Raw genomic sequence first — 228771 nt, 5'->3', positions numbered from 1 at the left:
CGACGTCACGGTGATTCCATGAGCGGTCGTGCCCAGGTATTCAAACCGGCGGCATCGACACTGCGAGACGGTTGCTACCTGGCCATCGTGTTGCTGATCTGCGCCGCGTTGTTACTGGTGTTCGGCATGGCGGTGTTCTCATCCCTGGTCAAATTCTGGCCGTACAACCTGTCGTTGTCGCTCAATCATTACCAGTTCAACGACACGGCGGGCGGCGGCTGGCTGGCTTACGGCAACAGCGTGAAGATGGCGTTGTGCACGGCGTTGATCGGCAGCGTGCTGATTTTTACCGGCGCTTACCTGATGGAAAAAACCAAGGGCCAGCGTGGGCTGAACCTGACCCTGCGCATGCTCAGTTTCGTACCGATGGCGGTGCCGGGACTGGTGTTGGGCCTGGGTTATGTCTTTTTCTTCAACCTCACCGGCAACCCGCTGCATGTGCTCTACGGGACTATGACCCTGCTGGTGGTCTGCACCATTGCTCACTATTTGACCACCGCACAAATGACCGCGACCACCGCGCTGCGTCAGCTCGACGCGGAGTTCGAAGCCGCCGCGCTGTCGCTCAAGGCGCCGCTGTATCGCCACTACCTGCGGGTGACGGTACCGATCTGCCTGCCGGCGCTGCTGGACATCGTGCGCTACCTGTTCGTCTCGGCCATGACCACTGTTTCGGCGGCGATCTTCCTCTACAGCCCCGACACCATCCTCGCGGCGGTGGCAGTGCTGAACATGGACGACGCCGGCAACGTTGGCGGCGCGGCGGCGATGTCGACCCTGATTCTGTTCACTTCGGCGGGCGTGTCCCTGCTGCTGGCCTGGGCCTCGCGCGGTTTGCTGCGCCGTTCCCAAGCCTGGCGGCAGACCGCGCCTGGCCATTGATTCGTACAACCCACTCAACTCAACAACAGGAAAAGATCATGTTCAAGCCCCTGGCCTTGGCCGCTGCTGTCCTCACCGCTTTCAGCCTGAACGCCTTCGCGGCGAAAACCGAGTTGACGGTGTACACCGCCCTCGAAGCCGAACAACTGAAGACCTATAAAGAAGCGTTTGAAAAGTCCAACCCGGACGTCGAAATCAAATGGGTGCGCGATTCCACCGGGATCATCACCGCCAAACTGCTGGCCGAAAAAGCTCGCCCGCAAGCTGATGCTGTCTGGGGCCTGGCCGCGTCGAGCCTGGCGATCCTCGATCAACAAGGCATGTTGCAAAGCTACGCGCCGAAGGACCTGGGCAAAATCGGCAACAACTACCGCGATGCCGCCAACCCGCCAGCCTGGGTCGGCATGGACGTCTGGGCCGCGACCATTTGCTTCAACACCGTCGAAGCCGAGAAGCAGGGCCTGGCCAAGCCCGTGAGCTGGCAAGACCTGACCAAGCCTGAGTACAAAGGAAAAATCGTGATGCCGAACCCGGCCTCGTCCGGCACCGGCTTCCTCGACGTCAGCGCCTGGCTGCAAACCTTCGGCGAGAAGCAGGGCTGGCAGTACATGGATGACCTGCACCAGAACATCGGCCAGTACGTTCACTCCGGTTCCAAGCCTTGCAAACTGGCGGCTGCCGGCGAATTTCCGATCGGCATTTCCTTCGAATACCCGGCCGTTCAGCTCAAGCGCCAGGGCGCGCCGCTGGACATCATCCTGCCGAAAGAAGGCCTGGGCTGGGAGATCGAAGCGACCGCCGTGATCAAGGGCACTCCGCATGAAGAGGCGGCGAAGAAGCTGGCTGACTTCTCGGCAAGCCCTGCGGCAATGGAACTGTACAAAGAGAACTTCGCTGTTCTGGCTCAGCCTGGCATCGCCAAGCCGCAGACCGAATTGCCGGCGGATTATGAGCAGCGTCTGATCAAGAACGACTTTGCCTGGGCTTCCAAGAATCGTGACGAGATCCTGACCGAATGGCGCAAGCGCTATGACGGCAAGTCCGAGAAAGTGGCGGCCAAGTAAGATCTTCATCGACTGACAGGGCCCCATCGCGAGCAAGCCCGCTCCCACATGATCTGTGGCGTTCACAAAACCTGTGGGAGCGGGCTTGCCCGCGATAGCGGTCTGTCATTCAGGACAAATTTCAATGACACAACACAACGACATGCTGATCGTCGGCGCCGGCATTCTCGGTCTGTCCCACGCCTACGCCGCCGCCAAACGCGGTCTGAAAGTCACCGTTTTCGAACGCAGCGAAACGCCCTTAGGCGCATCGGTACGCAACTTCGGTCAGGCATTGGTCACCGGCCAGCCGCCGGGCCCGATGCTCGAACTGGCCAGGGCCAGCCGCGAGATCTGGGGCCAATGGGCGCAACTCGCCGGCCTGCAACTCAAGCGTAATGGCTCTTACTTGTTCGCCCGTACCGAAGCGGAAGAGCACCTGCTCGAAGCTTTTTGCGCCGGTCGCGCCGTGGAATACGGCTACCGCGTCGAGCTGCTGCGCGGTGCGGCATTGCGCGATCTGTACAGCGGCCAGTTCAGCCATCACCGCGCCGCGTTGCACGGGATGGACGATCAACAACTGTATTCCCGCGAGGCGATACCGGCACTGATCGACTACCTGCGCCGCGAGCTCGGCGTCACCTTTCACTTTTCGACCCTGGTTCGCGACATCGAGCCGGGCCGCTTGCACAGTACCGCCGGCACGTTCAGCGCCGAGCAGATCATCGTCTGTTCCGGCCACGATTATCAGACGTTACTGGCCGAACAGATTGCAGAACTCAACCCACAAATCTGTCGCCTGCAAATGCTTCGCGCCCGCCCGCAGGTCAACCTCAACTTGCAACACGCCTTGCTCACCGGTTTGAGCTGCGTGCACTACGGCGCCTTTGCCGACCTGCCGGAAGCGGCGGCGGTGCAGGCGCAGATCCTGCGCGACGAGCCGCACTTGCACGAAAACGGTATCCACCTGCTAATCAGCCCGACGCCCTACGGCGAATTGATCATCGGCGACTCTCACCATTACGGCCGCGATCCATCACCGTTCAATGCCGAGCAAGTGGACAACTGGATGATCGAGCTGGCCGAGCAGACGTTGGGCTGCAACGTACAAGTGGTCGAACGCTGGCAGGGGGTCTATGGTTCACGGGGGCCGGGGCCATTTTCATTCCTGCGACCGCAGCCGGGCGTCAGCATTGCGCTGATGCACACCGGCGTCGGCATGAGCGTCGGGCCCGCGATGGCGGAGCGTAACGTGGCGACTTTATTGGGAGAGCGTTGATGGGTAGCAGTGAGCACGTGATCGCCGAAGTATTCGGCTTGTATGAACGTTTCGGCGACAGCGATTACATCGGCGAGCCGGTGTCGCAGATCGAGCACATGTCCCAGGCTGCGCAACTGGCAATGGCCGAGGGCTTCGATGATGAAGTGGTGCTGGCGGCGTTCTTTCACGACATCGGGCACATCTGCGCCGAGAGCGCCGAGAACATGGGCGGCTTCGGCGTGGTCAGCCACGAGCGATTGGGCGCCGATTACTTGCGCCGCGCCGGGTTCAGCGAACGCATGGCGCGACTGGTGGAATACCACGTGCAGGCCAAGCGTTATCTGACGCTGAAAGCGCCTGGGTACTACGAACGCTTGAGCGAAGCCAGCCGCCGCACCCTGGAATACCAGGGCGGGGTGATGACACCGGCCGAGGCTGACGCCTTCGAGCAAGACCCGTTGTGCGAAGTCAGTTTGCGCATGCGCCAGTGGGATGAGCTGGCGAAGGAAATGCAGGTGCCAGTGATCGACCTTGGGGTCTTGAAGGAAAAAGCGGCGCGACTGTTGGCGGTGTGAAGGCTGCCCCGCTTAAAGCTGTTGCGCCAACACCTCAATTTGCTCCTGGCGCTCGGCCTGATTCAATTTCGCCTGCGGATTAAGCGACGACCATTGCGGATACGCCCGTGCCTTGTTCAGTGCTTCGGGCAATTTGCCTTCGCGCCAGGTCTTGTCCTGGGGCGTGGCCACGTGAATGCTGTCCATCGCGGCATGCCCGCGCTGATTCAGCGCCTGTAGCAGTTGCCGCTGACGCAACGCCAATAACCGCAATACGCTGTCATCGACGGTCAGCTCTCGCTGGCCTTTGATTTTGCCCAGCAAACGGCTGCCATAGCTTCGCGCGGTTTGCAGCGCGCCACCGGCGATCGCTCCGGCCAAGGCTGCCGCACCCAGGGTAATGCCGCCCACCAGCAAATCGACCCCGGCGCCCGCGGCCGCACCGGCCGCGATTCCACCGCCGACCCTTACGCCGAGTTGCTTGAGGGTTTCGGGGTTGAACAAGTCATCGCCCCAGCGCCCATCGAGCAGCGGCAAGTCACTGGCCGCCGCGTCCTGTGGGCGGAAGGCGTACAGCTTGAGCAGTGCTTCAACGCAACGTTGTTCGCGCTGGCGCACGGCTTTGTGCAGTTCACCAATGGCCTGTTGTTCTTGCGCCGCGTCGCTGGCAACGCTGCGCCGGCACGCGGCGCAATCAATCAGCAATTCGGCAATCAACCGCACTGCGCTTTGCTGACGGGCGAGGCGTTGGGCCTGTTGATCGGCGATCAAGCGCTCCAGTTGCTCACGGGAGCTTTCCAGCAGGAGGGCGAGGCTTTCATAGAGTCGACGCTCACCATCCTCTGGCGGCGCGACGCTGTCGAAACGCACCAAGGCATGCAAGCCCAGGCGCGCCAACGCTTCACGCCAGGCCGGTTCGCGATGGTTGGCACTGCTGACGAAATTCAGCACCGGCAGCAACGGTTTGCCACAGCTGGCCAACACTTCCAGTTCATCGCGGTACTTGGCCAACACCGGCTCGCGGGCGTCGATCACGTAGAGGCCGGCGTCGCAGGTGAGCAGTTGGCGCAACACTTTGGCTTCCTGCTCAAAGCGCTGCCGGGCTTCGCTGCCCTCAAGGAACCGCGCCAGGCGGGCCGGGCCGTCGAGGCGTTCGCCGGGACGTTCCAGCCGTTCGAGGTAGTCGAGCAGGGCGATGGCGTCTTCCAGGCCGGGCGTGTCGTAGAGGTCGAGCAGCGGCTCGCCGTCCACCGACAACCTCGCGCCTTCGACATGGCGCGTGGTGCTGGGGCGATGGGACACTTCGCCGAAGCCGACATCACGGGTCAGGGTTCGCAGCAATGAGGTTTTGCCGACGTTGGTGTGGCCGACCACGGCCAGTTTCAACGGTGCCTTCCAGGCGTTAGTCATGACCGCTCTCCAGCCAGTTCAACGGCGCGCAATCGGCGAACGGCAGCTCCAATTGCTGCAAGGCGACATGCCAGTCCCCCAGCCGTTCGGCATCCAGCGCTTCGCCGGGCGGCGCTTGCAGCAGCCAGACGCGGGTGGCGGCCGCATTGCGCGCCAGTTCGGCGATCAGCGCCAGGCTGCCACGGTCCGGCGAGCGCCGTGGGTCGCAGGCAATCAGCAACCGCGCGGGCGGAAAGCGGCTCAGTTGTTCGAGGAGTTTGTGGCGCGATTCACGGCTGTCGAGTATGCCGGCGTTGCCCACGGTTTTCGGCAGGTGCGGTGGCCACTCGCGTTGGTCATCGAGTTCGATGGCCACCAGCAGGGCGCCGTCGCTTTGCTGATCCGTGACACCGCTTTGCACGCGATGAAGTTGCGCCGGCGCGGCATCGCTGATACCCAGGCGCTCGCTGGTGGGCATCAAGCGTTCGCGCAGTTGGGCATAACCGGGCAGGTTCAAATCCAGGTGCAATTTCGCCTGGCCGGTTTTCCAGCGCCATCGGCAAAACAGCATCAGCAGTAAGCGCGGCAACACGCCGTACACCAGCAGCACACCCACCAGCCAGGCGGCCCAGGCTTGCCGAGCGCTTTCGATGTTCAGCGCGGCATCGCCGCTGGCGCGAATCATCTCCACGCTGGGCACGCTGAAACCGATCAAGGCTGGCAGCGCGCCGAGGGCCTGAGTCATGGCGACGAAGGTGTCGCCGCTCAGGATGGTGGTTTCCCAGACGAAGCCGTAGCGTCGGGTGGCCATCAACGTCAGTAGAATCGCCAGGGCGCTGAGCATCGCCAGCAGCCACAGGCCGTTGACCAGAATACCGAGGGCCCAGCGATTGAGTTTTTGTCGCTGCAATAGCAGCAGCAGGGCCGGGGCCAGTTGTGCGGCTTTGGCATCACGCGCGAGTCTTTCACTGAGCCACAACCATAAGCGCCCGAGGGTGGCGCCGTGTTCGCCGGCGAAGACCAGGCCCAGCGCCCAACTGATCAGCAAAATCAGGTTCAGCCCGAGCAAACTGCCCAAGGCCCAGAACACATTCACCGGGGTTTGCCCGTCGCCCATCGCAGCAAACGCCAGGCCGGCGCCGCTGACCACGGCCAACACCGCCATCACGATCAGCGCCAGTCGCGCGCCTTGCAGCCAGTGCACGAGGGCATTGGCCAAACCATCGCGTTCGGCCAGCCACACGGCCCGACGTTGAATCCGTGCCGGCAGGTCGCCGCCAGCGCTGCGGGCCAGTCGGTTGGCTTCCAGATCCTCAAGCGGCCCGGCGTGTTCTTCACGCAGGCGGATGGTTTCTGTCAGCCAGAGGTTGTTCAGTTCAGTCACGCGGCATCCCGTCGCTTAGATTGAGTCGTGAGCATAACCGCTGTGGCGCTTATCGGGGTACGGATGGCTCTGGTATCCTCGCCGGCATGACTAAATCACTCCCCCTCAGCCTGATTGCAGCCCTCGGTGAAAACCGTGTAATCGGCGTCGACAACAGCATGCCCTGGCACTTGCCGGGGGATTTCAAATACTTCAAGGCCACCACCCTCGGCAAGCCGATCATCATGGGTCGCAAGACCTGGGATTCGCTCGGGCGACCGCTGCCGGGCCGGTTGAACATCGTGGTCAGCCGTCAGGTTGATCTGGTGTTGGAAGGCGCAGAAGTCTATCCATCGCTGGAAGCGGCCGTGGCGCGCGCCGAGGAATGGGCGAAAGAGCAGGGCGTCGATGAGCTGATGCTGATTGGCGGTGCGCAGTTGTATGCGCAGGGGATGGCTCAGGCTGACCGCTTGTATCTGACGCGCGTGGCGCTAAGCCCGGACGGGGATGCGTGGTTTCCGGAGTTTGATTTGAAGGAGTGGAAGTTGGTGTCGAACGTGCCGAATCCGGCCGAAGGCGACAAACCGGCGTACAACTTCGAGGTTTGGGAGAAGGCTTAAAAGCATCGCGAGCAAGCTCGGCTCCTACAGGGTTTTGAGGTGGAGCACACACCGTGTGAACACCACTGATCCCTGTGTAGGAGCCGGGCTTGCCCGCGATGGGGCCGGTCCTGTCGATGAAGATTTAAGCGTGAGCCAACGACCCATGCTCATCCGCATCCAGCAGCTCTTTATCCGTCTGCTGCATGATCTGGCTGGTGATCGCGCCCGCCGTCATCGACCCACTGACGTTCAACGCCGTGCGCCCCATATCGATCAGCGGCTCGACCGAAATCAGCAACGCCACCAGTGACACCGGCAAACCCATCGCCGGCAACACGATCAACGCGGCAAACGTCGCGCCACCACCGACACCCGCCACACCGGCCGAACTCAGCGTCACAATCGCCACCAGCGTCGCGATCCACAGCGGGTCCAGCGGGTTGATACCCACGGTCGGCGCCACCATCACCGCCAACATCGCCGGGTACAGACCGGCACAGCCATTCTGGCCAATGGTCGCGCCGAACGAAGCGGCGAAGCTGGCGATGGACTGCGGGATTCCCAGGCGGCTGGTCTGCGCTTCGATGCTCAATGGAATCGTCGCGGCGCTGGAGCGGCTGGTGAAAGCAAACGTCAGCACCGGCCAGACCTTGCGGAAGAAGCGCAGCGGGTTGATCCCGGCTGCCGACACCAGCACGCCATGGACCACAAACATCAGGCCCAGGCCGATGTAGGACACCACCACAAAACTGCCGAGCTTGATGATGTCTTGCAGGTTGGAACCGGCGACCACTTTGGTCATCAACGCCAATACACCGTACGGGGTCAGCTTCATCACCAACCGCACCAGGCGCATCACCCAGGCTTGCAGGGTGTCGATGGCGTTGATCACTTTCTGACCTTTTTCGACGTCATCCTTGAGCAATTGCAGGGCTGCGACGCCAAGGAACGCCGCAAAAATCACCACGCTGATGATCGAGGTCGGTTTGGCCCGGGCCAAGTCTGCAAACGGGTTTTGCGGAATGAACGAGAGCAACAGCTGCGGTACGTTCAGGTCGGCGACCTTGCCGGCGTAATCGGTCTGGATGGTTTGCAGGCGCGCCATTTCTTGCGTGCCGGCGATCAGGCCTTCGGCGGTCAGGCCAAACAGGTTGGTCAAACCGATGCCGATCAGCGCCGCAATCGCGGTGGTGAACAGCAGCGTGCCGATGGTCAGGAAGCTGATCTTGCCCAGCGATGATGCGTTGTGCAGACGGGCCACGGCGCTGAGGATCGAGGCGAACACCAGCGGGATCACGATCATTTGCAGCAGCTGCACATAACCGTTGCCGACCAGATCGATCCAGCCGATCGAGGCTTTCAGTACCGGATTGCCGGCACCGTAAACGGTGTGCAACGACACACCGAACACCACGCCCAGCACCAGCGCGAGCAAGACTTTTTTTGCCAGGCTCCAAGTGGTGTGACGGGTTTGTGCCAGCCCGAAGAGCAGCGCGAGGAACACCAGCAGATTGAGAATCAGCGGCAGATTCATAAGGACTCCAATAAGACTTGTGCTGGCTGCCTTCCCGGGCAGCTGCGAACCGGGAATCCTAACAGTTTGATATCTAATGAATTAATACCGAAAACAGAGGTTAACTGTCGTTTTTGGAATAAGCCGGTGTCGCTGTCAGAGATGCAGTTGGCGCGATGGGTACGGTAGCGGTCGCTGACAGACGAGGACTGTCACACTTATTTGTTAGCGTCGATGTCTTTCACATTCAGGGAGAGTCGTCGATGAAATTCATACCAAAAATACTGGCTGCAGCAATTTGCCTGGGCCTTGCCGGCCAGGTTTTCGCGACCGATTTGAAACACTGGCCTGCCGATCAGGCCAAGGCGCTGGACGCAATGATTGCCGCCAACGCCAACAAAGGTAACTACGCGGTGTTCGACATGGACAACACCAGTTACCGCTACGATCTGGAAGAGTCGTTGCTGCCGTACATGGAGAACAAGGGCCTGATCACCCGCGAGAAACTCGACCCCTCCCTGAAACTGATGCCCTTCAAAGACACTGCCGATCACAAGGAAAGCCTGTTCAGTTACTACTATCGCCTCTGCGAAGTCGACGACATGGTCTGCTATCCATGGGTCGCCCAAGTGTTCTCCGGCTTTACCCTCAAAGAACTCAAAGGCTATGTCGACGAGATGATGGCGTCCGGCAAACCGGTGCCGGCGACTTATTACGAAGGCGACGTGGTCAAGAATCTCGACGTCAACCCGCCGAAAATCTTCACTGGTCAGAAAGAGCTGTACAACAAGCTGATGGAGAACGGCATTGAGGTCTACGTGATGACCGCCGCCTCTGAAGAACTGGTGCGCATGGTCGCTTCCGATCCGAAGTACGGCTACAACGTCAAACCGCAGAACGTGATCGGCGTGAGCCTGCTGCTCAAGGACCCCAAGTCCGGCGAGTTGACCACTGCGCGCAAACAGATCACCGCGGGCAAATACGACGAGAAGGCTAACCTTGGCCTTGAACTGACCCCATACCTGTGGACCCCGGCAACCTGGATGGCCGGTAAGCAAGCCGCGATCCTGACCTACATCGATCAGTGGAAAAAACCAGTCCTGGTCGGCGGCGACACCCCGAGCAGTGACGGTTACATGCTGTTCCACAGTGTCGACGTGAAGAAGGGCGGCATCCACTTGTGGGTCAACCGCAAAGACAAATACATGACCCAGATTAACGGCATGATGGCCACAAACGCTGCGGCCCAGGCCAAGGAAGGACTGGAAGTTACGGCGGACAAGAACTGGGTGATCGTGAAGCCGGAAGAGATTCAGTAAATGCCACGATAATCGCACCCGCACAGCGTGTGGGCGCGACCGGCCCCGCAAATGCGGGGCTTTTTTGTTTGGAATAACGACGCGCAGTGGCTGTCTGCTGCCTATATTCATTGGTTAATCATTGGGTGATACGGCGCTGGGCAGTTGGCTCGGGCAACGAGCGAAGGAACGGGGGCATGCGACGATTACATCGGGTCTTTATCGCGTGGATGATCGCCGCGCTGAGCGGATACGGCTGGCTTTGCACGAGTGCGGCGGCTGAGTTGATGCCCCGAAATGATCAAGTCATTTCACCAGACGTGCCTCAAGGGGCCTTGACCCTGAACTTGAATAAACTGGTGGGCAAACTAAAGGCCTCGCGCAGCACGTCGGTCAGCATTGTGCAACTGGGCGACTCTCACACGGCTGCCGATTTGTTCTCAGGCGAAATGCGCCGACTGTTCCAGAAACAATACGGCACCGGCGGCATTGGCTTCATCGCGGCGATGCCTGTACCAGGCACTCGTTACGATCAAGTTGTTCTGTCGACGGTAGAGGGGCAATGGCGTCTGGTTTCCAGTCGCAATCAGTACAGCGGCGAGTTTCCATTGGGGGGCTATCTGTCGCTGCCCACGAGCCCGGGCGCAGGGGTGCATATCGAATCACGAGCATCGAATGACGGCATATATCGAATATCGGCGCTGTACCGTGCGCTCTTCAATAGCCGCCTGACCGCCAGTGCGGGAGGGAACTCTGCCAGTGTCGAGCTGTTGCCAACATCTGGACAGTGGCGTTTCAGCCCGGCCATCCAACCCATAAGCCTGCCGGTGGATCTGGTGATAGCCTCGAATCAGACCGTAGAGCTGGGAGGCTGGAACATCGAGTCTTTGACAGAGATTGGAGTGACGTACTCTGCATTGGGTGTTAATGGTGCGATGTTGAAGATTCTCGATAGGTGGCAAGACGGCTGGCAAAGCACCCTGCAAGCCTTGCGCCCTGACTTGCTGGTACTCGCGTATGGGGGTAATGAAGCATTTGACGACGATCTGGACCTGACACTTTATGAGGCCAGCCTGAACGAGAAGCTTGTCCTGTTGCGACGCACCTTGCCTGATATCGTGATCTTGCTAGTCGGGCCAGCAGACTCGATAAAACAACGGTCCGCTGACTCATGCGCCGGGCGCCAACCGGCAAAACTGGCTCAGATCATTCAAATTCAAAGGCAAGCAGCACTGAAGGCCGCAGCCTTGTTCTGGGACTGGCAAGCTTACATGGGCGGCGCCTGTTCAATTGAGCGCTGGCATGCAGCGCATTTGGCTCAAAATGATCTGATTCACCTGAATGGTGAAGGTTATAAAAAAAGCGCCGGCGAACTTTACGATTATCTGCAAGCCCGGCTGGTGGGGCCGTAAAGCGAGATCTCATCATCGGCCCATAAAAAGCCCCGCACTTGGCGGGGCATTTTTATTTCTACGACTGACGTTTACAGACCGTCGAGCATTGCCTTGTTACGCACGGCACCCTTGTCGGCGCTGGTCGCCAGCAGGGCGTAGGCTTTCAGGGCGGTGGTGACCTTGCGTGGACGTTTTTCCACAGGCTTCCAGCCTTTCTGATCCTGCTCGGCACGGCGCCCGGCCAGTTCTTCGTCGCTGACCAACAGGTTGATCGAACGGTTCGGAATGTCGATCAGCACCTTGTCGCCGTCCTGCACCAGACCAATCGCGCCGCCAGCAGCGGCTTCTGGCGAAGCGTGGCCGATGGACAGGCCCGAAGTGCCGCCAGAGAAGCGACCGTCGGTGAGCAGGGCGCAGGCTTTGCCCAGACCTTTGGATTTCAGGTAGGACGTCGGGTACAGCATTTCCTGCATGCCCGGGCCGCCTTTCGGGCCTTCGTAACGAATGATCACGATGTCGCCGGCCTTCACTTCGTCAGCAAGGATGCCGCGCACGGCGCTGTCCTGGCTTTCGAAGATCTTCGCGTTGCCTTCGAAGACGTGGATCGATTCGTCGACGCCAGCGGTTTTCACCACACAGCCATCGAGCGCGATGTTGCCGTACAGAACGGCCAGGCCGCCTTCTTTCGAGTAAGCGTGTTCAACGCTACGGATGCAGCCGTTTTCACGGTCGTCATCCAGGGTTTCCCAACGGGTCGACTGGCTGAACGCCGTTTGCGTCGGAATACCTGCCGGGCCGGCCTTGAAGAAGTGATGCACTGCTTCATCGCTGGTCTGGGTGATGTCCCACTTGGCAATGCCTTCGGCCAGGGTCTTGCTGTGCACGGTCGGCAGGTCGGTGTGCAGCAAACCGCCACGGGCCAGCGAGCCAAGGATGCTGAAGATCCCGCCGGCACGGTGCACGTCTTCCATGTGGTACTTCTGGATGTTCGGCGCGACCTTGCACAGTTGCGGAACGTGACGGGACAGACGGTCGATGTCGCGCAGGTCGAAATCGATCTCGGCTTCCTGGGCCGCGGCCAGCAAGTGCAGGATGGTGTTGGTCGAGCCGCCCATGGCGATGTCCAGCGTCATGGCGTTTTCGAACGCCTTGAAGTTGGCAATGTTGCGCGGCAAGACCGATTCGTCGTTCTCGCCGTAGTAACGCTTGCACAACTCGACGATGGTGCGACCGGCTTGCAGGAACAACTGCTCGCGGTCGCTGTGGGTGGCCAGGGTCGAACCGTTACCCGGCAATGCCAGGCCCAGGGCTTCGACCAGGCAGTTCATCGAGTTGGCGGTGAACATGCCGGAGCACGAACCGCACGTCGGGCAGGCGCTGCGCTCGTACTCAGCGACTTTCTCGTCAGAAGCGCTGGAGTCGGCGGCAATGACCATGGCATCGACGAGGTCGAGACCGTGGCTGGCCAGTTTGGTCTTGCCGGCTTCCATCGGGCCGCCGGAAACGAAGATCACCGGGATGTTCAGGCGCAGAGAGGCCATCAACATGCCAGGGGTGATCTTGTCGCAGTTGGAAATGCAGACGATGGCGTCGGCGCAGTGGGCGTTGACCATGTACTCGACGGAGTCGGCGATGATCTCGCGGCTCGGCAGCGAATACAGCATGCCGTCGTGACCCATGGCGATGCCGTCATCGACAGCGATGGTGTTGAATTCTTTGGCGACACCGCCAGCGCGTTCGATTTCGCGGGCGACCAGTTGACCCAGGTCCTTGAGGTGGACGTGGCCTGGTACGAACTGGGTGAAGGAGTTGGCAATGGCGATGATCGGCTTTTTGAAGTCGTCATCTTTCATCCCCGTGGCGCGCCACAATGCGCGGGCACCGGCCATGTTGCGGCCATGGGTGGATGTTTTCGAGCGGTAATCAGGCATGAAGCACTCCGGGCGGCTAATCAGGTATCAAAAGGGAAGTGAGCTTCTATTGACGTCTGGAACACTCAGAAATGGCCGTGTGTCCGGAAGTTGCCGATAACTTTGCGGGATCGCCGCGCGCTTCAGCTTGAGCTCATAAACCCGCCGGGGGATGACTGGCGATGAATGTCGCGATTCTACACGGCTGGCGTCAGGAGGGAATGCCGGCAAGCGTTGATCCCGTGCTGACGGAGCGGGCGAGATGACGACTGGCACGTATCACCCGGTATTGAGTGCCTGTTGCGTCTTGTAGTTGATGACTGCGTTCACCCCAAGCCCTGCAGCGCTCAGTGCCAGGAAGCCAAGGGCCAGAGCCGTGGTCAGGTTTTCGGGCGTCAGGTTGATCACCGAGCTGATGACGCCGCCGAACATGAAAATCAGCATGGCCCCGACCGAAGTGGAGGCCCCGGCATTCTCTGGGTGAAGACTCATCGCTTTGGAATTGGCGATTGGCCTGGCGATGGTGGTGCCGACGGTGCAAACCAGCATCGAAATCAACACCGTCGCCGCTGAAAGACCGAAGTGGCGAGTCAGCCACAGCATGATTGCGCCTGACACGGCGATCAGGCCCAGGCCGATAATGATCTGGGCGTTGGCTTGCAGGTATCGATGCAGCACGCTGGCTAATACCCCGCCCAATACGTACGCGACGCCATACAGCAGCAATGCACAGGCGAACTCATACGGTGAGAGCGCCAGGCGTTCCATGAAAATGATGGGCGAAGAAACGATGAACGAAAAATGGCAGGCGAAGGCGAGCGCCGAAATCAACCAGTACCCCATGAAACGTCCATCCGAGCACAAGCGCCAATAAGCATTGAAAAACCCTGCGTGGGATGGCTTGCGCCCGGGCGGCGTTTCCTTGAGTAGCCAATAGGCCCCGCACCAGGCAACACACGACAGAGCAATGAATACATAAAAACTGCCTTGCCAGCCAAGGCACGATTGCAGCCAGGTCCCCAACAGGGGCGAAACTGAAATGAACACTCCGCCCCCTGTCACCATCCAGATCCTGATGCGCTCCCGTTCACGACCGACGAACAGATCCTGAATCAGTGCCTGCGACAATGAAAATGCCCCGCAACCCATTGCCTGAACCATGCGAAATCCCAGGAACCAGCGGTAGTCGCTGGCGAACACGCTGCCAACCGCTCCAATAGCCGCGACAGCCATGCCTCCCAGCAGCAGCGTCTTGCGTCCCCACACATCCGATATTGGCCCGACCAGCATCACAGACAGTGCCAGACTGATGGCAAACACGCTGACAGACAGGGAAATTCCGGACGGTGAGGTCTGAAAGTAATCAGCCAGATGGGGGAAGGACGGGAGCACGACGTCGAGGGGGAAGACACCCAGCAGCGTCATGGTCATCAACAGCGTGACGGTGGCTCGACGTTTTTTGCTGAAGGCTGCATCGTTTCCTTTATTCATCAAGAAACCCGGCGCGGGTGAAGAGTTTCCGGTTGCAAGGCCGATCGAAGAAACCGGCTTTTTCCAAGGCGCCCAGGGTGGCGCTGGCCCCCGAGCGGGCGCGTTGCAGGGTGGCTTGCGCGTCGGACAGCCCTTCGATGATTTCCAGGCAGGCTGTCTCGCTGAGACCGACAAAGCGAAGGCTCGACTTCAGCCAACGCTCATCGACTTCAAAGAAAACCCGAATGAGCTCCGGCAGCAGACTCGCGCAGAACATCCGTTGCGCGCTGTTCAAGTGCAGCCACAGATAATGGAAAACTTCGCAGAAATAGCGACTGTGTCGTGCCTCGTCGGCAAGGTGATCCCTGAGCATTTCCTGAACGCCATCCACCAAGGCGTCGCGACAGATGTCGAGCAGATCCTTGGCGATGATCGTCTCGGAGACGAAGCCGGCGAGGAACCAGGCCAGTGATTTGTGCCTGTCCGGTGTGCGCTCGAGCAGGGCCTGCAGGCGGATGATTCGCTGCGGCATGACGGGCCGGTCGAACATGCCGTAGAACGCGGCAATCTGTTCGGCGAGGCTATTGGAAACGAGGGCGTGATACCCCTCGTCGGTGTAGAGCTGCAGTGCGGCGTTTTTCATCCGCCGGGGAATGCACACACCGAGGTCGTCATGGACGATGGTTTCGACAGATCGATTGACGATGCGGTGTTCGAGCAGGGTGGTGTAGTCGAGGAAGTACACCAGATGATTGGCCGATAATCGATGAGTGATCGCCCGCCCTGCGGCTTTGACGGACGGGTGATTCAAATAAGGCAGGAAGGCTGGCGGGAACCAATGCCGGGTTTGCAGTTGCTGCTCAATCTCCGGCGGCAATAAATAGGTGTGCTTACTGGTTCGCACTGCGGCGCGGTTATCCCAGTCGCCGAGGGTGAAGCGATCAGCCCAGCCGGTGGGAAGTGTTGCCTGTTCATGGCGCGAGTCGGTCATGATGGCGAGTCCTGACGGCTCAGCAGCGCTTTCAATTCCTTGCACAGCGCCTCCCCGTCGCTCTTGCCACAACCGACAAAAAACAAGGGCTGTTCGGGGTTGTCATTGAGTCCCAGCAGCGTTTCAACCTGATCGTCCGTCAGCGCTCCGGTCAACCAGGTGTTCAGGCCCAGCGAGGTGGCCACCAGCTGGAAGGTCTGGGAAATGTGCCCGGCTTCAACGTAGGCCATTCGATACGCGCGCGAGTGTTCATATTTCCACCACAACTTGTCGAACCGACTGGTGATGAACAGACCCACTGGCAGGTTATTAATGAAGTGTTGCCCGCACAGCAATTGCCCCAACGGTCGGCCGGGCAGTGGATTGACGAATCTCAGCGCATGTCCGCTTGGAAGGTAGGCATAGAGCCCGGGATTCAGGCCAATGACATTCTGTACCAGCAGGAAACCTTCGCAGGCGTTGAGCCCACCCCCGGATGGACTGGTACGTCGGGCGCCCAGCCCTTCGACACAGTTTTCGTCGATGGCATCTTCACGTTCTCGCAGGTAGCCCAGGGACAGGTATAGCAGCGTGCTGACCACCTCAAGTGAGAGGGCATCCCCGGTGAAGGTACGGCAGGTTTTCCGATCGATCAGGGTGTTTGCCAGAGAGCCTTCCGGCAGGCATGAAGGTTTCGGCAGCTCAATCAGTTCGCCTGCCAGACGTTCGACAATCCTGTTGTCGGGAGCCGGTGTGGCCAACACTTCGCTGCAATGGTCCAGATACTCTCTGGACCATTCATGAATATTTTGTGGAGTATGTTTGCAGGGAATGTTCTTGGTGCCGATATGGAATATTTTCGACAGTTCATCCCAGCCCCATTCAATAATGACGGGTGTTGAAAGTGTAAGTATTCCTGCATCAAGAAGTTGTGTGTCTATTCTGTTGCTGCTATTGAATTTGCCAGGGTTGCTGATAAGTTCTGCAAGTCGGGTTGAATGCTCAAGATCCAGTTCGTATTGTTTGTGGTTTTTGTAGTCCCAAACTATTTGTCCGGGCGTGCGCGGGAGTATGAAGAGATGAGGGTTTATCTGCATGATAGGCGTTTTGCTCTGGAGTTTTTCATAAAGAACGCTGGGTAGCCGGCACTCCCCAGCGCTTCATTTACTTAGCGTTTTTTTTGGGCAACCAGAAAAGACAGATTGGCGATGTTGTTAGCTTCCAGAGTAATTGCTTTCATGTTTTGAATTCCTTGTCATTGATAGTGAGTGTCACTTCTGTGTGACAACTTAATCATAGTTGTTAATCAGTCCTTATCAAGGGGAGATTGAGTAGGAAGGTTCTAGTAGTTTTGTCAGATCAGTCACGGGTAAGGCGGGATTTTGTAAGGCATATTCTCTGAAATAAAAAATACAGAGAAACGTCCTGCAAGTCGCACGGATTGCAAGTGTAGGAAGTTGTAAGTTTGAATATCGAATAATAGAACGGGGAACCGAGTGGTTCCCCGTCAAACCGGCCTTATCAGCTGTTTGGCAGCAGGCGGCAGGTGATGCTTTTGATGTAGCGGGTTTCGGCGATGGCCGGGTGAACCGGGTGGTCCGGACCCTGAGCGCCACGCTCCAGCAGCTGGATGTTGCGGTCCAGGTGACGGGCGCTGGTCAGCAGGATGTTTTGCAGGTCGTCTTCGGGCAGGTGCATCGAGCACGAAGCGCTCACCAGGATGCCGTCCTTGCTGAGCAGGCGCATGGCTTGCTCGTTCAGGCGACGATAGGCACCTTCGCCATTTTTCATGTCTTTCTTGCGCTTGATGAATGCCGGAGGGTCGGCCACGATCACGTCGAAACGCTCTTCGCTGGCTTTCAACTCTTTCAGGGCTTCGAACACGTCGCCTTCAATGCAGGTCATCTTGTCGGCGAAACCGTTCAGCGCGGCGTTGCGCTCGACGCCGTCGAGGGCGAAGGCTGACGCATCGACGCAGAACACTTCACTGGCGCCGAACGCGGCCGCTTGCACGCCCCATCCGCCGATGTAGCTGTAGAGGTCCAGCACGCGTTTGCCTTTGGCATACGGGGCCAGGCGAGCGCGGTTCATGCGGTGGTCGTAGAACCAGCCGGTTTTCTGGCCTTGCATGACCGGCGCTTCGAATTTCACGCCGTTTTCTTCCAGCGCCACCCACTCCGGCACCAGACCGAACACGGTTTCGACGTAGCGGTTGAGGCCTTCGGCATCACGGGCAGCGGAGTCGTTCTTGAACAGAATGCCGCTTGGCTTGAGCACTTGGGTCAACGCGGCGATCACGTCTTCTTTATGAGCTTCCATGGTCGCCGAGGCGATCTGCACCACGAGGATGTCGCCAAAACGGTCGACCACCAGACCCGGCAGCAGGTCGGAGTCGCCGTAGACCAGACGGTAGAACGGCTTGTCGAACAGACGATCGCGCAGCGACAGGGCGACGTTGATACGGTGAACGAGCAACGACTTGTCCAGCGGCAACTTGATGTCACGCGACAGCAGGCGGGCGCAGATCAGGTTGTTCGGGCTCATGGCCACGATGCCCAGCGGCTTGCCGCCGGCTGCTTCGAGGATCGCCTGATCGCCGGCCTTGAAACCGTGCAAAGGCGTGGCGGCTACATCGATTTCGTTGCTGTAGACCCACAAGTGGCCGTTGCGCAGGCGACGGTCGGCGTTGGCTTTGAGGCGCAGGCTAGGCAGGGACATGACGTCGCTCCGGAAAAAAGAGCGGGAGTATAGCGTGTTGCGCAAGGCCACGGTTTGGCGGATGGACATGCGGTGAAGGTCGCGGCTGAAGATGAAACTTCAACAGATGGACCGTCCAAGGTGTCGGATCCAACTTTTAGAAGCTAGAATCTGCGCCTGGCCCAGAGTGTGTACTTATGTCCCAAGAGCTGACTACCGAACAGATTCAACAGTCCCTGCAAGGCATCAGCGTGCCCGCCCAGCCGCAAATCATGGTGGATTTGCAGATGGAGCAGTACATGCCCGACCCGGACCTGGAAGTGATCGCGAAGCTGATCTCCCAGGACCCGGGCCTCTCTGGCTCCTTGTTGAAAATCGTCAACTCGCCGTATTACGGCTTGAGCAACAAGATCACCTCGATCCAGCGTGCGGTGAACCTGCTGGGCAGTCGTTCAATCATCAACCTGATCAACGCGCAGTCGATCAAGGGTGAGATGAATGACGACACCATCGTTACCTTGAACCGTTTCTGGGACACGGCTCAAGACGTGGCGATGACCTGCCTGACGCTGGCCAAGCGGATTGGTGCGCAGGCCGGCGATGAAGCGTATGCCCTGGGGTTGTTCCACGATTGTGGCGTGCCGTTGATGCTTCAGCGTTTCCCTGAGTACATGACCGTGCTCGAACAGGCTTACGCCAATGCCGGCCCCGAGTGCCGAGTGGTGGACACCGAGAACCGGGTGTTCAACACCAACCACGCCGTGGTCGGCTACTACACTGCCAAGTCCTGGCGTCTGCCGGACCATGTGACCGCCGCTATCGCCAATCACCACAACGCGTTGGCGATCTTCAGCGATGAGTCGTCGCGCAATGCCCAGCTCAAGAATCTGCTGGCGATCCTGAAGATGGCCGAGCACATTTGTGCGTCCTACCGGGTGTTGGGCAACCAGACCGAAGACCACGAATGGAACAGCATCGGGCATCTGGTGCTCGACTATGTCGGCCTCTCGGACTACGACTTCGAGACGCTCAAGCAAACGATTCGCGACCTTGGCACTCACCGCTGAGTGTTGGATAGCCTGATTCGAGTGCGCCATGCCTGAACTGCCAGAAGTCGAAACCACCCGCCGCGGGATTGCGCCGTACCTGGAAGGCCAGCGGGTCTGCCGGGTGATCGTGCGTGACCGGCGTTTGCGCTGGCCGATTCCCGAAGACCTCGATGTGCGCTTGTCCGGGCAGCGCATCGTGCTGGTGGAACGGCGTGCCAAGTACCTGCTGATCAATGCCGAAGTCGGCACACTGATCAGCCATTTGGGCATGTCGGGGAATTTACGCTTGGTGGAAGCCGGACTGCCGGCGGCCAAGCACGAGCATGTGGATATCGAGCTGGAGTCCGGGCTGGCGCTACGTTACACCGACCCGCGCCGGTTTGGCGCAATGCTCTGGAGCCTCGACCCGCTTAACCACGAATTGTTGATTCGCCTGGGGCCGGAACCGTTGACCGACCTGTTCGACGGCGAACGCCTGTTCCAGCAGTCGCGCGGGCGATCCATGGCGGTCAAGCCGTTCATCATGGATAACGCAGTGGTGGTGGGTGTCGGCAATATCTACGCGACTGAAGCGCTGTTCGCCGCCGGCATCGATCCGCGCCGCGAAGCCAAAAGCATCTCCCGGGCGCGATATTTGAAACTGGCGATCGAGATCAAACGCATCCTCGCCGCGGCCATCGAGCGTGGCGGCACCACCCTGCGCGACTTCATCGGGGGTGACGGTCAGCCGGGTTACTTCCAGCAGGAACTGTTTGTGTACGGTCGAGGCCATGAGCCCTGCAAGGTCTGCGGTACAGAACTGCGGGATGTGAAGCTCGGCCAGCGCGCCAGCGTCTTTTGCCCACGCTGTCAGAGCTGAAAAACCCCACGGTCTATAGTCAGTGTTCTCACTGCCTCGCATAAGGACCGTGCCATGAGTCTTTTTCGAACCCTTGCCGTTGTTTTGCTGTTGAGCGTGAGTACCTCCGCGCTGGCGTCCAGCAGTGGCAGTGGCGATCCGCTCTACACCATCCACAATCCTCCGGCGTACGCCATGATCGGTGATTTGCTGATTGCCCGACCTTTGTTGGTCGTCGCGACGGTGATTGGTGCGGGCGTGTTTGTGGTGTCTTTGCCGTTTACCGCGCTGGGTGGCGGGGTGGGCGATGCGGGACAGGCGTTGGTCGTTGATCCGGCGAAAGCCGCATTCGTGCGATGCCTGGGGTGTATCGGGGAGGGGTTTGAGCAGCAGGAATGAAGGCAGTTATATCTTTGGTGTGGCTGATGGCCTCATCGTCGGAACGCCGCCCGGAGCAAGCTCGGCTCCTACAAGTTCACGCGATCAACTGTAGGAACCGAGCTTGCTCGCGATGGCGGCATGGCAGGCAGAAAAAATCTCAAGCCTTGCCAGTAATTTTCCGGTACTTCTCCATCAGTTGCTCTTCTGTCTCCGGGTGCGCTTCGTCCAGTGGAATGCAATCCACCGGGCACACTTGCTGGCACTGAGGTTCGTCGTAGTGGCCGACGCACTGTGTGCACAGGTTCGGGTCGATCACGTAGATCTCTTCGCCTTGGGAAATAGCGGCGTTCGGGCACTCGGGTTCGCAGACGTCGCAGTTGATGCAATCGTCGGTGATGATCAGGGACATGCTAACTCCAGCCAGGGCGACAGGCCCGGGCGCAATAAACCAATGCGCACAATTGTGCCGCATTGGCGCCCGCAGTGCACGCAGGCGCCGATTCAACGGTCGTTACTTCTTGAAGCGCTCGGTGAGGGCATCCGCCACCGCAGGGTGGACGAACTTGGTGATATCGCCGCCAAGCGCTGCGATTTCACGGACCAGCGTCGAGGAAATGAACGAATAACGCTCGGACGGTGTAAGAAACAGGCTTTCTACATCCGGCGCCAGCTGGCGGTTCATGTTGGCCAGCTGGAATTCGTATTCAAAGTCCGACACTGCGCGCAAGCCACGCAGGAACACGTTGGCGTTCTTCTCTTTGGCGAAGTGCGCGAGCAGCGTCGAGAAGCCGACGACTTCAACGTTCGGCAGGTGTTTTGTGACCTCGCGGGCCAGCTCCACACGTTGCTCCAGAGGAAACAACGGGTTTTTCTTCGGGCTGGCGGCGACGGCAATGATGACATGATCGAACAGGCGCGCGGCGCGTTCGACCAAGTCGCCATGGCCCTTGGTAATAGGGTCGAAGGTACCTGGGTACAACACTCGGTTCATCGCGTCGTCCTGGCGGGAGTCCGTTGGGGAGTCGGATGGTATCGCAGCCTTCCCGGTCGGCCAAGTCGCCTGTTGGGTAAGAAAGCACTATAGACGATACGAATATTCTCCATTCTTATGGGTTTTTCAAACGTTCGGCCAGCGAAGTGGCCAATTGCGCTGTCAGCCCATAGACCGACAATTGCGGGTTCGCACCAATGCTGGTGGGAAACAGTGAGCCATCATGGATCGACAGATTGCTCAGTTGATGATGACGTCCAAGGCTGTCGGTCACGGCGTTTTTCGGATCTTCGCCCATCGCGCAACCGCCCATCACATGGGCACTGCCCAGGCGTGTGCGATACAGCTCAAGGCTCAAGCCATCGATCAGCGTGCGTGCTTCAGCCAGGGTTTTCACGTAGCGAGCGTCGGCGTGCATGGGCATGACCGCACTGGCGCCGCCGGCAAACTGGATCTCGGCCATGCTGTGAAAGGCTCGGCGCAGGCCCTCCCAGGCATAGGGCGAGACCTGATAGTCGAGCACCGGCGTATTGTCGCCGCGCAGCTCGACGCTACCGCCGGTGCTCTCTGGATGAAAACCGTCGCGCAACAGCGCCAACATCGCATGGGTATGGGGCAGGTGCTCCATGTGCTGGGCGTTTTCCGTGCCGAAACCACCAAGCAGGGTCGTCGCCAGCGCCGGGTGCAGCGGCGGGACTTCAAGTTTGTAGGACATCTTGCCGGTGGTGCCGTCCTGCCATTGGAAATGGTCGGAATAGATCGACTGGGGCGCGCCGTAGAACGGGTTGACCACCTCGTCGAACAAGGCGGCGGACATGTTCACCAAATGCAAAAACGTCCGTTTGCCCAGGCGTTTATGGGGATCGGGCGCGTCGGAACGCAGGAGCAGCGCCGGGCTGTTGATGCCGCCGCCGGCCAATACGAAATGCCGCGCCTTGACCGTGATCGTGCGTCCGGCCGGCGCAACGCAACGGTCATCCATCGCAACGCACTGCAAGCCGGTGACTTTGCCGTCCTTGATCGATAGCTGTTGCGCGCGGGCCAGGTACAACAGCTCACCACCTTTTTCCAGCGTGGCGGGAATGGTCGTGACCAGCATCGATTGCTTGGCGTTGGTCGGGCAGCCCATGCCGCAATAGCCCAGGTTCCAGCAGCCACGCACGTTGCGCGGAATGACGTGCCAGCTGTAACCGAGTTTTTCACAGCCTTTGCGGATCACATCGTTGTTGGCGTTGGGCGGCACCCTCCACGGTGCGACACCGAGGCGTTGTTCCATTTTCTCGAACCACGGCGCCATTTCGGCGGGGGAGTGGCCTTTGACATCGTGCTCCTTGGCCCAGTGTTCGAGCGTCGGGGTCGGCGTGCGAAAGCTCGACGTCCAGTTGATCAGCGTGGTGCCGCCCACGGCCCGGCCCTGGAGGATGGTGATCGCGCCATCCTTGCTCATGCGCCCGATGCCTTCCTGATAGAGGCTGGTGTAGGCCTGGTCTTCGAGCATCTTGAAGTCGCTGCTGGTCTTGAGCGGGCCTTCTTCGATCAGCAGCACTTTGTAGCCGGCCGCACTGAGGATTTCAGCCGTGGTACCACCGCCGGCACCGCTGCCGATGATCGCCACATCCGCTTCGAGGGTCAGGTCTTGGGTCAGTTGCGAGCCATTGTAGGTTTTCCAGCCACGGGACAGGCCTTCTCGGAACGGATCGGGTACAGGCATCTTCAAGTTCTCTTTTTATTTTGTTTTTGGTGGTGAGGCGACTGGCGCCATCGCGGGCAAGCCCGGCTCCCACAGGATTTGAGGTGGGCCACCCTTTTATGAACGACTCAAACCCCTGTGGGAGCCGGGCTTGGTCTGGGCGGCATTCCGACGAGAGGGGCGCCTCGGTCTCAAACGGCAGGCGGCCCGGGATATCCGCAATGCACCCACGACTCCGCCCGGCTGTACCACGCCATCATCACCAGTTGCAGCAATGAGCTATGCCCCATGCGCAACAAGCTCAATGAACTGTTTTCCCAACGATCGAGAAAATGCCGGATCTCTTCGCTGCTGGCGTTTTCCCAACTGCCCCAGATGCCGGTCAGCGGGCCGCGCGTCACCGTCATTCCCAGCACATCGAACAATTGCTGGGTCAGCTTGAGCATTTCCGGCGACAGGTGATTCAAGGCGTTATCCAGGCAGTGCAAGGTCTCGTCGACCGATGCCGGCATCTTCCCGGCGGCGACGCTGCCCTCGAGCATCACCGGGATCAGTGCGCGCAAAAACAGCAGATCGCCGCTGCGCAGGATCACGAAGCCGTTCGCCGCAACACTCGACGAGCAGCCGCTGAGGCTCGCACCCAGTCCGGCGGTGGCGAGAAAGGCGGTGGCGCCGAGGCTGAATTTCAGCAGGCCGCGCCGTGACAGCGCGGGTGTATCGGTCAGGCTTGGGCTCATTATTGTTTTTACCCGGTGGTGGCGATCGTTAGCGGATGAACAGTTTCTGGATCAGTTTTTGAATGGACTTTCCGTACGGCGGGTAGATCAGTTTTGCCGCGTTGAACCGCTGCTTGATCAGTACACCTTTCGCCTTGCTGAAGGTCATGAAGCCTTCGTGGCCGTGGTAATGGCCCATGCCCGAAGCGCCGATACCGCCAAACGGCATGTCGTCTTGGGCGACATGGAGCAGGGTGTCATTGAGGCAAACCCCGCCGGAATGGGTTTCGTGGAGCACACGGTTTTGTTCACGCTTGTCGTAGCCGAAGTAGTACAGCGCCAGTGGGCGAGGGCGTTGGTTGATGTAGGCAAACGCCTCGTCCAGATGCTTGTACGGCACGATCGGCAGCAGCGGGCCGAAGATTTCGTCCTGCATCACCGTCATGTCGTCGGTGACATTGAGCAGCAGGCTGTGGCTCATGCGACGGCCCTGACCTTGATCGAACAGCGGGATCAGCAGCGCACCTTTGCTGGTGGCATCGCTGACGTAGCCGCTGAGGCGCGCCAGTTGCCGCTCGTTGATGATGGCGGTGTAGTCCGGGTTGTCAGCCAGTGTCGGATAAAAACCGCGAACCACCTGGCGATAGGCTTCGACAAACCCGCCCACGCGGTCTTCCGGCACCAGTACGTAGTCCGGGGCCACGCAGGTTTGCCCGGCGTTCAGGGTTTTGCCGAAGGCGATGCGTTCGGCGGCGTCTTTGAGGGGCACGTCGTGGGACACGATGGCCGGGGACTTGCCGCCGAGTTCCAAGGTGACCGGGGTGAGGTTCTCGGCCGCCGCACGCATCACGTGTTTGCCGATGCTGGTGGCACCGGTGAACAGCAGGTGATCGAAACGCAGGCGGGAGAATGCGACGCCGACATCGGCTTCGCCCAGCACCACGCAGACCAGGTCCTGAGGGAAGATCCGGGCGAACAGTTCCTTGAGCAGTGCGCCGGTGGCGGGGGTTGATTCGCTGAGTTTGAGCATCACTCGGTTACCGGCCGACAGCGCGCCTACCAATGGACCGATGGCCAGGTACAACGGGTAGTTCCAGGGCACGATCACACCCACCACGCCCAGCGGTTGGTACACCACTTTGGCCGCCGCGGGCTGGAAAGCGATGCCCACTTTACGTCGCGAGGCCTTCATCCAGCCCTTGAGGTGCTGGCTGGCGTAATGGATGCCGTGAAGGCTGGGCATCAGTTCAGCGAGCAGGGTTTCGTCGGCGCTGCGGTGGCTGAAATCCTGGCTGATAGCCTCGATCAAGGCCTGACGTTCGCTGCTCAACAGATCGCGCAGGGCCTTCAGCCATTGCTGGCGCTGGGCAGCAGGCGGCATCGGGTTGGCGGCGTAAGCTGCGCGTTGCGCGTCGAACAGTGCCTGCATTTCTTCCAGAGGCTGATTCAAGCTCTGGAGGTAGGCGATGTCAGCAGTCATGATCGGCTCCGGATTTATTGTAGTGAGGCACTTTTTATTGTAGTGAGGCACTTTTTAGAGTCTATGCTCTATAAAGTCAAATGACATCTTGCGCGGGGTTGTTTCATCCGCTTGCGGATAGGTCGTAAGATGCCCGTCATCGCACTCTGAATTAAAGCTCAAGCCATGGCCCCTCGGATCAAAACCAGCGAGCGCATCGTGCAGAACAGCCTGGAGCTGTTCAATCAGCAGGGTGAGCGCAGCATCAGCACCAACCACATTGCCGCCCACATGGAAATTTCACCGGGCAACCTGTACTACCACTTCCCCAACAAGCAGGCGATCATCGCCGTGTTGTTCAGTGAGTACGAAAGCCTGGTGGACAGCTTCCTGCGCCCCCCTCAGGGGCGCGCGTCTACGGTCGAGGACAAGCGCTTCTACCTTCAGGAGCTGCTGGCGGCCATGTGGCGCTACCGGTTTTTGCATCGCGACCTCGAGCACTTGCTCGACAGCGATCCCGAACTGGCGGCCCGGTACCGACGGTTTTCCCAGCGCTGCCTGATTCATGGCACGCACATCTACGCGGCCTTCGTCGAGGCCGGCATCCTGCAAATGGACAAGGTTCAGATTGAGTCCCTGACGCTCAATGCGTGGATCATCCTGACGTCCTGGGTGCGGTTCCTGTGCACCACGCGGGAGAATTCCAACCACCTGAGCGAGCAGGCCATCAAACGGGGTGTGTATCAGGTGCTGGTGCTTGAGGCCGGGTTTGTCACGGATCAATCCCGCGACGCGGTCAATGCACTCTGCGAAGAGTTTTATGTGCCGTTGGCCCAGGCACTGGAAGAAGTGTAGTAAGACTCAATTCGACTTAATCACTGGAGCCCGTTATGCCCATTGCGCAACTGATCAGCCCGCAAGCACTGGACCTGAAAAAGGAGCAGTCGGGGCTGGTGATTCTGGATTGTCGTTTTGCCCTCGAAGACCCGGACTATGGCCAGCGTAGCTATGCCGAAGGGCACATCGCCGGGTCGAGCTTTGCCGATCTGGAAGGTGATTTGAGTGGTGTTGTGGTCAAGGGGGTCACCGGGCGTCATCCCTTGCCCAAACCTGAAGACTTGATCGAACGCCTGCAAGCCTGGGGCATCAACGCTGACAGTGAAGTGGTTTTGTATGATGACGGTCCGGGTGCCTACGCAGCACGGGCCTGGTGGTTGCTGGCATGGCTGGGCAAGCGTGATGGCGTGTTCATTCTGGATGGCGGGCTCAAGGCCTGGCACGCGGCGGGGTTGCCGCTGAGCCTGGATGCGTGCGAGAGCAAGCGGGGCACCTTCACCGGTGTGCCGGACAACGCGTTGACCCTGAATGCGCAACAACTTCTGCAACGTCTCGGCCAGCCTGCGCTGACCTTGCTGGATGCCCGTGGCTTGCCGCGTTTCAAAGGCGAAGTTGAGCCTATCGATCCGATTGCCGGGCATATTCCGGGTGCGCAATGTGCAGCCTTTACCGACAACCTTGGCGCCGATGGGCGATTCCTGCCGGCGGATCAGCTCAAGCAGCGTTTTGCCGCAAAACTTGCCGATCGCTCGCCGAACGATCTGGTGGCGTACTGCGGTTCAGGCGTAACGGCGTGCCACAACCTGTTTGCGCTGTGCCTGGCGGGTTATCCGTTGGGGACGTTGTATGCCGGATCGTGGAGCGAGTGGATCAACGATCCTGCGCGGGGCGTTGCTACCGGCGAATAAACGCAACCTTACCCTGTGGAGCGAGCCTGCTCGCGATAGCGGTGTGACAGTCAGCATCGATGTCGACTGACCCACCGCTATCGCGAGCAGGCTCACTCCGACAGTAATGCTCATTTCCCGAGCGATTGCCGGGCACTGCGATACGCCCCCGGCCCCACCCCATAAACCTGCTTGAACTGCCGGCTCAGATGACTCTGGTCGGCAAATCCCAATTGCGTGGCCACTTCCAGCGGCAAACACCCGTTTTGTAACAGTGCCCTGGCCCGGGCGATGCGTTGTTGCATCAGCCAGGTGTGCGGCGGCATGCCGGTGGCTCGGCGGAACACCCGGGCAAAGTGAAACGGTGAAAGGTTCACCGCCGCCGCCAATTCCTCCAGTGACGGTGGTGCCGCCAACTGCGAATGCAGCAAATCCTTGGCCCGCGTCACCGCTCGATGCTCATTGCCGGGTTTGCCGGCAATCGGCACGGCCGCGTGTCGTTGCAGCAATAACAGCATCATTTCTCGCCAGACGGTTTGCTGTTGCAGGGCCGTGGATGGACTTTCCAGCAGACAATGCAGCTGGCAGAAACCCTTCACCAGGTCCGGGTCGCGATACAGCGTGGCGCCGAATGCCGGCAAGTGGTGGGTCGGCAATTCCAGCTCCGCCAGCAACGAAAGTAACTGGCTACTGTCCGGATAAAACGCCCGGTACAACCAGCCATCCTCCGTGCCTTTGTGGCCGGTGTGCAGTTCATCCGGGTTGATCAATACCAGCGTGCCACTGCCGGCCAGGTGTTCGGCTCCGCGATAGCGATAACGCTGGGCGCCGGCCATGATCATGCCGATCACATAACCCTCATGCACATGGGGTGCGAAGCGGTGCTCAATGTAGCGCGCGGACAACAACTCGACCCCGGCCAGCGGCGCGGTTTGCCAGAAGCGGATCGACTCGCCCTGATCGGCGTCCATGACCTATTCGCGCCCCACGGCGGCCAGCCACTGCGGGATGCGCCGTTCCAGGTAATAACCCGGTTGTCTGAACGAACCCTCCACGAAACCAACATGCCCGCCCTTGGCCTGTAATTCGAGCAGTGTGCAGGCCGACAGTTCGTCGGCGTGGGGCAGGCTGTGGGGGAAAACAAAGGGATCGTCGGCCGCCTGAATAATCAGGGTCGGTGTGCGAATTTCCCCAAGGAAATAGCGGCTCGAGGCGCGGCGATAGTAATCCTCGGCATCGATATACCCGTTCAAGGGCGCCGTGACCCGGCCATCGAAATCCCAGAAGGTGCGCATGTTCTCCAGCGAACCCAACGCGGCCAGCGTCGCCAGGCCATCCTCGCGCCCGTCATGCTGGAACTGGCGCTGTTTGTTTTTGATGTAGGCGAGCATTTCGCGCATGAAGTGCGCCTGATAAACCTTGGAAAAGCCCTGGCCGATGCGATCTGCACATTGGTCGAGACGGAACGGCACCGAGACCGCCACTGCGCCGACCACGCCGCTGTCACTGCCGGACTCGCCCAAATGTTTAAGCAGGACATTACCGCCCAGGGAGTAGCCGACCGCGTACAGCGGCGCCAACGGACGTTTGGCCCGCAGGTGCCTGATGGTTTCGGCGAGGTCTTCACTGGCACCCGAATGGTAGCTGCGCGCCAACAGATTCGGCTCGCCGGAACAGCCACGCCAGTTCAGCGCGACACTGGCCCAGCCTTGGGTGGCAAGGGCCTTTTGCACGCCGGCCACATACGGTGAGTTCGATGAGCCCGTCAGGCCGTGCAACACCAGCACCAAAGGTGATGTCGCGCTGTGAGGGCCGTGCCAGTCGAGGTCGAGGAAGTCGCCGTCTTCGAGCCACAAGCGCTCACGCTCGCGTTCAATATGCGTGGTTTTGCGCCAAAGCGGTCCCCACAAGGTTTGCAAGTGCGGGTTGCCCAGGCCCAAGGCGGGGGTAAAGCGTTCTGGCGGATGGGACACGATCACTCTCGATGCAGCGGTGCGCAACGTGTGCGCACCTTTTCAGGCCGGTCGATTAACCGGCGATCTCTGCCATACGTTGCCACAACGCGTAGTAGACCCGCCCGGATTTCTGTTCACGGTGCAGGCGCCAGTTGCCTGGCAAACCGAGGGACGACGGCGCGTTTTCGCTTTCAGTGTAGATCCAGGCTTCGTTGGCCAACCACTGCCGCTCTTCCAGCAGCGTGCAAACGGAAGGCAGCAGGTCCTGGTTGAACGGCGGGTCGAGGAAGACCAGGTCGTACGCAGTCGCTGTCTGGGTTTCCAGATAGCGCAGGGCATCGGCGGTCTGAACGTGGCCGGTGGTGCAGCGCAGTGTGCCCAAGTGTTCCTTGATGCTGGAAACCGCAATGTTGCTGGCGTCCAGCGCCTGGCCCATGGCCGCGCCACGGGACAGGGCTTCTAGAAACAGTGCGCCGCTGCCGGCGAACGGGTCCAGCACCTTGGCGCCCGGGACATAAGGCGCGAGCCAGTTGAACAGGGTTTCACGCACCCGGTCCGGGGTCGGACGCAGGCCTGGGGCATCCGGGAAGCTCAGTTTGCGGCTGCCCCATTCGCCCCCGATGATGCGCAGTTGGTTCACGCCGTTATGGACGTTATGAACAGGTTTTTTTGGACGCGTGGCCATTAATGCTCCGGAACCCCGAGCGGTTGCTCGGCAGGTTTATCAGATGGGGCCGGTAACGGCTTTTGTGGCACGGTCGGGCCAGCGCTGACGATGACCATTTTGTCCGTGCTCAGGTGTTTGTTCAGTGCAGTCTTGACCTGTTCGATGGTCAGGCTCTGGGACTGACGCATGAAATCATTCAGATAACTGAGCGGCAGGTTGTAGAACCCCATGGCGCCCAACTGGCCGACGATATCGGCGTTGCTGGCGGTGGACAGCGGAAAGCTGCCGGCCAGTTCTCGCTTGGCGTCATCGAGTTCTTTCTGGGTCGGGCCGGTTTTAAGGTAGTCGGCCAGCACGTCTTGTACCAGCTTCAGCGTGCCTTCGCTCATCTCGGCGCGAGTTTGCAGGTTGATCATGAACGGGCCGCGCGCCTGCATCGGGGTGAAACCCGAGTACACGCCGTAGGCCAGGCCACGCTTCTCGCGGACTTCGCTCATCAGTCGGGTACCGAAACCACCGCCGCCAAGGATCTGGTTGCCCAACGACAGAGCGGCGTAGTCCGGGTCGTCACGGTCGATGCCCAGTTGCGCGAGCATCAGGTTGGTTTGCTTGGACGGGAACTCGATGTGACCAATGCTGGCTTTGGGTTCTTCGGGCTGCGCGATTTTCGCCAGTGCCGGGCCTTTTGGCAGCGCGCTGGAGACTTGCGCGGCAATCGCTTCGGCCTCGGCGCGAGACAGGTCGCCCACCAGCGCAATCACCACGTTGCCCGCTGCGTAGGCTTTCTCATGGAACGCCTTCAGCTGAGCCTGCGTGATGGCGGGAACGGTTTTCGCCGTGCCGTCACTGGCGTGCGCGTAAGGATGATCACCGTACAAGCGGTTCATCAGCTCCAGACTCGCCAGTTTGCCGGGGTTTTGTTTCTGATACTCGAAGCCGGCCAGCATCTGATTCTTGATGCGTGCGAAGGAACCGGCGGGGAAGGTTGGTTTGCCGACCACTTCAGCGAACAGCTTCAGTGCCGGTTCGCGCTTGTCCTTGGCACTGAGGCTGCGCAAGGACGCGAGTGCCATGTCTTTGAACGCCCCGTTGCCAAAGTCCGCCCCCAGGCCTTCGAAGCCTTGCGCAATGGCGCCGACATCTTTCCCGGCTACCCCTTCGTTGAGCATCGCGTTGGTCAGCAGGGCCAGGCCCGGTGCATTGCCGTCCTGGCTGCTGCCGGCGGCGAAGATCAGGCGCAAGTCGAACATCGGCAGCTCGCGAGCTTCGACGAACAACACCTTGGCGCCTTCGGCGGTGTTCCAGGTCTGGACGTCGAGTGAGCGGTGGCTCGGTGCCTTGCCATCGAGTTCAGTCAGCGATTGCAACTTCTGGCTGGACTTGGCTTTGTCCAGGGCTTCGCTGGCCTTGGAATCGCCGCTTCTGCTCAGGTAGAAGGCCGCGGAGCCGATCAGGGTGACAGCGATCAGGCCGATCAGGGCCAGGCGTGGTTTTTTACGCTCACTCATGAGTCGTCTCCAGTGGCAGGACATGGGCGACGCTGAGACGTTCGCGGGTGAAATACAGCTTGGCGGCTTTCTGGATGTCTTCTGGCGTTACGCTTTCCAGGTCGGCCAGTTCGGTGTCCATCAACTTCCATGACAGGCCGACGGTTTCCAGTTGACCGATGGACGTGGCCTGGCTGGTGATCGAATCACGTTCGTAGACCAGGCCGGCAATCACCTGAGCCCGCACGCGCTCCAGCTCTTCAGCGGACGGCGCAGTGGTTTTCAGCTGTTCGAGCAGTTTCCACAGACCGGCTTCGGCCTGGGCGATGGTTTTCTTTTTCTGTGAATTAGGGCTGGCCGACAAGGTGAACAGGCTGTCGCCGCGCGTGTAGGCGTCGTAACTCGACGAACCGCCGGACACCAGCTCTTCGCCGCGTTCCAGTTGGGTCGGGATGCGACCGCTGTAGCCGCCATCGAGCAGGGCCGCGATCAGGCGCAAGGCGTTCACCGAACGCTTGTCTTCGGCGGTAGCGATGCTCGGTACGTTGAAGCCCAGCATCAGGCTCGGCAGTTGGGTTTGCACATGCAGGGTGATCAGGCGTTCACCCGGCTCGGCCAGTTCCAGCGGGATTTTCGCCGGCGGCACGTCGCGCTTGGCGATCGGGCCAAAGTAGCGCTGGGCCAGGGCTTTGACCTCGTCCGGAGTCACGTCACCGACGACCACCAGCGTGGCGTTGTTCGGGGCGTACCAGGACTGGTACCAGTGGCGCAGTTCTTCGACTTTCATGCGATCCAGGTCAGCCATCCAGCCGATGGTCGGCGTGTGGTAACCGCTGGCGGGGTAAGCCATGGCCTTGAAGCGCTCGTAGGCTTTGGACATGGGCTTGTCGTCGGTACGCAGGCGACGTTCTTCTTTAATGACTTCGATTTCCCGGGCGAACTCGTCAGACGGCAGGCGCAGGCTGGCCATGCGGTCCGCTTCCAGTTCAAAGGCTACGCCCAGGCGGTCGCGGGCCAACACTTGGTAGTACGCGGTGAAATCGTCGCTGGTGAACGCGTTCTCTTCGGCGCCCAGGTCGCGCAGGATCAACGAAGCTTCGCCGGGGCCGATTTTCTCGCTGCCTTTGAACATCATGTGTTCGAGGGCATGGGACAGACCGGTCTGGCCCGGTGTTTCGTAGCTGGAACCGACCTTGTACCAGATCTGGGAAACCACCACCGGCGCACGATGGTCCTCGCGCACGATCACCTTCAGACCGTTGTCGAGCGTGAATTCGTGGGTGGGTTGTGGATCGGCAGCCAAGGCTGACAGTGGCAGACAAACTGTGCTGAGCAGCAGGCCTGCAGCGCGGCGGGCTAGAGCATTCATTCGTTTTTTAAACCTGTTGGGCTGCCCGCTTGGTCTTAGCGTCAGCGGGCGAGAGGGTGCTAGGATAACGGTCCGTTTTACTGGCGGCCACGCCTATCAGGCCTTTGATCGGTCTGCAGGTTGTTTGGGTTTTCGGCTCGAGCGTTGAGTTTGTCAGCTAAACTCTGCGTTTTCGCCGACGATGCCGTTCCAGTCCTTCGAATTAGTCGACCTTTGGGGTGCGATTTGCACCCCGACAAAATGTTGCGCGTGAACAAGCTGGGTCAATCGCAGTCTGTTCTGCATCGAATATTTATTTGCCGGGGCGCCATTGGCGCGTCGCTACCGTGAGATAGCCGTCCTCCATGTTTGGTTCCAACGACGACAAGAAAGCCCCAGCTGCGGCTGGCGAGAAGAAAAGCCTGTTCGGATGGCTGCGCAAAAAGCCGCAGGAACCCGTCGTCGAACAGCCACAACCACTTCCTGAGCCCACGCCGGCGCCGGTTATAGAAGAAACACTCGCGCCGATCGTGTTGCCCGTCGCCGAACCGGTGCTGCAACCGGTGGTCGAGCCCGATCTCGTCGCTGAAGTTGTCACCCAAGCGCCCCTGACACCGATTGCCGAACCCTGGCTGACGCTGCCGGTGGCCGAGGAACCGGTGGCATTGGTTGAAGATGAGTTGGCGCCGCACATTACGCCGCCGATTCCCGCGCCGACTGCGTTTGCACCTGCTCCCGTTCAGGTTTCGGTGGTTGAGCCGGTCGTCGCGCCAGCCGTCGTGGCCGAGCCTGAACCGGTTGTTGCAGAGCCGGTGATTCCTGCTTTCGTTGCTCCGGTTGCTCCGGTTGCTCCGGTTGCTCCGGTTGTGCAGGCGCCAGCACCGGTCGCCGCTGTCGTCGAAACACCTGTCGAACCGCCGCGTACAGAAGAAACCAAAGCCGGCTTCTTCGCCCGTCTCAAGCAGGGCCTGTCCAAGACCAGCGCCAGTATCGGCGAAGGCATGGCCAGTTTGTTTCTGGGCAAAAAGGTCATCGATGACGAGCTGCTGGAAGATCTCGAAACCCGTCTGCTGACCGCCGACGTTGGCGTCGAAGCCACTTCCGTGATCATCCAGCGCCTGACCCAAAAGGTTGCGCGCAAAGAGCTGGCCGATTCCGATGCACTGTACAAATCCTTGCAGGCTGAGCTTGCCGCCATGCTCAAGCCGGTCGAGCAGCCGCTGAAAATCACGTCGCAGAACAAACCGTTCGTCATTCTGGTGGTAGGCGTCAACGGCGCCGGCAAGACCACCACCATCGGCAAACTGGCGAAGAAGCTGCAACTCGAAGGCAAGAAAGTCATGCTCGCCGCCGGTGACACCTTCCGCGCGGCAGCGGTCGAGCAGTTGCAGGTCTGGGGCGAGCGCAACAAGATCCCGGTCATCGCCCAGCACACCGGCGCCGACTCGGCTTCGGTTATCTTCGATGCCGTACAGGCCGCCAAGGCCCGTGGCATTGACGTGCTGATCGCCGACACCGCCGGTCGATTGCACACCAAAGACAACTTGATGGAAGAGCTGAAGAAAGTCCGCCGGGTCATTAGCAAGCTCGATGCCGATGCGCCGCACGAAGTGCTGTTGGTGCTTGATGCCGGTACGGGTCAGAACGCTATCAACCAGGCCAAACAATTCAACCAGACCGTCGAACTGACCGGCCTGGCGCTGACCAAGCTCGATGGCACCGCCAAGGGCGGGGTGATTTTTGCCCTGGCCAAGCAGTTCGGCCTGCCGATCCGCTACATCGGCGTCGGTGAGGGCATCGACGATTTGCGTACCTTTGAAGCTGAACCCTTTGTCCAGGCATTGTTTGCCGAGCGGGAGCGTTCATGATTCGTTTCGAACAGGTCGGTAAACGCTACCCGAACGGACACGTCGGCTTGCATGAGCTGAGCTTTCGAGTCCGTCGGGGCGAGTTTTTGTTTGTAACCGGCCATTCCGGCGCCGGTAAAAGCACCTTGTTGCGCCTGTTGCTGGCCATGGAGCGTCCGACCACCGGCAAGTTGCTGTTGGCCGGCCAGGACCTGGGCACCATCAGCAATGCGCAGATTCCTTACCTGCGTCGACAGATCGGCGTGGTGTTCCAGAATCACCAGTTGTTGTTCGATCGCACGGTGTTCAACAACGTCGCACTGCCATTGCAAATCCTCGGGCTGTCCAAGGCCGAGATCGCCAAGCGTGTGGATTCGGCCCTGGAGCGCGTGGCGCTCTCGGACAAGACCGATTTGTACCCGGGGGACCTGTCGACGGGGCAGCAACAGCGCGTCGGCATCGCCCGCGCCATCGTTCATCGCCCGGCCTTGCTGCTGGCGGACGAGCCGACCGGTAACCTCGACCCGCGCCTGGCTGCCGAAATCATGGGCGTATTTGAAGACATCAATCGCTTGGGCACCAGTGTGCTGATTGCCAGCCACGACCTGGCGCTGATCGCTCGTATGCGTCACCGCATGCTCACACTGCAACGTGGCCGATTGATTGGCGATGGGGAGGCGGGCGAATGAGTGCGACACGCAGCCCTAAAGTTTCCGAGCGCGTAGCCCCGAAGGCTGCCGAACCGCAACCGCAGAAGAAAAAACACGACGATGACGACGGTCCGGATTTCCCGACGTTGTTTCGGGCCTGGGTCGAAAGCCATCGCGCCAGCCTGCTGGACAGCTTGCGTCGTTTGGGCAAACAGCCGATCGGCAGCTTTTTCACTTGCCTGGTGATGGCCGTTGCGCTGAGCCTGCCCATGGGCCTGTCACTTTTGCTAAGTAACGTCGAGCGTCTGGGCGGGTCCTGGCAGCGTGCAGCGCAGATTTCCCTGTACCTGCAACTGGAAGCCAGCCCTGAGCAGGGCGAATCGCTGCGCGAGCAAATCAAGGGGATGCCCGGTGTCGCTGATGCCGAGTACGTGGGGCGCGACCAGGCGCTGGAAGAGTTTCAGCAGCAATCTGGCTTGGGTGAGGCGCTGAAGGAATTGCCGGAAAACCCGCTACCCGGCGTGGTTCTGGTCACTCCGAAGGAAGTCGACAAGCCGGCGCTTGAAGCATTACGACAAAAACTTTCCGAGTTGCCGAAGGTACAACAGGCACAACTTGATCTAGTCTGGGTCGAGCGTCTGGCCGCGATCCTCAAGCTGGGCGACCGTTTTGTCTTTGGTCTGACCGTGCTGCTGGTTTCTGCATTACTTTTGGTGATAGGCAATACCATTCGTCTTCATATTGAAAACCGCCGCACAGAGATAGAAGTGATTAAACTCGTCGGCGGCACTGACAGCTATGTGCGCAGGCCCTTTCTATATATGGGTGCGCTTTATGGCTTCGGTGCGGGGATTCTGTCTTGGGGCGTACTGGCGTTTGGCCTGAACTGGCTCAACGACGCGGTGGTAGGGCTGGCCGGTTTATACGGCAGTGATTTCGCGCTGGCCGGAGTGCCAGTTGCCGACGGTCTGTCTCTCTTGCTTGGCGCGGTGCTGTTGGGGTATATCGGTGCATGGATTGCAGTCGCACGCCACCTGAGGGAGCTTGCGCCTAAGTAGTATCATTTTGCTCGTATTGACCTTTCAGCGTTTATGGGAACTTGTTTTTCGGTTTCCGGTCAATTTTCGCAGTGCTGAACTGCACGAGTTTGTAAGTGGGAGGTTTTTTCGTATGACCAATTCTTTGCAACCTGCATATGCTCTGGTCCCGGGTGCGAACCTGGAGGCCTATGTGCACACCGTCAACAGCATTCCATTGCTGACGCCGGAGCAGGAGCGTGAACTGGCCGAGAGTCTCTATTATGAGCAGGATTTGGGGGCGGCTCGGCAGATGGTGCTCGCCCACCTGCGTTTTGTCGTACATATCGCCCGTAGCTATTCCGGCTACGGTCTGGCTCAGGCTGACCTGATCCAGGAAGGCAACGTCGGGCTGATGAAGGCGGTCAAGCGCTTCAACCCGGAAATGGGTGTGCGTCTGGTTTCGTTTGCTGTGCACTGGATCAAGGCGGAAATCCACGAGTTCATCCTGCGCAACTGGCGCATTGTGAAAGTCGCGACCACCAAGGCCCAGCGCAAGTTGTTCTTCAACCTGCGCAGCCAGAAGAAGCGCCTGGCGTGGCTGAACAACGAGGAAGTCCATCGGGTGGCGGAAAGCCTCGGTGTAGAGCCTCGGGAAGTGCGCGAGATGGAAAGTCGCCTGACCGGCCATGACATGGCCTTCGACCCGGCCGCGGAAGCGGACGACGACAGCGCTTTCCAGTCGCCGGCCAACTACCTGGAAGACCACCGGTACGACCCGGCCCGTCAACTGGAAGATGCCGATTGGAGCGACAACTCCAACCACAACCTGCACGAAGCGCTGGAAGTGCTGGACGACCGCAGCCGCGACATCCTCTACCAGCGCTGGCTGGCGGAAGAAAAAGCCACGCTGCACGACCTGGCGCAGAAGTACAACGTGTCGGCCGAGCGTATCCGTCAGCTCGAGAAGAGCGCGATGAACAAGCTCAAGTTGTCGATTGCGGCATAACCGGCGCGAAGGCAATAAAAAACGCCCCGATCATTGATCGGGGCGTTTTTGTTTGTGGCCTGCTGAACCCTGTGGGAGCCGGTGCTATTCGGCCCAAGGCGCTCGGCGCGAATCATTGAGACCCACCAGATAACTGTCGCCACCCAGCTGACTCATCTGTTTGCGAATCCAGCCGGCTCGCCGCGCCACATAAGAGGTGGGGTGGCTTGCACTCCAGACACGCGGGTTTGGCAGTACGGCGGCCAACAAGCTCGATTGTTGGCGACTGAGGCCTTTGGCGCTCACACCAAAGTGGTGTCTGGCTGCCGCCTCTGCGCCAAATACCCCGTCATCCCATTCCACACTGTTGAGGTACACCTCAAGAATCCGCTGCTTGGGCCACAACACCTCGATCAATCCGGTAAACCAGGCTTCCAGGCCTTTGCGCAGCCAGCTACGGCCGGACCAGAGAAACAGATTCTTCGAGACTTGCTGGCTCAAGGTGCTGGCGCCTCGAATCGAGCCACCGAGTTCGTTGTGAGCCAGTGCTGCCTGAATCGCACCGAGATCAAACCCCCAGTGTTCCGGGAATTTTTGGTCTTCGCCGGCAATCACCGCGACTTTAAGGTCGTCGGAGATTTCATCCCACGGCTTCCAGGTGCGTTGCAGGTCAATGGGCTCGCCGTCGAACCAGGATTCGATCTTGCGCTCGACCATCAGCGCAGTCCCCGGTGGCGGGACCACGCGGAAGATCAACACCAGCAATACGCTGCCGCCCATGAACCAGAGCACGGCCTTCGTGAAACGACGGAAATAGATACGCAGCATAGAGATGGCTTGGCCGAACCCGTTGAGCGGGCCATTATACAGACCCTGTTGATCGAGTCTGACTGGAGTTCTTAATGCTGCGTGGCTTTCTGATGCTGGCCGCTTTCTTCGGCTTCACCGGCGTTGCCTTGGGCGCGTTCGCCGCCCACGGCTTGAAAAACCGTCTGACCCCCGAGTATCTGGCGATATTCCACACCGGCGTCACTTACCAATTGGTGCACACCCTGGCGTTGCTAGGCATTGCGTTACTGGCCACGCAAATTCAGGGGCGACTGATCACCTGGGCGGGCGCGTCGTTTGCCATCGGTATCCTGCTGTTTTCCGGCAGCCTGTACCTGCTTACCCTGACCGGTGTCAGCAAGCTCGGAATCATTACGCCCTTCGGCGGGCTCGCATTCCTGGTGGGCTGGGCGTGCCTGGGGCTTGCCGCCTGGCGGTTGAGCTGACCGGGTGGTCCATTTCATGACGAATGGCTTGGGTCACCAAGACTGATCGGGCTAGAATGCCAGCCCCTAAAAATGATGACGGCATTCGGTATGCGCATTCAGTTGAACGGCGAATCCCTTGAACTGCCCGACGGTGAAACCGTTGCGGCCCTGCTGACCCGTCTGGAACTGACCGGACGCCGGGTAGCGGTCGAACTCAATCTGGATATCGTCCCGCGCAGTCAGCATGCCGGCACTGCACTGAACGACGGCGACAGCGTCGAAGTCGTTCACGCCATCGGCGGCGGCTAGTCTGCGCCCAGTCCGAAAGGGCAAGAATTCTGCAAGAACCTCACCCCTACAGAGGATTTCCCATGAGCATCGTTCGTAGCGACAAGCCTTTCGTCCTGGCCGGTCGTACTTACCAGTCGCGTTTGCTGGTCGGTACTGGCAAGTACCGTGACATGGAAGAAACCCGCCAGGCTATCGAAGCCTCGGGTGCCGAAATCGTCACCTTCGCCGTGCGCCGCACCAACCTGGGCCAGAACGAAGGCGAGCCGAACCTGCTCGATGTCCTGTCGCCGGAGCGCTACACCTTCCTGCCGAACACCGCCGGTTGCTTCGACGCTGTCGAGGCCGTGCGCACCTGCCGCCTGGCTCGTGAACTGCTTGGCGGGCACAATCTGGTGAAGCTGGAGGTGCTGGCGGACCAGAAAACCCTGTTCCCCAACGTGATCGAAACCCTCAAGGCCGCCGAAGTGCTGGTCAAGGAAGGCTTCGACGTGATGGTGTACACCAGCGATGACCCGATCATCGCCCGTCAATTGGCGGAAATCGGCTGCATCGCGGTCATGCCGCTGGCCGGCCTGATCGGCACGGGCCTTGGGATCTGCAACCCGTACAACCTGCAGATCATCCTCGAAGAAGCCAAGATCCCGGTGCTGGTGGATGCCGGTGTCGGTACCGCGTCCGACGCCACCATCGCCATGGAACTGGGTTGCGAAGCCGTGCTGATGAACTCGGCCATTGCCCACGCCCAGCAGCCGGTCATGATGGCTGAAGCCATGAAGCACGCCATCGTCGCAGGCCGCCTGGCCTACCTCGCCGGCCGCATGCCGAAAAAACTCTATGCCAGCGCCTCCTCGCCGCTGGATGGTCTGATCAAGTAAGAGCCATTGATGACTGAATCAAACGACACGCCAATCCAGACGGAAGAAGGCGAAGAGCGCCAACACCGCCGCATCAAGAGTTTTGTGATGCGCGCCGGGCGCATGACCGAAGGCCAGCAAAAAGGCCTGGAGCAGGGCACGCCGCTGTTTGTCTTGCCGTTGGCCGATGCGCCGGTGGACTTCGATCAAGTGTTCGGCCGTTCGGCGCCGCGCTCGCTGGAAATCGGTTTCGGCATGGGCCATTCGCTGCTGGAAATGGCTGCTGCCTCGCCGGAGCAGGATTTCATTGGCGTGGAAGTTCACCGTCCGGGTGTGGGTGCGCTGCTCAATGGCGTGCTGACTCAGGGCCTGACCAACCTGCGGGTCTACGATTGCGACGCGATTGAAGTGCTCAATCGCTGCATCGCCGACAACAGCCTCGATCGCCTGATGCTGTTTTTCCCGGACCCGTGGCACAAGAGCCGTCACCACAAGCGTCGTATCGTTCAGGCTTCGTTCGCTGAACTGGTACGCAGCAAGCTGAAGGTGGGCGGTGTGCTGCACATGGCTACCGATTGGGAGCCGTACGCCGAGTACATGCTGGAAGTGATGAACGTCGCGCCGGGTTATCGCAACCTCGCCGAAGACGGCAAGTGCGTTCCGCGCCCGGCCGAGCGTCCGATCACCAAGTTCGAACGCCGCGGCGAACGGCTTGGGCACGGCGTGTGGGACCTGAAGTTCGAGAAACAGTCCTAAGCCTTACGCAACAAACTGTGGGAGCGAGCCTGCTCGCGAAAGCTTCATGACATTCAACACTTCGTTGATTGTCAGGCCTTCGCAAGCCGGCTGGCTCCCACCGTCGTTGTGTGTGGTGTTCAAGTTCAGTGGCGATCCGCCGACAACTCTACGCCCCCACTTGTAAAGGAAGACAGGTTTGAAAGCCCTCTTCGCCTGCACGTTGCTTTTGAGCCTGTTGGCCTCGACAGCCTGCGGCCCCGCCGTAACCCCCGATGAGTATTTTGCGCGCGCCCAGAAAGCGGCCGCGGATCTGCAGCGTAACGCCGATGAAATAATCAGGCTGGAGGCGGCAGGACAGCTCGATCTGACCAACAGGCCCGAGCAGTTGGAGAATGCAGAAAGTACCCTCGAAGTACTCGCAGATAATCTCAAGCGCGCATCTGATGGCGGGCACACGCTCGCGACGTACTTTCTGGCTAACCTGCAAAGCAATCCGATGTATTCCGGGCAGTCGCCGAAAGAGGCCTGCGGCCTTTACCAAAAAGCCATGGACCAAGGCTTGTTGGCAGCCGCCATTGGCTATTACAACGTGTGCGATCGGGCATACGAAAGGTTTGATCTGCACAACGCCGATCACCTGAAATACTTGCAAACACTGGAGCAGTTGCTTCAGAAGCCCGACATAAAGGGCGGCGGCTATCCGTTGATGGCCACGCGTTCCCTATGTTTCCAGGACGTGAATGCACCATTGCCCCAGCAAGGCATCATGGAGGCTATGCAGGCCCGCGCCGCCGCGTTGCTGCTGACAGAAGCGCAATATCGCGCCGAGGCCAATTACATTCTGGCGCTGACACGCGTGAACAAAAATGACCGTCCCGATAGCCAGAATATTGTCTATCTGGATAAAGCCGAGGCATTGGGCTGCAAAGACTTTCTGGGGCTGAGCGCCATGATGCGCAACGCAGTCATGGCGGCAGAGGCTAAATAGAAGGCGTTGACGTCAGCGGCGGTCAGCCACGACACCAATCAGCACCAGCACCACCAGCAACACGGGGGCCAGGCTGTAGTTGTTGAACTGGCTCAAGCCGCGAACGATCCATGGCGTCGCGTAAATCAGCGCGGCGCCGCTGCCGATCATGCACAGCAGGGCCATCAGTGGCACGCGCAAGGCGCCGGCAATGCTGCCCAGCCGTTGCTCGACCCAACCTTTGAAGTCCGAACCAAACAGCACCAGCAGACAGCCCACCAAGGCCAAGGCGATTTCCGACAGGTTGCTGCGGCTCCAGCGGGACACGGTGGCGAGCAGGTCGAGTATCAAATCCATTCGTTTTCCCTTAAGGCTGAAATCAGCTCAGAAATGTCTGCAACAAGTCATTGAGAAACAGTTGTCCGCGCGTCGTGGCCGCCAGACGTGACGGTTCGACCTGCAACAAGCCACTTTGTTCGGCTTCGCGACGGTGTTCGGCAAGGCTTTCCAGGCTCAGCCCGGTGCGCTCCGGATACAGTCGCGATTCGACGCCCTCGGTCAGGCGCAACGCGTTCATCAGGAACTCGAACGGCATCTCATCGTTAGTCAGCGCCTTCTCGCCCGCCTTGAAGCTTTTGGCCGGATTGAGGTAATCCTTGGGCAAGCGTGTCTTCCAGGTGCGCACGATGCGCCCGTGCGGATGGCTGAGCTTGCCGTGGGCGCCCGCGCCAATACCGATGAAGTCGCCAAAGCTCCAGTAATTGAGGTTATGCCGCGCCGGGCGACCCGGCTGGGCATACGCCGACACTTCGTATTGCGCGTAACCGTGTTCGGCGAGCAGCGCCTGACCCGCTTCCTGAATGTCCCACAGGGTGTCGTCTTCCGGCAGTGTCGGTGGCTGGTTCCAGAACACCGTGTTCGGCTCCAGCGTCAGCTGATACCAGGATAAATGAGTCGGTTTCAGGGCGATGGCGGTACGCAGGTCGTTCAGGGCATCTTCCAGGGACTGATCGGGCAGGCCGTGCATCAAGTCCAGGTTGAAGTTATCGAACCCGGCCTGACGGGCCATGCCAGCGGCGCGTACCGCTTCGTCGCCGTTGTGAATCCGCCCCAGGGCCTTGAGTTTCTCTTCCTGAAAACTCTGGATGCCGATCGACAGGCGATTGATCCCCAGTTTCCGGTACGCCACGAACTTGTCTTGCTCGAACGTTCCCGGATTGGCTTCCAGGGTGATTTCGATGTCATGCGCAAACGGGATGCGTTGTTCCACGCCTTTGAGCAATCGGCCCAAGGCTTCGGCGCTGAACAGGCTTGGCGTGCCGCCACCGAAGAAGATCGAACTCAGTTCGCGGCCGTAAACCGCGTGCAAGTCTTCATCGAGGTCAGCCAGCAGCGCATCGACGTACTCTTCTTCCGGCAGCACCGGGCTGGCGGTATGGGAGTTGAAGTCGCAATAAGGGCATTTGCGCACACACCACGGAATGTGGATGTACAGCGCCAAGGGCGGCAGCACGGGCAGTGCCGCCCGTGGCGATTGGGCGTCACCGCCGAAGATCAGCGGCGACGCGGATGATTCACGGGTCATTTCAAGCCCAGACGCTGGCGCAGCAGATCCATTGCACGGGCGCGGTGACTGATCTGGTTCTTGTCGCTCGGGCTCAGTTCGGCGCTGGAGCAATCGCGCTCCGGCACCCAGAACAGCGGGTCATAGCCGAAACCGTGTTCACCGCTGGCCGCCGTCAGGATGCGCCCGTGCCACAGGCCTTCGCAGAGGATCGGCAACGGATCATCGGCGTGACGCACCAGTGCCAATACACAGACAAACTGCGCGCCGCGCTCGGCCTCGGGCACGTCTTTCAAGACGTCGAGCAACTTGGCGTTGTTCGCCGCATCGCCCTTGCCATCGGCATAACGAGCCGAATAGATACCCGGCGCACCGCCGAGGAAATCCACTGCCAGCCCAGAGTCGTCGGCGAGCGCCGGCAGGCCGGAGATGCGCGCGGCGTTGCGGGCCTTGAGGATGGCGTTCTCGACGAACGACAGGCCGGTTTCTTCAGGTTCGACGCTGCTGAACTCGCCGATCGAGCGCAGTTGCACCGAGTCGCCGAGCATGGCCTGGAGTTCCTTGAGTTTGCCGGCGTTATGGCTGGCCAATACGAGTTGCGTGAAGTTGATCATTCGCCGGGGAATAGCTCTTGGTTGAAATTGATGGTGTTGATTTTGTCACCGTTCTGCACCTTGATTTCGAAGGTGCGGACTTCCTGCTGATCCACCGGGTATTGCGCGATGTAGTAGATCGCACCTTGTTCGGTGATTTGTTTGAATTGCAGGGGCACGCTCTGGCTGGTCAGGTCTTTGACCGTGCCGCTCACCTGCGCCACCAGCGGCTTGCCTTCCTTGATCACGGCAACATTGATCACGCCCTGGTTCTTGCTGCGGATCAACTCCGCCGATTTGGCGATGTCCGGTGTCAGGAATGTGGAGTTGAAGGTGTTGTAGTGCACCGTCACGTCGCCAAAGGTTTCCTGGCGATCGCCCTTGATGGCGTCCGCAGCCATGGCCGTGACGCTCAGGCAGGCAGTGAGTAGAAACAGCGCTAGACGACCCATATTCGTTCTCCTTGGAATGTCGTGGTTCAGACAGCGACCTTGTGATCCTGCAGCCCGGGGCTGCTGACGCGGTAAATACCGATCTCACCTAACAGATTAGGCCATAGCTTACTGGCCCACCCGTGCCGATGCTGTTGATCCACGGCAAGCCGATCAATGACCTTGGCTTCACGTTCGCGACACAACGCCTCAAAGTCTTCGAAGGTGCAGAAGTGGATGTTCGGCGTGTTGTACCAGGTGTACGGCAGAAACTCGGAGACCGGCATCCGGCCCTTGCTCGCCAGGTACCAGCGGCAGCGCCAGTGACCGAAGTTGGGGAAAGTGATGATGCACTGGCGCCCAACGCGCAGCATTTCGTCGAGGATCTTGTCCGGGTAATGCACGGCTTGCAGCGCCTGGGTCATGACCACGATGTCGAAGCTGTTGCTGGCAAAGTTGCCCAGGCCCTTGTCCAGGTCCTGCTCGATGACGTTGATGCCTTTGGCCACGCACTCGGCGATATTGTCCGGGTCGTTTTCCAGGCCATAGCCGGTGACTTGCTTGTGGTCGCGCAGCCAGGTCAGCAGTTCGCCATCGCCGCAGCCGAGGTCGAGCACGCGGCTGCCGGCGGGGATCCATTCCTGGATGATTTCCAGATCGGCTCTCATGTCTTCCTCAAAGCGAAATGCGGTTCATGTAGTTGCTGAAGGCTTGCAGGTAGCGCGGGATCGGAATCAGGAAGGCGTCGTGGCCTTGCGGGGCGTCGATCTCGAGGTAGCAGACGTCTTTTTTCGCGGCCATCAGCGCGTCCACCAGTTCCCGCGAGCGGGCAGGGGAGAAGCGCCAGTCGGTGGTGAACGACATCACGCAGAACTTGGCCTGGGCATTGGCGAAGGTTTTCGCCAGGTCATCATCAAAGTTCGCTGCCGGGTCGAAGTAGTCCAGCGCCTTGGTCATCAGCAGGTAGGTGTTGGCGTCGAAGCGCCCGGAGAACTCTTCGCCCTGATAGCGCAGGTAACTTTCGACCTGGAATTCCACGCTGTGAAAATCGTAGTTGAGCTTTTCGCTTTTCAGGCCACGGCCGAATTTTTCGCCCATCGAATCATCGGACAGGTAGGTGATGTGCCCGACCATCCGGGCCAGCATCAGACCGCGCTTGGGAATCACGCCGGCTTCCTGGAACGAACCGCCGTGGAATTCGGGGTCGGTGAGGATGGCCTGGCGCGCCACTTCGTTGAACGCGATGTTCTGCGCCGACAGCTTGGGGGCCGAGGCGATGGCCAGGCAGTGACGAATGCGGTCGGGGTAAGTGATGCTCCATTGCATAGCCTGCATGCCGCCAAGGCTGCCACCGATCACTGCTGCCCATTGGGCGATGCCGAGGCGGTCGGCCAGACGCGCCTGGCTGTGCACCCAGTCTTCCACGGTCAGCACCGGGAAATCGGCGCCGAAGGGCTTGCCTGTGTCCGGGTTGATGCTGCTCGGGCCTGTGGAACCGTTGCAACCACCAAGGTTGTTCAGGCTGACCACGAAGAATTTGGTGGTGTCGATCGGCTTGCCGGGCCCGATGCAGCTGTCCCACCAACCGGGTTTACGGTCGTCGGGGCTGTGAAAACCGGCAGCGTGATGGTGACCGGACAACGCATGGCAAATCAGCACGGCGTTGCTCGCCGTGGCATTCAGCGTGCCGTAGGTTTCGTAGATCAGGTCATAGGCTGGAAGCGAACGCCCGCAGGCCAGGGCCAGGGGTTCGCTGAAGTGCGCCACTTGCGGCGTCACCAGACCAACAGAATCGGGGGGAAAGGCAGTTGGCATCGACCCTGCTCTCGTTGAAATGAGGCGTAAGTCTAAAGACCGCTGCCCCTAGCAGCAAGCGACTACCCATGATCGTTCCCACGCTCTGCGTGGGAATGCCTCAATGGACGCTCCGCGTCTGCTTCGGCGGTGACGCGGAGCGTCACAGGCTGCATTCCCACGCGGAGCGTGGGAACGATCAAGGTCGGGCCAATCCGGGCAACTCCGGCAGCTTCTTCGGCGAACAGATCCGCACCCGTTTCTGCCGGTTCAGCTCACCGCTGATCAAACTCACCTGGCTCTTGGAGACCCCAAACGCCTTGGCCAGAAACGCCATCAGGTAAGCATTTGCCTTGCCTTCGACCGGTGGTGCTGTCAGGCGGATTTTCAGGCGATCCCCATGCAGCCCGCAGAAATCATCGCTGCGGGCGGCCGGTTGCAGGTGACACTCCAGAATCAGGTCGTCACCGTCCCAGCGGTAGTAGCTCATCAGATCAGGCCAAGCAGGCCCTGCGGCATGAACGCATAGAACGCAAGGCGCGGGATCAGCCAGCTTTGCAGCAGCTGGATCGCGATGAACGCGAAGATCGGCGAAATATCGAGGCCGCCCAGGTTCGGAATGATGCGGCGGAACGGCGCGAGTACCGGTTCAGTGATCTGGCCGACCAACTCAGCCCCCGGATTGTGGCTGCCCGGGGCGACCCAGGACAGAATCACGCTGATGATCATTGCGTAGAACAGCACATTCAAGAACAGCGAGAACAGCGCAATGATCGACCATGGCACCAACAGCAGCCAGTCAACGTCGAAGCCTTTGAGCGTGAGGATGACCGCCATCAGCAGCATCTGCAGGATCAGCGCCAGCACCAGCGACGACATGTCCAGCCCGAACATGCTCGGGATCACCCGGCGCAGTGGCTTGAGCAGCGGTTGGGTGGCTTTGACGATGAACTGGCAGAGCGGGTTGTAAAAATTCGCCCGGACCAGTTGCAGGATGAAGCGCAGCAGCACGATCAGCAGGTACAGGCTGCCCAAGGTTTTAATGATGAAAACGGCAGCGTCATTGAGTCCTAGCATTATTGAATCCTTTGTAAGAGCTGATTAGCGACCAAGTTGCTCAGCCATTTCGGCCGAGCGATGCGCGGCGGCGCCGAGTGCCGTTTCGACCAGGGCTTCGAAGCCGCCGGCCTGGAACGACTTGATCGCAGCTTCCGTGGTGCCCGCAGGCGACGTTACACGACGACGCAGTTCGGCGGCATCGACATCGCTGGCGACCGCCATGTGCGCGGCGCCCAGCGCGGTTTGCAGGGTGAGTTGTGCGGCGATGTCTGCTGGCAGGCCTAGCTTCACGCCCGCGGCGGTCATGGCTTCGATCAGCAGGAAAAAGTACGCCGGGCCGGAGCCGGACACCGCAGTGACGGCGTCCAGTTGCTGTTCTTCGTTGAGCCACAGGGCAATGCCGACAGCCGACAGCAACTCTTGGGCTTGCTGGCGTTGATCGGCGTTCACTTGGGCCGTGGCGAACAAACCACTCACGCCCTGACGCAGCAGCGCCGGGGTATTAGGCATGCAGCGCACGATCGGCTGGGCGCCGAGCCAGTTGTTCATGCTGGCGCAGGTGATGCCAGCGGCAATCGACACCACCAGTTGATTGGGCTTCAGGCTTGGGCGAATCGCTTCGCACACGGCTTTCATCGCCTGAGGTTTGACCGCCAGGACGACCACGTCGGCGTCTTGAATGGCGTCGGCATTGTCGGCGAATACTTCGATGCCGTGTTCGGCAGCGACCTTGGCGCGGGTTTCGGCACCGGGATCGCTGGCGCGGATCTGCGCAGCGTCCAGACCTTTGGCGCGCAGGCCGCCGATCAGGCTGGCGGCCATGTTGCCGGCACCGATAAAGGCAATACGGGTTTTGCTCATGTCAGGTCCTTATAAAGAGTGGTGTCAGCCAGGGTTTCAAGGCTGGCCGTAGTCGCGGGCGCCGAACAGGGCCGTACCAACGCGGACCCAGGTGGCGCCCATGGCAATGGCCGACTCAAGGTCGTGGCTCATGCCCATGGAAAGTGTGTCGAGCGGCAGGTTCAGGCTGGCTTGCAAGTGCTGCACGGCAGCAAAAGCGGCATCCTGGGCGGCGCGATCTTCAGTCGGCTCGGGAATTGCCATCAGCCCGCGCAGCTTTATGCGAGGCAAGGCGTTGATGGCATTGGCCAAGGCCGGCAGGTCGGCCGGGGTGCAGCCGGATTTGCTGGCTTCACCGCTGACGTTGACCTGGATGCAGATGTTCAGTGGCGGCAAATCGGCAGGGCGTTGTTCGGACAGGCGTTGTGCGATTTTCAAGCGATCCACGGAGTGCACCCAGTCGAAGTGCTCGGCGATAGCGCGAGTCTTGTTCGATTGAATGGGGCCGATGAAGTGCCAGATCAAGGGCAGGTCGGCCAGTTCGAGCTGTTTGCCCAAGGCTTCCTGCAGGTAATTCTCGCCAACGTCGCGCAGGCCGGCGGCATAGGCTTCACGCACGGCTTCGGCGGGTTTGGTCTTGCTCACGGCCAGCAGTTGAACGCTGTGCTCATCGCGCCCGGCAGCCAGGGCGGCGGCGCGGATGCGTGAACTAACCTGAGCAATGTTGTCTGCTATCGTGGACATTCAATGTGCGCCAGCGGTCTGAAGGTTCGCGGCATTCTACTGGAATTGAGGAGCGCTATGGATATCACTGAGCTGCTGGCTTTCAGCGCTAAACAGGGCGCATCCGACCTGCACTTGTCAGCTGGCCTGCCCCCGATGATCCGTGTCGACGGCGATGTACGGCGCATCAACCTGCCGGCCCTGGATCACAAACAGGTACAGGAACTGATCCACGACATCATGAACGACACCCAGCGGGTGGACTTCGAGAAACACCTGGAAACCGATTTCTCATTCGAAGTGCCTGGTGTGGCGCGTTTTCGGGTGAACGCGTTTAACCAGAACCGTGGCGCCGGGGCGGTGTTCAGGACCATTCCATCGAAGGTTCTGAGCATGGACGACCTCGGCATGGGCGAGGTGTTTCGCAAGATCACCGATGCGCCGCGCGGGCTGGTGCTGGTCACCGGGCCGACCGGTTCCGGCAAGTCCACCACGTTGGCGGCGATGATCGACTACCTGAACAGCCATCGCCATCACCACATCCTCACCATCGAAGACCCGATCGAGTTTGTCCACGAATCGCGCAAATGCCTGATCAACCAGCGCGAGGTGCATCGCGATACGCGCAGCTTTGCCACGGCCCTGCGCTCGGCCCTGCGCGAAGACCCGGACGTGATTCTGGTAGGGGAGATGCGGGACCTGGAGACCATTCGCCTGGCGCTGACCGCTGCCGAGACCGGGCATCTGGTGTTTGGCACGCTGCACACCACGTCAGCGGCGAAAACCATCGACCGGGTGGTGGATGTGTTTCCGGGGGATGAGAAGTCGATGGTGCGGTCGATGCTGTCGGAATCGTTGCTGGCGGTGGTGTCGCAGACACTGGTGAAGAAGATCGGCGGCGGGCGGATTGCGGCGCACGAGATCATGTTGGGTACGTCGGCGATCCGTAACCTGATCCGCGAGGACAAGGTGGCGCAGATGTACTCATCGATTCAGACGGGAGGATCGCTGGGGATGCAGACGCTGGATATGTGCTTGAAGGAGTTGGTGACCAAGGGCTTGATCAGTCGCGAGCATGCGCGGGATAAGGCGCGGTCGCCGGATAACTTCTGAGGAGGAGGTGATCGCTCCCACACAGAGCGTGGGAGTGATCATCCCGGGTCAGGCCCGGGATTTCATCAGCGCTGTACGACGCGCATCTGATTCGGTTCTTTTGGCAGAACCCGCTTGGCAACCACGTAGTGTTTTTCCCAGTACGGTTTCTTCAGCGTATCGATGCTCACCGACTTGCCACGGCGGGGCGCGTGGATGAAGCGGTCATTGCCCAGGTAGATGGCAACGTGATTGACTCGACGGCTTTTGATGTTGAAGAAAATCAGGTCGCCGGGCTTCAGTTCGTCGCGATCGACTTTCTCGCCATGACCGCTGGCCATGGCATTGGAAGTGCGCGGCAGGTCAAACGTAGCGTCGTTGAACGCGTATTTCACCAGGCCACTGCAATCGAACCCTTTACTTGGGCTACTGCCGCCCCAACGGTAGGGAGTACCGAGGACGTTGACGGCGCGGCTCAGCACATTGCTGCTTTCCTTGCTCGCCATCGGCGGTACAAGTTTGCTGTTGGCGTTGCTCGGTTCGCTCGACAGTTTTGCAGTTTGTTTGCTTTTGTTCGAAGGAGCAGAAGCATGGGATTTTGGGGTGTAACCATTAACGTTTGGAAGACGTTGCTCACGATTGGTGGCGTGGGCGGCCAGTGGCATCAAAAGGCAAATGGTTAGCCATGTCTTGAAAAATGGACGCATTAGGCAGGGCTCGAATGGGTGAACGCGCAACTTTATAACAGCTTTTTTTACCCTTCCGAGGCCGTTGGTCGATTCAACCTGGTGGCCATTTGAACCAAACAAGCGGCAGATTGACGCAATTGTCGGACAGAAGTCAGGTGCTATAAGGCTTTGACGGGACCCACGGTAGCATTTGCCATACGTCGGCTACCTGTAAAAAAGTCACAAAGATTTAAAGAATATTTCTCTATCGTGTGAATCGAGGTCATTCATGAACAGCTATCAACAGTCGGCCGCGCATCAGGATACTCACAGCAAAGTGATCGGGTATCTGCTGTGGATTTTTGGTTTTACCGGGGCTCACCGCTTCTATTACGGCAAGCCTGTGACCGGGACGATCTGGTTCTTCACCTTTGGTTTGCTGGGGATTGGCTGGCTGATCGACGTATTTCTGATCCCGGCTATGGACCGTGAAGCTGACCTTCGGTTCACCGCTGGGCCTATCGAGTACAACGTGGCGTGGATTCTGCTGACGTTTCTAGGGGTGTTCGGCGTGCACCGGATGTATCAGGGGAAGTGGATCAGCGGCTTGCTGTACCTGGTGACGGGCGGGTTGTTCTTTGTGGGGGTGCTGTATGACTTCTGGACACTGAATGACCAGGTTTCCGTGCGTAACGCTCAGAACAGAGGTGCTTTCCAGTAAGCCATCGCTGGCAAGCCATGCTCCTACAGGGTGTTCATACACAATCCCGTAGGAGCAAAGCTTGCTCGCGATTGTAGCCACGCGGTCTTATGCCTGGTGACTGATCCGCCCATCCACCAGGGTGTAACGCACTACGCCCGGCAGGCTATGCCCGATGAACGGGCAGTTTTCACCCTTGGACAACCAGGTTTCACCCGCCACCGTCGACGCTGTCGGGTCGAACAGCACGATGTCCGCCGGCCCGCCGACCGCCAAACGACCTGCCGGCAAGCGCAAGGCCTCGGCCGGGCCGGTGCTCAAGCGTGTCAGTAACGTCGGCAGGTCGAGCAAACCATCCTCCACCAGCGTCATCGCCAACGGCAGCAGCAATTCAACACTGCTGATGCCCGGCTCCGTGGCGCCGAACGGCGCCAGTTTGGCGTCCAGCTCGTGTGGCTGGTGATGGCTGGAAATGGCCGAGATCACACCCGATTTCACTGCCTCGCGCAGGCCATCGCGGTCGGCGCGGGTGCGTAGCGGTGGCTGGACGTGATAGAGGCTGCTGAAGTCGATCAAGGCTTCATCCGTCAGGATCAGCTGATACAGGGCGACATCGGCGGTCACCGGCAGCCCGCGGGCCTGGGCCTGCGCGATCAGGGCCACGCCGCGAGCGCTGGTGAGCTGGCTGAAGTGCGCGCGCACGCCGCTCTGCTCAACCAACAACAGATCGCGGGCCAGGGCCACGGTCTCCGCGGTTTCCGGTATGCCCGGCAAGCCGAGGAAACTGGCGGTCGGGCCTTCATGGGCCAGGCCACCTTCGGCCAGATCATGGTCCTGGGAATTGAAAATCACCGTGAGGTCGAATGTCGCCGCGTATTCCAGCGCCCGGCACAGGGTGCGGGTATTGCGAAAGCTCTCCAGGCCATTGCCGAAGGCCACGCAACCGGCATCGCGCAGCGCAACGAGCTCGGCAAGCTGTTCGCCGTCCAGGCCTTTGCTCAGGGCGCCAATCGGGAACACTTTGGTGTTGCCGGCTTCACGCGCGCGGTCGAGGATCAGTTCGGCCACGGCCGAAGTGTCCAGCACCGGTTTGGTTTTCGGCGGGCAGCACAGGCTGGTGACGCCACCGGCGGCTGCTGCGCGGGTTTCGCTGATGATCGAGCCTTTGCGGCTGTAACCCGGCTCGCGCAGGGCGACGTTCAGGTCAACCAGGCCGGGAGCAGCCACGAGGCCATGGGCGTCGATTGTGTCGACGGCGACAAAACCGGCTGGCGCAGCGCCAAGGGCGACGACTTTGCAGGCTTCAATGTGGATATCGGTTACTTGATCCAGCCCCGTGGCTGGATCGATCACGCGGGCGCCGAGAATACTGAGCTTCACTGGGCGTTCTCCTGCTCGAATTGACGTTGCGCAGTCTGCCCGCTCATGGCCATGGACAGCACGGCCATACGAATCGCAATACCGTAGGTTACCTGGTTGAGGATCACCGAGTGCGGGCCGTCGGCCACCGCCGACTCGATTTCCACCCCACGGTTGATCGGCCCCGGGTGCATGACGATGCAATCGGGCTTGGCCCCGGCCAGGCGTGCGGTGGTCAGGCCGAACAGGCGGTAGAACTCGCCTTCGCTCGGCAGCAGGCCGCCGGCCATGCGTTCGCGCTGCAGGCGCAGCATGATCACCACGTCGACGTCTTTCAGGCCTTCGGTCATGTCGGTGTAAACCTTCACGCCGTATTGCTCGATGCCGATGGGCAGCAGGGTTTTCGGCGCGATCACGCGGATGTCCGGGCAACCCAGGGTTTTCAGGGCCAGCATGTTCGAGCGCGCCACCCGCGAGTGCAGGATGTCGCCGACGATGGCCACCGAGAGATTTTCAAAACCACCCTTGTGCCGGCGGATGGTGAGCATGTCGAGCATGCCCTGCGTCGGGTGCGCGTGACGGCCGTCGCCGCCGTTGATGATTGCCACTTGCGGGCACACATGCTCGGCGATGAAGTGCGCGGCGCCGGAGTCGCCGTGGCGCACGACGAACATGTCGGCGGCCATGGCCTCCAGGTTGCGCAGGGTGTCGAGCAGGGTTTCGCCCTTGCTCGCCGACGAGGTCGACACGTTCAGGGTGATCACGTCCGCCGACAGCCGCTGGGCCGCCAGTTCGAAGGTGGTGCGAGTGCGGGTCGAGTTTTCGAAGAACACGTTGCACACGGTCTTGCCGCGCAGCAACGGGACTTTCTTCACGGCCCGGGCGCCGACTTCGAGGAACGAGTCAGCAGTGTCGAGGATTTCCGTCAGCAGCTCGCGGCGCAAACCGTCGAGCGAGAGGAAGTGGCGCAGCTGGCCCTGATCATTGAGCTGCAGCGGGCGCTTGGTATCTAGAGGCGTCATCGCGAGGGGACTCTCAATAGGGCGGATTAAAGGGCGAGGTCTTGCAGTTCAAGCTTGAGTTCGGGGCCGGACAGCTTCACTCGTTCATGGGCGGCCAGTGACAGCGTCGCGCCAACCACGTTCGGGCGGATCGGCAGTTCGCTGGCGTCCAGGTCCAGCAGGCAGACCAGCGTTACGCTGGCCGGGCGGCCGTAGTCGAAGAGTTCGTTCATGGCGGCGCGGATGGTCCGGCCGCTCATGAGCACGTCGTCGATCAGCACCAGATGCTGGCCTTCGATCTCGAATGGCAGTGCCGACGGGCGAACCTGTGGGTGCAGGCCGTTCTGGCTGAAGTCGTCGCGGTAGAAGGACACGTCCAGCGTACCGAGCGGCGAATCGCTGCCCAGTTCTTCGAGCAACGCCTGGGCGACCCAGACGCCGCCGGTACGGATACCGATATAACGCGGTTCGCTGATGCCACGGTGTTCCAGGTGTGCCTTGAGACGGATCGCCATCTGGCTGATCAGTTCGGCGGGATTGGGCAGGCTCATGGTTGCTCCTTCTTGGGCCCGAGCCGGGTTCTGCGGGTGTGACGCCTGGCTCGGGTTGTCGCTAAGTAGAGACGCTTGCTGCGCCTCTTCAGGATTCGAACAATGCGGTGTTTTCGTCGAGCCAGCCTTGCAGCAGCAGGGCGGCGGCGATGGCATCCACCGGGTTGTCGCGGTAACTGCCTTTTTGCCCGCCACGATCACGTCGTTCGCCTTTGGCTTCAAACGTGGTCAGGCGTTCATCGTGGGTATAGAAAGGCAGGTTGTAGCGGCCGTTGAGGCGGCGGGCGAATTTCTCCGCGCGCAGGCACATGTCGCTTGGGGTGCCATCCATGTTCAAGGGAAGGCCCACCACCACTGCGTCGGGTTTCCATTCTTTGATCAGGGCTTCGACCTGATTCCAGTCCGGAACGCCGTTCTGCGCTTTCAACGTACACAACTCGCGGGCCTGGCCGGTAATCACCTGGCCGACCGCGACGCCGATCTGTTTGGTGCCGTAGTCGAAACCCAATATCAGGCGCAGGGCCATCAGGCGTGCCCCGCCTGGCTGGTGAGCAGGCTGAGGTTGACGCCCAGATGCTTGGCCGCCGCTTCCAGACGCAATTCGCTGCTGGTGTTGAACAGGATGTCGGCGTCGAACGGGCAGGTCAGCCAGGCGTTCTGAGCCAGTTCGGCGTCCAGTTGCCCGGCTTCCCAACCGGCGTAGCCGAGGGCAATCAGGCTTTTCGCCGGGCCGACACCGTCGGCAATGGCAAACAGTACGTCTTGAGAGGTGGACAGGGACAGATCGCCTTCCAGATCAACGGTCGCCTGATAACTCTGCCCTTTGGGGTGCAGGACAAAACCGCGATCCGTCTGCACCGGGCCGCCGATGAAAATCGGCACATGCCGACACAGCGGTGGGGGCTCGATGTCCGGGCGCAGTTGCTCAAGGATCTCGGCCAGGTTCAGGTCTTGCGGGCGGTTGATCACCAGCCCCATGGCACCATTGGCCGTGTGCTCGACGATGTAGGTCAAGGTGTGCGCAAAGTTCGGGTCGGCCATGTGAGGCATGGCGATCAGGAAGTGATGCTTGAGGTAGCTGGGGCTGACGTTCTTCATGAGCGCTAGTGTGGCGTTGGAGGGGCGAACTGACAAGCTGGGGATGCACGGGAAATGCCCCGATTTTCCCCGGCAACAGAGATCATTGTGGGAGCGGGCTTGCCCGCGAAGGCGTCAGGTCGGTCGACATTTATGCTGAATGTGCCGACCTCTTCGCGGGCAAGCCCGCTCCCACAGGGGGATATGCAGTGTTCAATTGCTCGAGAGGCGGTCGCCGCGGGCAAATTTCCAGGTGCGGATGATTTCCAGCCGGTCGATGTCCGACAGATCCCCGGTAAACGGCGCAAACGGGGCCGCGAGCCGCACGATCCGCTGTGCCGCCTGATCCAGCAGCGGCTGCCCGGACGACTCCAGCACCAGCACTTCATACAACGAGCCGTCCCGGTTGATCGAAACCATCAAGCGCAAATTGCCGTAAATCTGCTTGCGTCGGGCTTCGTCGGGGTAATTGAGGTTGCCGATGCGCTCGACCTTCTTGCGCCATTCGTCCTTATACCAGGCGCCTTTGTCGCGCATGGTCGAAGCCGCGCTCAAGCGGTGAATGCGCGGGCGCTTGGCGTACAGCTGTTGTTCATTGGCCAGTTCCGCTTCGAGGCTGGCGATGTCGCTGGACAGCTGGGCACTGTCAAACGTCGGCGCGGCCACGGCAGGCTTGGCCTGTGGCTTGACCTCTTCGTTCTTGGCCGGCGCTTTTTTAGGTTGGGGTGCGACGGTAGTCACGGCTGCCTTGGGCGCTGCTTCCTGTACTTCAGGCTTGGCGGCGGGCGGTGGCGTGACTTTCTGCACTTTGTTGTCCTGGAACGGCGCGACCTCGGTGGTCTTGGGAATCGCTTTTTTATCCAGGGTGCCGCTGCCTTGCTGATTTTCCTGGGCGAGGAAATCGGCTTTTTCGGGCTTCTTTTCGCTTTTGAAGGTGGCGAGGGTGATTTCCAGGGTTTTGCTGATGGTTTTGGGTTCGACCATCGTAAAGCCGACGCCCAACAGCAAGGCCAGGTGAATCAACGCCGCGAGAAACAGGGTAAAACCGAGGCGATCGGCCGGGCGCACGCCACGATGGGCGAGTTCAGCAGGCAGATCGGACGGGAGGGTCATGGCAAGAAAACCAACATCGCGTTTTTCACAGGCCGCGCATGATAACGCAATGTTGGGGGTCCTTAGACTGTTCTATATCAGCGAGCCTTGAGCTTCTGATCGATGGCATCCATCAGCAGGCCGCCGATGTCGGTGCCAAAGGCGTTATCGATTTCGCGGATGCAGGTCGGGCTGGTGACGTTGATTTCGGTCAGATGCTCGCCGATCACGTCCAGGCCAACAAACAAAAGACCTTTTTCACGCAGGGTAGGGCCCACTTGTGCCGCGATCCAGCGATCCTTCTCGGTCAATGGACGGGCTTCGCCACGACCACCGGCGGCCAGGTTTCCACGGGTTTCTCCGGCGGCCGGAATGCGCGCCAGGCAGTAATCCACCGGCTCGCCGTCGATCATCAGGATGCGTTTGTCGCCGTCTTTGATCGCCGGCAGGTACGCCTGGCCCATGATCTGCTGGGCGCCCAGCGCCGTCAGGGTTTCCAGGATCACCGACAGGTTCGGATCGCCAGCGCGATGACGGAAGATCGACGTGCCACCCATGCCGTCCAGCGGCTTGAGGATCACGTCGCCGTGCTTGGCGGCGAATTCACGCAACACATCGGCGCGACGGCTGACCACGGTCGGTGGTGTGCACTGCGGAAACAACGTGGCGAACAGTTTTTCGTTGCAGTCACGCAGGCTCTGCGGCTTGTTGACCACCAGCACGCCGGCGCTTTCGGCTTGTTCCAGCAAATAGGTGGAGTAAACGAACTCCATGTCGAACGGTGGATCCTTGCGCATCAGGATCACGTTCAGATCGCTGAGCGGCGCATCGCTCTCGGCGCCCAGTTCGAACCATTTTTCCGGGTTGGCGAACACTTGCAGCGGACGCATCCGCGCGCGAGCCTGGCCTTCGCCCTGGTACAAATCGCGCTGTTCCATATAGAACAGTTCCCAGCCGCGCTTCTGCGCGGCCAGCAGCATGGCCAGCGAGCTATCCTTTTTATAGGAGATGCTGGCAATGGGGTCCATGACAATCCCGACGCGAACGCTCATGGGTTTTTCCTCGAATTTGGGTGGTCCGAATGGACATGAAAAAGTGGCGTCAGAGTGGCGCTGAGTGTGTTCCCGGTCAAGGAAAAACCATCGTGCAAGTCGGCCGATAGATTGGTTTTGGAGACTGTGCTAAAAAGGCTGCCATGTCATGCTGGCCCTTGAGTATCAAGGGTTTCGAGCGCAAACGGACAATTTGTTTCGCAAAGGCGACGGTAGAGCATTTATGGATCAGCATTCCAGCGCCTTGAAGGTCATGGTGATCGACGATTCGAAGACGATTCGTCGCACCGCCGAAACGCTGTTGAAGAATGTGGGTTGTGAAGTCATTACGGCCATCGACGGTTTCGATGCGCTGGCCAAGATTGCCGATAACCATCCCGGCATCATCTTTGTCGACATCATGATGCCGCGTCTGGATGGCTATCAGACCTGCGCTTTAATCAAGAACAATAGTGCGTTCAAGTCCACGCCAGTGATTATGCTGTCGTCCAAGGACGGGCTGTTCGACAAGGCCAAGGGGCGCATCGTTGGCTCCGACCAGTTTTTGACCAAGCCTTTCAGCAAGGAAGAACTGCTGAACGCGATCCAGGCCCATGTTCCGGGCTTCGCCGCCGTTTTGCCGCAGTAGGACACGCACAGTGACGCTCGGCCAGCGGGCCCGGTGTCGACAAGAATGGGGAAGACCATGGCTCGTATTCTGATCGTCGATGATTCGCCGACCGAAATGTACAAACTGACCGGCATGCTGGAAAAGCACGGTCACGAAGTGTTGAAAGCCGAAAACGGCGCCGACGGCGTGGCCCTGGCCCGCCAGGAAAAACCCGACGCGGTGCTGATGGACATCGTCATGCCTGGCCTCAACGGCTTCCAGGCGACTCGCCAGCTGACCAAAGACCCGGAAACCGGGCACATCCCGGTGATCATCATCACCACCAAGGATCAGGAAACCGACAAGGTCTGGGGAACGCGCCAGGGGGCCAAGGATTACCTGACCAAACCGGTCGACGAAGAAACCCTGATCAAAACCCTGAACAACGTGCTGGCCGGTTGAACGTCCGCCCATGACTGAATCGCTGACGGCTTTCGAGCTGCTGCTGCAGATCGATCAGCGCTGTCGTCTGCTGGCGGCGGATTTGCCGTCCCAGCCGACCCGACAGGACAGCTGGAGCGGCATTGGTTTTCGCTTGGGCGAGGACTGGTACGTCGCGCCGATGGGCGAAGTCAGCGAAGTCCTGCATGAACCGCGCTTCACCCAATTGCCGGGCGTCAAACCCTGGGTCAAAGGGGTGGCCAACTTGCGTGGGCGATTGCTGCCGATCATGGACCTGGGTGGTTTTTTTGGCCACGAAGCCTCGGCTGTGCGCAAGCAGCGGCGCGTGTTGGTGGTGGAACATAACGAAATTTTTGCCGGGTTGCTGGTCGACGAAGTCTTCGGCTTGCAGCACTTTGCCCAGGACAGCCTGCAGCCGGCAGATCATTTGAACGGGCCAATGTCGGGCTTCGTCAAAGGCCGGTTTCAGCGAGAGCAGGCCTGGCAGGTGTTCAGCCCGTTTGCGCTGGCGCAGTCACAAAGCTTTATGCATGTAGCGGTGTAATCCCCGGACCCTGTAGGAGCCGGGCTTGCCCGCGATGCAGACGGCGCGGTCTCACTTTGGACCGGGGTGATGCCATCGCGGGCAAGCCCTGCTCCTACAAGGGCGAGTAGTGAATTGGGCAGGACAGGCGAGGACCGATGACAAAAGCACAAACAGGCAAGCCAGAAGGATCGCGCAGCCGTTCGCAGATCATCGTGCTGTTTATCGCGCTGATCGTGTTCATCATGCTGCTGTTCGCCAATTTCGCTTACCTCAATACCCAAGCCACGTACGACAAACAGTACATCGGCCACGCCGGCGAGCTGCGCGTGCTGTCCCAGCGCATCGCCAAAAATGCCTCCGAAGCTGCCGCTGGCAAAGCGGCCGCGTTCAAGTTGCTCAGTGATGCGCGCAACGACTTTGCCCTGCGTTGGGGATACCTGAAGAAGGGCGACCCGGCCACCGGCCTGCCGCCAGCGCCGACCACCGTGCGCCCGGAAATGCGCGCCGTGCAGCTCGATTGGGAACGCTTGCTGAAAAACACCGACGCCATTCTCTCCAGCGAGCAGACGGTGCTGTCGCTGCATCAGGTCGCGGCGACCCTGGCCGAAACCGTGCCGCAGTTGCAGGTCGAGTACGAGAAAGTCGTCGAAATCCTCCTGCAACGCGGCGCACCGGCCGCGCAGGTGGCGATGGCCCAGCGCCAATCGCTGCTGGCCGAGCGCATTTTGGGCGCGGTGAACACCGTGCTGTCCGGCGACGAAAACTCGCAGCAGGCCGCCGACGCCTTCGGCCGCGATGCCGCGCGTTTCGGCCAGGTGCTCAACGGCATGCTTCAGGGCAATGTGGCGCTGAGAATCAGCCAGGTCGAGGACCGCGATGCTCGCGCTCGCTTGAGCGAGATTTCCGAGCTGTTTGAATTCGTCTCGGGCTCGGTGGATGAAATCCTCGAAACCTCCCCCGAATTGTTCAAGGTCCGCGAGTCGGCCACCAACATATTTACCCTGTCGCAAACCTTGCTCGATGAAGCCTCGCACTTGGCCACCGGGTTCGAAAACCTTGCCGGCGGGCGCAATACCGACACCATCGGCGGTTACGTGCTGGGCCTGCTGGCGCTGATGTCGATCATTCTGATAGGGATGGTGATGGTGCGCGAAACCAATCGTCAGCTTCGGGAAACCGCCGAAAAGAACGAACGTAACCAGAGCGCGATCATGCGCCTGCTGGACGAAATCGAAGACCTGGCCGACGGCGACTTGACCGTCACCGCCTCGGTGACCGAAGACTTCACCGGGACCATTGCCGACTCGATCAACTATTCCGTGGACCAATTGCGCGACCTGGTGGCGACCATCAACCTCACTGCCGGCCAGGTGGCCGCCGCCGTGCAGGAAACCCAGGCCACCGCCATGCACCTGGCACAAGCCTCGGAGCATCAGGCGCAGCAGATCTCCGAAGCCTCGACGGCGATCAACGACATGGCCCAGTCCATCGATCAGGTCTCGGCCAATGCCGCCGAGTCGTCAGCGGTGGCCGAGCGTTCGGTGGAAATTGCCAACAAGGGCAACGAAGTGGTGCACAACACCATCCACGGCATGGACAACATTCGCGAGCAGATTCAGGACACCGCCAAGCGCATCAAGCGTCTGGGCGAGTCCTCCCAGGAAATTGGCGACATTGTCAGCCTGATCGATGACATTGCCGACCAGACCAACATACTCGCGCTCAACGCGGCGATCCAGGCATCGATGGCCGGTGACGCCGGGCGCGGTTTTGCCGTGGTGGCCGACGAAGTCCAGCGCCTGGCCGAGCGTTCATCCGCCGCGACCCGGCAAATCGAAACCCTGGTGCGGGCGATCCAGACGGACACCAACGAAGCGGTCATTTCCATGGAGCAGACCACCACCGAAGTGGTGCGGGGAGCGCGTCTGGCGCAGGATGCCGGTGTGGCCCTGGAAGAAATCGAAGGCGTATCGAAGACCCTCGCGGCGTTGATCCAGAGTATTTCCAATGCTGCGCAGCAACAAACGTCTTCGGCCGGGCAGATTTCCCTGACGATGAACGTGATTCAACAGATCACCTCGCAGACCTCGTCCGGTTCCACCGCCACTGCCGAGAGCATCGGCAACCTGGCTAAAATGGCCAGTCAGCTGCGGCGTTCGGTGTCCGGTTTCACCTTGCCGGCCGCCAAGGCGCAGGCGGCGGACAAGGCTTGAACCGGTCACAGGCGTATGATTTTTGAAAGGCGTAGGGACTGGAGTGGTTATGGGTGATCGGCACGACTATGTGGCCCTCGAGTGGGTCAAAGGCGAGATTGCCGAAACGCTGAAGCAGGCCCATCAAGCAATCGAAACGTTGCTTGATGACCCGCAGGCGCTGCACGCCTTGAGCGATTGCCTGGCGTACATCCATCAGGTTCACGGCAGTTTGCAGATGGTCGAGTTCTACGGCGCGGCCCTGCTCGCCGAAGAAATGGAACAGCTGGCCAGCGCCTTGCTGCAGAACCGCGTCAGCCATCGTGATGAAGCGCTGCACCTGTTGATGCAAGCCCTCGGGCAACTGCCGATTTACCTCGACCGCATACAAGGGGCACGCCGTGACCTGCCCTTGGTGGTGTTGCCGCTGATTAACGATTTGCGCAGCGCCCGGGGTGAAACCCTGCTGTCGGAAACCAGCCTGTTCAGCCCGCAACTGGTGGACTTGCCACCGTTGGACGAAGCGTCGCTGGCGCTGCTTGAGCCTGCGGACTTCGCCAATGTGCTGCGCAAATTGCGCCAGATGCTGCAAATGGCACTGGTCGGGTTGCTGCGAGAACAGGATGACGACACCCATTTTAATTATCTGGCCAAGGTTTTTTCACGCCTTGAAGGGATATGCGCTGATGCGCCCCTGAGCCCGCTGTGGCAAGTCGCCTCGGCACTGGTCGAAGGCATGCGCACAGACGTGATCGCCAACAGCCCGGCGCTGCGCAGCCTGTTCAAGGACGCTGACAAAGAACTCAAGCGTTTGCTCGAACAAGGCATCCGCGGGATCAATCAGCCGGCACCGCCCGAGCTGCTCAAGAGTTTGCTGTTCTACATTGCCAAGGCCGAACTTCCTACCGGGCAGATGCTGACCATGAAAGATCGCTACTCACTGGACGACGCGTTGCCCGACAGCGCGATGGTCGATGAAGAACGCGCACGCCTGGCCGGTCCCGACCGCGATGCCATGCGTTCGGTGCTGGCCGCGCTCTGCGAAGAACTGGTGCGGGTCAAGGAGCGCCTGGACCTGTTCGTGCGCAGCGACCGTCAGCACACCTCGGACCTCGACAGCCTGCTGGCGCCACTGCGCCAGATCGCCGACACCCTGGCGGTGCTGGGGTTTGGGCAGCCGCGCAAAGTCATCATCGATCAACTGGCGGTGGTACTCAGCCTGGTTCAGGGCCAGCGCGAACCCAACGACGCCATCCTCATGGACGTCGCGGGCGCCTTGCTCTACGTCGAAGCCACCCTGGCCGGCATGGTCGGCACCGTGGAGCCCGAGAGCCAGGAAGAAAGCCGCCTGCCGACCACCGACCTGACTCAGATTCACCAGATCGTCATCCGCGAAGCGCGCATCTGCCTGCAACAAGCCAAGGACATGATCGTCGACTACATCGACGCCGACTGGGATCGCCAGCAACTGCAGGCGCTGCCGGCGTTGCTGACCCAAGTGCGCGGCGCGTTGGCGATGATCCCGTTGAGCCGGGCGGCGAGCCTGGTCGAAACCTGCAATCACTTCATTCGCGACCATTTGCTGCTGGAGCCGGACCAGCCCGATTGGCAGGAACTGGACAGCCTGGCCGATGTGGTGACCAGCATCGAGTATTACCTGGAACGCCTCGGCGACGATCCCGAAGCACCGGGCGAACAACTGCTCGATGTCGCTGAAAAAAGCCTGGCGTCGCTCGGGGTTTTCCCCAGCGAACTGCAAGTACCGATGCTCGACGATGTGCTCAGCCCGAGTGAAGCCCAGGTCATGCAGCAGATGCAGGTGCTCGATGACCCCGAGATCGTGCAGACGCTGGCCGATGTGCTGGCCAGCCCGGTGTCCTCCGTCAATCCGCCCGCGCTGACCACCCCAGGCAGCCTGTTGCCGCCGCCCGCCGGTGAGGAACCGGTCGACGAAGAGTTGCGCGAAGTCTTCCTCGAAGAGACCGATGAGGTCCTGGATATCCTCCAGGAATACTTGCCGCGCTGGACGTCCAACCCCGACGACAAGTGTGCCTTGAGCGAATTGCGCCGAGCGTTCCACACCTTGAAAGGCAGCGGCCGGATGGTCCGCGCGTTGGTGCTGGGCGAGCTGGCATGGGCGGTGGAAAACCTGCTCAACCGTGTGCTGGAGGACAACGTCGCGCCGGGGGCCGCCGTGCAACAACTGCTTGCCGATGCCCTGAATTTACTGCCGGAACTGGTGACCGAGTACGCCGGCAATGTCCAGCGTCAGCGCAACGATGTCGACCAGTTGGCCGCGCGCGCCCATGCCCTCGCCAAAGGCGATGCACCTGCCTGCGATGAAGATACCCAGGACGTGGCGGCCCTTGATCCGCTGTTGCTGGAGATCTTCCGCAAAGAAGCCGAAACCCACCTGGCCAGCCTCAATCGCTTCCTTGATCAGGCTGCCGAGCATGTGCCGCTTCAGGCCAGCGACGAATTGCAGCGAGCGTTGCACACGCTCAAGGGCAGCGCCTCGATGGCCGGCGTCTTGCCGATCGCCGAGCTGGCAACGCCACTGGATCAACTGGCCCGTGAGTACAAGGCGCATCTGATAGCGCTGGACCTGGACGAAGTCGAACTGTTGCTGGAAGCCGAAGGCTTGTTCCGGCTCGGCTTGCGCCAGCTCACGACCGATCCGTTGGCGCAGATTCGCGGTGCCGGCTCATTGATCGAACGCACCCAGTCATTACTCGCCGAGCGTCTGCAAACGCTGTTGAGCACGCCCGATACCGCGCTGCGAACCAAGCGCGACCCGCAGTTGATCAACAACTTCCTGGCCCAGGGCATGGACATCCTGCTGGACGCCGAAAGCTTGTTGCAGCGTTGGCAACAGCATCCCGGCGAACGTCAGGAATTGACCGCTCTGCTGGATGAACTGACCACGCTCGGCGAGGGCGCGCACCTCGCCGATCTGCACCCGGTGGACGCACTCTGCGAAGCCTTGCTCGACCTGTATGGCGCGGTGGAAGAGAGCAGCCTGGCGGTCAGCGAGCGGTTTTTCCATGAAGCGCAAAGTGCTCACGAAGCGCTGATAAACATGCTCGACGAACTGGCCGCCGGCCAGGAAGTCAGCCCGCAGCCGGAACGCATCCGGGCGTTGCGCGAGTTGCTCGATGAAAGCCTTGACCCATCGTCCATGGGCCTGATTCGCAGTGACGGCAGCCGCACCCTGAGCATTCGCGAACTGGGCAGCGCCACCGCCGAACTTGAGCAAACGGCGACCCCGGTGGAGTTCGACGACGAAATCGTTTCCATCTTCCTCGAAGAAGCAATGGACATCCTCGAAAGTGCTGGTCAGGCCCTGCAACGCTGGTTGCGTGACCCGGACAACGCCGCCCCGTTGTCGTCCTTGCAGCGCGATTTGCACACGCTCAAGGGCGGTGCGCGGATGGCCGAAGTCGAGCCGGTCGGCGATTTGGCCCATGAACTGGAAAGCCTTTACGAAGGCTTGGTGGACCGCCGTTACAACCACAGTGAAACCCTGGCGCAGTTGCTGCAAAAGAGCCATGACCGCCTCGCCCTGCTACTTGAACAGTTGCAGAATCAGCAATCGCTGGGGACCCCGAGCGAGTTGATCGAGGCGATTCGCGCCTTTCGTCAAGGCAATGCCAGCGCCGCCGAAGTGGCCGAGCCCACACCGGCCAACGATTCGCCGGGTCATGATCCCGAGTTGCTGGAGATCTTCCTCGAAGAAGGTTTCGACATCATCGAAAACTCCGGCGCCGCGCTTGTGCGTTGGCAAACCGAGCCGTCGAGCCGACAAGAAATAGAAACCCTGCTACGAGACTTGCACACGCTCAAGGGCGGCGCGCGCATGGTGGAAATCGCCCCCATCGGCGACCTTGCCCATGAGCTGGAGTTTCTCTACGAAAGCCTGTCGGCGGGCGCGTTGCAACCGAGCGCGGCGTTGTTCACGTTGTTGCAAAGCAGCCACGATCGGCTGGCGCAGATGCTGGATGCCACCCGCGCCGGTCAGCCGTTGCCGCCGGCTGACCGACTGATCGATGCCATCAAGAATTTCAGCCACCCGGCCGTGCTCCAACCGGCCAAGCTCCCTTCGACCGTGGCGGCGCCTGCCGTGGCCAAGCCCGAGACGCCTGTAGCACAAGCCGACGCCGGTGCCGACATGGTCAAGGTCTCGGCGGAACTGCTCGACGATCTGGTCAACCTGGCGGGCGAAACGTCGATCTTCCGTGGCCGTATCGAACAGCAGGTCAACGATGCGCGCGTCACCTTGAGCGAGATGGAGACCACCATCGAGCGGATGCGCGACCAGTTGCGCCGGCTGGATACCGAAACCCAGGGCCGGATTCTCAGCCGCCAGCATGTCGACGCCGAACGCCAGGGCTACGAAGAGTTCGACCCGCTGGAAATGGACCGACACTCGCAATTGCAGCAACTGTCGCGTGCGCTGTTCGAATCTGCCTCTGACTTGCTGGACCTCAAGGAAACCCTCGACCGGCGCAATCAGGACGCGGAAAACCTGCTGCAGCAACAGGGCCGCATCAATACCGAGTTGCAAGAAGGCCTGATGCGCACGCGCATGGTGCCGTTCGAGCGGATGCTGCCGCGTTTGAAGCGCATCGTTCGACAGGTCTCCAGTGAGCTGGGCAAGGACGTGGAATTCATTGTCGGCAATGCTGAAGGCGAGATGGACCGCAACGTGCTCGAACGCATGGCCGCGCCGCTGGAGCACATGCTGCGCAACGCCGTGGACCATGGCCTGGAATCGGCCGAGGTGCGCGTCGCGGCCGGCAAACCGGCGCAGGGGCGGATCACCCTGGACTTGTCTCGCGAGGGTGGCGACATGATTTTCGATATCCGCGACGACGGTGCCGGCGTGCCGCTGAATGCGGTGCGGCGCAAGGCGATCAAGCGCGGTTTGCTGGCCGAAGATGCGGATATCAGTGACCGCGACGTGTTGCAGTTCATCCTTCAGCCGGGGTTTTCCACGGCCGAGAAGATCACCCAGATTTCAGGGCGCGGCGTCGGCATGGACGTGGTCCACGAAGAAGTTCGACAGCTCGGTGGCACGATGGTCATCGACTCTGTGCCGGGGCGGGGCGTGCATTTCCGGATTCGCCTGCCGTTCACCGTGTCGGTCAACCGCGCGCTGATGGTGCAGTGCCTTGAGGATCAATACGCGATCCCGCTGAACACCATCGACGGCATCGTCCGTGTGTTGCCCAACGAACTGGAAGGGCATTACCGGCTCGATCCGCCGAGGTACAAATACGCCGGGCAACACTATGAGCTGTGCTACCTGGGCGAGCTGCTGAAAACCAGCACCCGCCCGAAATTACTGGGCCAAAGCCTGCCGTTGCCGGTGTTGCTGGTGCAATGCAACGACCGGCACATTGCCGTGCAGGTCGACGCCATGGCCGGCACGCGCGAGATCGTGGTGAAAAGCCTCGGCCCGCAGTTTGCAGCGGTGCAGGGTTTGTCCGGCGCGACGATCCTGGGCGATGGCCGGGTGGTGCTGATCGTTGATTTGCTGGCGCCAATCCGGGCGATGCAGGCGCATGTGCCGCCCCCGACGCTTATTCAGGACGCAGAGGCCGAGCCACAAAAACCGCTGCTGGTGCTGGTGGTCGATGACTCGGTGACCGTGCGCAAGGTCACCAGCCGATTGCTCGAACGCCACGGCATGAACGTGCTGACCGCCAAGGACGGGGTCGACGCCATGCTGCTGCTCGAAGAGCACATGCCGGACGTGATGCTGCTGGACATCGAAATGCCGCGCATGGACGGCTTTGAGGTCGCGACCCAAGTGCGCGCCGATGAGCGTTTGCAGCACCTGCCGATCATCATGATCACTTCACGCACCGGGCAGAAACACCGCGACCGCGCGATGGCCATCGGCGTCAACGATTACCTTGGCAAGCCGTACCAGGAATCGGTGCTGCTGGAAAGCATCGCCCTGTGGAGCAAATCCCATGCTTGATGACCATTTTTACCAACGCACCAACAACCTCACCGGCCTGTTGCTGCCCTTGGCCGACCGCAATCTGATCGTGCCCAATGTCGCGGTGGCGGAGCTGATCGACTATCAGCCAGGCGCCTTCGATCTGGATACACCGCCCTGGTACCTGGGGCTGGTGAAGTGGCGGGACCGGCAAATTCCGCTGCTCAGTTTTGAATCGGCGTGTGGCGATAAAGTCGTCATCGGCGAGCGGGTGCGCATCGTGATTCTCAACGCGCTGGGCGGGCGGCCAGCGTTGAAGTTCATTGCGTTGCTGGTGCAGGGGATTCCTCGCTCGTACAAGCTCGACAGTCAGTTGAGCTATGTCGATGTGCCGTTGTGCTCGCTGGAGCAAGCGGCGGTGCAGGTGGGCGAGCAAGTGGCCAAGGTGCCGGACTTGCTGGCGCTGGAGGAGTTGTTGGTTACGGCTGGTTTAGCCAACTGATCTGGATATTGCGGTGATTTCGCCGGCCTCATCGCGGGCAAGCCCGCTCCCACAGGTATTGTGGATGACTCAGGATTTGAGCAAGTCACGGACACTGTGGGAGCGGGCTTGCCCGCGATATAGGCCGTCAATTTACCGAATACCTCACTGCTAAACCTTGGCCTGAGCCCTCATCTGCATTTGCAACGCCTCGTAATGATCCAGCGCCCGCTCCACCAACAACTGAACCCCATCCGCCATTCGGCTGATCGCCAAGGCAACCGAGCGGCGAGAGCCTTCTACATCGTCCGCCAGATCAGCCGCAATCGCGCTGATCGACAGCATGTCTTCGGAGGCGTTGGCCAGCAGGGCTTCGGCGTCGATGTCGGGGCATACCGTGAAGAGCCGGGATTTGTTACGGCGTCTCGATGGTTTGTCGCGAGCAGGGGGGAAGTAATGGGCGAAGGCGCGGTCGGCGGCTTCCTTGAGCTTTTCGGCTTCGAGGGGGTCGTCGGAATCGGTATCGGTTTCTGGGGGATTGGGAGTGGCTTTAAACATAGTGAATCTCCAGTAATGATTTTCAGCTGCTCCCTCGGTTCCAGCCGAAGGGGTGGCAGCTGTACGCGGGCTGGAACCCGAGGTGGAGAAAACCCGGTAGACCCGAAGGTCTCCCGCGCACAGCCGCCATAACGGAGTACACACATTAAAGGTGCGCAAGCATACGTCATGAGGGGGCGCTATTGCGCCTTCTACACCTCGGGATTCCAGACCCGGCCGCTGAATTGGCAGCGACCCACAAACGATAAAGCTCAGCGCAAAACCCCACCAGTCAGCGGCTTCCGGCATTGCTGTAGGCGGCGACGCCAGAGTGCGTAGCCTCGCACCCTTCCTGCTTACAAACTTTTAAACACAAAAATCCCAATCGGCTGGCAAAAGTTGAAGATTCCCAAAAAGCGACCTATCCAGACTGTGTGAAAACGCGCTGAAGGCCGGCCCAACAAACGCCCCGACTTGTTCGGGGCGTTTGTTTTGGTGCGGGCGACAGGCGAAAAAAGCCTTTCAGCCCATTAACGCCATCAATTGGCGGGCCCCGAGCACACTAATTGCGCGTTTTAGGTTGTAGGCACTCACTGCCAAGGCCATTTCCGCTCTCGCGCCCTCCAGTTGACGCAACAGGAAGCGAGCATTGCCAAACAGCCATTGCTTCAGGTTGCCGAAGGGGTGCTCAACAATGGATCTTCGGTTGGCCATCATCTGCGGATGGGCCAGCATTCGTTGCTCCATTCGCTCAAAGGCTTCTTCATGGGCGTGGCGTGAGACGTAGCGGCGCTGAGCGCCAGTGCATTGGGATTTGAGCGGGCAGGCGGCGCAGTCGCTGACATCTGCCTGATAGATCCGATCGCCCTTGTGGCGCTGTTTGAGCGTTAACCACTTGCCTGCCGGGCACTGATAACGATCGTGTTCGGCTTCGTAGATAAAGTCTTTGCGCTCAAAAAAGTCCTCACCACCAGGATTGACCGAGCGGTTGGGCGGCACATAAACGGTAATCGCAGCCTCCTCGCAGGCCTGAAACTGCTGGCCGTTGGAGTAGCCGGCATCGGCAGTCACGGTCAGGGCATCTTGTTCCAGCTGTTCTTTGGCGGCTTTAGCCATTGGTTCGAGTTGCTTGCGGTCGTCGCCATCCTGGGTAACCTCATGATGCAGAATCAGGCAATGCTTGGCATCCACGGCGCTCTGCACGTTATAGGACACACGCGGCCCCTTGGGCGTGCGCATCATTCGGGCATCGCTTTCGTGGGTGTTGAACTGCTCCAGGCCCATCGAGTTCATCAGCGCTTGGCAGCTCTGATTGTCCTGCTGGCGAACTTTAAGCTGCACCAGTGCTGTTTTGATCGCGCCGCGATCAATCACCTCTCCCGCATCGAGCCTGTCAGCCTCATCCAGTTCGGCCAGATACTGAGCGATGCGCTTATCCAGTTTTTCTTCCTGACGCTTGAGTTGCTTGAGGTTCATATGGCGCCGCGAGGAAGCGACTGCCTGAAACTTGCTGCCGTCGATGGCCACCAAGTCTCCTGCGATCAGACCGGCCATGCGGCAAAACCGGACGAAGGCACCGCACGTCGCCACAAAGGCGGATTTGTTGTTTTTGCGAAAGTCGGCGATGGTCTTGAAGTCGGGCTTAAGCCGGTTGATCAGCCACATCACTTCGATGTTGCGCTGGCACTCGGCTTCGAGACGCCGCGATGAGCGAATCCGCTGAAAATAGCCATAGAGGTAGAGCTTGAGCTGATCGGCAGGATCATAAGAAGGACGACCTGTGCTTTTGGGCAGCGCTTTATCAAAGCCCAGTTGCACCAGATCCAGCTTGGCGACGTACAGGTCAATAACCCGAACGAGATGATCCTCGGGGATCAGTTCTTCCAGCGAGACCGGGAACAGACTGGTCTGGCTACGGGACTCACCTTGGATGTAAGCCATAACGAAAAATGCTCCGTATCTTTCGATACGGAGCATTTTCTTTGAGCTTTGCGCAGATTGCTAGGTTTTCACACAGTCTGTATCGGTCCTTTTTTGGGACTGATCGGTTTGATCGTTCCAACGCTCTGCGTGGGAATGCAGCCCGGGACGCTCCGCGTCCCATTCAGAGCTGGAACGCGGAGCGTCCCTTGAGGCATTCCCACGCGGAGCGTGGGAACGATCGTTTAGGCGATCATTACCCTGACCGTAACGATCCGTCTCTGTGCTTGATTGATGCCCCCCACCCAACACTCCTAAGGTGACCCCACGACAGCGAACCCGTGGAGTGGTCATGACAACAACAATATCCCCCGACTCGCGATGGACGCGCCGGCGCAGCGAAAAGCAGCGGCGTCTGGCGTTGGTCAAGGATCTGGCCGACGGTGTGGTGTTGCCCACCGACAACATCGTCGCCGCGCTGGAGGCGTTGATCCTGCCCGGCGACCGTGTGGTGCTGGAGGGCAATAACCAGAAGCAGGCGGATTTCCTCTCCCGTTCCCTGGTCAAGGCCGATCCCGCCAAGCTGCACGATCTGCACATGATCATGCCCAGCGTCGGCCGTGCCGAGCACCTGGACCTGTTCGAACGCGGCATTGCCCGCAAACTCGACTTTTCCTTCGCCGGCACCCAAAGCCTGCGCATCAGCCAGCTGCTGGAAGACGGCCTGCTGGAAATCGGCGCGATCCACACCTACATCGAGCTCTATGCGCGGCTGGTGGTCGACCTGATTCCCAACGTCGTGCTCTCGGCCGGTTTCATGGCCGACCGTGCCGGCAACATCTACACCGGCCCCAGCACCGAAGACACCCCGGCCCTCATCGAGCCCGCGGCTTTCAGCGATGGCATCGTTATCGTTCAGGTCAATCAACTGGTGGACGACGTCACCGACCTGCCGCGCGTCGACATCCCCGCGTCCTGGGTCGATTTCGTGGTGGTCGCCGACAAGCCGTTCTACATCGAACCGCTGTTCACCCGCGATCCACGTCACATCAAGCCCGTGCACGTGTTGATGGCGATGATGGCGATCCGCGGCATCTACGAAAAACACAACGTTCAGTCGCTCAATCACGGCATCGGTTTCAACACCGCCGCCATCGAACTGATCCTGCCGACCTACGGCGAATCCCTCGGCCTCAAAGGCAAGATCTGCCGCAACTGGACGCTCAATCCGCACCCGACCTTGATCCCGGCGATTGAAAGCGGCTGGGTCGAAAGCGTGCATTGTTTCGGCACCGAACTGGGCATGGAAAACTACATCGCCGCACGACCTGACGTGTTCTTCACCGGGCGCGATGGCTCGCTGCGTTCCAACCGGATGTTCAGCCAACTGGCCGGGCAATACGCGGTGGACCTGTTCATCGGCGCCACGCTGCAAGTTGACGGTGATGGTCATTCTTCCACCGTAACCCGTGGACGCCTCGCCGGTTTCGGCGGTGCGCCGAACATGGGCCACGACCCACGCGGTCGCCGTCATGGCACGCCAGCCTGGCTCGACATGCGCCACACCGACGGGCCAGAGCCGCTGCTCGAACGCGGTAAAAAACTCGTGGTGCAAATGGTCGAGACGTTCCAGGAGGGCGGCAAACCAACCTTCGTCGAAACCCTCGACGCAGTGGAGGTGGCGAAGAAAAGCGGCATGCCGCTGGCGCCGATCATGATCTACGGCGACGACGTCACCCACCTGCTGACCGAAGAAGGCATCGCCTACCTGTACAAGGCGCGTTCGCTGGAAGAACGCCAGGCGATGATCGCCGCCGTCGCCGGAGTGACCGTCATCGGCCTGCGCCACAACCCCAAAGACACCGCGCGCATGCGCCGCGAAGGCCTGATTGCCTTGCCCGAAGACCTCGGCATCCGCCGCACCGACGCCACACGCGAATTGCTCGCGGCGAAAAGTGTGGCTGACCTGGTGGAGTGGTCCGGTGGCCTCTACAACCCGCCAGCCAAGTTCAGGAGCTGGTAATGCACGCACTTAACCTGCAACCGAAAACCCTGACCCTGGCCGAGCAATTGGCAGACTTGGCGGTGGACGTACTGATCGACGAAGCAGACCTGTCGCCAAAACCGGCGCTGGTCGATCGTCGCGGCAACGGTGCGCATACCGACTTGCACCTGGGGCTGATGCACGCATCGGCGTTGTCGTTGTGGCCGGCCTTTAGAGAAATGGCGGAAGCCGCCATCGAATTCGGCGAAATCGGCTTGCCGCTGCGTGAAGCAGTGGGGCGGATTGGTCGCGAAGGTGAGCACGCCATGCTCGACACCACCGGCGGCATCAACACCCATCGCGGGGCGATCTGGGCCTTGGGGCTGTTGGTCACGGGAGCTGCGCTGGACCCTCAATCCACTGGCGCCAGCAACGTGTCGTTACGCGCTGCACGCCTCGCGTTACTCGACGACCGCCATGCCCCGCGCCCGCTCAGCCATGGCGCTCAAGTCGCCCGGCGTTACGGCGCACGCGGTGCTCGTGAAGAGGCGCAGCTGGGCTTTCCGGCGGTGATCCAGCGTGCACTGCCGCAACTCAAGCGCAGTCGCGCCGCTGGCCACGGCGAGCAGAACGCTCGCCTCGATGCCTTGCTGGCAATCATGACAACGCTGGCCGACACCTGCGTGCTCTATCGCGCCGGTGAGCAAGGCCTGAACACCATGCAACTGGGCGCCCAGGCCGTGCTCGATGCGGGTGGCAGCGCCAGCTTCGCCGGTCGCCGCCGTTTGCATGAGCTGGATGAACAATTAATCGCGTTGAACGCCTCGCCCGGCGGCGCTGCCGACTTGCTCGCAGCCTGCCTGTTTGTCGACCGTATCGAGTCGTGCGACGGCCTCACCCAGGGAGCTTTCTGATGGAAACCTTATCCTTTGAATTCCCCGCCGGCCAACCGCCACGGGGCCGCACGCTAGTGGGCTGTGTCGGCTCGGGCGATCTGGAAGTGCTGATCGAACCGGGTCAGGCCGGCAAGCTGACGATCACCGTGCAAACCTCGGTCAATGGCAGCGAACAACGCTGGGAACATCTGTTTAGGCGGATGTTCGAGGGCCAGACGCCGCCGGCGATGGACATCGATATCCACGATTTCGGCGCGACCCCCGGCGTGGTGCGCTTGCGTCTGGAGCAAGGCTTTGAGGAGATCGGCCATGACTGACAGCGCAGAACTCTTGCAGCCATACCTACAAAGACGCAGCTTCGTCGAACTCGGCGCCCGGCAACGAGCAAGAGCCTTGCTTGACCCTGGCACCTATCGTGAATTGCTCGACCCGTTCCAGCGCGTCATGTCGCCGTGGCTGTCGCGCCAGGGCGTGGTGCCGCAAGCGGACGACGGCGTGGTCATCGCCAAGGGCAGCATCGGTGGATTGCCGGTGGTGATCGCGGCCATTGAAGGTGCCTTTCAGGGTGGCAGCCTTGGCGAAGTCGGCGGAGCGAAGATGGCGGGCGCGCTGGAGCTGGCCGCCGATGACAACCGCAACGGCATTCCAACCCGCGCCGTGTTGCTGCTGGAAACCGGTGGGGTGCGTTTGCAGGAAGCCAACCTCGGGCTGGCGGCGATTGCCGATATTCATGCGGCCATTGTCGATCTGCGCCAATACCAACCGGTGATTGGTGTGGTGGCCGGCAGCGTCGGCTGCTTTGGCGGGATGTCGATTGCCGCCGGGTTGTGCAGCTATTTGCTGGTGACCCAGGAAGCGCGCCTTGGCCTGAATGGTCCGCAAGTGATCGAACAGGAAGCGGGCCTTGAGGAGTACGACTCCCGTGACCGGCCATTCATCTGGAGCCTGACCGGTGGCGAGCAACGGTTCGCCAGTGGTTTGGTGGATCGTTATGTCGCCGATGATGTGGCGCAGATTCAGCAGCAGGTGAGTGAATTGCTGCAGCAAGGTTTGCCTGCGCAACAACGCAGCCGTCAGGCCGATCTGTTCCTGCAGCGGTTGGCCCGCCTCGATGCCGGGCCGCAAATCGAAGCGGCGACGGTTCGCGATCTGTACCAAGGAGAACGCTCATGAGTTCGTATTCCCTGAGAGGGTTGCACTGGTTCAACGCCTTGAGTGCAGGCGCCAAACCGGTTGAGGGTTTGCCGGCTTCGTTGAAAGTGGCCGATGGTGTGTTGGGTAGTCAGCCGGCGCGGTTTATTGCGGTGGTGGCTGATCCGGACAACCGTTTTGTCCGCGCTCGCAACGGTGAAGTGGGTTTGCTCGAAGGCTGGGGCTTGGCCAAAGCCGTGGATGAAGTGATCGCCGCTGACCGTGACAAACCACACAAGCGTGCCTTGATCGCCATCGTCGATGTACCGAGTCAGGCGTACGGTCGGCGCGAAGAAGCGCTCGGGATTCATCAGGCCTTGGCCGGGGCGGCGGACAGTTATGCCCGCGCTCGATTGGCCGGCCATGCGGTGATCGGTTTGCTGGTGGGCAAGGCGATGTCCGGGGCGTTTCTGGCCCACGGTTATCAGGCCAACCGCCTGATTGCGTTGCGTGATCCGGGGGTGATGGTGCATGCCATGGGCAAGGCCTCGGCGGCCCGAGTGACGTTGCGCAGTGTCGAAGAACTGGAGACGTTGGCGGCCAGCGTGCCGCCCATGGCGTATGACATCGACAGTTACGCCAGCCTTGGATTGCTCTGGGAAACCTTGTCGGTGGAGCAGATCGAACAACCCACGGCGGCGGACCTTACACGGGTGACGGAATGCCTGAGCCTGGCCATCGAGGATGTCGCCGCCAAGGGACGCGACTTGAGCAGCCGCTTGGGCGCGACCCATCGCGCCGCCTCCAGCCAGGTTCGCCAACTGCTGAGAGCACAGTGGTGAATACGCTCCTGGCCCACGACTTGCTCTGGGGGATGACGCCAGAGCAGTTGCCTGCGGATGCGCCTGCGTGGGTGGTCGAGTCGATTTGCGCGGGTCAGCCGGTAGTGGTTCGGCGCGCGATGACGGCGCCGGATCACATCGCGGTCGGGGTGCGTGGGCGTTTGCGCGAGCAGCGTTATGCAACGTCGATGGCAATCACGGCGATTTCGCGTCGGGTCAGGCCGGAAGACCTCAGTCATGTCGAGTCGACTCGCGATCTGCCGGCGCTGCGAGCACTGGCGCAACTGCGGCCGATGCTCGACGCCTGCGGTTGGATATGGGGTATCAGCGGCAGCGCCGGTTTCGAATTGGCCAGCGGTTTTTCCGCGCTGCATGAGCGCAGCGATCTCGATTTGATTCTGCGCACACCGCAGCCGCTGAGCCGTACTCAAGCGCAGGCGTTAGTGACGGTTCTCGACACCGCTGAGTGTCGGGTGGACATGCAATTGCAGACACCGTTTGGCGCCGTCGCACTCCGCGAATGGGCCCGGTCTTCGTCACAGATCTTGCTGAAAAGCGACCGGGTTGCCTGTTTGGTCGGCAACCCCTGGAACCCTCAGGAGCAAGCAGCGTGAGCAGTTTGCTGGTGTTCCCCGGTCAGGGCGCGCAACAGCCGGGCATGCTGCAGCGCTTGCCTCGGGACGTGTTGAACGAGGCGAGTGATGTGCTGGGCGAGGACGTTCTGCTGCTCGATGGCGCCGAGGCATTGAGGTCGACGAGGGCGGTTCAGCTTTGCCTGTTGATCGCAGGCGTCGCGGCGGCACGACAATTGTCGATGAAGCCCGATTACGTGGCCGGGTTATCCATTGGCGCTTACCCGGCAGCGGTGGTCGCGGGTGCCTTGAGTTTCAGCGATGCGCTGCATCTGGTCAGCTTGCGCGGTGAACTGATGCAACAGGCTTATCCACAGGGCTATGGCATGACCGCGATCATCGGTCTGGATTTATCCACCGTGGAAAAACTGCTGGCGCAGGTTCACAGCATCGACACACCGGTTTACCTGGCCAACATCAACGCCGATAACCAGGTGGTGATAGCCGGCAGCGACGAGGCAATGAAAGCAGTGGCGGCGTTGGCGAAAGGTCACGGTGCCGGTCTGGCCAAACGGTTGGCAGTGAGCGTGCCTTCGCACTGCCCGCTGCTGGATGGTCCGGCAAAAATTCTGGCGCAAGCATTCGCCAAGGTGTCATTGAAAACGCCGACCTTGGGCTACCTCAGTGGCAGTCGTGCCCGCCCCATCATCAATGCCGACGCCTTGCGCGATGACCTCGCGTTCAACATGTGCCGTGTCGTTGATTGGCGCGGCACGGTACAAAGCGCCTATGAGCGCGGCGTACGACTTCAGATCGAACTGCCGCCCGGTGCGGTGCTGACCGGGCTGGCGCGCCGGGTGTTCGAGCAAGGCACCGTGATTGCCTTCGACGGTGCGCGGCTCGATACCTTGCAGGCGCTGTTGCGTGAGGAGGGAAGCCGCCAACCCTAGACCTCCGACTCAGGCCTTCGAACAACAAAAACAACATTCGACGATGCATTTTGAGGACTACAACAATGATTATTTACGGTGTGGCGCTGTTGGCGATTTGTACGCTGGCAGGGGTGATCATGGGTGACGCGCTTGGCGTGTTACTGGGCGTCAAATCCAACGTCGGCGGGGTCGGGATCGCGATGATCCTGCTGATCTGCGCGCGGTTGTGGATGCAGAAGCGCGGTGGCATGACCAAGGATTGCGAGATGGGCGTCGGCTTCTGGGGCGCCATGTACATTCCGGTGGTGGTCGCGATGGCCGCGCAACAGAACGTGGTGACAGCCCTGCATGGCGGACCGGTGGCGGTGCTCGCGGCGATTGGTTCAGTGGTGATCTGCGGCTGCACCATTGCGCTGATCAGCCGGACCCACAAAGGCGAACCCTTGCCCGATGAACCGGCGGAAGTTACCCCGGTCGGCACACCAGTAGGAGGTCGCTGATATGTGGGAACTCATTGATAAAGGCTTGACCGCTAATGGTCTGGTGACCGCGTTTGCCTTTGTAGGCGTGATCATGTGGGTGTCGGTTGTCTTGTCGAAGCGTCTGACATTCGGACGAATTCACGGCTCGGCCATTGCCATCGTCATCGGGCTGGTCCTGGCCTGGGTCGGCGGCACCCTGACCGGCGGGCAAAAAGGCCTGGCGGACCTGACGTTGTTTTCCGGCATTGGTCTGATGGGCGGCGCCATGCTGCGAGACTTTGCGATCGTCGCCACGGCATTCGAAGTGCAAGCAACCGAAGCGAAAAAGGCTGGTTTGATCGGCGTGATTGCGCTGCTTCTGGGCACGATCTTGCCTTTCATTGTCGGCGCGAGCATGGCTTGGGTGTTTGGTTATCGTGATGCGATCAGCATGACCACCATCGGTGCGGGCGCTGTGACGTACATCGTTGGGCCGGTGACCGGGGCGGCAATTGGTGCAAGTTCCGACGTGGTGGCGTTGTCGATTGCCACCGGGTTGATCAAGGCGATTCTGGTGATGGTCGGCACACCCATGGCCGCACGCTGGATGGGGTTGGATAACCCGCGTTCGGCAATGGTGTTCGGCGGGTTGGCCGGGACGGTCAGCGGGGTGACCGCAGGCTTGGCCGCGACGGATCGGCGGTTGGTGCCTTACGGGGCGTTGACGGCGACGTTCCACACCGGGCTCGGCTGCTTGCTGGGGCCATCGCTGCTGTACTTCATTGTTCGCGCGATTGTCGGTTAGTGATCGTTCCCACGCTCCGCGTGGGAATGCAGCCCGGGACGCTCCGCGTCCCAAAGCGGACGCAGAGCGTCCATTGATTCATTCCCACGCAGAGCGTGGGAACGATCATTGGGTGGCTTGGCGGTTGGCATACATCCGGCACTCCGCCAACAACGCCAGCAAATTCGGGTCGCGCTCCTTGGCCTTCAAAAACACCACCCCGATGTGCTGCTGCAGCCGGTACTTTTCCTGCAAGGGGATCAGCTTCACCCGGTTCTCGTACACCGCTGCAATCCGGCCTGGCAGCAACGCATAACCCACCCCTGAACTGACCATGCTCAGCAGGGTGAAGATGTCGTTGACCTGCATCGCCACCTTCGGCTCGAACCCCGCCTGCTTGAACACCCGATTACCGTCCTGGTGCGTGGCAAAGCCTTGGGTCAGCGTAATGAATGTCTCGTCGCGCACTTCGGCCAGATCAACTTCCGTGCGCTGGGCGAACTTTGAATCCGCCGGCGTGGCGAGAAAGATGTCGTCGGAAAACAGCGGGATCTGCTCGCAGTCCGGGTCGTTGACGCTCTCGTCCAGCGACACCAGGATCGCGTCGACTTCCATGTTCTTGAGCTTGTACAGCAGGTCAAAGTTCGAGCCGAGGATCAGGTCGATGTTGAGTTCGCTGCGGCGGATTTTCAGGCCCATGATCAGCTGCGGCACGGTCTTCACCGTCAGTGAATACAGCGAGCCGAGCTTGAAGCGTTCAGCGGAAAAACCGGCGGCTTCGCGGGTCAGGCGCACGGTTTCGACCACGTCCTGAATCAGTTTCTGCGCTCTTTCTTCGAGCACGTAAGCGCTTTCCAGTGGCGTCAGGTTACGGCCTTCATGTTTGAACAGCGGGCAGCGCAAGGCACTTTCCAGGGAATGGATCGCCCTGTGTACGCTGACGTTACTGGTCTGCAACTCGGCGGCGGCGCGAGCCAGATTGCCGGTGCGCATGAAGGCCAGGAACACCTCGAGCTTTTTCAGGGTCAATTCTTCGTCGATCAGCATGGCCCGGACTCTTATTCGAATGGCTCGATTGTGCACGCATGCGATGTTTTGTAGCAGCTATGTAGGAGCCGTGTAGGAGCTGTCGAGTGAAACGAGGCTGCGAATTTCTGACCACAACCTCGTTCCACTCGACAGCCCCCACAGTTTGCGCGATGTTGCATCAAATTTTGAGGTGAGCAACGCATGTACCACGGGGAACGATTGAACGCCTGGACGCATTTGGTCGGGGCGGTGGCGGCAACGGTTGGTGTGGTGTGGATGCTGGTGATCGCCAGCATGGACGGCAGCCCATGGAAAATCGTCAGCGTGGCGATTTACGGTTTCACTTTGTTGGTGCTGTACAGCGCCTCGACTGTTTATCACAGCGTGCGCGGGCGCAAGAAAGCGATCATGCAGAAGGTCGATCACTTTTCGATCTATTTGCTGATTGCCGGCAGCTACACACCGTTCTGCCTGGTGACCCTGCGCGGGCCTTGGGGCTGGACGTTGTTCGGGATTGTCTGGGGGCTGGCGCTGATCGGCATCCTGCAAGAGATAAAACCGCGGTCGGAAGCGCGGATTCTGTCGATCGTGATCTACGCGGTGATGGGCTGGATCGTGCTGGTGGCGGTCAAGCCTTTGCTGGCTGCGTTGGGCAGTGCGGGGTTTGCCTGGCTGGCGGCGGGCGGGGTGTTGTACACCGTGGGGATTATCTTTTTCGCCCTCGATCATCGGCTGCGGCATGCCCATGGGATCTGGCATTTGTTTGTGATTGCCGGGAGCTTGCTGCACTTTGTGGCGATTTTCTTTTATGTCCTTTAGACCGCGTCGTGGCCATTCGCGAGCAGGCTCGCTCCTACATTGAAATGCATTTCAATGTAGGAGCGAGCCTGCTCGCAAAAGGGCCCTAGAAATCACCCCAAAGCTGTTGAGCCACCGCCAACGCAACCACCGGCGCGGTCTCAGTGCGCAACACCCGAGGACCGAGGCGGGCGGCATGGAACCCGGCCGATTTAGCCTGATCGACTTCAGCGTCGGACAACCCGCCTTCCGGGCCGATCAGAAACGCCAGCGTCGCAGGCTTGGCATGACTCACCAACGGCTCAGCCACCGGATGCAGGACCAGTTTCAACTCGGCGTCTGTCTGCTTCAGCCAATCCGCCAACAACACCGGCGGATGAATCACCGGCACCCGCGACCGTCCACATTGCTCGCACGCACTGATCGCCACTTGGCGCCAGTGCATCAGGCGCTTGTCGGCGCGCTCGTCTTTAAGGCGGACTTCGCAGCGATCGCTGAAGATCGGGGTGATTTCGGTCACGCCCAGTTCTGTCGCTTTCTGGATGGCCCAGTCCATGCGCTCGCCACGGGACAAGCCCTGGCCCAGATGGATCGCCAGCGGCGATTCAACCTGGCCGGCGAAGCTTTCGTCGATCTGCACCACCACGCGCTTCTTGCCGACTTCTACCAGCGTGGCGCGAAACTCATGGCCCGAGCCGTCGAACAGCTGCAACGCATCACCCTCGGCCATGCGCAGCACGCGGCTGATGTAATGGGCCTGGGCTTCGGGCAACTCATGCTCGCCGGTGCTCAGGGGGGCGTCGATAAAGAAGCGGGACAGTCTCATGCGGGTTCTCTTTAATTTGATCGTTCCCACGCTCTGCGTGGGAATGCCTCACCGGACGCTCCGCGTCCGCTTTTGGGACGCAGAGCGTCCCCGGCTGCATTCCCACGCGGAGCATGGGAACGAGCGTCGTTCAATCAGCCTGGATCGCGGAAGCCGGGGTGGAAGTCTTTCGGCACCGCCACGCTGACGCTGTTGCGCGTGGCGATGTCGATGCCTTCGCTGGCGACTTCCGCCAGAAAGTCGATCTGCTCCGGTGTAATCACGTACGGCGGCAGGAAATACACCACGCTGCCCAAAGGACGAAGTAAAGCACCCCGTTCCAATGCATGCTGGAACACCTTCAAGCCGCGACGTTCCTGCCACGGGTAAGCTTCTTTCGTAGCCTTGTCCTTGACCATTTCGATGGCCAGCACCATGCCGGTCTGGCGCACTTCCGAGACGTTCGGATGGTCGACGAGATGCGCGGTGGAGGAGGCCATGCGCTGCGCCAGGGCCTTGTTGTTCTCGATGACGTTGTCTTCTTCGAAGATGTCCAGCGTTGCCAGGGCTGCCGCGCACGCCAGCGGATTGCCGGTGTAGCTGTGCGAGTGCAGGAAGGCGCGCAGGGTCGGGTAGTCGTCGTAGAAGGCGCTGTAGACGTCTTCGGTCGTCACGCAGGCCGCCAGCGGCAGGTAACCGCCAGTCAGGGCCTTGGACAGGCACAGGAAATCGGGGCGGATGCCCGCCTTTTCGCAGGCGAACATTGTGCCGGTGCGGCCGAAGCCGACGGCGATCTCATCGTGGATCAAGTGCACGCCATAGCGGTCGCAGGCGTCGCGCAGCAGTTTGAGGTACACCGGGTGGTACATGCGCATGCCACCAGCGCCCTGAATCAGCGGCTCGACGATGACTGCCGCGACAGTGTCATGATTCTCTGCCAGGGTCTGTTCCATGGCCGCGAACATGTTGCGCGAATGTTCTTCCCAGCTCATGCCTTCCGGGCGCAGGTAGCAATCGGGGCTCGGCACCTTGATGGTGTCCAGCAGCAGGGCCTTGTAGGTTTCGGTGAACAGCGGCACGTCGCCCACCGACATCGCCGCCATGGTTTCGCCATGGTAGCTGTTGGTCAGGGTGACGAAGCGCTTCTTGTTCGGCTGGCCGCGATTGAGCCAGTAGTGAAAGCTCATTTTCAGCGCGACTTCGATGCAGGACGAACCGTTATCGGCGTAGAAGCACCGGGTCAGGCCTTCCGGCGTCATCTTCACTAGGCGCTCGGACAACTCGATCACCGGTTGATGGCTGAAGCCGGCGAGGATCACATGCTCCAGTTGATCGACCTGGTCCTTGATGCGCTGGTTGATGCGCGGATTGGCATGGCCGAACACGTTGACCCACCAGGAGCTGACCGCGTCGAGGTAGCGCTTGCCTTCAAAGTCTTCCAGCCAAACGCCTTCACCGCGCTTGATCGGGATCAGCGGCAGTTGTTCGTGGTCTTTCATTTGGGTGCAGGGATGCCACAACACCGCGAGATCGCGTTCCATCCACTGTTTATTCAGGCCCATTTTCTGTCTCCTGGAGGCTACCCGTGACGTAGGCGGGTAAACAATCGCGCAAGCCTATGCAATGCGTCGCGCCGGGACAACCCATTGTGTCGATTGAGCTACTTTGTATGGGCCGATAGACGTTGCTGGCGGGCGTCTGAAGCCTGACGTATCCTTCGCGGTTCTTGGAGTCGACTGACTCGTAAAACTGCATTTTTCTCATGATTTCCGGAGTTCGCTGAATGTCTGTCGGTTGGCTGCGCGCCTGTGCGCTGGTGATGTTGGGGCTGTTCAGCGTGTCTGCGCTGGCCAAGGATAAAACCGCGATCGTGATCGGCGGCGGGCTGTCCGGCCTGACCGCGGCTTACGAACTGCAGAACAAAGGCTGGCAGGTCACGTTGCTGGAAGCCAAATCGAGCCTGGGCGGTCGCTCCGGGATGGCCACCAGCGAGTGGATCGGCAACGACAAGGCCCAGCCGGTGCTGAACAAGTACGTGTCGACCTTCAAGCTGAGCACCACGCCGGCCCCTGAATTCGTGCGCACCCCAAGCTACCTGATCGATGGCGAGTACTTCTCGGCCGCTGATCTGACGACCAAGCAACCGACCACCGCCGACGCGATCAAGCGCTACGAAAAGACCCTGGACGATCTGGCGCGCTCGATTGACGACCCGCTGAACCCGCTCGCTACCAACACGCTGCAATCGCTGGATTCGATCACCGTGTCCAACTGGCTCGACAAGCAGAACCTGCCGGCCACTGCGCGTCAGTTGATCAACCAGCAGATTCGTAGCCGCTACGACGAACCTTCGCGTCTGTCTCTGCTGTACTTCGCACAGCAAAGCCGTGTCTACCGTGGCATTTCCGATCGTGACCTGCGCGCTTCGCGATTGGTCGGCGGCAGCCCGGTGCTGGCCCAGGCGTTCGTCAAGCAACTGAAAACCATCAAGACCAACTCCCCGGTCTCGGCAATCATTCAGGACAAGGACGGCGTCACCGTCAAAGTCGACAACGTCGGGTATCAGGCTGACTACGTGGTGCTGGCCGTGCCGCTGCGCGCGCTGAACAAGATCCAGATGACCCCGGCGCTGGACGCCCAGCACCTGGGCGCGATCAAAGGCACCAACTACGGTTGGCGCGACCAGATCATGCTCAAGTTCAAGACACCTGTGTGGGAACCCAAGGCGCGCATGTCCGGCGAAGTCTTCAGCAACACCGGGCTGGGCATGCTGTGGATCGAGCCTGCCTTGAAGGGCGGCGCCAACGTAGTGATTAACCTGTCCGGCGACAACGCGCGGGTGATGCAGGCGTTCGGCGACAAACAGATGGTCGATCAGGTGTTGATCCGTCTGCACACGTTCTATCCACAAGCGCGTGGTTCGTTCACCGGTTATGAAATCCGTCGCTACAGCACCGACCCATCGACCGGCGGTGCCTACCTGGCCTTCGGTCCAGGCCAGATCAGCAAGTTCTGGCGTCTGTGGGAACGTCCGATTCAGCGTGTAGCCTTCGCAGGCGAACACACCGACACCTTGTACCCGGGCACTCTGGAAGGCGCATTGCGCACTGGCCAGCGCGCAGCCAGTCAGGTAGAAGACCTGGCGGCGGGCAAGTCGTTTGAACCGGCTAAAGTGGGCCCGGCAGCAACTGCGGCGGCGGCCGGCGCCGTGGCGGCGAAGAAAGGCAACTTCTTCAGCAACCTGTTCGGCGGTTCGGATGACGACAAGAAGCCAGAGCCGGTCAAGGCGCCTGAACCTGTCGCTCCACCAGCACCGACCCTAGCACCGGTCGTTGCACCGGCACCGGTTGAAGCACCGAAGCCTGCAACACCCGTGAAAGCCGAACCCGCCAAAAAGGCGCCGGCCAAAGCTCCGGCGAAGAAACCGACAGCCAAACCCGAAACCAAAAAGGCTCCGGCGAAGAAAGCAGAGACCGCGAAGAAGCCAGCGGCCAAGCCCGCTACGACTCCGGTAGCGGATGCCAAGACGCAGTAAGCGTCGGGATTAAAAAAACGCGGCAGCAATGTCGCGTTTTTTTATGCCTGTAGAAAACCAAGGCCAGGAGTCGAATAAACACCGGGGGGCAGGTGTTCTTTAGTTGGACTTCATTTTTTCTCACACATTGGTCTTTAATCTTTCCTTAACACGCCTATTTCAAGCTCTTGATCGTATTTCTCGATATTTCAAAGCGAAATTTTCGGCTTTAATTCGATAGATAACTCGATAGTCTTGGGCCAGAACTTACAGGGACTTGGCAATGCAACTACGAAACTCTATCTCTCGCTACGGCTGGGTCAGCATCTTCATGCACTGGGGTGTAGCGCTGGCAGTGTTCGGTTTGTTCGGTCTGGGTCTGTGGATGGTCGATCTCGGCTACTACGACCCTTGGCGCAAGGCAGGACCGGATCTGCACAGGAGCATCGGTCTGATCCTGCTGGGTGTCATGGTGTTGCGTGTGTTGTGGCGCTTCATCAGCCCACCGCCGCCAACGCTGACCAGCTACAGCCGCATGACGCGCCTCGGCGCCATGTTCGGGCATGCTTTTCTGTATCTCTGTCTGTTCGCTGTGATGATTGCCGGTTACCTGATTTCCACCGCAGAGGGTGTCGGGATTCCGGTGTTTGACTGGTTTGAAGTGCCTGCACTGGTTTCCGGACTACCGGACCAGGCAGATAACGCGGGTGCGATTCATCTCTACCTGGCGTGGGCGCTGGTGATTTTTTCCGGTCTCCATGCGTTGGCAGCATTGAAACACCACTTTATCGACCGTGATGTGACCCTCAAACGAATGCTGGGCCGCAAGGCCTGAAGTTCAACTTACCCCCCAAGGAATACAAGACATGTTGAAAAAGACGCTCGCCGCTTTGGCAATCGGTTCCGCCCTGCTGTCCGCTAACGTGATGGCAGCTGACTACACCGTCGACAAAGAAGGCCAGCACGCCTTCGTTGACTTCAAGATCAGTCACCTGGGTTACAGCTTCATCACCGGCACTTTCAAGGACATCGACGGCAAGTTCAGCTTCGATGCTGCCAAGCCGGAAGACAGCAAGATCGAGTTCAACGTCAACACTGCGAGCGTTTTCACCAACAATGCCGAGCGTGACAAGCACATCTCCAGCAAAGACTTCCTGAACGCCAGCAAAGCCACGTTTGTTTCCACCAGCGTAAAATCCACCGGTAAAAACGCCGCTGGCAAAGACACTGCTGACGTGGCTGGTGATCTGACAATCCTCGGTGTGACCAAGCCAATCGTGGTCAAGGCTACTTTCCTGGGTGAAGGCAAGGATCCATGGGGCGGCTACCGTGCAGGCTTTGAGGGTACTTTCAGCCTCAAGCGTTCCGATTTCGGCAAGCAAAAAGACTTGGGCCCATCGTCCGATGCGGTTGAGATGTACGTGACCTTTGAAGGTGTGAAAGCGAAGTAATGCTGAGACCGTAGGAGCCGAGCTTGCTCGCGATAGCGCAATTGGCAACACCTGCAAAACCGAGGTGAACCCATCGCGGGCAAGCCTTGCTCCTACAGGTTTACGTTAGTGCATAAAAAATGCCCCTGATCGCGAGATCAGGGGCATTTTTTTATGGCAGGAAAAACTTAGCGGTTGCGGGTCAGCAATGCTGGTTTTTCGCCACGCGGACGGCCTGGCAGTTGATCAAGTTGCTCAGGAGTCGGGAAACGATCGGTTTTCGACTCCTTGTGAATGATCTTCGGCGCGGGACCGCGCGGGTTCTGCACGGCCGGTTCCGAACGCGGCTGATCGTCACGAGCGGGACGACGGTTGCGACCTTCTTCACGACGGGCCTGACCGTCACGTGGAGCGCCGCTGCGTGGACCGCTGCGCTTGGCTGGCGGCGTGCCGGTGGTGGCGCCGTCGCTGCTGCGCGGACCGCTTTGGCGACCCTGAGGCTTGCCGCCGGTACGCGGAGCAGCTGCGCCAGCGGCCGAACCCTGTGCCGGAGCACCCGGACGGCGGCCACGACCCTGAGCCGGTTTGGCTTGAGGAACGTAATCGACGCGGTTACCAAAGTTATCGATATCGTCGTCCAGGAACTCGTCTGGGGCACGGTCAGCCGAGGCAGCGCGTGGCGCCGGACGCTGTTGTTCGCGCGCCGGGGTGCCTTCGCGTGGCTTGTGTTCACGTGCCGGGCGATCACCGCGGGCCGTGGCGGCAGGTTTTTCCTTGCCGCCCTTGTCCTTGCCCTTGTCTTTACGACCGCCACCACCGCCGGTGCCGTTCGGGCCGTCGCCGCGCGGGCCACGTGGGTTGCGCGGGTTACGCACATCCGGACGCTCACGGACTTCAGGTTTCTCGGCTTCTACAGCGCTGGAGTCGAAGCCCATCAGGTCGCCGTCGGCGATTTTCTGCTTGGTCATGCGCTCGATGCTTTTGAGCAATTTCTCTTCGTCGGGCGCGACCAGCGAAATCGCTTCGCCCGAACGACCGGCACGGCCAGTACGGCCAATGCGGTGAACGTAGTCTTCGTCGACGTTCGGCAGTTCGAAGTTGACCACGTGGGGCAACTGGTCGATGTCCAGGCCACGCGCCGCGATGTCGGTGGCTACCAGGATGCGCACTTCACCGGCCTTGAAGTCGGCCAGGGCTTTGGTGCGAGCGTTCTGGCTCTTGTTACCGTGGATCGCGACAGCGCTGAGGCCGTGTTTGTCCAGGTACTCGGCCAGGCGGTTGGCGCCGTGCTTGGTGCGGGTGAACACCAGCACCTGTTCCCAGGCGCCATTGGTGATCAGGTGGGCCAGCAACGAGCGCTTGTGGCTGGCAGCCAGGCGGAACACACGCTGTTCGATACGCTCGACCGTGGTGTTCGGCGGCGTGACTTCAATGCGTTCCGGGTTGTGCAGCAGCTTGCCGGCGAGGTCGGTGATGTCCTTGGAGAACGTCGCCGAGAACAGCAGGTTCTGCCGTTTGGCCGGCAGGCGGGCCAAAACCTTCTTCACGTCATGGACAAAGCCCATGTCGAGCATGCGGTCGGCTTCGTCCAGCACGAGGATTTCCACGTGGGACAAATCGACGCTGCCTTGGCCGGCGAGGTCGAGCAAGCGGCCAGGGCAGGCCACCAGCACGTCAACACCGCGAGACATGGCCTGAACCTGCGGGTTCATGCCGACGCCGCCGAAGATGCAGGCGCTGACGAACTTCAGGTCACGGGCATAGAGCTTGAAGCTCTCGTGTACTTGAGCCGCGAGTTCGCGAGTCGGGGTCAGGACCAGTACGCGCGGTTGGCGCGGGCCGTGACGCTGGGATTTGTCCGGGTGACCGTTGGGGAACAACCGCTCCAGAATCGGAAGGGCGAAGCCGCCGGTTTTACCAGTACCTGTCTGAGCCGCGACCATCAGGTCGCGACCTTGCAACACGGCGGGAATAGCCCGCTGTTGCACCGGAGTAGGCTCGGTATAGCCCGCTGCCTCGATGGCGCGGACTAAAGCCTCGGAGAGACCGAGGGAAGCAAAGGACATGAGTAATCCTGTTTTAGTTAGGGCTTGGCCCAATGGGAGTCTTGCCTGGCGCGAATAGCGTTTAAGAGGAACGCAATCCCGTCCGGTCCTGCTGGAACTCAAAAGCTCGTCTGGAGTGCTCGCGCGGGCCGAAAGCTGCGCTGTAGCGGGGTCGAGATGCCTTGAACAAGTCCGAGCGTCCGGGCGTGAGCCTGGCGGGAACGCCGGAGTATAACAGAGCAATCACTGCGCGCCGCTTTCCTGCTGCTCAACGGTTTTTATAGGGTTCGCGTTGGCGGTGTCGGTGTTAAGGGCGGCACCGGGTTGCGCTCCGTATCGGGCGCTCAGTTCCGCGTAGGCGGGCTCGCGCTTGAAGCGCTTGAGTTCGGCGCCGAAACGCTGCACCAGCAAATCCATGCCGGCATTGCGACGTACCGCCAGAAACTGACTCTGGTGGCTGATGACGGTAGGATTTTCGGTGATCCTGTCGCGAATGCCCAATTCATCGAGCAAATGCTGGCCGACCCGGCGATCAGTGATCAGCAGGTCGATCCTCCCCCGTACCAGCTTGCCGAAATTAGCTTCATGGGTGGGCGCCGGTTCACGGATGAACAGCGGCGAGTCGCTGAAATCCTTGCTGTAGAGGTAGCCCGGTGAGGTGCCGATGGTCAGGCCTTTCAGATCGCTCAAGGTGCGAAACGGGTGGGGCCGCTGATTGGCGTAGAACATCACGAACTCGACTTCCGAGAGCGGTTCAACGGGATAGAGCAGGGTCGCGTCACGTTCGGCACTGTGGAAAATATCCAGCGCGCCATCGGCCTGACCGGTTTCAAGCATCGACAGGCAGCGTTTCCACGGCAGGAACTGCCAGTCAACTTCGATCCCCAGGCGTTTGAAGACGATGGCTGTGGTTTCGTAATCCAGCCCCAGGAATTTGCCATTTTCCTCATAGACATAAGGCGCCCACGGTTCGGTGACAATGCGCAGCTTCTCGCCTTGGGCGGCAAAGCTCAGGCAAGTAAAAAGCAGAACTGTCAGAAATCGCGAAATCAGGGGCATGGCGTGAGATTACGACGAGAAACCATAAAGAGCCAGAAACTGGATCCGAAAGCTCTGGCACAAAGTAAATCCCATAAAAAAGGCCCTGGATTTCTCCAGAGCCTTTTCATGATGTTGCACTGTTTCAGCGCGGCAACTTCAGGTTGTTCCACACCGCCAGACTCGCTTCAGCCTGGTTCAGTGTGTAGAAGTGCAGGCCGGGTGCGCCACCTTGCAGCAGGCGTTCGCACATCTCGGTGATGACTTGTTCACCAAAGCCTTGAATGCTTTGGGTGTCGTCGCCGTAGGCTTCCAGCTGTTTGCGGATCCAGCGCGGGATTTCCGCACCGCAGGCGTCAGAGAAGCGCGCCAGTTTGCTGTAGTTGGTGATCGGCATGATCCCCGGCACGATCGGGATGTTCACGCCCATCGCCCGTACACGCTCGACAAAGTAGAAGTAGCTGTCGGCGTTGAAGAAGTACTGGGTGATCGCACTGTCGGCACCGGCGTTAGCCTTGCGCACGAAGTTTGCGATGTCGTCTTCGAAATTGCGCGCTTGCGGGTGCATTTCCGGGTAGGCGGCGACTTCGATGTGGAAATGATCGCCGGTTTCTTCACGAATGAACTCGACCAGGTCATTGGCGTGGCGCATTTCACCGCTGGCCATGCCCATGCCCGAAGGCAGGTCACCGCGCAGGGCAACGATACGCTTGATGCCGGCGGCCTTGTATTGGGCCAGCAGGCCGCGCAAGTCGTCCTTGCTGTCGCCTACGCAAGACAGATGCGGTGCGGCAGGAACTTTGACTTCGCTTTCGAGCTGCAACACGGTGTTGAGGGTGCGATCACGAGTCGAACCGCCAGCGCCATAGGTGCAGGAGAAGAAATCGGGGTTGTAGGTGGCCAGCTGACGAGCAGTGGCGATCAGCTTTTCATGCCCAGCATCGGTCTTCGTAGGGAAGAACTCGAAGCTGTAGCGACGATCTTGGGACATGGAGGAAACCTCCAGCTACAAACCGCAAACCACAAGCTGCAAGAGAAGCGGAGGTGCGCTCGTCTCTTGTGCCTGGAACTTGCTGCCTGACACTGTTTTGGCAAATTGGGGCAAAGCGGCGGGCTTCGCGCGGCAAGCTCGGCTTTTGGCCTTTGCTTGCCGCTTGAAGCTCACAACTTGCAGTTGCTCTTAGTAGCGGTAAGCGTGCGGCTTGAACGGACCTTCGACGGTCACGCCGATGTAGTCGGCCTGGGTCTTGGTCAGTTGAGTCACAACACCGCCGAAACCGCGGACCATTTCCAGGGCCACTTCTTCGTCGAGCTTCTTCGGCAGTACTTCAACGGTCAGGCGCTCGGCTTTCTGGGCAGGCGACAGGTCGGCGTATTTCTGGCCGAACAGGAAGATCTGAGCCAGAACCTGGTTGGCGAACGAACCGTCCATGATGCGGCTTGGGTGACCGGTAGCGTTACCCAGGTTAACCAGACGGCCTTCGGCCAGCAGGATCAGGTAGTCATCGTTCTGGGCGTCGAACGCGCCCGGGCCGGTGCGGTGGATTTTGTGAACCTGTGGCTTCACTTCTTCCCATGCCCAGTTCTTGCGCATGAAAGCGGTGTCGATTTCGTTGTCGAAGTGACCGATGTTGCAGACTACGGCGCGCTTCTTCAGGGCTTTGAGCATGTTCGAGTCGCAAACATTGACGTTGCCGGTGGTGGTCACGATCAGGTCGATCTTGCCCAGCAGCGCTTTGTCGATGCTCGCTTCGGTACCGTTGTTGATACCGTCGATGAACGGCGAAACCAGTTCGAAACCGTCCATGCAAGCTTGCATGGCGCAGATCGGGTCGACCTCGGACACTTTAACGATCATGCCTTCCTGACGCAGGGACTGAGCAGAGCCCTTGCCCACGTCACCGTAACCGATGACCAGCGCTTGCTTGCCGGACAACAGGTGGTCGGTACCGCGCTTGATCGCGTCGTTCAGGCTGTGACGGCAGCCGTACTTGTTGTCGTTCTTGCTCTTGGTCACCGAGTCGTTGACGTTGATGGCCGGGATTTTCAGCTCGCCCTTGGCCAGCATGTCCAGCAGGCGGTGAACGCCGGTGGTGGTTTCTTCGGTCACGCCGTGGACGCGGTCGAGGATCGCCGGGTATTTCTTGTGCAGCAGCTCGGTCAGGTCGCCGCCGTCGTCGAGGATCATGTTGGCATCCCAAGGCGCGCCATCTTTGAGGATGGTTTGCTCCAGGCACCACTCGTACTCTTCTTCAGTCTCGCCTTTCCAGGCGAAAACCGCGATGCCGGCAGCAGCGATAGCGGCAGCGGCCTGGTCTTGAGTCGAGAAAATGTTGCAGGACGACCAACGTACTTCGGCACCCAGGGCAACCAGGGTTTCGATCAGCACGGCAGTCTGAATGGTCATGTGGATGCAGCCGAGGATTTTTGCGCCTTTGAGCGGCTGCTCACCAGCGTATTTACGGCGCAGACCCATCAGGGCAGGCATTTCGGATTCGGCGATGATGGTTTCGCGACGGCCCCAGGCAGCCAGGGACATGTCGGCAACTTTGTAATCGTTGAAATCTGCAGGCGTGTTGACAGCGCTCATGAAGAGCCTCCATTCGTAATGTATGCGAATGGGCGCCGTTGTGCGTTTAGTGTCTGACCGATAACGGTCAAGCAACGCCCCATCCGAGCCTGACAGGTCGAGCCTGCTGCAGCGCCCCTCGGACAGGTGGCGGGAAAACGGTATCAATGAATCGTTACCGTTTTGAAACGGTGGCGATTATAGCCGTGTGAGCGATACTTCCAAAGCGTTTCTGTTGGTCAATGTCTGAACGGTAATCGAGACCATAGTCTATGCGTAATAGAGCTCTAGGTCGGGCTCTGCCATGATGCCTCCCATCATTTGGCAAGACGCTCAGGAGTGAATATGAATTTCCACACCCGCAAATGGGTAAAACCTGAAGACCTCAACCCCAACGGCACGCTGTTCGGCGGTAGCCTGTTGCGCTGGATCGACGAAGAAGCGGCGATCTATGCCATCGTTCAACTGGGCAACCAGCGCGTTGTCACCAAGTACATTTCCGAAATCAACTTCGTCAGCGCCTCGCGCCAGGGCGACATCATCGAATTGGGCATCACCGCCACCGAGTTCGGTCGCACCTCGATCACCCTGACTTGTGAAGTGCGCAACAAGATCACCCGAAAAAGCATCCTCACCGTGGAAAAGATGGTGTTCGTCAACTTGGGCGAAGACGGCTTGCCGGCGCCGCATGGCCGCACCGAGATCAAATACGTCAAAGACCAGTTTCAGGATGACGTCGAGTAGGAGCCGAGCTCGCTCGCGATGACGTCTTTCGCATCACCGCCGCCACCGGGCTGAACCCATCGCGGGCAAGCCGTGCTCCTACAGGCGTGGTTTCGTTTTTCCGAACACTGAACAGCTCCGAACCACGCGTGTCGTACCTTCATGACACGCCACTGGTTCAGGAATGCTATGGATACCCCAAAAGACGGCAAGACCCCGAACCTTTCGGCTGAAGAAGAGCACGAAGTCGAAAAGAACCAGCCACCTCGTGCGGCGGTACTGCATGAAATCATCCGTACCCAAGGCGACCAGGAACTGGAGCGCAGCATTGCTGCGCTGTGGTGGTCGGCGCTGGCAGCGGGGTTGACCATGGGCCTGTCGTTGATGGGCATGGGTTTGCTCAACTCGCGCCTGCCGGACGGAGAAGGTTTCAAGGTGATTGCGAGCTTCGGCTATTGCGCCGGCTTTCTCGCCGTGATTCTCGCCCGTCAGCAACTGTTCACCGAAAACACCCTGACCGCCGTGCTACCGGTGATGACCAAACCGACACTGGTTAACGTCGGCCGACTGCTGCGGCTGTGGACGGTGGTGCTGGTGGGTAATCTGTGCGGCACGTTGTTGGTGGCGTATGTGATGCTGCATTTGCCGATTTTCGACAGTAAAACCGACCTGGCCTTCCTTGAAATCGGGCGCAAGGTCATGGAAAACCACACCGGCCAAATGTTCGCCAAGGGCATTGTCTCCGGCTGGATGATCGCCACTATGGTCTGGATGATTCCGTCCATGGAAAGCGCGAAGCTGTGGATCATCATCCTCATCACCTATTTCATGGCGCTGGGAGACTTCACCCACATCGTCGTCGGGTCGGCCGAGGTGTCTTACCTGGTGTTTGCCGGCGAGTTGCCGTGGAAGGATTTCTGGCTGGTGTTCGCCGGGCCGACGCTGGCGGGAAATATCATCGGCGGCAGCTTTATCTTTGCCCTGATCAGCCATGCGCAGATCCGTAGCGAGAGCGGGCCACCGAAGAAGGATGCGGATCAGGCGCCGGATTCACGCAAACGCGAAGAGGAGTAAAGACAGGTGCACCGCGTCAACTTGATCGCGAGCAGGCTCACTCCTACAGGGAAGGGCGCGGTCCATGTAGGAGTGAGCCTGCTCGCGATAGCAATGTCACGGGCGATGCAGCTATTCAGCCTAAGACATTGACCGCAGCCGCACTACGACGCTGCAGGTAAATAAAGAACAACGCCGTCAGCACCGTCAAACCGCTGACCAGCGCGCCGGTCCATGGCAAGTCCGCCAGATCGGCGCCACTGGCGACCACCAGTCCGCCAATCCACGCGCCGGTCGCATTGCCGAGGTTGAATGCGCTTTGGTTCAGCGTCGAGCCGAGGTTGGGCGCTTCGTGCGCCTGATCGATAATCAGCAGTTGCAGGATCGGGCACAGGGCGAAAGCAAAAATCCCCCACAACACCAGCGTGATCGCCGCCGGGATGACCGAGTGACTGGTCTGCGTGAACGCCGCCAGCACCACCAGCACAGCCAGTGCCATGCCCACCAGCGAGGGCAGTAAACGGCTGTCCGCCAATCGACCGCCAAGCATGCTGCCCGCCGTCAAACCTACGCCGAACAGCAGCAACATGATGGTCACGCCATGCGGGCTGACGCCGGTGATGTCTTGCAGGATCGGCGCGATGTAGGTGAACACGCTGAACAGGCTGGCCGACGCCAGCACGCTCATGCCCAGCGCCAACAACACATTGATCTTGCCCAGCACCTTGAACTCGCTGGCGAGATTGGCCTTGTCCATGGCGATGTGTTTCGGCAACCAGAGCCATTGCGCGATGGCGGCAATCACACCAATCACCGAGACCGCCCAGAAAGTCGAGCGCCAACCGGCGTATTGCCCAAGCGCGGTGCCCAATGGCACGCCCAGTACGTTGGCCAGCGTCAGGCCGGTGAACATCATCGCAATGGCCTGTGCCCGCTTGTTTGGTGCGACCAGGCCGGCCGCGACCACCGAACCGATGCCGAAGAACGCACCGTGGCATAGGGCCGTGACCACGCGAGCCGCCATCAACGTGGCGTAGTCCGGCGCGAGCGCGCACAAGACGTTGCCCAGAATGAACATCAGCGTCATCCCCAACAATGTCGCCTTGCGCGGCATGTTGGCGGTGCCGACCGCCAGGATCGGCGCGCCGAACACGACGCCCAGGGCGTAGCCGGTGATCAGCAGGCCCGCGTGCAGGATGCTGACGGCGAGGTCGCGAGCGACATCGGGCAACAGGCCCATGATGACGAATTCAGTGGTGCCGATGCCGAACGCGGCAACAGCGAGGGCAAGCAAGGCGAGTGGCATGCGCAAGGTCTCTGTCGGTAGTCTTGACGCTGTGATCAGGCATACGCAGCCCGACGACCGATCTCGGAGAGAGCGGGCATGGACAGTCATTATTGGAATTAGTCTGTGTGCAACTGAGTGCGGCGTGGTCGCTTGCAGTATAAACAGCAGCTGATATATGACGTATCAATTATCTGGGCGCTTCCCGCAGGGAACAAAAACAAATAAAGGAGTGTGCCGTGCTTGCGACGGCTCTGGTGTTGGTGGCGGCGCTGTTGCATGCGGCGTGGAATACCCTGATCAAATTCAGTGCGGAGCGCTTGTTGGTAGTGGCCTGCATGGACAGCGTGGCACTGTTGTTTGTCGCGGTGATGGTGCCGTTCTTGAACGTGCCGCCCATCGACATCTGGCCGTGGATTCTGGCGTCGGCGGCGTTCGAGTTGCTTTACCGTTACCTGCTGATCCAGGCATATCGGGTCGGTGACCTTGGCCTGGTGTACCCGCTGATGCGTGGCTTGTCGCCGCTGGTGGTGCTGACCTTGACGCTGATCTTTGCCGGGGAAGTGCTGACGAACCAGCAGATCTTTGGAATTCTGCTGATCCCGTTCGGTATGGCGTGCCTGCTGTGGCAGGGCGGTGGCGGCGCGCGATTGCCGTGGTCGATGCTACCCGTGGTGGCACTGATCGGCTTGTGCATCGGTTGCTATACCTACATCGACGGCCAGGCGTTGCGGCGCTGGTCTCATCCTCTGGATTATCTGGTCTGGGTCACGTTGCTCAGTGCCTGGCCATTCCCCTTGCTGGCGTTGGTGCGCAAGCGCCCGGCATTCAAGTTGTTCTGGCGTGAACAATGGCGACTGGGGTTGGCGGTCGGGTTCTGTGTGTTGTTCAGCTACGCTCTGGTGCTGTGGGCTATGCAGCTGGGTTCGATTGCCGAAGCGGCGGCGTTGCGTGAGATCAGCGTAATTCTGGTGGTGCTGTTTGGCATGCGTTACCTGAAAGAACCTTTTGGTCGACCGCGACTCCTTGCCTGTGGGCTGGTGATGATTGGCATATTGGTGATGAAGTTTTAATCGAAACCCGAATGTCTAAAACTGAAAAAGGATTGCTCTATGACGGTTGCACTGTGGTGCATTTTGATCGCGATTTTCCTGCCGTATATCTGCACGGGTGTCGCCAAGATCAGTGGCGGGTACAGGCTGAAAGATAACCATGACCCCCGGGATTTTCTTGATTCGCTGGAGGGGTTGGGCAGACGTGCGCATGCCGCGCAACTGAACAGTTTTGAAGTGACCCCGGCATTTGCGGCTGCGGTGATCGTGGCTCACCTGGCGGGCAATGCCGAGCTGGTGACGATCAACGTGCTGTCGGTGTTGTTCATCACCAGCCGGTTGCTGTACATCATTTGCTATTTGGCCGACTGGGCGACTTTACGGTCGTTGGTGTGGTTTGTCGGGATGGGGTTGATTGTCAGTTTCTTTGTGGTGTCGGTCTGACAGCAACCTCGGCGATTGCGCTGGCCCCTTCGCGGGCAAGCCCGCTCCCACAGGATCTGTGGTGAAACACAAAATTTGTATTCACTGAAGATCAACTGTGGGAGCGAGCCTGCTCGCGAAAGCAATCTAACTGTCGCGGCAGAATTCAAGGTTTAGCGTCGGTCGCATCGGCCACCTGAGGCACTTGTGGCAACGGCGCACCTTTAGGCCACAACATCCAGATCTGCCCCTGCTGTTTCATGTCGCCGGCCAATTGTCCGGCCGCTTCACCTGTGCCCCAGAACAGGTCCGCACGAACCTCGCCGGCAATTGCGCCGCCGGTATCCTGAGCCGCCACCGGGCGAACCAGCGCAGTGCCGTCCGGTTTCGTGGTGGATAGCCACAACAGGCTGCCCAGCGGAATCACTTTACGGTCCACCGCCGCGCTATACCCCGCCGTCAACGGCACATTCAATGAACCGCGAGGCCCTTCGTTGCTGTCCGGGTTACGAGTGAAAAACACATAGCTGGGGTTGCTGGCGAGCAGTTCGGGAATACGAGTCGGGTTGGCTTTGGCCCAGGTGCTGATCGCGCCCATGGTCACGTCTTCTTTCTTCAGTTCACCTTGCTCCACCAGCCAGCGCCCGATGGGCCGATACGGATGGCCGTTCTGGTCGGCGTAAGCGATGCGCAACTGGCGCCCGTCATCGAGCTGAATACGCCCCGATCCCTGGATTTGCAGGAATTGCAGGTTCATCGGATCGGTCAGCCAGGCAACGACGGGTGCCTTGGCCCCTTTGGTCCCAATCGTTGCCGCATCGTCGTAAGGCTTGAGCACTCGTCCTTCAAGTCGACCGCGCAGGCGTTTGCCTTTGAGCTCCGGGTAGATGCTGTCCAGCGAGACAATGATCATGTCGTCGGGCACGCCGTACACCGGGATGTTTGCGCTGGTGGTCTGGGTCAGGCTGCCCGGGTAGACCGGTTCGTAGTAGCCCGTGATCAAACCATTGGGGTTGTCATTGGCGGCGCGTAGGCCATAGACATCCAGCTTCTGTTTCAGGAAGCCGCGGATGTCGGCGGCGGTTTGCGGCACATTGGTGGAAGCCGCGCAGGTTGAACCCCAGACCGGGTCGGCCTTGAGTCGGTTGCACGCGCTGCGCCACGAGCCGAACCCGGCGATCAGGTCGCTGTCGGACACTGCTGGCAATGCTTCCCAGGTAGCACCGGAATAGGTAGCCAGTGCGTGGGTTTTCGGCTTGTTGTTATCGCCGCCGGTGCAGCCGGCGAGCACGGCCACCATTGGGAGAGCCCACGCGAGGGGGCGACGCCATGCCTTGAAACGGCTGTTCATGGAGTAATTCCTTTGCCGGTTGCCTGAGTGCTCCATGCGCTCAAACAACCCATATTGATAATAGGGCTATTGGTCTTTTCCGATGACGCGAGGATACTGGCCGCCGTTTCCCGTGACCTGTAGCCACCATGACTCTTAAAAGACTTTCTGTTGTATTGCTGGCCTGTCTGACGTTGTCCGCCTGCGGCGGCGTCGACCCGAATTCTCCGCTGGGTCAACGCAAGGCGATCTTCAAGCAAATGCTCAAGACCGGCGAGGACCTGGGCGGTATGTTGCGTGGGCGCATTCCATTTGATGGCCAAAAATTCGCCGACGGCGCCGTGAAGCTCGATGCGCTGTCCCGCGAGCCGTGGAAGCATTTTCCACAGGTGCGCGAAGAAGATCACACCAGCGCCAAGGACAATGTCTGGCAGCAGCAGGCACGTTTTCAGGAAATGTCCCGCGACCTTGAAGCCGCCACCGGTGAGTTGGTGATTGCCAGCCAGGTCCAGCCCTACAAGGCCAGCAACCTGGGGCCGGCGGTGCAGAAAGTCGAGGATGCCTGTAGTGCCTGTCATAAACAGTTTCGGGATCATTGATTCTCGCTTGTTGATCGTTCCCACGCGGTGCGTGGGAACGATCAGTCCTGAACTGATCCTTACTTGTCCAGCTCATCGAGGGCGTCCTGCAATTCCTTGCGGGCCTCGGCGAGTTTGTCTTTGCGTTTGTTGATTTTGTCGGGGTCGCCGTTCTTCATGGCTTTGTCGAGATCGGCCTGACGCTTGCTGACTTCGCGCTTGGCGTCGAGGACTTTGTTTTCCCGTTCTTTCTTCAGCGAGGCGTCAGTGCAGTGTTCGGTGACCTCGCGCAAGGCAGTCTCCAGGCCGGCCTGCTGGTCGGCATTGCCGTGTGACTTGGCCAGATCGATCTGATTGATGATGCCCTGTTTCTTGGCCGCGCAGCCGGTCAGTTCCGGTGCTTCTTCAGCAGCCATCAGTGGAGCGGCCATCACGCTGCAAAAGGTCAGCAGGACGAGCGGTGAAAGAAATTTCATAAAAGCTCCATGTGCAAAGACAAGCGGGTCGGTGTGGCGATGGGCGTTGGAGCGCATCGACACCCGGGGGTTCCCGGGCTGCCGGGCGTTACCGGTCTTTAAAAACCGTCAATGCCGGCAATACGTAATGTTTCACTCAAGGCCAGGACCTGCGGATCGCGGAAAAACGCGCTCAATTGGGTCGCACGTCCCGGGCCGATACCGGCTTCAGCCTGCCATTGTTCGGTGTTTCGATTCGCCAGTTCCTGCCATGAGTCGGCAAGCTTTGCCTGGCCGGTCGGCGGCAACCCCAAGGCTTTAAGCCAGCGAGCGAACGGGCGTTGCCGCGCACTGTTGAAACTGTCTATCAGGCGAGCGCTGCTGCGTTCGCCGAAGCCATCAATGTTAGCAAGCTCCCGGGCATCGAGGGTCAACCAATCCAGCAGGCCGTTGAGATGGCCTGTTTCGAAAAGTTTCTCCCAGGTGCCGGCGCCGACGTGGGGTAAGGCCAGGCCCCGCTTGCCGCTGAGCCAGGTCAGTCGCGCGAGAAATTGACTTTCGCATCCCGGTGTCGGCTCCCAGCAACTCAAATGATGGAAGGCGGCAGCCTGCGGAACATTCAGTTGAGGGCGTTCGGTGCTGCGCAGCACAACGCTGTCGAGCCTGGGAATGGTCAGCCCGGCGAGGCTGATGGACACCTGGTCGCCGGGGAGGATGTCCAGCTCTGTCCAGCGCCGCAGGGAGCTGACGCTCACGCGCTTGATCTGCCGGTCATCCAGCGTCACCGGTTTGAGGTGCAGTACGGGGTGATTCGTCCGGTACGACCGATCTTGAATTCGACTTTTCGCACCTCGGCCAGCGCCTGGGCAAAAGGGTATTTCCAGGCGACGGCCCAGTAGGGTGATTTAGCCTGCCAGCGTTCAGCCGAGGGGCGCTGATTTTGCCGCAAGACAACGCCATCGCTGGCAAACGGCAGGGGCGAGCGATACCAGCGATCGCGCCAGTGTTCGGCATCGGCCAAGGTCCGAACCGGCTGGCTGTAGGGTGCCATGCTCGGGAAGCCCAAATCCTCCAGCGCCGCGATACGTTCGGGCACAGTGGCCGGGCCTTGTGGCCAGTCCCAGACAAACAGCCTGATGTTGTCGGCGTGCTCCGGGTCGAGTGCCTTGCGAGCCATCAAGCCGGCCACCATGGAGCGGGCATTGAGGCTGCCGGCCTTCGCTTGTACATGGTCAGTCAGGTGCCAATAAAGTTCGCCTTGCACCTGCACGTCCAGCGGTTGTGCAAGTTGTCGGGGGATGCCGGGAACCTGTCGCGCCGAAGAAGTCCAGTCCTGCCCGTGGATGCCGTCGCCCCGGCTTATCGCCTGATACAACAGGCCATTGCGATAGGTCAGCGTCACGGCGACACCGTCGACCTTGGGTTGTATCCAGATGCCCTCGCGATCACGCAGCCAGTGTTCAACAGCTCGGCCATCGCGCAGTTTGTCCAGACCCGTGTGGGCGATGGGGTGGGCTAACTTTCCACCCGCAGTGCGCAACGGTTCGGGAGCCAGACCCACGTCAAAACACTCACGCCATGCGATCAGTTGTGCGCGGGACTGATCATAGATTTCGTCGGCAACCAGAGAGCGCCCGCCCCGGTGATAGTGGTCGTCCCACAAGTCGATCTGTTTTTGCAGGGCGGCAATTTCGTCGAACGCGCGGGCGGCAGGCCAGTCAGGGCAGTCGGCTGCGTTTGAAGGCAGGCAAATCAGCGTCAGAAAAAAAGCGGAAAACAGGCGCAGAAGCATCGTGAGCGTCCTTGCTCAAATGAAGTTCTGGAAGGCTAGGACGGATTTAAGAATCGAGGCGGCCGGGAGTTTTTCGGCGTGTGTCGACGGGCAATAAAAAGCCCCGCACGGCGAACCGTGCAGGGCTTTTGGTACCGCCGGGGAAGTCTTACAGGCCGGCTGCCTGACGCAGGTCGTCGGCGCGGTCGGTTTTTTCCCAGGTGAACGTGGTGAAGGTGTCTTCGCCCACGGTCTTGGTGGCCGGGGTGCGACCGAAGTGGCCGTACGCCGCGGTTTCCTGGTACATCGGGTGCAGCAGGTCGAGCATGGTGGTGATTGCGTATGGACGCAGGTCGAACACTTCGCGAACCAGTTTGACGATTTTGTCGTCGCTGATCTTGCCGGTGCCGAAGGTGTTCAACGAGATCGACGTAGGCTGGGCAACACCGATCGCGTAGGAAACCTGAATCTCGCAGCGCTCGGCCAGGCCGGCAGCGACGATGTTCTTGGCTACGTAACGACCTGCGTAAGCGGCCGAACGGTCAACCTTCGATGGATCTTTACCGGAGAACGCGCCGCCACCATGGCGAGCCATGCCGCCGTAGCTGTCGACGATGATCTTGCGACCGGTCAGGCCGCAGTCGCCAACCGGGCCACCGATGATGAACTGGCCAGTCGGGTTGATGTGGAACTGGGTGTCCTTGGTCAGCAGTTCGGCAGGCAGTACGTGCTTGACGATCAGCTCCATCACGCCTTCGCGCAGGTCTTTGTACGACACTTCCGGGTTGTGCTGGGTCGACAGAACAACGGCGTCGATACCAACAACCTTGCCGCCTTCGTAACGGCAAGTCACTTGCGACTTGGCGTCCGGGCGCAGCCATGGCAGCAGGCCGGATTTACGGGCTTCGGCCTGGCGCTGAACCAGTTGATGCGAGAACGTGATCGGTGCTGGCATCAGCACGTCGGTTTCGTTGCTGGCGTAGCCGAACATCAGGCCTTGGTCGCCGGCACCCTGATCTTCAGGCTTGGCACGGTCAACACCTTGGTTGATGTCTGGGGACTGCTTGCCGATGATGTTCATCACACCGCAAGTGGCGCCGTCGAAGCCGACATCGGAGCTGTTGTAGCCGATGTCCAGAATGACGTTACGCACGATTTCTTCCAGATCGACCCAAGCCGACGTGGTGACTTCGCCGGCGATGATGGCAACGCCGGTTTTTACCAGAGTCTCGCACGCCACACGGGCGAACTTGTCTTCAGCAATGATGGCGTCCAGCACCGCATCGGAAATCTGGTCGGCGATTTTGTCCGGATGTCCTTCAGACACGGACTCGGAGGTGAAGAGGGAGTATTCGCTCATCTCGATGTTTTCCTGAATTTACCGATGGTGAGTGTCGCCAGTCGGTCGCTGAAAGTGGCGAACCTGGATCTGGAAACCATTACGTAAGCCTACATAGAGGCTTTCCCCGGGAACGAGTCCCGCAGCGGTGGCCCAACGGGCCAAATCGTCCTGTTCAAACCCCAACCAGAGATCACCGCAGGCCTCCCTGGCCCAACTCTGATTGTGGCTACATAACTCTGTCACGAGCAGGCTACCGCCCGGTTGCAGCAAGTCGGCCATGTGCTTGAGCGCTTCGGCCGGCGCGGCGAAATGGTGCAATACCATGTTCAGTACAACGCAATCGGCATGAAGGCTGACACCGTTCAATGCATCGGCCAATTGCAGGCTGACGTTAGCCAGCTTTTCACGCTCGCATACCTGGCGCGTCAGTTCGAGCATCGCCGGGCTGTTGTCCAGCGCCGTGACCTGCGTGAAGCGACGTGCCAGTTCCGGCAGAAATTCGCCGTCACCCGGGCCGACTTCAATGGCCGTGGCATCTTTGCTGAAACTCAACTTGTCGAGCAATGCCACCACGCTTTCGCGGTACTGCGGCAGGCCGGCGATCAAGTCTTGCTGGGCACGGAATTTCTCCGCCACCCGTGAGAAAAAGTCCTGGCTGGCCGCCGCTCGTTGCCCATGCACCTGACCGATCCGCGACTGCACATCGGCAGGCAGGGTCAGGTTGTCTACTTCTTCCAGCAAGGCAGCGTGCAGCTTGCCGCCTAGCAGGTCGGTGTGGGGCAGGGCGCGACGGTAGAAAATCGCGTTGCCTTCACGGCGGGTCGCCACCAGGTCGGCCTGGGCCAATACCTTGAGATGGTGACTCATGCCGGACTGGCCGATGCCGAAGATCTGCGCCAGCTCCAGTACGCCGAACGAATCGTTGGCCAGTGCGCGTAATACATTCAGACGCAGAGGGTCGCCGCCAGCCTTGCAGAGGGCCGCCAGCTCGTCGCAATCGTCATGTTGAATGGAAGGCACGCGTAAATTCATAAGGCCAGCAGTCTAGTGACGGGTAGAAATCACTGCAAGAGCAATATCAAAAAGTTTTGATATTGCTCGATAGATGGCACTTCCAGGCTTGCCATTCACTCTACAAACGAATAGCAGAAAGGTTTCATCAGCCGAAACCTTGGTAATCCATTGGAAAAACGCCTCCAGATGACTATCTGTCATTGCCCCGAGGCGTCCGGGTGAGGGAAAATGCTCGCCTTTTTTCCGATTCATTTTATTCACTCTCGATTCAATATCCGCAGGAGATCAGCGATGCCAAGCCGTCGTGAGCGTGCCAACGCCATTCGTGCCCTCAGCATGGATGCCGTGCAAAAAGCCAACAGCGGCCATCCGGGTGCCCCTATGGGTATGGCGGATATCGCCGAAGTGCTGTGGCGTGACTACCTCAAGCACAACCCGAGCAATCCATCGTTCGCCGACCGTGACCGCTTCGTGCTGTCCAACGGCCATGGCTCGATGTTGATCTACTCGCTGCTGCACCTGACTGGCTACGACCTGTCGATCGACGATCTGAAACAATTCCGCCAACTGCACAGCCGCACCCCGGGTCACCCGGAACTCGGCTACACCCCAGGCGTTGAAACCACCACCGGTCCACTGGGCCAAGGCCTGGCCAACGCCATCGGTTTTGCCCTGGCTGAAAAAGTCATGGCCGCACAATTCAACCGTCCGGGCCACAACATCGTCGATCACCACACCTACGTTTTCCTGGGTGATGGCTGCATGATGGAAGGCATTTCCCACGAAGTCGCTTCCCTGGCCGGTACCTTGGGCCTGGGCAAGCTGATCGCCTTCTATGATGACAATGGCATTTCCATCGACGGCGAAGTCGAAGGCTGGTTCACCGACGACACGCCGAAGCGTTTCGAAGCCTACAACTGGCAGGTGATCCGCAACGTCGACGGTCACGACCCTGAAGAAATCAAGACCGCGATCGAGACTGCACGCAAAAGCACGCAGCCAACCCTGATCTGCTGCAAGACCACCATCGGTTTCGGTTCGCCGAACAAGCAAGGCAAGGAAGACTGCCACGGCGCCCCACTGGGTGACGCGGAAATCGCCCTGACCCGCGCGGCTCTGAAGTGGAACCACGGTCCGTTCGAAATCCCGGCCGACATCTACGCCGAGTGGGACGCCAAGGAAGCCGGTAAAGCGGTCGAAGCCGAGTGGGATCAGCGTTTCGCTGCTTACTCCGCCGCGTTCCCTACCGAAGCCAACGAACTGATCCGTCGTCTGAGCGGTGACCTGCCAGCCGACTTCAGCGAAAAAGCCGCAGCCTACATCGCCGAAGTGGCGGCCAAAGGCGAAACCATCGCCAGCCGTAAAGCCAGCCAGAACGCGCTGAATGCCTACGGCCCGATGTTGCCGGAATTCCTCGGCGGCTCGGCTGACCTGGCCGGTTCCAACCTGACCCTGTGGAAAGGTTGCAAAGGCGTCACCGCCGAAGACGCCAGCGGCAACTACATGTACTACGGCGTTCGCGAGTTCGGCATGACTGCCATCATGAACGGCGTTGCCCTGCACGGCGGCCTGGTGCCTTACGGCGCGACCTTCCTGATGTTCATGGAATACGCTCGCAACGCAGTGCGCATGTCGGCCCTGATGAAGCAGCGTGTGATCCATGTCTACACCCACGACTCCATCGGTCTGGGCGAAGACGGCCCGACTCACCAGCCAATCGAGCAACTGACCAGCCTGCGCAGCACGCCGAACCTGGACACCTGGCGTCCGGCTGACGCCGTTGAAGCGGCGGTGTGCTGGAAGTTCGCGCTGGAGCGTAAAGACGGTCCTTCGGCCTTGATCTTCTCGCGTCAGAACCTGCAGCACCAAACCCGTGACGCCGGCCAGATCGCCGACATCAGCCGTGGTGGTTATGTGCTGAAGGACTGTGCAGGCGAGCCTGAGCTGATCCTGATCGCCACCGGTTCCGAAGTGGGCCTGGCGGTTCAGGCCTTCGACAAACTGACTGAGCAAGGCCGCAAGGTGCGCGTGGTTTCCATGCCTTGCACCAGCGTGTTCGATGCCCAGGACGCCGGCTACAAGCAAGCGGTCCTGCCGTTGCAGGTCAGCGCCCGTATCGCCATTGAAGCCGCCCATGCGGACTTCTGGTTCAAGTACGTGGGCCTGGAAGGTCGCGTGATCGGCATGACCACCTACGGCGAGTCGGCGCCTGCGCCTGCCTTGTTCGAAGAGTTCGGCTTCACCCTGGAAAACATCCTGGGTCAGGCTGAAGAGTTGCTGGAAGACTGATCCAGAAAATGTGTCGTCTGGGCTGACGCCATCGCGGGCAAGCCCGGCTCCTACAGATCACGTTGACTTGTAGGAGCCGGGCTTGCCCGCGATAGCGGTCTAACGGATTCACCACGGTAATCGAGAACCCCATGCCTCAACCGCGTCCTTACAAAGTTGCACTCAACGGCTACGGCCGGATTGGTCGTTGCGTCTTGCGTGCGTTGTTTGAGCGGGGCGAGAAGGCCGGGTTTGAAATTGTCGCGATCAACGATCTGGCCGACATGGCCAGCATCGAATACCTGACGCGCTTTGACTCCACTCACGGGCGATTTCCCGGTGAAGTGCGGGTTGACGGCGACTGTCTGCATATTCAAGGCGACTGCGTGAAGGTCCTGCGCAGTGCCACCCCGAAGGCATCGATTGGGCGTCGTTGGGCGTCGATCTGGTGCTGGAGTGCTCCGGCGCTTATCACACCCGTGAAGACGGTCAGCGTTTCCTCGACGCCGGTGCGCCACGGGTACTGTTTTCCCAGCCGATGGCCAGCGAGTCGGATGTCGACGCCACCATCGTCTACGGCGTGAACCAGGATTGCCTGACCGGCGACGAACTGCTGGTGTCCAACGCGTCCTGCACCACCAACTGCGGCGTACCGCTGTTGCGCCTGCTGGATCAGGCCATTGGCCTGGAATACGTGTCGATCACCACCATTCACTCGGCGATGAACGATCAGCCGGTGATTGACGCCTATCACCACGAAGACCTGCGCCGTACCCGTTCGGCGTTCCAGTCGGTGATCCCGGTGTCCACCGGTCTGGCGCGCGGCATCGAACGCCTGCTGCCGGAACTTGCCGGGCGAATTCAGGCCAAAGCCGTACGGGTGCCGACGGTGAACGTGTCTTGCCTCGATATTACGATGCAGACCGTCAGCGATACCGACGCCACCGAGGTCAACCGGATACTGCGCGAAGCCGCCACCAGCGGCCCGCTCAAAGGCCTCCTGGCCTATACCGAGTTGCCTCACGCCAGTTGTGATTTTAACCATGACCCACATTCGGCGATTGTCGATGCCAGTCAGACCCGAGTTTCCGGCCCGCGGCTGGTAAACATCCTGGCCTGGTTCGACAACGAATGGGGGTTTGCAAACCGGATGCTGGACGTTGCAGAACACTATCTGCAAACAGCTATTTCCAAACCTGAATCACCACTCTCTACCTCTCAAAATCAGTAACCCAGGAATTGCGACCCATGACCGTGTTGAAGATGTCCGACCTCGATCTGCAAGGTAAGCGCGTACTGATTCGCGAAGACCTCAACGTCCCAGTCAAGGACGGTGTTGTCACCAGCGATGCGCGAATCCTGGCTTCGCTGCCGACCATCAAGCTGGCCCTGGAAAAAGGCGCGGCCGTGATGGTCTGCTCGCACCTTGGCCGTCCTACCGAAGGCGAATTTTCCGCCGAGAACAGCCTCAAGCCTGTCGCTGACTACCTGAGCAAGGCGCTGGGTCGTGAAGTGCCGCTGGTTGCTGATTACTTGGGCGGCGTCGACGTGAAAGCCGGCGACATCGTGCTGTTCGAAAACGTGCGCTTTAACAAAGGCGAGAAAAAGAACGCTGACGAACTGGCCCAGCAATACGCCGCCCTGTGCGACGTGTTCGTGATGGACGCCTTCGGCACCGCTCACCGTGCCGAGGGTTCGACCCACGGCGTGGCCAAGTTCGCCAAAGTCGCCGCCGCAGGCCCGCTGCTGGCTGCCGAACTGGACGCACTGGGCAAGGCCCTCGGCGCTCCGGCCCAGCCAATGGCCGCCATCGTTGCCGGCTCCAAGGTGTCGACCAAACTCGACGTACTGAACAGCCTGAGCCAGATCTGCAACCAGTTGATCGTCGGCGGCGGCATTGCCAACACCTTCCTGGCCGCTGCCGGTCACCCGGTCGGCAAGTCCCTGTACGAACCTGACCTGCTGGACACCGCTCGCGAAATCGCCGCCAAAGTCAGCGTGCCGTTGCCGGTGGACGTTGTGGTTGCCAAGGAATTCGCCGAAAGCGCCACCGCGACCGTCAAGCTGATCGCCGACGTGGCCGCCGACGACATGATCCTGGACATCGGCCCACAGACTGCGGCGAATTTCGCCGAGCTGCTGAAGTCGTCGAAAACCATCCTGTGGAACGGCCCGGTCGGCGTGTTCGAATTCGACCAGTTCGGCAACGGCACCAAAGTGCTGGCCCAGGCCATCGCCGACAGCTCGGCGTTCTCTATCGCGGGCGGCGGCGACACCCTGGCGGCCATCGATAAATATGGCGTTGCCGAGCAGATCTCCTACATTTCTACCGGCGGTGGCGCATTCCTCGAATTCGTCGAAGGCAAAGTGCTGCCAGCCGTTGAAGTCCTGGAAAGCCGGGCCAAGGCCTGAGGCCATCCCGTTGACCAGGCAAAGGAGTGGTTACATGGTCAGGTTGTTAACGCTGTTGATCGTCGCGGGTTCATTGGCGGCTTGCGGGAGTAACCCGAAAGCCACGCCGGAGCCTGCGCCGTCCGCGCCGCAAAACGGTTGCTACCAGGCCGATTGGCAAGCGGAAACCAACCCGGTGCTCAACAAGCGTTCCGGGCCGGATGGCCTGGATAAATACGAGACACAGACCCCGGCCAAGGAACATGGTTGCCCTTGACGGGTCTGACACTTTACTCAGGGCTGGCGGCGTGCGCCGTCAGTCGAGGAACATGGATGAAAGGTTTTATCGCCGTTACGGCGCTGGCGTTGCTGGCCGGTTGCGCACAGTTGAACCTGTTCCAGTCGTCCGCCCCTGTGGATAACTGGACCACCTGGACGTGCGACAGCCAGGCCAAAGTGCTGTGGCGTTACACCGACGACAGCCGCAAGGAAGTCGACGTGCGCCTGGGCGGGGCCGATCAGGTCTACCGCCTGAAGCTTGAGCCAGGCGCCGAAGGTTCGCTGTACAGCAACGACATGCTGGCGTTTCACGTAAAAGGTGAGGAAGGCCTGGTGTACTGGGTCGCCACCAATGATTTGATCGGCCGTGGCTGCAAGTTGTAGCAGCTGCCGAAGGCTGCGTTCGGCCGCGAAGCGGTCGTCTGATGTGAATTGAATGGCAGCCCGGGCCTAACCCCCGATCTGCAATAACTTGAATAGCCGCCGCCGCTACGGCAGGCTGGCACGATTAACGACCCTCAACCGGGAGAGACACACACAATGGCACTTATCAGCATGCGCCAGATGCTGGACCACGCAGCCGAGTTCGGCTACGGCGTTCCAGCCTTCAACGTCAACAACCTTGAGCAGATGCGCGCCATCATGGAAGCCGCTGACAAGACTGACTCTCCGGTGATCGTCCAGGCTTCGGCCGGTGCTCGCAAATACGCCGGCGCCCCGTTCCTGCGCCACCTGATCCTGGCGGCCATCGAAGAATTCCCGCACATCCCGGTGTGCATGCACCAGGACCACGGCACCAGCCCTGACGTCTGCCAGCGCTCCATCCAACTGGGCTTCAGCTCGGTGATGATGGACGGTTCCCTGGGCGAAGACGGCAAGACCCCGACCGACTACGACTACAACGTCCGTGTTACCCAACAAACCGTGGCCATGGCTCACGCCTGCGGCGTTTCGGTAGAAGGCGAGCTGGGCTGCCTGGGTTCGCTGGAAACCGGCATGGCCGGTGAAGAAGACGGCATCGGCGCCGAAGGTGTTCTGGATCACAGCCAAATGCTGACCGACCCGGAAGAAGCCGCTGACTTCGTCAAACGCACTCAAGTGGATGCCCTGGCCATCGCCATCGGCACCAGCCACGGCGCGTACAAGTTCACCAAGCCGCCTACCGGCGACGTACTGGCCATCGACCGCATCAAAGAAATCCACAAACGCATCCCGAACACCCACCTGGTGATGCACGGTTCGTCTTCGGTTCCGCAAGAGTGGCTGGCGATCATCAACCAGTACGGCGGCGACATCAAAGAAACCTACGGCGTACCGGTTGAAGAAATCGTCGAAGGCATCAAGCACGGCGTGCGCAAGGTCAACATCGACACCGACCTGCGCCTGGCGTCCACCGGCGCAATGCGTCGCCTGATGGCCACCAACCCGAGCGAATTCGACCCGCGTAAGTTCTTCGGCGCGACCGTGACTGCGATGCGTGATGTGTGTATCGACCGTTATAACCAGTTTGGTACTGCTGGTAATGCTTCGAAGATCAAGCCGATCTCGCTGGAAGGCATGTATCAGCGTTATTTGAAGGGTGAGTTGAACGCCAAGGTTAACTAAGGCCTTCAGCGTTTGATTTGTATAAAAAAACCCGCCGCGAGGCGGGTTTTTTGTTTTCTGAGCGTTGGGTTACAGAGCTTTAGGCTTTTCAAAACCACGCTGTTCAATCACCCCAAACACATCAGCAGTGTCCTGGACCATGATCCGGGCGATGTTGGTGACGGTGTTGATGTCGTTCTCGGCGTAATCGGTGAGGCAGGTGCAGGCCATCAGGTTCAAGTATTTGAGGGCGGCGTTGAGGCGTTCGCGTAGCGCGGTAGGGTGTGTCTGAGGAAATAGGGGATGGGGTTTGGGGCTGCTTCGCAGCCCAGTGGGAGCAAGCTCCCTCGCCACAGTCGGAGGCGTCCTGTGAGTTTTTCAGACCCTGTAGCAGCTGCCGAGCCCGCGAGGCTGCGTTCGACTGCGCAGCAGTCGTAAAACCTGCGAATGCGTTTCTTCAGATGCACCGCGTCAGGCATCTCACGACTGCTACGCAGCCGAACGCAGCCTCGCGGGCTCGGCAGCGGCTACAGGGATAGGCGGGTGGTCATTTATCGTGATCAATATCCAGCTTGCTGAACGTCACTTTGCCGCCCTCGCTGGTGTACCCGGTGTTGTCCTGCACATACACCCCGGCCTTGAAATACAGCGGCTTCACCCGCCACGTCGCGCTGATGTTGGTGTCCCATTGATACCCCGCCGCGCTGATACCCAATGCGCCGCCAGGGCTCAGGTGGATGAGGTAGGAAAACTCCTGATCCAGCTTCACGCCGGTCGCAATGGTAATCACCCGACCTACGTCATCATCCGGGTGCATGCGCACTTTGGCGACGATGTTGCCGGTCGCGGTTTTGGTTTTGTATTGATACTCGACCTTCACCAAGGGCTTCTGGCTTTCATAGGCGTGGATCTGGCCGATGACGATTTTCCCTGAGCTGGGGACCTGATTCACCGCCAGGGTCGCGCGCAACATATTGTCGGCATCCGGGTAATACCAATTGCGCAGGGTGCCGTTGCTGTAGGTTTCGCGAAGTTCGGTTCGTGGATAGATGGCGTTTTCAGTCTTTGAGCCGGTCACCGGGGACCAGAAGAACAACGTGCCGGTGTCGGAGTGGAAGTATTGATCCTTGAAGCCGTCCACCAGTTTTGAAGTTTCAACGGTGTAGGGCGGGCTGCCGACGGGAACGCTGAGGTTCCAGGTTGCGAGATCGATCATAGACAAAGCTTCCACAAATTTTTGCTGCACGCACGTGCCAGAAGCTCTAGCACGCACATCGGGGGGCGGTCTTTATAAGCGTACGAGGCCACTTTGTTAATGCCTGCCCGGCAGAGATTTGGCGTCAACGTCCTGTCGAAAGGCCATCTATCCCGGTTTTCGGGGCTCTCAGGACCGACCGTTAGTCGGCAAATTAACGTGATGGTTAAATGATGGCGCTCTGATGGCTTCTGCTTTTGCGGTTCCCGGTCTAGAGTGCAGGCTAAGTATTTGTCCGGTTTTCACGAGAAACCGGTCTGACGTCCCGACAAGAGAAGCAGCATGGAATGCGCGCAACCCACGCCAACCGACGGCAGCTCAATCCTTTTAATCGTCGATGATTACCCTGAAAACCTGATCAGCATGCGCGCGTTGCTCCAGCGCCAGGACTGGCAGGTCATGACCGCCGCCTCCGGCTTCGAAGCGCTCAGCCTGTTGCTCGAACACGAAGTCGACCTAGTGCTGCTCGATGTGCAGATGCCGGGTATGGACGGTTTTGAAGTGGCGCGCCTGATGCGTGGCAGTCAACGAACCCGCCTTACACCGATTATCTTCCTGACGGCCAATGAACAATCCCAGGACGCGGTGATCAAGGGCTATGCCAGCGGCGCGGTGGATTACCTGTTCAAACCGTTCGACCCGCAGATTCTCAAACCCAAAGTGCAGGCCTTGCTGGAACACCAGCGCAATCGCCGTGCGTTGCAGCGCTTGAGCCACGACCTGGAAGTCGCTCGCGCCTTTAATGCCTCGGTGCTGGAGAACGCGGCCGAAGGCATTCTGGTGGTGAGTGAGGACGGGGTAATCCGTTTCGCCAACCCGGCCATGTCGCGGCTGCTGAATGCCACGGTGCAGGATCTGCAAGGCAAAGAGTTTCTGGATTTCCTGCAAAAACCGCACATCCCAGTCTGGCTGGATTCCGAGATTTACAGCGGTTACAAGCGTGGCGAAACCTTGCGCCTGCATGACGCGATGCTGCGTACCACGCCCGGTCAACAGGTGCCGGTGGCGCTGTCATGCGCGCCGTTGCCCGCGGAACAACACGCGATGGTGGTGACGGTGCTGGACATGTCGGTAGTGCGTCATCTGCATCAGCAACTGGAGTTCCAGGCCGTTACCGACCCGTTGACCGGCCTGCTCAATCGCCGGGGGTTCTACCAGACCGTGGAAAACCTGTTGCTGCGCGGTGAGCGCGCCGACAGCGCTTGGGTGTTGCTGTACCTGGACCTTGACGGGTTCAAGCGGGTCAATGATTCCCTCGGCCATGATGCCGGCGACCGTGTGCTGCGCTGGGTGTCCGAGCAGTTGAAGGCGTGCTTGCGCCCCTTCGACATTCTGGCACGCATGGGCGGCGATGAATTTACCGCGCTGCTGGACCTGGAGTTTCCCGAACAGGCGGCGAAGATTGCCGAGAAGCTCATCGAGCGGGTATCGATCTGTCAGCAGATTGATGGGCTGGACATCGCGTTGGGCGCCAGCATCGGGATTGCGACGTACCCGGATTGCGGGGCCAACCTCGACGGCTTGTTGCGGGCCTCGGACATTGCCATGTACGAAGCCAAGCGAGCGGGCCGTCAGCAGTACCGCTTTTACGATCACGAAATGAACGGCCGCGCGCGTTCGCGGCTGATGCTCGAAGAAAGTGTGCGCACGGCCATCGAAAACCGTGATTTCAATTTGGTCTATCAACCTCAGGTGTCCATCGCCAGCGGGCAACTGCGCGGGTTCGAGGCCTTACTGCGCTGGCACCACCCGAGTGTGGGCGATGTCCCGCCGGGGCTGTTTCTGCCGTTGCTGGAAGAGGCGCGGCTGATCAGTCGGTTGGGCAGCTGGATTTATCATCGCGGGGCCGGGCAGCGAAAGGCCTGGGAAACCCTGTTTGCCGACGACCTGGTGCTCGGCGTCAGTTTGAGCAGCACCCAGTTCGGCATGCCCAACCTGGTCACCGAGTTACGCCAGGTGCTGGAACGCCATGGCCTGCAACCGCGTCATCTGGAAGTCGAGGTGACGGAAGAAGCGCTGATGCAAAACCCTGAAGAAGCCCGCAAGACCCTTCGTTTGCTGCGCAACCTTGGGGTGCGGGTGGCACTGGATGACTTTGGTTCGGGGGCTTGCTCCTTGACCCATCTGCGCGACCTGGAGCTGGACACACTCAAGTTCGACCGGCACTTGATTGCCCGGTTACCCGAGTCCTCGCGGGATGCAGCGCTGGTGCGCAATGTGATCGACCTGTGCAAGCAATATGGAATGCTCGTGATCGCCGAAGGCGTGGAAACGCTTGCTCAATATCAATGGCTGCAAGCGAATGGCTGTGAGTACGTGCAAGGTTTTCTGGTGGCGCGGCCGATGATGTCCGAAGATGTCGGCGACTTTGTGCAGCCGTTCGACTGGAGCGCACTGAACAGTTGAATTCGCTACACTGGCGACCTTTTCGTGATTCGTGTTGCCGCCCCAATGACCGCGTTGAAATACCTCCAGGCCTATCCTGCTGCATTGCAGGATCAAGTGCGCCAGCTGATCGCCGAAGATCGGCTGGGCGACTACCTGAGCAAGCGCTACCCGGAAAAGCACGGTGTGCAGAGTGACAAGGCGCTGTACACCTACGCGCTGGACCTCAAGCAGGAATACCTGCGCAATGCTCCGTCCATCGACAAAGTGCTGTTCGACAACCGTCTGGACCTCACGCATCGTGCCCTGGGCTTGCACACCACCATCTCGCGGGTGCAGGGCGGCAAGCTCAAGGCCAAGAAAGAAATTCGCGTGGCCTCGCTGTTCAAGGAAGCGCCTTCAGAGTTTCTGAAAATGATCGTGGTGCATGAACTGGCGCACTTTAAAGAGTCAGATCACAACAAGGCGTTCTACAAGCTGTGTGAACACATGTTGCCGGGGTATCACCAGGTGGAGTTCGACCTGCGTGTGTACCTGACCTGGCGGGACATGCAGTAACCGATCAACTGCCGGGAGTGTTTGAATGGAAGTCAGCAAGACCAAGAGCAGCTTCTACCGCCGGTTATACGTGGCGTACCTGATCGACAGCGGGCTGGCCAGCAGCGTCCCGGCCCTGACCGACGTGACCGGCATGCCCCGGCGCACGGCGCAGGACACGATTGCGGCATTGGCGGATCTGGACATCATTTGCGAGTTCGAGCAGGAAGAGGGCGCGCGCAATCATGCGGGGCGCTATCGGATTCGTGAGTGGGGGGCGATTGATCGGGGATGGATCGAGCGGAATTTGCGGCAGATAAAAGTGGTGCTTGAGTACCCCTGATTTCTGCGGTGCCGCGGGTGACGCCATCGCGGGCAAGCCCGGCTCCCACAGGGATCTACTGAGTGGCATAGAAAGTAGTCACACTTCAGACCCCACAAGGTTCAATTGTGTGGCATAGACAGTGGGCACACTACTGATCCCTGTGGGAGCCGGGCTTGCCCGCGATGAGGCCTTTAAGGTCGACGCATCCCGATGTGTGGAATGTCATCCTCCAGATATTCCTCGCCCGCCACGACAAACCCGTACTTCCCGTAATAGCCCTGCAAATGCGCCTGGGCCGACAGATAAACCGGCGTGCCCGGCCAGTGCTTTTCAGCCTGCTTTAACGCCTGTGCCATCAGTTCGTGCCCGAGCCCGGCGCCACGTGCCGCCGGGGCAACAATCACCCGGCCGATTACCACATCGCCACCCTGCGTCTGTGGGTCAAGCAATCGCAGGTAACCCACCAGCCGATTCTCGTCCCACGCCATTAAATGGCAGGTGTCACCTTCCAGATCCTGGCCATCGATGTCCTGATAAACGCATTTCTGCTCGACGACAAACACCTCCGTACGCAGTTGCAGAATGGCGTACAACTGCTCTTTGCCCAGATCACTGTGGTGTTTGCAGATCCAATCAATAGTCATCTTCACTTTCCTTGAACATCGTCACGCCGATACTAAGCGTCCTGAAGATGGATGTCTTTATGGTCGGTAAATCTGTGACAAAGGCCAAAATGCCATCATTCATTTCGCTCGGCGTGGTCTTCTTTGTGTAATCTGCGATGACGCGCTGTGCAGTGGCTTCAATGAGCTAATGTTGAGTACCGGGTGCCGGTATAGGGATCTTGGAGTCTGGGCTGAAAAACACGTCGGGCAACCCGCCCGCTAAGGATTTTCTAGCATGCCGCGATTGCATCGAGCTTGTGCTTTGATTGTATTGCTGTTGCTGACACAGGGCGCGGCAGCGGAAAAGCTGCGACTGGTCGCCGATGCCTGGCCACCCTTTACCGATGCCACGCTGGTCAACGGCGGGTTGGCGACGGACATTGTCAGCACCGCGCTGGCCCGGGCCGGCTATGCCAGTGATTTCGAACAGGTGCCTTGGGCGCGAGCCCTGATGGGCGTGGGCGAGGGGCGGTATGACGTATTGGTCAATGCCTGGTACACCAATGAACGCACCAAGCTTGGCCAGTTCTCCGGCGAGTATCTGCTTAATCGCGTGCGCTTTCTGAAGCGCAAAGACGCCCCCATCGAATACAACAACTTGCAGCAACTGCACACTTATCCGATTGCAATCGTGCGCGGGTATGCCTATTCCCCTGAGTTCGATGACGACGCATCGTTGCAGAAAGTCCCGGTGCATAACTTTTCCATGGCGGTGCGCATGGTTGCAGCGGACCGGGTCAAGTTGACGCTTGAAGATGAATTCGTCGCCCGTTATTACCTGGCGCGCGAAACCTCCAAAGTGCGCAATGCCGTGGAGTTTTTGCCCAAACCGTTGAGCGAGAACAGCCTGCACATATTGGTCAGTCTGAAAAACCCGCAACACGAACAGATTGTCGCCAGTTTCGACCGCGAGATTGCCGAGATGAAGGCGGATGGCAGTTATGAGCGTCTGATGAAGCAACATGGGATGTAAGGCTGATCCAGGGTGTCTGGTGTGGCCGATGCCTTCATCGCGGGCAAGTCGAATCGTCGCACCGCCGCTCCCACACTGATCCAGGGTGTTGCAAAGATCTCCCGTGGGTGCCGGGCTTGCCCGCGATGAGGCCGGCCCCGACAACACACAACTTAGTCTTCGCTGGTGTCTTTAATCAAATGCGCCGCCAACGTCCGCAACGGTCCAAGCTGCCGACAAATCAACGCCAATTGCGTCTGCACCAGCCGCTGCCCTTCATCGATTTCATCCGGCATCTGCTCAAGGGTGTTGGCCAGCGCCTCTTCCTCATCACTCTGAATGGCAATCGGCTGTTTGCTTGCCAGGCCTTGGGCGATTTCGTCGATGCTCGCGGCCAGGCTCACACCGGCGCCGTCGATCAACTGTTCACGCACCTCCGCTGGCAGTGGGGTTTCGCGATGCGCCCCCAGCCCGGACAAATAGCTGAGCAACGTGTGTGACAGCACCAGAAAACGAAAGCCGACATCCGCTTCCTTACGGAAATGCCCGGGCTCCATGAGCATGTTGGCCAGCGTCGTCGACAACGCCGCGTCAGCGTTGTGCGCATTGCGTCGCGCCAGGCGATACGCCAGGTCGTCACTTTTGCCAGACGCGTATTGCTGCATGATCTGGCGCAGGTAAATGCTGTTGCAGGTGAGGGTGTTGGCCAGCACCTTGTTCAGGCGCCGACCCTGCCAGTCCGGCAGGAACAGGAACACCGCCAGCCCGGCGATCAGGCTGCCGAGCAAGGTGTCGAGCAGCCGCGGCAGGAACAGCCCGTAACCGTCGCCGACCTGGTTGAAGCAGAACAGCACCATCAAGGTGATCGCCGCCGTGGCCAAGGTGTAGCGAGTCGTACGGTTGATAAAGAACACCACTCCGGCGGCGATCGCAAAGCACGACTGGATCAACGGATTGGGAAACAGATCGAACAGCGCCCAGGCCAGGGTCAGGCCGATCGCGGTGCCGATGATCCGTTGGCCGAGTTTGCGGCGGGTGGCGCCGTAGTTCGGCTGACACACGAACAGCGTGGTGAGGATGATCCAGTAGCCCTGGGACGGGTGAATCAAGTGCACCATGCCGTAGCCGATGCTCAACGCGAGGGGCAAACGCAGTGCATGGCGGAACAGCAACGACGTTGGCGTCAGTTGTGTGCGCAAGCGCATCCACACATCTTTGAGGTTGCGCGGCGAACGGTCGAGCAGGCTGCTGTCGGTGGCATCGGCCAGCGCATCGGGGTTGCTCGCGTCGCTGAGCAAACGGTCGAGTGTCGCCAGGTTGGCCGCCAGTGCCCGCAGCGAGCGCAACAGGCCTCGCCAGGCCGGGTTGCTCTGGATGCGCAGGTGTTCGATGGAGGCGTTCAGATCGCCCAGGGCTTCGGCGAAACTCGCGTCATAGATGAACGGCTGGCGCATCTGGATCGATTCGGCGAGGGCGCGGCACGCCTTGCCTTGCTGACGTAGCAGGCGCTGGCAGCGGAACAGCACGTCGCTGTGGAAAAAGGCCTCGGCGAGTGCGTTGTAGGGGTAGTGCGAAGAACTGGCGCGCTCGTGGATGTCCTGGGCGAGGAAATACAATTTCAGGTAGCGACTGACTTTCGAGCCCGGCCGCCCATTGCCGACCCGGTGCAGAATGATTTCCTTGGCGGCGTTCAATGCCGCCACCACACGCCCATTCTGCTGGGCCAGTTCCAGGCGCCGCGCTTCCACGTCCATCTGCCGGATCGGCTCGAACAGCGACGACTTGAGCTTCAGGTAAAAACCCAGTTCGCGGAACAACCGCGCCAGGCTCTGCTGCACAGGCTGGTTGGAAAACATCGCCTGCCACAGCACCGACAGCAAACCGTACCAGGCCGCACCGGCTACCAGTAGCACCGGTTCATGCCAGAAATCGGTGACCGCACCACCGCGCTGGTCCACGCCGATCATCGTGTAGACCGAGAGAATCAGCGTCGCCGAGGCAATGGCGCCATAACGTTCGCCGAGGGCGCCGAGCATCGTCAGGCCGAAGCTGGCCAGGGCCAGGGCGATGATGAATATGTAGGGGTAGGGAAACAGCAGTTCGACGGAGAAGGCCGCGACGCTGAAACACACCAGCGTCACGGCCAGCGCGTTGAGGCGGCCCTGCCAACTGTCGTCGGTCTCGGCCAGGGCGCTGGCGATAATCCCCAGGAACAACGGGATTAGCAGGCCCATTTCATCCTGATACCAACAGACCGCCATGCTGCCGGTCAGGGCGATGAACACTCGCACGCTGTAGCTGAATTTATCCAGCGCCCAGAGGCGACGCAGAGACTGACGAAGAGGAGTCGATGACATGAAGTGCGAAGGCCTTCCGAGGCAATGACGCTAAATTGAGCCAGTAATGACGCCGACGCAATGGCGCCGATCACATCTGACAGCAAAATCTGTTCCTTGATACCACACATGGTCAATGTAGGAGCCGAGCTTGCTCGCGATAGCGGTCTAACGTTCAGCATCATTGTTGAACGTTAATCTGTCATCGCGAGCAAGCTCGGCTCCTACAGGTATTGCGCTGAATCAGGTGTATTGCGCGGCGGCGTAGCCGGAGGCCCACGCCCACTGGAAGTTGAAACCGCCCAGATGCCCGGTGACATCCAGCACTTCACCGATGAAGTACAACCCCGGGCTTTTCAGCGACTCCATGGTTTTGGATGACACTTCGTTCGTGTCGACGCCGCCCAGCGTCACCTCGGCCGTACGATAACCTTCGGTACCGGCCGGCACCACTTTCCAGCTCGCCAGTTTCTCGGCGATGTCGGCAATTTCCGCGTGGGTGTACTGCTTCATCGGTTTGGACACGAACCAGTTGTCCGCCAGCAGGTTGGCCATCTTCTTGGTGAAGATTTCCCCCAGCAGGGTTTTCAGTTCGCTGTTCGCGCGTTCAGCCTGCTGCTGTTGCAGCCAGGCGTGTACGTCGTGGTCCGGCATCAGGTTGATCTCAACCGTGTCGCCGGATTCCCAGAACGAAGAAATCTGCAAAATCGCCGGGCCACTGAGGCCGCGGTGAGTGAACAGGATGTTCTCGCGGAAACTTTGATCGTTGCAGCTCACCAGGCAATCCACCGATGTACCGGACAGCTCGGTGCAAAGCTCTTTGAGCTGATCGGTGATGGTGAACGGCACCAGGCCGGCGCGGGTTGGCAGCAAGTCGTGGCCAAACTGCCTGGCGACTTGATAACCGAAACCGGTCGCGCCCAGCGTCGGGATCGACAGGCCGCCCGTGGCGATCACCAGGGATTCGCAGGTGATTTGGTCTAGCGTCGTGTCCAGCAGATAACCGCTTTCGAGCTTCTCGATGGTCTGGATCGAGGTGTCCAGGTGCAGGCTGACGCCGACCTGATCGCATTCGTTGAGCAGCATCTCCAGGATGTCGCTGGATTTGTTATCGCAGAACAGTTGGCCGAGCTTCTTCTCGTGGTACGGCACGCCGTGTTTGGCGACCATGCCGATGAAGTCCCACTGGGTGTAGCGCGCCAGTGCAGATTTGCAGAAGTGTTCGTTTTGCGAGAGGAAATTGCCCGGTTCGGTGTACATGTTGGTGAAATTGCAGCGGCCACCGCCCGACATCAGGATTTTTTTGCCGGCCTTGTTTGCATGGTCGAGCAACATCACCTTGCGCCCGCGCCCGGCGGCGGTCAGCGCACACATCAACCCTGCGGCGCCAGCGCCAATGATCACGACTTCGGTAGAGCGCAAAACGATGTCCTCTTCATGTAACACCACAAAACAAACTGTGGGAGCCAACTTTGCCCGCGATGAGGCCTGCACATTCAACATCATTGTTGACTGTTAGTCCGTCATCGCGGGCAAGCCCGGCTCCCACAGGGGTTATTCGTTGTTCTTACAAAATCCGTACGCGCAGCGAGCGGCCCTTGATCTTGCCGTCGTTCAGGCGCTGCAAGGCTTGCTTGGCGATTCCGCGTTCAACGGCCACAAAAGCCTGGAAGTCGAAAATCGCGATCTTGCCCACCTGGGCGCCCGGAATGCCGGCATCACCGGTCAGTGCGCCGAGAATGTCACCCGGACGAACCTTGTCTTTACGGCCGGCACCGATGCACAGGGTGCTCATCTGCGGCAGCAACGGACCGCCGCCCTGGCTGGTGAGGTTGTCCACCAGGTCCCAGGTCAATGGCGTCTGCTGCAAATGTTCGATGGCTTGGGCGCGCTGCGCTTCGGGCGGTGCGACCAGGCTGATCGCGAGGCCTTTCTCACCGGCGCGACCGGTACGGCCGACGCGGTGGATGTGGATTTCCGAATCGCGGGCCAGTTCGACGTTGATCACCATGTCCAGCGAGTCGATGTCCAGGCCGCGAGCGGCGACGTCGGTGGCTACCAGTACCGAAGTACTGCGGTTGGCGAACATCGCCAGCACCTGGTCGCGGTCACGTTGTTCCAGATCGCCGTGCAGGCCGACGGCGGAGATGCCTTTGGCGGTCAGGTGATCGACGGTTTCCTGAACTTGTTGCTTGGTGTAGCAGAAGGCTACGCAGGACGCCGGGCGGAAGTGGCCGAGGACCTTGGTCACGACGCTCATGCGCTCTTCCGGGGAGATCTCGTAGAAACGCTGCTCGATCTGGGAGTCGTCGTGGAACGCCTCGGCCTTCACTTGCTGCGGGTTGCGCATGAACTTCGAGGCCAACTGTTTGATGCCCACCGGGTAGGTGGCGGAAAACAGCAGGGTCTGGCGACGCTCCGGAGCCTGCATGATGATCTCTTCGATGGAGTCGTAGAAACCCATGTCGAGCATGCGGTCAGCTTCGTCGAGAATCAGCGTGTTGAGGCCGTGCAGTACCAGCGAACCTTTGCGCAGGTGCTGCTGAATGCGCCCCGGCGTGCCGACGATGATGTGCGCGCCATGTTCCAGCGAAGCGATCTGCGGGCCGAGGGACACGCCGCCGCACAGGGTCAGGACCTTGATGTTGTCTTCGGCACGGGCCAGGCGACGGATTTCCTTGGCGACCTGGTCAGCCAGCTCGCGGGTCGGGCACAGGATCAGCGCCTGGCAACCGAAGTAGCGCGGATTGATCGGGTTCAGCAGGCCGATACCGAAGGCGGCGGTCTTGCCGCTGCCGGTCTTGGCCTGGGCGATCAGGTCCATCCCCTTGAGGATCACCGGCAAGCTTTGCGCCTGGATCGGCGTCATCTGGGCATAACCGAGGGAGTCGAGGTTAGCCAGCATGGCGGCGGACAGCGGCAAAGTATTAAAAGCGGTGGCGATGGTGGTCACGGGACTGGCCTGCAAAACAAAATGTCGCGCAGTGTACCAGTCCGGCTGCCTCAACCTGCAAATTCTGGACGAATAGCCTGTAGCAGCTGCCGAGGCACGAGGCTGCGTCGGGCTGCGAAGCGGCCCCCCGAGGGCGGTCCTGCGGACGCGCAACGCAGCCTCGTGCCTCGGCAGCTGCTACAAGTCAGTGCTCTATATCGTGCTCGCGGCTGACCATCCGTCGTCCGTCTGTTGGTGACAGCTGCGAGAAGATGGTGGCGGCGAGCATTGCCATGATGCCGACGGTCACAAACGTCAGTTGGAACGCGCCCAGAATCGTCTCCACGCCATCGTTGCCGATCTCTGCGGTAAAGCCGCCGAGCAATGCACCGGCGCACGCAACCCCCAGGCTCAGGGACAATTGCGCCACCACAGACAGCAGGCTGTTGCCGCTGCTGGCGCTGGCGTCGTCGAGGTCGATCAGGGTCACGGTGTTCATCGCGGTAAATTGCAGCGAGTTGATCGCCCCGAGAATCGCCAGCAGACACAGCAGCAGCCAGTACGGCGTCTGTTCGCTGACCAGGCCCATGCTCGCCAACATGATCCCCAGCGCCAGGGTGTTGCCGGTGAGCACGATGCGATAGCCCAAGCGCTCGATCAGCGGTCGCGCCACCCACTTGGCGATCATCGCTGCAGCAGCCAGCGGCAGCATGCTCATCCCGGCCTGAGACGGCGAGTAACCCAGCGCCACTTGCAGCAGCAACGGCACGAGGAAGGGCAGGGCGCCGCTGCCGAGCCGGGCGAACAGATTGCCGAGAATGCCGACGGCGAAGGTCCGGGTCTTGAACAGCGACGGCGCGAACAGCGGATTGTCGATATGCCCGGCCCGCAACCAGTACGCCGCCAGGCAGGCCATGCCGCCGAACAACAGCAGCATCACCCGCAAGTGAGGCAGGTGCAGTTCGCCCAGGCCTTCCATGGCGATGGTGATCAAAATCATCGCCGCGCCAAACAGCACAAAGCCCAGACTGTCGAAACGGGTGCGCTCGGAGCCACGCAGGTCCGGGATGAATTTCCACACGGCGTAGCAACCGACCAGCCCGACCGGCAGGTTGATCAGAAAGATCCAGTGCCATGTCAGGTATTGCACCATCCAGCCGCCCATGGTCGGGCCGATCAACGGGCCGAGCAGGCCGGGAATGGTGATGAACCCCATGATCCGCACCAGTTCCGAACGCGGGTAGGCGCGCAGTACCACCAGTCGCCCGACCGGCAGCATCAGCGCCCCGCCCAGCCCTTGGATCACTCGAGCGCCGTTCAGCATGGTCAGGCTGCTCGACAGCGCGCAGAGCAATGAGCCGAGACTGAACAACAGGATCGCGCTGAAGAAGATCTTCTTGGTGCCGAAGCGGTCAGCGATCCAGCCAGAGGCGGGGATCAGCAAGGCGACGGTAAGCATGTAGGCGATGATCACGCCCTGCATGCGCAACGGGTCTTCCGCCAGGTCCCGAGCCATGGCCGGCAGGGCGGTGTTGAGGATGGTCCCGTCGAGGGACTGCATGAAAAAAGCAATGGCGACGACCCACGGGATCCAGCGGGCGGTGACAGCGTCGAGAGGTGGGCGGTTGGGCATGGGACCTCTTGCGGGTTTTAGGTGAAACAATCTGCAGAACGATGAAGTCCCGTAGCAGCTGGCGAAGCCTGCGTTCGAGGACGAAGTCCTCGCAAATCGGCCACGGTGTTCCGTCTGTATTACCGTGATTGCTGAACCGGCGAGGACTGCGTCCTCGATCGCAGGCTTCGCCAGCTGCTACAGGGTATTTACAGGGTCAGCGTGAGCTTTTTGACCAGTGCCCCCGGCAGCAACGCCGACGCCGTGGCCCGCTGGCTGTAGGTACTCGCCGACAGCAACAACTCGCGTTCCTCGGTCAATGCTTCCAGCTGCGAACCGAGCAAACTGTAGGCGCTGTCATCAAAACGCATGGTGCTCACCGGTGCCTGAATCTCGCCGTTCTCGACCCAGAACGTCGCAAACCGCGTCATGCCGGTCATGCGTGCCCCCGGTTGATCGGAGTAATTCAAGTACCAGAGATTGCTGATGTACAACCCCGTGCCCAGTTGCTTGAGGATCTCGGCTTCAGGCAACGTCCCGGCCGCCATGTTCAATGCGCTCGGCATCTCACCGCCGCCGGCCCCGTTGGCGGTCAAGCCGTACTCGGCTGCGCTGCGGGAACTGACCATTTGCGCGCCGGCCTTGCCTTCGACGATCAACCCCAGATCACTGCGTGGGTAACCTTCGCCGGAGAACGCCGGGCTCAACGAACCACTGACTTTTTCATCAATGGACACCTGCGGGCTGAATGCACTGTCCCCCGCATAAAGCTTTTGCAGCGGGCTGGTTTTGCTGGCAATCGACTGCGCCGAAAACCCGCCCCAGCAGAGCATGCCCATTATTTCTTCAAGCGCCGCCGGGGCGAGGTAGGCGCGGTACTGCCCCGGTGCCAACGTACGCAACGGTCGACCGAGAAACGCCAGCTGCTCACGTGCCTGCTGGAAGCGCTTGGCGAACCCTTCACTGTTCCAGTCGTGCCCGGCGTAACTGGCTTTCACCGCCTGGCCATTGTCGTGGAACAGGCTGAAATCGAAGTTGAAACTGTTGGCTTGATGCCAGCCAAACGCGCCCGACGAACTGGCGAAGCCACGGCTGATCGGGCCTGCCGCGTAGAAACCCACCAGGTCCAGCCCTTCGGCGGCCTGAGTGATTTCGGCAACTACCTGCTCGGTATCCGGCAGCGGATGATCCTGCACATTCTTGCTCTGCCAGCCGTTGTGGTTGAGCAGCAGGTACGGATCCTGCGGCAACAATGGCAAGGTTTCGCGCAGCTGTTGCAGGCCTTCGGCCAGACGCTGCACGTCAACGTCCGGGTCGCCGGCCAGCGTGATTTCAAGGTCGGCGTGGCGGCCATCGTTGATCAGTTTGAAACCGATGCTCGCCTGCTGCACTTGCCCGGCCTGGCGCACCTTGGCGTGGTTGAAACGCACGAAGGCCGAGGATTCGGCGGCGTAGCTGAGGGTGAACTGTTCCGGCTCGCGAATCGCCTCGCGCAGCCACTTGACCAATGCCTTGAACGACTCGGCCTGATTGTTTGACGTACTCATCAGGCGTCTCCTCCAAACACATCTACGTTGCTGAACACACAAGCCGGCGAGGCGTGGCCGACGCGGATCACCTGATTCGGTTCACCTTTGCCGCAGTTGGGTGTGCCCAGGACCTTGAAGGTGCTGGCGTCACCGACGGCGCTGAGGCTTTTCCAGAAGTGCGCGGAAATCGCCCGGTAGTTCGGGTTTTTCACCACGCCTTTGAGCTCACCGTTTTCAATCAACTGTGCCCATTCGCAACCGAACTGGAACTTGTTGCGCGCATCGTCGATGGACCACGATCGATTGGTCGACATCATGATGCCGTGTTCGATATTGCCGATCAGTTGCGCCAGCGGTTGATCGCCGGGCTCGATATTGAGGTTGGCCATGCGGTCGATCGGCGGGCGGTTCCAGCCGCAGGCGCGGCTGTTGGCGACGCCGTCCATGCCCGCGCGGAACTGCGACAGCGCACCGCCCAATGGACGTAGCAGCAAACCTTCCTTGATCAGGAACTGCTTGCTCGCGGCGGTGCCGTCGTCGTCATGGCCGTAGCTGGCGAGCTGCTCGGGGATGTCCGGGTCGAAGGTCACGTTGAGTAGCTTTGAGCCGTATTGCAGATGGCCGAAATCCTCTGTCTTGACGAAGCTGGTGCCGGCGTAATTACGCTCGTCACCGAGGATGCGGTCCAGCTCCAGCGGGTGGCCGATGGATTCGTGGATCTGCAACATCATCTGGTCGGGCATCAGCAACAGATCACGCGGACCTTGCGGAGTGTTCGGCGCCAGCAGCAATTGCAGTGCCTGATCGGCGACGGTCGGGCCGGCGCCGATCAGGCCGCAACGGCTGATGACATCGGCGCCGCCCTGCTGGCCAAAATTCTCGCGGCCCAGGCTGCGGGTCTGGCTGTCGCTGCCGTCATAGGCGGTGACGTCCAGGCCAGGGTAGACAAAACGCTGGGCCTGACGCAGTTCGGCGCCGGCGCTGTTGAGGTAAATCTGTTCGACGTGGGTGATGCCAATGCTCACCTGCCAGTTCACCAATCGCTCGTCCTTGGGCACGGACGCGGATTCGGCACCGAGCAATTGGTAGCAGTCGCTCAGGGACGGGAAGGGCTGGTCGAGGTTGGGCGAAAAGTAGTCGGCGCGATCACTGGAGACGGGTTGGTCACGCAGGTCGAGCAACGCGTGGGGCTTGAGCCGGCGGGCTTGTTGTTCGGCTCGGTCCAGGGCTGATTGCAGGCCTTGTTGCGACAGGTCGTTGGTGGCGGCGTAGGCTTCGACGCCGTTGACCCGCGCGGTCAACATTGCCCCTTCGTCACGGCTCAGGCTTGGAGGTTCGGCGACGTTCTTGCGCACCGACAGGTATTGGCCGGACTCGCGCACATAACGCAGCGAAAAAAATTCAGCGCCCGTGCGCAAGGCAGCAAAGCGCTGCTTGAGCTGGGGGTGGAAATCGAACATTCAGGGACCTCCTTGGTATGGAGTGGCGGTGCTGCGGTCGTGCGAGGGGGAGGTGAAACGTTTGCGTGGCGCTAGATTAGGCCTGCGCGGGGGGTAGGATCAAGCTTGGATCGGTGTAGGAAAATATTACCGGGAGAGGTGTGGTGTTATGGCGGCCCCCTTCGCGAGCAAGCCCGCTCCCACATTTGACCGCGTCGTTATCTGGCGACTCGGTCAAATGTGGGAGCGGGCTTGCTCGCGAAGGCAGCGCCTCGGTGTAACGGTCTTACTGAGCAGTAGCGCTCACATCACGCAAAGGCTTGCCCTTCACCGGCGCTTCGCCCGCCACATAGTAGTTGGCGGTACTGCGCGGCAACGGCTTGCGGCCACGGATCTTGTCGGCGATTTTCTCGGCGATCATGATCGTCGGCGCGTTCAGGTTGCCGGTGGTGATGATCGGCATGATCGAGGCATCGACCACACGCAGACCTTGCATGCCATGCACACGGCCTTCGCCATCAACCACGGCCATTTCGTCGGTGCCCATCTTGCACGAGCAGGACGGGTGGAACGCGGTTTCGGCGTGCTCGCGGATGAACGTGTCCAGTTGCTCGTCGGATTGCACGTCGATGCCCGGGCTGATTTCGCGGCCACGGAAAGCGTCGAGAGCCGGCTGTTGCATGATTTCACGGGTCAGGCGGATGCCGTCGCGGAATTCTTGCCAGTCCTGCTCGGTGGCCATGTAGTTGAACAGGATGCTCGGGTACTCGCGCGGATCCTTGGACTTGGCCTGGATGCGGCCACGACTCGGCGAACGCATGGAACCCATGTGCGCCTGGAAACCGTGCTCTTGCACACCGTTGCTGCCGTTGTAGTTAATCGCGACCGGCAGGAAGTGGTACTGGATGTTCGGCCATTCGAATTCCGGACGGGTGCGGATGAAACCACCGGCTTCGAACTGGTTGCTGGCGCCGATGCCGGTGCCGTTGAACAGCCATTCGGCACCGATGGCTGGCTGGTTGTACCAGAGCAGCGACGGGTACAGCGAAACCGGTTGGGTGCAGGCGTATTGCAGGTACAGCTCAAGGTGATCCTGCAGGTTTTCGCCGACGCCTGGCAGGTCGTGGACCACCGGGATGTCGAGCTTGTTGAGCAGTTCGGCCGGGCCGACGCCGGAGCGTTGCAGAATCTGCGGCGAAGCGATGGCGCCGGAGCACAGCAGCACTTCTTTGCGGGCACGGACTTCAACGCGCTCTTCGGCGGCACCGATCAGGTAACGCACGCCAACGGCACGCTTGCCTTCGAACAGGATCTTGTCAGTCAGAGCGTGGGTGACGATGGACAGGGTCGAACGCTTCTTGGCGACGTCCAGGTAACCGCGAGCGGTGGAGGCACGACGACCTTTCGGCGTCACGGTACGATCCATCGGGCCGAAGCCTTCTTGCTGGTAACCGTTCAAGTCTTCAGTGCGCGGGTAACCGGCTTGCACGCCCGCTTCAACCATGGCGTGGAACAGCGGGTTGTTGCCGGCTTTCGGCGTGGTCACGCTGACCGGACCTTCGCCGCCGTGGTAATCGTTCGGGCCGATGTCGCGGGTTTCGGCTTTGCGGAAATACGGCAGGCAGTTCAGGTAATCCCAGTCTTCCAGGCCTGGCAGCTTGGCCCAGTTGTCGTAGTCCATCGCGTTGCCGCGGATGTAGCACATGCCGTTGATCAGCGAGGAACCACCGAGGCCCTTGCCGCGACCGCATTCCATCCGGCGACCGTCCATGTAGGGTTCTGGATCGGTTTCGTAGGCCCAGTTGTAGCGACGACCTTGCAGCGGGAACGCCAGGGCGGCCGGCATCTGTGTGCGGAAGTCGAAACGGTAGTCCGGGCCGCCCGCTTCGAGCAGCAGGACGGTGACGCCTTCGTCTTCAGTCAGACGGGTCGCCAGGGTGTTACCGGCCGAGCCGGCACCGATGATGATGTAATCGAATTCTTGGGACATTGAATGCACCCTCTTTGAAGTTGGTCAGGTCACCTGTAGCAGCTGCCGAGGAACGAGGCTGCGTTGGGTTGCGCAGCGACCCCTTTGAGGGCGGTCCTGCGGACGCGCAACGCAGCCTCGTACCTCGGCAGCTGCTACAGGGTTTTCGGGTGCGCCTTAGAACACCGAGGCGTAATCGCCCAGTTCGACCTGTACCGATTTGATGCGGGTGAAGTTGTTCAGCGAGCTGATGCCGTTCTCACGGCCAACGCCCGACTGCTTGTAACCGCCGACCGGCATCTTGGCGTCGGATTCGCCCCAGGCGTTGATCCAGCAGATACCGGCTTCCAGTTGATGAATCACGCGGTGAGCGCGGTTCAGGTCCTTGGTGACAACGCCAGCGGCCAGGCCGAAGTCGGTGTCGTTGGCGCGACGGATCACTTCTTCTTCGGTTTCGTAAGTCAGGATCGCCATCACCGGGCCGAAGATTTCTTCGCGCACGATGGTCATGTCGTCGGTGCAGTCGGTGAACACGGTCGGGGCCACGAATGCGCCTTTGGCGAATTCGCCTTCGGTCAGACGGCGGCCGCCGCACAGAACGCGAGCGCCTTCTTCTTTACCCTTGGCGATGTAACCCAGCACGCTCTCCATGTGAGCGAAGCTGACCAGCGGGCCGAAGTTGGTGTTTTCGTCTTCCGGGTTGCCAACGCGGATGCGCGCAACGCGTTCAGCGATCTTGGCTTCGAAAGCGGCTTTCAAGTGGCTCGGTACGAACACTCGAGTTCCGTTGGTGCAGACCTGACCGGAGCTGTAGAAGTTGGCCATCATCGCGGTGTCGGCGGCGCGATCGAGGTCGGCGTCATCGAAAATGATCAGCGGGGATTTGCCGCCCAGTTCCATGGTCACGTCTTTCAGCGACGATGCAGAAGCGCTGGCCATGACCTTCTTGCCGGTGTCGGTGCCGCCGGTGAAGGAGATTTTTTCGATACGTGGGTGTTCGGTCAACCAGGTGCCGACTTCACGGCCGCTACCAGTCAGTACGTTGAACACACCGGCTGGCAAGCCTGCTTCGGTGTAGATCTCGGCCAGTTTCAGCGTGGTCAGGGACGTGACTTCGCTAGGCTTGAAGATCATCGCGTTACCGGCCGCCAGGGCCGGTGCGGATTTCCACAGGGCGATCTGGATCGGGTAGTTCCACGCGCCGATCCCGGCCACGACGCCCAGCGGCTCGCGACGGGTGTAGACGAACGAAGTGGTGCGCAGCGGGATCTGCTCGCCTTCGATGGCTGGCACCAGGCCTGCGTAGTATTCCAGCACGTCAGCGCCGGTGACGATGTCGACGTAGCGGGTTTCGGAGTACGACTTGCCGGTGTCCAGGGTTTCCAGGGCGGCCAGCTCATCGTTGCGCTCGCGCAGGATGTCGACGGCACGACGCAGGATGCGCGAACGCTCCATGGCGGTCATTGCAGCCCAGATTTTCTGGCCCTTTTCGGCGCTGACCACAGCGCGCTCGACGTCTGACTGGGTCGCGCGTTGTACTTTTGCGAGGACTTCACCGTTAGCCGGGTTGATGGCTTCGAAAGTGGCGTCGCTGCTGGCGTCACTGTAGCCGCCATCGATGTAGAGTTTTTGCAGTTCGAAACGGGCCATAAAGTCCTCGCAAGTGCATAAGTGGTTGGCGTTGACCACCGGGGCGTGCCGTGAAGCGTTGGCGGCGCTGGCCAGTGGCGGTTCGGGGGTTGAGCGTTTATGTGTGCTCTAACTCACCCGCTTGGCCAGTTGGGTATCCATGTATTCGTAAGCGATCTGAAGCGCCTGCCCGGTGTCGAAAGCGTCTCCCGACAACGCGCCGCGCAACCACAACCCGTCAATCAGGGCTGCGAGGCCACGGGCTGCAGTGCGCGCATCATCGAGCGGCAATACGCGGCGGAACTCGCAGCACAAGTTGGAATACAGACGGTGATCGTTGATCCGCTGCAACCTGTGCAAAGACGGCTGGTGCATGCTGGTAGCCCAGAAGGCCAACCAGGTTTTCATTGCCGGGCCATTGACCTGGCTGGCGTCGAAGTTGCCTTCGATGATCACCTGCAGATGCGCCCGTGGGCTGTCATCTGCCAGCGCCTGACGGCGCAAGGTGACGCTCTCGCTGAGGGCGGTCATCAGATACCGCATCGTGGCGGCAATCAGGCCATTCTTGTCCTGAAAATAGTGACTGATGATGCCATTCGAGACACCGGCCAAACGGGCGATCAGCGCAATGCTGGCGTCCCCCATGCCGACTTGATCGACGGCCTGCAACGTGGCTTCGATCAATTGCTGGCGGCGGATGGGTTGCATACCGACCTTGGGCATCTTGCACATCTCCTTAGGCCTTCCGGTGGACGTCAAACGGCTACCGGATTGAGGGCCAGTCTATTTTGTTTTGATTGAACGTTCAATCAACAAAGAATAAGATCTGCGACAAATCGTCGCTGCCTGCGTTTTTTCCTACGTGTAGCTGGCGAAAAAACGACATTCGAAAATGCTCGAAACCTACGCGCTCTGGCGCTCTTGGGGTTTCGGGCTTTTTTCGGGGTGTCTTTATATCACCCACTGGTCGGCTGCCAACTAACCGATTGGTCGGGTATCGCGTTGCCTTGTGTTCTTCTCTCGCACTTGCTGGAGCATCTGTGCCATGAGTTCTGCCTCTCTTATAAAGACCCCACCCGATAAGGTGACGGTCAACGGTTGGGTGTTCTACACCTCTACCGCGTTGATCCTGTTGTTGACCGCCATTCTGATCATCGCCCCGCAAGAGGCCGGCAGATTGCTCGGTATTGCTCAGGCCTGGTTGTCCCGCAGCTTCGGCTGGTACTACATGGTGGTGATCGCCGCTTACCTCGTGTTCGTGGTGGGCCTGGCGTTTTCGTCGTACGGCAAGCTCAAACTGGGCAGCAAGGACGACACCCCGGACTTCAGCTACGGTGCCTGGGCGGGGATGCTGTTCTCGTCGGGTATCGGCATCTCGCTGTTGTACTTCGGTGCGTCCGAGCCGCTGGACCACTACTTCAACCCGCCCGAAGGCGTGGCCGCCAGCAACATGGCCGCGCGTCAGGCTGTTCAACTGACGTTCCTGCACTGGGGCCTGCATGGCTGGGCGATCTACGCACTGGTCGGTCTGGCCGTTGCTTACTTTGCTTACCGTCACAACCAGCCGCTGGCGTTGCGTTCGGCGTTGTATCCGCTGGTGGGCGAGCGTTGGGTCAAAGGCGCGGCCGGTCATGCGGTGGACGGCTTTGGCATGTTCGTGACCCTGCTGGGGCTGGTGACGAACCTGGGGATTGGTTCGTTGCAAGTGTCGTCGGGCCTGGAAAACCTGTTCGGCATGGAGCACAGCAACACCAACCTGCTGATCGTGATCATCGTGATGAGCACTGTGGCGACCATCGCTGCCGTGTCGGGCGTGGAAAACGGCATCCGCCGTCTGTCTAACCTGAACATCGTGCTGTTCAGCGGCCTGCTGATTTTCGTGCTGCTGTTCGGCCCGACATTGCACCTGCTCAACGGTTTTGTGCAGAACGTCGGTGACTACCTGAACGGCGTAGTGCTGAAGACCTTCGACCTCTACGTGTACGAAGGCGACAGTGAAAAGTCCGACCGCTGGCTGGGTCTGTGGACCCTGTTCTACTGGGCGTGGTGGATTTCCTGGGCCCCATTCGTCGGCATGTTCATCGCACGTATTTCCCGTGGTCGCACCGTGCGCGAGCTGGTGGCCGGCGTACTGCTGATTCCACTGGGTTTCACTCTGGCATGGCTGTCGATCTTCGGTAACTCGGCCCTGGACCTGGTGATGAACCATGGGGCGGTGGAGCTCGGGAAGACGGCGCTCGAACAGCCGTCCATGGCGATCTACCAATTGCTTGAGCATTATCCGGCGTCGAAAGTGGTGATCGGCGTGTCGATCTTTGTCGGTTTCGTGCTGTTCCTGACCCCGGCGGATTCCGGCGCGGTGATGATGGCCAACCTTTCCTGCAAGGGCGGTAATGTCGACGAAGATGCGCCGCACTGGTTGCGAATCTTCTGGTCGGCGGTGATCACGCTGGTGACCATCGGCTTGCTGTTTGCCGGTAACTTCGAAGCCATGCAAACCATGGTGGTGCTGGCCGGTCTGCCATTCTCGGTGGTGCTGGTGTTCTTCATGTTCGGCTTGCACAAGGCCATGCGCCAGGACGTGCAGATCGAACAGGAGCAAGCGGAGCTGGCTGCACGCGGTCGTCGTGGTTTCACCGAGCGTTTGACTCAGTTGGACCTGCAACCTAGCCAGTCGATCGTTCAGCGCTTCATGGACAAGCACGTCAGCCCGGCATTGGAAGATGCGACGGCGCAACTGCGTACGCAAGGTCTGCAAGTGCAAACCATGCTCGGTAAATCCAAGCGTTGCATGGGCGTTCGGGTCGAGATGGAGGAGGGCAATCCGTTTGTCTACGAAGTCAGCCTGGATGGCTATCTGGCTACGCCAACCGAGTCGGCCCAGTCCGATGAGACACGCCAGCGCTACTACCGCGCCGAGGTGTACCTGCACAACGGCAGCCAGGACTATGACTTGATGGGTTTCACTCAGGATCAGATCACCCGCGACGTGCTCGATCAGTTTGAAAGCCATCGGCAACTCCTTGGCCGGGTTTATAGCTGAGTAGCAAGATGATCGTTCCTGCTCGCTGCGCAGGAACACAAAGGGGCTCATAGAGCCCCTTTTTTGTGTCTGATCGTTCCCACGCTCTGCGTGGGAATGCCACCTGTGACGCTCCGCGTCACGCCCGTAATGGAACGCGGAGCGTTCCGGGCTTCATTCCCACGCGGAGCGTGGGAATGATCACGCCGCGATCCTCTCGCGGCGTTTATGTGTCTGCTGACTTATCCCAGGTTCTTGCCGAGCAACGCGTGATACAGCTCGCTGTCACCCAGAATCCCGACCACTTTGTTGTTGTCATGCAGCACCAGCTTGTTGCCGGTCTGGTAGCGAATCTGCAGCGCATCGCGCATGCCGATGTTCGAGTCCACCAGCGTCGGCCGACGCTCCAAGCCTTCTACCGCTTGCCCTGGAATCCAGTTTTGCAGGTCAAGGTTCGCGCCGTTCTGGCGAGCGCCCTTGATGGTGTTGCCTTCAGCCAGGTCCAGCCACGAATCGCCACCCGGATCCAGGCACACCGAACCGTTGATGCGCTTGCAGTTGTCCAGCGTGCGCATCAGGCTGCGACCGCACAACACGTTGAGCGGATTGGTGTGGGCCACGAACGTGCGCACGTAATCGTCCGCCGGGTTCAACACGATCTCTTCGGGCTTGCTGTACTGGATGATCCGGCCGTCTTTCATGATTGCAATACGGCTGCCGAGCTTGAGCGCTTCATCGAGGTCGTGACTCACGAACACGATGGTCTTGTGCAACTTGCGTTGCAGTTCCAGCAGTTCGTCTTGCAGGCCCTGGCGGATAAGCGGGTCGAGTGCCGAGAACGGTTCGTCCATCAACAGAATGTCAGCGTCCATCGCCAAGGCGCGGGCCAGGCCGACACGTTGCTGCATACCGCCGGAGAGCTCGTCGGGTTTCTTGTTGCGCCATTGGGTCAGGCCCACCAGCTCCAGCTTGTCGTCTACCAGTTTGCGGCGTTCTTTCTCCGGGCGACCCTGCATTTCCAGACCGAAACTGATGTTCTCGCGCACTGTCAGCCAAGGCATCAGGGCGAATTTCTGGAACACCATCGCAATGCGCTTGGTGCGCATCATTTTCAGTTCTGCCGGGGTGCAGGAAGCAATGTCGATCTGCTTGCCTTCGTGCTCGACGAACAACTTGCCACGGCTGACGGTGTTGAGGCCGTTGATGCAACGCAGCAGGCTGGATTTGCCGGACCCGGACAGGCCCATCAGCACGCAGATTTCGCCTTTCTCGATGTCCAGGCTGGCTTTTTCAACGCCGACGATCTGCCCGGTCTTTTTCAGGATCTGGTCGCGGGTCATGCCTTGGTCGAGAAGCTTGAGCGCCTCGCGCGGGTCTTTGGAGAAGATTACGTCGACGTCTTCAAAGCGAATAATGCTCATGCGTCACCCCCTACTTTAGCGTCGGGTTGTTTGCAGATACGGTCGAGCATGATCGCCAGCAATACGATCGCCAGGCCCGCTTCAAAGCCCAGGGCGATATCGGCAGTGTTCAGTGCGTTGACCACGGGTTTGCCCAGGCCATCGGCGCCCACCAGTGCCGCAATCACCACCATCGACAGCGACAGCATGATGCACTGGGTGATACCGGCCGCGATGCTTGGCATGGCGTGGGGCAGTTCGATCCGTGAGAGCAATTGACGGCGCGAGCAGCCGAAGGCTTTGCCGGCGTCCATCAGTTCTTGCGGGACATCGCGGATGCCCAGGTAGGTCAGGCGGATCGGCGCGGCAATCGCAAACACCACCGTGGAGATCAGGCCTGGCACCACACCCAGCCCGAAGAGGGTCAGGGTAGGAATGAGGTAAACGAAGGTCGGTACGGTCTGCATCAGATCGAGTACCGGACGCATTAAAGTGTAGAACATTGGTTTGTGCGCGGCGACGATGCCCAGCGGCACGCCGATGACCACGCAGACCAGGGTGGCAAACAACACCTGGGCGAGGGTTTCCATGGTTTCCTGCCAGTACCCCAGGTTGAGGATCAGCAGGAAGGAGGCGATGACGAAAACCGTCAGCCCCCACTTGCGTTGAATGAAGTGGGCCAGTAGCGCGATGAGGCCGATCAATGCCAGCGGGTTGAACCAGGTCAGCGCAAACGTCACGCCGTGGATCATTGTTTCCAGTGTCAGGGCGATTGCGTCGAAGGTGCTGGCGCCGTGTTGCGTCAACCATTCGACGAAGCCTGCGATGTACTGGCCTAAAGGTATTTTCTGATCAATCAGCATGGTAGTGAACGTCCGCATGCAAGGAAATAAACAGCCCGGACGGCGTACGCCGCCCGGCATAAACGGTGCTCCCTAATTCAAGGCGTCAGTTTGGCTTTCACGGCCTCCAGGCCAGGTTTACCGTCAATGGTGGTCACGCCAGCGAGCCAGGTATCGAGCACCTGTGGATTCTTTTTAAGCCAGGCCTTTGCGGCCGCGTCAGGCTTCATCTTGTCGTCCAGGATGTTGCCCATCAGTTCACTTTCCATGTCGACGGTGAACTCCAGGTTTTTCAACAGCGTCCCCACGTTGCCGCATTCCTGGGCATAGCCCTTGCGGGTGTTGGTTGCCACGGTGGCGGCACCGAAGTCCTGGCCGAAGTAGTCGTCACCACCGGTGAGGTACTGGATCTTGAAGCGCTTGTTCATCGGGTGCGGTGCCCAGCCGAGGAAGACCACGGCGGTGTCGCGTTTCTGTGCGCGGTCGACCTGGGACAGCATGCCGGCTTCGCTGGACTCGACGACTTTGAAGCCGGCGGTCTTGAGACCGAAGGCGTCCTTGTCGATCATGCTCTGGATCAGACGGTTACCGTCGTTGCCAGGCTCGATGCCGTAGATCTTGCCGTCGAGCTCTTTCTTGAATTTGGCGATGTCGGCGAAGTCATGCAGACCCTTGTCATACAGGGCTTGAGGTACGGCGAGGGTGTACTTGGCACCCTTGAGGTTGGTGCGCACAGTTTCCACGGTGCCGGCATCGCGGTAGGCCTTGATGTCGTTTTCCATGGTCGGCATCCAGTTACCGAGGAACACGTCCATGTTCTTGCCGTCGGCCAGGGACTTGTAGGTCACGGGCACGGAAATCATGGTGGTCTTGGTCTTGTAGCCGAGAGCGTTGAGCACGACGCTGGTGGTGGCGGTTGTCGCGGTAATGTCGGTCCAGCCGACATCGGAGAAGTTTACGGTGCTGCACTGAGCGGGTTCAGCAGCTTGAGCCAGTAACGGCAGACTCAGCATGGCGGCCAACAACAACGACGGGGAACCTTTCATGGATGGACTCCTTGGTGTTTTTTTTGGCAGTGTTCCGACTGGACCACCGCACTTATAGGTTGCGGTTGGATGGCGTTTTGGAGACAGCTCTACCCCGGCGCCTTGCAATCGAGTCGATACGATCATGTACCACTGAAAATCTGACGCCTACAGGGTGCGTCGTATCCAGTACAGGGATGGTCGCATCCAGTGTCGGTGACGTCGTTTACAGCTTTTTTCAGCCCTCTTTCCCCCTCTGATCCGCAAAAAAACGGCGAAAACGCGACGTAAAAGACACGCGGCGTTAGTGAGCATGAGTGCGTCGGTGTGAGACGTCGAACAACCTGGCAAAAGCTTGATGATGCGGCCATCTCGGCGGATTGCAGCTTGAGCGTAGCAGCTCCGCCACTGGGCGCTTTTGCGTCTGGAGTCGGCACATCCAGGAGTTCGGCAGTCATGGCTATCAGTGTTTTCGACCTGTTCAAAATCGGCATCGGCCCTTCCAGTTCGCACACCGTGGGGCCCATGCGGGCCGCCGCGCTGTTTGTTGAATCGCTGCGTGACAAGCATTTGCTGGAGCAAGTACGGCGTGTCGAAGTCCAGTTGTACGGTTCGCTGTCAGCTACCGGCATTGGTCACGGCAGCGACAACGCGGTGATCATGGGCCTGATGGGCGAGTGGCCGGACGCAATCGACCCGTCGCAAATCGGCATCCGTATCGAAACCCTGCGCGAAACCCACATGTTGCTACTCGATGGTCGCTTGTCGGTGCCCTTCATCTGGGCCCGGGACATGCGCCTGATCGACGAAAACCTGCCGTTCCACCCCAATGCCATGACCCTGATTGTCGAAGGCGATCACGGCGAGTTGCATCGCGACACCTACTATTCCGTCGGCGGTGGTTTTGTCGTGGATGAAGCCCAGGCATCCAGTGGCGTGGTCGATCTTGACCGCACCGTGTTGCCGTACGATTTCTCCAGCGCCGCCGAGCTGTTGGAACTGTGCAAAAAGCACGATCTGCGGGTGGCTGAACTGATGATGGCCAACGAGAAAGTGTGGCGCAGTGAAGAAGAAATTCGCGCCGGCCTGATGAAGCTGTGGCGCGCCATGCAAGATTGTGTCGACCAGGGCCTCAAGCACGAAGGCATCCTGCCTGGCGGCCTCAATGTGCGTCGTCGCGCTGCCAAGTTGCACCGCAGCTTGCAGGAGTTGGGTAAACCCAACGTGATCGGCTCGACCTTGAGCGCCATGGAGTGGGTCAACCTGTTCGCCCTGGCGGTCAACGAAGAAAACGCCGCCGGCGGCCGCATGGTCACGGCACCGACCAACGGTGCGGCGGGGATCATTCCGGCGGTATTGCATTACTTCATGAAATTCAGCGAGGCGGTGACCGACGCCAATGTCGTCGACTACTTCCTTGGTGCCGCAGCGGTCGGGATCTTGTGCAAAAAGAACGCTTCGATCTCCGGCGCCGAAGTCGGTTGCCAGGGCGAAGTCGGCTCGGCCTGCGCCATGGCGGCGGCCGGGTTGGCGGAGATTCTCGGCGCTACGCCGGAACAGCTGTGCAACGCTGCCGAGATCGGCCTGGAGCATAACCTCGGCCTGACCTGCGATCCGGTGGGCGGGTTGGTGCAAGTGCCGTGCATCGAGCGCAACGCGATTGCCGCGGTGAAAGCGATCAACGCGGCGCAGATGGCCCTGCGTGGTGATGGTCAGCACTTCATTTCGCTGGACCGGGTGATTCGCACCATGCGTGATACCGGCGCCGATATGCATGACAAATATAAAGAGACTTCGCGTGGTGGGTTGGCGGTGAGCGCGGTTGAGTGCTGAGACCGAGTAGACCCAATCGCGAGCAAGCTTCGCTCCTACAGGTTTGATGTCGATCGCGAGATATGGGCACGCCGAGCTTCTGTAGGAGCAAAGCTTGCTCGCGATAGCTGTAGACCAGTCAAAACTGCGCGCTAAATGAACACCTGCACCCAAACACGCCACGTTTTGGAGCGTCGCTTATAGATAAGCGGCGTTGCCAAACCCAGGGATCCAAACCGGCCCTGACCGCCCGTCACCCGTGCTTGCGGTGACACTCTCTCGCAGCACATCGCAGCCCTGTTCCCACAAGTGCTACCGATTTGCTCACGCCCAACAGGGCCGAGCGTTTGCCGTCGATAATGGCACTTGTATCCGCCCTTCGCTGCGCAGCTTATATAGACATGCCGCGACGTCGTTTTCAGGAGTTATTGAACGCACATTCAAAAATAGGCATGGCAATTGCTCTGTCATTACAAAGCCCGTCTCCCACGCGAGAACGATGGCAATAAAAAGAGCCTCCGCCTGAGGCCATCACCCGCTTTGTGTGAGGAGATACCGCGATGACGACGTTCAACTCCGGGGCCCAACCCCAGAACCGTGCGCCTCAATCCATCGGCTTTTTGCTGCTGGACAATTTCACGCTGATTTCTCTGGCCTCTGCCGTAGAACCCCTGCGCATGGCCAACCAATTGTCCGGTCGCGAGCTGTATCGCTGGACCACAATCACCGTCGACGGCGGCCAGGTCTGGGCCAGTGACGGCTTGCAGATCACCCCCGACTGCTCCATGCACAAAGCGCCCGCCCTGGACACCATCATCGTTTGCGGCGGTATCGGTATCCAACGCACTGTCACCCGAGAGCACGTGTCATGGCTGCAAAGCCAGGCGCGTCAGTCGCGTCGTCTTGGCGCCGTCTGCACCGGCAGTTGGGCCCTGGCGTGCGCCGGCCTGCTGGACGGTTTTGATTGCAGCGTGCACTGGGAATGCCTGGCTTCGATGCAGGAAGCGTTCCCGCGTGTGGCCATGAGCACGCGCCTGTTCACCCTGGACCGTAACCGTTTCACCAGCTCCGGCGGCACCGCGCCACTGGACATGATGCTGCACCTGATCAGCCGCGATCACGGGCGTGAACTGTCCGCCGCGATCTCGGAAATGTTTGTCTATGAACGCATCCGCAACGAGCAGGATCACCAGCGCGTGCCGCTCAAGCACATGCTCGGGACCAACCAGCCGAAGTTGCAGGAAATCGTTGCACTGATGGAAGCCAACCTCGAAGAGCCGATCGACCTCGACGAACTGGCGGTGTATGTCGCCGTTTCGCGTCGTCAGCTGGAGCGGTTGTTCCAGAAATACCTGCACTGCTCTCCATCGCGCTACTACCTGAAGCTGCGCCTGATCCGTGCCCGGCAGTTGCTCAAGCAAACGCCGATGTCGATCATCGAAGTGGCGTCGGTGTGTGGCTTTGTTTCCACGCCGCACTTCTCCAAGTGCTACCGCGAATACTTCGGCATTCCACCACGTGACGAGCGCGTCGGTTCCAACACCACGCAACAGGTGGCGATGATGCCGCTGCCGCAAGCTCTGGTGTTGTCGCCGTTGTCCGGCCCGTTGTCGGCGCTGAGTCAGGCGCGTAACGAGTCGACGTTTGCCAGTGTGAGGCTCTAAACCGAGGCGCCTTCATCGCGGGCAAGTCGAATCGTCGCACCGCCGGCTCCCACAGGTCATGTGTTGGATCGCCATTTCGCGAACGACACAAACTTTGTGGGAGCTGGGCTTGCCCGCGATGGCGTCCTGTCAGGTTCGATGGTTCTGCTGATACTCCGCCAAGGCTGGCAGCAGTTGCTTGTCGATCGCCTGGCGCACGGCCGGCAGGATGGTCGCGCTGCTGGTGTACATCTGCTTGACCATGGTGCGTAGCGTATTCGCCCGCTCATTGTTCAAACCTCGTACCGCACACTCGCAAGCCTGTTCGGCTGTAGAGCCGCTCGGGACTTGAAAACCCAATGACTTCAGCTGGCCCAACAGATCTTCCTGGTCAATCAAATCGGCGTGCATCATGACGCAATCCTTCTTCAGGGAACGGTGTCTTGGCTCGATTCTCGTAGGGGGATGAAGTGGCGGCAAGGGCGATTTGTCGCAATGGCCGCAATACCTATGAACAGGTCGTTTTCGGCTAACTTGCCCGACTCGGGAGTGGGCACACTGGACCCAGCTCGCTTCACGAAGGTTTGGTCACCCTCGCGCAACGGCTCCTCAACAGTACCCTCCTCAGCTCCGATCTTGTCACGGCTTGATCGGGGTTTTTTTTTGCCTGTGAATCAGGGATTTGCGCGGTGTTTGTACTGGCACCATCGCGGGCAAGCCTTGCTCCTGCAAGGGCGGGCTTGAACCCATATCCTGCAGGAGCAAGGCTTGCCCGCGATGAACGATGACGCGGTCTAACGTTGCAACACCAGAATGCGCGACAACAATTCATCCCGGTCGACATAGCAACCCTGGAAATGCCGGGCGCCGGTAGCGGGATCAAACGCATTGCGGGCGTGGAGGGTGCGGCGATTGTCGAAGCACCACAGCTCACCGGGATTGAGCCTTTGCATCAGCCGGAATCTCGGCTCACGAGTCATCGCGATAAAGCGCCGGTAGGCCTGGTAGAGCTTGGGCATTTGCTCCACCGAAGCATCGAACGGCCCGCGCAAAAAGTTCGCCATGCGGATTTCCGATACGTGCCCGAGCGCATTCAGCGCGATGATCGGCGCCAGGCAGCGATAGTCGCTGTGACGGTCCTTGTTGCGAAATTCCACGGGGATTTCGCACAGGCTCCGGAACGCATCGGGGTCCTCCTGGCGCAAGGCCTCGGCGATGGCAAACCCGTCGACAAAAATGCTCTCGCCGCCCTCGGCGTCATTGACCAGGCAATGCAGAAATTGCAGCCCCGGTTGCAGCTCCCGTGTCGGCAGATCGCTGTGCAATGGCAGGTTGAAAGCGGTGTAGGCGTTGCTGTCGGCATCGGCCTTGGATTGCACATTGAACAACACGCCGAAATTGCTTTCGCGGATGAACGATATGCGCTGGGCAATTGGCTTCAATGAGCCCGGCTCGGTGGGTACGCCACGAACTTGAGTCAAACCGATGTCGCGCACCGCCAGCAGCCATTGCAGCAGGGCGTCGTTGTCGTTCATCAACGCCTGATACTCGAACACCGGTAACTGCAAATCGTGGTGCCAAAGCCTGGCTTTGGGTTTGCCGGCCTGCCGCTCGGCGCGGGACTCGTCGTCATAGGCGTGGGCGCGTAACCAGCCGGGGTCGAAGCGGCTGAAGTGGCCGTCCTGCCAATCGACGCACAGGCAACCTTGGGCATCGATGATCGCCCCGCTGGGCATCAGGTTTTCGGCGACATCAACGATCTCCAGCACTTGCTCACGGGTCACGGTGTAGACGCATTGCGGGCACGGGCAGTTGTCCCGCAACCATTGGTGATGAAAGGGGCTGACGCGTTCATCGGCCCACTTCACCAGTACACGATCCGCCACGGCCTGCACGCCAGCCAGCGCGCTGATCAACGGATAAGTACGGAAGTCGGCAAAAGCAGTGGCGGTGTTCAATGGCGATCTCCTTGTTATTTTTTGGGGGGTAATGCGATCACTCGGCCAATGTATTCGGGGGTGGGCAATTCGGCCTGCTCGGCGACGATGGCTTGCAGCTTGCTCAGCGACAGTTCGCTGAACGGTGCGGATCGCGGCCCGGCAAGGTCGACGTGAAGCAGCATCTGCTCGTTACCGGCCAGTTCCTTGTCATCGCCCACGAGATGAAGGCTGTGATAGAGGTGCAGGCGTTTGCTGTCGTGGCCAATGATTTGCGTATGCACCTCGACATCGGCGTCGAGCTTCACTTCGTGCAGGTAGTTAAGGTGCAGTTCCAGGGTGAACAGCGAGTGACCGCTGGCGTCGCGGCTGTTGCTGTCGAGCCCCAGGCGGTCCATCAGTGCGTCGGTGGCGTAGCTGAAAATCAGCAGGTAGAAGGCATCGCGCAGATGGCCGTTGTAATCGACCCAGTCGGGGATGATGCGGGTTTGGTAGGTGGTCAAGGCAGGCATTGTTTTGGTTCCAACATAAGTGGTGACTGGACTGCCGCCTTCGCGGGCAAGCCCGCTCCCACAGTGATTATTGGTGCGAAGCAGATCTGATTCACCCCGAGATTCCTGTGGGAGCGGGCTTGCCCGCGATGAGGCCGCAACTGCTGGCCTCTTCAGCGGGGGTTACTCGCTGAAGGCCATCCCATGCTTCTCTTTGGTGGTCTTCACCGCCTCAAGCACCGCCAGCAGGCAATCATCACGATAGCGCTCCAGCGCCGAAATGCTGTGTTTGCCCAACTGATCGCTAGTGCCATCGACCACGTCATCGATCAATTTGTCGGTCAGTTCCGGCGCAGGCAGGTACGTCCAAGGCAACTGCAACGCCGGGCCGAATTGCGCCATGAAGTGGCGCATCCCGGCATCGCCGCCGGCCAGGGTATACGTCAGGAAAGTGCCCATGAACGACCAGCGCAGACCCGCACCAAAACGAATCGCGTCGTCGATTTCACCAGTGGTCGCCACACCGTCGTTGACCAGGTGCAGCGCCTCGCGCCACAGCGCTTCGAGCAAACGGTCGGCGATGAACCCCGGCACTTCCTTGCGCACATGCAGTGGGCGCATACCGAGGGACTCATAGACTTTCATCGCCGCTTGCACGGCTTCAGGCGCGGTGTTTTTGCCGCCGACCACTTCCACCAATGGCAGCAGGTAGACCGGGTTGAACGGGTGGCCGACCACGCAGCGTTCCGGGTGTGTTGCACTCTCGTAGAATTCGCTCGGCAACAGGCCCGAGGTGCTGGAGCCGATCAAGGCATTGGGCTTGGCCGCCGCGCTGATTTTGCTGTGCAGTTCCAGTTTCAATTCCAGGCGTTCCGGGGCGCTTTCCTGGATGAAATCCGCATCGCGCACGCACTCTTCAATCGTTGCGACAAAGCGCAGGCGATCCTGAGAAGCGCCGGGCGCCAACCCTTGTTTTTCCAGTGCGCCCCAGGCATTGGCGACGCGTTTGCGCAAGGCCGCTTCGGCGCCCGGTGCCGGGTCCCAGGCCACGACGTCAAGGCCGTGGGCGAGGGCGCGCGATACCCAGCCGCTGCCGATGACACCGCTGCCCAGGGCTGCGAAGGTTTTGATTTCGGTGATGAAGGTCATGGTGACTTCCTAAAGAGTTCAGTGATCCCGTAGGAGCCGAGCTTGCTCGCGATGGCGTCAGTACCTCCGGCACCTCTTTGCGGCTGGAATACCGCCATCGCGAGCAAGCTCGGCTCCTACAGAGAGGAACGGGTGGTTTAGCCGCGCTTGGTCAGGCCCATCTTCTTGCGGCCTTCCGCCGGGGTCAGCACGCGGGCGCCGAGGCGGCTGAGGATTTCGCCAGCGCGTTCGACCAGTTGGCCGTTGGTCGCCAGCACACCCTTGTCCAGCCAGATGTTGTCTTCCAGGCCGACCCGCACGTTGCCACCCAGCAGCACCGCTTGCGCCGCCATCGGCATCTGCATGCGACCGATACCGAAGCCGGCCCACACCGCATTGGCTGGCAGGTTGTCGACCATGGCTTTCATGGTGGTGGTGTCAGCCGGTGCGCCCCACGGGATGCCCAGGCACAGCTGGAACAGCGGGTCGTCGAGCAGGCCTTCCTTGATCAGTTGCTTGGCGAACCACAGGTGACCGGTGTCGAAAATTTCCAGCTCGGCTTTAACGCCCAGCTCTTGAATGCGTTTGGCGCCAGCGCGCAGTTGCGCCGGAGTAGAGACGTAAATGGTGTCGCCGTCGCCGAAATTTAGGGTGCCGCAATCGAGGGTACAAATTTCCGGCAGCAGCTCTTCAACATGCGCCAGGCGGGTCAGCGGGCCGACCAGGTCAGTGTTCGGGCCGAACTCCATCGGGTTCTCGCCAGCGCCGATTTCCAGGTCGCCGCCCATGCCGGCGGTGAGGTTGACGATGATGTCGACATCGGCCTCGCGGATGCGCTCCATCACCTCGCGGTACAGCGCCACGTCGCGGCTGAACTTGCCGGTCTCGGGGTTGCGCACATGGCAGTGAACCACGGTGGCGCCGGCCTTGGCGGCTTCCACGGCGGCTGCGGCGATTTGTTTCGGAGTGACCGGCACGTGTGGGCTTTTGCTGGTCGTGTCGCCAGCACCGGTGAGTGCGCAGGTGATGATGACGTCGTGGTTCATGAGACGGTTCCTTACAGGCAAGATTGCAGACGTGGTGGTCCCGCTCGCAGCCCGGTCGGGCTGCGAATCGGTGGTTTGGATCCAGGGTTTACTTGCTGGTCAGTTGCAGGTTTTCAGCCGCCGGTTTGCCATCGAAGGTAGTTACGCCTTCGAGCCAGCGCTGTTTGTCTTGCGGGTGATCTTTCAGCCATTGCTTGGCCGATTCGAAGGCGTCTTTGTGATCGAGCAGCGGCTGCATCATCCGGCTCTCGTCTTCGGCGGAGTAGGTGAGGTTGCTCAGCAGGCGCCCGATGTTCGGGCATTGTTCGGCGTACTTGGGCGCGGTGACGGTCCAGACCGTGGCCATGCCTTCGTTCGGGCCCAGGGCGTCGTCACTGCCAGTGAGGTAGGTCATCTTCACGTTGACGTTCATCGGGTGCGGCGCCCAGCCGAAGAACACCACGGCCTCGTTGCGGCGCACGGCGCGATCCACCGCCGCGAGCATGCCGGCTTCGCTGGACTCGACCAGCTGGAACTTGCCGAGGCCAAACTGGTTCTTGGCGATCATCGCCTTGATCTGGGTGTTGGCGCCCGAGCCAGGCTCGATGCCGTAGATCTTGCCGCCCAGTTCTTTTTCGAACTTGGCGATGTCGGCGAAGGTTTTCAGGCCCTTGTCGGCGAGGTAGGTCGGTACGGCGAGGGTTGCGCGGGCGTCTTTCAGGCTTGGAGCTTGCAGCACTTTGACCTGGTTGCCATCGACGAACGGGGTGATGGTCTGGGTCATCAGCGGGTTCCAGTAACCGAGGAACAGGTCCAGGCGCTGATCGCGGATCCCGGCGAAGATAATCTGCTGGGACGCGCTGGTTTGTTTGGTGTTGTAGCCGAGGCCATCGAGTAGCACCTGGGTCATGGCGCTGGTGGCAATGACATCAGTCCAGTTCACTACGCCCATGCGCACGTTCTGGCACGAGGCGGGTTCGGCGGCCATGACGCTGGCGCTCAGGAGTGCGGTACCGCTGAGTGCAAGAACACAGCTGCTGATCAGTCGTTTCATCTCAGGTTCCTCGGCAGTTCGTTATTGTGAGTTCCGGTGTCTGATGCGCCGGTGATGCCAAGTTACGCAGCAACACGCCCATGAAAGCGCACTACGGCGACCAGCTCTTGCACTGCAGCGACCTGTCCTCTTGAATGCTGCTTGCAAGTGGCGTATCAACGTCAACACGCTGCCCGCCCTCTCGCTATATGCCAATCGAGTGCGCTCCATGTCCCAGGATTTCTACTTCTTGTTGATGCCGGGTTTCTCGGCGATTGGATTTATCTCGGCCATCGAGCCGCTGCGGGTTGCCAATCGCTTTCGGGGCGAGCTGTACCGCTGGCATGTGCTGAGCGCTGACGGCGGTGCGGTTTTGGCCAGCAACGGCATGTCGGTCAACGCCGATGCGGCGCTGGAGCCGCTGAAGAAAGGTGCGACGCTCTTGGTGGTCGCCGGCTTCGAGCCGCTGAAATTCGCCACCCCGGCGCTGGAGCACTGGCTGCGACGCCTGGACATCGAAGGCGTGACCCTTGGCGCCATCGACACTGGCAGCTTCATTCTCGCCGAGGCCGGCCTGCTCGAAGGCCATCGCCTGACCCTGCACTGGGAAGCCATCGACGCGTTCAAGGAATCTTATCCACAGCTCAGCGTGACTCAGGAACTGTTCGAGATCGACCGCCGGCGCATCACCTCGGCGGGCGGCACCGCCTCCATCGACCTGATGCTCGACCTCATCGCCCAGGCCCACGGCCCGGAACTGGCGATCCAGGTCAGCGAACAATTCGTGCTCGGCCGCATCCGCCCACGCAAAGACCACCAGCGCATGGAAGTCGCCACGCGCTATGGCATCCGAAACAAGAAGCTTGTTCACGTTATCGGCGAGATGGAACAGCACAGCGAACCGCCACTGAGCACACTGGAACTGGCGGACTCGATCAAAGTCACCCGGCGTCAGCTGGAGCGATTGTTTCGCCTGCATTTGAACGACACGCCAAGCAATTTCTACCTGCGCTTGCGGCTGGAGAAAGCCCGACAGTTATTGCGGCAGACAGACATGAGCGTGTTGGAAGTGAGTATTGCGTGCGGGTTTGAATCGCCGTCGTATTTCACCCGCAGCTATCGGGCGAAGTTTGAACGGTGCCCACGGGAAGACCGGCGTACCGCCAAGGCATGATCGTTCCCACGCTCTGCGTGGGAACGCCGCCATGGACGCTCTGCGTCCGCTTCGAGATGTGACGCAGAGCGTCACGGGATGCATTACCACGCAGAGCGTGGGAACGATCGGTGGAGGGCGTTACTTCTTCATCAATGCCGAGCAGGCCGCTTTAAACGCTTCATGCTGATACTTGTTCAGCGTGGCCGGCAGTTCGAAGTCGAATTTCTTGTTCTGCGCATTAATCGTCTGTGGCGACAACAACGTCACCTCGCAATTCTCCAGCAGCTGGAAAACGCCCTCGATCTTGAACGTAGTCGGCCCGCCCGCGAACTCGCCTTTCTTGCTGCGCTTCTTGATCGCGATCCGGTCAATCGAGTTCTCGCGCACGAACGAGGCGACCTGTGCCGCAAACACTTTGACGTTGGCGGCTTCGTCGTCATCCTCAAGGGCGATTTTCTTGGTGTTGAGGGCGACATGGCTCAGGGTCGAACCGTCGAGGGAGGCCACGGCGATGATCGCTTCGCTGCCTTTGATTTCGATGCCGCAGATGTTCATTTGAATTCCTTGAGTGGCTGATGGCGTGCAGCTTACAGCTCAAGCTGATCGGCGTTGATACCGAAAGCTGCGGCGATTTTTTCGCGGGTAGCCTTGCGGGGGTTGGCGACAGTTTCCTGCTGCGCAAAGGCCGGTTGGGAGATACCCATGCGTTTGGCCACTTCATCCTGAGTAAGGTTCAGATGTTCACGCCATGCGCGAATCGGCGTCGCGCCATCGACGATACGGCTGACCACTTCATGGGGAATCAGATCGGGCTCAATCTTTTGCGCCACATATTGCGCGTAGGGAATGACCACGAAAGCAGGGTTTCCCTCTGCATCATTGATGATTTGAACGTCAGTAGGTGCGTTCATCACGTTTTTTGACCTCTTGAATACTGACCACTTGATTGCGCCATCCCAGTCGAACATGACTCGATAGTTACCCACTCGAAGTCGATAGGCATAGTCATGACCAACCAGTGCTTTGACATTGCCTGTATCAGGCATGCCGGTTAGCACCGTGACGGCACACGAACCTGGATCTGGTGAGCGGAATGCAATTTCAGAAGCTGCTTAACGGCCTTTCGAGTCCAGTGAATGCTGTTCATGGGAAAATATAAGTCTTTTATAAGATTTTCGAATCTTTACTTATATTTTTCAGGGCGCCAATAAACGAACCATGTCGGCATGTTGCCTGCCTGATGCGTTCGTTTATCAAGCTAAAAGGGTGTTGTAGGTGTGGTGAGCACAGCCTGTAGGAAAGGGCGGTTTGTCAGAACAGTAAGCTGGCGTGAGTGCCAGCTTCCGATAGTCGATCGGCTTTACTCCTGCCCAATCGACTCCAAAAACTCCGACCGCTCGTCACTCATCCGCGCCACGCAATCATTTTGCGCAATGGTGAACGCCTTGCTACCGCTGGTCGCCGGAAACGCCTCAACCGCGCAATCCGCATCTCGGGTCTTCAGCCATTGTTGTTGAGCGGCCTTGAGCTTGGCGTTGATGTCGGACAGTTGTGCCGGGTTCTTGCCGTAGGCCGTTTGCATACGCTCGGTCAGGCCTTGGTAGTTTTCTTTGAGCAGGTCTTCGGCAGTGGTTCGGCTGAAGGCCGAGCATTCGAGGGTCTGGATGTCGTTTTCGACTTTGTCGCAGGGATTGTCGTCGGACTCTTCAGCGGCGTGTACGCCGGTTGCTATCAGTGCCAAAGCCAGGATGATCGATTTCATTGCGCCGCCGCCCCAATCCAGTAGTGCATTCAGTAATGCCGCGAATTCTGGCCCATGCGAAGGCCCTTGAACAGGTGGGCAATCGTGCCGTGCGGCGACCCTTTGTCGCGGATTGACGCTTTCGGCAAACCCTCTGTCGTTTTTGCACCCGGCTACCGAGGCACCGAGGCATATGCTGGCCCCAAAGCGCCGGCACACGATTCGGCGCGTGAATCGCTAATAGGGGACAGCCTGATGAGCCCAGCCGAATTGCACGCCGACAGCATCGTTATCGACGGGCTGATTATTGCCAAGTGGAACCGTGAACTGTTCGAAGACATGCGCAAGGGCGGTCTGACCGCGGCCAACTGCACCGTGTCGGTGTGGGAGGGCTTTCAGGCGACCGTCAACAACATCGCCGCCAGCCAGAAGCTGATTCGCGAGAACAGCGACCTGGTGATCCCGGTCCGCACCACTGCCGACATCCGTAAAGCCAAGGAGCAAGGCAAGACCGGCATCCTGTTCGGCTTCCAGAATGCTCACGCGTTTGAAGACCAGATCGGCTATGTCGAAGTGTTCAAGCAGCTCGGCGTCGGTATTGTGCAGATGTGCTACAACACCCAGAACCTGGTGGGCACCGGCTGCTACGAGCGCGATGGCGGCCTGTCGGGTTTCGGTCGTGAAATCGTCGCCGAGATGAACCGCGTCGGCGTCATGTGCGACCTGTCCCACGTCGGCTCCAAGACGTCGGAAGAAGTCATCCTCGAATCGAAAAAGCCAGTGTGCTACTCGCACTGCCTGCCGTCGGGCCTGAAAATCCACCCGCGCAACAAGTCCGATGAAGAACTGAAGTTCATCGCCGATCACGGCGGTTTCGTTGGCGTGACCATGTTCGCGCCGTTCCTGGCCAAGGGCATCGATTCGACCATCGACGATTACGCCGAAGCCATCGAATACACCATGAACATCGTTGGCGAAGACGCCATCGGCATCGGCACCGATTTCACCCAGGGCCATGGCCAGGAGTTCTTCGAATACCTGACCCATGACAAGGGCTACGCCCGCCGCCTGACCAGCTTCGGCAAGATCATCAACCCGCTGGGCATCCGCACCGTGGGCGAGTTCCCGAACCTGACCGAAACCCTGCTCAAGCGCGGCCACTCCGAGCGCGTGGTGCGCAAGATCATGGGCGAGAACTGGGTGAACGTCCTCAAGGACGTCTGGGGCGAATAACGCCACTTTTTAAACAACGATCTTTGTAGCAGCTGCCGAGGCACGAGGCTGCGTTGCGGTCCGAAGGACCGCCCTCGGGGGCCGCTTCGCAGCCCAACGCAGCCTCGCAGGCTCGACAGCTGCTACGGCTAGCTATCGCCTCAACACATTGAATTCTGGAGCTTTACCCATGGCTAAAATCGCCCCGCAATTGCCAATCGAAGTCGACAGCGAAACCGGTGTCTGGACCTCCGACGCCCTGCCAATGCTGTACGTACCGCGTCATTTCTTCGTCAACAACCACATGGGCATCGAGGAAGTGCTGGGCGCCGACGCTTACGCCGAAATCCTCTACAAGGCCGGCTACAAATCCGCCTGGCACTGGTGTGAAAAAGAAGCTGAATGCCACGGCCTGGAAGGCGTTGCGGTGTTCGAGCACTACATGAAGCGCCTGTCGCAGCGCGGCTGGGGCCTGTTCAAGATCCAGGACATCGACCTCGACAAAGGCACTGCCAGCGTCAAGCTCGAACACTCGGCGTTCGTCTACGTGTACGGCAAGGTCGGGCGCAAGGTCGACTACATGTTCACTGGCTGGTTTGCCGGTGCCATGGACCAGATTCTGCAAGCCCGTGGCAGCAAGATCCGCACCGTTGCCGAACAGGTTTACGGTGGCTCCGAAGAAGGCCACGACGACGGCCTGTTCACCGTCAAGCCGTTGTAAGTCGAGGAACCCGCCATGGCTTTCGAAGCAATGTTCCAGCCGATCCAGATCGGCAAACTGACCATCCGCAACCGCGTGCTCAGCACCGCGCACGCCGAGGTCTATGCCACCGACGGCGGCATGACCACCGACCGGTACGTCAAGTATTACGAAGAGAAAGCCAAGGGCGGGATCGGCCTGGCGATTTGCGGCGGTTCTTCCAGTGTGGCCATCGACAGCCCGCAAGGCTGGTGGAAGTCGGTCAACCTGGCCGACGACCGGATCATTCCGCATTTCCAGAACCTGGCCGATGCCATGCACAAGCATGGCGCCAAGATCATGATCCAGATTACTCACATGGGCCGCCGTTCCCGCTGGGATGGCGAGCATTGGCCAACCCTGCTGTCGCCGTCGGGCATCCGCGAGCCGGTGCACCGTGCGACCTGCAAAACCATCGAACCGGAAGAAATCTGGCGGGTGATCGGCAACTACGCCAGCGCCGCCGCGCGTGCCAAGGCCGGTGGCCTGGACGGCGTCGAGCTGTCCGCCGTGCATCAGCACATGATCGACCAGTTCTGGAGCCCGCGGGTCAACAAACGTACCGACGAATGGGGCGGCAGCTTCGAGAACCGCATGCGTTTCGGTCTGGAAGTGATCAAGGCTGTGCGGGCTGAAGTCGGCCCGGATTTCTGCGTCGGCATCCGTCTGTGCGGTGATGAATTCCACCCGGATGGCTTGTCCCACGAGGACATGAAGCAGATCGCCAAGTACTACGACGACACCGGCATGATCGACTTCATCGGCGTGGTGGGTTCGGGTTGCGACACCCACAACACCCTGGCCAACGTTATCCCCAACATGAGTTATCCACCGGAGCCATTCCTGCACCTGGCGGCCGGGATCAAGGAAGTGGTCAAGGCCCCGGTCCTGCACGCGCAGAACATCAAGGACCCGAACCAGGCGACCCGTATTCTGGAAGGCGGCTACGTTGACATGGTCGGCATGACCCGCGCCCACATTGCGGACCCGCACCTGATCGCCAAGATCAAGATGGGCCAGGTCGACCAGATCAAGCAATGCGTCGGCGCCAACTACTGCATCGACCGTCAGTATCAAGGCCTGGATGTGTTGTGCATCCAGAACGCCGCGACCTCCCGTGAATACATGGGCGTGCCGCACATCATCGAGAAATCGACCGGTGTGAAGCGCAAGGTTGTGGTGGTCGGTGCCGGCCCTGCCGGGATGGAAGCCGCGCGTGTGTCGGCCGAACGTGGCCACGACGTGACCCTGTTCGAGAAGAAAGAATTCATCGGCGGGCAGATCACCACCGCTTCGAAAGCCCCGCAACGGGACCAGATCGCCGGTATCACCCGCTGGTTCCAGCTTGAGTTAGCGAGGTTGAAAGTTGACCTGCGCCTGGGCGTGGCGGCCGATGCGGCAACCATTCTCGACCTGCGTCCGGATGTGGTGGTACTCGCCGTCGGCGGCCATCCATTCCTGGAGCAAAACGAGCACTGGGGTGCGGCTGAAGGTCTGGTGGTCAGCAGTTGGGACATCCTCGACGGCAAGGTTGCACCGGGCAAGAACGTGCTGGTCTACGACACCATTTGCGAGTTCACCGGGATGTCGACGGCCGACTTCCTCGCCGACAAGGGCAGCCAGGTCGAGATCGTCACCGACGATATCAAGCCGGGTGTGGCCATTGGCGGTACGTCGTTCCCGACTTACTACCGCAGCATGTACCCGAAAGAAGTGATCATGACCGGCGACATGATGCTGGAGAAGGTCTACCGCGAAGGCGACAAGCTGGTGGCGGTGCTGGAAAACGAATACACCGGCGCCAAAGAGGAGCGGGTGGTGGACCAGGTTGTTGTCGAAAACGGCGTGCGTCCGGACGAAGAAATCTACTACGCCCTGAAGGAAGGCTCGCGTAACAAAGGCCAGATGGACATCGAAGCCCTGTTCGCGATCAAGCCGCAACCTTCGTTGAGCCAGGCGGGCGACGGCTATTTGCTGTTCCGCATCGGCGACTGCGTGGCCCAGCGCAACACCCACGCGGCGATCTATGACGCGCTGCGGTTGTGCAAGGATTTCTAAGAGCTTGTGGATAGCCCTGTAGGAGCAAGGCTTGCCCGCGATAGCGTCGGAGTTTCCGATGCATCTTTGGCGGTAGAAATACCGCCATCGCGAGCAAGCTCTGCTCCTACAGGGAATCGGGCAAGGCATCCAGGTAGTTTGGCCTGCAAGACCCTGCGGTCTTTGGGAGCTCCACCATGTTGAACACCCTTCTTCCAATCCTGTTGTTCGCAGCCCTGGGCCTTGCTGTCCTCGGCGCGTTGCGGCGGGTGGCTATGTGGCGTCGGGGCCGGGCTTCGAAAGTTGACCTGATCGGCGGCCTGTTCGCCATGCCCAAGCGCTACATGGTCGATTTGCACCATGTCGTCGCGCGGGACAAATACATCGCCAACACCCACGTCGCCACGGCCGGTGGTGCAGTGGCGTCCATTGTGCTGGCGATTCTGGTTCATGGTTTTGGCCTGCATAACCGCATCCTTGGTTATGCGCTGTTACTGATGACGGCTGTGATGTTCGTCGGTGCGATCTTCGTCTACCTGCGTCGGCGCAACCCTCCGGCCCGTTTGTCCAAAGGCCCGTGGATGCGCCTGCCGAAAAGCCTGTTGGCGTTCTCGGCATCGTTCTTCCTGTTGACCCTGCCGGTCGCCGGCATCCTTCCGGAAAACTTCGGTGGTTGGCTGGTGGCAGCGATCCTCGGGATCGGCGTGTTGTGGGGCGTTTCGGAACTGTTCTTCGGCATGACCTGGGGCGGGCCGATGAAGCACGCCTTCGCTGGTGCGCTGCACCTGGCCTGGCACCGTCGCGCCGAGCGTTTTAATGGCGGCCGTTCCACCGGTTTGAAACCGCTGGACCTGAACGACCCGACCGCGCCGCTGGGTGTGGAAAAACCCAAGGATTTCACCTGGAACCAACTGCTCGGCTTCGACGCCTGCGTGCAGTGCGGTAAATGCGAAGCCGCGTGCCCGGCTTACGCCGCCGGCCAGCCGCTGAACCCGAAAAAACTGATTCAGGACATGGTGGTCGGTCTGGCCGGTGGCACCGATGCCAAGTTCGCCGGTAGCCCGTATCCAGGCAAAGCCATCGGTGAACACGCAGGCAACCCGCATCAACCGATCGTCAACGGTCTGGTGGACGCTGAAACCCTGTGGTCATGCACCACGTGCCGCGCCTGCGTCGAGGAGTGCCCGATGATGATCGAGCACGTCGATGCCATCGTCGACATGCGCCGCCATCTGACCCTGGAAAAAGGCGCCACGCCAAACAAGGGCGCCGAAGTCCTGGAAAACCTGATCGCCACCGACAACCCGGGCGGCTTCGCGCCGGGCGGGCGGATGAACTGGGCGGCGGACCTGAACCTCACGCTGATGAGCGAGAAGAAATCCGTCGACGTGCTGTTCTGGGTCGGCGACGGTGCCTTCGACATGCGCAACCAGCGCACCTTGCGCGCCTTCGTCAAAGTGCTGAAAGCGGCCAAGGTCGACTTCGCGGTGCTGGGCCTCGAAGAGCGCGACAGCGGTGACGTAGCCCGACGCCTGGGCGACGAAGCGACCTTCCAGCTGTTGGCCAAACGCAACATCCAGACCCTGGCCAAATACAGCTTCAACCGCATCGTCACCTGCGACCCGCACAGCTTCCACGTGCTGAAAAACGAGTACGGCGCCTTCGACGGCAACTACCTGGTGCAGCACCACAGCACCTACATGGCAGAAATCATCGGTGCGGGCGCGTTGAATCTGGGTCAGCACAAAGGCAACAGCGTGACCTATCACGATCCGTGCTACCTCGGCCGCTACAACGGTGAATACGAGGCACCACGTGAAGTACTGCGCGCCCTCGGGATCGAAGTGAAAGAGATGCAACGTTCCGGTTTCCGCTCGCGCTGCTGCGGCGGTGGTGGCGGTGCACCGATCACTGACATTCCGGGCAAGCAACGTATTCCCGACATGCGCATGGAAGACATCCGCGAAACCGGCGCCGAACTGGTGGCCGTGGGTTGTCCACAGTGCACTGCGATGCTCGAAGGCGTGGTCGAACCCCGGCCGCTGATCAAGGACATCGCCGAACTGGTGGCAGACGCGTTGCTCGAAGACGCGGCCCCGAGCAAGCCGACCAAACCGGCCCAACGTGAACCTGCGGAGGCCCACTGATGAGCGACATTATCCGCCGCGACCCACGCGCCGAATGGATCGCCCGTAACCGTTTGCACCCGCTGCACGCGGCCATGCAACCGGCGCAACACAGCTGGATGGGGCCGAACGGTGTCATCCGTAAGAATCCTCATGGCATCGGTTTTATCGGTCCCAACGGCATCAAACGCATTGACCGCAGCGGCGCTCAACAGGGTGGGGCGAGCAAACGCTCGGCCGCCGTTGAAGTGCAACTGCCGCTGCATCAGGTACCAGCACCTGCGTTCTACATCAGCGTGGTGCCGGACATGGTCGGCGGTCGCTTGAGCAGCCACGACCGCGACTTGCTGGGCCTGGCGCATCAGTTGGCCGGCAAGGACGGCGCGGTACTGGCCGTGGTCTTCGGCGAACACAAAGAGACGGCGTTTGCCACGGCGGGCGTCGATCGCTTGCTGGTGCTGGAAGGTGACGAATTCAGCGGTTATGCACCGGAACAACGGGTTCAGGGCTTGCGGGCTGTGGATAACCAGTTCAGCCCGCGCCATTGGCTGTTGCCGGACAGCCGCAGCGGCGGTGGTGAACTGGGTCGACGTTTTGCCGCCGCACTGGGCGAACGCCCGGCCACGCGGGTCTGGCAGGTCAAGGATCAGGAATGCATCGGCCGCGCCGGTGCTGGTTTGCAAGACCTTGCACGCCCGGTTGCGCGGTTGATTCTGGCGGCGGCCGAATGTGCCGAACCGGTCAGTGAAACCCGTCACGAAGCCTTGGCGGTGGAGTTATCCACAACCGTGGTGCGCAGCCTCTCGCGCATCGAAGATCTGGGCGCGGTGGCGGTGGACCCGGCGGCAATTCCGATGGCCGAAGCCGAGTTCATCTTCTCAGGCGGCAATGGGGTCAAGGACTGGGGACTTTTCCACAGGACGGCCGAGGCGTTGGGCGCTACCGAAGGCGCGTCCCGTGTGGCGGTGGACGATGGCTTCATGGCCCGTGACCGTCAGGTTGGCGCATCCGGCACCTGGGTGACCGCGCGGGTTTACGTGGCCGTGGGGATTTCCGGGGCGATTCAGCACCTGCAAGGCATCGGTGCCTGCGACAAGGTGGTGGCAATCAACCTCGATCCTGGCTGCGACATGATCAAACGGGCCGACCTGTCGGTGATCGGCGAGAGCGCCGAGATTCTTCAAGCCTTGATCGACGCGGTAGCGGCTTACCGCAACGACGCCAAGCGCGATGCGGCTTAAGGGAAGGAAAGGGTTATGAGCACGAAAATCATCAGCCTGGTGTCCATCGGCGCCCACCCGACCTCCGGCCGGCCACGTCGCGCGGAGCAGGATGCGCGGGCGGTGGAGCTGGGCTTGCAACTGGCTGGGGATAACCTGCAAGTGCTGCATGCCGGCGATGTCGCTGAACCTGCACTGCGCGCCTACCTGGGCATGGGGCTGGAACAATTGCATGTGCTTGAGCAGCCTTCAGGTGCCGATGCACTGCCAGCGTTGACCGCCTACTTGCGCGATGCGGGGGCACAAGTCGTGCTGACCGGCAGTCAGGCCGAAACCGGTGAAGGCTCGGGCATGTTGCCGTTTTTGTTGGCGGAAAGCCTCGGCTGGCCATTGGTGGTCGGTTTGGCTCAAGTGGAGTCCATCGATGGCAGTTCTGCGTTGGTGCTTCAGGCTTTGCCCCGTGGCCAGCGCCGTCGATTGAAAGTGCGCCTGCCGTTTCTCGCCACGGTGGATAACGCTGCACCGAAACCTCGGCAGAGTGCCTACGGCCCGGCGCGGCGGGGCGTGTTGCACGCCGATGACGTGGAAGTCGTCGACGATGATTTGCTGGCGGTCGCCACCCTGCAACCGGCCAAGCCACGGCCCAAGCGCTTGAAGGTGATCAAGGCCAAGAGCGGTGCCGATCGCATGAAGGCGGCGACGGCCAAGGCCAGCGGTGGCGGTGGGCAAGTGCTCAAGGGTGTTACGGCGCAAGCGGGGGCTGAAGCCATTCTCAAATTGCTGATTGAAGAAGGTGTGGTCCGCTAGCGGTCCGTTGGGGGAAGTTAATGGCTGTTGAGTTTCGTTTGGCCCGGCGCGGCGATGCGCGGGAGATTGCGCGGTTGTTCCAGATTTCGTCGGAAGGGGCTTCGGATTACATCTGGAGCCAGATAGCAGAGCCCGGCCAGGACCTGCTGGACGTTGGTGCCATCCGATATGCCCGCGACGATGTGGACTTTTCCTATCAGAATTGCCTGATCGCCGAAGCGAACGGGGAAGTCGTCGGCATGATGCACTGCTATGTGATGCGCCATGATCCGCTGGCGGCTCCGGTGACTGACCCGGTGTTGGCGCCCTACGCCACGATGGAAATCCCTGACACCCTGTACATCTCCAGCCTGGCGCTGCACGAGGGGTGGCGCAACCAGGGCCTGGGCAAGCAGTTCCTCGCTTACGCCTACGACCGGGCCAATCAGTTGGGGCTCAATGGCCTGAGCCTGATCGACTACGCTGCGAACACCGGCGCCCGCCGGTTTTACGAGCGACACGGCTTTCGTATCGTCGACACCTGTCAAATCACGCCCCACCCGATGATTCGGGTCACGGGTGAGGCTTACCTGATGTATCGGCCGTAAGGGCGACCACTCGCCGTACCGCTCGGTGAGCTACAGTTTTGCTGTGCGCTGTCTAAGGGTGCGGCACGGTCTACGGAGCTTTTAGACGTTCAGCGCTTAATCATGAAACCCGTTTTTGAGTGGGTTGACTATGAAGGCGTTGCAGCGTCGTGCGACCTGGTTGCTCTGTGCGGTGATGTGCGTGCCTGCGGGTTTGATGGCGGCGGCCAAGCCCGCGGCTGTCGAGCCACGTCATGCAGCCGATCTGGATTTTTATCAGTGGATGGCGTCGCCGCAAGGGCAAATAGCGTCCCTGGCACAGATGCGGCAGCAGTGCGCCAAGGTTGTGGATGCCGAGAGCAATCTCAGTTGTTCAGTCTCCGTTTACGCCCGAATGTTCGAGGCCAAAGTCGCCAATCAACTGCCTGATTACTACCTGGCGATCAAGCACCGCCATGCCCGGGCCATCGCGAATGATCCCGAGCTCAACGTTCTTTTTTCCATGTTTGGCCCTCGATCCATCGCGGCTCTGCGCGCGGTCGGCGATTTTTCGGTGACCAGGAGCCGGCGACACGAGGTCGTGACGCTTTATCCACGCCCCAGCGAGGGTTACGTCACGGATGAAGTGCTGCCCTACATCGACGTCAAGGCGGCCAACGGCGTCTCGTCGCGTTTCATAGTGGACACCGGTGCGCCACAAACCCGGGTCAACAGCGAAACCGCGAAGCTCATGGGCATCACCTTGCTGACCGACTCCCAATACGGCTACAGCACCTTTTATGGCGAACATGACCTGTCAGCCAAGCTGGGTATTTTCGAGTCCTTGACGATCGGCGGGAGCGAATTCAGGAATGTCCTGGTGTTTGTCAGCGACCGGGATAACTTGCTGGGGCTGGATCTGATCGGCAAGTTGGGGCGCTTGAAGCTCAGCAGAAAGAACTTGGAGCTTAACGCTGCACCTCCCGAGCGATGCGATGCGCCGGTGACCTATGGGCGCATGGACATCAATCAACGACTGACCATTGCCGCACACCTGGATCGCCGGGCGACACTGGCGATTGTCGATACCGGCAATGTTGATTACCTGACGTCGGCCTGGCCCGGGGAGTCTCCTGTCAACGTCGCCGAAAACTCGCGCCATCAGACCTTCAGGGGCGAATTGGATTTGTCCGGCCACACCAGGGTCATCCAGTACAAATACTACCCAGGCTTCACCATTCCGCCGTCGTTGTTGGACGGGCAGTACGTGCCTTCGATTTTGCTCGGCTGGCGGGCATTCAATGACTACGAGATGGACCTTGACCCCGAATCCGGTCACTCGTGTCTGAATAAAATCTGATTTACCCACAATTCCTGTTGGCGATTCTGTGGATAACGTGTTCGTCCCTCGCTACACCCCACACAAATCAAGCCCTGCAAGCCTCCGTACAAAAAACAACCAGGCTAAGTGCCGGTTTTTATGGGCTTTTTACGGTGGATAAAGTTATGCGTGCTCCAATACTTGCCCCCAATCTCTGTTGGCGCTTCTGTGGATAAGATGTTCGCTAACCTCTACAGGCCTTATAAACCGGTGCTTGCATACGATTGTTCAAAAAACGACCAATTCATCGATTCCGACCGGTAAACAGCCCGCAAACCGCGATTTATCAAGGTTTCCAGTGGTTTTCCACAGAACGACAGAAGTTGCCCCCAAAGTCTGTTGGCGCTTCTGTGGATAAGGTGTTTGCCATCCTCTGTAAGCCACGTAAAACGTGACCTTCAAGCTTTAGATCAAAAAACAACCAGTTGCCGTTCAAAACCCTGCTTCTGGATAAGTCACGGATTTTCTTCAGTTTCTGTGGAGAAAGTTTTCTGTAAAACCACACTTGTCCCCAATAGCTGTGGGTGGAGGTGTGGATAACTTGTTTGCTGAAGGCTGGAAGGCGCGCGGGGCATAGTGCTGAACGGAATAGATCATATTTCGTACAGTTCTGAATCGGGGGGATATCGGGGGAGGATGTGTTGTTGGGGAGGGTGCCATCGCGAGCAGGCTCACTCCTACATTCCCCTGTAGGAGTGAGCCGGCTCCGGGCGGCGTTCCGACGATGCTTTTAGCGCTGTCAGCCTTGTACAGGAACGCCTTTGAGGTACGGCGCAGGCTCGGCCCCCAGGTTGTTCAGCAGGCGTTCGCTGTACCAGTCCACAAAGTTCACCACGCCAAACTCATACGTCTTGGAGTAAGGCCCTGGCTGGTAAGCGGTGGAGTTGATGCCGCGCTGGTTCTCTTCGGCCAGGCGACGGTCCTGGTCGTTGGTGGCGTCCCAGACCTGGCGCATGCGCTCCACGTCATAGTCCACGCCTTCAACGGCATCCTTGTGCACGATCCACTTGGTGGTGACCATGGTTTCCTGAGCGCTGATCGGCCACACCGTGAAGACGATGATGTGGTCGCCCATGCAGTGGTTCCACGAGTGCGGCAGGTGCAAGATGCGCATCGAGCCCAGGTCCGGGTTCTTGATACGGCCCATGAGTTTGGCGCAGCCCTGTTTGCCGTCCAGGGTCATCGACACAGTGCCCTTGAGCAGCGGCATGCGCACGATGCGGTTACGCAGGCCGAAGCTGGCGTGGGCGTAAGGGATCTTCTCGGCTTCCCAGGCAGCGGCGGAGGCCGCGACGTGGTCCTTGAATGCCTGATCGGCACGTGGGTCGGTAACGTCGTCCCATTCCAACAGGGTTTTCAGCAATTCCGGGTGTGACGCGTTGCAGTGGTAGCACTCGCGGTTGTTTTCCAGCACCAGTTTCCAGTTGGCCTTTTCCATCAAGGTGGTGGTAATCGCCACCTTGGTGTTCTCCATGTCGTACGGTTCCATGTAATGGTTCAGCGTCGACAGGAAGTCATCGATGGCTGGCGGGTTCTCCGACAGGCTGATGAAGATGTAGCCACCCGCAGTCTTCACGTTCACCGGCTTGAGGCCGTACTGCTTCATGTCGAAGTCGGCGCCCATCTCGGTGCCGGCGAACAGCAGGCGACCGTCGAGCTCGTAGGTCCACTGGTGGTAGTGGCAAACCAGTTTGGCGACCTTGCCTTTTTCGCTGGTGCACAGGCGTGAACCACGGTGGCGGCAGACGTTGTGAAACGCGTGCACAACGCCTTCGGCGCCGCGAATCACGATGATCGGGTTTTTGCCGATTTGCAGGGTCAGGTAGTTGCCCTTGGTCGGGATCTCGCAGGTCATGCCGGCGATCAACCACTCTTTCTGGAAGATTTCCTGCATGTCGATATCAAACAGCCGCTCGTCAGAGTAAAACGGCTGCGGCAGCGAGAAAGTGCGCTCGCGTTCTTGCAGCATCTGCGCGGTGGCCTTGCGTGCGGGTTCCAGTGGATCGCCCAGGCTCAGGGTAGTGGTGACGTCCATCGTTTAATCCTCAAGGCCATTCTGTGTGGCCGGCGAAAGTGGCTAATCAGGTTTGCTACGCAAGGTGTAATGGTTGTGTCTTGGTATGGGGCGAGTGTGGGGCCGGCGCTGGGCAGAACCTTATCCATGGGCGACATGGCCCAATCTGTTCCCGACGCGCAACCCCCGGTAGATGCAGGCTGGTCGCGATAAGTATGTGAATGTCGCAGATAGGTAAATGGGTGATCGGCGCGTTACGCAGAATCGCCAACATAAGGCCGAGCATCGGCGGTGGAGAACAGCATGTCCAACAGCTTCCTGAATCCGGTAACGACCCAGACCTGGGCCAATGGTCGACACATCGTCCGTTGCGTCAAAGTCATCCAGGAAACCTGGGATGTGCGCACTTTCTGCTTCATGGCCGATCAGCCGATCATGTTCTTCTTTAAACCGGGGCAGTTCGTCACCCTGGAGCTGGAAATCGAAGGCGTGCCGATCATGCGCTCCTACACCATTTCCAGCTCGCCATCGGTGCCTTACAGCTTTTCGGTGACGATCAAGCGTGTGCCGGGCGGCAAGGTCTCGAACTGGCTGCACGATACCCTGCATGAAGGTCAGGAGCTGGCAGTGCACGGGCCGGTCGGGCTGTTCAACGCCATGGACTTCACCGCGCCGAAGGTGCTCTACCTCAGCGGTGGCGTCGGCATCACGCCGGTCATGTCCATGGCGCGCTGGTTCTATGACACCAACGGCAACGTTGACATGGTGTTTATCCACAGCGCCCGCTCGCCCAAGGACATCATTTACCACCGTGAGCTGGAACACATGGCATCGCGGATCGACAACTTCAGCCTGCACCTGATCTGCGAGAAGCACGGCATGGGTGAGCCCTGGGCCGGTTATCGCGGTTACCTCAACCACCGAATGCTTGAGTTGATGGCGCCGGACTTCCTTGAGCGCGAAGTGTTCTGCTGCGGCCCGACGCCGTACATGAGTGCGGTCAAGCGCTTGCTGGAAGCCGCTGGCTTCGATATGTCGCGTTATCACGAAGAGTCCTTCGGCGCGACCCCGCCAGAGGCGCGCGCCGATGCAGTGGAACACGCCGAGCAGGCGGCCGACGCACCGGAACTCGACGTGGCGGATCTGTATCAGGTGGAATTCACCGCGTCCGGCAAAAGCATTCGCGTTGCGCCGGGGGAAACCGTTCACGCGGCGGCTGCCAAGTTGGGGCTGTTGATTCCGAAGGCCTGCGGCATGGGCATTTGCGGGACGTGCAAGGTGATGAAACTGGGTGGCGAGGTCGAAATGGACCACAACGGCGGGATCACCGAAGAAGACGAGGCCGAAGGGTTTATTTTGTCGTGCTGCAGCGTGCCGAAGGGCGACGTGCGTATCGAGTATTAAAGTATGGGGGGGAGTGTCCTGCACGATGGACACTCATTGAATATCCCCCCGAAGTATTGTCTCTTACTCTATTAGCAGCATTGCTTACTCATTTTGCGAGGAGGTTGGCGTTAACCAGGATTTGCCTAAGGTTGGAGTCAACTTCAATCGGTTCTATTTGTGCGCCAACGTATACTACTGTGTTTGCGCCATTTATGGGGTATCTGAACTCGTTGTGCAGGACTTTATAGTATTTATCTTCCTTCATAATATCTTCCTTCATAATAATGTCACCGCTATTGAGCGATAGCATGGCTGTACGAGTTTCAGGCTCGTTTTCCGGTGCTTTCCAAAGCTCACCTGTCTCGGGAGGAACTGGCCCTCCAACAGCTATCGTACTCAGGAAAATTTTCCCTTCGCTTACTCTCCACATCTTGAATCTGACAGATGTTTTCGGGTTGAGGTGGTCTTCAATTGTGTCGCCTGGTTTAATACCGAGATTTTCCTCGTTGGTAGGAACATCTCCTGTAAGCGTATTATTTTCTAAAAACAGCTTGTCTGAAATTTGCATTTTTTATTCCCTTTATAAATATGTAAGTACTCAGGTGCACCATTGAAAATGTCCGCTGAGTGAAAATGAAGTTAATAGGTATTAAATAGAGTGTCTAGCTGTCAGATTTTACAGCTAGACAAATTTGTGGATGTGTGTTTTTGGATTTAAAGCGGGAAGTCGTTAACATTTCCATGATTGAAAATATTGAAACGAAGCAGCGCACAGCGCTCGATCGGTTTTTGTGTGATCGTTGGCTGCACAGCAATACCGCGCGGGTGTTGATCTGGTGCATCAGGTCGAAGCGCTTGAGTTCGATGTGTTGATCGTTCCCACGCTCCGCGTGGGAATGCAGCCCGTGACGCTCCGCGTCGCATTGATGTCCGGTTATGCACCGTGGTGTTGCAGGAACGCGGAGCGTCCCGAGAGTCGTTCCCACGCGGAGCGTGGGAACGATCACTGCGGTCATCGTCTCAGTACCACCGTTGAATCTCAATCAAGCCCTCTTTGCCTGTGTAATCTCGGGCGCTTGAATACCTCCCGTGCTCCGGCAAGTCTACGTACCCGCGCTTCACCGGGTTGTTGTGGATGTAGTCCAGCTTTTGGTGCATCACCGTTTCGCTGTACACCATTTCTGCGTGTGAACCCTCCTGCCAAAGTTGATATACCCGATCCTTCTTATGAGCGCGTTTACAAAAACGCAGGCGTTGCAGCGCACGTTCAGCGCCTTTGCTCTGCAGGTCGTCGATTATTTGCCGGGCGGTAAAGGATTTGAATTGACTGAGACATTTGTTCAAGTCTGGAGCTTCGGCAACAAAGTGCAGATGGTTCTCCAGAACGACATAGCCATACAGTTTTAGATCGTGATGAGTTTGCTGATAGCGCCAGCAATCAAGCAGGTGATCGACGATGTAAGGGCGGATGAACAGCGGCAGCCATTCCATGATCGTGCAGGTCAGGAAGTGCGGTTTGTCGGGTTCGGTGATGGTGTAACGGCTTCGGCCCATGGGTGCATCCTTTGCGCTGGAATGGCTAGGGTGGGCGCGATTTTGTGACGGTACTAGAGGACAGAGCTGCGCAATCAGTGGGAAATTGCGTCACTGCGACACTGATCGTTCCCACGCTCCGCGTGGGAATGCAGCCCGTGACGCTCTGCGTCACAACGCAGGTGAAGCAGGAACGCGGAGCGTCCCAAGAGGCATTCCCACGCGGAGCGTGGGAACGATCATTGCGGCAGACTGGCATGGAGATCAGCGGGACATGACTTCGCGAATGTCGGCGGCCAGTTCACGGACGCGTTCTTCTTCGGTGTCCCACGAGCACATGAAGCGTGCGCCGCCGTTGCCGATGAAGGTGTAGAAGCGCCAGCCCTTGGCGGTCAAGGCAGCAATTGCAGGTTCAGACAGTTGCAGGAACACGCCATTGGCCTGTACCGGGAACATCAGTTCCACGCCAGGTATGTCGCTCACCAGTTCGGCCAGCAACTGCGCGCAGTGGTTGGCGTGGCGGGCGTATTTGAGCCAGGCGTCGTTTTCCAGGATCCCGACCCACGGTGCCGACAAAAAGCGCATTTTCGACGCCAGTTGCCCGGCCTGTTTGCAGCGGTAGTCGAAGTCTTCAGCCAGTTTTTCGTTGAAGAACAGAATCGCCTCACCGACCGCCATGCCGTTTTTGGTGCCGCCAAAGCACAGCACGTCAACGCCGGCCTTCCAGGTCAGGTCTGCCGGAGAGCAGCCAAGGAACGCGCAGGCGTTGGAGAAACGCGCACCGTCCATGTGCAGGTTCAGGCCCAGTTCCTTGCAGGTGGCGCTGATGGCGCGGATTTCTTCCGGGGTGTAGACGCTGCCGACTTCGGTGGCTTGGGTCAGGGTCACGACGCGCGGTTTCGGGTAGTGGATGTCCTGGCGCTTGAGGGCCACTTCGCGGATCGATTCCGGGGTCAGCTTGCCGTTTTCGGTGCGGGCGATGAGCAGCTTGGAACCGTTGGAGAAGAATTCCGGTGCGCCGCATTCGTCGGTTTCAACGTGGGCGGTTTCCGAGCAGATCACGCTGTGGTAACTCTGGCACAGCGACGACAGGGCCAACGAGTTGGCGGCGGTGCCGTTGAAGGCGAAGAATACTTCGCAGTCGGTTTCGAACAGTTTGCGGAAATCGTCGGACGCGCGAGCGGTCCATTCATCGTCGCCGTAAGCACGCTGGTGGCCGTGGTTGGCCTGTTCCATGGCCGCCCAGGCTTCAGGGCAGATACCGGAATAGTTGTCGCTGGCGAATTGTTGGCTCTTATCGGTCATGGCCCTGCTTTCCGTGGTCGAGGCGCTTATGGTGAAGCGTCTCGTGGTCAATGATGGTGCGCACTTTACCGAAGATCATCCGGGGAGCACACGCGATGCGTCTGACAGAAAAATACAAAGACGACGGGCAATTATGCACATGACTCAACGGGATGGGGCACTGGATCTGCTCAAGTGGCTGGCGCTGCTGAGCATGGTGATCGATCACCTGCGATATGTCGGTTACTCCGTCGATTTGCTGTATGTCCCGGGACGGCTGGCGTTTCCGTGGTTTTGTCTGGCGATGGCCGTGAACCTGTCGCGAACCGACGTGGCGACGACGCAAGGTCAATGGCGATATTTCGGCTGGTTGCTGCTGTTCAGTGCGATCAGCGAAATTCCTTACCGAATGTTCATTCCTGATCCCGACACCTTGAACGTGTTGCCCACGCTGGCCCTGGGCCTGTTGGTGGCGCGTGGCTGGCAGCACCAGACGCTGCAATCGCGACTGTTGGCCGCCGCTGCATTGCTGGTGGCGCTGCTGTTCTGGCAACGGTTGATGTTCGGCTTCTTCGGTGTGCTATTGCCGTTGGCGATGCTGCTGGTGATCCGGCGGCCCTGGTATTTTGCGCTGTTGCCGGGGCTGGTCTGCCTGGCGGCCAACGAATGGCACACGCTGTATTACGCCGCCCGGCTGGGCAACAGCGCGGCCATCCCCGGTATTGTTGCTTGTCTGATTGCGCCATGGTTGGGGCTGGTCCTGTTGCGACACGCAAAAGGCGTAAAACCACCGCCCATGCGCCGCTGGGCGTATGCGCTATATCCCGTGCATTTTTTCCTGCTGCTACTTGTCCGTCAGATCGCTGCCTGACTCCTGTGGGAGCGGGCTTGCCCGCGATGGCGAAGTCAGGTCCAGCAATGATGCCGACTGACACACTGCTATCGCGGGCAAGCCCGCTCCCACAGGGGATTCTTTCAAGTTTGAAGATTGTGTCCGGTCAGGCATTTCGGCTTATGTCGTAAACGCACCTTTGCGTGGCGTCCGTAGGCATTTGACCTGTCTGCGCCGGTCATACCATCGGCATCAAAGGGCACTGCCGTCATGCCAGTGCCTTACCGAGACGAATGGCGCACAGATGCCGCTGGGAGAGACGCGATGTTCAGCAAGCAAGACCAGATCCAGGGTTACGACGATGCACTGCTGGCGGCGATGAATGCCGAGGAGCAACGTCAGGAAGATCACATCGAGCTGATCGCGTCGGAGAACTACACCAGCAAGCGCGTCATGGAAGCGCAAGGCAGCGGCCTGACCAACAAATACGCCGAAGGTTATCCGGGCAAGCGCTACTACGGTGGCTGCGAGCACGTGGACAAGGTTGAAGCCCTGGCCATCGAGCGCGCCAAGCAGTTGTTCGGCGCTGATTACGCCAACGTGCAGCCGCACTCCGGTTCCTCGGCCAACAGCGCCGTGTACCTGGCCTTGATTCAGGCTGGCGACACCATTCTGGGCATGAGCCTGGCCCATGGCGGTCACCTGACCCACGGCGCCAAAGTGTCGTCCTCGGGCAAGCTGTACAACGCCGTGCAGTACGGCATCGACACCAAAACCGGTCTGATTGACTACGACGAAGTCGAGCGTCTGGCCGTCGAGTGCAAGCCGAAGATGATCGTTGCCGGCTTCTCGGCCTACTCCAAGACCCTCGACTTCCCACGCTTCCGTCAGATCGCCGACAAGGTCGGTGCACTGCTGTTCGTCGACATGGCCCACGTCGCTGGTCTGGTCGCCGCCGGTCTGTACCCGAACCCGCTGCCGTACGCCGACGTGGTCACCACCACTACCCACAAGACCCTGCGCGGTCCACGTGGCGGCCTGATCCTGGCCAAGGCCAACGAAGAAATCGAGAAAAAGCTCAACGCCGCAGTATTCCCGGGTGCCCAGGGCGGCCCGCTGATGCACGTCATCGCCGGTAAAGCGGTGTGCTTCAAAGAAGCGCTGGAACCAGGCTTCAAGGTTTACCAGCAACAAGTGATCGACAACGCCCAGGCCATGGCCGGCGTGTTTATCAAACGCGGCTACGATGTAGTGTCCGGCGGCACCGATAACCACCTGTTCCTGGTCAGCCTGATCCGTCAGGGCCTCACCGGCAAAGAGGCGGACGCAGCACTCGGTCGCGCCCACATCACCGTCAACAAGAACGCTGTCCCGAACGATCCACAGTCGCCGTTCGTGACCTCCGGCCTGCGTATCGGCACCCCGGCGGTGACCACGCGCGGTTTCAAGGTGACCCAGTGCGTCACGCTGGCCGGCTGGATCTGCGACATCCTCGACAACCTCGGCGATGCCGATGTCGAGGCCAATGTTGCCCAGCAAGTGTCGGCACTGTGCGCGGACTTCCCGGTTTATCGCTGAGCGCGGTTTTGGAGTAAATGACTATGCAACGCTACTCGGGCTTCGGCCTCTTCAAACACTCCCTCAGCCATCACGAAAACTGGCAGAAAATGTGGCGCACGCCGACCCCTAAAAAGGTCTATGACGTGGTCATCGTCGGCGGCGGCGGGCATGGTCTGGCGACCGCCTACTACCTGGCCAAGGAACACGGCATCACCAACGTGGCCGTGGTCGAAAAGGGCTGGCTGGGTGGCGGTAACACCGCGCGCAACACCACCATCGTTCGCTCCAACTACCTGTGGGACGAGTCGGCGCACCTGTACGAACACGCAATGAAACTGTGGGAAGGCCTGTCCCAGGACCTGAACTACAACGTGATGTTCTCCCAGCGTGGCGTTTACAACCTGTGCCACACCCTGCAAGACATCCGTGATTCCGAGCGTCGCGTCAGCGCCAACCGCCTCAACGGCGTGGACGGTGAACTGCTCGATGCCAAACAAGTGGCCGACGAGATTCCGTACCTCGACTGCTCGAAAAACACCCGCTACCCGGTGATGGGCGCGACCGTCCAGCGTCGCGGTGGCGTGGCCCGTCACGATGCCGTGGCGTGGGGCTTTGCCCGTGCCGCCGACGCCTTGGGCGTGGACCTGATCCAGCAGACCGAAGTGATCGGTTTCCGCAAGGAAAACGGTGTGTGCATCGGCGTTGAAACCAACAAGGGTTTCATCGGCGCCAAGCGCGTCGGTGTGGTCACCGCCGGTAACTCCGGGCACATGGCCAAACTCGCCGGTTTCCGTCTGCCGATCGAATCCCACCCGCTGCAAGCGCTGGTGTCCGAGCCGATCAAGCCGATTATCGACAGCGTGATCATGTCCAACGCCGTGCACGGTTACATCAGCCAGTCCGACAAGGGCGACCTGGTGATCGGCGCCGGTATCGACGGCTACAACGGCTACGGCCAGCGCGGTTCGTACCCGGTGATCGAACACACGATCCAGGCCATCGTCGAGATGTTCCCGGTCTTGTCCCGCGTACGCATGAACCGTCAGTGGGGCGGCATCGTCGACACCACGCCGGATGCCTGCCCGATCATTTCGAAAACCCCGGTACCGAACATGTTCTTCAACTGCGGTTGGGGCACCGGCGGCTTCAAAGCGACACCTGGCTCGGGCAACGTGTTTGCCGCAAGCCTGGCCAAGGGTGAAATGCACCCATTGGCCGCACCTTTCTCCATCGACCGTTTCCACAACGGTGCGTTGATCGATGAACACGGCGCTGCTGCGGTTGCCCACTAACAAAGGCCCCATGAAAACTACTGCGCTCGGCAATACGGCGTTAAAAACAGGCTCGAAATGCTCACTTAGTAAACTAAGCTCCGCTTTCTCGCCTGTTTTTGCCTTGTCTTGCCTTCGCTCGCTACGTTTTCACGGCGCTTGATAGGAGAAATCCCCATGTTGCATATCTTCTGTCCTCACTGCGGCGAGTTGCGCTCCGAAGAGGAATTTCATGCATCCGGCCAGGCGCACATCCCGCGTCCACTGGACCCGACCACCTGCACCGACGAGGAGTGGGGCGACTACATGTTCTTCCGCGATAACCCTCGCGGTCTGCACCACGAACTGTGGGATCACGTTGCCGGTTGCCGTCAGTACTTCAACGTCACCCGCGACACCGTGACCTACGAGATTCTGGAAACCTACAAGATCGGCACGAAGCCGCAGTTCACCGACAAGACTGAAAGTCCGAAAGCGGCCGCGCAGGCTCTGGGAGCGAAGGTATGAGCCAGATCAATCGCCTGTCCAACGGTGGACGGATCGACCGCAACAAAGTCCTGAGCTTCACCTTCAACGGCCAGAGCTACAAAGGCTTTGAAGGCGACTCGCTGGCCGCTGCACTGCTGGCCAACGGAGTCGACATCATCGGTCGCAGCTTCAAGTATTCCCGTCCGCGCGGCATCTTCGCTGCGGGCGCTGAAGAGCCGAACGCCGTGCTGCAGATCGGTGCGACCGAAGCCACGCAGATTCCGAACGTACGCGCCACGCAACAAGCGCTGTACCAAGGTTTGGTCGCCACCAGCACCAACGGCTGGCCAAGCGTGAACAACGACATGATGGGGATTCTCGGCAAGGTCGGCGGCAAGCTGATGCCGCCGGGCTTCTACTACAAAACCTTCATGTACCCGCAATCGTTCTGGATGACCTACGAGAAGTACATTCGCAAGGCCGCCGGTCTTGGCCGTTCGCCGACCGAGAATGATCCGGACACCTACGACTACATGAACCAGCACTGCGACGTGCTGATCGTCGGCGGTGGCCCTGCTGGCCTGGCCGCTGCACTCGCTGCTGCACGCAGCGGTGCCCGTGTGATCCTCGCCGATGAACAGGAAGAGTTCGGCGGCAGCCTGCTCGATTCCCGTGAAAGCCTCGACGGCAAGCCTGCTGCCGAATGGATCGCCAGCGTCATCGCCGAGCTCAAGGACACCCCGGACGTGCTGCTGTTGCCGCGCGCCACGGTCAACGGTTACCACGACCATAACTTCCTGACCATTCACGAGCGCCTGACCGATCACCTCGGCGATCGCGCACCGATTGGCCAGGTCCGCCAGCGCATCCACCGTGTTCGCGCCAAGCGTGTCGTTCTCGCGACCGGCGCTCACGAACGTCCACTGGTTTACGGCAACAACGACGTGCCGGGCAACATGCTCGCCGGCGCTGTGTCGACCTACGTACGTCGCTACGGCGTGGCACCGGGCAAAAAACTGGTGCTGTCGACCAACAACGATCACGCCTACCGCGTTGCTCTGGATTGGCTCGACGCCAGCCTGCAAGTGGTGGCCATCGCCGACGCCCGCAGCAACCCGCGTGGCGCACTGGTGGAAGAAGCCCGCGCCAAAGGCATTCGCATCCTCACCGGCAGCGCCGTGATCGAAGCCCGTGGCAGCAAGCACGTGACCGCTGCTCGCGTGGCGGCGATTGATGTGAAAGCTCACGCCGTGACCAGCCCTGGCGAGTGGCTCGATTGCGACATCGTTGCCAGCTCCGGCGGTTACAGCCCGGTGGTTCACCTGGCTTCGCACCTGGGTGGCAAACCGATCTGGCGTGAAGACATTCTCGGTTTCGTACCGGGCGAAGCACCGCAAAAACGCGTGTGCGTCGGTGGCATCAACGGCGTCTACGGCCTTGGCGATTCCCTGGCCGACGGTTTTGAAGGGGGCGCTCGCGCCGCTGCCGAAGCCGGGTTCCAAATGGTCGAAGGCGTACTGCCAAAAGCCCTGAGCCGTCTGGAGGAGCCAACCCTCGCGCTGTTCCAGGTACCCCACGAAAAAGCTACCGCACGGGCACCGAAGCAATTCGTCGACCTGCAAAACGACGTCACCGCTGCCGCCATCGAACTGGCGACCCGCGAAGGTTTCGAGTCGGTTGAACACGTCAAGCGCTACACCGCACTGGGCTTCGGTACGGACCAGGGCAAGCTCGGCAACGTCAACGGCCTGGCCATCGCCGCCCGTTCGCTGAACGTGACCATCCCGCAGATGGGCACCACCATGTTCCGCCCGAACTACACGCCGGTGACTTTTGGCGCCGTGGCCGGTCGTCACTGTGGGCACATCTTCGAGCCGGTCCGTCACACCGCGCTGCATCACTGGCACGTGAAAAACGGCGCTGAATTTGAAGATGTCGGTCAGTGGAAACGCCCTTGGTACTTCCCGAAAAACGGTGAAGACATTCACGCCGCCGTGAAACGCGAATGCAAAGCCGTGCGCGACAGCGTCGGCCTGCTGGACGCCTCGACCCTGGGCAAAATCGACATTCAGGGCCCGGATTGCCGTGAGTTCCTCAACCGCATCTACACCAACGCCTGGACCAAGCTCGATGTGGGCAAGGCGCGTTACGGCCTGATGTGCAAAGAGGACGGCATGGTCTTCGACGACGGCGTAACCGCTTGTCTCGCCGACAACCATTTCGTGATGACCACCACCACCGGCGGCGCTGCACGCGTGCTGCAATGGCTGGAAATCTACCACCAGACCGAATGGCCGGAGCTGAAGGTGTACTTCACTTCCGTGACGGATCACTGGGCAACCATGACCCTGTCCGGGCCGAACAGCCGCAAGCTGCTCAGCGACGTCACCGACATCGACCTGAGCAACGAAGCGTTCCCGTTCATGACCTGGAAAGAAGGTCTGGTCGGCGGCGTGCCTGCGCGGGTGTTCCGGATTTCGTTTACCGGTGAGCTGTCCTACGAAGTCAACGTACAAGCCGACTACGCCATGGGCGTGCTCGAGAAAATCGTCGAGACCGGCAAGCAATACAACCTGACGCCCTACGGCACCGAGACCATGCACATCCTGCGGGCCGAGAAGGGCTTCATCATCGTCGGTCAGGACACTGACGGCTCGATGACCCCGGACGACTTGAACATGGGCTGGTGTGTCGGTCGCACCAAACCGTTCTCGTGGATTGGCCAGCGTGGCATGAACCGCGAAGACTGCGTGCGTGATCAACGCAAACAACTGGTGGGCCTGAAGCCGATCGATCCAGCCAAATGGCTGCCGGAAGGTGCGCAACTGGTGTTCAACACCAAGCAGGCGATCCCGATGACCATGGTCGGTCACGTCACCTCCAGCTACTTGCACAACTCCCTCGGCTATTCGTTTGCCATGGGCGTGGTGAAGGGCGGCTTGAAGCGCATCGGTGAGCGAGTGTTCGCACCGCTGGCCGATGGCAGCGTGATCGAGGCGGAAATCGTTTCTTCGGTGTTCTTCGATCCAAAGGGTGATCGCCAGAATATTTGATGCTGATCGTTCCCACGCTCTGCGTGGGAATGCATCCCGGGACGCTCCGCGTCCCTTTAACAGCCGAACGCGGAGCGTCCGTAGAGGCATTCCCACGCAGAGCGTGGGAACGATCATTCAGGAAAGGTGCTTTATGACCGCAGCCAATGTTTACCAACAACGCCCGACCACTGGGGCCAAGGCCGAGTCGTCGCTGCATCACGCAGGCCTGCAAAGCCTGGTGGGCAAGGGCCGCAAGAACGCCGGCGTGACCGTGCGTGAGAAAAAACTCCTCGGCCATCTGACTATTCGTGGTGATGGTCATGACGCCGCGTTTGCCGCTGGCGTACACAAGGCGCTGGGCATCGAACTGCCGGGCGCACTGAGCGTCATCATCAAAGGCGAAACCAGCCTGCAATGGATGGGGCCGGATGAGTGGCTGCTGATCGTCCCGACCGGTGAAGAATTCGCCGCCGAGAAAAAATTGCGTGAAGCGCTGGGTGACCTGCACATCGCAATCACCAACGTCAGCGGCGGCCAGCAGATTCTTGAACTGAGCGGCCCGAACGTACGTCAGGTGCTGATGAAATCCACCAGCTACGACGTGCACCCCAACAGCTTCCCGGTGGGCAAGGCTGTCGGCACCGTGTTCGCCAAGTCGCAACTGGTAATCCGTCATACCGCCGAAGACACCTGGGAACTGCTGATCCGTCGCAGTTTCTCGGATTACTGGTGGTTGTGGTTGCAGGATGCGGCGGCCGAATACGGGCTTAGTGTTCAGGCCTGAAGAACTCTGAACTCCCTGTAGCAGCTGCCGCAGGCTGCGTTCGGCGACGAAGTCGTCGTGAAACTTGCGGCAGTATTTTTTCAGACGGATCCGGGATTCAGGGTTTACGACGACTTCGTCGCCGAACGCAGCCTTCGGCAGCTGCTACACGGGCCAGGTTGCCCACAAAAAGGAGTCACCGCACTATGAGCCGCGCCCCAGACACATGGATTCTGACCGCCGACTGCCCAAGCATGCTCGGCACCGTGGACGCGGTGACCCGCTTTCTGTTCGAGCAGGGCTGCTACGTCACCGAACACCATTCCTTTGATGACCGGCTCTCGGGCCGTTTTTTCATTCGTGTGGAGTTTCGCCAGCCCGACGGCTTCGATGAACAGTCGTTTCGCGCAGGTCTTGTCGAGCGCGGTGACGCCTTCGGCATGCTCTTCGAGCTGATACCGCCGCACCATCGACCGAAAGTGGTGATCATGGTCTCCAAGGCCGATCACTGCCTCAACGATTTGCTCTATCGCCAACGCATTGGCCAGTTGTCGATGGACGTGGTCGCCGTGGTCTCCAATCACCCGGACCTCAAGCCGCTGGCCGACTGGCACCAGATTCCGTACCACCACTTCCCGCTGGACCCGAACGACAAGCCGTCACAGGAGCGTCAGGTCTGGCAGGTGATCGAAGAGTCCGGCGCCGAACTGGTGATTCTCGCCCGCTACATGCAGGTGTTGTCCCCGGAGCTGTGCCGCAAGCTCGATGGCAAGGCGATCAACATTCATCACTCCCTGCTGCCCGGTTTCAAAGGCGCCAAGCCTTATCACCAGGCCTACAACAAGGGCGTGAAACTGGTCGGCGCGACGGCGCATTACATCAACAACGACCTGGACGAAGGGCCGATCATTGCCCAGGGCGTGGAGGCTGTTGATCACAGTCATTACCCGGAAGATCTGATCGCCAAGGGGCGGGATATCGAAGGGCTGACGTTGGCGCGGGCCGTCGGGTATCACATTGAAAGACGCGTGTTTCTCAACGCCAATCGTACGGTCGTTCTCTAGATCGCCTTCGCGAGCAAGCCCGCTCCCACATTGGATTTGTGTCGTTTACAAATTCTGTTTACACCCACGATCAAGTGTGGGAGCGGGCTTGCTCGCGAAGAGGCCATAACAAACAACACAAGACACACAGGCAATAACCCGAGCAATCAACGCGCCGCCGACCCATGGCGACGCGACCGCTACATAAAAACAACAGCGAGGTGAAAGCATGTCTGGCAATCGTGGTGTGGTGTATCTCGGCAATGGCAAAGTCGAAATACAGAAAATCGACTATCCAAAAATGCAGGACCCGCGCGGCAGGAAGATTAATCACGCTGTCATCCTGCGTGTGGTGTCCACCAACATCTGTGGTTCCGACCAGCACATGGTGCGCGGCCGTACCACCGCTCAGACCGGTTTGGTGCTGGGCCACGAAATCACTGGCGAAGTCATCGAGAAGGGCAGCGACGTCGAGAACCTGCAAATCGGCGACCTGGTTTCCGTACCGTTCAACGTGGCTTGCGGGCGCTGCCGTTCCTGCAAGGAAATGCACACCGGTGTCTGCCTCAGCGTTAACCCGGCCCGTCCGGGCGGTGCTTATGGTTATGTCGACATGGGCGACTGGACCGGCGGCCAGGCCGAATACGCGATGGTGCCGTATGCCGACTTCAACCTGCTGAAACTCCCGGATCGCGATCGCGCGATGGAAAAAATCCGCGACCTGACTTGCCTCTCAGACATCCTGCCGACCGGTTACCACGGCGCCGTGACGGCCGGTGTCGGCCCAGGCAGCACCGTGTACATCGCCGGTGCCGGCCCGGTCGGCCTGGCCGCGGCGGCTTCTGCTCGCCTGCTGGGTGCTGCGGTGGTAATCATCGGTGACGTCAACACCGTTCGCCTGGCGCATGCCAAGGCTCAAGGTTTTGAAATCGCCGACCTGTCCCTGGACACCCCGCTGCACGAACAAATCGCTGCATTGCTGGGCGAACCGGAAGTGGATTGCGCCGTCGACGCCGTCGGCTTCGAAGCCCGCGGTCATGGCCATGACGGTGTGAAACACGAGGCTCCGGCGACCGTGCTCAACTCGTTGATGGGCGTCGTGCGTGTTGCTGGCAAGATCGGTATTCCGGGCCTGTACGTGACGGAAGATCCGGGCGCTGTCGATGCCGCCGCAAAAATGGGCAGCCTGAGCATCCGCTTCGGTCTGGGCTGGGCCAAATCCCACAGCTTCCACACTGGCCAGACGCCGGTGATGAAGTACAACCGCCAACTGATGCAGGCGATCATGTGGGACCGTATCCACATTGCCGATATCGTCGGTGTTGAAGTCATCAGCCTGGACGACGCGCCACGTGGTTATGGCGAGTTCGATGCGGGCGTGCCGAAGAAATTTGTGATCGATCCGCACAAACTGTTCAGCGCGGCGTAAGCCTCCACGCAAAACAAAACGGCGACCTTCGGGTCGCCGTTTTTTATGGCTGAGATGATCGTTCCCACGCTCTGCGTGGTAACGCCTCCTGTGACGCTCTGCGTCCCGGGCTGCATTCCCACGCGGAGCGTGGGAACGATCATTAAAGGGCCGCCAACGCTCCTTGATATAGAACGGGTCCCGTTGGTTGCCCCGTCGGCGAACCACCCTTCGGCTCAAGACTGACCGCCAACGCAATCGGTTTGCCAATCAGCGCCTTCTGCACGTCGCTCAGTTCAACCTTGCCTTTACCGCCCGCCGGAATTACCCCAAGGGAAATCGGCTTGCCATCCGCTGGAATCGCCCACAGCTCCAGACTTCGCCCCGGATCAACCGCTGCCAGCGTCAGCGGCTCAACGTTCAAATAATCCTCATGCGCTTCAACCTTCAGCGCAGGCTGCGCGTCGGCAGTCAGCAGCGTGGCGCTGTAACGCGCACTGTCGCGGTTATAAATCACACCCAACGTCACGGCGATCACCAGCGAGCAAACCGCCGCCGTCACTCGTAACCAGCTCCAGAACTGACGTTTTTCCGGCATGTGCAGCACTTGCGGCTCAATCCGCGCCGTAATTCCCTGCCACACCCGATCTGGCACCGGCTGCTCGGGCAGCGCTTCGGTCAAACTGGCCAGGCTTTCCTGCCACTGCGCTAATTCCGCACGAAGCGCCGCGTCTTCCAGCAACAGCTGTTCGAAACGCCGACGAGCGGCAGAGGGCATCAAGCCAATGGCGTAATCGGCGGCGAGGGCGCGGCGCAGGGTCGGGGTTTGATAGTTCATGATTCAAGGCACCTGCGCAGTCGCTCCATACCGCGGCGGATCCAGGATTTCACCGAGCCCAACGGCGCGGCCAGGTGTTCGGCGAGCTCAGAGCAGGACAACCCCTGAAAGTAAGCCACGGTGATCGATTGACGCTGCATGCCGTCGAGGCTTTCCAGGCAGCGGTTCAAGGCGTTGGCCTCACGGGCACTGCTGAGTTGTTCGTGGGCCGATGGGCTTTCATCCACCAGCGCCTGTTCTTCAAGGTCACTCAACGGCCGGTCGCGGTGTTTGCGCAACTGATCGATCGCCTGATGACGGGTGATGTTGATCATCCAGGTCAGCGGTGCCGACAGATGCGCCTCGTAGCGCGAGGCGTTGTTCCAGATGCGCACAAAGCTTTCCTGCAGCACTTCTTCAGCTAGATCCGGCCGCCCCATGAAACGCAGCGCTACGCCATGCAGGCGTGGGCCGACGCTGCGGTAAAGCGTCTCGAAAGCGCGGCGGTCACCCAGTGAACACTGGGCCAACAACTGCCTGAGCTGATCGGCGTCGGCGGTGGAAATAGCAGTTCTCCAGACAGTCGAGGGTGCGGTGGTGGGCTGCGTGCGGGGCCGGTTGCAGGCAGAGGTTAGTTCACTGCGTGCGGTTGTTCCATTCACGGCCGGACACCTCGAAAAGACCCGCCGACCCCGATGGACGGGGTCGGCGGTATGGCTCAGCTTTTCGGCATCAGCACTTTGTCGATGACCTGAATCACGCCGTTGGACTGGTATACGTCGTAGGTGGTGATGTCGGCGACGTCACCTTTTTCATCCTTGATGGTGATGTTGTGCGGGCCGTTCATCGTCGCCCAGAGCTTGCCGCCGGCAACGGTGGTGAGCTCGGTCTTGCCGCCGCCGGCCTTGATCTTCTCGGCCAGAGTCTTCATGTCGAGCGTGCCGGCGACCACGTGGTAAGTCAGAAGTTTGCTCAGCGCTGCTTTGTTTTCAGATTTGAGCAACGTGTCGACCGTCCCGGCGGGCAGCGCGGTGAAGGCCGAGTTGACCGGGGCGAACACGGTAAACGGACCTTTGCCTTTGAGGGTCTCCACTAAGCCTGCGGCTTTCACGGCGGCGACCAGGGTGGTGTGGTCGGCGGAGTTCACCGCGTTATCGATGATGTCCTTGCTCTGCATCATGCTTTGGCCGCCGACGATAACAGAGTGGCTCGTGTCTGCCGCTTGCACGGTGTTCAGGACGAGTCCGCCACCAAGGGCCAGGGTCAGCAGGCTGGCAATCAACGGCGTTTTGATCGATGTGTGTTTCATGGTGATGATCCTCGTGAAGGGAATCGGCCAGGATTGTCTGTCCGTGCTTGATATACGCGGGCGGGGCCAGACTGGATGCAGCGCCGGTGCATTCTTTTTCGACTGTTCGTCAGGGGATCGCCAAGGCTTGGAACAATCCCCTGGGATGCCAGTCCAAACCACAGTTTTTCGCCACCCATTGCCGGGTGGTTTTCATGGCACATGAGGATGTCTGGATGAAGATTTCACGCGGTTTTGCACTGGCTTCGCTGATGTGTCTGGCGGCCAGTCCGGTCTTTGCTCAGTTCAGCCTGTTCGATGCGGCCAATGCCCTCTCCGGCACGCAGGCCGATGACGCCGCCGCGTCCGCGCCGACTGCGACGACCGCGCAGACGGCCGGTCTGCTGAGTGCCCTCAGCCAGTTAAACGTGACGCCAGAACAAGCCATTGGCGGTGCCGGGGCGATGCTCGGTCTGGCGAAGAATCAATTGAGTTCGACCGACTACTCGGAGTTGTCCAAAAGCGTGCCCGGAATCGACTTACTGTCCGGTGGCGGTGAACTGGGTGTCCTCAGCGGCTTGCTTGGCTCGTCCGGTCAAGCGGCAGGTCTGGGCAACGTCTTGGGCAACGTGAATAACACCAACGACCTGAACAGTGCCTTCAGCGCGTTGGGCATGGACACTGGCATGATCGGCCTGTTTGCCCCCGTGCTTCTGCAATTTTTTGGTCAGCAGGGCGTCGGCGGGTCGCTGCTGACAAACCTGGGCGGGATCTGGGGCGCAGGCACCGGTACCTGATTCAACGGCGTTCGGCGCGCAAGGCGTCGATGCGCTGGTCCTTTTCGATCCAGAGCTGGTTGACCCAGTTCTGGATTTTTTCGCGAAACAGCGGATCGTTTTCGTAATCACCCTGCCACAACGCCGGGTCGAGTTCGCGGGTCTTGATGTCGATGATGACCCTCGGCACGCCGCCACTGATCAAATCCCAGAACCCCGGAATCGTCGGTTGCGGGTACACCACCGTTACATCGAGGATGGCGTCCAGCTGTTCACCCATTGCTGCCAGCACAAACGCCACCCCGCCGGCCTTGGGCCGCAGCAGGTGAGTGAAGGGTGATGGCTGCTGAACACTTTTTGCTGCGGTATAGCGAGTGCCTTCCAGGTAATTGACCACTGTCACCGGCTGACGCTTGTACAACTCGCATGCCGCTTTGGTGATCTCCAGATCCTTGCCGGCCAGTTCCGGATGCTTGGCCAGGAAGGCCTTGGTGTAGCGCTTCATGAACGGATAATCCAGCGCCCACCACGCCAACCCCAGGAACGGCACCCAGATCAGCTCTTTCTTGAGGAAGAATTTGAAGAACGGCGTGCGGCGATTCAGTGTCTGGATCAATGCCGGGATATCGACCCAGGATTGATGATTGCTGATCACCAGGTAAGAGGTGTCGATGCGCAGGTCATTGCCGCCCCGAATGTCCCATTGCGTGGGGATGCACAGGCGAAAGATCAGCTTGTCGATTTCGGCCCAGGTTTCGGCAATCCACATCACCACCCAGGAGGCGTAATCGCGAAAGCGCCCGGACAGGACCAGTTTGAGCAGGGCAAACACCATCATCGGTCCGATCAGGACCAAGGTGTTGAGCAACAGCAGCAGGGTAACGAAACAGCCGGTGAGCAGGCGGCGCATAAGTAACTCTTGGAATCCTTTGGGCGCGCCATGATAAGCAGCTTCGGGCGACAGGCCAAATCAGCGGTGACGAATGTTTCACGATTGGCCCGATATGCTTGAGCGAAATTGGATCTGCCAAGCTGTTGTGCTGATTGATCCGGCCCCATCGCGAGCAAGCTCGGCTCCCACAAGGTTTCGTTGCGTACCCCCAATCCACTGTAGGAGCCGAGCTTGCTCGCGATGCGATCTCAGGAACGAACGAATTGCTCGCTGACGGTCTAAAATGCCGCTGCCCACTCCTCAAGGAAGCCCATTACGTGAAATCCCTTCTTGCACTGCTTTCCCTTGTGGCCCTGCCAGTCCTGGCCGCCGAGCCGACCCTGTACGGGCGTTACGAATACATCGCGCTGCCGGAAATCGGTGGCGAGGTGCTCAAGGCCAAGATGGACACCGGTGCCCTGACCGCGTCGCTGTCGGCCCGGGACATCGAAACCTTTACCCGTGATGGGGAAGAATGGGTGCGTTTCCGCCTCGCCACCAAGGATGCGAGCAACAAGGTCTACGAACACAAGGTCGCGCGGATCAGCAAAATCAAGACGCGCTCCGAGGAAGAGGACGACACTGACGTGGTCGAGCCCTCCAAGCGCCCGGTGGTCGATCTGGAACTGTGCCTGGGCAACGTCAAGCGCACCGTGGAGGTCAACCTGACTGACCGCAGCAGCTTCAACTACCCTTTGTTGATCGGCGCCAAAGCCTTGCGTGAGTTCGGCGCGGCGGTGAACCCGGCACGCCGTTTTACCGCCGACAAACCCGACTGCTGATTTCAGTTGGTCCGATTGACGTGACGTGAGCCTTGGGGCACCGTTCGCCCACTTCTTTGCCGGGCCAGGACGCCATGCCTCATATCTTGATTGTCGAAGACGAAGCGGCGATTGCCGACACCCTGATTTTCGCGTTGCAGGGTGAGGGCTTCACCACGACCTGGCTGAACCTTGGCGCGGCAGCGCTGGACCATCAGCGCGCCACGCCGGCCGATTTGATCATTCTCGACATCGGTTTGCCGGACATCAGCGGCTTTGAGACCTGCAAGCAATTGCGCCGTTTCAGCGATGTGCCGGTGATTTTTCTCAGTGCCCGCGATGCCGAAATCGATCGTGTGGTAGGTCTGGAAATCGGTGCCGACGATTACGTGGTTAAACCGTTCAGCCCACGGGAAGTGGCCGCTCGGGTCCGGGCGATTCTAAAACGCATGGCCCCAAGAGCGGTGGCCGAGGTCCCATCGGCGCTGTTCCGCATCGACAGCGAACGGGTGCAAATCAATTACCGTGGCCAAGCGCTGAGCCTGACCCGCCACGAATTCCGCTTGCTGCAATGCCTGCTGGAACAACCCGAGCGGGTGTTCAGCCGCGAGCAATTGCTGGATGCACTGGGCATCGCCGCCGATGCCGGTTACGAGCGCAGTATCGACAGCCACATCAAGAGCGTGCGCGCCAAATTGCGTCTGGTGCGGGCGGACGCCGAGCCGATCCAGACCCATCGCGGCCTCGGCTACAGCTACAGCCCGGGGCACAGCTGATGCCGCTGGGAATCCGGATTTTCCTGGTCTACGTGCTGTTCATCGGCCTGACCGGTTATTTCGTGCTCAACACCGTGATGGAGGAAATCCGCCCCGGTGTGCGCCAGTCCACCGAAGAAACCCTGGTCGACACCGCCAACCTGATGGCCGAAATCCTGCGCGATGACTTCAAGGCCGGCACCCTCAACCAGAATCGCTGGCCGCAGCTGCTCAAGGCGTACGGCGAGCGGCAGCCGAAGGCGAGCATCTGGGGCTTGCCGAAAAATCAGGTCAACCATCGCATCTACGTCACCGATGCCAAGGGCATTGTGGTGCTGGACTCCAGCGGCATGGCGGTGGGGCAGGATTACTCACGCTGGAACGATGTCTACCTGACCCTGCGCGGCGAGTACGGCGCACGCTCCACGCGCAGTGATCCGAACGATGCAACCTCCTCGGTGATGCACGTCGGCGCGCCGATCCGCGACAACGGCCAGATCATCGGCGTAGTCACCGTGGCCAAGCCCAACAGTTCGTTGCAGCCTTATGTCGATCGTACCGAGCGACGATTGCTGGCCTATGGCGCCGGGCTGATCGGTCTCGGCCTGGTGTTTGGTGCGTTGTTGTCGTGGTGGTTGAGCGCAGCGTTGCGACGGTTGACGGCTTATGCACAAGCGGTGAGTGAAGGCCGACGGGTCGAGGTTCCACACTATCGCGGCGGTGAACTGGAGCAACTGGCGACAGCGGTGGAACAGATGCGCACGCAGCTCGAAGGCAAAGCCTATGTCGAGCGTTATGTGCACACCCTGACTCATGAGTTGAAGAGCCCGTTGGCGGCGATTCGCGGTGCGGCGGAATTGCTGCAAGGTGAAATGCCATTGGCCCAGCAGCAGCGGTTCGTCAGCAATATCGACAGTGAAAGTGTGCGGATGCAGCAGTTGATTGAACGGCTGTTGAACCTGGCTCAGGTCGAGCAGCGTCAGGGGCTGGAAGAGCGTGTAGAGGTGTCGCTGGCCGGGTTGGTGGATGAATTGTTGAAGGCCCAGGCGGCGCGGATCGAAGGCAAGCAGTTGCGGGTGGAGCAACGGATTCCGGCTGGTCTTGCTTTGACAGGCGAGCCGTTTTTGTTGCGCCAGGCATTGGCCAATTTGCTGGAGAACGCACTGGATTTCACCCCGGCCAAGGGGCTGCTGCGATTCAGTGCCGAGCCGGTTGGAGAGCAGATCGAGTTCAAACTGTTCAACCAGGCCGAGGCGATTCCCGACTATGCGTTGCCGAGGTTGAGCGAGCGGTTCTACTCATTGCCGCGCCCGGACAGCGGGCGCAAGAGCACCGGGCTCGGTCTCAATTTTGTCGAAGAAGTGGTCAAGTTGCATGGCGGGACATTGAGCATCGGCAATGTCGACGGTGGGGTTGAAGTGACGTTGCGCATGGCTTAGGGCCGACCCAGTCTCCACATAATCTCCACATTCCCCTCATAAATCCCCCACACAGCCATCCCAGACTCTCCCCATCCAAACAGGGAGAGTCCCATGAACCGAAGCCTGACCCTAAAACTGGGGGCGATTGCCCTTCTGATTCTGTTGTTACTGATCCCGCTCTTGATGATCAACGGCGTGATCCAGGACCGCCAGCAACTGCGCGACGGTGTGCTCGAAGACATCGCCCGCAGTTCCAGCACCAGCCAACAACTGAGCGGGCCGTTGATGGTGGTGCCCTATCGCAAAGTGGTGCGCACCTGGAAGCTCAACCAGAAAACCAACCAACGCTATCAGGAGGTCGGCCTGGAGCGCGGCCGCCTGTATTTCCTCCCGGAGCGTTTCGAGCTTGATGGCCAGATTCAGACTGAACTGCGCTTGCGGGGTATTTACGAGGCGCGCCTGTTCCATGCGGACAACCACATCAGCGGGCATTTTTCGATTCCGGCGCAATTGGGCATCAAGGAAGACTTTGCTGATTACCAGTTCGACCAGCCGTTTTTGGCGGTGGGTATCAGCGACATTCGCGGCATCGAAAACGCCTTGAAACTGGACCTGAACGGCCAGCCTCTGGACTTCGTACCGGGCAGCCAGGTGGGCTGGCTGGGGGAAGGTGTGCACGTGACGCTGCCGGCGCTGGACGCAAAACAAGCCACTGAGCTGGCCTTCGGATTCGACCTGCGTTTGCAGGGCACTGGTCAGTTACAGGTCCTTCCGGTCGGGAAAACCAGCCAGGTGTCTTTGACTGCCAACTGGCCCCATCCAAGTTTTATCGGCAATTTTCTGCCGGCCCAGCGTGAGGTGAACGATCAAGGTTTCACCGCCAACTGGCAGACCTCGTTCTTCTCCACCAACTTGCAGGAAGCGCTGAACAGTTGCGTGTCAGGCGGTGGTTGCGAGGCGTACAACGGGCGCAGCTTCGGCGTGAGTTTCATCGACCCGGTGGATCAGTACCTCAAGAGTGATCGTGCGATCAAATATGCCTTGCTGTTCATCGTGCTGACGTTCGCCGGTTTCTTCCTGTTCGAAGTGTTGAAAAGCCTGGCGGTGCACCCGGTGCAATATGCATTGGTCGGCGTGGCATTGGCCTTCTTCTACCTGTTGCTGCTGTCGCTGTCGGAGCACATCGGTTTTGCGCTGGCGTATCTGTTGTCGTCCGCCTGTTGTGTGTTGTTGATCGGGTTCTATGTTTGCCATGTGCTGCGCAGCGTGCGCCATGGCTTGAGTTTTTCGGCGGGGTTGGCGGCGTTGTACGGCGTGCTCTATGTATTGTTGAGTGCCGAGGACTATGCGCTGCTGATGGGCTCGTTGTTGCTGTTCGGGTTGCTGGGCGTGTTCATGGTGCTGACCCGCAAGCTGGACTGGTACGGGATCGGTCAGAAGACGGCCAAGCCACTGGAGTTTGACTTGGGGGCGGTGCAATGAGCCGGTCGATCGGGTTACGGGAGGATCAGCGGGAAGGGGCGGTGTTGGCGACGCTGATTTTTGAGCTGTTTCCATTAGATCAGGTGTGGTGCCATCGTCGGAACGCCGCCCGGAGCCGGCTCACTCCTACAGGGGATCTTCAGGGAGCAAAGATCAAACTGTAGGAGCGACGGTGCGACGATTCGACCTGCTCGCGATGAGGCCGGAACAGTCAGCGAAGATCTAAACCTTGGGCATCGTCGCGATCATCGAAGGCCGCTGGCTCACTTCGAAATACCACGCCGCCAATTGCGGGTTCGCCTCGCGCCATTCCAGGTCCGGATGGCGCAAGTCGATGTAGCCCAGCGCACAGGCAACGCTGATCGCCGCGACGTCGAAATGGCAGGTCAGCTCGGCAATCGCGTCTTTTTCCAGCAGCGCCAATGCGCGACGAATCTTGTCGCGCTGGGCATCCAGCCACTCGTCCCAGTGTTTCTCCGGGGCGCGCAGGACCAGTTCATAACGCACCATCACCGAGGCGTCCATGATCCCGTCGGCCAGAGAGGCCAGGGTCAGGCGCCGCCAGCGAGCCGAACCTTCGCGCGGGATCAGCGGGTTGCCGACGTGTTGGTGATCGAGGTAATCGAGGATCACCCGGCTGTCATGGATGATGTTGCCGTCGGCCAGGCGCAGGGCCGGGATTTTGCCCAGCGGGTTGTCTTCGTTGAGCGTCAGGTCCGGGTTGACGGGCGTGAGCACGCAATCTTGCAGTGCCACGCGACCGGTCTGACCGGTTTCGTGCAGCAGCACCATGACTTTACGAACGAAGGGCGATAAAGCGTTGTGGTACAGGGTCATGCTGGGGGCGGACATGGCAACGTCTCGGTCTGGGTCAGTGTCGGCCAGCATAGCGCGTTGTTGCGCTAGCTCAAGATGGGAGCGGATTCGCTCCCATAAAAGCTCAGCGGCGTTGCAACAGGCCGCGCAGCGCGAGAAAAGCGGGAACGCCCAGGCCAAGCCAGCTCAAGGCGTCCCACACGCCATCGCCCAGCAACGCGGCGAACAGCCCGGCCGCGCTGAGCAGGGCGATGACCGTCGGCGTGCCGAAGACTTTCCAGAAGTTTGATTGCCTGGGCTTCATGCGTTCACCTGCTCGCGTTCGAGAGCGGGTTTTACCGCTTTGCGCCGCACCACCCACAGGTAAACCCCGCTGCCGAGCACGATGATGGTCAGCACATCGAGGGTCGCCCAGAGGATCTTCATCGGCATGCCGCCGTAATCGCCGAAATGCAGGGGTTGTGACATGCCCATGGCGTCCATGTACCACGGCCGTTCCGCCACGGCGGTGACTTGCAGGGTGGTCGCGTCGATCAGCACCGGTGTCAGCAGGTGCGACGTCAGGTGCGTGCTGCCTTTCATGAACACCGCGTAATGGTGTTCGCTGGAAAACCGCGTGCCGGGGAAGGCGATGAAGTCTGGCGCCATGCCCGGGGCAACTTCCTCGGCAATGTCGAGCAGGCGAGTCGCCGGCGCGAGGTGCGTCAGCGGTGGAGCGTCGCGGTACGGCGCGACCATCGCGTTGAGGCTGTCGTTGCGCCAGGCGGCAATCAGCAGGTCGGCACAGGCGCTGATAACGCCCGTCACACCGACGACCAACGCCCAGGTCAGCGTGACCACGCCGATCAAATTGTGCAGATCAAGCCAGCGCAGACGAGTGGATTTGTCCTGGCGCACGGTGGCGAACGTCAAGCGACGCATGAACGGCAAATAGAGCACCGTTCCGGAGATGATGGCGACCACAAACATCAGGCCCATGAACGCCAGCAGCAACTTGCCCGGCAGGCCGGCAAACATGTCCACGTGCAGGCGCAGCATCACCATCATGAAGCCGCCGTTGGCCGATGGCGTCTCCAGGGCTTCACCCGTGCGGGCGTCGAGCAGGAAGGTGTGCGACGAGTTCGGCTCGGTGCCCGCGGTGGCTGCCATGATGGTCAGCACGGCGTTGGGTTCATCGTCCTCGAAACCGAAATACTGCAACACCTCGCCGGGGCGATGTTTTTCGGCGGCATGAACCAACTGCTGCAGATTCAGGTGCGGGGTGTCCGCCGGCATTTCTTTCAGCTCAGGGGCATCGCCCAGCAAGTGGTCGATCTCGTGGTGGAAGATCAACGGCAAGCCGGTCAGCGCGAGCATCAGCAGGAAGACTGTGCAGATCAGGCTGGTCCAGGTGTGGACAGCCGACCAGCGACGAATTGTTTTACTTTTCATTTCCAGACCTCCAGAAATACCAAAGCCGTCCTGAAGAGGACGGCCTGGCCGTGGGGCATGTCAGGTCAGACGATTACCACTTGTAAGTTGCACTGGCGACGACGCTGCGCTGGTCGCCGTAGTAGCAGTAGAAGCTGTCGCACGTGGAGATGTAGTCCTTGTTGAACAGGTTGGTGGCGTTCAGTTGCAGGGACGCGCCTTTGAGGGTGTTGTCCAGGCGGCCGAGGTCGTAATGAACCGCCGCATCGAACACGGTGTAGGCGTCAGCCTTGCCCAGTTCGGTGTTGGCCTGGTCGCCGTAGGTGTTGCCGGTGTAGCGAACACCGCCACCCACGCCGAAACCGTCCAGCACGCCGTTGTGCCAGGTGTAATCAGTCCACAGCGACGCCTGTTGGTTAGGCATCAGTTGCAGGCGATTGCCCTTGAAGTCGCCATCTTGAACTTCGGATTTGGCCAGGGTGTACGCGGCGATCAACTTGAGGTTTTCGGTCACGTCGGAAACCGCTTCCAGCTCCAGGCCTTTGACTTTGACTTCACCGGTCTGGCTGGTGATCGGCGTACCGGCAACCGTGGTGGTGACCGAGACGTTTTTCTGGGTCAGGTCATAGATCGCCGCGGTCAACAGCGTGTTGCTGCCCGGTGGTTGGTACTTGATGCCCAGTTCCCACTGTTTGCCTTCGGTGGGTTTGAACGATTCGGTGGACGAGGCCGCAGCACCAGTCGTTGGCTGGAAGGATTCGGCGTACGACAGGTAGGGCACGAAGCCCGAGTCGAACACATAGCTGATCGCTGCGTTGCCGCTGAAGTTCTTGTCGCGCTCGGTGTTGGTGGCGTCGCCCTTGTTGAAGAACTTGGTGCCCGTGTGGACCCAGTCCTCACGTCCGCCGAGGGTCAGGCGCCATTGGTCGAGGGCCATTTGATCCTGCACGTACACGCCGGTCTGGTAGGTCTTCTGATCGTAATCGTAGAACGCGGTGGAGCGGTCCGGACGCTGGATCGGCAGGCCATGGATCGGGTTGTTGACGTTGATCGGCGGCGCGCTGCCGAAGATCGAGAGGTAGTTGGTGTTGCTGCGCTGGTGATCGAGGCCCAGCAGTACGGTGTGACGCACGTCGCCGGTGGCGAAGTCGGCCTGGAAGTTGTTATCCACGGCGAACTGGCTGATGTCTTCGTCGACACTGGTGGTGGTGCGACCCACATTGCCAGCGTCATCAACCTGGGTGAACGGATACGAGCCAACGGTGACGGCCTGGAACGACAGATCCGTCTTGGTGTAACGCAGGTTCTGCCTGAATTGCCAGACGTCGTTCAAGCGATGCTCGAACGCATAACCCAGCGCGTAGTAGGTGCGGTCGTAAAATTCCCAGTCAGGATCGCCGAGGTTCTTGTGATGGGAAATGTCGCCGAACGGCATGTCGATTTTAGTGCCTTGCACCGGCAGGAACTGGCTGGTGATGCCGGTATCGTCGCGGGTGAACTGGGTCAGCAAGGTGAACCGGGTGTCGTCGTTGATGTTCCAGGTCAGGCTCGGCGCAATGTTGTAGCGCTTGTTCTCGACGTCGTCGATCTGCGTATCGCTGTCGCGCACCACACCACTGAGGCTGTAGAGAAACTCGCCTTCGTCATCGATCTTGCCGGTGCTGGCAAAGTTGATCTGGCGCTGGTTGTAGTTGCCGTACTGCAACTGGATTTCGTGGCTGTCTTCAGCGGTGGGGCGGCGGCTGACCATGTCCAGCAGGCCACCCGGTGGGGTCTGGCCATACACCGAGGAAGCCGGGCCGCGCAGCAAGGCCAGGCGATCGAGGTTCCAGGTTTCCTGTTTCGGGGTGGCGTACGTGCCTTTAGGCAGTGGCAGGCCATCGAGGAATTGGGTCGGTTCAAAACCACGAACGCGCAGCCAGTCGGCACGGGTGTCGCTGCCGTAGCTGCTGGCGGTGATGCCGGGCAGGTAGCGCACGGCGTCATCGAGATTCTGCACATTGCGATCGTCCATCTGCTCGCGGGTGACGACCGAAATCGAGCGCGGTGCTTCGAGCAGCGAGGTGTCGGTTTTGGTGCCGGCGGCGGTGCGAGTCGCCAGGTAGCCGTCTACCGGGCCCCAGGCGCTTTCGGTGTTTTGCGTGCCGATGACGGCAGTTTCCGGCAAAGCCAATGTGCCCTCGGGCGTGGCGACCAGGCTGTAGGTGCCGGCGCTGCTTTGTTCCAGTTGCAGGCCGGTGCCGCGCAAGGCTTCACGCAAGGCAGCGGGAGCGTCGAACTGGCCCTTCACCGGTGCCGAGGTCTTGCCTGCCGCCAGCGATGGGTTCAACGACAGCGCCAGACCGGCCTGACTGGCGATCTGATTCAGGGTGCTGGCCAATGGCGCGGCCGGCAGGTTGTAGGCGCGAACGCTGGAGGCCTGTTCAGCGGCGATCAGCTGGGAGCTGGCCAAAGGGCTGCAAAGGGCTATGGCGACGGCCAGCAAGCTGGGGCGCAACAGGGTGTCTAGCAAACGGGACATACAGCGGCTCCTGAATGGAAATATTTCTCAATTGCTTAGGTGCCGCACGAGAATCGAAAAGTGATAGGGCTGGATGAAAATAATTTCGATTCAGCAATTGATCGTTCCCATGCTCTGCTTGGGAATGCCTCAATGGACGCTCCGGATGTGACGCAGAGCATCACGGGCTGCGTTCCCACGCGGGAGCGTGGGAACGATCACGCAGGGTGACCTGGGCGTCAGGGTTTGGCGTCAACCTTCGCCACCGTCACCCACCAGGACGTGTGCTGTTCGATTTGCACCGGCAAGGTCGGGAGCAGGGCGCTCAGGGCTTTTTCGGTATCGTGCAGCGGGAAGCTGCCGGTGATCCGCAGGTCGGCAATTTCGGGTGCAACGCCTAAATGCCCGCGTCGATAACGACCGAGTTCGCGCACCAGATCTTCCAGGCGGGCGTTGTCGACCACCAGCATGCCGCGAGTCCAGGCATCGGCGCCGGGGTTGACGGCGACAATTGGCCCCAGGCCATCGCTGCGCATCAGCACTTGCTGACCTTCGCGCAGAATCTGTTCCTCGGGATTCGATTGCGGATGCGCCGCCACCGCGGACTTCAACACGCTCAGGCGCGTGCCTTGTTCCTCGCGCTTGACCAGGAACAGCGTCCCGAGTGCCCGCATGCTGCCTTCGCGGGTTTCGACGATAAACGGCCGGGCATCGCCATGACCGGTCTCGACGAGGATTTCGCCTTCCTGAAGGATGATCCGCCGCTGCTTCTCATCAAAACGGATGTCCACGGCGCTGTGGGTGTTGAGGTTGAGCAGCGTGCCGTCGACCAGGCGCAGGGTGCGTTGCTCGCCGGTGGCGGTGCGCTGGTCGGCCAGCCAGTAGTCGAGGGGCAGATAGCGATCACCGGCAAACAGCGCCAACCCGATCACTGCGACAACGCTGGCCAAGCCGCTACCCAGTTTTCGAACGCGACGACGAATGCTTTCACGCGATTGCAGCAGCGCCGTACGGGCCGGGCCGTTGGCGACGCTGAAGCGTTGGTCGAGCATGCCTAGCTGGCGCCAGGCCCGGGCATGTTCTTCGTGAGCGGCGTGCCACTGGCTGAACGCTTCGCGCTCCACCGGGTTACCGGAGTCCAGCGATAATTGCCAGGCAATCGCTGCATCCAGCACCTGGGCCGAAACGGGTTTGGAACTGACCAGGCTCATACTGGCTCACCGTACAACGCGATGTAGCACTGACGAATCCCCTGGGCCAGGTATTGCCGGACACGCGGCACCGAGACGCCCAATCGCTCGGCGATTTCGGCATGACCGAGGCCGTCGAGGCGGTTATAGAGAAACGCTGCCCGGGCCTTGCTCGACAGCTGACCCAACAGGCGGTCGATGGCTTTAAGGTCTTCTAGAATCATCTGCTGCTCTTCGACCGACGGTTGTTCGCCTTCGGGGATCAGCATCAGTTCGGCCAGGTAGGCCTGCTCCAGTGCAGCGCGACGGAAATAGTCGAACAACAGGCCTTTGGCAATCGCCACCAGAAACGCTCGCGGCTCGCGGGGCTCTTTGAGCTCATCGCGGCCCAGCAACCGCACAAAGGTGTCCTGGCTCAGGTCTTCGGCACGTTGCGGGCACGCCACGTTGCGTCGCAGCCACGCCAATAGCCAACCGCGATGGTCGCGATACAACGCACCAACGAGCTCACTTTGGGGGCTTTGAATTGAAGACACGCAGCATCACCGATTGGGAAGTGTTAACTAACGAGAATAGTTCGCGATTGTGGCAGAGGCGGGGAAGGTAAGCAATTGGCGCTGGTCGGGTGGGTGATGACCATATCTATTCGGTACAGCCTTCTGTAGCAGCTGCCGAAGGCTGCGTCCGGTTGCGCAGCAGCCGCCATTCTGCCGGCAAGCTTGATCGGATGTACTGGGCATTGATGTGACGACCGCTGCGCAGTCGGACGCAGCCTTCGGCAGCTGCTACAGAGGAGTGTGATGGCCGTTAGAAGGAAGGCGCCTGCTGCCGCCGTTTCCACTGACTCAACCGCTGTTGCAGGTTCAACGGGCTATGGATTTGCTGCTGCCGTGCCCGACTGAACAGGATCAGCGCCAACTCAGCGGTAGCCAGCGCATCGGCACTGGCGTTATGCCGCTCGAAGACTTCCAGCTTGAACCAGTCGATCCACTCATCCAGCCCGGCGTCTCGAATGTGAGCCTGGGGGCAAAGCAGCGGGGCGATGTCGGCCACATCCAGAAACGGATGGGTCAGCTTGTAGCCCAAGTGGTCTTTGAGCGCGCGGCCTAGCATGTGCTGATCGAAGGGTGCATGAAACGCCAGCACCGGGCTGTCACCGACGAACTCCATGAATTCGAGCAAGGCCTGCGCCGGGTCACTGCCGGCCGCAATGGCGCTAGGCCCCAGCCCATGAATCAGCACGCTGGGCGCAAGCTTCAGGTTGGCGCATTGCAGCGTACGTTCGAATTGCTGGCTGAAGTCGATGGCGCCGTCCTCGATCACCACGGCACCGATGGACAACACCCGGTCCTTGTTCAGGTTCAGCCCGGTGGTTTCCAGGTCGAGGACCACCCAGCGTTGCTCGCGCAAGCTGCATTCGCCCAACTCGGGCGCTGCCGGCAACTGTTTGAGACGTTGTTGCCATTCGCCCGTCAGGAGCGGAGTGGCCGGGCGCAACCATGAAAACAGGCTCATAGCTGATACCGCAGGATCAGGCTGCTTTGCAGGCGTTGCGCCTGGCGCAGGGACTCACGCAGGATTCGGCGGTCCAGATGATTGAGGCTGTCCGGGTCAACCCGGTTGGAGTAGGGCAAGTTCTCCCGCGTTTGCAGCTGATGTTGCTGCATGCGGGTTTGCTGAATGAAGTGATACGCCTCTTCATAGGCCGCACCGTCCAGTGGCTGGATGACTTCTTTGGCCACCAGCTGGCGAAAGCGCTCCAGGGTATTGTTGGTCTCGATCCCGTGAGCCAATGCCAACAACCGTGCGCCGTCGACGAAAGGCGTCAGGCCCTGCACCTTCAGGTCCAGCGTGGCTTTTTCACCGTTCTTGCGCGCCAGGACGAACTCACGGAAACGCCCCACCGGCGGACGATTGCGCAAGGCATTCTCGGCCATCATCCTCTGAAACAGTCGGTTATCGCCGACTTGATCGAGAATTGCGCGGCGTAATTGCTCGCACCCTTGCTCGTCGCCCCAGACCACGCGCAAGTCGAAATAGATGCTCGAACCCAGCAGGTTTTCCGGCGTCGCCTCGCGAATAAAAGCTGCAAAGCGCCGCGCCCATTCGGCTCGCGACAAACACAGCTCCGGGTTGCCCGCCATGATGTTGCCCTTGCACAGCGTGAAACCGCAGAGCGCCAGGCTCTGGTTGATCTGATGGGCAATGGGCAACAGCTTGCCGCGAATCTCTGCCGCGTGCGCAGCGTCCCGAGCCTCGAATAAAATGCCGTTGTCCTGATCGGTGTGCAGCGTCTGCTCGCGACGGCCTTCGCTGCCGAAGCACAACCAGCTGAACGGCACACCGGGGTCGCCTTTTTCGGCCAGGGTCAGTTCGATCACCCGGCACACGGTGTGATCGTTGAGCAACGTGATGATGTGGGTGATTTGCGTCGAAGAGGCGCCATGAGCCAGCATGCGTTCGACCAATTGACCGATCTCACCGCGCAGCAGCACCAGGTTTTCCACGCGCTGGGCACTGCGGATGGTCCGTGCCAGGTGCACCAGGTCCACCCGTTGCAGGGAAAACAGATCGCGTTCCGAAACCACGCCGCACAGGCGATGATCTTTCACCAGGCAGACGTGGGCAATGTGCCGCTCGGTCATGGCGATGGCCGCATCGAAAGCGCTGTGGTCCGGCGTCAGGAAAAACGGCGCCTGGGTCATATGCTGCTCGATGGCTTCATTGAAGTCGTTGGTGCCTTGGGCCACGACATGGCGCAGGTCGCGCAGGGTGAAAATCCCCAGGGGGGCTTTATGCTCGTCGACCACCACGATGCTGCCGACTTGTTGCTCGTGCATCAGCGTCACCGCTTCACGCAGCGGCGTCGCCGGGCCGCAGGTCACCGGGTGGCGCATGGCCAATTCGCCCAGGCGCGTATTCAGCGAGTACTGAGTGCCGAGCGTTTCCACGGCTTTTTGCTGGACCTGCTGGTTGACCTGATCCAGCAAACTGCTGACGCCACGCAGGGCGAAGTCGCGAAAAGTGCTGGAAAGCGCGAACAGTTTGATGAACGCCAGCTTGTTCAGCTGCAGGCAGAAGGTGTCTTCGGCGGCAAGGTGTTCGGTGCGGGTCGCACGCTCACCCAGCAGCGCGGCGAGGGGAAAGCACTCGCCGGTGGTGATTTCGAAGGTGGTTTCGGTGCCACCCTTGGCGGTATGCGGGCGCTCACCGACGACGCGGCCTTGTTTGACAATGTAGAAATGTTCAACCGGGCCATCGGCAGGCTTGATGATGCTGTCGCCGGGGGCATAAAAGCGCAGTTGGCATTGCTCAACCAGGTACGCCAGGTGAGCGTGTTCCATCTGATTGAAGGGCGGGAAACGCTGAAGGAATTGCAACGTGCCCTGGATGTTCTGCAACACCGCGGTTTTCCCTGCCTGTGTGAAGGCGTCCGCTTTACTCATAACCATTACCGCAGTCTTTTTTGAATTGTTGTTGTCGGATGACCCTGCCATGGTCGGCCCCTGCGCGCAGAGTGCCCATTGGACGTAAGTCTAGGTAAACCCTGCCGGCGAAGATTTTTCGGAAGTCCCCTACACAATTCGAGGAAGGACCTATCCTTTCCCCTATTGGAAAAATACCCGACGAAGTGCACATTGAAGGCCTGCTTAGCGATGTCTCACCACTGTGCTAGGGAATTGAAATGAACATCTAGAGAAAACCATGTCCGACCACGATATTTTGAGTGACGCTGAGCGCGAGGCGCTGAGTGCCGTCATGCTGGAACCTGATTTGCCGCCGCAGCGGGTGCTGATCGTCGATGACGACAAGGACGCGCGCGAGTTGCTCTCGGAAATTCTGGCGCTGGATGGCATTCGCTGCCTGACCGCGGCCAGTGGTGAAACGGCACTCAAGATGCTGGAGCAGAAACCATTGATCGGCCTGGTGATTACTGACCTGCGCATGGGCCAGGTTGATGGTTTGGAACTGATTCGCCAGGTGCGCGAGTCTGTACGGGCGGCGATGCCGTTCATCATTGTTTCTGGCGATGCCGATGTGAAGGATGCCATTGCGGCAATGCATTTGAGCGTGGTCGACTTCCTGCTCAAACCCATTGACTCCGCCAAGCTGCTGGAGTTGGTCAAGCATGAGTTGGGGATGGATGTGTAACCTTCGATCTCAAACAAAAAGGCCCTGATCTCTCGATCAGGGCCTTTTTTTGTCCGGTGCCGCTTACTTACAGGCCATTGGCTGCCTTGAACTCGCGACGCCGACGGTGCAGAACCGGCTCGGTGTAGCCGTTCGGCTGCTGGGTGCCTTCGACCACGAGTTCGACCGCCGCCTGGAAGGCGATGTTGCTGTCGAAGTTCGGTGCCAGTGGACGGTACAGCGCGTCATTGGCGTTCTGACGGTCAACCACTGGCGCCATGCGCTTGAGGCTTTCCATCACTTGCTCTTGGGTCACGATACCGTGGCGCAGCCAGTTGGCGATGTGCTGGCTGGAAATACGCAGCGTCGCACGGTCTTCCATCAGGCCGACGTCGTTGATATCCGGCACTTTCGAGCAACCGACACCCTGGTCGATCCAGCGCACTACATAACCGAGAATACCCTGGGAATTGTTGTCCAGTTCGTTCTTGATCTGTTCTGCAGTCCACTGTGGATTGACGGCCAGCGGGATGGTCAGGATGTCGTCCACCGAAGCGCGCGCACGTTTGGCCAGTTCGGCCTGACGGGCGAACACGTCGACCTTGTGGTAGTGCAACGCGTGCAGTGCCGCAGCGGTCGGCGATGGAACCCAGGCGGTGTTGGCGCCGGCCAGCGGGTGAGCGATTTTCTGTTCGAGCATCGCCGCCATCAGGTCGGGCATCGCCCACATGCCTTTGCCGATTTGCGCGCGCCCTTGCAGGCCAGTACTCAAACCGATATCGACGTTCCAGTTTTCGTAGGCGCCGATCCACTTCTCGGCCTTCATGTCAGCCTTGCGAACCATCGGCCCGGCTTCCATGGAGGTGTGGATTTCATCGCCCGTGCGGTCGAGGAAACCGGTGTTGATGAACACTACACGCTCGCTCGCCGCCTTGATGCAGGCCTTGAGGTTGACCGTGGTACGGCGTTCCTCGTCCATGATCCCGACTTTCAACGTGTTGCGCGCCAGACCGAGGACTTCTTCGATACGACCGAACAGCTCGTTGGTGAACGCGGCTTCTTCCGGGCCGTGCATTTTTGGCTTCACGATATAGACCGAGCCAGTCCGGCTGTTCTTGCGCGAGCTGTTGCCGTTGAGGCTGTGAATCGCCGCGAGGCTGGTCACCAGACCGTCGAGAATGCCTTCCGGCACTTCGTTGCCGTCTTTATCGACGATGGCGTCGATGGTCATCAAGTGACCCACGTTACGCACGAACAACAGCGAACGACCGTGCAGGCTCAGTTCCTTGCCATCGACACCGGTGTAGGTGCGGTCGGCGTTCATGGTGCGGGTAAAAGTCTGACCGCCCTTGGCGACTTCTTCCGACAGGTCGCCCTTCATCAGGCCGAGCCAGTTGCGGTAGATCACCACTTTGTCATCGGCATCGACGGCGGCGACGGAGTCTTCGCAGTCCATGATCGTGGTCAGCGCGGCTTCCATCAGGATGTCTTTGACGCCGGCTGCGTCGGTCTGGCCGACCGGGGTGCTGGCATCGACCTGGATTTCGAAGTGCAGACCGTTGTTTTTCAGCAGAATCGCGGTCGGCGCGGCAGCATCGCCGTGGAAGCCGATCAGCTGGGCATCGTTACGCAGGCCGGTGTTGCTGCCACCTTTGAGTGCGATCAACAGTTTGCCGTCAACGATCTTGTAGCCGGTGGAATCGACATGGGAACCGGCAGCCAATGGCGCGGCGTCGTCGAGGAAGGCGCGGGCGAAGGCAATGACCTTGTCGCCACGAACCTTGTTGTAGCCTTTGCCTTTTTCCGCGCCGTCAGCTTCGCTGATGGCGTCGGTGCCGTAGAGCGCGTCGTACAGCGAACCCCAGCGGGCGTTCGAGGCGTTGAGCGCGAAACGGGCATTCATGACCGGGACCACGAGCTGCGGGCCGGCCATGCGGGCGATTTCGTCATCGACGTTTTGCGTCGTTGCCTGGAAATCGGCCGCTTCTGGCAGCAGATAACCGATGTCTTGCAGGAAGGCTTTATAAGCCACGGCATCGTGCGCCTGGCCGGCACGGGATTGGTGCCAGCCATCGATACGAGCCTGGAAATCATCGCGTTTGGCGAGTAGGGCTTTGTTCTTCGGCGCCAGGTCATGAATGACCTTGTCGGCACCGGCCCAGAACTTATCGGCGGTGAGGCCGGTACCGGGAATGGCTTCGTTGTTCACGAAGTCGAACAGGACTTTGGCGACCTGCAGGCCACCGACTTGAACGTGTTCAGTCATTGCTTGCCTCACTCTGCTCAGCTATTTCGCTTTTCAGCTCTTCAATTTAACAATGAAGCCTCTGGCCATTTAAACCACAAACCCTTGCGCCAGTACATGCCCTTGCGGACGGCTGGGTTCGGTCCAATCAACGGCTTTGAGGCCTTGCTGACGGGGCTTTCAGGGTTGCGAGTGTGCCTGTGGCAGACATCGATCCAACGTTATGTAGTGCGCGCTGCGGCATACTACATGATGAATTGCGCTTGTGAAAATTAGACTAATTACGTCGTTCTGCGACCCCATGACGCATTGCAGTCACGGTGTGGTACTGGATGTTCTCAAAAAACCATAAGATTGTTCCAGTTAAATATAAAAAGTTGTACACGATTTGTGGTTTTCAGTTCATTCAGCGGTGCCTTCAATCGCGGGCAAGCCCGCTCCCACAGGGACTGCGCATGACGCTGTGGGAGCGGGCTTGCCCGCGATAAGGTCAGTCGATACACCATTGATTCTGGATCTGGCCAACCCTTGCCTATACTTGGATTTTCATAACAAAAGTCATGACAAGAGGGCTGCGCCATGGACCACCTCGTACTCACAGTATTCGCTCCGGACAAGCCTGGGCAGGTCGAGCGCATCGCCCAGTGCATTGCCGAACACGGGGGCAACTGGCTGGAAAGCCGCATGTCGCGCATGGCAGGACAGTTCGCCGGGATTCTTCGGGTGGGCGTGCCGGCCGAGGCCTACGATGAACTGGTGGATGCCTTGCAAGCGTTGTCTGCCCAAGGCATTCGTGTACTGATTGCCGAAAGTGGCATCGAGCAGTCCTGCACCTGGAAACCCATTGCGATGGAATTGGTGGGCAATGATCGTCCGGGCATCGTTCGCGACATCACGCGTCTGTTGAGCGAGCAGGGGGTGAACCTGGAACGGCTAGTGACCGAAGTGAGGCCGGCACCGATGAGCAGCGAGCCGTTGTTTCACGCTGAAGCGATTCTCGCGGTGCCGCTGACATTGTCGCTGGACGTGTTGCAGTCGCGCCTGGAAACCCTGGCGGACGATTTGATGGTTGAACTGGTGCTGCGCAGTGAGCCCTGACCGGGTTATCCGGGAAGGTTATCCAAGTTAAACGTGCACCCACCTGTGGATAACCTGTAGAGACAGCCCGCTAGCCCACGCCGGCCGGGCTTCTTCAGTATCTGATCAAAAAACCATCAGTTTCAACGAGTTGCACACAAACGGCGGGGATCACGCTGTGGATAACCTTGGGAAGGATCGATGCAGGCCAATAGGGCCGTGGCCTGCAGAGGTTTGTGTGTTTTTTGATCAGCTGCGGCGGCGCAAACTTATCCACGCATCGACGCTATAAACCGCAAGACCTGCCCAGATAAAGATGAACGCGACCAGCGTGCTGGATGACAAGTGTTCGCCAAACAGCAGAACGGCTTGCAACAGCACCAGTGTCGGCGCCAGGTATTGGAGAAATCCTAACGTCGTGTAAGGCAAATGCCGTGCGGCGGCGTTGAAACACACCAGCGGCACCAGCGTGACCGGGCCGGCGGCGACCAGCCACCAGGCTTCAGAGGTGGTCCAGAACTCGGGTTGGGCGCTGGCCGCCGTCGGGTTGAACAGCAGCCACGCAACAGCAATCGGCACCAGCATCCAGGTTTCCACCACCAGACCGGGCAATGCCTTGACCGGCGCCTGCTTACGGATCAATCCGTAGAACCCGAACGTCAGCGCCAACACCAGCGACACCCAGGGCAGGCTGCCGACTTGCCACACCTGCTGCGCCACGCCAACCGCCGCCAAACCCACGGCCAGCCACTGCATGCGCCGTAGCCGTTCGCCGAGGATCAACATCCCCAGCAACACGTTCACCAGCGGGTTGATGTAGTAACCGAGGCTGGCCTCGAGCATCCGCCCGTTGTTCACCGACCACACGTAGGTCAGCCAGTTGGCCGCAATCAGCGTGCCACTGAGGGCGAGGATCGCCAGGCGTTTGGGGTTGTCTCGCAGTTCGCGCCACCAGCCGGGATGTTTCCAGACCATCAGCAACAAGGCACCGAACAGCGCGGACCACAGCACGCGATGGATGATGATTTCCACGGCGGGCACGTTGGCAATGGCTTTGAAGTAGAGCGGGAAAAGTCCCCAAATGATGTAGGCACTCAGGCCCAGAATGTACCCGCGACGCGGGTTGGCAGCTTGCATGCAGAATCCTTGCTTAGGCAGCTAACAAAGAGGGATTGTAAGGAGATTTGTCTACGAATGTCCTGCCTGATTAGGTTGGGTAATTGTGAACACTCAACCCTGTGGGAGCGAGCTTGCTCGCGATGGCGGCGATTCAATCAGCACATCAGTGACTGATGGATTGCTATCGCGAGCAAGCTCGCACAGGGTTTCTAGGTGGGTCAGAAAAGTTTAAGGGGTTCTTCGTTCAGGGCTGCGAGTTGCTCGCGCAATGCCAGCACCTGGTCGCCCCAATACCGCTCGCTGCCAAACCACGGAAAGCTGTGCGGGAACGCCGGGTCGTCCCAGCGACGGGCGAGCCAGGCGCTGTAGTGCATCAGGCGCAAGGCGCGCAGTGGCTCGATCAACGCCAGTTCCCGAGGATCAAAGTCGTGAAACTCGTTGTAGCCGTCCATCAGTTCCGACAGCTGCCCGAGGCATTCCTGGCGGTCACCGGCCAGCATCATCCAGATGTCTTGCACCGCCGGGCCCATGCGGCAGTCATCGAGGTCGACGATGTGGAACATTTCGTCGCGGCACATCATGTTGCCGGGGTGGCAATCACCGTGCATGCGAATGTTCTGGTGCGGCGTGTTGCTGTAGGCATCTTCCACACGCTTGAGCAGGTCGCGGGCCACCGATTCGTAGGCCGGCAGCAAACTCTTGGGGATGAAATTGCCTTCGAGCAAGGTGGTCAGCGAGTCGTGGCCGAAGTTCTTCACACCCAGCGCTTCACGGTGGTCGAACGGTTTGGTTTTGCCGACGGCGTGCAGGCGACCGAGCAATTGACCCAGGCGATAGAGTTGATCGAGATTTCCCGGCTCCGGCGCGCGGCCACCACGGCGGGGGAACAGGGTGAAACGAAAGCCGTTGTGCTCGTGCAGGCTGGCGCCGTTGTGAATCATCGGGGCGACTACCGGTACGTCGCATTCGGCGAGTTCGAAGGTGAACTGGTGCTCTTCGAGAATCGCTTCGTTGGTCCAGCGCTGCGGACGGTAGAACTTGGCGATCAGCGGCTCGCCATCTTCGATGCCGACCTGATAGACACGGTTCTCGTAACTGTTGAGCGCCAGAATGCGCGCGTCACTGAGAAAGCCAATACTTTCGACGGCATCGAGCACGAGGTCTGGGGTGAGGGTTGCAAACGGGTGGGCCATGCTGACTCCTGCGCGCAGCAGGCTGCCGCGTCCGGCCAAGCATGGTAGCGCAGACGGGGCTTCTTTAGGGGGATCGTTCCCACGCTCTGCGTGGGAATGCAGCCAGGGACGCTCCGCGTCCTCAGAAGCGGACGCGGAGCGTCCGGTGAGGCATTCCCACGCAGAGCGTGGGAACGATCATCTGCGTGATCGATAATCAGGCGCCGACGATCCCGCCATCCTCACGGGAAATCGCCATCACCGAAGACCGCGGTTTGCCATTGGGCAAATGCTCCGGGAATGTCGAACCGCCATTTTCCCCCGGATGCTGAATGCCGACAAACAAGGTCTTTTGATCCGGTGAGAAGCTGATCCCGGTGACTTCGCAGCCAATCGGCCCGACCATGAAGCGGCGAATCTCCCCGGTCACAGGGTCGGCACACAGCATCTGGTTGTTGCCCATGCCGGCAAAGTCACCGGCATTGCTCGAATCGCCGTCGGTGAGAATCCACAAGCGTCCAGCTTTGTCGAACCCCAGGCCATCCGGGCTATTGAACATGTTCTGCGGCGTGATGTTCGACGATCCGCCCTTCGGCGTGCCGGCATGAACACCCGGATTGCCGGCGACCACAAACAGGTCCCAGGCAAAGCTATTGGCGGCATGATCGTCGCGGTCGGTGCGCCAGCGCAGGATCTGACCGTACACGTTCTTCTCACGCGGGTTCGGTCCGCCCACCGGCTGACCGTCCTCGCCGCGTTTGGCATTGTTGGTCAGGGTGCAATAAACCTGGCCATCCTTGGGGCTGACGACGATCCATTCCGGGCGGTCCATGCGCGTGGCTTTCACCACGCTGGCGGCGAGGCGTGCGTGGATCAGCACCTCGGCCTGGTCGGCGAAGCCGCTGCTGGCGTCGATACCGTTTTTGCCGTGGGTCAGCTCGACCCATTCGCCCTGGCCCTTCGGGTGATCGGCATTGCCGTCGCCGGCGTCGAAGCGCGCGACGTACAGCGTGCCGTGATCCAGCAGGTCGCGGTTGGCCTTGGGGTTTTTGTGGTTGATCTTGTCGCGGCTGACGAACTTGTAGATGAACTCGCCGCGTTCGTCGTCGCCCATGTACACCACGGCGCGGCCGTCATGGGTTTCAGCCAGCGCGGCGTTCTCATGCTTGAAGCGGCCCAAGGCCGTGCGCTTGACCGGCGTCGATTGCGGATCGAACGGGTCAATCTCCACCACCCAGCCGTGACGATTGAGTTCGTTCGGATTTTTCGCCAGGTCGAAACGCGCGTCGTGCGGGTGCCAGTTGATCTCTTTGCTGGTCGCCACCGCGCCGTAGCGTTTCTGCGCGGCGTCGAATTTTTGCTCGGCATTGCTGCTGCCGAAGCAGTCGGTGAAGTTCTCTTCACAGGTCAGGTACGTGCCCCACGGCGTCTTGCCGTTGGCGCAGTTCTGAAAGGTGCCGAGGACATTTTTGCCCTGTGGGTCGGCGCTGGTTTTCAGCAGTTCATGGCCGGCGGCCGGGCCACTCAGGGTGATCGGTGCGTTGCCGTGAATGCGTCGGTTGTAGCGCGAGCCCTGGACGAATTGCCATTGGCCGTTCTTGCGCTGCACTTCGATCACCGACACGCCTTCGCAGGCCAGCGCCTTGCGCACTTCTTCGGCCGATTGTGGCATGCCGCCGTGCGCGTAGAGGTAGCGATAGTTGGTGTATTCGTTGTTGATTGCCATCAGCGCCCGGTCTTTCTCACCGGGAAACTCGAACAGGCTCATGCCGTCATTGTTGTCGCCGAACTGGAGTTCCTGCTGTTCGGCCGTGCCATTGCCACTGGGGTCGAAGGCCGGGCCGTTTTTGTGCAGGGGCTGGCCCCAACTGATCAGCACCGAGGATTTGTAACCCGCGGGAAGGGTGATGGCGTCGCTGGTGGCGGCGGGGATGCTGTCAAAGCCCAACAGTTTGCTGGTGCCTGCGCTGACGCTCGCGGCCAGCACGCTACGGCTCAGCAGGTTGCCACCGAGGAACATCGCCGCACCGCAGAGGGCACCGGCGCTGATGAAACCACGACGACTGAGGCCGACCATTTTTTCGAGGTCGGTGGATTGGTTTTCTTCTAATAGGCTCACATCAGGCTCCCTGCGGGTTTTTGCAGTCACCTTAATGAGCCTCCGTGACGTTTTTGTTTCAGAGCGGAGTGCCCAACAGGATATTGGACGGCGAACATTGCACCCGTACCGGTTTGTCGATGGCAAGCCCCAGGGTTCTCAAGTGCAGCGGTTCGGCCAGCGCGCACAGCGTATGGCCATTAGGCAGGCCGATGCGCACTTCGCTGGGGCCGTCTTCGGCGTCGAGAATTTCTTCGATAATGCCGTTCAAGCAGTTGTTGCCGGGTGTTTCCTGCTGGTCGATGCCCAGCAGGTCCAGCCAACCGGCCTTGATCAATGCGACCACCTCGGTGCCGATTTCCAACTCCAGGCGCAGGGTGCTGTCGTGGGTAATCTGCGCATCAATGTTCAAGCCTTCGGCCAATTCAAGACGGATCAGGTCATTGCGCCCCTGAGCTTCGATCTCCACAACCTTGCCATGCAGTTGATTACGCGCGCTGGTCCTGAGCATCAGGCGGCCGAGCAAGTCCAGATCGCTGGCGTCTTCGGCCGCCTCCAGCACTTGGGCCTGCAGGGCTTGCAGCTTTTGGTAAAGGCGCAACACACGCAGGCCTTCGCTGGAGAGTTTGGCGCCCCCGCCGCCTTTGCCACCGACACTGCGCTCCACCAGCGGCTTCTGCGCCAGGTTGTTCAGTTCGTCGATCGCATCCCATGCGGCCTTGTAGCTCAGGCCCGCACTTTTCGCGGCACGGGTGATCGAGCCTTGTTCGGCGATGTGTTGCAGCAACGCAATGCGCTGCGGACGACGGACAATGTGCTGGGACAACAAGGTTGGCAAGGACATGGCAAGGCGCTTTGGGCTGTGACGATTGGAAAGACGTTGGCCGCTTGGGGCGCGGGAGTCAAGTCAGGCCACGTCGCCAGGTTTGGGTGTTCGGGCCAGGCAGTAGACATCAACCCGTGCGGCGCCAGCCTCCATTAACAACCGGGCGAGGGCTTGCGCCGTCGCACCGGTGGTCAGCACGTCGTCCACCAAGGCCAGATGACGGCCCTTGATGTGCGCGCCGGGTGTCAGGGCGAAGGCATGGCGAAGGTTCTTTTTGCGGGCATCGGCATTCAAATCCTGCTGCGCGCTGGTGTCTTGAATCCGCAACAGCAGCGTTTCGTCGCAAGGGATGTCGAGGTTGGCGCCGAGCCAGCGGGCGAGCATCGCGGCTTGATTGAAGCCCCGTTGACGCAAGCGTTTAGCGGCCAGCGGCACGGGGACGAGCGCGTCAGGTCGATTCAGGTCTTCATCGAAGCGATGTTGCAGGAACTGCGCGAGAAGTTCGCCGAGCAGGCGGCCGAATGGCCACTTTGCCGAGTGCTTGAAGCGTGTGATCAACGTGTCCAGCGGAAAGCTGTAAGTCCAGGGTGTGGCCACTCGCTCGAAGGCGGGCGGGTGTTCCTGGCACTGGCCGCAGGTCAGCCCGGCGCCGGTCAAGGGCAGGGCACAGGTTTGGCAGTGATCGCCAAGCCAGGGCAGTTCCGTTTCGCAGGCCATGCAAATCGGGATGTGTTCATCGGCCGGTTCAGCGCAGAGCAAACAGTGCTGATTGTTTTTTAACCAGATGTAAACCGCCCCTTCGTAACGTGGTTGACAGCGCATGAGTCTTCCTTAAATATGCCGAACATCCGTGTCGCGTCTGTGGGTATTCCGTCCCCAGTCGCTTGCCAAGCATAAAACAAAGGAAACGCCCATGAGCGCCAGCACCACTGCAACCCTGCGTCATGACTGGTCTTTGGCCGAAGTCAAAGCACTCTTCGTTCAGCCATTCAATGACCTGTTGTTCCAGGCGCAGACGGTGCACCGTGCGCATTTCGACGCCAACCGCGTCCAGGTTTCCACGCTGCTGTCGATCAAGACCGGCGCCTGCCCTGAAGATTGCAAATATTGCCCGCAGTCCGGTCACTACAACACCGGCCTGGAAAAAGAAAAGTTGATGGAAGTACAGAAGGTCCTCGAAGAGGCCGCTCGCGCCAAGGCCATCGGGTCGACCCGTTTCTGCATGGGCGCCGCGTGGAAGCATCCGTCGGCCAAAGACATGCCTTACGTGCTGAAGATGGTCGAAGGTGTGAAAGCCCTGGGCCTGGAAACCTGCATGACCCTGGGTCGCCTGGATCAGGACCAGACCGAAGCGCTGGCCAAGGCCGGCCTCGACTACTACAACCACAACCTCGACACCTCGCCGGAGTTCTACGGCAGCATCATCACCACCCGCACCTACGGCGAGCGCCTGCAAACCCTGGCCTACGTGCGTGATTCGGGGATGAAGATCTGCTCGGGCGGCATCCTTGGCATGGGCGAGTCCCTTGATGACCGCGCCAATCTGCTGATCCAGTTGGCCAACCTGCCAGAGCATCCGGAATCGGTGCCGATCAACATGCTGGTGAAAGTCGCCGGGACGCCGCTGGAAAATGCGGAAGACGTCGACCCGTTCGATTTCATCCGCATGCTCGCCGTCGCCCGCATCCTGATGCCGCAATCCCACGTGCGTTTGTCCGCTGGCCGCGAAGCGATGAACGAGCAGATGCAGGCCCTGGCGTTCTTCGCTGGCGCCAACTCGATTTTCTACGGCGAAAAACTGCTGACCACTGCCAACCCGCAAGCCGACAAGGACATGCAACTGTTCTCGCGCCTGGGGATTCTGCCGGAAGCGCGCGAAGAACACGCCGACGAGGTGCATCAAGCCGCCATCGAGCAAGCGCTGGTTGAGCAGAAGAGCAGCGAGCAGTTTTACAACGCAGCTGTTTAAGTCCTTTGCCTTGTAGGAGCAAGGCTTGCCCGCGATGAAAACGCCTCGGTCGGCCTGAATGACTGCGGCGCTCTTATCGCGAGCAAGCTTTGCTCCTACAGGGGCTGTACCCCATTCCTACTCGCGAGGCCTGCATGTCTTTCGATCTCGCCGCACGCCTTGCTGCCCGTCGTGCCGAAAACCTCTACCGCCAGCGCCCGCTACTCGAAAGCCCTCAAGGCCCGGAAGTGGTGGTCGATGGTCAACCGTTGCTCGCGTTCTGTAACAACGACTACTTGGGCCTGGCCAATCACCCGCAAGTGATCGAAGCCTGGCGCGCCGGTGCGGCTCGTTGGGGCGTCGGTGGCGGGGCGTCGCACTTGGTGATCGGCCACAGCACGCCGCATCACGCGCTGGAGGAGGCCTTGGCTGACCTGACCGGCCGTCCGCGTGCGTTGTTGTTCACCACCGGTTACATGGCCAATCTCGGTGCAGTCACGGCCTTGGTCGGGGCGGGTGATACGGTGCTGGAGGATCGACTCAATCACGCCTCGTTGCTGGATGCCGGTTTGCTGTCCGGCGCGCGCTTCAACCGCTATCTGCACAACGACGCGGTCAGTCTGGCCAAGCGGCTGGAGAAGGCCACCGGTAATACGCTGGTGGTCACCGACGGCGTATTCAGCATGGACGGCGACATCGCCAATCTGCCGGCGCTGGCGCTCGAAGCCAAGGCCAAAGGCGCCTGGCTGATGGTCGATGACGCTCACGGGTTTGGGCCGCTGGGCGCCAATGGCGGTGGGATCGTCGAGCATTTTGGCCTGAGTCAGGAAGACGTGCCGGTTCTGGTGGGCACACTGGGCAAGGCATTCGGCACGGCCGGGGCCTTTGTTGCTGGCAGTGACGAGTTGATCGAAAGTCTGATCCAGTTCGCCAGACCCTACATTTACACCACCAGCCAGCCACCGGCGCTGGCCTGCGCGACGCTGAAAAGCCTCGAACTGCTGCGCACCGAACACTGGCGGCGTGAGCATCTGAAGGTGCTGATTCGTCAGTTCCGCCAGGGTGCCGAGCAGATTGGCCTGGAACTGATGGACAGTTTCACGCCGATCCAGCCGATCATGATCGGCGATGCCGGGCGTGCGGTACGGCTGTCGCAGATGTTGCGCGAGCGCGGTCTGATGGTGACCGCGATCCGTCCGCCGACCGTGCCGGCTGGCAGCGCCCGCTTGCGGGTGACCCTGACCGCCGCTCATAGCGAGGCACAGGTGCAGCGCTTGTTGAATGGACTGGCCGATTGTTTTGCACTTTTGAAATCGGAGCCAAGCCATGCGTGACCGACTGATTCTGCTGCCCGGATGGGGCCTCGGGATTTCGCCGCTGGAACCCTTGGCGGCAGCCTTGCGTGGGCTGGATGAGCATCTGCGGGTCGAGATCGAGCCGTTGCCGGAACTGGAATCGAGTGATCTTGACGAGTGGCTCGATGAGCTGGATTCGACCCTGCCGCAAGACGCCTGGCTCGCAGGCTGGTCCTTGGGTGGCATGCTCGCGGCGGAGCTGGCGGCGCGTCGAGGCGATCGCTGCTGCGGTTTACTGACGCTGGCGAGCAATCCTTCGTTTGTTGCCCATGAGCAATGGCCGAGCGCGATGCCCGCCGAGACGTTCGAGGCGTTTCTGGCCGGCTGCCAGGCAGATCCACGCCTGACGTTGAAACGGTTTTCGTTGCTGTGTGCGCAAGGCGCGCAAGACCCTCGCGGTCTTTCCCGGTTACTGCTCGGTGGTGCGCCCCATTCCACTGCTTCGGTTTTGGCGGCCGGTCTGGAAGTCCTTGCACAACTGGATACTCGCCAGGCTTTGCAGGCATATCGCGGTCCACAATTTCATTTGTTCGCCGGCCTCGACGGCCTGGTTCCGGCCGAAGCCGCAGGGGATTTGCTGACGCTGCTGCCGGATGTCGAAATTGGTCTGATTGAACAGGCCAGTCATGCGTTTCTTCTGGAAGACCCCCACGGTGTGGCGGGGGCGATTCAGGCCTTTTTGCACGAGTCCGGTGATGACTGATTTATCCCTTCCCAATCTGCCCGGCGGTTTGCCTGACAAGCGCCAGGTGGCAGCGTCCTTTTCTCGCGCGGCAGCGAGCTATGACAGCGTGGCCGAATTGCAACGCGATGTTGGCAGCCAGTTGTTGAGTCGCTTGCCGGGTGATTTTGTCCCGGGTCGCTGGCTGGACCTGGGCTGCGGCACCGGTTATTTCAGTCGTGCGTTGAGCGAGCGTTTTCCGGCCGGTCAGGGTGTCGCCCTCGACATTGCCGAAGGCATGCTCAATCACGCGCGGCCATTGGGTGGGGCGACCCATTTCATCGCGGGCGATGCCGAGCGCTTGCCGCTCCAGGATTCGACCTGCGATTTGATCTTCTCCAGCCTTGCCGTGCAGTGGTGCGCTGATTTTGAGTCGGTGCTTCGCGAGGCGCACCGGGTGCTGAAACCAGGGGGTATTTTCGCGTTTGCTAGTCTTTGTGTAGGGACGTTGTTTGAACTGCGTGACAGCTGGCGTCAGGTCGATGGCATGGTCCACGTCAATCGCTTCCGCGAGTTGGGTGTTTATCAGCAGTTGTGTGCTGCCAGTGGCTTGAAGACTGTCAGCCTGCAAACGCGTCCTCATGTATTGCATTACCCGGATGTGCGCAGCCTGACCCATGAACTGAAGGCATTGGGTGCGCACAACTTGAACCCAGGGCGGCCGGGTGGTTTGACTGGCCGTGCGCGGATCCTCGGTTTGATCGAGGCGTATGAGCAATTTCGCCAGGCCGAAGGTTTGCCGGCGACTTACCAGGTGGTCTACGCCGTGTTGGAGAAACCTTTATGAGCGCAGCCTATTTCATCACCGGCACTGACACTGACGTTGGCAAGACCACCGTTGCTGCGGGTTTGTTGCATGCCGCGCGATCCGCGGGCCTGAGCACGGCAGCGGGCAAGCCGGTTGCCTCTGGCTGCGACGTGACGCCCAAGGGGTTGCGTAATGCCGATGCGTTGGCGTTGTTGGCCGAGTGTTCGTTGCCGTTGACGTATGCCCAGGTCAATCCACTCGCGTTCGAGCCGGCCATCGCTCCACACCTGGCCGCACGGGAGGCCGGCGTGGCATTGACCGTGCAGTCGCTGTTGACGCCCATGCGCGAGATTCTCGATATGCAGGCGGATTTCACCCTGATCGAAGGGGCGGGCGGCTGGCGCGTGCCGTTGGCGGATCAGGACAATCTGTCTGACCTGGCGATGGCGCTGGGTTTGCCGGTCATTCTGGTGGTCGGTGTGCGGCTGGGTTGCATCAACCATGCGCTGTTGACGGCCGAGGCGATTGCTCAGGATGGGTTGCAGCTGGCGGGTTGGGTGGCCAATATCATCGATCCGAAAACCTCACGGTTGGAGGAAAACCTCGCCACGCTCGCCGAGCGGATTCCCGCGCCCTGCCTGGGGCGAGTACCGAGGCTCAAGTCGATCACGGCTGAATCCGTGGCGGAACATTTGCAACTGGATCTGCTGGACTAGGTTTTATCTATGACAAGGCACTGTGCCATTAGTGTTTTTGTCGGGCCTTTTGCCATCAGGTCTGGTTCAATGGCCACCATTGATCCCTTGCAGGACGAGTTCTCCCATGGAAATCTCAGGTAACACCGCTTTTTATGCTGGTCTGAGCACTATTCAGATAGGGCAGAACCGCGTCGATCAAGCTTCCGGGCAGATCGCCAGCAACACCATTGAGCGTTCGGTTACCAGCCAGTCCTCCGAGGCTCAGGTTGATCGTCTGCGTTCGGTTGATCGCAGCCAGCAATCTGACCTGGCCAGCAACGTAATCGATCTGGCCCAAGGCAAATTTCAGGTTGAAGCGGGCGCCAAAGTCGCCAAGGCTTCGGACGAAATGCTCGGCACGTTGATCGATACATTCGCTTGATTCCCCGCTGAATCCGCTTCATCGACGCCGCGACTTTTCGCGGCGTTTTTCTGCGTAAGTCCTTCTCGCTCAACTAATCTTTTCTACACGCCGCGGTGTTTATTCAGCGCTCGTACGCTGCTGCGTGTCCGGCAGATCGGTGAGGTGATGACGAACGGCCAAAGATCGACGCTTGACAAGAATTAGGCGTAAACGTATGTTTCAAACAACTGTTTGACCGTCACAACAAATCAACACGGTCGTTCATTCCCGGTTACATCAGCAGAGGTTTATCGCTATGCCTGACTACAAGGCCCCCTTGCGTGATATTCGCTTCGTTCGTGACGAATTGCTCGGCTACGAAGCGCACTATCAGAGCCTTCCGGCTTGCGCAGACGCAACTCCGGACATGGTTGACGCCATTCTCGAAGAAGGCGCCAAGTTTTGTGAGCAGGTACTGGCGCCGCTGAACCGCGTGGGCGACACCGAAGGCTGCACCTGGAGCGAGTCCGGCGTTAAAACGCCGACTGGCTTCAAAGAAGCCTACAAACAATTCGTCGAAGGCGGCTGGCCTAGCCTGGCCCACGACGTAGAGCACGGTGGCCAAGGCCTGCCAGAGTCTCTGGGTCTGGCTGTGAGCGAAATGGTTGGCGAAGCCAACTGGTCGTGGGGCATGTACCCAGGCCTGTCGCACGGCGCGATGAACACCATTTCCGAACACGGCACGCCTGAGCAACAAGACGCGTACCTGACCAAACTGGTTTCCGGTGAGTGGACCGGCACTATGTGCCTGACCGAACCGCATTGCGGCACCGACCTGGGCATGTTGCGCACCAAGGCCGAACCTCAGGCCGACGGTTCCTACAAAGTCTCCGGCACCAAGATCTTCATCTCGGCCGGTGAACACGACATGGCCGACAACATCGTCCACATCGTACTGGCTCGCCTGCCGGATGCACCGGCTGGCACCAAAGGTATCTCGCTGTTCATCGTTCCAAAGTTCATGCCGAACGCAGACGGTTCGATCGGCGCACGCAACGCAGTAAGCTGTGGTTCCCTGGAACACAAGATGGGCATCCACGGTAACGCCACTTGCGTGATGAACTTCGACGCGGCCACCGGTTTCCTGATCGGCCCGGCGAACAAAGGCCTGAACTGCATGTTCACCTTCATGAACACCGCACGCCTGGGCACCGCGCTGCAAGGTCTGGCCCACGCCGAAATCGGCTTCCAGGGTGGCTTGAAATACGCTCGCGATCGTCTGCAAATGCGTTCGCTGACTGGCCCGAAAGCGCCGGACAAGGCTGCCGACCCGATCATCGTTCACCCAGATGTACGTCGCATGCTGTTGACCATGAAGGCATTCGCCGAAGGCAACCGCGCGATGGTTTACTTCACCGCCAAGCAAGTCGACATCGTCAAGTACGGCGTGGATGAAGAAGAGAAGAAGAAAGCCGACGCACTGCTGGCCTTCATGACCCCAATCGCCAAAGCGTTCATGACCGAAGTCGGTTTCGAATCCGCTAACCATGGCGTGCAAATCTACGGCGGCCACGGCTTCATCGCCGAGTGGGGCATGGAGCAGAACGTTCGCGACAGCCGCATTTCGATGCTGTACGAAGGCACCACCGGTATTCAGGCACTCGACCTGCTGGGCCGCAAAGTGTTGATGACGCAAGGCGAGGCCCTGAAAGGCTTCACCAAAATCGTCCACAAGTTCTGCCAGACCAACGAAGGCAACGAAGCGGTTCAAGAGTTCGTCGCACCACTGGCTGCATTGAACAAAGAATGGGGCGAGCTGACCATGAAGGTCGGTATGGCGGCCATGAAGGATCGCGAAGAAGTCGGCGCGGCCTCCGTGGACTACCTGATGTACTCCGGTTACGCCTGCCTGGCCTACTTCTGGGCTGACATGGCGCGTCTGGCTGCCGAGAAACTGGCTGCCGGTACTTCCGAAGAGGCGTTCTACACCGCCAAGCTGCAGACTGCGCGCTTCTACTTCCAGCGCATCCTGCCGCGTACCCGCACTCACGTTGTCACCATGCTGTCGGGCGCTAACAACCTGATGGACATGAAAGAAGAGAACTTCGATCTGGGCTACTAAGGCCTAAACGCAGTCCTTAAAAAACCGCCGCCCCGAAAGGGGCGGCGGTTTTTTTTTGCGCTGAGGTCAGGCCTTGATCACCATGGCGTCGGATCCAGGGGGCCGACGCCAGTCGGGGTGCTCACGCCTTCGCCGTTACGTATGAACGGCAGATGCCAGAAGTCGTTAGGCACCACAGGATCGCCAGGCTTGACGCCTTCTGGAAAGATGAACTCAAACACCGGCGCCACATACTGTCCGGCAATCAGTCCATTGGCGACGGTCAGCCTGCCCGCATTCTGGATGCAACTGTCCACGGCGGTCTGGGACAAGCTCTGCTGTGGAACGCAAAGTGACCGCGCAACGACGCGCAAGGTACGTGTCGGCTGGCTAAGTAGCCCTGCGGGCGATTTGGTCGCACGTAATCTGGCGCGTTGTGGCTGAGGACCCGTGTTCTGTGTGGTAATACCACCCGAGGCTCCCAGGCAACTGGCCGCAAGGCCCAGCGCAGGGTTGCATTCACCCGTCATCTCATAGGGTGTAACCCAGCGATTGGTTTGCACACCTGTCGATGGATTGACATCTATCAGATAGATGTCGACCGGGGTCTTGATATCGGTGGTCGAGGCTTCAAGGAAAATCCGGTCCTGCGTCTCCTGGGCTACTCCGCTGATGGCTGTTGCAGCCGGGTCGGCCGTACCGATGCCAAACTCCCCGATAGCCATGTAGCTGGGCTGAGAACCAGGCTGAGTGTAGATCCCGACATTCGCCTCGATCGTGTGTGCAGAGACGAAGTCCGGGGCTCCCGTTGTGGCTGACTTGAACAAAGTACCGGACCAGCTGATGAAGTCGCCGACTTCGAAGGGGGCCTGTTGAGTCGGATCGGGGTCCGTCGCCGTGCGTGTAGCATCGCTGAATCTCTTCATGACGTACTGGCTGCAATAGACCTGCCCCACCGCTGGCCCTGAGAGTTCCCCACTGGCCGGAGGCGCAACACCGGCCTGGCTGAAATTGCGGCAGTTGTTGGTCGTGGTCGGGGTGACCACTTTTGGCCGGTTTTTCTGTGGGCAGAGCGCATCGTCCCCGGAAATCGTGCGCGGCACGCACATCGGGTAGCCGGTGGCGGCATGGATGGTCGGGTTGGCATCATCGACGGAGAAGCGTGGGTCGGGGCTTTGGGCACGGCCAAAACGTCCGTTCGGGTCGTTGATCTGAATAATCGTGGGTTGTGTCGGGTTCCCGCTGTCAACTTCGAGGTTGCCGTTGGTGTAGTCGATCCGGGTGATGAAACCGTTACCCGCGTTGAATGATTGCTGGGAGACAAAGATCAGCCCGGCAATCTGCTTGTTGGAGACGTTATTGCCTACCACATGGATCTCGAACGAGGGATAAGCCGCCGCTGATTTTCCGAGCGCCAGGGTTCCACCCCTGACGAAGTCGGCCCAGGTCAGGGTGTTGGCCGGCATCTGCATAACGGTGTTGCAAGGGACAACAATCGTGACGCCGTTCAACTGGACAGTCCCTCCGAAGCGGCCCGGGTCGCTGGTACTGGGGCAATTCGAATTGGTGGTGTCCAGGGTCATGTTTTGGATAAAACCGGTAACGTCAAACCCATTAATCGCAGTCGGGTTTGTAAAAATCGGATCGGGCAGTGTGGGTGTCGTGAACGGCGAGGGCAAACCCGGGGGCTTGGCAGTCCCGCCACCACCGCCGCCACCACCGCCACCGCCAGCTCCGTTTTTGGCAAATGCATCTCCGCCACCACTAATGGCCAGTGCGACAGCGACGGCACTGGCGAGCAGAACTTGGCGACTGAAGATGCCGTTGAATCGTTTGTGAGGCAGCGGCGGTATGGCGAGCGTTTTTTCGTACAAAGATAAGCTCATGGCTCACTCCAGTATCTTGCAAGACCAATTGCCGGCCAATCGAGATCGTAGATCTGCTGATGCGCTGAATCCTGCGCAAGAAAAACGCAAAGCCGTGAGTGTCGAATTTGGGCTCGATCCAGCGGAATAAGTGCCTGTGTACGGTCGACACTTGCCGTTCGGATGTTTTCACCTGCGTTGCGTCGGCCGGTTACGGACGCACGCGAGAGACATTTCCTTGAGCCTGAGGCGTACAAAGCAGTTGTCGTGCCTGTTTTGAAACAATTAGACACAAACAGTCGCCAGCGCACTCGGAATGCGGGCTGCGCGGCCAAGGATGGTATTGCGCACAACACTACCGAATTAATACCCACCAACATAGGGGGGGATATATACCCAAGTTCGGGAGTGTGTGAGGTGAAGTTTAAGTGTTCGCTGGGGGAGTTCGGTCCTAAGTACTGAATGAGAAATGTTGTCTATATCTACTCCGGGCGGAATGATATTGCAAGAAAAAAATATTTAAGTATTAGTCGTGAAGTTTTTGTTTTGATATTAAATAAAAGCCATAGCTCGCGCAGTGTAACTTGTACACGCGCGGAGTTTATATTTTATGAATGTTTATCCCCCCTGATGACCTAGTTTGTAAGCGGGGCGTAAATGAATTTAGTTCCATGGAAGTGTGGTGAGCAATTGCTATGCCAGGCTGGTAAGTAATAATCATGGAAAATATTTTCCTTTATATTCATTGGCTTGTGATTGTTTGTGTAAGCCGGTGTTGGCATGTATTGGGGGATTGCACCCAGTAATGGGGGAAGTTCACCATGTTTGAGGTATGTCTGTAGTCGTTGTTGGTATGTGGTGTCGGGTGTGTTTGCAAGGCATTTCTATTTGTATTGATTTAAATAAAAATATTGATTTTTTTGTTACTGAAATTTTTTGTTACAGCTAGAGTTGGGTTAAGCGCACCCGTCGGTGCGACAGAGCAATGTCTTAATCAAACCTGAGCCAAGAGAGCACTTTGCCAGTTAAGCGTCGCCTTGCCCGAGCCATTTCGAGTGGTGTAACTAATCGTGCAAGCAGCAAGATTTATGGCGATGAGTTCATCTCGCAACAGGATAATCCCGGAGCTTGGCTACTCCGCACTGAATCGAGAATGTCATGATGTTTAAGTACTTGGACCTCTTTCGAATCACCCGTTTAGCCTGTGCGATGGCGGGGGCTCTTTTGACCATCGGTCTACCGGTCGCGAGTGCCTGGGCCGCTGACCCGGTAGCGGTCGATCCGCCCGTACTGGACGTGCCCACTCTGCAATCGCTGCGTGGACTGCTCCCGCCCGACCCGTCGGGAACCGAAGGCGGGCGCAAAGTCGACCTCATGACTGACTACGTGCTCAATCGCTCTGCGGCGGTTCTCTTGGGCAAAGCGCTGTTCTGGGACATGGAGATCGGCAGTGACGGTTCGACGGCTTGTGCCTCCTGCCACTTCCACGCGGGTGTTGATCACCGCACCACCAACCAGATCAACCCCGGTCAGGCGAATACTAACGCGAACGTTTCGTCGATCTTCAACAAGCCGTTCACCGCCTCGGACATTCCAGGCGACGTGCCGAGCTACACCACCAAATCAGGAGGCAAGGGCGGCCCGAATTACCTGCTGAAGAAAGACGACTTTCCGACCCATGTATTGGCTGATCCGATGGATCGCAATTCGGCGATTGTCTATTCGACTGACGATGTGATCGGGTCCCAGGGCGTATTCGACGCCAACTTCGTCAAACCCCATCAGGCACGTTTCGACAAGTGCATTCAGCAACCGGACGGCATCTTCCAGGTAGGTGGCATCAATGTTCGCCGCAGCACCGGGCGCAACGCACCCACGGTGATCAATGCCGCGTTCAACGTGCGTAACTTTTGGGATGGCCGCGCCAATAACGTCTTCAACGGCTTCTCTCCATTTGGCAATCGCGATCCTGACGCCGGGATTTTCGTGACCAGCGATCGCAGTGGCGTGGCGACCAAAGTCAGACTGGCGCTCAAGGATGCTTCCGCCGCTTCGCAAGCGGTAGGGCCTCCCGGCAGTCCGGTGGAAATGTCCTGCGGCGGTCGTACGTTCGCCGACATTGGCCGACGCATGCTCGACACCTTGATGCTCAAGCAGCAGCGGATTTCCTCTACCGATTCGGTACTGGGGCCAGTGTCCAGCGCCCGCCGGCCGACCTACCGTGAGCTGATCAAGAACGCGTTCCAGCCGCGCCTGTGGAATGCCACGCAGCAGGTCTCGCTGGGTGGTGCGCCATACACCCAGATGGAGGCGAACTTCCCGCTGTTCTTCGGGCTGGCGATTCAGATGTATGAGTCCACGCTGATCTCGGACCAGGCGCCGTTGGATGCCTATTTGCAGGGCGATCATACGGCCATGAACGACCAGCAGGTCCAGGGCATGAATCTGTTCCTGGGCAAGGGCAAGTGCATCAGTTGCCATGGTGGTGCGGAGTTGACCAACGCCGGCAGCCGGTTGCTGTTCCATCCTCGGGAACGGATCGAGCGCATGGTGATGGCCGACAACCTGACCACGCTGTATGACAACGGCTTCTACAACACCGGGGTGCGTCCAACGTCGGAAGACCTGGCGCTCGGTGGCTCGGATGCCTGGGGCAATCCATTGTCCTTCACTCGCGAGTACAACACCGTACTCCAGGGCGGCCAGATCCCTGACCCGCTGGAGGTCGATGTGTGCACCTTCGAAGCGCTTTTGAGCCCGGCGATCCCTTGTGATGCGACGCTCAAGCCGAATGTCGGTTTTCGCGACGCGGTCGATGGCGCCTTCAAGACGCCGACTCTGCGTAACATCGCGTTGACCGGACCGTATTTCCACAACGGCAGTCGCGCGACGCTGCGTCAGGTCATGGAGTTCTACAACCGTGGCGGCGACCGGCGTGGTGAGGATGCCAGCAACACCAGTGGCTTCGACCACCCAGCGGTCAATCAGCACAACGGCTCAAACCTCGACCCGGACATGACTCGGCTGAACCTCACCCCGGATGAAGTGGATGCGCTGGTCAAATTCATGGAAGTCGGACTGACCGATCCTCGGGTCGCATGGGAACGGGCGCCGTTTGATCATCCGTCGCTGGTACTGGCACAGGGCGAAAAGGGTGATGAAAACTCCGTCGGGCAAAAGCCGGCGAGTCCGAAGATCACTACCCGACAAGCGCAGGATGCCGAAATCCAGCTCAAACCGGTCGGTGCTGAAGGTCGCCCAAGTCTGGAGGGGCCGCTGCAACCGTTCAACAACGACCTGTAATCATATTTCCCTTTACGTCACTGGCGGCTGATGCTCGCCAGTGACGCTTTTTTGTAAATGCCGCAGTATTTCACTCAGCAAATCGGGGTTTCTGCCGTTACAGTTGGTGGGCACAATGCCATCTATTTGTCATGACGGTCGGAGCTTTACCCTTGCCGCGTTCTTCCGCTGTGCGTTTCAGCCATTTCCTACCGTCGATACTGCTCTTGCTTGCGGGACTTGCGGCTGCCTATATCAAGGAATTGAACGTTTTCTTCACCTCGCTGTTCAACGTGCTACCGACTCTGGTGCTGTTGCTCGGCGGTGCGTACTGCGCGGTTTATCGACGTCAGCGTGAGCTGTTTCTGATGGTCACGGTGTACATCGCCTACTTTCTGCTCGACACCCAAACCGACTACTACCGCGACAACGGCAAAGTCCGTGATGACGCAGCAGTGGTTTTCCACCTGTGTTGCCTGTTGCTGCCGCTGATGTTTGGCGTATTCGCCGCCTGGCAGGAACGCACACACTTGTTTCAGGACATGGTGGCGCGCTTTGCTGTGTTGCTGGCCGTCGGCAGTGTGGCGTTGGGGCTGGAGCAAAGTTACCCACAAGCCTTGCTGATATGGCTGTCCGAAATCCGCTGGCCGGCGCTGCATGGCGCCTGGATGAGCCTGATCCAGCTGTCCTATCCGGTGTTCATCGCCTCGTTCTTGCTGCTGAGCTGGCAATACTGGCGTAACCCAAGACCTTTGCATGCGGCTCAACTGGTCGGTTTGCTCGGTTTGTTCTGGGCACTGCCGAAAACCTTCATTCTGCCGTTTACCCTCAACATCATGTGCAGCCAGGTGATGTTGATGATTGCGGCGGCGGTCGCCCACGAAGCCTATCAAATGGCCTTCCGTGACGAACTCACCGGCCTGCCGGGTCGTCGTGCCTTGAACGAGCGGATGCAGCGGCTGGGGCGTAATTACGTGCTGGCGATGAGCGACGTCGATCACTTCAAGAAATTCAACGATACCCATGGTCATGATGTGGGTGACCAGGTGCTGCGCCTGGTGGCCAGCAAACTGTCGAAAATTGGCGGAGGCGGTAGGGCGTATCGCTACGGCGGTGAGGAATTTGCGCTGGTGTTTGCAGGCAAGACGCTCGAAGAGTGCATGCCGCACCTGGAAGTCATTCGTGAATCCATCGCCACCTACAGTATTCAGTTGCGCAATCAGGACAACCGCCCTCAGGACGATCAGCAGGGACGTCAGCGCCGCTCGGGCCCCGGCGCGTCCAGTGTGTCGGTCACCGTCAGCATCGGCGTCGCCGAACGCGTGGATCAGCGCACCCCCGAAAAGGTCCTCAAGTCCGCGGACGAAGCGCTCTACAGCGCCAAGGGCGCCGGGCGAAACTGTGTGGTGGCATTTGGTCAGACGCGTCGTGGCGCCGTGCGAATGGACGCCGCTGCGGGTTGAGTGATGATGGCGCATTCAGCGTCTGGACTGTGATTGTTCGGCGTGGTGGGCGGCAGTAGGTTTGAAGCATCTGCTGACGGAGAAACGACCATGCCTGAGTACAAAGCTCCCCTGCGCGACATGCGCTTTCTGATTGACCACGTCTTCGACTTTCACGCCAATTACGCCGCGCTGGGTGCCACTGAGGCCAGTCCGGACATGGTCAACGCGATCCTCGAAGAAGGTGCGAAATTCTGCGAGAACGTGCTTGCGCCATTGAATCGCAGCGGCGACGAAGAGGGCTGCCATTTCGACAATGGCGTGGTAACGACGCCTACAGGCTTCAAGCAAGCTTTCGCACAATACGTTGAAGGGGGCTGGCATGGTCTGGCGGCTGATCCGGCTTACGGCGGGCAAGGCTTGCCAAGTTCCCTGGGCCTGGTCATCAGCGAAATGGTCGGTTCCAGCAACACCTCGTGGGGCATGTACCCGGGATTGACCCATGGTGCGATGTCCGCGATCCACGCCCACGGCACCGAAGAACAGAAGCAGACCTACCTGAGCAAACTTACCGCTGGCCAGTGGACAGGCACCATGTGCCTGACCGAAGCCCATTGCGGCACCGACCTGGGCATCATCAAGACGCGGGCCGTGCCGTCAACCGATGGCAGCTATGCAATCTCCGGAAGCAAGATTTTCATCTCGGCCGGCGAGCACGACATGAGTGACAACATCATTCATCTGGTGCTGGCGAAACTACCGGATGCGCCGGCAGGCACCCGAGGCATTTCGCTGTTTATCGTGCCTAAATTCCTGCCCGGTGGCGACGGCGAGGCGGGCGAACGCAACGCTGTTTCCTGCGGCTCTATCGAACACAAAATGGGCATCAAGGCATCGGCCACTTGTGTGCTGAACTTCGATGGCGCCAAAGGCTTCTTGATCGGGGAGCCGAACAAGGGCCTGAACTGCATGTTCACCATGATGAACCACGCACGCCTCGGCACCGGGATGCAGGGGTTGTGTCTGGGGGAGGCGAGCTTTCAGGGCGCCATCAAGTACGCTAACGATCGCTTGCAAATGCGCTCGCTGACCGGCCCGAAAGCGCCAGAAAAAGCCGCCGATCCGATCATCGTGCATCCTGACGTGCGCCGGATGTTGCTGACCATGAAAGCCTTCAACGAAGGTAACCGCGCGTTGACTTACTTCACCGCGCAATTGCTGGACGTGGCGAACTTGAGCCCGGATGAAACCGCACGCCAGGACGCCGAAGACCTGTTGGCCTTTTTGACGCCAATCTGCAAAGCCTTCATGACTGATACCGGGCTGGAGGTGACCAACCACGGCATGCAAGTGTTTGGCGGGCACGGCTTCATTCGTGAATGGGGCATGGAGCAATTGGTTCGCGATTGCCGGATTGCGCCGATCTACGAGGGGACCAATGGCATTCAGGCGTTGGACTTGCTCGGGCGAAAAGTGCTCGGCAGTCAGGGCAAGCTGCTGCGTGGCTTCACCAAAATCGTGCACACATCCTGCGCGGCGAACGCTGGGCATCCGCAGCTCGCCAGCTATGTGGCGCAGCTCAACGAGCTGAATCAGCAGTGGGGCGAACTGACCACCAAGGTCGGCATGGCAGCGATGAAGAATGCGGACGAAGTGGGCGCGGCATCAGTGGATTATTTGATGTACAGCGGTTACATCATCCTTGGCTATCTCTGGCTGCGCATGGCACTGGTGGCTCAGGCGCAACTCGATGCGGGTAGCGGTGATGCCGATTATTGTCAGGGCAAGCTGGCGACCAGCGAGTTTTACTTCAAGCGCTTGTTGCCGCGTACGGCGGCTCATCGCGCGGCGATAGAGGCTGGGAGTGATTGCCTGATGAAGCTGCCGGCAGCGCTGTTCGCACTTTAGTCTTTTAAATCCGCCACATTGGAGCCCGCATCATTGCGGGCTTTTTAATGACCCGACAGTCAGTGACTAAACATTACAAAAGGGTCATGGGCTGACCCTATGTGTCGCAAAAGTTGTTGGGTTACACTCGGACCCAACGAAAGCACCACTCCTACGAATCACCTGTTTAGATCTTGCGAGGTTTGCCATGGCTGACTACAAAGCGCCCCTGCGCGATATGCGCTTCGTTCTCAATGAAGTTTTCGAGGTCGCCAAACTCTGGGCCGAGCTGCCTGCGCTGGCCGAGACCGTCGATGCGGAAACCGTCGAAGCCATTCTCGAAGAAGCCGGCAAGGTCACCAGCAAAAGCATCGCGCCGCTGAGCCGTGCGGCTGACGAAGAAGGTTGCCATTGGGCGGACGGTGCGGTCACCACGCCGGCAGGTTTCCCGCAGGCTTATCAGACTTATGCTGAAGGCGGCTGGGTCGGTGTCGGTGGCGATCCTGCCTACGGCGGCATGGGCATGCCCAAAGCCGTGTCGGCTCAGGTCGAAGAAATGGTCAACTCCGCCAGCCTGTCGTTCGGTCTGTACCCGATGCTGACGGCCGGTGCCTGCCTGTCGATCAACGCCCACGCCAGCGACGAGCTGAAAGCTGCGTACCTGCCAAACATGTACTCCGGTGTCTGGGCCGGTTCCATGTGCCTGACCGAGCCGCATGCCGGTACTGACCTGGGGATCATCCGCACCAAGGCCGAGCCTCAGGCCGACGGTTCCTACAAAGTCAGCGGCACCAAGATCTTCATCACCGGCGGTGAGCACGACCTGACCGAGAACATCATCCACCTGGTGCTGGCCAAGCTGCCGGACGCGCCGGCGGGGCCGAAAGGTATTTCGCTGTTCCTGGTGCCGAAGTTCATGGTCAATGCCGATGGCAGCCTGGGTGCGCGCAACCCGGCAAACTGCGGTTCGATCGAACACAAAATGGGCATCCAGGCGTCCGCGACCTGCGTGATGAACTTCGACGAAGCCGTGGGTTACCTGGTCGGTGAGCCGAACAAAGGCCTGGCGGCGATGTTCACCATGATGAACTACGAGCGTCTGGGCGTGGGCATTCAGGGCCTGGCCACCGGCGAGCGTTCTTATCAGAACGCCGTTGAATACGCTCGCGACCGCCTGCAAAGCCGTTCGCCGACCGGCGCGCAAAACAAAGACAAAGTGGCTGACCCGATCATCGTCCACCCGGACGTACGTCGCATGTTGCTGACCATGAAAGCCTCGAACGAAGGTGGCCGTGCGTTCTCGACTTACGTTGCCATGCAACTCGACACCGCCAAGTTCAGCGAAGACGCGACTACCCGCAAACGCGCTGAAGACTTGGTGGCGTTGCTGACGCCAGTGGCCAAGGCATTCCTGACCGACCTGGGTCTGGAAACCACCGTTCACGGCCAACAGGTTTTTGGCGGCCACGGTTACATCCGCGAGTGGGGCCAGGAGCAACTGGTGCGTGACGTTCGTATCACGCAGATCTACGAAGGCACCAACGGCATTCAGGCACTGGACCTGGTCGGACGCAAAATCGTCGGCACCGGCGGCGCGTTCTACAACCTGTTTGCTGACGAAATCCGTCATTTCACCGCGACCGCCAGTGCTGATCTGGCCGAGTTCACCAAGCCGCTGAATGATGCGGTAACGACCCTCGACGAGCTGACCGCGTGGTTGCTGGATCGCGCCAAAAACAACCCGAATGAAATCGGTGCGGCGTCGGTCGAGTACCTGCAAACCTTCGGTTATGTGGCATATGCCTACATGTGGGCACTGATGGCCAAGGCTGCGTTGGGCAAAGAAGCGCAGGACGACTTCTACGCGAGCAAGCTGGGTACGGCGCGGTTCTATTTCGCACGCTTGTTGCCACGTATTCACTCGCTGAGCGCGTCGGTGAAAGCCGGTAGCGAGTCCCTGTTCCTGCTGGATGCTGCGCAGTTCTGACAAGGTAACGTCATGTAAGCAATCTCTTACATGACGTGCTGCTGTTTTCCCATAGGCGTAGATTGGATCCACAGTTAATCTACTTCACATGGACGTCGCGCAGGAAGCGCAAAGCAACAACACGGACACGTAGGATTCTGCCAGGACGGCGGAGTGAAATGGATGTCAGGGAAACAGTCTGCAAAGCCCCGCTTCGGCGGGGTTTTCTTTTGCCTGCAGAAAAGTGCTCAGCTCAGTCCGTCCAAGGTCGTCGAGCTATTCAAGCGCTGATCCGGACCGTTCATCACTTCTTCCAGCAGCGTGCGTAACAAGGCCAGTGAGGCCTGTTGCCGCTGTACATCGCGACACACCAATCCGACTCTCAGCGACACACGTGGCTCGGTCAGTGGTTTCCACAGCAACTCGTTATTACCGAGTGCCTTTTGCGAACGTCCTGGCAGCACCGTCGCCAGTCGGGTGTGTGGCAGGCTGTCGAGAATCCCCGCCATGTTATTTAGTTCGGCCTGCACCTGCGGGCGCCTTCCTAGGGCGGCGAGCTGCGTCTGCCAGATCTGTCGCACCTGAAACTCTTCTCCCAGTAGCAGCATCGGCAACTCGGCGGCCTGGCTCATGGAGACTTTCTTGAATTCGCGCAACGGGTGGTCAGCGGGAATGACAAGAGTCAGTTCGTCTTCGTACAGCATCACCCCATGCAACCCTGGCTGCCTGGGTGGCAGGTAACTGATGCCAATGTCCAGTGAACCATTAAGCAGGCGTCGCTCGATTTCCAGCCCGGTCAGTTCGTAGATCTGCACCACCAGATGCGGTTGGGCTTTGCGCACCCGTTCGAGCATTTGCGGCACCAGACTGGTGTGGACCGTCTGCAACACGCCAATCGCCAGTGTGCGCAGCGCCTGTCCCTTGAAATTGCCCAACGCTTCACGCGCGCGTTGCATGCCGTCAAGTAAAGGCAATGCATGGTTGTACAACGTGTGGGCGGCCAGGGTTGGCAGCAGGCGTTTGCTGCTGCGTTCAAACAGGCTCACATCGAGGTTCTGTTCGAGGTGGCGGATCTGCTGGGATAACGCCGGCTGGGAGATTGAAAGCCGCTCGGCGGCCCGGCCGACATGGCCTTCTTCGTAGACCGCGACGAAATAACGCAGTTGCTTGAAATCCATAAGTAACGCTTATTGAAAATGCTGGAAAATCGAAATGGCTCAAGGCCGTGCCTGCGCCTAGTCTAACCGCATTCACAAGGCTTACAGGGCCGCAAAGCACCATGAATTCTGTTTGCAGCGAGACTGTTTACATAGGTAAGGCAAAAAACCTCAAGCGAGGTTTTTTCGGATGAATTTGTTCAGTTTGCGGCGTAGTCCGCCCAGTCTTGATGATTTGGCGGTCGACACCTTCCAGCCCACCCACCACCACAACCCTTCCAGCGAGTACATGATGCCCAGCGTCGAGCGGCCGAAACAGATTTTCGTCCGTGGTCAGGGTTCCTGGTTATGGGACAGTGAGGATCGTGCTTACCTGGATTTCACTCAAGGTGGTGGGACCAATAGCCTGGGGCACAGTCCTTCGGTATTGGTTCAGGCGATTTCGCAACAGGCTCAATCACTGATCAACCCCGGTTTTGCGCTGCACAACCGCGGCCGGCTCAACCTTGCGGGGCGTTTGTGCACCGCGACTGGCAGCGATCAGGCGTACCTGCTCAACAGTGGCAGCGAAGCCTGTGACGCGGCAATCTCCTTGGCGTGTAAATGGGGCGAGCGTTATCGCGGTGGTGCCTCGCGCATTATCGTTGCCAGCAACAGTTGCCATGGCCGTCATCTGGCAACGATGTCGGCGTCGGACGTGCACCACGTTCCCTTCAATGATCTGGCGGCCATGCACGCGGCGGTCGACGCCCGGACCGTGGCAATCATGCTTGAACCGATCCAGAACGATGCGGGCGTGATCCCGGCCACTGAGCATTACCTCAAGAGTGTGGAACGGCTGTGTCGCGAACTGGGCATTCTGTTGATCCTCGATGAAGTACAAACGGGCATCGGGCGTTGCGGCACTCTGCTCGCCGAACAGTCCTACGGCGTTCGGGCCGATGTCATCGTTCTCGGCAAAGGACTCGGTGGTGGTGTGCCACTGGCGGCGCTGCTGGCACGGGGCAAGGCGTGCTGTGTTGACGTCGGCGACCTGAGCGGCAGCCATCATGGCAATGCCCTGATGACCGCTGCCGGCCTGGCGGTGCTCGACAGTGTGCAGGACAAAGGTTTTCTCGAGCATGTCGCGCAGACCGGCCAGCATCTGCGCGAAGGACTGCGGCTTTTGTCCCATCGCTATGGCCACGGCGAATTGCGCGGGCAAGGGCTGTTCTGGGGGCTGACGTTGTCCGACGATTCGGCTGACGCTGTCGTCAAAGCCGCGTTGTACGAAGGTTTGCTGCTTGACGCCCCACAACCCGATTGTTTGCGCTTCACCCCGGCCCTCACCGTCAGCAACGCCAACATCGACGAAATGCTCCTGCGCCTGACCCGCGCCTTCTCCCGGGTGCGCACTGCACAGTTGCAGTGCCGAAAAGGGATTGCGGTCTGATCAGACTCGTCCCACACAAACACCAGAACCGTCTCGCGGTAATAACGCATCGCCCCACGTTTGATCCTTTCGCGTGGGGCGTTTTTTTGTCTGCAAAACCTGGCGAAGTGTCGGCGCTCGGTAATCAGTGCACTGAACCCTGACGCACGACACAGGTCGATTAGGTGTATGGCTCGCGTGAGCCCATTCAAATCAGGAGCTACCCCATGGACTTTATTCGAATCATCATCGCCATTCTGTTGCCGCCATTGGGTGTGTTTCTGCAGGTCGGATTTGGCGGGGCGTTCTGGTTGAACATTCTGCTGACCTTGTGCGGTTATATTCCCGGGATTGTGCACGCGGTGTACATCATCGCCAAGCGCTGAGCCAGGCCTCAAACGCCCTGATCGATTACCCTGCGATAAAACAACCACTCCTGTTCCAGGGCATGGGCCTGATTGCCAGCCTTGCGGAAGCCGTGGCGCTCGTCGGCGTAGTAATGCGCTTCCACCAGGATGCCGTTGTCCTGTAGTGCCTCGACCATGTCCCGGGTCTGTTGCGGCACAACCACGGCGTCCAGTTCACCCTGAAAGAAAATCATCGGTACACGGATGTTGCTCGCATGCAGCAACGGCGTTCGTGCGGCGTAGCGTTTGGCATCCTGCACCGGATCACCGATCAGCCAGTCCAGATAATCACCTTCGAATTTATGAGTCGCCCGTCCCAATGCCACGGGATCGCTGACGCCGTACAGACTGGCGCCAGCGCGGAAAACGTTCTTGAACGCCAGGGCACACAGGGTGGTGTAACCGCCAGCGCTGCCACCGCGAATGAACGCGTTGTCGCCGTCGATCAACCCGCGTTCGGCGAGGTGGGCGACGACTGCGCAGGCGTCCTCGACGTCCACCTCGCCCCAACTCAAATGCAGCGCCTGGCGATATGCCCGGCCGTAACCGCTGCTGCCCCGATAGTTGAGGTCGGCCACGGCAAAGCCGCGTTGCGCCCAATACTGGATGCGCGGATCGAGCATCGGGTAGCACGCCGAGGTCGGGCCGCCGTGGATGAACACCACCAGCGGTGGTTTCGCCTCCCCGGTCGTGGCCGGGTAGAAGAACCCGTGCGCCTCGCCCGAACCGCTCGGGTAGCGCAGGGTTTGTGGCACGCTGATCTGCTCGACCGGCATGGGTGTGACACCACCGGCCAGTACCTTGACACGCCGGGTGCTGCGGTCGATGGCGATCACCGCTGCCGAACTGATCGGTGAGGCGGCGATGCAGTAGATGAATTGCTCATCCAGTGCGAGATGGCGGAAGCGGCTGTAGTCACCGGTGAAATCTTCACGGGTGTCACCGCAAAGGCCCAGTCGGCCAAAACCGCCTTCGGTCCAGCTCGCCAAAAAAGTGTTGTCGCGCAGCGGGAGCCAAGTGCACCCCCCCAATTGCCACGGCGCTGGCCCATGATCGGCCGCGGCGCTCGGCAGCGGATTCAACCCGTCTGAAGACTCGACCCATGGCTGCCAATATCCGCCACGGTCGGTCAGACAAAACAGCCGGCCGCTGGTATCGAATCGCGGCTGTTGCAACGACTCCTGAGCGGCGTCGCCGGCCACGCAATGCGGCAGCGCAAAGCCACCATCGCTCTGACGTTCGGCCACCATCAGACGCGTTGCAGTCCAAGGCTGGTCCGGCCGACTCCACTCGATCCACGCCAACCGCTGAGCGTCGGGACTCAACGTCGGCGCAGCGTAGAAGTCCGCGCCTTCGGCCAGCAAGTGACGGGCGCCATCAGCCACATCGATCGCGACCAGACGATGTTGATCGTGGTGCTCTTCGACGGCCAGAACCTGTCCATTGGCGAATTGCAGGTCGCCATAGCGGCATTTACTCGCGGTCAACGCTTCAGGTGTTTCGCCCTGCAGCGATTGCCGATACAGCTGTTGGTCCGCCTCGTTGACGAAAACGATGCCGTCATCGGTCAGACAAAACCCGCCGCCGCCATATTCGTACACTCGACTGCGCACACTAAAACCCGACGGCGTCAGGCAATGCGCCTGGCCGTCACGCCAATGCCAGATCCGGCAAGCGGCTTCTTCGGGCCGGTATTCGTTCCAGAACAGACCGTGCTGGCCGACCTGCAGTTCGGCAAAGTCGATCGCGGCCGCGACGGCCCTGGAGGCGCTGAAAGGCTCAGCTTTTTGCGATAAGGCGGGAGTTTCGTTCATTGCGAAAGGCCAATTGTTCGATGGTCTGAGTCGCGTGCTCGGCTTCTTCGCGGGCCTTGAGAATCACGCCATGATGTTGAGACTTGCTGCACACTGGGTCGGCGTTGCTCGCGTCACCGGTGAGCATGAACGCCTGGCAACGGCAGCCGCCGAAGTCCTTTTCTTTTTCATCGCAGGAACGGCACGGCTCGGGCATCCAGTTGTAACCGCGAAAGCGGTTGAAGCCGAAGGAGTCGTACCAGATGTGTTGCATGCTGTGGTCGCGCACGTTTGGAAATTGCACCGGCAGCTGTCGGGCGCCGTGACAGGGCAGGGCGGTGCCGTCCGGGGTAACGGTCAGGAAGATGCTGCCCCAGCCATTCATGCAGGCTTTCGGGCGTTCTTCGTAATAGTCCGGCGTAACGAAAATCAGCTTGCACGGATGCCCTTCGGCTTCCAGCTTGGCGCGGTATTCGTTGGTGATGCGCTCGGCGCGGACCAGCTGTTCCCGGGTCGGCAACAACCCGACGCGATTGAGCTGCGCCCAGCCGTAAAACTGGCAGGTGGCGAGTTCGACGAAGTCCGCCTCCAGGGCGATGCACAGCTCGATGATCCGGTCGATCTTGTCGATGTTGTGCCGATGGGTCACGAAATTCAGCACCATCGGGTAGCCGTGGGCTTTCACCGCGCGGGCCATTTCCAGCTTCTGCGCAAAGGCTTTTTTCGAGCCGGCCAGCAAGTTGTTCACTTGCTCATCGCTGGCCTGGAAACTGATCTGGATATGGTCCAGGCCGGCCTTCTTGAAATCGCTGATTTTCTGCTCGGTCAGGCCGATGCCGGAGGTGATCAGGTTGGTGTAGAAGCCCAACTTGCGTGCCTCGGCGATCAGCTCGGCGAGGTCCTGGCGCACCAGCGGTTCGCCACCGGAAAAGCCCAACTGCGCCGCACCCATCTCCCGCGCTTCGCGAAAGACCTTGATCCACTGCTCGGTGCTCAGCTCCTTGCCTTGTTCGGCGAAGTCCAGCGGGTTGGAGCAGTAGGGGCATTGCAACGGGCAGCGGTAGGTCAGTTCGGCCAGCAGCCACAGCGGCAGGCCGATTTCGGGTGTGGGCGGTACTTGCACCGACGACTCAGGCAAGTTCGATCCAGTGCTGCGCACGGGCAACCTCCATGAATTGCTCGATGTCGTCACCGAGCTCCGGCACGCCGGGGAACTGCAGGTCGAGCTCGGCAATGATTGCCGCAACATCACGCTCGCCATCGATCAAACCGCCAATCAGCGCGGCGCTTTCATTGAGCTTGATCATGCCTTCCGGGTACAGCAGCACATGGCCTTTTTGCGCCGGTTCGTACTGGAAACGGTAGCCGGGACGCCAGGTCGGGGTCTTGCTGCGATCGAAACTCATAAGGTGATTCCTTTATGCCAGACCCGTTGTTCGGTCACGCTGTGATACGGCGGGCGGTTCAGTTCGTAGGCCATGCTCATGGCATCGAGCATGCTCCAAAGGATGTCCAGTTTGAACTGGAGAATTTCCAGCATGCGCTCCTGACCGGCCCGGGTGGTGTAGTGCTGCAAGGTGATCGCCAGACCGTGTTCCACATCGCGGCGGGCCTGGCCCAGGCGAGTGCGGAAATACTCGTACCCGGCCGGGTCGATCCATGGGTAATGCTGTGGCCAACTGTCCAGGCGCGATTGATGGATCTGCGGCGCGAACAGTTCAGTCAGCGAGCTGCTCGCGGCTTCCTGCCAACTGGCCCTGCGGGCAAAGTTGACGTAGGCGTCGACGGCAAAACGTACGCCGGGCAGCACCAGTTCATGAGAGCGCAGTTGATCCGGGTCGAGGCCCACAGCCTGGCCCAGACGCAGCCAGGCTTCGATGCCACCGTCTTCGCCGGGGGCGCCATCGTGGTCGAGCAGGCGCTGAATCCACTCGCGACGGATCTCGCGATCCGGGCAGTTGGCGAGGATCGCGGCGTCTTTCAGGGGAATGTTCACCTGATAGTAAAAGCGGTTGGCAACCCAGCCCTGGATCTGCTCGCGAGTCGCCCGGCCTTCATACATCGCCACGTGATAGGGGTGATGGATATGGTAATAGGCGCCTTTGGCGCGCAGGGCGGCCTCGAATTCGGCGGGGGTCATTGCGGTGTCAGTCATTGCGGTTCTCCGGGTATGACCGGTGGATTTTGTGGTGTCTGGACTATCGCCATCGCGAGCAAGCTCAGCTCCTACAGAGCACGCTCTTGTAGGAGCTGAGCTTGCTCGCGATGGGGCCCTCCGCTACAACACAATACTCATGCCGTCATAAGCCACTTCAACATCCCGACGAACCAGCTCGGCACGCTCCGGCGAGTCTTCATCAAGAATCGGGTTGGTGTTGTTGATGTGAATAAGCACCTTGCGCTGCTTGGGCAGTTGCTTCAGCACCTCCAGCATGCCGCCGGGGCCGCTCTGCGCCAGGTGGCCCATTTCCCGTCCGGTGCGCGTACCGACGCCGCGACGCTGCATTTCGTCGTCGTCCCACATCGTGCCGTCCACCAACAAGCAATCACTGCTGGCCATGATCTTCAGCAGCGGCGCGTCGACCTTGCCCAGCCCCGGCGCATAGAACAGCTTGCCGCCGGTGTTCAGGTCTTCGACGATCAGACCGATGTTGTCGCCGGGGTGCGGGTCGAAGCGGTGCGGCGAATACGGCGGCGCGGCGCTGCGTAGCGGCAACGGGGTGAATCGCAGGTTTGGGCAGGCCGCGATGGTGAAGCTGCGGTCCAGTTCGATCGGGTTCCAGTCCAGTCCGCCATTCCAGTGGGTCAGCATGGTAAACAGCGGGAATCCGCTGCTCAAATCTTCATGGACCATGTCAGTACACCAGACCTGATGCGGGCAACCTTCGCGCAGGCTGAGCAGGCCGGTGGTGTGGTCGATCTGGCTGTCCATCAGGATGATGGCGCTGATGCCGGTATCACGCAGGGCGCGGCCCGGTTGCAACGGGGCGAAGCTTTGAAGCTGAGCGCGGATGTCCGGTGACGCGTTGCACAACACCCAGTTCACGCCATCATCGGAAATTGCGATAGACGACTGGGTTCGCGCCTTGGCGTTCAGGCTGCCATTGCGAAAACCGGCGCAGTTCACGCAATTGCAATTCCACTGGGGAAAACCACCCCCCGCGGCGGAACCTAGAATCTGGACAAACATGGCCGCTCCATCATTCGAAAACTGAAAATAAAAACGCCTCGGCGAGCCGAGGCGTTGCACTGCGCTACAAAAAGATTAGCGGCTTGCGAAGTACATGGTGACTTCAAAGCCGATACGCAGGTCGGTGTAAGCAGGTTTGGACCAGGACATGGGAGCATTCCTTCAGGTGATGGGACAGTTCAGATCTATACATATAGTCCACCTCCAGTCGGAGATGTTCAGATAGTTAGGTAGCTATGTTACTTAAAATTTCAAAGTAATTGGCTGCCAATGTGTGAGAAAGCTAATTGCAGCCTTGGTAATGATCATTTTGTCGCTTGCCAAAGCGGGTTCGGGCAAGGCGCGCTGGCCAGGGCGCGCCAGCCACCCTGCGCCTGATTCAGCCGCTGTGCCGCAGCCAGCAATGAACGGTGGTCAATCGTCAAAATGGCCTGGGCCAGTTGCTTCAGATAATCCGACGAATGGCCGGCTAATTTGCTCTGCCAGAGTAGTTCCGTTGCCTGGACGGTGGGCAGTGCGGCGCTATCAAACTGATCGGCCAAGGCCTGGCGCTGAGCGATGAAAGTGGCGTCGTCGAGGCTTTGAATCATCGAAGTGAAGCCGTTCAGAAACGCCTGGATATGATCCAGCAAGTCCACCGGCGCAACGCTGGGCGATTGCACGCCGAACAGGATCCCGGTTTGCCCATGAATCTGTCGCAGGGCGCTGAACACCGCATAGCCGAGTTGCAACTCCACCCGCAGGCGCTGGTAGAACGGTGTCTGAGCCAGATGCGCGAGCAAACGCCAGGCCGCTTCATCGGCGATGTCCTGAGTCGGCGTCGGACAGAAGAGCAGCAACGCGTGCTCGCTGGCGCCGGTATCGACGGTCGTCCACAGATGCCGGGCGCTGATCGAGGGCGGCAGTGTCAGTTGATTGTCCGCGGTGCCGGGAATACGGCTCAAGGCCAGGCCCATCGCGGCTTGTGTCTGGGTGGACAGGCCAACCGCCAGGCCGTCCCAGCGCGCGCTCGACCAGAGTTGCTGGAGGTCGTCTGAGTCGTCGGTGCGCTCAAGACACTCGTCGGGCAGCGCCTTCAGCAACTGCCGAATCGGTATCAGCGCAGCGCTTGCCGGTTGTTCTTGTGGGGCAACGACCTCAGGTTCGGTCAGCACTTTCAGCGCGTGTTCGAGGACAGTCGGCATCGGCTCCTGGAGTCCGGTCATTTTCAGCAGCCATTCATTGCCCGATGCAGTGAAGGAAAAGTCGACGCCGGCCTGACGCGCATCCTCGCGTAATGACTGCAGGCGATTTTCCAGGCTCGATTGAAGGCTGGGCAGCGGTTTGAAATCGAGGCGCCAGCGCAGAAATATCGCCCCTTCATCGCTGTTGTCCGCCAAGGCCTGACTGAATTGCATCGGCGAGTTTTCACGACGACTGCGCGAACGGTCCTGGGCAAACGTGCGCAGGCCTCGGTGTTTGCTGGTCTGACCGCGAATCAACCCGGCATTGGCGGTGGGTGCTTCGTCGCGCAAAAACGGATTTGGCGTCGGCAATTGCCAAGCGCCGCTGAAGTTATCCACAGCGCCGATTTTTTTCAGGAGGTCTTTAAGCGCTGCAACCCCCTGCTCGGACAGCCCGGTTTCGAGCTGCTCGCTGTCCCGTTGGGCCAATGGCAAGGCAGCGCCGACTTGCTGCTGGCGTTGCAGCAAGGCGGCGTATTCTTCGCGCAAGTCGGTCCAGTCTTGATGGGCGGCAAAAAAGCCCAGCCAGTCGAGAAGCTTCTGGCGAATCACACTCGCCGATTGCGCCGTAGCGAGTTCAATGTGCAGCAACGCTTGCCCCGCGAACTGATACAGCGGCGCGGCTTTCAGGCTGTCCGCCAGCCCCTGCTCTTGCAGCGTCGACATCAGACCGCCAGGTTTAGCGGCATTCAGCCAGTGACACAGAAAGGCCAGCGCTTCACGCGATGAGTCGGGCAATGCTTCGAACGCGAACAGAAGATCCAGGCGACGCTCGCCAGCCTGTTGATAAGTGTTCTGCGATGCGTTCATCAGCGCGCCGGGCGTTTGTTGTGCGACCTTGTCCCCGACGGGAATCTCGGCGCCAAAACGCTGAGCCATCTCGCGTAATTCATCGAGACTCTGCGGCCCGGCGAGGCTCAGTGTCAGTTGCCCGGTCTGATAAAACCGTTGATGAAAATCCTTCAAGGCCTGCTGAAACTCAGGGAGCTCCACCGGCAGGCTATCGCGATTTCCGGCATGGAAACCGCGCAAGGGATGGGTCGACGTCAACCCATCGAGCAGCGTCAATTGCCGTTGCGCCGCCGCGTCCTGTGACCAGGCGACAAACTCGGCTTGCAACACTTCGCGCTCGCGCAACTGATCCTCCGGATTCATACGTGGATGGGCGAGCATGTCTGACAGACGCTCCAGCCCGCCGAGAAATGCCTGAGGCGGCAGTTCGAAAAAGAAGTCGGTCGTGCGTTCGCTGGTTCGTGCGTTGACCTGCCCGCCGTGACGTTGCACATAGGCCATCAACCCTTGGCCCGCAGGAAAGCGCTCAGTCCCCAGAAACAGCAAATGCTCCAGAAAATGCGCCAGGCCGGGCCAGGCCAGCGGCACATCGTGACTGCCCGCCGCAACCCGGAGTGCCGCCGCGCAGCGCTTCAAATTCGGGGCATGACGCAGCGTCACCCGCAAGCCGTTGGCCAGGGTTTCAGTGTGGGGGCGAGGGTGATTCAGCGCAGGCATGAGCACTTCCAGAACAGAGAAGCGCTAATGCTAGCGGATTACAGGGGCTCAGCGCTTGTTAAGGTCGCCGTAAAGCTCGGGACGGCGGTCCAGCAAGTAGCGATTGGCGGCGCGAGAGTCGGTCATCAACTGCCGATCCAGCTCGCCGACGATCAGCGCTTCATCGAGGCCAGCCTGGGCGATGCGGCTGCCATCCGGCGCGGCGATGCTGCTCTGGCCGCAGTAGTGGATGTCGCCTTCATGGCCGCAGTAATTGGCGTAGGCCACATAGCACTGGTTTTCGAAAGCACGGGCGCGGACGGTGACGTCGGCGACGAAGTCGAAGGGAATCATGTTTGCCGTCGGCACCAGGATCAGCTCGGCACCGGCCAGCGCCAGGCGTCGAGCGTTTTCCGGAAACTCCATGTCGTAGCAAATCAGGAAGCCCAGCTTCCAGCCATTGAGCTCAATCACCGGAAAGTCATCTTCGCCAGCACTGAACATCGAGTGATCGAGGTCGCC

At 59.9% G+C, this 228771-nt stretch carries 204 protein-coding genes, 4 pseudogenes and 1 riboswitch (2 of these 209 running past the window's edge); of the genes and pseudogenes, 98 read left to right on the top strand and 110 right to left on the bottom strand.

What is annotated here, in order from left to right; genetic code table 11:
* The 4 genes from LOY55_RS28965 to LOY55_RS28950 all read left to right on the top strand — a co-directional run.
* Window positions 1–882, top strand: the 3' portion of a protein-coding gene (locus LOY55_RS28965; protein WP_223522957.1) for a putative 2-aminoethylphosphonate ABC transporter permease subunit. The gene continues 843 nt to the left of window position 1, outside the view; only the last 882 of its 1725 coding nucleotides appear in the window; its start codon lies off the left edge, out of view; its stop codon occupies window positions 880–882.
* Between the two features lie 38 nt (window positions 883–920).
* Window positions 921–1946, top strand: coding sequence for a putative 2-aminoethylphosphonate ABC transporter substrate-binding protein (locus tag LOY55_RS28960; RefSeq protein ID WP_223522955.1), 1026 nt, complete (start codon window positions 921–923; stop codon window positions 1944–1946).
* Window positions 1947–2070: 124 nt separating this feature from the next.
* A complete protein-coding gene (locus LOY55_RS28955) occupies window positions 2071–3204 on the top strand; it encodes a TIGR03364 family FAD-dependent oxidoreductase (RefSeq protein ID WP_223522953.1) in 1134 nt (377 codons plus the stop codon).
* On the top strand, window positions 3204–3761 hold the full coding sequence (locus tag LOY55_RS28950; RefSeq protein ID WP_223522951.1) for a phosphonate degradation HD-domain oxygenase: 558 nt from the start codon (window positions 3204–3206) through the stop codon (window positions 3759–3761). Before LOY55_RS28955 ends, LOY55_RS28950 begins: the two co-directional genes overlap by 1 nt.
* A 12-nt stretch (window positions 3762–3773) precedes the next feature.
* On the opposite strand, the gene LOY55_RS28945 is transcribed toward LOY55_RS28950, so the two are convergent.
* Complete coding sequence (locus LOY55_RS28945; RefSeq protein WP_109785651.1) at window positions 3774–5150, bottom strand: GTPase/DUF3482 domain-containing protein; 1377 nt, start codon at window positions 5148–5150, stop codon at window positions 3774–3776.
* Complete coding sequence (locus tag LOY55_RS28940; RefSeq protein ID WP_223522949.1) at window positions 5143–6513, bottom strand: DUF2868 domain-containing protein; 1371 nt, start codon at window positions 6511–6513, stop codon at window positions 5143–5145. Before LOY55_RS28940 ends, LOY55_RS28945 begins: the two co-directional genes overlap by 8 nt.
* An 86-nt stretch (window positions 6514–6599) precedes the next feature.
* On the opposite strand from LOY55_RS28940, the gene LOY55_RS28935 reads away from it, so the two are divergent.
* Complete coding sequence (locus tag LOY55_RS28935; protein WP_046032330.1) at window positions 6600–7112, top strand: dihydrofolate reductase; 513 nt, start codon at window positions 6600–6602, stop codon at window positions 7110–7112.
* Between the two features lie 124 nt (window positions 7113–7236).
* Here the strand turns inward: LOY55_RS28935 and LOY55_RS28930 are convergent, their stop codons facing one another.
* A complete protein-coding gene (locus LOY55_RS28930; RefSeq protein ID WP_223522947.1) occupies window positions 7237–8628 on the bottom strand; it encodes an L-cystine transporter in 1392 nt (463 codons plus the stop codon).
* Between the two features lie 242 nt (window positions 8629–8870).
* Here LOY55_RS28930 and LOY55_RS28925 point away from each other — a divergent pair, with 242 nt between their 5' ends.
* Both LOY55_RS28925 and LOY55_RS28920 read left to right on the top strand, forming a co-directional pair.
* The gene (locus LOY55_RS28925) at window positions 8871–9926 is read left to right on the top strand and encodes a phosphorylcholine phosphatase (RefSeq protein ID WP_046032332.1); all 1056 of its coding nucleotides are present in this window, start codon (window positions 8871–8873) and stop codon (window positions 9924–9926) included.
* Window positions 9927–10102: 176 nt separating this feature from the next.
* Window positions 10103–11317, top strand: coding sequence for an SGNH/GDSL hydrolase family protein (locus LOY55_RS28920; protein ID WP_223522945.1), 1215 nt, complete (start codon window positions 10103–10105; stop codon window positions 11315–11317).
* Between the two features lie 71 nt (window positions 11318–11388).
* Here LOY55_RS28920 and ilvD read toward each other — a convergent pair whose 3' ends face one another.
* From ilvD to LOY55_RS28895, 5 genes are all read right to left on the bottom strand, one after another.
* Window positions 11389–13230 carry a dihydroxy-acid dehydratase gene (gene ilvD / locus LOY55_RS28915; RefSeq protein WP_109785648.1) on the bottom strand — a complete coding sequence of 614 codons (1842 nt, stop codon included), beginning with the start codon at window positions 13228–13230 and terminating at the stop codon, window positions 11389–11391.
* Window positions 13231–13488: 258 nt separating this feature from the next.
* Window positions 13489–14700 carry an MFS transporter gene (locus LOY55_RS28910; RefSeq protein ID WP_223522944.1) on the bottom strand — a complete coding sequence of 404 codons (1212 nt, stop codon included), beginning with the start codon at window positions 14698–14700 and terminating at the stop codon, window positions 13489–13491.
* Entirely contained in the window at window positions 14693–15670 is a 978-nt protein-coding gene (locus LOY55_RS28905; RefSeq protein WP_109785646.1) for a diiron oxygenase, read from the bottom strand. Before LOY55_RS28905 ends, LOY55_RS28910 begins: the two co-directional genes overlap by 8 nt.
* A complete protein-coding gene (locus tag LOY55_RS28900; RefSeq protein ID WP_223522942.1) occupies window positions 15667–16746 on the bottom strand; it encodes a SagB family peptide dehydrogenase in 1080 nt (359 codons plus the stop codon). The genes LOY55_RS28905 and LOY55_RS28900 overlap by 4 nt, the downstream gene beginning before the upstream one ends.
* A 424-nt stretch (window positions 16747–17170) precedes the next feature.
* Entirely contained in the window at window positions 17171–18367 is a 1197-nt protein-coding gene (locus LOY55_RS28895) for a class I SAM-dependent rRNA methyltransferase (RefSeq protein ID WP_007945535.1), read from the bottom strand.
* Window positions 18368–18597: 230 nt separating this feature from the next.
* On the opposite strand from LOY55_RS28895, the gene LOY55_RS28890 reads away from it, so the two are divergent.
* The 3 genes from LOY55_RS28890 to LOY55_RS28880 are packed head-to-tail and all read left to right on the top strand — an operon-like array spanning window position 18598 to window position 20632.
* Window positions 18598–19413 (top strand): HDOD domain-containing protein, encoded by an 816-nt coding sequence (locus LOY55_RS28890; protein WP_177412231.1) that lies wholly within the window; start codon window positions 18598–18600, stop codon window positions 19411–19413.
* Window positions 19414–19441: 28 nt separating this feature from the next.
* Entirely contained in the window at window positions 19442–20254 is an 813-nt protein-coding gene (gene mutM / locus LOY55_RS28885; RefSeq protein WP_046032338.1) for a bifunctional DNA-formamidopyrimidine glycosylase/DNA-(apurinic or apyrimidinic site) lyase, read from the top strand.
* A gap of 54 nt (window positions 20255–20308) precedes the next feature.
* Window positions 20309–20632, top strand: coding sequence for a multidrug transporter (locus LOY55_RS28880; RefSeq protein WP_109785642.1), 324 nt, complete (start codon window positions 20309–20311; stop codon window positions 20630–20632).
* Window positions 20633–20771: 139 nt separating this feature from the next.
* Here the strand turns inward: LOY55_RS28880 and LOY55_RS28875 are convergent, their stop codons facing one another.
* From LOY55_RS28875 to LOY55_RS28855, 5 genes are all read right to left on the bottom strand, one after another.
* On the bottom strand, window positions 20772–21023 hold the full coding sequence (locus LOY55_RS28875) for a YfhL family 4Fe-4S dicluster ferredoxin (RefSeq protein WP_003195146.1): 252 nt from the start codon (window positions 21021–21023) through the stop codon (window positions 20772–20774).
* Window positions 21024–21125: 102 nt separating this feature from the next.
* Window positions 21126–21605 carry a pantetheine-phosphate adenylyltransferase gene (gene coaD, locus LOY55_RS28870; RefSeq protein WP_007945531.1) on the bottom strand — a complete coding sequence of 160 codons (480 nt, stop codon included), beginning with the start codon at window positions 21603–21605 and terminating at the stop codon, window positions 21126–21128.
* Window positions 21606–21720: 115 nt separating this feature from the next.
* Entirely contained in the window at window positions 21721–23316 is a 1596-nt protein-coding gene (locus LOY55_RS28865) for a GMC family oxidoreductase (protein ID WP_223522940.1), read from the bottom strand.
* Between the two features lie 170 nt (window positions 23317–23486).
* Window positions 23487–24032: a twin-arginine translocation pathway signal protein gene (locus LOY55_RS28860; RefSeq protein ID WP_109785641.1), complete on the bottom strand. Its 546-nt coding sequence runs from the start codon at window positions 24030–24032 to the stop codon at window positions 23487–23489.
* Window positions 24033–24060: 28 nt separating this feature from the next.
* The gene (locus LOY55_RS28855; protein WP_223522938.1) at window positions 24061–25491 is read right to left on the bottom strand and encodes a coniferyl aldehyde dehydrogenase; all 1431 of its coding nucleotides are present in this window, start codon (window positions 25489–25491) and stop codon (window positions 24061–24063) included.
* 165 nt (window positions 25492–25656) lie between these two features.
* Between LOY55_RS28855 and LOY55_RS28850 the strand changes: the two genes are divergently transcribed.
* Window positions 25657–26325, top strand: a complete 669-nt coding sequence (locus LOY55_RS28850; RefSeq protein ID WP_046029693.1) for a TetR/AcrR family transcriptional regulator — start codon at window positions 25657–25659, stop codon at window positions 26323–26325.
* Between the two features lie 35 nt (window positions 26326–26360).
* Complete coding sequence (locus LOY55_RS28845; protein WP_109785639.1) at window positions 26361–27215, top strand: sulfurtransferase; 855 nt, start codon at window positions 26361–26363, stop codon at window positions 27213–27215.
* Between the two features lie 110 nt (window positions 27216–27325).
* Here LOY55_RS28845 and LOY55_RS28840 read toward each other — a convergent pair whose 3' ends face one another.
* The 5 genes from LOY55_RS28840 to LOY55_RS28820 are packed head-to-tail and all read right to left on the bottom strand — an operon-like array spanning window position 27326 to window position 32672.
* Window positions 27326–28165, bottom strand: coding sequence for an AraC family transcriptional regulator (locus tag LOY55_RS28840; RefSeq protein WP_109785638.1), 840 nt, complete (start codon window positions 28163–28165; stop codon window positions 27326–27328).
* 3 nt (window positions 28166–28168) lie between these two features.
* Window positions 28169–29167, bottom strand: a complete 999-nt coding sequence (locus LOY55_RS28835; protein ID WP_223522936.1) for a hydrolase — start codon at window positions 29165–29167, stop codon at window positions 28169–28171.
* Between the two features lie 55 nt (window positions 29168–29222).
* Entirely contained in the window at window positions 29223–29834 is a 612-nt protein-coding gene (gene rsmD, locus LOY55_RS28830) for a 16S rRNA (guanine(966)-N(2))-methyltransferase RsmD (RefSeq protein WP_046029702.1), read from the bottom strand.
* Window positions 29834–31324, bottom strand: coding sequence for a pitrilysin family protein (locus tag LOY55_RS28825; RefSeq protein WP_077431100.1), 1491 nt, complete (start codon window positions 31322–31324; stop codon window positions 29834–29836). The genes rsmD and LOY55_RS28825 overlap by 1 nt, the downstream gene beginning before the upstream one ends.
* A complete protein-coding gene (locus LOY55_RS28820; RefSeq protein ID WP_109785635.1) occupies window positions 31317–32672 on the bottom strand; it encodes a pitrilysin family protein in 1356 nt (451 codons plus the stop codon). Before LOY55_RS28820 ends, LOY55_RS28825 begins: the two co-directional genes overlap by 8 nt.
* A gap of 344 nt (window positions 32673–33016) precedes the next feature.
* Between LOY55_RS28820 and ftsY the strand changes: the two genes are divergently transcribed.
* The 4 genes from ftsY (at window position 33017) to rpoH (ending at window position 37173) form a co-directional block, all read left to right on the top strand.
* Window positions 33017–34519, top strand: coding sequence for a signal recognition particle-docking protein FtsY (ftsY, locus tag LOY55_RS28815; RefSeq protein ID WP_258667194.1), 1503 nt, complete (start codon window positions 33017–33019; stop codon window positions 34517–34519).
* Entirely contained in the window at window positions 34516–35187 is a 672-nt protein-coding gene (gene ftsE / locus LOY55_RS28810; protein ID WP_008026149.1) for a cell division ATP-binding protein FtsE, read from the top strand. Before ftsY ends, ftsE begins: the two co-directional genes overlap by 4 nt.
* Window positions 35184–36206, top strand: a complete 1023-nt coding sequence (gene ftsX / locus LOY55_RS28805) for a permease-like cell division protein FtsX (RefSeq protein ID WP_046029714.1) — start codon at window positions 35184–35186, stop codon at window positions 36204–36206. Before ftsE ends, ftsX begins: the two co-directional genes overlap by 4 nt.
* Window positions 36207–36318: 112 nt before the next feature.
* Window positions 36319–37173, top strand: coding sequence for an RNA polymerase sigma factor RpoH (gene rpoH, locus LOY55_RS28800; protein ID WP_007897890.1), 855 nt, complete (start codon window positions 36319–36321; stop codon window positions 37171–37173).
* Window positions 37174–37257: 84 nt separating this feature from the next.
* Here the strand turns inward: rpoH and mtgA are convergent, their stop codons facing one another.
* Entirely contained in the window at window positions 37258–37980 is a 723-nt protein-coding gene (gene mtgA, locus LOY55_RS28795; protein WP_109785633.1) for a monofunctional biosynthetic peptidoglycan transglycosylase, read from the bottom strand.
* Window positions 37981–38054: 74 nt separating this feature from the next.
* On the opposite strand from mtgA, the gene LOY55_RS28790 reads away from it, so the two are divergent.
* The 5 genes from LOY55_RS28790 to LOY55_RS28770 all read left to right on the top strand — a co-directional run bounded on the left by LOY55_RS28790 (window position 38055) and on the right by LOY55_RS28770 (window position 41279).
* Entirely contained in the window at window positions 38055–38426 is a 372-nt protein-coding gene (locus LOY55_RS28790; RefSeq protein WP_046029720.1) for a DUF423 domain-containing protein, read from the top strand.
* A gap of 90 nt (window positions 38427–38516) precedes the next feature.
* A complete protein-coding gene (thiS, locus tag LOY55_RS28785; RefSeq protein ID WP_175648963.1) occupies window positions 38517–38717 on the top strand; it encodes a sulfur carrier protein ThiS in 201 nt (66 codons plus the stop codon).
* 62 nt (window positions 38718–38779) lie between these two features.
* On the top strand, window positions 38780–39574 hold the full coding sequence (locus tag LOY55_RS28780; protein ID WP_223522932.1) for a thiazole synthase: 795 nt from the start codon (window positions 38780–38782) through the stop codon (window positions 39572–39574).
* Between the two features lie 9 nt (window positions 39575–39583).
* Window positions 39584–40309 carry a tRNA (guanosine(46)-N7)-methyltransferase TrmB gene (gene trmB, locus LOY55_RS28775; protein ID WP_046029724.1) on the top strand — a complete coding sequence of 242 codons (726 nt, stop codon included), beginning with the start codon at window positions 39584–39586 and terminating at the stop codon, window positions 40307–40309.
* Between the two features lie 178 nt (window positions 40310–40487).
* The gene (locus LOY55_RS28770) at window positions 40488–41279 is read left to right on the top strand and encodes a hypothetical protein (protein WP_046029726.1); all 792 of its coding nucleotides are present in this window, start codon (window positions 40488–40490) and stop codon (window positions 41277–41279) included.
* Window positions 41280–41291: 12 nt separating this feature from the next.
* Here the strand turns inward: LOY55_RS28770 and LOY55_RS28765 are convergent, their stop codons facing one another.
* From LOY55_RS28765 to LOY55_RS28720, 10 genes are all read right to left on the bottom strand, one after another.
* Complete coding sequence (locus tag LOY55_RS28765; RefSeq protein ID WP_046029728.1) at window positions 41292–41615, bottom strand: DUF3392 domain-containing protein; 324 nt, start codon at window positions 41613–41615, stop codon at window positions 41292–41294.
* Between the two features lie 22 nt (window positions 41616–41637).
* Window positions 41638–42843, bottom strand: coding sequence for a radical SAM family heme chaperone HemW (gene hemW / locus LOY55_RS28760; protein WP_109785631.1), 1206 nt, complete (start codon window positions 42841–42843; stop codon window positions 41638–41640).
* The gene (rdgB, locus tag LOY55_RS28755) at window positions 42840–43436 is read right to left on the bottom strand and encodes an RdgB/HAM1 family non-canonical purine NTP pyrophosphatase (protein ID WP_109785630.1); all 597 of its coding nucleotides are present in this window, start codon (window positions 43434–43436) and stop codon (window positions 42840–42842) included. Before rdgB ends, hemW begins: the two co-directional genes overlap by 4 nt.
* A complete protein-coding gene (locus LOY55_RS28750; protein ID WP_109785629.1) occupies window positions 43433–43867 on the bottom strand; it encodes a DUF4426 domain-containing protein in 435 nt (144 codons plus the stop codon). Before LOY55_RS28750 ends, rdgB begins: the two co-directional genes overlap by 4 nt.
* A 26-nt stretch (window positions 43868–43893) precedes the next feature.
* The gene (metW, locus tag LOY55_RS28745; RefSeq protein WP_046029734.1) at window positions 43894–44514 is read right to left on the bottom strand and encodes a methionine biosynthesis protein MetW; all 621 of its coding nucleotides are present in this window, start codon (window positions 44512–44514) and stop codon (window positions 43894–43896) included.
* Between the two features lie 7 nt (window positions 44515–44521).
* Window positions 44522–45661, bottom strand: a complete 1140-nt coding sequence (locus LOY55_RS28740; protein WP_223522931.1) for a homoserine O-acetyltransferase — start codon at window positions 45659–45661, stop codon at window positions 44522–44524.
* Between the two features lie 178 nt (window positions 45662–45839).
* Window positions 45840–46130, bottom strand: a complete 291-nt coding sequence (locus LOY55_RS28735; RefSeq protein ID WP_109785627.1) for a DUF167 domain-containing protein — start codon at window positions 46128–46130, stop codon at window positions 45840–45842.
* Window positions 46130–46717: a YggT family protein gene (locus LOY55_RS28730; protein WP_046029737.1), complete on the bottom strand. Its 588-nt coding sequence runs from the start codon at window positions 46715–46717 to the stop codon at window positions 46130–46132. The genes LOY55_RS28735 and LOY55_RS28730 overlap by 1 nt, the downstream gene beginning before the upstream one ends.
* 24 nt (window positions 46718–46741) lie before the next feature.
* Window positions 46742–47560: a pyrroline-5-carboxylate reductase gene (gene proC, locus LOY55_RS28725; RefSeq protein ID WP_077431104.1), complete on the bottom strand. Its 819-nt coding sequence runs from the start codon at window positions 47558–47560 to the stop codon at window positions 46742–46744.
* A gap of 36 nt (window positions 47561–47596) precedes the next feature.
* Window positions 47597–48283, bottom strand: a complete 687-nt coding sequence (locus tag LOY55_RS28720; protein ID WP_046029739.1) for a YggS family pyridoxal phosphate-dependent enzyme — start codon at window positions 48281–48283, stop codon at window positions 47597–47599.
* A gap of 57 nt (window positions 48284–48340) precedes the next feature.
* Here LOY55_RS28720 and LOY55_RS28715 point away from each other — a divergent pair, with 57 nt between their 5' ends.
* The gene (locus LOY55_RS28715; RefSeq protein ID WP_046029740.1) at window positions 48341–49375 is read left to right on the top strand and encodes a type IV pilus twitching motility protein PilT; all 1035 of its coding nucleotides are present in this window, start codon (window positions 48341–48343) and stop codon (window positions 49373–49375) included.
* Window positions 49376–49440: 65 nt separating this feature from the next.
* Here LOY55_RS28715 and LOY55_RS28710 read toward each other — a convergent pair whose 3' ends face one another.
* A complete protein-coding gene (locus LOY55_RS28710) occupies window positions 49441–50061 on the bottom strand; it encodes a C40 family peptidase (protein ID WP_046029741.1) in 621 nt (206 codons plus the stop codon).
* A 250-nt stretch (window positions 50062–50311) separates the two neighbouring features.
* Here LOY55_RS28710 and LOY55_RS28705 point away from each other — a divergent pair, with 250 nt between their 5' ends.
* The gene (locus tag LOY55_RS28705; RefSeq protein ID WP_046029742.1) at window positions 50312–50743 is read left to right on the top strand and encodes a TM2 domain-containing protein; all 432 of its coding nucleotides are present in this window, start codon (window positions 50312–50314) and stop codon (window positions 50741–50743) included.
* 87 nt (window positions 50744–50830) lie between these two features.
* Here the strand turns inward: LOY55_RS28705 and LOY55_RS28700 are convergent, their stop codons facing one another.
* From LOY55_RS28700 to gshB, 7 genes are all read right to left on the bottom strand, one after another.
* Window positions 50831–52102, bottom strand: coding sequence for a dihydroorotase (locus LOY55_RS28700; protein WP_109785625.1), 1272 nt, complete (start codon window positions 52100–52102; stop codon window positions 50831–50833).
* Window positions 52099–53103, bottom strand: coding sequence for an aspartate carbamoyltransferase catalytic subunit (locus LOY55_RS28695; protein ID WP_046029744.1), 1005 nt, complete (start codon window positions 53101–53103; stop codon window positions 52099–52101). Before LOY55_RS28695 ends, LOY55_RS28700 begins: the two co-directional genes overlap by 4 nt.
* A 26-nt stretch (window positions 53104–53129) precedes the next feature.
* The gene (pyrR, locus tag LOY55_RS28690) at window positions 53130–53633 is read right to left on the bottom strand and encodes a bifunctional pyr operon transcriptional regulator/uracil phosphoribosyltransferase PyrR (RefSeq protein WP_046029746.1); all 504 of its coding nucleotides are present in this window, start codon (window positions 53631–53633) and stop codon (window positions 53130–53132) included.
* A gap of 88 nt (window positions 53634–53721) precedes the next feature.
* Window positions 53722–54159 carry a Holliday junction resolvase RuvX gene (ruvX, locus tag LOY55_RS28685; RefSeq protein WP_003195067.1) on the bottom strand — a complete coding sequence of 146 codons (438 nt, stop codon included), beginning with the start codon at window positions 54157–54159 and terminating at the stop codon, window positions 53722–53724.
* Entirely contained in the window at window positions 54159–54731 is a 573-nt protein-coding gene (locus LOY55_RS28680) for a YqgE/AlgH family protein (RefSeq protein ID WP_046029751.1), read from the bottom strand. The genes ruvX and LOY55_RS28680 overlap by 1 nt, the downstream gene beginning before the upstream one ends.
* Window positions 54732–54923: 192 nt before the next feature.
* Window positions 54924–55823, bottom strand: coding sequence for an energy transducer TonB (locus tag LOY55_RS28675; RefSeq protein WP_077431107.1), 900 nt, complete (start codon window positions 55821–55823; stop codon window positions 54924–54926).
* A gap of 77 nt (window positions 55824–55900) precedes the next feature.
* On the bottom strand, window positions 55901–56854 hold the full coding sequence (gene gshB / locus LOY55_RS28670) for a glutathione synthase (RefSeq protein WP_046029757.1): 954 nt from the start codon (window positions 56852–56854) through the stop codon (window positions 55901–55903).
* Window positions 56855–57077: 223 nt separating this feature from the next.
* On the opposite strand from gshB, the gene pilG reads away from it, so the two are divergent.
* The 6 genes from pilG to LOY55_RS28640 all read left to right on the top strand — a co-directional run bounded on the left by pilG (window position 57078) and on the right by LOY55_RS28640 (window position 67072).
* A complete protein-coding gene (gene pilG / locus LOY55_RS28665; protein WP_027926573.1) occupies window positions 57078–57482 on the top strand; it encodes a twitching motility response regulator PilG in 405 nt (134 codons plus the stop codon).
* A 57-nt stretch (window positions 57483–57539) separates the two neighbouring features.
* Window positions 57540–57905: a twitching motility response regulator PilH gene (gene pilH / locus LOY55_RS28660; RefSeq protein ID WP_008068134.1), complete on the top strand. Its 366-nt coding sequence runs from the start codon at window positions 57540–57542 to the stop codon at window positions 57903–57905.
* A 10-nt stretch (window positions 57906–57915) separates the two neighbouring features.
* The gene (locus LOY55_RS28655) at window positions 57916–58449 is read left to right on the top strand and encodes a chemotaxis protein CheW (protein ID WP_109785623.1); all 534 of its coding nucleotides are present in this window, start codon (window positions 57916–57918) and stop codon (window positions 58447–58449) included.
* Between the two features lie 137 nt (window positions 58450–58586).
* Entirely contained in the window at window positions 58587–60644 is a 2058-nt protein-coding gene (locus LOY55_RS28650) for a methyl-accepting chemotaxis protein (protein WP_258667176.1), read from the top strand.
* Between the two features lie 49 nt (window positions 60645–60693).
* Entirely contained in the window at window positions 60694–66609 is a 5916-nt protein-coding gene (locus LOY55_RS28645) for an Hpt domain-containing protein (RefSeq protein ID WP_258667173.1), read from the top strand.
* Entirely contained in the window at window positions 66602–67072 is a 471-nt protein-coding gene (locus LOY55_RS28640) for a chemotaxis protein CheW (RefSeq protein ID WP_046029767.1), read from the top strand. The genes LOY55_RS28645 and LOY55_RS28640 overlap by 8 nt, the downstream gene beginning before the upstream one ends.
* Before the next feature lie 150 nt (window positions 67073–67222).
* Here the strand turns inward: LOY55_RS28640 and LOY55_RS28635 are convergent, their stop codons facing one another.
* Complete coding sequence (locus LOY55_RS28635) at window positions 67223–67609, bottom strand: DUF6124 family protein (RefSeq protein ID WP_077431110.1); 387 nt, start codon at window positions 67607–67609, stop codon at window positions 67223–67225.
* Window positions 67610–68110: 501 nt separating this feature from the next.
* Window positions 68111–69529 (bottom strand): IS1182 family transposase, encoded by a 1419-nt coding sequence (locus LOY55_RS28630; protein WP_223525272.1) that lies wholly within the window; start codon window positions 69527–69529, stop codon window positions 68111–68113.
* 331 nt (window positions 69530–69860) lie between these two features.
* On the opposite strand from LOY55_RS28630, the gene mdcA reads away from it, so the two are divergent.
* The 9 genes from mdcA to madM all read left to right on the top strand — a co-directional run bounded on the left by mdcA (window position 69861) and on the right by madM (window position 77131).
* On the top strand, window positions 69861–71531 hold the full coding sequence (gene mdcA, locus LOY55_RS28625) for a malonate decarboxylase subunit alpha (RefSeq protein WP_223522928.1): 1671 nt from the start codon (window positions 69861–69863) through the stop codon (window positions 71529–71531).
* Window positions 71531–72406 (top strand): triphosphoribosyl-dephospho-CoA synthase, encoded by an 876-nt coding sequence (locus tag LOY55_RS28620; protein ID WP_223522926.1) that lies wholly within the window; start codon window positions 71531–71533, stop codon window positions 72404–72406. Before mdcA ends, LOY55_RS28620 begins: the two co-directional genes overlap by 1 nt.
* Complete coding sequence (locus LOY55_RS28615) at window positions 72406–72705, top strand: malonate decarboxylase subunit delta (protein WP_223522924.1); 300 nt, start codon at window positions 72406–72408, stop codon at window positions 72703–72705. Before LOY55_RS28620 ends, LOY55_RS28615 begins: the two co-directional genes overlap by 1 nt.
* On the top strand, window positions 72698–73561 hold the full coding sequence (locus LOY55_RS28610; protein ID WP_223522922.1) for a biotin-independent malonate decarboxylase subunit beta: 864 nt from the start codon (window positions 72698–72700) through the stop codon (window positions 73559–73561). The genes LOY55_RS28615 and LOY55_RS28610 overlap by 8 nt, the downstream gene beginning before the upstream one ends.
* Window positions 73558–74361, top strand: a complete 804-nt coding sequence (gene mdcE / locus LOY55_RS28605) for a biotin-independent malonate decarboxylase subunit gamma (protein WP_046029777.1) — start codon at window positions 73558–73560, stop codon at window positions 74359–74361. Before LOY55_RS28610 ends, mdcE begins: the two co-directional genes overlap by 4 nt.
* Entirely contained in the window at window positions 74355–74975 is a 621-nt protein-coding gene (locus tag LOY55_RS28600; protein WP_109785617.1) for a malonate decarboxylase holo-ACP synthase, read from the top strand. The genes mdcE and LOY55_RS28600 overlap by 7 nt, the downstream gene beginning before the upstream one ends.
* On the top strand, window positions 74972–75883 hold the full coding sequence (gene mdcH, locus LOY55_RS28595; RefSeq protein ID WP_109785616.1) for a malonate decarboxylase subunit epsilon: 912 nt from the start codon (window positions 74972–74974) through the stop codon (window positions 75881–75883). The genes LOY55_RS28600 and mdcH overlap by 4 nt, the downstream gene beginning before the upstream one ends.
* Window positions 75884–75948: 65 nt before the next feature.
* Window positions 75949–76365: a malonate transporter subunit MadL gene (madL, locus tag LOY55_RS28590; RefSeq protein WP_046029780.1), complete on the top strand. Its 417-nt coding sequence runs from the start codon at window positions 75949–75951 to the stop codon at window positions 76363–76365.
* A gap of 1 nt (window position 76366) precedes the next feature.
* A complete protein-coding gene (madM, locus tag LOY55_RS28585; RefSeq protein WP_046029781.1) occupies window positions 76367–77131 on the top strand; it encodes a malonate transporter subunit MadM in 765 nt (254 codons plus the stop codon).
* A gap of 105 nt (window positions 77132–77236) precedes the next feature.
* Here the strand turns inward: madM and LOY55_RS28580 are convergent, their stop codons facing one another.
* Window positions 77237–78157, bottom strand: coding sequence for a LysR substrate-binding domain-containing protein (locus tag LOY55_RS28580; protein WP_109785615.1), 921 nt, complete (start codon window positions 78155–78157; stop codon window positions 77237–77239).
* A gap of 183 nt (window positions 78158–78340) precedes the next feature.
* Here LOY55_RS28580 and LOY55_RS28575 point away from each other — a divergent pair, with 183 nt between their 5' ends.
* Window positions 78341–78958, top strand: a complete 618-nt coding sequence (locus LOY55_RS28575) for a PAQR family membrane homeostasis protein TrhA (RefSeq protein WP_046029783.1) — start codon at window positions 78341–78343, stop codon at window positions 78956–78958.
* Between the two features lie 85 nt (window positions 78959–79043).
* On the opposite strand, the gene LOY55_RS28570 is transcribed toward LOY55_RS28575, so the two are convergent.
* Window positions 79044–79763 carry a 16S rRNA (uracil(1498)-N(3))-methyltransferase gene (locus LOY55_RS28570; RefSeq protein WP_046029784.1) on the bottom strand — a complete coding sequence of 240 codons (720 nt, stop codon included), beginning with the start codon at window positions 79761–79763 and terminating at the stop codon, window positions 79044–79046.
* A 134-nt stretch (window positions 79764–79897) separates the two neighbouring features.
* Complete coding sequence (locus LOY55_RS28565; RefSeq protein WP_223522920.1) at window positions 79898–81304, bottom strand: adenosylmethionine--8-amino-7-oxononanoate transaminase; 1407 nt, start codon at window positions 81302–81304, stop codon at window positions 79898–79900.
* Between the two features lie 221 nt (window positions 81305–81525).
* Between LOY55_RS28565 and LOY55_RS28560 the strand changes: the two genes are divergently transcribed.
* The 3 genes from LOY55_RS28560 to LOY55_RS28550 all read left to right on the top strand — a co-directional run bounded on the left by LOY55_RS28560 (window position 81526) and on the right by LOY55_RS28550 (window position 84707).
* Window positions 81526–83277 carry a flavin monoamine oxidase family protein gene (locus LOY55_RS28560; protein WP_223522918.1) on the top strand — a complete coding sequence of 584 codons (1752 nt, stop codon included), beginning with the start codon at window positions 81526–81528 and terminating at the stop codon, window positions 83275–83277.
* A 262-nt stretch (window positions 83278–83539) separates the two neighbouring features.
* Window positions 83540–84091: a cytochrome b gene (locus LOY55_RS28555; RefSeq protein WP_223522916.1), complete on the top strand. Its 552-nt coding sequence runs from the start codon at window positions 83540–83542 to the stop codon at window positions 84089–84091.
* A gap of 31 nt (window positions 84092–84122) precedes the next feature.
* Window positions 84123–84707 (top strand): YceI family protein, encoded by a 585-nt coding sequence (locus tag LOY55_RS28550; protein ID WP_046029788.1) that lies wholly within the window; start codon window positions 84123–84125, stop codon window positions 84705–84707.
* Between the two features lie 167 nt (window positions 84708–84874).
* On the opposite strand, the gene LOY55_RS28545 is transcribed toward LOY55_RS28550, so the two are convergent.
* From LOY55_RS28545 to ahcY, 4 genes are all read right to left on the bottom strand, one after another.
* Window positions 84875–86752 carry a DEAD/DEAH box helicase gene (locus tag LOY55_RS28545; RefSeq protein WP_077431122.1) on the bottom strand — a complete coding sequence of 626 codons (1878 nt, stop codon included), beginning with the start codon at window positions 86750–86752 and terminating at the stop codon, window positions 84875–84877.
* A 222-nt stretch (window positions 86753–86974) separates the two neighbouring features.
* Window positions 86975–87790 carry an ABC transporter substrate-binding protein gene (locus LOY55_RS28540; protein WP_223522914.1) on the bottom strand — a complete coding sequence of 272 codons (816 nt, stop codon included), beginning with the start codon at window positions 87788–87790 and terminating at the stop codon, window positions 86975–86977.
* A 124-nt stretch (window positions 87791–87914) separates the two neighbouring features.
* On the bottom strand, window positions 87915–88760 hold the full coding sequence (gene metF / locus LOY55_RS28535) for a methylenetetrahydrofolate reductase [NAD(P)H] (RefSeq protein ID WP_046029791.1): 846 nt from the start codon (window positions 88758–88760) through the stop codon (window positions 87915–87917).
* A 189-nt stretch (window positions 88761–88949) separates the two neighbouring features.
* On the bottom strand, window positions 88950–90359 hold the full coding sequence (ahcY, locus tag LOY55_RS28530; RefSeq protein ID WP_046029792.1) for an adenosylhomocysteinase: 1410 nt from the start codon (window positions 90357–90359) through the stop codon (window positions 88950–88952).
* Between the two features lie 23 nt (window positions 90360–90382).
* A riboswitch (S-adenosyl-L-homocysteine riboswitch) is annotated at window positions 90383–90485 on the bottom strand.
* A 198-nt stretch (window positions 90486–90683) separates the two neighbouring features.
* Here ahcY and LOY55_RS28525 point away from each other — a divergent pair.
* Both LOY55_RS28525 and LOY55_RS28520 read left to right on the top strand, forming a co-directional pair.
* Window positions 90684–91082 carry an acyl-CoA thioesterase gene (locus tag LOY55_RS28525; protein WP_046029793.1) on the top strand — a complete coding sequence of 133 codons (399 nt, stop codon included), beginning with the start codon at window positions 90684–90686 and terminating at the stop codon, window positions 91080–91082.
* A 168-nt stretch (window positions 91083–91250) separates the two neighbouring features.
* Entirely contained in the window at window positions 91251–92135 is an 885-nt protein-coding gene (locus LOY55_RS28520) for a formate/nitrite transporter family protein (protein WP_109785608.1), read from the top strand.
* 115 nt (window positions 92136–92250) lie between these two features.
* Here LOY55_RS28520 and LOY55_RS28515 read toward each other — a convergent pair whose 3' ends face one another.
* The gene (locus tag LOY55_RS28515; RefSeq protein ID WP_258667167.1) at window positions 92251–93420 is read right to left on the bottom strand and encodes an MFS transporter; all 1170 of its coding nucleotides are present in this window, start codon (window positions 93418–93420) and stop codon (window positions 92251–92253) included.
* Window positions 93421–93638: 218 nt separating this feature from the next.
* On the opposite strand from LOY55_RS28515, the gene LOY55_RS28510 reads away from it, so the two are divergent.
* Window positions 93639–94472, top strand: a complete 834-nt coding sequence (locus tag LOY55_RS28510; protein WP_046029796.1) for an EamA family transporter — start codon at window positions 93639–93641, stop codon at window positions 94470–94472.
* A gap of 39 nt (window positions 94473–94511) precedes the next feature.
* Window positions 94512–94895 carry an MAPEG family protein gene (locus LOY55_RS28505; RefSeq protein WP_046029797.1) on the top strand — a complete coding sequence of 128 codons (384 nt, stop codon included), beginning with the start codon at window positions 94512–94514 and terminating at the stop codon, window positions 94893–94895.
* A 145-nt stretch (window positions 94896–95040) separates the two neighbouring features.
* On the opposite strand, the gene LOY55_RS28500 is transcribed toward LOY55_RS28505, so the two are convergent.
* On the bottom strand, window positions 95041–96225 hold the full coding sequence (locus LOY55_RS28500) for a murein transglycosylase A (RefSeq protein ID WP_223522912.1): 1185 nt from the start codon (window positions 96223–96225) through the stop codon (window positions 95041–95043).
* 128 nt (window positions 96226–96353) lie between these two features.
* Here LOY55_RS28500 and LOY55_RS28495 point away from each other — a divergent pair, with 128 nt between their 5' ends.
* Window positions 96354–96803 carry a cytochrome c gene (locus LOY55_RS28495; protein ID WP_077431124.1) on the top strand — a complete coding sequence of 150 codons (450 nt, stop codon included), beginning with the start codon at window positions 96354–96356 and terminating at the stop codon, window positions 96801–96803.
* 59 nt (window positions 96804–96862) lie between these two features.
* Here the strand turns inward: LOY55_RS28495 and LOY55_RS28490 are convergent, their stop codons facing one another.
* The 5 genes and pseudogenes from LOY55_RS28490 to LOY55_RS28470 all read right to left on the bottom strand — a co-directional run bounded on the left by LOY55_RS28490 (window position 96863) and on the right by LOY55_RS28470 (window position 101616).
* The gene (locus tag LOY55_RS28490; protein ID WP_223522910.1) at window positions 96863–97258 is read right to left on the bottom strand and encodes a DUF1090 domain-containing protein; all 396 of its coding nucleotides are present in this window, start codon (window positions 97256–97258) and stop codon (window positions 96863–96865) included.
* 98 nt (window positions 97259–97356) lie between these two features.
* Window positions 97357–99029: pseudogene (gene ligB / locus LOY55_RS28485) on the bottom strand (NAD-dependent DNA ligase LigB).
* A gap of 148 nt (window positions 99030–99177) precedes the next feature.
* On the bottom strand, window positions 99178–100368 hold the full coding sequence (metK, locus tag LOY55_RS28480) for a methionine adenosyltransferase (RefSeq protein WP_046029802.1): 1191 nt from the start codon (window positions 100366–100368) through the stop codon (window positions 99178–99180).
* An 18-nt stretch (window positions 100369–100386) separates the two neighbouring features.
* Window positions 100387–101382 carry a metalloregulator ArsR/SmtB family transcription factor gene (locus LOY55_RS28475; protein ID WP_046029803.1) on the bottom strand — a complete coding sequence of 332 codons (996 nt, stop codon included), beginning with the start codon at window positions 101380–101382 and terminating at the stop codon, window positions 100387–100389.
* A 12-nt stretch (window positions 101383–101394) separates the two neighbouring features.
* Window positions 101395–101616 carry a hypothetical protein gene (locus LOY55_RS28470; RefSeq protein WP_146206163.1) on the bottom strand — a complete coding sequence of 74 codons (222 nt, stop codon included), beginning with the start codon at window positions 101614–101616 and terminating at the stop codon, window positions 101395–101397.
* Between the two features lie 39 nt (window positions 101617–101655).
* On the opposite strand from LOY55_RS28470, the gene tkt reads away from it, so the two are divergent.
* The 6 genes and pseudogenes from tkt to fba all read left to right on the top strand — a co-directional run bounded on the left by tkt (window position 101656) and on the right by fba (window position 107907).
* Entirely contained in the window at window positions 101656–103653 is a 1998-nt protein-coding gene (gene tkt, locus LOY55_RS28465; protein ID WP_077431127.1) for a transketolase, read from the top strand.
* Between the two features lie 131 nt (window positions 103654–103784).
* Window positions 103785–104863: pseudogene (gene epd, locus LOY55_RS28460) on the top strand (erythrose-4-phosphate dehydrogenase).
* Window positions 104864–104880: 17 nt separating this feature from the next.
* The gene (locus LOY55_RS28455) at window positions 104881–106044 is read left to right on the top strand and encodes a phosphoglycerate kinase (RefSeq protein ID WP_223522906.1); all 1164 of its coding nucleotides are present in this window, start codon (window positions 104881–104883) and stop codon (window positions 106042–106044) included.
* 34 nt (window positions 106045–106078) lie between these two features.
* Window positions 106079–106300, top strand: a complete 222-nt coding sequence (locus LOY55_RS28450; protein ID WP_046029807.1) for a hypothetical protein — start codon at window positions 106079–106081, stop codon at window positions 106298–106300.
* A gap of 56 nt (window positions 106301–106356) precedes the next feature.
* Window positions 106357–106686 (top strand): MliC family protein, encoded by a 330-nt coding sequence (locus tag LOY55_RS28445; protein WP_046029808.1) that lies wholly within the window; start codon window positions 106357–106359, stop codon window positions 106684–106686.
* Window positions 106687–106842: 156 nt separating this feature from the next.
* On the top strand, window positions 106843–107907 hold the full coding sequence (gene fba, locus LOY55_RS28440) for a class II fructose-bisphosphate aldolase (RefSeq protein ID WP_007945427.1): 1065 nt from the start codon (window positions 106843–106845) through the stop codon (window positions 107905–107907).
* 69 nt (window positions 107908–107976) lie between these two features.
* Here fba and LOY55_RS28435 read toward each other — a convergent pair.
* A pseudogene (locus LOY55_RS28435) lies at window positions 107977–108159 on the bottom strand (fructose-bisphosphate aldolase); the annotation flags it as partial.
* A gap of 274 nt (window positions 108160–108433) precedes the next feature.
* Window positions 108434–109102, bottom strand: a complete 669-nt coding sequence (locus LOY55_RS28430; protein ID WP_046029815.1) for a polysaccharide lyase family 7 protein — start codon at window positions 109100–109102, stop codon at window positions 108434–108436.
* 321 nt (window positions 109103–109423) lie between these two features.
* Here LOY55_RS28430 and LOY55_RS28425 point away from each other — a divergent pair, with 321 nt between their 5' ends.
* Genes LOY55_RS28425 through LOY55_RS28415 form a run of 3 tightly spaced genes read left to right on the top strand, consistent with a single transcriptional unit; the run spans window position 109424 to window position 112406 of the window.
* Window positions 109424–111547 carry a bifunctional diguanylate cyclase/phosphodiesterase gene (locus LOY55_RS28425; RefSeq protein ID WP_109785601.1) on the top strand — a complete coding sequence of 708 codons (2124 nt, stop codon included), beginning with the start codon at window positions 109424–109426 and terminating at the stop codon, window positions 111545–111547.
* 45 nt (window positions 111548–111592) lie between these two features.
* Window positions 111593–112084, top strand: a complete 492-nt coding sequence (locus LOY55_RS28420) for a M48 family metallopeptidase (RefSeq protein ID WP_046029818.1) — start codon at window positions 111593–111595, stop codon at window positions 112082–112084.
* Window positions 112085–112109: 25 nt separating this feature from the next.
* A complete protein-coding gene (locus tag LOY55_RS28415; protein ID WP_046029819.1) occupies window positions 112110–112406 on the top strand; it encodes a helix-turn-helix domain-containing protein in 297 nt (98 codons plus the stop codon).
* 173 nt (window positions 112407–112579) lie between these two features.
* Here LOY55_RS28415 and LOY55_RS28410 read toward each other — a convergent pair whose 3' ends face one another.
* Window positions 112580–113032 carry a GNAT family N-acetyltransferase gene (locus LOY55_RS28410; protein WP_046029820.1) on the bottom strand — a complete coding sequence of 151 codons (453 nt, stop codon included), beginning with the start codon at window positions 113030–113032 and terminating at the stop codon, window positions 112580–112582.
* Between the two features lie 256 nt (window positions 113033–113288).
* Between LOY55_RS28410 and LOY55_RS28405 the strand changes: the two genes are divergently transcribed.
* Window positions 113289–114026, top strand: a complete 738-nt coding sequence (locus tag LOY55_RS28405) for an ABC transporter substrate-binding protein (RefSeq protein WP_046029822.1) — start codon at window positions 113289–113291, stop codon at window positions 114024–114026.
* 152 nt (window positions 114027–114178) lie between these two features.
* Here LOY55_RS28405 and yccS read toward each other — a convergent pair whose 3' ends face one another.
* The 9 genes from yccS to betI form a co-directional block, all read right to left on the bottom strand.
* Window positions 114179–116362: a YccS family putative transporter gene (yccS, locus tag LOY55_RS28400; protein ID WP_109785599.1), complete on the bottom strand. Its 2184-nt coding sequence runs from the start codon at window positions 116360–116362 to the stop codon at window positions 114179–114181.
* A 222-nt stretch (window positions 116363–116584) separates the two neighbouring features.
* Entirely contained in the window at window positions 116585–117763 is a 1179-nt protein-coding gene (locus LOY55_RS28395; RefSeq protein WP_223522904.1) for an NAD(P)/FAD-dependent oxidoreductase, read from the bottom strand.
* A 145-nt stretch (window positions 117764–117908) separates the two neighbouring features.
* Complete coding sequence (gene dbpA / locus LOY55_RS28390) at window positions 117909–119246, bottom strand: ATP-dependent RNA helicase DbpA (protein WP_371916727.1); 1338 nt, start codon at window positions 119244–119246, stop codon at window positions 117909–117911.
* A 232-nt stretch (window positions 119247–119478) separates the two neighbouring features.
* Window positions 119479–120906, bottom strand: a complete 1428-nt coding sequence (gene mdtD, locus LOY55_RS28385) for a multidrug transporter subunit MdtD (protein ID WP_223522902.1) — start codon at window positions 120904–120906, stop codon at window positions 119479–119481.
* 188 nt (window positions 120907–121094) lie between these two features.
* A complete protein-coding gene (locus LOY55_RS28380) occupies window positions 121095–122432 on the bottom strand; it encodes a TldD/PmbA family protein (protein ID WP_223522900.1) in 1338 nt (445 codons plus the stop codon).
* On the bottom strand, window positions 122432–123874 hold the full coding sequence (locus tag LOY55_RS28375; RefSeq protein ID WP_223522899.1) for a TldD/PmbA family protein: 1443 nt from the start codon (window positions 123872–123874) through the stop codon (window positions 122432–122434). The genes LOY55_RS28380 and LOY55_RS28375 overlap by 1 nt, the downstream gene beginning before the upstream one ends.
* A gap of 265 nt (window positions 123875–124139) precedes the next feature.
* Window positions 124140–125843 (bottom strand): choline dehydrogenase, encoded by a 1704-nt coding sequence (betA, locus tag LOY55_RS28370; protein ID WP_223522897.1) that lies wholly within the window; start codon window positions 125841–125843, stop codon window positions 124140–124142.
* A gap of 156 nt (window positions 125844–125999) precedes the next feature.
* Window positions 126000–127472 carry a betaine-aldehyde dehydrogenase gene (gene betB / locus LOY55_RS28365; RefSeq protein ID WP_223522895.1) on the bottom strand — a complete coding sequence of 491 codons (1473 nt, stop codon included), beginning with the start codon at window positions 127470–127472 and terminating at the stop codon, window positions 126000–126002.
* A gap of 108 nt (window positions 127473–127580) precedes the next feature.
* Window positions 127581–128174 (bottom strand): transcriptional regulator BetI, encoded by a 594-nt coding sequence (betI, locus tag LOY55_RS28360; protein WP_046029836.1) that lies wholly within the window; start codon window positions 128172–128174, stop codon window positions 127581–127583.
* 379 nt (window positions 128175–128553) lie between these two features.
* Between betI and LOY55_RS28355 the strand changes: the two genes are divergently transcribed.
* Entirely contained in the window at window positions 128554–130494 is a 1941-nt protein-coding gene (locus tag LOY55_RS28355; RefSeq protein WP_223523092.1) for a BCCT family transporter, read from the top strand.
* 221 nt (window positions 130495–130715) lie between these two features.
* Here the strand turns inward: LOY55_RS28355 and choV are convergent, their stop codons facing one another.
* The 3 genes from choV to LOY55_RS28340 form a co-directional block, all read right to left on the bottom strand.
* Window positions 130716–131894: a choline ABC transporter ATP-binding protein gene (gene choV / locus LOY55_RS28350; protein WP_223522893.1), complete on the bottom strand. Its 1179-nt coding sequence runs from the start codon at window positions 131892–131894 to the stop codon at window positions 130716–130718.
* The gene (choW, locus tag LOY55_RS28345; RefSeq protein ID WP_046030058.1) at window positions 131891–132736 is read right to left on the bottom strand and encodes a choline ABC transporter permease subunit; all 846 of its coding nucleotides are present in this window, start codon (window positions 132734–132736) and stop codon (window positions 131891–131893) included. The genes choV and choW overlap by 4 nt, the downstream gene beginning before the upstream one ends.
* A gap of 77 nt (window positions 132737–132813) precedes the next feature.
* Window positions 132814–133761: a choline ABC transporter substrate-binding protein gene (locus LOY55_RS28340; RefSeq protein ID WP_223522891.1), complete on the bottom strand. Its 948-nt coding sequence runs from the start codon at window positions 133759–133761 to the stop codon at window positions 132814–132816.
* A gap of 435 nt (window positions 133762–134196) precedes the next feature.
* On the opposite strand from LOY55_RS28340, the gene LOY55_RS28335 reads away from it, so the two are divergent.
* Both LOY55_RS28335 and LOY55_RS28330 read left to right on the top strand, forming a co-directional pair.
* Window positions 134197–135573 carry an L-serine ammonia-lyase gene (locus tag LOY55_RS28335; protein WP_046029843.1) on the top strand — a complete coding sequence of 459 codons (1377 nt, stop codon included), beginning with the start codon at window positions 134197–134199 and terminating at the stop codon, window positions 135571–135573.
* A gap of 539 nt (window positions 135574–136112) precedes the next feature.
* A complete protein-coding gene (locus LOY55_RS28330; RefSeq protein ID WP_046029844.1) occupies window positions 136113–137216 on the top strand; it encodes a GlxA family transcriptional regulator in 1104 nt (367 codons plus the stop codon).
* 129 nt (window positions 137217–137345) lie between these two features.
* On the opposite strand, the gene LOY55_RS28325 is transcribed toward LOY55_RS28330, so the two are convergent.
* From LOY55_RS28325 to choX, 6 genes are all read right to left on the bottom strand, one after another.
* On the bottom strand, window positions 137346–137609 hold the full coding sequence (locus tag LOY55_RS28325) for a hypothetical protein (RefSeq protein ID WP_046029845.1): 264 nt from the start codon (window positions 137607–137609) through the stop codon (window positions 137346–137348).
* A gap of 380 nt (window positions 137610–137989) precedes the next feature.
* Entirely contained in the window at window positions 137990–139153 is a 1164-nt protein-coding gene (locus LOY55_RS28320) for a gamma-butyrobetaine dioxygenase (RefSeq protein WP_223522889.1), read from the bottom strand.
* Window positions 139154–139167: 14 nt separating this feature from the next.
* A complete protein-coding gene (locus LOY55_RS28315) occupies window positions 139168–139644 on the bottom strand; it encodes a thioesterase family protein (protein WP_258667155.1) in 477 nt (158 codons plus the stop codon).
* Between the two features lie 162 nt (window positions 139645–139806).
* On the bottom strand, window positions 139807–140772 hold the full coding sequence (locus tag LOY55_RS28310) for an L-carnitine dehydrogenase (RefSeq protein WP_046029851.1): 966 nt from the start codon (window positions 140770–140772) through the stop codon (window positions 139807–139809).
* A 137-nt stretch (window positions 140773–140909) separates the two neighbouring features.
* Window positions 140910–141797, bottom strand: coding sequence for a 3-keto-5-aminohexanoate cleavage protein (locus tag LOY55_RS28305; RefSeq protein WP_046029853.1), 888 nt, complete (start codon window positions 141795–141797; stop codon window positions 140910–140912).
* 88 nt (window positions 141798–141885) lie between these two features.
* A complete protein-coding gene (choX, locus tag LOY55_RS28300) occupies window positions 141886–142830 on the bottom strand; it encodes a choline ABC transporter substrate-binding protein (RefSeq protein ID WP_046029855.1) in 945 nt (314 codons plus the stop codon).
* 208 nt (window positions 142831–143038) lie between these two features.
* Between choX and LOY55_RS28295 the strand changes: the two genes are divergently transcribed.
* Window positions 143039–143983 (top strand): GlxA family transcriptional regulator, encoded by a 945-nt coding sequence (locus LOY55_RS28295; RefSeq protein ID WP_109785590.1) that lies wholly within the window; start codon window positions 143039–143041, stop codon window positions 143981–143983.
* Window positions 143984–144103: 120 nt separating this feature from the next.
* Here LOY55_RS28295 and LOY55_RS28290 read toward each other — a convergent pair whose 3' ends face one another.
* The 4 genes and pseudogenes from LOY55_RS28290 to LOY55_RS28275 all read right to left on the bottom strand — a co-directional run bounded on the left by LOY55_RS28290 (window position 144104) and on the right by LOY55_RS28275 (window position 145727).
* A complete protein-coding gene (locus LOY55_RS28290) occupies window positions 144104–144520 on the bottom strand; it encodes a DUF3010 family protein (protein WP_046029859.1) in 417 nt (138 codons plus the stop codon).
* A 32-nt stretch (window positions 144521–144552) separates the two neighbouring features.
* Window positions 144553–144876 (bottom strand): helix-turn-helix domain-containing protein, encoded by a 324-nt coding sequence (locus tag LOY55_RS28285; protein ID WP_109785589.1) that lies wholly within the window; start codon window positions 144874–144876, stop codon window positions 144553–144555.
* Window positions 144860–145112 (bottom strand): annotated as a pseudogene (locus tag LOY55_RS28280) (type II toxin-antitoxin system RelE family toxin). The gene LOY55_RS28285 and the pseudogene LOY55_RS28280 overlap by 17 nt, the downstream one beginning before the upstream one ends.
* A gap of 213 nt (window positions 145113–145325) precedes the next feature.
* Window positions 145326–145727, bottom strand: coding sequence for a lysozyme inhibitor LprI family protein (locus LOY55_RS28275; RefSeq protein ID WP_046029862.1), 402 nt, complete (start codon window positions 145725–145727; stop codon window positions 145326–145328).
* Window positions 145728–145961: 234 nt separating this feature from the next.
* On the opposite strand from LOY55_RS28275, the gene LOY55_RS28270 reads away from it, so the two are divergent.
* The 8 genes from LOY55_RS28270 to LOY55_RS28235 all read left to right on the top strand — a co-directional run bounded on the left by LOY55_RS28270 (window position 145962) and on the right by LOY55_RS28235 (window position 155752).
* A complete protein-coding gene (locus LOY55_RS28270) occupies window positions 145962–146939 on the top strand; it encodes a dipeptidase (protein ID WP_046029863.1) in 978 nt (325 codons plus the stop codon).
* Window positions 146940–147108: 169 nt separating this feature from the next.
* Window positions 147109–147639, top strand: coding sequence for a DUF5943 domain-containing protein (locus tag LOY55_RS28265; RefSeq protein ID WP_008033249.1), 531 nt, complete (start codon window positions 147109–147111; stop codon window positions 147637–147639).
* 15 nt (window positions 147640–147654) lie between these two features.
* Complete coding sequence (dgcA, locus tag LOY55_RS28260; RefSeq protein WP_046052432.1) at window positions 147655–149715, top strand: dimethylglycine demethylation protein DgcA; 2061 nt, start codon at window positions 147655–147657, stop codon at window positions 149713–149715.
* Between the two features lie 176 nt (window positions 149716–149891).
* Window positions 149892–151841, top strand: a complete 1950-nt coding sequence (dgcB, locus tag LOY55_RS28255) for a dimethylglycine demethylation protein DgcB (RefSeq protein ID WP_223522886.1) — start codon at window positions 149892–149894, stop codon at window positions 151839–151841.
* Window positions 151841–153061, top strand: coding sequence for an electron transfer flavoprotein subunit alpha/FixB family protein (locus tag LOY55_RS28250; RefSeq protein WP_223522885.1), 1221 nt, complete (start codon window positions 151841–151843; stop codon window positions 153059–153061). The genes dgcB and LOY55_RS28250 overlap by 1 nt, the downstream gene beginning before the upstream one ends.
* Before the next feature lie 15 nt (window positions 153062–153076).
* Window positions 153077–153847, top strand: coding sequence for an electron transfer flavoprotein subunit beta (locus tag LOY55_RS28245; protein WP_077431143.1), 771 nt, complete (start codon window positions 153077–153079; stop codon window positions 153845–153847).
* 20 nt (window positions 153848–153867) lie between these two features.
* Window positions 153868–154434: a GNAT family N-acetyltransferase gene (locus LOY55_RS28240; protein ID WP_046029871.1), complete on the top strand. Its 567-nt coding sequence runs from the start codon at window positions 153868–153870 to the stop codon at window positions 154432–154434.
* Window positions 154435–154564: 130 nt separating this feature from the next.
* On the top strand, window positions 154565–155752 hold the full coding sequence (locus LOY55_RS28235; protein WP_223523090.1) for a retropepsin-like aspartic protease: 1188 nt from the start codon (window positions 154565–154567) through the stop codon (window positions 155750–155752).
* Window positions 155753–156512: 760 nt separating this feature from the next.
* Here the strand turns inward: LOY55_RS28235 and gbcA are convergent.
* Entirely contained in the window at window positions 156513–157808 is a 1296-nt protein-coding gene (gbcA, locus tag LOY55_RS28230; protein ID WP_223522884.1) for a glycine-betaine demethylase subunit GbcA, read from the bottom strand.
* Window positions 157809–158090: 282 nt separating this feature from the next.
* On the opposite strand from gbcA, the gene gbcB reads away from it, so the two are divergent.
* Window positions 158091–159191, top strand: a complete 1101-nt coding sequence (gene gbcB / locus LOY55_RS28225; protein ID WP_223522882.1) for a glycine-betaine demethylase subunit GbcB — start codon at window positions 158091–158093, stop codon at window positions 159189–159191.
* Window positions 159192–159279: 88 nt separating this feature from the next.
* On the opposite strand, the gene LOY55_RS28220 is transcribed toward gbcB, so the two are convergent.
* From LOY55_RS28220 to LOY55_RS28210, 3 genes are all read right to left on the bottom strand, one after another.
* Entirely contained in the window at window positions 159280–159741 is a 462-nt protein-coding gene (locus LOY55_RS28220) for a hypothetical protein (protein WP_223522880.1), read from the bottom strand.
* Window positions 159742–160193: 452 nt separating this feature from the next.
* Window positions 160194–160727, bottom strand: a complete 534-nt coding sequence (locus LOY55_RS28215) for an REP-associated tyrosine transposase (protein WP_223522879.1) — start codon at window positions 160725–160727, stop codon at window positions 160194–160196.
* Between the two features lie 243 nt (window positions 160728–160970).
* Window positions 160971–162011 (bottom strand): low specificity L-threonine aldolase, encoded by a 1041-nt coding sequence (locus LOY55_RS28210; protein ID WP_109785583.1) that lies wholly within the window; start codon window positions 162009–162011, stop codon window positions 160971–160973.
* Between the two features lie 133 nt (window positions 162012–162144).
* Here LOY55_RS28210 and LOY55_RS28205 point away from each other — a divergent pair, with 133 nt between their 5' ends.
* The 8 genes from LOY55_RS28205 (at window position 162145) to fdhA (ending at window position 172391) form a co-directional block, all read left to right on the top strand.
* Window positions 162145–162861: a TraX family protein gene (locus LOY55_RS28205; protein ID WP_223522877.1), complete on the top strand. Its 717-nt coding sequence runs from the start codon at window positions 162145–162147 to the stop codon at window positions 162859–162861.
* Window positions 162862–163146: 285 nt separating this feature from the next.
* Window positions 163147–164400: a serine hydroxymethyltransferase gene (gene glyA, locus LOY55_RS28200; RefSeq protein ID WP_046029886.1), complete on the top strand. Its 1254-nt coding sequence runs from the start codon at window positions 163147–163149 to the stop codon at window positions 164398–164400.
* Window positions 164401–164423: 23 nt separating this feature from the next.
* A complete protein-coding gene (locus LOY55_RS28195; protein WP_007947735.1) occupies window positions 164424–165674 on the top strand; it encodes a sarcosine oxidase subunit beta in 1251 nt (416 codons plus the stop codon).
* 156 nt (window positions 165675–165830) lie between these two features.
* Window positions 165831–166160: a sarcosine oxidase subunit delta gene (locus LOY55_RS28190; protein ID WP_007947734.1), complete on the top strand. Its 330-nt coding sequence runs from the start codon at window positions 165831–165833 to the stop codon at window positions 166158–166160.
* The gene (locus LOY55_RS28185) at window positions 166157–169174 is read left to right on the top strand and encodes a sarcosine oxidase subunit alpha (protein ID WP_223522875.1); all 3018 of its coding nucleotides are present in this window, start codon (window positions 166157–166159) and stop codon (window positions 169172–169174) included. Before LOY55_RS28190 ends, LOY55_RS28185 begins: the two co-directional genes overlap by 4 nt.
* A gap of 133 nt (window positions 169175–169307) precedes the next feature.
* Window positions 169308–169940: a sarcosine oxidase subunit gamma gene (locus LOY55_RS28180; protein ID WP_046029889.1), complete on the top strand. Its 633-nt coding sequence runs from the start codon at window positions 169308–169310 to the stop codon at window positions 169938–169940.
* Window positions 169941–170125: 185 nt separating this feature from the next.
* The gene (purU, locus tag LOY55_RS28175; protein ID WP_077431146.1) at window positions 170126–170983 is read left to right on the top strand and encodes a formyltetrahydrofolate deformylase; all 858 of its coding nucleotides are present in this window, start codon (window positions 170126–170128) and stop codon (window positions 170981–170983) included.
* A 208-nt stretch (window positions 170984–171191) separates the two neighbouring features.
* A complete protein-coding gene (gene fdhA / locus LOY55_RS28170; protein WP_007947729.1) occupies window positions 171192–172391 on the top strand; it encodes a formaldehyde dehydrogenase, glutathione-independent in 1200 nt (399 codons plus the stop codon).
* 142 nt (window positions 172392–172533) lie between these two features.
* Here the strand turns inward: fdhA and LOY55_RS28165 are convergent, their stop codons facing one another.
* Genes LOY55_RS28165 through LOY55_RS28155 form a run of 3 tightly spaced genes read right to left on the bottom strand, consistent with a single transcriptional unit; the run spans window position 172534 to window position 174496 of the window.
* A complete protein-coding gene (locus tag LOY55_RS28165; protein WP_046029892.1) occupies window positions 172534–173208 on the bottom strand; it encodes an anti-sigma factor domain-containing protein in 675 nt (224 codons plus the stop codon).
* Window positions 173205–173849 carry an RNA polymerase sigma factor gene (locus tag LOY55_RS28160; protein ID WP_077431148.1) on the bottom strand — a complete coding sequence of 215 codons (645 nt, stop codon included), beginning with the start codon at window positions 173847–173849 and terminating at the stop codon, window positions 173205–173207. The genes LOY55_RS28165 and LOY55_RS28160 overlap by 4 nt, the downstream gene beginning before the upstream one ends.
* Before the next feature lie 56 nt (window positions 173850–173905).
* Entirely contained in the window at window positions 173906–174496 is a 591-nt protein-coding gene (locus LOY55_RS28155; protein ID WP_223522873.1) for a fasciclin domain-containing protein, read from the bottom strand.
* Between the two features lie 215 nt (window positions 174497–174711).
* Here LOY55_RS28155 and LOY55_RS28150 point away from each other — a divergent pair, with 215 nt between their 5' ends.
* Entirely contained in the window at window positions 174712–175272 is a 561-nt protein-coding gene (locus LOY55_RS28150) for a DUF2780 domain-containing protein (protein ID WP_046029896.1), read from the top strand.
* Window position 175273: 1 nt separating this feature from the next.
* Here the strand turns inward: LOY55_RS28150 and LOY55_RS28145 are convergent, their stop codons facing one another.
* Window positions 175274–176161: an acyltransferase gene (locus LOY55_RS28145; RefSeq protein WP_223522871.1), complete on the bottom strand. Its 888-nt coding sequence runs from the start codon at window positions 176159–176161 to the stop codon at window positions 175274–175276.
* A 299-nt stretch (window positions 176162–176460) separates the two neighbouring features.
* On the opposite strand from LOY55_RS28145, the gene LOY55_RS28140 reads away from it, so the two are divergent.
* The 4 genes from LOY55_RS28140 to creD all read left to right on the top strand — a co-directional run bounded on the left by LOY55_RS28140 (window position 176461) and on the right by creD (window position 180601).
* Window positions 176461–176964 carry an ATP-dependent zinc protease gene (locus LOY55_RS28140; RefSeq protein ID WP_046029899.1) on the top strand — a complete coding sequence of 168 codons (504 nt, stop codon included), beginning with the start codon at window positions 176461–176463 and terminating at the stop codon, window positions 176962–176964.
* A 74-nt stretch (window positions 176965–177038) separates the two neighbouring features.
* Complete coding sequence (creB, locus tag LOY55_RS28135; RefSeq protein ID WP_223522869.1) at window positions 177039–177719, top strand: two-component system response regulator CreB; 681 nt, start codon at window positions 177039–177041, stop codon at window positions 177717–177719.
* Window positions 177719–179137 (top strand): two-component system sensor histidine kinase CreC, encoded by a 1419-nt coding sequence (gene creC / locus LOY55_RS28130; RefSeq protein ID WP_046029902.1) that lies wholly within the window; start codon window positions 177719–177721, stop codon window positions 179135–179137. The genes creB and creC overlap by 1 nt, the downstream gene beginning before the upstream one ends.
* Before the next feature lie 93 nt (window positions 179138–179230).
* Window positions 179231–180601: a cell envelope integrity protein CreD gene (creD, locus tag LOY55_RS28125; RefSeq protein WP_223522867.1), complete on the top strand. Its 1371-nt coding sequence runs from the start codon at window positions 179231–179233 to the stop codon at window positions 180599–180601.
* A gap of 222 nt (window positions 180602–180823) precedes the next feature.
* Here the strand turns inward: creD and LOY55_RS28120 are convergent, their stop codons facing one another.
* The 8 genes from LOY55_RS28120 to LOY55_RS28085 form a co-directional block, all read right to left on the bottom strand.
* The gene (locus LOY55_RS28120; protein ID WP_046030061.1) at window positions 180824–181453 is read right to left on the bottom strand and encodes a glutathione S-transferase family protein; all 630 of its coding nucleotides are present in this window, start codon (window positions 181451–181453) and stop codon (window positions 180824–180826) included.
* A gap of 88 nt (window positions 181454–181541) precedes the next feature.
* On the bottom strand, window positions 181542–181721 hold the full coding sequence (locus LOY55_RS28115) for a hypothetical protein (protein WP_046029906.1): 180 nt from the start codon (window positions 181719–181721) through the stop codon (window positions 181542–181544).
* Window positions 181718–182848 (bottom strand): PepSY domain-containing protein, encoded by a 1131-nt coding sequence (locus LOY55_RS28110; RefSeq protein WP_223522866.1) that lies wholly within the window; start codon window positions 182846–182848, stop codon window positions 181718–181720. The genes LOY55_RS28115 and LOY55_RS28110 overlap by 4 nt, the downstream gene beginning before the upstream one ends.
* Window positions 182849–182921: 73 nt before the next feature.
* Window positions 182922–185348, bottom strand: a complete 2427-nt coding sequence (locus LOY55_RS28105; protein ID WP_223522864.1) for a TonB-dependent siderophore receptor — start codon at window positions 185346–185348, stop codon at window positions 182922–182924.
* Between the two features lie 218 nt (window positions 185349–185566).
* Entirely contained in the window at window positions 185567–186538 is a 972-nt protein-coding gene (locus tag LOY55_RS28100) for a FecR domain-containing protein (RefSeq protein WP_258667146.1), read from the bottom strand.
* The gene (locus LOY55_RS28095; RefSeq protein WP_046029913.1) at window positions 186535–187053 is read right to left on the bottom strand and encodes an RNA polymerase sigma factor; all 519 of its coding nucleotides are present in this window, start codon (window positions 187051–187053) and stop codon (window positions 186535–186537) included. The genes LOY55_RS28100 and LOY55_RS28095 overlap by 4 nt, the downstream gene beginning before the upstream one ends.
* 271 nt (window positions 187054–187324) lie before the next feature.
* Entirely contained in the window at window positions 187325–188032 is a 708-nt protein-coding gene (locus LOY55_RS28090) for a PolC-type DNA polymerase III (RefSeq protein ID WP_046029915.1), read from the bottom strand.
* Entirely contained in the window at window positions 188029–189969 is a 1941-nt protein-coding gene (locus tag LOY55_RS28085; RefSeq protein ID WP_046029916.1) for a putative nucleotidyltransferase substrate binding domain-containing protein, read from the bottom strand. The genes LOY55_RS28090 and LOY55_RS28085 overlap by 4 nt, the downstream gene beginning before the upstream one ends.
* 253 nt (window positions 189970–190222) lie before the next feature.
* On the opposite strand from LOY55_RS28085, the gene LOY55_RS28080 reads away from it, so the two are divergent.
* A complete protein-coding gene (locus LOY55_RS28080; protein ID WP_046029917.1) occupies window positions 190223–190669 on the top strand; it encodes a response regulator in 447 nt (148 codons plus the stop codon).
* Window positions 190670–190736: 67 nt separating this feature from the next.
* Here LOY55_RS28080 and LOY55_RS28075 read toward each other — a convergent pair whose 3' ends face one another.
* Window positions 190737–192914, bottom strand: coding sequence for a malate synthase G (locus LOY55_RS28075; protein WP_223522861.1), 2178 nt, complete (start codon window positions 192912–192914; stop codon window positions 190737–190739).
* Window positions 192915–193472: 558 nt separating this feature from the next.
* Here LOY55_RS28075 and LOY55_RS28070 point away from each other — a divergent pair.
* Complete coding sequence (locus LOY55_RS28070) at window positions 193473–193991, top strand: glycine cleavage system protein R (RefSeq protein WP_046029919.1); 519 nt, start codon at window positions 193473–193475, stop codon at window positions 193989–193991.
* A gap of 228 nt (window positions 193992–194219) precedes the next feature.
* Here LOY55_RS28070 and rarD read toward each other — a convergent pair whose 3' ends face one another.
* The 5 genes from rarD to LOY55_RS28045 form a co-directional block, all read right to left on the bottom strand.
* Window positions 194220–195107, bottom strand: coding sequence for an EamA family transporter RarD (gene rarD, locus LOY55_RS28065; RefSeq protein WP_046029920.1), 888 nt, complete (start codon window positions 195105–195107; stop codon window positions 194220–194222).
* Window positions 195108–195307: 200 nt separating this feature from the next.
* Window positions 195308–196282 carry a serine/threonine protein kinase gene (locus tag LOY55_RS28060; protein ID WP_109785573.1) on the bottom strand — a complete coding sequence of 325 codons (975 nt, stop codon included), beginning with the start codon at window positions 196280–196282 and terminating at the stop codon, window positions 195308–195310.
* A gap of 196 nt (window positions 196283–196478) precedes the next feature.
* The gene (locus tag LOY55_RS28055; protein ID WP_223522859.1) at window positions 196479–198380 is read right to left on the bottom strand and encodes a PhoX family phosphatase; all 1902 of its coding nucleotides are present in this window, start codon (window positions 198378–198380) and stop codon (window positions 196479–196481) included.
* Window positions 198381–198438: 58 nt separating this feature from the next.
* A complete protein-coding gene (locus tag LOY55_RS28050) occupies window positions 198439–199203 on the bottom strand; it encodes a TOBE domain-containing protein (RefSeq protein ID WP_046029923.1) in 765 nt (254 codons plus the stop codon).
* 63 nt (window positions 199204–199266) lie between these two features.
* Window positions 199267–200007, bottom strand: a complete 741-nt coding sequence (locus LOY55_RS28045; protein WP_109785571.1) for a ComF family protein — start codon at window positions 200005–200007, stop codon at window positions 199267–199269.
* A gap of 91 nt (window positions 200008–200098) precedes the next feature.
* Here LOY55_RS28045 and bioB point away from each other — a divergent pair, with 91 nt between their 5' ends.
* The 7 genes from bioB (at window position 200099) to LOY55_RS28010 (ending at window position 207159) form a co-directional block, all read left to right on the top strand.
* Window positions 200099–201154, top strand: coding sequence for a biotin synthase BioB (bioB, locus tag LOY55_RS28040; protein WP_046029927.1), 1056 nt, complete (start codon window positions 200099–200101; stop codon window positions 201152–201154).
* A 134-nt stretch (window positions 201155–201288) separates the two neighbouring features.
* On the top strand, window positions 201289–202467 hold the full coding sequence (gene bioF, locus LOY55_RS28035; protein WP_223522857.1) for an 8-amino-7-oxononanoate synthase: 1179 nt from the start codon (window positions 201289–201291) through the stop codon (window positions 202465–202467).
* Window positions 202460–203191 carry an alpha/beta fold hydrolase gene (locus LOY55_RS28030; RefSeq protein WP_223522856.1) on the top strand — a complete coding sequence of 244 codons (732 nt, stop codon included), beginning with the start codon at window positions 202460–202462 and terminating at the stop codon, window positions 203189–203191. The genes bioF and LOY55_RS28030 overlap by 8 nt, the downstream gene beginning before the upstream one ends.
* Entirely contained in the window at window positions 203184–203996 is an 813-nt protein-coding gene (bioC, locus tag LOY55_RS28025; protein WP_077431159.1) for a malonyl-ACP O-methyltransferase BioC, read from the top strand. Before LOY55_RS28030 ends, bioC begins: the two co-directional genes overlap by 8 nt.
* Window positions 203993–204673, top strand: a complete 681-nt coding sequence (gene bioD / locus LOY55_RS28020) for a dethiobiotin synthase (RefSeq protein WP_046029933.1) — start codon at window positions 203993–203995, stop codon at window positions 204671–204673. Before bioC ends, bioD begins: the two co-directional genes overlap by 4 nt.
* Window positions 204674–204779: 106 nt before the next feature.
* Window positions 204780–205076: a pyrroloquinoline quinone biosynthesis protein PqqE gene (locus tag LOY55_RS28015; RefSeq protein ID WP_223522854.1), complete on the top strand. Its 297-nt coding sequence runs from the start codon at window positions 204780–204782 to the stop codon at window positions 205074–205076.
* A 277-nt stretch (window positions 205077–205353) separates the two neighbouring features.
* Entirely contained in the window at window positions 205354–207159 is a 1806-nt protein-coding gene (locus LOY55_RS28010) for a phenylacyl-CoA dehydrogenase (RefSeq protein WP_046029935.1), read from the top strand.
* A 77-nt stretch (window positions 207160–207236) separates the two neighbouring features.
* On the opposite strand, the gene LOY55_RS28005 is transcribed toward LOY55_RS28010, so the two are convergent.
* Window positions 207237–209024 (bottom strand): hypothetical protein, encoded by a 1788-nt coding sequence (locus tag LOY55_RS28005; protein ID WP_258667143.1) that lies wholly within the window; start codon window positions 209022–209024, stop codon window positions 207237–207239.
* 1188 nt (window positions 209025–210212) lie between these two features.
* Here LOY55_RS28005 and LOY55_RS28000 point away from each other — a divergent pair.
* The 4 genes from LOY55_RS28000 to LOY55_RS27985 all read left to right on the top strand — a co-directional run bounded on the left by LOY55_RS28000 (window position 210213) and on the right by LOY55_RS27985 (window position 217601).
* Window positions 210213–212306, top strand: coding sequence for a cytochrome-c peroxidase (locus LOY55_RS28000; protein WP_046030063.1), 2094 nt, complete (start codon window positions 210213–210215; stop codon window positions 212304–212306).
* Between the two features lie 152 nt (window positions 212307–212458).
* Entirely contained in the window at window positions 212459–213748 is a 1290-nt protein-coding gene (locus LOY55_RS27995; RefSeq protein WP_109785567.1) for a GGDEF domain-containing protein, read from the top strand.
* 90 nt (window positions 213749–213838) lie between these two features.
* Window positions 213839–215635, top strand: coding sequence for an acyl-CoA dehydrogenase C-terminal domain-containing protein (locus tag LOY55_RS27990; RefSeq protein WP_223522853.1), 1797 nt, complete (start codon window positions 213839–213841; stop codon window positions 215633–215635).
* Window positions 215636–215822: 187 nt separating this feature from the next.
* A complete protein-coding gene (locus tag LOY55_RS27985) occupies window positions 215823–217601 on the top strand; it encodes an acyl-CoA dehydrogenase C-terminal domain-containing protein (protein WP_109785565.1) in 1779 nt (592 codons plus the stop codon).
* Window positions 217602–217828: 227 nt separating this feature from the next.
* On the opposite strand, the gene LOY55_RS27980 is transcribed toward LOY55_RS27985, so the two are convergent.
* Window positions 217829–218758 carry a LysR family transcriptional regulator gene (locus LOY55_RS27980; RefSeq protein ID WP_223522851.1) on the bottom strand — a complete coding sequence of 310 codons (930 nt, stop codon included), beginning with the start codon at window positions 218756–218758 and terminating at the stop codon, window positions 217829–217831.
* A gap of 169 nt (window positions 218759–218927) precedes the next feature.
* Here LOY55_RS27980 and LOY55_RS27975 point away from each other — a divergent pair, with 169 nt between their 5' ends.
* Entirely contained in the window at window positions 218928–220169 is a 1242-nt protein-coding gene (locus LOY55_RS27975; RefSeq protein WP_223522849.1) for an aspartate aminotransferase family protein, read from the top strand.
* A gap of 206 nt (window positions 220170–220375) precedes the next feature.
* Window positions 220376–220534, top strand: coding sequence for a YqaE/Pmp3 family membrane protein (locus LOY55_RS27970; RefSeq protein WP_003228885.1), 159 nt, complete (start codon window positions 220376–220378; stop codon window positions 220532–220534).
* Window positions 220535–220542: 8 nt separating this feature from the next.
* Here the strand turns inward: LOY55_RS27970 and LOY55_RS27965 are convergent, their stop codons facing one another.
* The 8 genes from LOY55_RS27965 to LOY55_RS27930 form a co-directional block, all read right to left on the bottom strand.
* On the bottom strand, window positions 220543–222369 hold the full coding sequence (locus tag LOY55_RS27965; protein WP_109785562.1) for a S9 family peptidase: 1827 nt from the start codon (window positions 222367–222369) through the stop codon (window positions 220543–220545).
* Window positions 222335–223471, bottom strand: coding sequence for a pyrroloquinoline quinone biosynthesis protein PqqE (gene pqqE / locus LOY55_RS27960; RefSeq protein ID WP_408981008.1), 1137 nt, complete (start codon window positions 223469–223471; stop codon window positions 222335–222337). Before pqqE ends, LOY55_RS27965 begins: the two co-directional genes overlap by 35 nt.
* A gap of 7 nt (window positions 223472–223478) precedes the next feature.
* The gene (gene pqqD / locus LOY55_RS27955; RefSeq protein ID WP_077431161.1) at window positions 223479–223754 is read right to left on the bottom strand and encodes a pyrroloquinoline quinone biosynthesis peptide chaperone PqqD; all 276 of its coding nucleotides are present in this window, start codon (window positions 223752–223754) and stop codon (window positions 223479–223481) included.
* Complete coding sequence (gene pqqC, locus LOY55_RS27950) at window positions 223751–224503, bottom strand: pyrroloquinoline-quinone synthase PqqC (RefSeq protein WP_109785560.1); 753 nt, start codon at window positions 224501–224503, stop codon at window positions 223751–223753. Before pqqC ends, pqqD begins: the two co-directional genes overlap by 4 nt.
* 123 nt (window positions 224504–224626) lie before the next feature.
* Window positions 224627–225538 (bottom strand): pyrroloquinoline quinone biosynthesis protein PqqB, encoded by a 912-nt coding sequence (gene pqqB, locus LOY55_RS27945; RefSeq protein WP_046029950.1) that lies wholly within the window; start codon window positions 225536–225538, stop codon window positions 224627–224629.
* A 75-nt stretch (window positions 225539–225613) separates the two neighbouring features.
* Window positions 225614–225688 (bottom strand): pyrroloquinoline quinone precursor peptide PqqA, encoded by a 75-nt coding sequence (pqqA, locus tag LOY55_RS27940; RefSeq protein ID WP_009045898.1) that lies wholly within the window; start codon window positions 225686–225688, stop codon window positions 225614–225616.
* Between the two features lie 155 nt (window positions 225689–225843).
* Window positions 225844–228270, bottom strand: coding sequence for a pyrroloquinoline quinone biosynthesis protein PqqF (gene pqqF, locus LOY55_RS27935; protein WP_223522848.1), 2427 nt, complete (start codon window positions 228268–228270; stop codon window positions 225844–225846).
* A gap of 48 nt (window positions 228271–228318) precedes the next feature.
* Window positions 228319–228771, bottom strand: partial view of a carbon-nitrogen hydrolase family protein gene (locus tag LOY55_RS27930; protein ID WP_046029952.1) — the 3' portion only. Its footprint extends 342 nt past the window's final position; the window shows 453 of its 795 coding nt (coding positions 343–795); its start codon lies beyond the right edge, outside the window — the gene reads right to left on this strand; it ends in the stop codon at window positions 228319–228321.

The organism is Pseudomonas sp. B21-040 (assembly GCF_024748695.1).
Taxonomy (GTDB): Bacteria; Pseudomonadota; Gammaproteobacteria; order Pseudomonadales; family Pseudomonadaceae; genus Aquipseudomonas.
This window is presented reverse-complemented; position numbering and strand designations above follow the sequence as displayed.

Excerpts from the sequence above, each read along its gene's own strand:
- LOY55_RS28960 (WP_223522955.1), top strand. The coding sequence starts at position 921 with ATGTTCAAGCCCCTGGCCTTGGCCGCTGCTGTCCTCACCGCTTTCAGC.
- LOY55_RS28955 (WP_223522953.1), top strand. The coding sequence starts at position 2,071 with ATGACACAACACAACGACATGCTGATCGTCGGCGCCGGCATTCTCGGT.
- LOY55_RS28950 (WP_223522951.1), top strand. The coding sequence starts at position 3,204 with ATGGGTAGCAGTGAGCACGTGATCGCCGAAGTATTCGGCTTGTATGAA.
- LOY55_RS28945 (WP_109785651.1), bottom strand. The coding sequence starts at position 5,150 with ATGACTAACGCCTGGAAGGCACCGTTGAAACTGGCCGTGGTCGGCCAC.
- LOY55_RS28935 (WP_046032330.1), top strand. The coding sequence starts at position 6,600 with ATGACTAAATCACTCCCCCTCAGCCTGATTGCAGCCCTCGGTGAAAAC.
- LOY55_RS28930 (WP_223522947.1), bottom strand. The coding sequence starts at position 8,628 with ATGAATCTGCCGCTGATTCTCAATCTGCTGGTGTTCCTCGCGCTGCTC.
- LOY55_RS28925 (WP_046032332.1), top strand. The coding sequence starts at position 8,871 with ATGAAATTCATACCAAAAATACTGGCTGCAGCAATTTGCCTGGGCCTT.
- LOY55_RS28920 (WP_223522945.1), top strand. The coding sequence starts at position 10,103 with ATGCGACGATTACATCGGGTCTTTATCGCGTGGATGATCGCCGCGCTG.
- ilvD (WP_109785648.1), bottom strand. The coding sequence starts at position 13,230 with ATGCCTGATTACCGCTCGAAAACATCCACCCATGGCCGCAACATGGCC.
- LOY55_RS28910 (WP_223522944.1), bottom strand. The coding sequence starts at position 14,700 with ATGAATAAAGGAAACGATGCAGCCTTCAGCAAAAAACGTCGAGCCACC.
- LOY55_RS28905 (WP_109785646.1), bottom strand. The coding sequence starts at position 15,670 with ATGACCGACTCGCGCCATGAACAGGCAACACTTCCCACCGGCTGGGCT.
- LOY55_RS28900 (WP_223522942.1), bottom strand. The coding sequence starts at position 16,746 with ATGCAGATAAACCCTCATCTCTTCATACTCCCGCGCACGCCCGGACAA.
- LOY55_RS28895 (WP_007945535.1), bottom strand. The coding sequence starts at position 18,367 with ATGTCCCTGCCTAGCCTGCGCCTCAAAGCCAACGCCGACCGTCGCCTG.
- mutM (WP_046032338.1), top strand. The coding sequence starts at position 19,442 with ATGCCTGAACTGCCAGAAGTCGAAACCACCCGCCGCGGGATTGCGCCG.
- LOY55_RS28880 (WP_109785642.1), top strand. The coding sequence starts at position 20,309 with ATGAGTCTTTTTCGAACCCTTGCCGTTGTTTTGCTGTTGAGCGTGAGT.
- LOY55_RS28875 (WP_003195146.1), bottom strand. The coding sequence starts at position 21,023 with ATGTCCCTGATCATCACCGACGATTGCATCAACTGCGACGTCTGCGAA.
- coaD (WP_007945531.1), bottom strand. The coding sequence starts at position 21,605 with ATGAACCGAGTGTTGTACCCAGGTACCTTCGACCCTATTACCAAGGGC.
- LOY55_RS28865 (WP_223522940.1), bottom strand. The coding sequence starts at position 23,316 with ATGCCTGTACCCGATCCGTTCCGAGAAGGCCTGTCCCGTGGCTGGAAA.
- LOY55_RS28860 (WP_109785641.1), bottom strand. The coding sequence starts at position 24,032 with ATGAGCCCAAGCCTGACCGATACACCCGCGCTGTCACGGCGCGGCCTG.
- LOY55_RS28855 (WP_223522938.1), bottom strand. The coding sequence starts at position 25,491 with ATGACTGCTGACATCGCCTACCTCCAGAGCTTGAATCAGCCTCTGGAA.
- LOY55_RS28850 (WP_046029693.1), top strand. The coding sequence starts at position 25,657 with ATGGCCCCTCGGATCAAAACCAGCGAGCGCATCGTGCAGAACAGCCTG.
- LOY55_RS28845 (WP_109785639.1), top strand. The coding sequence starts at position 26,361 with ATGCCCATTGCGCAACTGATCAGCCCGCAAGCACTGGACCTGAAAAAG.
- LOY55_RS28840 (WP_109785638.1), bottom strand. The coding sequence starts at position 28,165 with ATGGACGCCGATCAGGGCGAGTCGATCCGCTTCTGGCAAACCGCGCCG.
- rsmD (WP_046029702.1), bottom strand. The coding sequence starts at position 29,834 with ATGGCCACGCGTCCAAAAAAACCTGTTCATAACGTCCATAACGGCGTG.
- LOY55_RS28825 (WP_077431100.1), bottom strand. The coding sequence starts at position 31,324 with ATGAGTGAGCGTAAAAAACCACGCCTGGCCCTGATCGGCCTGATCGCT.
- LOY55_RS28820 (WP_109785635.1), bottom strand. The coding sequence starts at position 32,672 with ATGAATGCTCTAGCCCGCCGCGCTGCAGGCCTGCTGCTCAGCACAGTT.
- ftsY (WP_258667194.1), top strand. The coding sequence starts at position 33,017 with ATGTTTGGTTCCAACGACGACAAGAAAGCCCCAGCTGCGGCTGGCGAG.
- ftsE (WP_008026149.1), top strand. The coding sequence starts at position 34,516 with ATGATTCGTTTCGAACAGGTCGGTAAACGCTACCCGAACGGACACGTC.
- ftsX (WP_046029714.1), top strand. The coding sequence starts at position 35,184 with ATGAGTGCGACACGCAGCCCTAAAGTTTCCGAGCGCGTAGCCCCGAAG.
- rpoH (WP_007897890.1), top strand. The coding sequence starts at position 36,319 with ATGACCAATTCTTTGCAACCTGCATATGCTCTGGTCCCGGGTGCGAAC.
- mtgA (WP_109785633.1), bottom strand. The coding sequence starts at position 37,980 with ATGCTGCGTATCTATTTCCGTCGTTTCACGAAGGCCGTGCTCTGGTTC.
- LOY55_RS28790 (WP_046029720.1), top strand. The coding sequence starts at position 38,055 with ATGCTGCGTGGCTTTCTGATGCTGGCCGCTTTCTTCGGCTTCACCGGC.
- thiS (WP_175648963.1), top strand. The coding sequence starts at position 38,517 with ATGCGCATTCAGTTGAACGGCGAATCCCTTGAACTGCCCGACGGTGAA.
- LOY55_RS28780 (WP_223522932.1), top strand. The coding sequence starts at position 38,780 with ATGAGCATCGTTCGTAGCGACAAGCCTTTCGTCCTGGCCGGTCGTACT.
- trmB (WP_046029724.1), top strand. The coding sequence starts at position 39,584 with ATGACTGAATCAAACGACACGCCAATCCAGACGGAAGAAGGCGAAGAG.
- LOY55_RS28765 (WP_046029728.1), bottom strand. The coding sequence starts at position 41,615 with ATGGATTTGATACTCGACCTGCTCGCCACCGTGTCCCGCTGGAGCCGC.
- hemW (WP_109785631.1), bottom strand. The coding sequence starts at position 42,843 with ATGACCCGTGAATCATCCGCGTCGCCGCTGATCTTCGGCGGTGACGCC.
- rdgB (WP_109785630.1), bottom strand. The coding sequence starts at position 43,436 with ATGATCAACTTCACGCAACTCGTATTGGCCAGCCATAACGCCGGCAAA.
- LOY55_RS28750 (WP_109785629.1), bottom strand. The coding sequence starts at position 43,867 with ATGGGTCGTCTAGCGCTGTTTCTACTCACTGCCTGCCTGAGCGTCACG.
- metW (WP_046029734.1), bottom strand. The coding sequence starts at position 44,514 with ATGAGAGCCGATCTGGAAATCATCCAGGAATGGATCCCCGCCGGCAGC.
- LOY55_RS28740 (WP_223522931.1), bottom strand. The coding sequence starts at position 45,661 with ATGCCAACTGCCTTTCCCCCCGATTCTGTTGGTCTGGTGACGCCGCAA.
- LOY55_RS28735 (WP_109785627.1), bottom strand. The coding sequence starts at position 46,130 with ATGAGCTACTACCGCTGGGACGGTGACGACCTGATTCTGGAGTGTCAC.
- LOY55_RS28730 (WP_046029737.1), bottom strand. The coding sequence starts at position 46,717 with ATGCTAGGACTCAATGACGCTGCCGTTTTCATCATTAAAACCTTGGGC.
- proC (WP_077431104.1), bottom strand. The coding sequence starts at position 47,560 with ATGAGCAAAACCCGTATTGCCTTTATCGGTGCCGGCAACATGGCCGCC.
- LOY55_RS28720 (WP_046029739.1), bottom strand. The coding sequence starts at position 48,283 with ATGTCCACGATAGCAGACAACATTGCTCAGGTTAGTTCACGCATCCGC.
- LOY55_RS28715 (WP_046029740.1), top strand. The coding sequence starts at position 48,341 with ATGGATATCACTGAGCTGCTGGCTTTCAGCGCTAAACAGGGCGCATCC.
- LOY55_RS28710 (WP_046029741.1), bottom strand. The coding sequence starts at position 50,061 with ATGCGTCCATTTTTCAAGACATGGCTAACCATTTGCCTTTTGATGCCA.
- LOY55_RS28705 (WP_046029742.1), top strand. The coding sequence starts at position 50,312 with ATGAACAGCTATCAACAGTCGGCCGCGCATCAGGATACTCACAGCAAA.
- LOY55_RS28695 (WP_046029744.1), bottom strand. The coding sequence starts at position 53,103 with ATGACGCCTCTAGATACCAAGCGCCCGCTGCAGCTCAATGATCAGGGC.
- pyrR (WP_046029746.1), bottom strand. The coding sequence starts at position 53,633 with ATGAGCCTGCCCAATCCCGCCGAACTGATCAGCCAGATGGCGATCCGT.
- ruvX (WP_003195067.1), bottom strand. The coding sequence starts at position 54,159 with ATGGCCCTGCGCCTGATATTGGGTTTCGACTACGGCACCAAACAGATC.
- LOY55_RS28680 (WP_046029751.1), bottom strand. The coding sequence starts at position 54,731 with ATGAAGAACGTCAGCCCCAGCTACCTCAAGCATCACTTCCTGATCGCC.
- LOY55_RS28675 (WP_077431107.1), bottom strand. The coding sequence starts at position 55,823 with ATGACCCTCCCGTCCGATCTGCCTGCTGAACTCGCCCATCGTGGCGTG.
- gshB (WP_046029757.1), bottom strand. The coding sequence starts at position 56,854 with ATGAGCGTTCGCGTCGGGATTGTCATGGACCCCATTGCCAGCATCTCC.
- pilG (WP_027926573.1), top strand. The coding sequence starts at position 57,078 with ATGGATCAGCATTCCAGCGCCTTGAAGGTCATGGTGATCGACGATTCG.
- pilH (WP_008068134.1), top strand. The coding sequence starts at position 57,540 with ATGGCTCGTATTCTGATCGTCGATGATTCGCCGACCGAAATGTACAAA.
- LOY55_RS28655 (WP_109785623.1), top strand. The coding sequence starts at position 57,916 with ATGACTGAATCGCTGACGGCTTTCGAGCTGCTGCTGCAGATCGATCAG.
- LOY55_RS28650 (WP_258667176.1), top strand. The coding sequence starts at position 58,587 with ATGACAAAAGCACAAACAGGCAAGCCAGAAGGATCGCGCAGCCGTTCG.
- LOY55_RS28645 (WP_258667173.1), top strand. The coding sequence starts at position 60,694 with ATGGGTGATCGGCACGACTATGTGGCCCTCGAGTGGGTCAAAGGCGAG.
- LOY55_RS28640 (WP_046029767.1), top strand. The coding sequence starts at position 66,602 with ATGCTTGATGACCATTTTTACCAACGCACCAACAACCTCACCGGCCTG.
- LOY55_RS28635 (WP_077431110.1), bottom strand. The coding sequence starts at position 67,609 with ATGTTTAAAGCCACTCCCAATCCCCCAGAAACCGATACCGATTCCGAC.
- LOY55_RS28630 (WP_223525272.1), bottom strand. The coding sequence starts at position 69,529 with ATGGCTTACATCCAAGGTGAGTCCCGTAGCCAGACCAGTCTGTTCCCG.
- mdcA (WP_223522928.1), top strand. The coding sequence starts at position 69,861 with ATGACAACAACAATATCCCCCGACTCGCGATGGACGCGCCGGCGCAGC.
- LOY55_RS28620 (WP_223522926.1), top strand. The coding sequence starts at position 71,531 with ATGCACGCACTTAACCTGCAACCGAAAACCCTGACCCTGGCCGAGCAA.
- LOY55_RS28615 (WP_223522924.1), top strand. The coding sequence starts at position 72,406 with ATGGAAACCTTATCCTTTGAATTCCCCGCCGGCCAACCGCCACGGGGC.
- LOY55_RS28610 (WP_223522922.1), top strand. The coding sequence starts at position 72,698 with ATGACTGACAGCGCAGAACTCTTGCAGCCATACCTACAAAGACGCAGC.
- mdcE (WP_046029777.1), top strand. The coding sequence starts at position 73,558 with ATGAGTTCGTATTCCCTGAGAGGGTTGCACTGGTTCAACGCCTTGAGT.
- madL (WP_046029780.1), top strand. The coding sequence starts at position 75,949 with ATGATTATTTACGGTGTGGCGCTGTTGGCGATTTGTACGCTGGCAGGG.
- madM (WP_046029781.1), top strand. The coding sequence starts at position 76,367 with ATGTGGGAACTCATTGATAAAGGCTTGACCGCTAATGGTCTGGTGACC.
- LOY55_RS28580 (WP_109785615.1), bottom strand. The coding sequence starts at position 78,157 with ATGCTGATCGACGAAGAATTGACCCTGAAAAAGCTCGAGGTGTTCCTG.
- LOY55_RS28575 (WP_046029783.1), top strand. The coding sequence starts at position 78,341 with ATGTACCACGGGGAACGATTGAACGCCTGGACGCATTTGGTCGGGGCG.
- LOY55_RS28570 (WP_046029784.1), bottom strand. The coding sequence starts at position 79,763 with ATGAGACTGTCCCGCTTCTTTATCGACGCCCCCCTGAGCACCGGCGAG.
- LOY55_RS28565 (WP_223522920.1), bottom strand. The coding sequence starts at position 81,304 with ATGGGCCTGAATAAACAGTGGATGGAACGCGATCTCGCGGTGTTGTGG.
- LOY55_RS28560 (WP_223522918.1), top strand. The coding sequence starts at position 81,526 with ATGTCTGTCGGTTGGCTGCGCGCCTGTGCGCTGGTGATGTTGGGGCTG.
- LOY55_RS28555 (WP_223522916.1), top strand. The coding sequence starts at position 83,540 with ATGCAACTACGAAACTCTATCTCTCGCTACGGCTGGGTCAGCATCTTC.
- LOY55_RS28550 (WP_046029788.1), top strand. The coding sequence starts at position 84,123 with ATGTTGAAAAAGACGCTCGCCGCTTTGGCAATCGGTTCCGCCCTGCTG.
- LOY55_RS28545 (WP_077431122.1), bottom strand. The coding sequence starts at position 86,752 with ATGTCCTTTGCTTCCCTCGGTCTCTCCGAGGCTTTAGTCCGCGCCATC.
- LOY55_RS28540 (WP_223522914.1), bottom strand. The coding sequence starts at position 87,790 with ATGCCCCTGATTTCGCGATTTCTGACAGTTCTGCTTTTTACTTGCCTG.
- metF (WP_046029791.1), bottom strand. The coding sequence starts at position 88,760 with ATGTCCCAAGATCGTCGCTACAGCTTCGAGTTCTTCCCTACGAAGACC.
- ahcY (WP_046029792.1), bottom strand. The coding sequence starts at position 90,359 with ATGAGCGCTGTCAACACGCCTGCAGATTTCAACGATTACAAAGTTGCC.
- LOY55_RS28525 (WP_046029793.1), top strand. The coding sequence starts at position 90,684 with ATGAATTTCCACACCCGCAAATGGGTAAAACCTGAAGACCTCAACCCC.
- LOY55_RS28520 (WP_109785608.1), top strand. The coding sequence starts at position 91,251 with ATGGATACCCCAAAAGACGGCAAGACCCCGAACCTTTCGGCTGAAGAA.
- LOY55_RS28515 (WP_258667167.1), bottom strand. The coding sequence starts at position 93,420 with ATGCCACTCGCCTTGCTTGCCCTCGCTGTTGCCGCGTTCGGCATCGGC.
- LOY55_RS28505 (WP_046029797.1), top strand. The coding sequence starts at position 94,512 with ATGACGGTTGCACTGTGGTGCATTTTGATCGCGATTTTCCTGCCGTAT.
- LOY55_RS28500 (WP_223522912.1), bottom strand. The coding sequence starts at position 96,225 with ATGAACAGCCGTTTCAAGGCATGGCGTCGCCCCCTCGCGTGGGCTCTC.
- LOY55_RS28495 (WP_077431124.1), top strand. The coding sequence starts at position 96,354 with ATGACTCTTAAAAGACTTTCTGTTGTATTGCTGGCCTGTCTGACGTTG.
- LOY55_RS28490 (WP_223522910.1), bottom strand. The coding sequence starts at position 97,258 with ATGAAATTTCTTTCACCGCTCGTCCTGCTGACCTTTTGCAGCGTGATG.
- metK (WP_046029802.1), bottom strand. The coding sequence starts at position 100,368 with ATGAGCGAATACTCCCTCTTCACCTCCGAGTCCGTGTCTGAAGGACAT.
- LOY55_RS28475 (WP_046029803.1), bottom strand. The coding sequence starts at position 101,382 with ATGAATTTACGCGTGCCTTCCATTCAACATGACGATTGCGACGAGCTG.
- LOY55_RS28470 (WP_146206163.1), bottom strand. The coding sequence starts at position 101,616 with ATGAATCGGAAAAAAGGCGAGCATTTTCCCTCACCCGGACGCCTCGGG.
- tkt (WP_077431127.1), top strand. The coding sequence starts at position 101,656 with ATGCCAAGCCGTCGTGAGCGTGCCAACGCCATTCGTGCCCTCAGCATG.
- LOY55_RS28455 (WP_223522906.1), top strand. The coding sequence starts at position 104,881 with ATGACCGTGTTGAAGATGTCCGACCTCGATCTGCAAGGTAAGCGCGTA.
- LOY55_RS28450 (WP_046029807.1), top strand. The coding sequence starts at position 106,079 with ATGGTCAGGTTGTTAACGCTGTTGATCGTCGCGGGTTCATTGGCGGCT.
- LOY55_RS28445 (WP_046029808.1), top strand. The coding sequence starts at position 106,357 with ATGAAAGGTTTTATCGCCGTTACGGCGCTGGCGTTGCTGGCCGGTTGC.
- fba (WP_007945427.1), top strand. The coding sequence starts at position 106,843 with ATGGCACTTATCAGCATGCGCCAGATGCTGGACCACGCAGCCGAGTTC.
- LOY55_RS28430 (WP_046029815.1), bottom strand. The coding sequence starts at position 109,102 with ATGATCGATCTCGCAACCTGGAACCTCAGCGTTCCCGTCGGCAGCCCG.
- LOY55_RS28425 (WP_109785601.1), top strand. The coding sequence starts at position 109,424 with ATGGAATGCGCGCAACCCACGCCAACCGACGGCAGCTCAATCCTTTTA.
- LOY55_RS28420 (WP_046029818.1), top strand. The coding sequence starts at position 111,593 with ATGACCGCGTTGAAATACCTCCAGGCCTATCCTGCTGCATTGCAGGAT.
- LOY55_RS28415 (WP_046029819.1), top strand. The coding sequence starts at position 112,110 with ATGGAAGTCAGCAAGACCAAGAGCAGCTTCTACCGCCGGTTATACGTG.
- LOY55_RS28410 (WP_046029820.1), bottom strand. The coding sequence starts at position 113,032 with ATGACTATTGATTGGATCTGCAAACACCACAGTGATCTGGGCAAAGAG.
- LOY55_RS28405 (WP_046029822.1), top strand. The coding sequence starts at position 113,289 with ATGCCGCGATTGCATCGAGCTTGTGCTTTGATTGTATTGCTGTTGCTG.
- yccS (WP_109785599.1), bottom strand. The coding sequence starts at position 116,362 with ATGTCATCGACTCCTCTTCGTCAGTCTCTGCGTCGCCTCTGGGCGCTG.
- dbpA (WP_371916727.1), bottom strand. The coding sequence starts at position 119,246 with ATGCTGGCTAACCTCGACTCCCTCGGTTATGCCCAGATGACGCCGATC.
- mdtD (WP_223522902.1), bottom strand. The coding sequence starts at position 120,906 with ATGCCCAACCGCCCACCTCTCGACGCTGTCACCGCCCGCTGGATCCCG.
- LOY55_RS28380 (WP_223522900.1), bottom strand. The coding sequence starts at position 122,432 with ATGAGTACGTCAAACAATCAGGCCGAGTCGTTCAAGGCATTGGTCAAG.
- LOY55_RS28375 (WP_223522899.1), bottom strand. The coding sequence starts at position 123,874 with ATGTTCGATTTCCACCCCCAGCTCAAGCAGCGCTTTGCTGCCTTGCGC.
- betA (WP_223522897.1), bottom strand. The coding sequence starts at position 125,843 with ATGTCCCAAGAATTCGATTACATCATCATCGGTGCCGGCTCGGCCGGT.
- betB (WP_223522895.1), bottom strand. The coding sequence starts at position 127,472 with ATGGCCCGTTTCGAACTGCAAAAACTCTACATCGATGGCGGCTACAGT.
- betI (WP_046029836.1), bottom strand. The coding sequence starts at position 128,174 with ATGCCCAAGGTCGGTATGCAACCCATCCGCCGCCAGCAATTGATCGAA.
- choV (WP_223522893.1), bottom strand. The coding sequence starts at position 131,894 with ATGAGCATTATTCGCTTTGAAGACGTCGACGTAATCTTCTCCAAAGAC.
- choW (WP_046030058.1), bottom strand. The coding sequence starts at position 132,736 with ATGCTGATTGATCAGAAAATACCTTTAGGCCAGTACATCGCAGGCTTC.
- LOY55_RS28340 (WP_223522891.1), bottom strand. The coding sequence starts at position 133,761 with ATGAAAGGTTCCCCGTCGTTGTTGTTGGCCGCCATGCTGAGTCTGCCG.
- LOY55_RS28335 (WP_046029843.1), top strand. The coding sequence starts at position 134,197 with ATGGCTATCAGTGTTTTCGACCTGTTCAAAATCGGCATCGGCCCTTCC.
- LOY55_RS28330 (WP_046029844.1), top strand. The coding sequence starts at position 136,113 with ATGACGACGTTCAACTCCGGGGCCCAACCCCAGAACCGTGCGCCTCAA.
- LOY55_RS28325 (WP_046029845.1), bottom strand. The coding sequence starts at position 137,609 with ATGATGCACGCCGATTTGATTGACCAGGAAGATCTGTTGGGCCAGCTG.
- LOY55_RS28315 (WP_258667155.1), bottom strand. The coding sequence starts at position 139,644 with ATGCCTGCCTTGACCACCTACCAAACCCGCATCATCCCCGACTGGGTC.
- LOY55_RS28310 (WP_046029851.1), bottom strand. The coding sequence starts at position 140,772 with ATGACCTTCATCACCGAAATCAAAACCTTCGCAGCCCTGGGCAGCGGT.
- LOY55_RS28305 (WP_046029853.1), bottom strand. The coding sequence starts at position 141,797 with ATGAACCACGACGTCATCATCACCTGCGCACTCACCGGTGCTGGCGAC.
- choX (WP_046029855.1), bottom strand. The coding sequence starts at position 142,830 with ATGAAACGACTGATCAGCAGCTGTGTTCTTGCACTCAGCGGTACCGCA.
- LOY55_RS28295 (WP_109785590.1), top strand. The coding sequence starts at position 143,039 with ATGTCCCAGGATTTCTACTTCTTGTTGATGCCGGGTTTCTCGGCGATT.
- LOY55_RS28290 (WP_046029859.1), bottom strand. The coding sequence starts at position 144,520 with ATGAACATCTGCGGCATCGAAATCAAAGGCAGCGAAGCGATCATCGCC.
- LOY55_RS28285 (WP_109785589.1), bottom strand. The coding sequence starts at position 144,876 with ATGAACGCACCTACTGACGTTCAAATCATCAATGATGCAGAGGGAAAC.
- LOY55_RS28275 (WP_046029862.1), bottom strand. The coding sequence starts at position 145,727 with ATGAAATCGATCATCCTGGCTTTGGCACTGATAGCAACCGGCGTACAC.
- LOY55_RS28270 (WP_046029863.1), top strand. The coding sequence starts at position 145,962 with ATGAGCCCAGCCGAATTGCACGCCGACAGCATCGTTATCGACGGGCTG.
- LOY55_RS28265 (WP_008033249.1), top strand. The coding sequence starts at position 147,109 with ATGGCTAAAATCGCCCCGCAATTGCCAATCGAAGTCGACAGCGAAACC.
- dgcA (WP_046052432.1), top strand. The coding sequence starts at position 147,655 with ATGGCTTTCGAAGCAATGTTCCAGCCGATCCAGATCGGCAAACTGACC.
- dgcB (WP_223522886.1), top strand. The coding sequence starts at position 149,892 with ATGTTGAACACCCTTCTTCCAATCCTGTTGTTCGCAGCCCTGGGCCTT.
- LOY55_RS28250 (WP_223522885.1), top strand. The coding sequence starts at position 151,841 with ATGAGCGACATTATCCGCCGCGACCCACGCGCCGAATGGATCGCCCGT.
- LOY55_RS28245 (WP_077431143.1), top strand. The coding sequence starts at position 153,077 with ATGAGCACGAAAATCATCAGCCTGGTGTCCATCGGCGCCCACCCGACC.
- LOY55_RS28240 (WP_046029871.1), top strand. The coding sequence starts at position 153,868 with ATGGCTGTTGAGTTTCGTTTGGCCCGGCGCGGCGATGCGCGGGAGATT.
- LOY55_RS28235 (WP_223523090.1), top strand. The coding sequence starts at position 154,565 with ATGAAGGCGTTGCAGCGTCGTGCGACCTGGTTGCTCTGTGCGGTGATG.
- gbcA (WP_223522884.1), bottom strand. The coding sequence starts at position 157,808 with ATGGACGTCACCACTACCCTGAGCCTGGGCGATCCACTGGAACCCGCA.
- gbcB (WP_223522882.1), top strand. The coding sequence starts at position 158,091 with ATGTCCAACAGCTTCCTGAATCCGGTAACGACCCAGACCTGGGCCAAT.
- LOY55_RS28220 (WP_223522880.1), bottom strand. The coding sequence starts at position 159,741 with ATGCAAATTTCAGACAAGCTGTTTTTAGAAAATAATACGCTTACAGGA.
- LOY55_RS28215 (WP_223522879.1), bottom strand. The coding sequence starts at position 160,727 with ATGGGCCGAAGCCGTTACACCATCACCGAACCCGACAAACCGCACTTC.
- LOY55_RS28210 (WP_109785583.1), bottom strand. The coding sequence starts at position 162,011 with ATGACCGATAAGAGCCAACAATTCGCCAGCGACAACTATTCCGGTATC.
- LOY55_RS28205 (WP_223522877.1), top strand. The coding sequence starts at position 162,145 with ATGCACATGACTCAACGGGATGGGGCACTGGATCTGCTCAAGTGGCTG.
- glyA (WP_046029886.1), top strand. The coding sequence starts at position 163,147 with ATGTTCAGCAAGCAAGACCAGATCCAGGGTTACGACGATGCACTGCTG.
- LOY55_RS28195 (WP_007947735.1), top strand. The coding sequence starts at position 164,424 with ATGCAACGCTACTCGGGCTTCGGCCTCTTCAAACACTCCCTCAGCCAT.
- LOY55_RS28190 (WP_007947734.1), top strand. The coding sequence starts at position 165,831 with ATGTTGCATATCTTCTGTCCTCACTGCGGCGAGTTGCGCTCCGAAGAG.
- LOY55_RS28185 (WP_223522875.1), top strand. The coding sequence starts at position 166,157 with ATGAGCCAGATCAATCGCCTGTCCAACGGTGGACGGATCGACCGCAAC.
- LOY55_RS28180 (WP_046029889.1), top strand. The coding sequence starts at position 169,308 with ATGACCGCAGCCAATGTTTACCAACAACGCCCGACCACTGGGGCCAAG.
- purU (WP_077431146.1), top strand. The coding sequence starts at position 170,126 with ATGAGCCGCGCCCCAGACACATGGATTCTGACCGCCGACTGCCCAAGC.
- fdhA (WP_007947729.1), top strand. The coding sequence starts at position 171,192 with ATGTCTGGCAATCGTGGTGTGGTGTATCTCGGCAATGGCAAAGTCGAA.
- LOY55_RS28165 (WP_046029892.1), bottom strand. The coding sequence starts at position 173,208 with ATGAACTATCAAACCCCGACCCTGCGCCGCGCCCTCGCCGCCGATTAC.
- LOY55_RS28155 (WP_223522873.1), bottom strand. The coding sequence starts at position 174,496 with ATGAAACACACATCGATCAAAACGCCGTTGATTGCCAGCCTGCTGACC.
- LOY55_RS28150 (WP_046029896.1), top strand. The coding sequence starts at position 174,712 with ATGAAGATTTCACGCGGTTTTGCACTGGCTTCGCTGATGTGTCTGGCG.
- LOY55_RS28145 (WP_223522871.1), bottom strand. The coding sequence starts at position 176,161 with ATGCGCCGCCTGCTCACCGGCTGTTTCGTTACCCTGCTGCTGTTGCTC.
- creB (WP_223522869.1), top strand. The coding sequence starts at position 177,039 with ATGCCTCATATCTTGATTGTCGAAGACGAAGCGGCGATTGCCGACACC.
- creC (WP_046029902.1), top strand. The coding sequence starts at position 177,719 with ATGCCGCTGGGAATCCGGATTTTCCTGGTCTACGTGCTGTTCATCGGC.
- creD (WP_223522867.1), top strand. The coding sequence starts at position 179,231 with ATGAACCGAAGCCTGACCCTAAAACTGGGGGCGATTGCCCTTCTGATT.
- LOY55_RS28120 (WP_046030061.1), bottom strand. The coding sequence starts at position 181,453 with ATGTCCGCCCCCAGCATGACCCTGTACCACAACGCTTTATCGCCCTTC.
- LOY55_RS28115 (WP_046029906.1), bottom strand. The coding sequence starts at position 181,721 with ATGAAGCCCAGGCAATCAAACTTCTGGAAAGTCTTCGGCACGCCGACG.
- LOY55_RS28110 (WP_223522866.1), bottom strand. The coding sequence starts at position 182,848 with ATGAAAAGTAAAACAATTCGTCGCTGGTCGGCTGTCCACACCTGGACC.
- LOY55_RS28105 (WP_223522864.1), bottom strand. The coding sequence starts at position 185,348 with ATGTCCCGTTTGCTAGACACCCTGTTGCGCCCCAGCTTGCTGGCCGTC.
- LOY55_RS28100 (WP_258667146.1), bottom strand. The coding sequence starts at position 186,538 with ATGAGCCTGGTCAGTTCCAAACCCGTTTCGGCCCAGGTGCTGGATGCA.
- LOY55_RS28090 (WP_046029915.1), bottom strand. The coding sequence starts at position 188,032 with ATGAGCCTGTTTTCATGGTTGCGCCCGGCCACTCCGCTCCTGACGGGC.
- LOY55_RS28085 (WP_046029916.1), bottom strand. The coding sequence starts at position 189,969 with ATGGTTATGAGTAAAGCGGACGCCTTCACACAGGCAGGGAAAACCGCG.
- LOY55_RS28080 (WP_046029917.1), top strand. The coding sequence starts at position 190,223 with ATGTCCGACCACGATATTTTGAGTGACGCTGAGCGCGAGGCGCTGAGT.
- LOY55_RS28075 (WP_223522861.1), bottom strand. The coding sequence starts at position 192,914 with ATGACTGAACACGTTCAAGTCGGTGGCCTGCAGGTCGCCAAAGTCCTG.
- LOY55_RS28070 (WP_046029919.1), top strand. The coding sequence starts at position 193,473 with ATGGACCACCTCGTACTCACAGTATTCGCTCCGGACAAGCCTGGGCAG.
- rarD (WP_046029920.1), bottom strand. The coding sequence starts at position 195,107 with ATGCAAGCTGCCAACCCGCGTCGCGGGTACATTCTGGGCCTGAGTGCC.
- LOY55_RS28060 (WP_109785573.1), bottom strand. The coding sequence starts at position 196,282 with ATGGCCCACCCGTTTGCAACCCTCACCCCAGACCTCGTGCTCGATGCC.
- LOY55_RS28050 (WP_046029923.1), bottom strand. The coding sequence starts at position 199,203 with ATGTCCTTGCCAACCTTGTTGTCCCAGCACATTGTCCGTCGTCCGCAG.
- LOY55_RS28045 (WP_109785571.1), bottom strand. The coding sequence starts at position 200,007 with ATGCGCTGTCAACCACGTTACGAAGGGGCGGTTTACATCTGGTTAAAA.
- bioB (WP_046029927.1), top strand. The coding sequence starts at position 200,099 with ATGAGCGCCAGCACCACTGCAACCCTGCGTCATGACTGGTCTTTGGCC.
- bioF (WP_223522857.1), top strand. The coding sequence starts at position 201,289 with ATGTCTTTCGATCTCGCCGCACGCCTTGCTGCCCGTCGTGCCGAAAAC.
- LOY55_RS28030 (WP_223522856.1), top strand. The coding sequence starts at position 202,460 with ATGCGTGACCGACTGATTCTGCTGCCCGGATGGGGCCTCGGGATTTCG.
- bioC (WP_077431159.1), top strand. The coding sequence starts at position 203,184 with ATGACTGATTTATCCCTTCCCAATCTGCCCGGCGGTTTGCCTGACAAG.
- bioD (WP_046029933.1), top strand. The coding sequence starts at position 203,993 with ATGAGCGCAGCCTATTTCATCACCGGCACTGACACTGACGTTGGCAAG.
- LOY55_RS28015 (WP_223522854.1), top strand. The coding sequence starts at position 204,780 with ATGGAAATCTCAGGTAACACCGCTTTTTATGCTGGTCTGAGCACTATT.
- LOY55_RS28010 (WP_046029935.1), top strand. The coding sequence starts at position 205,354 with ATGCCTGACTACAAGGCCCCCTTGCGTGATATTCGCTTCGTTCGTGAC.
- LOY55_RS28005 (WP_258667143.1), bottom strand. The coding sequence starts at position 209,024 with ATGAGCTTATCTTTGTACGAAAAAACGCTCGCCATACCGCCGCTGCCT.
- LOY55_RS28000 (WP_046030063.1), top strand. The coding sequence starts at position 210,213 with ATGGCGGGGGCTCTTTTGACCATCGGTCTACCGGTCGCGAGTGCCTGG.
- LOY55_RS27990 (WP_223522853.1), top strand. The coding sequence starts at position 213,839 with ATGCCTGAGTACAAAGCTCCCCTGCGCGACATGCGCTTTCTGATTGAC.
- LOY55_RS27985 (WP_109785565.1), top strand. The coding sequence starts at position 215,823 with ATGGCTGACTACAAAGCGCCCCTGCGCGATATGCGCTTCGTTCTCAAT.
- LOY55_RS27980 (WP_223522851.1), bottom strand. The coding sequence starts at position 218,758 with ATGGATTTCAAGCAACTGCGTTATTTCGTCGCGGTCTACGAAGAAGGC.
- LOY55_RS27975 (WP_223522849.1), top strand. The coding sequence starts at position 218,928 with ATGAATTTGTTCAGTTTGCGGCGTAGTCCGCCCAGTCTTGATGATTTG.
- LOY55_RS27970 (WP_003228885.1), top strand. The coding sequence starts at position 220,376 with ATGGACTTTATTCGAATCATCATCGCCATTCTGTTGCCGCCATTGGGT.
- LOY55_RS27965 (WP_109785562.1), bottom strand. The coding sequence starts at position 222,369 with ATGAACGAAACTCCCGCCTTATCGCAAAAAGCTGAGCCTTTCAGCGCC.
- pqqD (WP_077431161.1), bottom strand. The coding sequence starts at position 223,754 with ATGAGTTTCGATCGCAGCAAGACCCCGACCTGGCGTCCCGGCTACCGT.
- pqqC (WP_109785560.1), bottom strand. The coding sequence starts at position 224,503 with ATGACTGACACCGCAATGACCCCCGCCGAATTCGAGGCCGCCCTGCGC.
- pqqB (WP_046029950.1), bottom strand. The coding sequence starts at position 225,538 with ATGTTTGTCCAGATTCTAGGTTCCGCCGCGGGGGGTGGTTTTCCCCAG.
- pqqF (WP_223522848.1), bottom strand. The coding sequence starts at position 228,270 with ATGCCTGCGCTGAATCACCCTCGCCCCCACACTGAAACCCTGGCCAAC.